The organism is Echinicola marina, assembly GCF_020463795.1.
GTDB lineage: Bacteria > Bacteroidota > Bacteroidia > Cytophagales > Cyclobacteriaceae > Echinicola > Echinicola marina.
Genome location: NZ_CP080025.1, coordinates 4,532,028 through 4,762,713, shown reverse-complemented (window position 1 = coordinate 4,762,713; position 230,686 = coordinate 4,532,028). Strand labels below are relative to the sequence as shown.

The following is a 230,686-nucleotide window of genomic DNA, read 5'->3' as shown; positions in this document are numbered from 1 at the left end:
CAATCCTGATAACTTTCCTCCGAAACTTCCTAAAGGAGTTCTGACCGCAGAGATGATATAAACTTCTTTCATTTGGGCTTATGGTTAAAAGGTGATAGAAATTTATCGATTACCAGTCAGGAAGATTTTTGTCAGGTCTTTTGGTGGCCTTTTTCTTGGTTTGCTGTATGTACTGCATCTCTGCATTGTTCATCGCATCCAATATTTGTTCTGCCTGTTCTGGTGAAATATTCATCTGTTGTAATTTCTGTCGGAGTTCTTCCATGGCTTTTTCTCTTTCGCTCAGGTCACTCTCTTGCGTTGATTTTTCATCGGAGGCTTCTTGGCGATTGGATTTTTCTCCCCGTTTTTCATCCATTTTTTCGGATTCTTCAGCACCATCTTCTTGGGTTTGCTCTTCACCTTTGCCGTCCTTGGATTCTTTTTCCTGCTGCTGCTGGTCCTGTTGTTCTTGATTTTGGTCCCCTTGTTGTTGCTGATCTTGGTTTTGTTGATTTTGCTGTTGCTCTTTGTCCTGCTCTTTTTGATCCTGGTTTTCTTTTTCCTGATCTTCTTGCAGTTTTTCTTTCAGGGCGTTGAGCTTGGGATCATTGGGGAATTTTTGTAGGCCTTCTTGTAATATTTCTCCTAGTTTGGCATAATCCGTATTGACATATTGCTTGGCGGCTTGGTTAAAATAGGCCATGGCTGTCTGGGCCTGCACTGTTGCTGCAGTCAGGTTGAAAATCAGCATTCCAATGGAAAAACAAATTATTTTAATTTTCATTGATTTCATTAATGTCTCCTAAGTTCTTAATAAACTCCTGATAGTGAGAAACAGTTTCATCGATTTCCAAAGCCTTGTTCATCACATCCAATGCTTCTTGGAACTTGAATTGATCCACCAGCTTATCCGCTTGTGCTTTCATGCGCTTGGCATAATTGGATGGTTCCTTTTGGTCTTGGTTTTCATTCTGCTCTTGGTCTTTTTGCTGGTCTTCATTTTTTTCCAGCCATCTGGCCAACAACTCATAATTATAACGGGCTATGTCGTTGTTGGGATCTTTGATCAAGGCAGTTTTAAAGGCTTGGAGCGCTTCTTGGTACTTTTCACTTCTGCCGTGTAAAACACCATTTTGATTGGCTGAGGAAGAGGCAATGGCCTTGTTTCTGGCCGCGCTCAGTTCCAAGAATTTTCTTTGGGCTTCTTCTTGCTGCTCATTGAATTGGTAGCTCAAGGCTAAGTCAAAATTAGCTTCCTCAGCAGTAATGCCAAATTCATTGAGCAAGTTCAGGTGCTGACGCACAGATTCTTCATAAGCTGCCTTGCCATATTGTTCAGCAGCACTATCAATGGCCTTATTTCTATCCGAAATTTGGCTCCAAGATGAAGGAATCAATAAAAGCGTGGTCAGAATAATCTTATTCATAGTTCAAAGGCATCTCTATTTACATACTGATTGTCCTAAGCGGCAATATCATGTCCAACAAGGCAAGGCCTAAAGCCGCTAATAGGAAATAGAAGTATTTATTGGCGGAGGCTTCTACAGTTCTGGATCCAGTTACAGTACCCTCTACCTTTTCAATAGTAGTAATCAATTGTGGAATTTCCTGTGCATCATCACTTATCTCAAAATATTGGCCATTGGTTTCGCTGGCAATTCTTTTCAAAGTATTACTGGAGAGCTTACTGATGGCCGGTCCATTGGAGTTTTTGTCCATGATGATGCCATTTCCCTTAGGGATAGTACTTCCTTTTTCTGTACCCACACCAAGACTAAAAACCCTGATGCCTTCCTCCTTCATATTATCAATGATGGCGTTGAGGTTATCACCAAAGTTTTCTCCATCACTGATCAATACAATGGATTTTGACTTTGGATCTTGGTTTTCGTCTGTTTTGAACTTTTGAATGGCAAGGGTCAGCGGGGCCGCAATATCCGTTCCGTAGTTAGGTACCAAATTGGTATGCAAGCCATCCAGATGGAGCTGCAATACATTTTGATCAAAGGTCAAGGGGCATTGTACAAAGGCTTCTGAACTGAATATGATCAGTCCGATGCGGTCGGTACTGAAATTTTTAACAAGGTTTTTTAGCTCAAATTTCACCCTTTGCAGTCGTGAAGGACCTATATCTTGGGCGTTCATGGATTGGGAAAGATCAATTGCAATGAAGATATCCTTGCCTTCTTGTTTGATTTCCTTAGTGGCATTTCCCACAGAAGGGCCCGCCAAGGCCACCAAAAACAAAAGAAAATAAAGTACCCTCAGGCCCATTTTCAGAAAAAGCCGGTGAGTTTTAACCTTTAACTTTTTATTGATAATATAAAACCGGTACAAATATACCGCATAGAGCAGAGAGAAAATCACCGCTAGAATACTCAATAAAGAAACATTAGGATACGCCCAAATCATGCCTTGAAATTAGGAATTTTAAATCAAAACGAAACAATGCTCATAAAATTATTACGGTACATGAGCTATGTCAAGTATGTATATCTGGGTAAATGGTTAATAGTAAACTTACTAGCATAGTTATCATAAAAAAAATACTATCTTAATTCAAAATTTTGTTTTCAGGCAGAAGGATTAAAAGTTAAAGGATTTTGATTACCCATGTACCCCGATAGCATAAACAAGCGTATCCATATAAAGTCTTTTTCATTTTGCCTGGTGATTTTTTGGCTGGCATATTTGAGTCCTATTACAGGCAAAGGCCAAGCAGGCAGGAAAATAAGTGGACAGATAAAGGAAGAAAAAACAGGAGAAGCACTGCCTGGAGCGTCAGTTTTTTGGGAAGGTGAAGAAACGAATGCAGTGGTAAGTGATAAAGATGGTGTTTTTGAAATAGCCGCTTTTCAATTGCCAAAAACCTTGGTGGTAACTTTTGTTGGCTATGAATCGAAGCATATTGTAATGGACAGTGTGAGTGCAAGGAATGAATTGAACTTGGAGTTGAGGGAATTATTACAGCATTTAGATGAAGTGGTTATAGAAGGGAATACGGAAATCTCCCCTGTGGAAAGCGTGACAATGGGAAGAAACAGCCTACCCATCAGTACTTTGAAAAACATCCCATCACTATTTGGGGAGGTGGATGTATTGAGAAGCCTGCAGTTATTGCCAGGGATACAGACGGCAGGTGAAGGCACGACGGGATTATTTGTAAGGGGTGGTTCAGCGGACCAAAACCTGATACAACTTGATGGGGCTCCAGTATATAATCCTTCGCACTTCTTTGGCTTCTTTTCAGTATTTAATCCTGATGCGCTGGAAAGCGTGGATCTTTATCGGGGCAACATACCTGCAAGGCTTGGAGGAAGATTGTCGTCAGTAGTAGATGTGAAGATGAAAACTGGCAGGACAGACAGGATTCATGGAGAGGGCGGTATAGGGACGATCAGTTCCAAGTTGAGTTTGGATGGCCCATTATTTTCTGAACAATCTTCCTTTGTGCTTTCAGCTAGAAGAACATATGCTGATTTGTTTTTGAAGGCTTTTGGAAATGAAGAGATTAAAAATAACCTACTATACTTTTATGATTTGGGAGGTAAGTTTGAATTTAGAGCAGGAAGCCAAGATAGAATCACCTTTACCACGTTTTTAGGAAATGATTATTTGGAGGTGGATAAACTGTTTGCCTTTGGCTGGAAAAATTGGATCAATAGCCTTAATTGGAATCATATTATCAAGGATAATCTGTTTTTGGAAGTCAACGGATATTATTCACAATATGGCTATGATTTGCATATTGAAGATGAGGAGGATGGCTTTACTTGGCAGAACCTGCTTTCAGAGGCTGGGGTAAAAGGAAGCATGAATTGGATAGTAGATGAAGGAGTGAATTTGGAGGCTGGAGTACAAAATAGGTACTATCATTTTTTTCCATTAGAAATGGAGGTTGATCCAGAGAGTAGTCTGGAGGCCGTAGTCACTAACCCTGTTAATGCTTTGCAATATGATGGATTTGTTTCCGGAGATTTTAATTTCGGAGAAAAGTTGAAAGTGGAAGCGGGTTTAAGGTTAAGTGCTTATAATCAAATAGGAAAAGGAGTGGAGTATATTTATAAAGATGATCCAAGCAGTGAAGAAGAAGCTATAATGGATACCGTCTTTTATAAGCCTTTTAGGAAAATGAAGGCTTATCTGGGCTTGGAACCACGATTATCTTTTAGGTTTAAGGTTGATGAGCAACTTTCAGTGAAGGCAGCCTATAACAGGAACTACCAGTATTTACAGGTAGCAGCGAACAATTCAGCAGGTCTGCCCATAGACAGGTGGGTGCTGTCAAATCGATATATAGATCCACAAAGGGTTGATCAATATGCTGTTGGCCTATTTAAGTCATTTGGAGCGCAGGCTTGGGACTTTTCTGTGGAAGCTTATTATAAGGATTATGACAATATCGTAGACGCGAAGCCGGGAGCTGATCTATTGTTTACTGATAATATTGAAGGGGAATTATTAAAAGGTAAGGCATGGTCTTATGGAGCTGAATTTATGCTGGAGAAAATATCAGGAAGCTTTACTGGTTGGCTCAGCTATACTTATTCGAGGACTTATAGAAAGGTGTCAGGTATTAGTTTGGACGAAGCCTATAATCCACGATACGACAGACCTCATGATATAAGTTTGGTGGTTCAGCGCATATTTAATCCTAGATTGCTGGCCAATATTACATTTATATATTCTACTGGTCAAGCAGTAAGCTTTCCCGTGGGGGCTTATGCAATGGACAGCCAAGAGATTCCGCTGTACGGCCCCAGAAGAAATGAAGACAGGTTTCCTGACTATCACCGTATGGATGCAGCTATTACATGGAAAAATAGAGACAAAGGCAAAAAATGGAAAGGCAGCTGGAGTTTTAGCATCTATAATCTCTATGCACGAAAAAATCCCTATTTATATCAGTTTACAGACATCATCAATAATGATGTGAGGTACCAATCTTCTCCAGGTGATGAAATATTTTCTAAAAGACCTGGAGTGGTGATGACGTATTTATTTACAGTAATGCCATCGATATCCTATAATTTTGAATTTTAAACTTATGAAATTCTTGAAGTATGGAACCATTCTCATGATGCTTTTTCTCAGTGCTTGTTTGGAAGAGGTGAGGCCTGTATTGCAGTCTGCGCCATTCCAAACAGTAATAGAGGGGAGTTGGACTGATAACAGGGGACTTAATGAGGTAATAATAAGTAGAAGCCGTAATTATTATGATTCTACAGGATTTAAAGCCATTGAAAATGCTGAAGTGTACATTGTTCATGAAGACAGACAAATAAGGTATGATTTTCAATTTGTGAACAGTTCTCTAAAGTACCTTCCCCAAACCAATGTCGCAGGAAGGCAAGGACAAAATTATTCATTACATGTAAAGCTCGGGAACGAACATTATGTGTCTAAAGGCACATTGCTGGAATCGCCAAAGATAGATAGTTTGAGCTATTCTTTTAAGGAAGGTAATTTGGTCAGGGATGAGGGATATTATATCACATTGCATGGAAAAGTCCCTTTTGAGGAAAATAATTATTACAGGATAAAAGTAATCCGCAATGACACCTTGCTAAATAGGAGGGGTGATTACCTGCTTTTTGATGATACCTTTGGCTCGGATGCGCTGGAAGATGGTTTTGATATTGACAATATAGTTTTTAGAAAGGGGGATGTGGCAAGGATTTCATTTTATAGGTTAAATAAGGATGCCTATGATTTTCTAGAAAGCCTCCAGGGTTTTCTTTTTAATGATGGAGGGCTTTTTAGTCCCTTGCCCGAAAATCCGCCAAGCAATATCCAATTGCTTGAGGGAGAGAAAGCTGCTTTGGGATATTTTATGGTTGGCCCTGTGGTAACAGAAACAATAACGATAGAATAAGTGGACTAATAGGTCGGTAAGCATTAATTTTTAAGTGTCCCTTTGTGAATTTTTTGTATTTTTAGCTTTTGAAGCCTAAACAATGGGCGTCAAATAAGATCATTTAATCACCTTGTGAATCCGCATAAATCTGTCTATCAAATCTTTAAGTTTGGTGAGGTTTGGCGGAGAGTTTTGGTCAAATTTTAATATCCACAGTTGAAGGAGGCAGAAAATAAATTTATAGAAATAAGGAAAGTAATTAAGGACAAGAATCCGGCGCTTTTGAAGTGGATTCCTGGTTTTGTACTTAGTTATATCCGAAGAATAGCCCATGAAGATGAAATCAATCAGATCATGGGCAAGCTAGGTCATCTTCAGGGCTTGGATTTTGTGAATGGGCTGATAGATGAATTTGGGGTGAAGATTGAGCTTAAAGGAGCTGAAAATATTCCATTGAAAGACAGCGTAATATTTGCTTCCAACCACCCTTTGGGAGGTTTGGATGGTATTGCTTTCATGTATGCTTTAGGGAAATACCGTGAGGATTTGCGGTTTTTGGTAAACGATATATTGACCAATATCAAAAATTTTGAACCGCTTTTTGTGCCAGTTAATAAACACGGAGCACATGGAAGATCAGCGGCAAGGTTGATAGAGGAAACCTATGGTGGAAAAGAAGCGGTGCTGGTCTTTCCTGCTGGGCTGGTATCCAGAAAGCAAGGGGGAGAAATCAAGGATTTGGAATGGAAGAAAAGCTTTATTGCCAAAGCAAAGAAATATAAAAAAGATATTGTTCCCGTTTATATAGAGGGGGAAAATTCGTCTTTTTTTTATAACCTGGCCCTGATCAGGAAAAAGTTGGGGGTCAAAGCAAATATTGAGATGCTCTATTTGGCCGATGAAATGTTTGGTCAAAAGAACAAAAAAGTAACTATACATGTAGGAAAACCGATTTCTTACAAGTATTTTGATGATTCTAAAAGTGAAAAGTACTGGGCAGAGGAGCTGAAAAATACCGTTTACTCCATAGCCACAGAAAGTTAAGTTTTTATGCAAGAGATAATAGCGCCTGTAGATAAGGAAATTTTAAAGAGGGAGTTGACACCCGAGAGATTTTTACGCCATACCAATAATGGTGATAATCAGGTATACTTAATAAATCACCATAATTCCCCCAATGTAATGCGGGAAATCGGACGACTTAGGGAGCTTACCTTTAGAGGTGCTGGAGGAGGAACAGGATTGCCTTTGGATATCGATAAAAATGACACCTGTGAAAATTGCTATGAACAATTGATCGCCTGGAATCCGGAAGAGGAAGAGATCATTGCTGGATATCGCTTGATCAAATGTAAACATGCCGGAGAAAATGAATACGGTGAAGTGAATCTTTCCACCGCCCATTTATTTAAATTCACCGATAAATTTAAGAACGACTATTTACCAAAAACTATTGAGCTGGGCAGGTCTTTTGTTCAGCCTAAATACCAGCCAAGAAAGGATAATCGAAAAGGGGTTTTTTCCTTGGATAATCTTTGGGATGGACTCGGGGCTGTAGTGGTACTGAACCCAGATGTTGAATATCTTTTTGGCAAGGTAACCATGTTTCCTCATTTCAATGCGGAGGCCAGAGATCTACTCCTATATTTTATGAATCATTATTTTCCGGATAACGAGCATTTGGTGACACCTATCAGTGCCTTGCCTTATAAAACGGATGTGAGGGGTTTTAAGGAGCTCTTTGAAGGAAAAGATTATAAGGAAGGATATAAAATACTCAACACAAGAGTGAGGGCTTTGGGAGAAAATATTCCCCCATTGATCAATACTTATATGAACCTTTCACCGAGTATGAAGACTTTTGGCACGGCCATGAACGATGAGTTTGGTGCAGTAGAAGAGACAGGTATCATGATTACTTTAAAAGATATTTATGAAACCAAGAAACAACGTCATATAGAAACCTATGAACGAGATAAGTTTCTAGATAAAAAGGTAGAGGATTGATCGTTTTGATGAATTATACTATAATAGCTGTTGGAATAGGATTTCAACAGCTTTTTTTATAGCTCGGAGTTTTAGAGAAAATGAAGGATGGCAAGGCCGATTAAAGGTATTTGTTTTGATGATTTTATTAAAATCAATTTGAAATCATCCAAGGGGATTTATTGATAGAGGAAGGCAGGAGTGGCCCCATCCATAATTTAGATGAATTGAGTGAATTCAGAAAAAATAATGCGTATAATCCAACTAAGAAGAGATTCTTAACTGCGAAACGTCTTCAGTATATTAACTGGCCAATTTCCTGATCATTCCCCCAAAAAGAGCCCCATGAAAGGGTAGGACTGTATACCAATAGATCCTTCCCCATAGCCCCTTTGGTCTAAATGTAGCGGTTTGTATCAAAGTATGATTGTCAATTTTGAACTCTAACCAGGCATCTCCAGGAACTTTCATTTCGGCATATAGTAGCAATCTTTTCTCTTCTCTTTGTGCATAAAGAACACGCCAAAAGTCCACTGCATCTCCATTATTGATCGTATGAACGTGGGTACGCCCTCGCCTTAGTCCTACACCTCCAGAGAGTTTGTCGAGAAATCCACGCAGTTTCCAAAGCCAATTGGCATAGTACCATCCAGTATCTCCACCGATTTGCCATATTTTTTCTAAGCATTTTTCTTCATTTTCTACAGGGATTGTCCTGCGGTCTATCATGCAGCCGAATTGTGGTACATTGATGAATTCAGAAATGCCATGATCAAAACGGCCACTGATAAGGGAGTCCTTCCAACTTGAAATTACTTCGTTCGAATCGATTTTTGTGAATGCCTTGCTTAGCGCTGTCTGGTAATCCATAGTGACAATGCCAAGTTCTTCAGCAAGGGTGTTGGGTTTACAGACGACTTCGACCTTCATGCTGTCCACCAAGGAAACAGCTAGTTTATAAGAGGTGCTGGTAACAAAAAACAACCAATAGGAAGACAAGCGTGGAGTCATTACGGGCACAATCCATATTTTTCTCTTGAGTCCTCTATTGGCAGCGTAGCCCAGGAGCATTTCCTTATAAGTAAGAATATCAGGTCCGCCAATATCAAAATGCTGGTCATAAGTCTTAGGATTAAACAAGGAAAAACTTAAAAAGCTAATTACATTTCTTATAGCTATGGGTTGACATTTTGTGGCCAGCCATTTTGGTGCGATCATCAAAGGTAGTTTTTCCACTAAATCCCTAATGATCTCAAAAGAGGCACTTCCTGAGCCAATAATAATTCCCGCTCTCAAAGCGGTAAAATGGTATTTTCCTTTGGCCAGTTCGTCTTCTACAGCTCTGCGGGATAATAAATGTTTAGAAAGTACTTGATTATTAATAATGCCGCCCAAATAGATAATATGTTTGACTTGACTTGTGTTTAGATAAGTCCTAAAGTTTTTGGCTGAGTAAAATTCCAGTTCACTAAAATCTTCCGAAGTGGACATGGAATGGACAAGGTAATAAGCTCCATCAATATCCTTAGGGATGGATTGAAGAGAGTTTTTATCCAAAAAATCGGCTTCCACCACTTCTACTTGCTGCTCAAAAGCCTTTGGGTATGTAAAGCGATTTTTGTCTCTAACGCAACATACTACATGATGTCCACTATAGACCAATGAGGGGAGGATTCTCTTCCCAATATATCCTGTGGCACCTGTAAGAAGAATTTTCATTGCATGGTGTTTTTATAAGATAAGACCAATAAAAGGGACGATTGTTTAAAATTCACTAGTCACTACTTATAAAAGGATAAGGCCCAAACAATTGTCAGGGCCTATAGATTCAGGGTAGAAATAAATGATTATGAATGCGAAATTTGTATTCCCAATAATTTATAGAATTCCTTTAGGATAGCGGGGTGACCGGGCCAAGCTGGGCTGGTGGTCAGGTTACCATCAGTAATAGCTTGGTCTGCAGGAATGTTTTTCCAAGTGCCTCCGGCCAATTCAATATCAGGTCCTATAGCTATATAGGCTGTAAGTGTCCTGTTCTTTAGTACTCTTGCCGCAGTTAAGATTTGAATCCCATGGCAAATGGCAGCGACTGGTTTGTCGGCGTCAAAAAAATGCCTGGTGATTTCAAGGACTTTTTTATTCAATCGTGTATATTCCGGAGCCCTTCCGCCGGCAATATATAGTCCGTCATAATCAGCAGGGTCTACCTGATCAAAGTCTTTGGTGATGGCAAAACGGTGACCCGGTGTTTCCTTATAGGTTTGGTCTCCCACAAAATCATGGATGGCAGTAGGAACTGTTTCTCCTTGGTTTCTTTCGGGCCCTATGGTATCCACTTCCAGGCCTACAGATAGCATGGCTTGAAAGGGAACCATAGCTTCATAATCTTCCACATAATCACCGACAAGCATTAATATTTTCTTCGTCATAATTTTTAGTTTTTATTGGGTTAAAGAAGATACATTCAAAATGTAATTATTTTCGATTGCAATATGAAATAGGATCGGTTAACTGTCTTTTAAATTATTTAACGGATAGCAATGGATCGATAATATTTTATAGTTTAATAAAAAAATTGCCATTAGCAGTTTTATTGGTTTAAAATTATGGTAAAGTTGTCGTTAGTTTTTTTAAATTTGTTTTTAGGTGTAGGGGTGAAATTTTATGAAGTAAAAATAAAATTTTAGCTTTTGAATTATTTAGTTTTAAATCATCACTTTAAAAAAGTAAGCTATTGAAATACCTGATCACAGCTCTCATGTGTGTAAATGCTCTCTTTGCTTTTGCACAAAAAAAGGAAAAACCCAATGTCTTGTTTATCATAGCCGACGATTTGACGGCGAATGCAGTTTCTACCTATGGCAATCCTTTGAAAATAACGCCCAATATTGATAAACTAGCTGCTGAGGGAATGCAGTATGACATGGCTTATTGTCAGTTTCCGATTTGTGGTCCATCTAGGGCTTCTTTTATGTCTGGTTATTATCCACATGCGACAGAGACTTTTGGTTATACCAGTGGTAGAGAGAATATTGGCGAGGACAAAGTCACCTGGTCTCAGCTTTTTAAGAACAAAGGTTACTACACTGCCAGGGTGAGTAAAATATTCCATATGGGAGTTCCTATTGATATAGAGACAGGTTCTAATGGCGCCGACGATGAAGCATCTTGGACAGAAAGATACAATAGCCAAGGTCCGGAATGGAAGGCAGAGGGAGAGGCTGAGTTGGTACAAGGAAATCCTTTTGGTAAACTTCCTAGGAAAGGAGGGAATGTAATGACCATCGTGAAGGCGGAAGGCGATGACCTGGCACATTCTGATGGAAGAACAGCTGAAAAGGTCATAGAATTAATCAAAACTAAAGGCGACAAGCCATTTTTCCTGGCTGTTGGTTTGGTTAGGCCACATGTGCCTTTTGTTGCTCCAAAGCAGTATTTTGAGCCCTATCCCTATCAGGAAATGGTTTTGCCACCAAAAGTGGCAGGGGATTGGGATGATATTCCTGCCAATGGAATCAATTATGTAACTAGTGTAAACGCAAGGATGTCGGAAGATCAGGAGAAAAAGGCCATCGCCGCTTATTATGCGTCGGTTTCTTATATGGATGCGCAGGTGGGTAAGATATTGGAAGCATTGGAAGTGGAAGGCTTAAGCGATAATACGATAGTGATTTTCACGTCGGATCATGGTTTTCATCTGGGAGAACATCAGTTTTGGATGAAGGTCAGTCTTCATGAAGAATCGGCTAAGGTGCCTTTGATTATCAAGGTACCTGGAAAGCAACCTGCAGTCAGCAATTCCTTTGCCGAATTGATTGACTTGTATCCCACTGTAGCTGAGTTGGCAGGACTAAAATTACCGAATGCGATTCAGGGAAAAAGTTTGGTGAAGACTTTGGATGATCCTGAGTTTGAAGTGAGGGACATGGCATTTTCAGTGTCCAAATGGAATGGGAAGCATTTGTTCCTTTTGAGAAATAAGGATTGGGCATTTATACAATATGAAGAAGATGGGGCAGGAGGAATGGAACTATTTGACATGGTCAATGACCCACAGCAATTTAATAACTTATCGCATAATCCTCAGTATGCCAAGGTAGTAGAAATGTTCAAGAACAGGTTGAAGGAAAAATTGGCAGAGGTGAGAGACAATGATTTAGGAAAAAAATATACAGCAAATAAATAAAATTACTATTCCATGTTTAGAAATATTATATGGGGATTTATTGCCCTCGCAGCTTTTTCTTGTTCCAAGCCCAAAGAGCAAAAGCAGCCCAATATAGTCATCATTATTTCGGATGACCATACTCGACAGGCCATAAGTGCCTATGGCAGTACTATTACAGAGACCCCAAATATCGATAGAATTGCCGATGAAGGTGTTCTTTTTAATAACGCCTATGTGACCAATTCTATATGTGGACCAAGCCGTGCTGTATTGTTGACAGGTAAATACAGTCATGTGAACGGTTTTAGAAGAAACACGGATAGTAAGTTCAATCCAGGACAGGACCAATTTGTGAAACATTTGCAAGCTGCTGGTTATCAAACGGCATGGATCGGGAAGTATCATTTGGGAGAAAATCCCCAAGGTTTAGATTATTATGAAATTCTTCCTGGTCAAGGATTCTATTTTAACCCTGACTTTATAGTTAAAGGTAAAGCGGAGCGTGTGAGAAAAGAAGGGTATGTAAGCGATCTTGTAGAAGATGCCGCAGAAAACTGGTTGGATAGTAGAGATCCAGAGAAGCCGTTTTGTGTGGTGATTGGTCATAAGGCTACACACAGGACTTGGATGCCTGATCTGAAGGACATGGACATGTATAGTGATGTGACTTTCCCCATTCCTGATAATTTCTACGATAATTATGAAGGTCGCTTGGCTGCTATGGAAAATGACATGTCTGTTGACAAAACCATGATCATGGGCTATGATCTTAAAATGTTTCCTGATGAAGTAGGGGATAATAATGTTAAACGCATGACCGATGAGCAGAAGAAAGCTTTTTTTGACCATTATGCACCTATTCGTGAGGAACTTAAAGCGAGTAATTTATCAGGGAAGGAGTTGGTAGAGTGGAAATACCAACAATATATGCGTGATTATTTGGCAACTGCAGCGTCCATGGATAGAAACATCGGTAGGACCTTGGATTATTTGAAAGAAAATGGATTAGAGGAGAACACCATTGTTATTTATACTTCAGATCAGGGGTTTTATTTGGGAGAACATGGATGGTTTGATAAGCGATTTATGTATGAAGAATCCTTTAGCACTCCCATGATGATGAAATATCCAGGAGTAATAGCTCCTGGTACAAAATCTGAAGCTATGGTCATGAACCTGGATATTGCGCCTACTTTATTGGATGCAGCAGGTCTTGCTATCCCAGAAGATCTCCAAGGGGAATCCATGCTGCCAGTATTAACTGGTAAAGTTGAAAAAGGTAGGGAAGTGCTTTATTATCATTATTATGAAGTAGGAGAGCATAATGTTTCTCCACATTTTGGCGTGAAAACTGATCGATATAAGATCATCAGATATTATAATCAAGTAGAATCTTGGGAATTATTTGATTTGGAAAAGGACCCTTCAGAAATGAACAATGTATCAGGAGAGGAGGCTTATCAGGAAGTAGAAAAAGAAATGAAGACCAAATTACTTGAAGCGATTAAGAAGTATGAGGATACTGAGGCCGAAGAGATTTTTCATCAAGACATCAGTAATCCGACCATAAATAAAAAATAAAATCCAATAATGAATAGTAAAAGGTGCTATGTTTGAGAAGACATAGCACTTTTTTTGTTTTCATAGGTAAGGAAATGAAAGCTTTGGTTTTAAATTGAATATAAATGTGTATTTTTAGAAAGGAATTAAAATATAAATTCAATGAAAAACATATTGTATATTGTTTTTGGGTTTGCAATCCTGATGGGGTTTAGTTCTTGTCAAAAAACAAAAAAGAAGGAAGCGGGTCATATGAAGCGACCTAATATCATTTATATCTATGCAGATGACCTTGGTTTTGGTGAGATAGGCCCCAATGGCCAGGATAAGATCAAGACACCTAATTTGGATAAAATGGCCCAAGAAGGGATGTTGTTCAATCAGCATTATACAGCTTCTCCCGTTTGTGCTCCTGCTAGATGTGCTCTATTGACGGGTATGCATACAGGGCATTCATATATCAGAGGCAATAAGCCAGTACTTCCAGCTAGTTTTACTGATGAGGTGGAAAATGGACAACAGCCTATACCAGATTCTCTGGTGACTATTGGTGAAATGCTCCAAAATGCCGGTTATAAGACTGCTGGGATAGGCAAGTGGGGATTGGGAATGACCGGGAATGAGGGCCATCCCAATAAACAGGGATTCGATTATTTTTATGGTTTTCTGGATCAGCGTCAGGCACATAATTTCTATCCTACCCATTTATGGGAAAATGACCAATGGGATAGCCTAAACAACCCCTATATTTTTGTTCATACTCCTTCTTCACGAGGCAGTAAAGGCAATCAAGTAGCATTGGAGAATTTCAAAAAGAATGATTTGAAATTTGGTGATGAAGGCTTTTTCGATGCTTATATAGGAGAGGAATATGCCGTGGACAAGATGACAGAAAAAGCAGAACATTTTATTCGTCAGAATAAAGACGAGGAATTCTTCCTTTACTTACCTTATACCATTCCTCACGTTTCATTGCAAGTTCCGAATGAGGCTTTGAAACCTTATTTGGGCAAATTTGAGGAAGAACCCTATCTGGGACAGCAGGGCTATGCGCCACATGAGTTTCCTAAGTCCGCGTATGCAGCTATGATCAGTTATTTAGATCAGGAAGTAGGGAAAATATTTACTTTGCTGGGTGAATTAGGACTTGATGAAAATACCATAGTGATTTTTTCAAGTGACAATGGCCCAACTTTTAACGGTGGGGTAGATGCGGGATACTTTGAAAGCACAGCTGGTTTGAGAGGCTTGAAAATGGATGTTTATGAAGGAGGAATCAGGATGCCAATGATCGCTTGGTGGCCCGGGAAAATTAAAGCAGGAAGTACTACCGACCATATTTCTGCCCAGTATGATGTAATGGCAACCTTGGGAGAATTAACTGGGGCAAATGTACCTGTTTATTCGGATGGAATATCTTTTTTACCTACTTTGTTAGGAAATGATTCAGCGCAACTGTCCCATGAGTTTTTGTACTTTGAATATCCTGAAAAAAGGGGACAGCTGGCCATTCGTATGGGGAAATGGAAAGGTGTAAAAACAGATCTTGCAAAGAATCCTGAAAATCCATGGCAACTATTCGACTTGGAAGCAGATAGAAATGAAGAAAATGATGTGGCAGTTGCTCATCCGGAAATTTTAAAACAATTGGATGAGATCGTTGCTAATGAACATGCCTCTCCTGCATTTGCTAACTGGAAGTTCGTTGACAAAATGCTTGAAATGGCTTCTGTTGAAAATTAACAGTGTCTTTATAATAATATCGTTAATGCTTAAAACAGCCAGACTATTTTCCTTTATGCTCGCGTTGGCCAATGTGGCCTTCGGGGCCTGTACGGATAAAGAATCAAAGTCCTCTGATAAGAAAAGACCAAATATCATCTTGATCAATGTAGATGATTTGGGCTGGAAAGACTTGGGTTTTATGGGGAGTGATTACTACGAGACTCCAAATTTGGATAAATTTAGCCAAGAGGGAATGGTTTTTACCAATGCTTATGCTGGAGCATCCAACTGTGCACCTTCAAGGGCCAATATGATCAGTGGCCAGTATGGTCCAAGGCATGGGGTTTATACGGTAAGTCCTTCGGATAGGGGAAATGCCAAAACCCGAAAATTGATTCCTACCAAAAATATTGATTCACTTTCAGATTCTTTGTTTACGATAGGAGAGATGTTTCATGCCAATGGCTATACCACTGGTACTTTTGGTAAGTGGCATGTCAGTGAGGATCCAACCACGATGGGCTTTGATGTCAATATTGGTGGTAATCACAGAGGAAATCCTGGCAAAGACGGGTATTTCAGTCCATATAATATTGAGCATATTGAGGATGGCCATGAAGGGGAGTACCTTACCGATAGGCTGACAGATGAAGCTATCAAATTCGTGGAAGACAACCAGGATAGGCCTTTCTTTTTGTATTTGCCTTTCTATACTGTTCATAGTCCTTTGATGGGTAAACTAGAGTTGGTCGAAAAGTTCAAAGCCAAAAAAGGTTCAGGTGGGCAGGATAATGCTGTTTACGCTGCTATGGTCTATTCGATGGATGAGAATGTTGGGCGTCTTTTGGAAAGCCTTTCCGCTTTAGGACTTGAAGAAAATACCATGGTGATTTTCACTTCAGACAATGGTGGCATTAGGAAAACCTCCAATCAATATCCACTGAGAGCTGGTAAAGGATCATATTACGAGGGGGGGATTAGGGTGCCTTTGGTAATTAAATATCCAGGATTGATCAAAGCCGGTAAAAAGGTAGATGAACCTGTTTTGCAAATGGATTTCTTTCCAACCTTACAAGCAGTGATCAATGCTGAGGAAGTAAATAGGAACTTGGATGGTCAAGATTTGAGTCCATTATTATTTGAAAATGAGGAATTAAAAGAAAGAGATTTGTTCTGGCATTTCCCTATTTATCTGGAAGCTTATTCTCCTAAGGATGACCAGTCAAAAGACCCTCTTTTCAGGACTCGTCCAGGATCTGTGATAAGGTCAGGCAAATGGAAATTGCACGAGTATTTTGAGGATGGCGATTTGGAACTATACAATCTTGAGGAAGACTTGACTGAGCAAAATAATCTGGCTGAGGACCATCATGAAAAGGTGGAGGAGCTGTTATTAAAGCTTCGTGAATGGAGAGCATCTACTAATGCAGCTGTTCCAACTGAGAAAAATTCTGAATATGATGCTGATTTTGAAGCTCAGAGAAAAGAGCAAGTGATGAAATAAATACCTATCTAATCATGAAAATTTATTTAATACCAGTTTTACTTTTAGCCAGTTTTTTGTCAGGTTTTGCCCAAGAACTTACCTGGTATGACCCTCTGCAGGCTCATGAATTAGTTTTGGAGGGACAGGGATTTGACAATATAGCATATAATCGATTACCTGATGATGCAGAGGAAAAAGTCAGGAAACCTGTTTGGGGATTGTCTCGCCATTCAGCAGGTTTATTGTTGAGGTTTCAATCTGATGCGGCAGAAATCAAGATAAAATATAAACCAGGTGGTAATCTACAAATGCCGCATATGCCTGCAACAGGGGTAAGCGGTCTTGACCTTTATACAAAGGATGATACTGGTAAATGGATTTGGGTCAGAGGAAAGTATAGTTTCGGGAAGGAGGTAAGTTATCAGTTTATTACTCCGGAAAGTCCTGAGGATGGAAGGGAATACCAGCTTTATCTTCCTTTATATAATCATGTTGATAGTTTGATGATTGGCGTAGGACCAAATGATCAATTCAGTTTCAAGGCAAAACGGACAGAAAAACCTGTCGTGGTTTATGGAACTTCTATAGCGCAAGGGGCATGTGCCTCCCGCCCAGGAATGGCATGGACAAATATCGTTGGGAGAGAATTAGATGAGCCAATTATCAATTTGGCCTTTTCAGGAAACGGTAGGTTGGAGCCGGAATTGATCGACTATATCAAGACCATTGATGCTAAGATTTTTGTATTGGACTGTTTGCCAAATTTGGGACCTGGAGGAGGTTTTACAGAGGAAGTTGTTAAGGCCAAGATCGAAGATGCTGTCAAGACCTTAAATGAGCAACATCCTGATACACCGGTTTTGTTGGTAGAACATGCAGGATATTCAGATGGTTTGATCGATCCTGTAAGAAAAAAGACCTATACAGATCTTAATAGTTGGACCGAGGATAGTTTTTACAAGCTAAAGACCCAAGGCTTTGAGAATTTGCATTTGATGACTTATGAAGAAATAGGGTTGGGGAATGATGATTTTGTTGATGGAACACACCCCACTGACTTAGGCATGCAGCGTTATGCTGAAGCTTATTTGAAAAAGTTGCGTCATATTCTGGGAGAATAGAACAAAAAAGAAAACGAAGAAGGAATTTGAAAGTTATTCAAATTCCTTCTTCGTTTTTAGGGTCGGATATATTTTGAACAAATTCCTGGAAGGCTGTTTTTCAGTGTATTAAAGATATTCCGAGCTTATATTTTTTTAGCTTAGTTAAGAATTTATGCGCTATAGGCTTTTCGAAAATATTATAGGGCCTCTAATTTTCGGTCTTCTCGGATTTCTCCAGGAATATTATAATATGCCTTGATTTTATGGATCAGCCCCTGCTTAAAATAATGCCATTCCGTAACTTCTAAGCGAAAATTGTCCTGAATAGCGGTGTATTGTATACACGATTTATCATTGCCGTAAAGGCTGTCATGTATTTCAAATCGATGACCAAGAAATTTATCTTTATTCGCCTCTATTAAGTTTATATAGGTATCTTTTCCTTCAATGACACCATATGGGCTAATATGGATAAAATCCTCTGTTATGGGCAGCTCTATGAAGTTTCCTGATTCCCATAGTTCAAACCATTTCATCGAAAGTTTCCTGGCTTCCATTTAATCTCTTAGGGTCAAATTCCCCGAGGCTAGCCTCGTTTTACTATCTTGTGACTCGATGTCGCAAGAAAGTAAGTATATCCATAAGAGTCATAATGTATCAGTTTTGCTGTACCATATAGTTTGCTCAGCAAAATATAGACGAGTAGTGTTCAGTAAAGAGGTTGATAAAGTTCTGACATCGACGTGTGAACAGATAGAACTAAGATATGAGATTAAATTTCTGGAAATCGGTACAGATGCTGACCATGTACATTTTCTGATCCAATCGGTTCCAACGTATAGTATAACCAAAATAGTGAGAACGATAAAGAGTTTAGTGTCACGAGAGGTGTTTAAAGAATGCCCAGAGGTGAAAAAACAGCTCTGGGGAGGGGAGTTTTGGGGTAAGGGATATTTTGTCAATACGGTAGGCCAACATGGAACAGAGGAAAAGATCGCTAATTATGTAAAGAGTCAAGGGCTGGAAAAAGGATATAAAAAATTGAAGACCAATTATCAATTAAAAATATTCGATTGACCAATAATGCCTCGTGGGCTTGCCCCGAGGATTATTTACTCTTTTTCTTTTAATTGGTAAGTTAATAATGTTTTGTAATTATCCGTTTTCACACCAGTAGCTTTATTGGTCTCAATCGCTAGTGAAAACTATGCACTTTCAGTGCAAGACTTTCAGTTTAGGATAAATTTTTCAATATTGGAAAATGGGATCAATCAATCGTCGAGGAAACCATACAGTGAGTTGGTTGACAGTCCACATAGTTTGGGTTACCAAGTATCGTTATCCTGTACTACGAGGAGATGTTCAACGGCGCTGTAGGGATTTGCTGAAACAAATATGTGATGCAGAAGATGTTAGGATTCTTCAGGGCGTAATAAGTAATGATCATGTTCACATGCATATTGAATATAGCCCGAAACATTCGATAAGCGACTTGGTAAAGCGTATGAAAGGTCGAACTTCACGACGTCTTCAATCGGATTATCCAGAATTAAGCAAACGCTATTGGGGTCGCCATTTTTGGGCTATTGGTTATGGTGCTTGGAGTACAGGCAATATAACAGATAAGATGGTTGAGGAGTATTTAGAACACCATCGAGACATCTCGAATACTGACGATCAGGATAATTTTATCCTGGAGTAAGTATCAGAATTTCATTCTTGAACAAACCTATGCACTTCTAGTGCATAGTGGTTTAGTTCTCACGGATTCCACGGATCTAACTGGCGGAAGACAGGTTTAATTAATTGTTTCTGTGAAATATGTGTCATTTTTGTGAGAATGTTTTGAAGGGTATACTTAATGGCGGATTAGCGGATATACAGATAATGTTTTAAAAACATCAAAATTTGCCAGTTATTGATAATAAGAATTTTTGGCAGAAGTTCAAAGAAGATTAAATCCTACATAGATCCACCTAAGGCAAGATATAGGTTGACCCTTTGTATGATTTTTTCTGTTTGCACTCGAAGCAAAGTGATCTGGGAAGTATATAAGTCCATCTGTTGTAAGGTAAGATCCCTAAGGTCTGATTTACCTACTTTATAGGATATTTCTTGAAGCTCATAGGCTTTTTGGTTCTGCTTGACTTCCTCTTTTAGTATTTTTTCTCTTCGGTCTACTGTTTGTACCGTTTCAAGTGCGGTTTCTACGTCATTTATGGCAGCCAATACTGTTTGGGCATATTCATAAACCGCCTGTTCTTGCTCATAGGTTTTGACTTCAAGGTTTTCCTTGAGAAGACCTCCTTGGTAGATAGGAGCTACCAGGGAACCTCCTAAACTCCTGATGGGATTGGAGAATTCAGGGACCAAGGAAAAAATATTGCTGTGCACAGCCCCAAAAGTTCCTGTTAGGCTGATTTGAGGAAGCCTAGCTGCTTTGGCTGATCTGACACGATGAAAACTTGCGTTGAATCGATGTTGGGCCGCTAAGACATCAGGTCTCCTTTCTAATATCTGAAGAGGAATGCCTGCAGGGATGATACTGTTGATTTCCATCAAATCACCCTCTAGGCTTATAAGACTGGAAGGGTATCTGCCCAATAGCAGTTCTAGCGCCCTGACTTGGTTGTTATAAGCCAGTTCCAGCAAGCTAAAACCGTCTTTGATATTGTTAAGGCTCGCCTTAGCTACAGCAAGGTCCTTTTCATTACCAATTCCTACCTGAAAGCGCTTGTCGGCGATTTTTACTAGTTGTTCAGAAAGGTCAAGCATTTCCGAGGCGAGTTCTTTTTCCATATAGATTTCAATGGCCAGGTAATAGTTCCTGACCACAGCAGCCGCAATGGAAAGTTTGGCAAAGCTGAGGTCCATGGCGGCAGCTTCATATTCTTGGATTTGGGCATGTTTGGCATTTCGGAGCTTGCCCCAAATATCTAACTCCCATGCGGCTGAAAATATAGCACCGTTCAATCCTCCTGCAAAGTCGCCACCTAATTTGCTGTTTTCCCGCCCTAAGATATTGAGAGCTGGGCTGAGCGCACTTTTGGACATCTTTACATAGCCTTCAGCTTGCGAAAGACGGGCTTCCCCCACGTTTAAATCCAAATTGTATTCCAATGCCTCATGAACAAGCGTGTCCAGTATGGGGTTTGAAAATTCCATTAACCAATTTTCGATAAACATAGTAGAATCAGATTGCGATTCTTGCGCTTGTTGCCAGGTGGATGGGAGAATAAAATTGGCGAAAGCTTGTTCCTGAAGCTCTTCAGGACTTGGCGGTTCTTTTACCTTGCATGAAAAGGGATAAAGGCCTAATAATACCAAAACAATACCGATAAAGGAAAAGGGTAAATTCTTCATAAGATCAGTGCAGTTTAAGTACAAGCCAATCCATTTTTGTTCCCACTCTGATAATTACTTTTCTAACTAGGTGAATGATTTTTCCATGTTTAGTGTATATGGCTCCTTGTCCTACAGCTCCTGGAGCAAGAAAAATATCCTCGTTTTGATCTATTTTCAGTCTTACAGCAAAACGCCCTTCATGATAGCCATCTATCCTAGTGTCAGGGAGCCTGCCTGAAGTAGTCAATTGGCCTTGGGCATTGGCCCATACAATGTGCTCCACTTCACATTTGATGATCCTATTAGGATGTGTACGGATAGCTACTTCCGCCTCATTGCCATTTTCTACATATCGAAGCTCATTTTGATGAAAAAGGGCAACTACCCACTGCTCATCTTCGATGAAAGTCATGACTGGCTTGATGGGAAATTGTACGGCCATGGCACCTTTTCGGAGTTGGAGGTTGATCACCCTGCCATCTGCAGGGGCTCGGTAGACCGTCTGATCCAGTTCCCACTGGGCATAGGCGATATCTGACTTGGTCTGTACCAATGCAGCTCTTGCCTGTGATATTTCGGCCAATTCACCTTCTTCTGTCTGAGCAGAGAGTTTTTGGATAACTTGGGATTTTTGGGATTGTGCCACAGCAAGTTGTGCTTGAAGGTTATTTAAGTTGGTTTCCGCTTCTTCATATTCAAACTGTGATCCAGCCCCACTTTCGGCCAGTTCTTTTGTTTGGGCAAAACGCTTTTTGGCCAGTGCAATTTGTGTGTTGATGACTTGGATTTGGCTGTTGGCAGTGGTTAGCTGGGATTCCAATTCCCTGTCAAATGCCTTTGCTCCTACCAATTTTGCTTCAAGCTCAGGTAGTTTGGCTTCCAGTTTTTTGATTTTTAACGTGAAGGGGGTGGGGTCGATTTTGAACAAAACTTCTCCTTTTTTGACATGTTGGTTGGGAGAGATGGGGACTTCTACCACCAAGCCAGTCACTCGAGGGACTATCTCCACATTATAATTCATGACCCTAACATCATGGGATGAGGGTGCTACAATATTGAGTATCAATATGAGTAGGGCAATGGCCACCACAGGAATGATAATGACTATGGCTTGAGAAATGGTATTCCAAGGTAGCAGCTTGAACTTAAAAAAGATCAACCAAACAATACCCGAGTAAATCAGCAATAATAATATTTCCATTTTGAAGAATTAGGGCAAGTGTGAGTAGGTAAGATGGAAAGAAATGAGTTTTAGGGTTTATCCTGGTCTTTTTCTTTTTTCAAGTCGTCAAAGGTTTTCTCATGATAATCACCTTTATCTGTTCCATAAGCCATCTTATAAAAAACAGGCTTGGAATAGGTCCAAATCCAAGCCAAAGGCCATAAGAGCCCACCAAAGAACAAGGAAAGTATACATAGTGTTTTGATGGCTTGTGTCTGGGGATGATTTCGTTTTTCCGCAATTTTTTCTGGAAGGACATGGACCATCAAGAAGACTGTGATTATGATGATTGGGGCTACGATCAAGGCCACCCAACTTACCACATCTGCTACTTTGTCTTCGAATGCACTCCCTTTGGTAATGAGTGGGTATAGGCTGAACAGGGAAAATAATGTCAACCAATTGGTGTGGGCGTGCATCCTTTTCATGATTATCAGGGCTTGTGATGAGGGTTATTCTTAAACATAATCATTACGAGTGTCAATTGTATGGATTAGGTATAAGAATACTGATACTGAATTATTAAAAGAACCGAATTATTATATGCGGCCTTTTACTGGATAAACTAATTTAGTGAATTATTAATGAAGGAGTGATCGATGAACTTAAGGATTGAAAAAGATTATAAAATGGTGCAAAATTTGGTGACTATAAAAAGAATAACGAACCCTATAGGTTAAAAGCAAAAGAGTAATCCAACAACTGGATTACTCAAATTTTGAGGGTGATTCTGATGGGTTTATTTGTTTTGCTTTTGAATAATACGGTTCATTTCGTTTAATAACAAGGGAAAAGCCGGAGCTGTCATATTGTGACCATAGCCGTCCATTTCATATATTTTCGTCTCTTTATGCCCAGCCTCTTTCATCATACGCATCATATAGGCATTTTCCTCATATCTCCCTAGCATTTCCATATTTCGATCACCAGTGATCAATAATAAAGGGGGAGCATCAGGTCTAACATGGTATAAAGGCGCTAAATCATCCACAATGGCCTGGGTTCCTGGGATGCCTCTTTCTTCTCTTACAGTAAAATGCGTAATGGTGTGACCACTAAATGGAATGAGTCCTGCGATCTGATTGGCGTCAATACTGTGCTTATTGAGCCACCTTTTATCTAAACCAACCATACTGGCCAAGTATCCACCTGCGGAATGACCTGAAACAAATATTAAAGAAGGATCACCGCCATAATTGGCAATATTATTAAATGCCCAAGCAACGGCTGCAGCCGCATCTTCTATATATTTGGGCGCTTTGATCTTAGGGTATAATCGGTAATTGACACCAATGATGGCAATTCCCTTATCCTTTAAAGCCTGAGGGATTTCCTTTTCTCCTCCTGTCAGTCCGCCACCATGGAACCATACCACTGTGGCAAAGTTCTTCTTACCTTCAGGATAGTAGATATCGAGAACACATCTTTGCTGAATATATTCATCAGCTGCACTAAGGTCTTCATTATAATAGGGAATATTGCTTGCTGTTTTATAAGCTACATTTTGTGCGGATACTATGAAAACATAGCAAAAGAAAAAGATAGATAGAATGATCTGTTTCATAATTGTTAATTAGGGTTTTGATTTTATATAAAATTGGTATTAGTTGCTGCATTTTCATCAATAAGATGTTCGTCTACAATATCCCAAGAGAAATTAAGAAATAGCCTGGAGTGACCTTCAAATGGATCTTTTGTTTTCAGGTATTTAAGCTTTTTCTGCAATAATTCATGATTTACCTTGGTGTCTCGTATCAATAAGTGGTGGGATTCTGAAGGAAGTTCCTTATGTTCTCTTACCCATACCGGATGTCTTTTGATCGTTTTTATTTTGGTCTTTAGGCTTTTTTGAAGTTCTAGGAAGTAGATGTCTTCATAACCATAGTTGCCACAGAACTCTTCGTCTACACCCAGAGATTTGAAAAAGGTAGATTTAGTGCAGTAGTAGGTGTTTGGATGGATATTATGCTTCTGTCCATCTTTTAATCTGACAAAATTATAAAGGGCTTTGGGAAGCGGTTTTTTTAAAACATAATCCAAAGTTGCTTCTGGGAATGTATGGTCCAGGTCTGTAAGGATCAATTTGCTGGATTTGGCCAACATTACTCCTAAATTACGGGCTCCACCCTGATTCCATTTAATATCATCATTAATCTTTGCTAGGATAAAGTTCAGTTTTTTTGAATTGATATTAACAGGAACAGGTGAACAATCATCTACAAAAACAAACAGGATTTTTTTTAATACTTCAGGACTGTATTGCTCATAGTGGGCGATAAATTTTTCAATGATTCGAGCCTTCTGGTTTTCAATATAAACCGGAACAATATAGGTTAAAGTGATGGATGAATAGGAATTGGGCATGATGAATGGTACTTAAACAATAAGTTGTTTTTTGATGTATTCTTCGAAGATAATATATATTTTGATAGTAGCCCTATGAGTTGTTGTGATCGCGCTTGGAAGAGGATGGAGGGAAAAAATGAACAGGCGAAGGGGTGGTGAAAAACATCATAAAAAAGAGCGGCCTTGGGCCGCTCTAATTGGGTTTATATACTGAACATCAGGGTTCCTTTTGATTTTGAGCTGGCTTTTATGCCATTTTTCTCTATGGTTTTTCCAGTTGTGCTGTCTTTTACCTTGATGGTATAAGTGCCTTTGGAAAAAACTTTTGGGGTAAATGTATTTCCTTTAATAGCCATGTAATAAAGGCTTTCTCCAGAATTTTCTTCTATTACTTCTACCACTGGATTGCTAAGTCCGTTGACCTTGATTTCTGGAAGCCAGGCAGCGGCTTTTCTACCATAATTGTCTTCTTGTACTATAGTTATCGGCCAGCCAGCATATTGTCCATGAGGGTTTTTCACTGGGTGGACATATTTGGGCCAACATTCGGTGGTTATCGTCCTGTTGGATTTGTTGAAGGTAACAATACCATATCCTGTGGCCCTGTCATAAACGATGGCCGGCGTCATACCTGTAAGCCTTGGATTGGCGACTGCCTTTATGGTCATTTTATTGCCAAATCCATCCTCATAATTTCCCGTATAGGCAGGATTATTTTCAGAATGACTTGCAGTGTCAGCCACTGGAGGCCACCATCTTCTTGGCCAGATATTATTCAAGGCAGGACCTGCAAAGGCATAGCCACTGTCTCCATATTCTTCAACACCGTATTGAATAAAACTTGCCAAATGCTGATCTCCAGCAATATGGAAGGCAAAGCATTTTCTGATTTTTTCTACTGCCTTGTCCCTGCCGACCTGAGGCCAGCCATTACTGTCCATATCCCCGTTGATGACATCTCCTGCAATATATTCACCGGGTTGAGGAATTTTTAATCCTGGAACTACTCCGTCATTTTTAGCATCAGCAGGGAGCGTGGAAACAGTACTGAAATTGGTCTGTGTCACCAGGGATTTCATTTTTACATCTCCAGACCAGTCTTGAGACCAATGATCGAGGAAATTGAGTTGTCTTTCTCCTAGTAATTGGGCATCTTCTACCCGATGTTTTTTGATGTCAAAATCTGGATTTTGGATCCAGCCGTTCCAAATATCTGCTTCTTCAGGAAGTACGTGTTTGGGGGCTGATTTCCATTTTCTGTCTTCCAAAATGGCAAAACTGATACCACCATAGATCCACTCTGTGTAATAAACATCAATACCTCTTTTTACAGGAGTAGGGTCATAGGGATCAGGAAGATGGCTGGTTTGGCATTTCTGAACCATATTGACCCATTTAGGTGCCATTTTGTATCCACCCGAATCTTGGGCGGGTGCTCCCCAACTGCCAGAAATGTCAGCAGCCTTTCCTTCTTCTCCCCAAATATTTCCGTGGTAAACATCATGGTCATCGGGAATAATTGCACACGGAATGTGGCGGAAAATTTCCCTATAAGACCAACCGAACATCATCCACTTGCGAAGGTAATCAAGTGCTGCCTTATCAATAGGCGAGGTTTGTATTCCAAAACCACCTGTGCCTTCATAAAATTGGTCACCTACGAATAGAGCCAGATCAGGTTGGTGACAAGCCACATGAAGTGGTACCTCTGAGTCTGGGAAACCATAGTCACAGTTGCAACTGAATACTGCTGTTTTTAGATCTTCTTTGTCGACCGGTTCTTTGGAGATCGTCCCCTCATAGTTATAATAACGAACAGCTGTGGATCCATTGGGTTTTAAGGGCAGTTCTAATTGAATGCGGTAGGGGATGGATGATTTGTAGTTCCAGTTTTCCTGTCTAAAGTGAACTGTTCTGGACATAGGCTCTATCTCCGACTGTGCCAGTTCCTTCCATTCATTTCCTTCTTTGATTTTAAAGCTAACTTTATGGCCTGAAACCTGTTCTACAGGAGCAAGTTGTCCCGTTAATTTTAAAGTGCCTTGATGTAAAGTGTATTGGGCAAAGCAGATTGGTCCAAATTCATGTTCAGAACTTGATATCAATTTGCTGCCTGATATTTTCCAGTTGGCAAAAGAGGCAGATGTGGTGGTTTCCTGAATTTCTTTTGAACCATCTTTGATATTGGCTACCAAGGCGATATTACCAGAGATTTCTTCATGACTGAAAGCTTCTGCTTCAGTGGAGGTATGCAAGATCTCACCAGATGAATTGATGAGGTCAACAGTAATGTTTGGGAGGCTGTGATGCTCTGAGAGCTTTATATGAAGGGTGTACTTACCTTCGATTGCAGTCTGTAAAGGAAGGAGCTTCTTGTTGATTTTTAGTTTTCCGCTGGTAGTTACAGCGATATCCATGCCCTTTCCATGCACAGCGGCAGAGCGATAATCATCAAATTTACCTTTTATGCCTAATCTAATTCCAATATAGTTTTCATCAGAAACTGGCAATGAGGGATTGGGTTCAATATCAATACTTGTCTCCAATGTTCCTTTTTCCCTAGTTGCTTGAGTGGTGAGACAGTGCAAAGTTCTGTTTGGACCACTGACTTGACAGAGTACCTTGCCATTTTGAATTTTCCAATCCTGAAGTCTGTTGCCCCAATATTCTGGACCTACCCAATCCATATCAGGCCAAAGTTCCCAATCACTTTCAAAGTATAAACTTGTGTTTTTCTCTATATAGTTTTTGTGGGCATCCATTGGGGATGAAAAAATATTTATACTGGGAGTTAAAGCTCCCAAGGCCATTATTTTTAAGGACTTTCTTCTTTTCATGGTAATGATATAATAGGCTTCTGGAAAGGAGAAATTGCTCCTCCTATAAATTCTGCCTCAATATATAATTTATCATTAGGAAATAAAAATAAAAAGAAAGGAATTGAAAGAGTTTGTTTGAAAGATTACTTGAAGAACCATAAATGACTAGGAGAGGACTGCCTTATTACCACGAATTTGAAAAAAAACTTTTTTTGCTGGGAGCTGTCACGTCGCAGATAATTGGAGATCTGTGAAAATAATAGAGGCAGTAATACACCTAAAAAATAAAAAGCCTGATGAATTTTCACCAGGCTTTGTACAGTACGCGCGGAAGGATTCGAACCCTCAACCCTCGGAGCCGAAATCCGATATTCTATCCAGTTGAACTACGCGCGCAAAAAACCGCTATAAGGAGGCTGTCCTCATAGCGGCTACAAAGATAAGATATTTTTAGGCGTTTTTAAGAACGTCCTGAACTTTTTCTGCTGCTTCTTTTAGGGTGATAGCAGAAGAAACTTTCAATCCAGATTCGTCAATGATCTTAGCTCCTTCTTCAGCGTTGGTACCCTGAAGTCTTACGATAATAGGTACTCTGATATCACCGATTGACTTGTAAGCTTCCACAACACCACTAGCGATTCTGTCGCATCTTACGATGCCACCAAATACATTGATAAGGATAGCTTTAACATTAGGATCTTTAAGGATAATTCTGAAACCTGCTTCTACAGTAGTGGCATTGGCTCCACCTCCTACATCTAGGAAGTTGGCAGGCTCACCACCTGAAAGTTTGATCATATCCATAGTGGCCATGGCTAAGCCGGCACCATTAACCATACAACCTACGTTTCCGTCAAGTTTTACATAGTTAAGGTCAGATTTTCCTGCTTCTACCTCTAAAGGATCCTCTTCAGATAGATCTCTAAGTTCAGCAAGGTCTCTATGTCTGTATAGTGCATTATCATCCAAATTCACTTTAGCATCTACTGCCAAAATTTTATCATCAGAAGTTTTTAGCACTGGGTTGATCTCAAACTGAGAAGAATCGGTAGCATCGTAAGCCTTATAAAGGGCTGTGATAAATTTCACCATTTCCTTCAATGCATTTCCAGATAGACCAAGGGCAAAAGCCACTTTTCTAGCTTGGAATCCTTGAAGGCCAACTTTCGGATCGATCCATTCCTTGATGATTTTCTCCGGAGTTTTTTCGGCTACTTCTTCAATGTCCATACCTCCTTCGGTAGAAGCCATGATGACATTGCATCCTTTAGCTCTATCCAATAAGATAGATAGGTAATATTCTTTTGGTTCAGAGTCTCCAGGATAGTAAACGTCCTGTGCAACGAGAACTTTATTTACTTTCTTGCCTTCTGGCCCAGTTTGGTGTGTCACCAAAGTTCCTCCTAGGATGTTTTTAGCTTTTTCAGTTACCTCGTCCAACTTCTTGGCCAAAACCACACCATTAGAGTCGGTTTCCTGAATTTTACCTTTACCACGTCCACCCGCATGGATCTGAGCTTTGATCACATACCATGAGGTGCCTGTTTCTGCGTTGAGTTGCTTGGCTGCTTCTAGTGCTGCTTCCGGTGTATCAGCAACGATACCCTCCTGAATTTTAACACCATAACCCTTTAGAACTTCTTTAGCTTGATATTCGTGTATATTCATCCTAGCGAAAATTTTTGCTCGAAGTTAAGTAGTGGAAGGGGATTATTCAAGGATTTTAACCCTCTTTTTCCCAAAATAAATGCATTTTTGAACTAATACGTTAAATAGTTTTATCTTTGAAATTGTTCAAATAATCGATCATGCTTAAAGCAACTGGCATACAAAAATATTACGGCGATCTCCATGTTCTTAAGGGTGTGGATATTAGCATCCATTCAGGAGAAATAGTTTCTATAGTGGGGGCCTCTGGTGCAGGTAAAAGTACACTCCTGCATATCTTGGGAACTTTGGATAATGCGGATGCTGGTGAAGTCATAGTGGGAGATAAGAATTTAGGTCATCTCAAAGGTGATAAACTTGCTGCTTATAGGAATTTGGAAATAGGGTTTATTTTTCAATTTCATAACCTGCTTCCGGAGTTTACAGCAGAGGAAAATATTATGATCCCGGGGCTGATTGCCAAGAAGGATGAAAGGCAATTGAGAAAAAAAGCAGTGGAATTGGCCAAATTACTGGGGATTGAAGGGCGGTTATTTCATAAGCCTTCTGAGTTAAGTGGAGGAGAGCAACAACGGGTGGCGGTCGCAAGGGCTTTGATCAATGATCCTAAGATTATCTTTGCAGATGAACCTAGTGGTAATCTGGATACCCATAGTGCTGAAGCCTTACATGAGCTGTTTTTTAAGTTGAGAGATAGTTTTGGGCAGTCTTTTGTCATTGTGACCCATAATAAGGAACTGGCGCAAATGGCTGATAGAATGCTGACCATGCAAGATGGTATCATTATCTCAGAAGAAAAAGAAGTGGAAAACCCCTCCTAATCTTTTAGGTCCTTTGGTTATTTTATGATTCATATCCGATAAGTCATTGGTTTTTATTAGACTATTAAGTTACAATTTGAGGCCACGAAAAATACTAGAGATTGACAGTTAGGGTAAGTCTCTAAGTTTGTTCTTGATTTGAATTGTTTTGCTTGAAGAAGAAGCTTAAGTGGACTGCAGGAATATTGTTTCTTTTTTTACTTAATCTATGTTCTGAAAAGTTAGAATGTGTATTCAATTATTAGGCTGGACTTTCTTTTTTGGGGTTAAATCTGGCTGGATGATGAGTGGAGTATGGTTCCTTTTTTTGACTCATGAAACTTTTTTTCAAACTTTTAAGCTATTATTACAATAAGATTAAGTCGATTTTCCCTATTATGGGACTAATTGATTCATAATCAGAATATAGAAGTTTTTGAAAAATCAGTTGAAAAGGGGAGACTCTTTTTATTTGCTTCAAAATATGATTAGAATATATTATGAAGCCAAACCTTTATCGAATTACGCATGACCACAACAATCATAATTACACTTTGTAGTTTATTGCTGATAGCATACCTGTTTGATTATAGTTTCAAGAAAACTAAAATCCCATCCGTCATACTGCTGTTGCTGTTGGGCTGGTTGGTAAGGCAGGGAACGATGCTCTTCGAGCTAAAACTGCCGGACTTGTCTTCCATCTTGCCGGTGTTGGGAACTACCGGTTTGATCCTTATTGTATTGGAAGGGGCTTTGGAACTGGAGCTGAATAAATCAAAACTGGTTTTGATCAGGAAGTCGTTTTTTGGAGCCTTAGGGCCTTTTCTGGCCTTGTCGTTTATATTGGCATACGTCTTTAGTCAATATGGAGGTTATACTTTTCGGGACAGCCTTATCAACGTTATCCCTTTATGTGTGATCAGCAGTTCGATAGCCATTTCCAGTGTACGAAACCTGTCTTCGAGGAATAAGGAATTCGTGATTTATGAAAGCAGTCTTTCGGATATTATTGGGGTTGTGTTTTTTAACTTCATGATGAGGAATGAAACCGTAGGCTTGGATTCCTTTGGGATATTTGGGTTTCAGTTGATTGTGATATGCATTATCTCGTTTGTGGCCACCATAGGCTTGTCGTTTTTACTGAGCAGGTTGGAGCATCACGTGAAGTTTGTTCCGATTATCCTTTTGACCATATTGATTTATGCCATTTCCTATTTGTACCACTTACCGGCATTGATTTTTATATTGATTTTTGGTTTGTCGATCGGTAACCTCAATGAACTGAATAACCTTAAGTTCTTCAATGTTTTCCGCACCGAAATTTTGGATAAGGAAGTGATGAAATTCAAGGAGCTGACCATTGAGGCCACCTTCCTGATAAGGTCCTTGTTTTTCCTGCTTTTTGGGTACCTTCTGGAGACCTCTGAAATTATCAATACTTCTACTTTGGTCTGGGCCGTTGGGATTGTGATACTGATATTTGCGATTCGTTTTATCCAGTTGAAAATCAGTAGACTTCCTCTGAAGCCCCTGCTCTTTGTGGCACCAAGAGGCTTGATTACTATTTTACTGTTTCTGTATATCAGTCCTGAAAATATGATTGGCATGGTCAATAAATCTCTCATTGTGCAGATCATTGTTTTGACGGTATTGATCATGATGTATGGAATGATCACCAACAAACCTGGAAAAAGTGAAGGAGAGGCCCCGCAGACAGCTAACGACCCTCCATCCATGAGTGACTCGGATGTGTCGAAGGAAATCACTGTCTCCAAATAATTCCTGGGTTCATGGAACCATTTGGGCAAATTATCCATTGGACATTCAATCGATCATCGTAACCAAGAAGAAATTTGAGCCAAAAAAGCGTTCAGCATATGTTGCTGGCTGGGATATTTTTTGCCATGATGCAGGTGATGGTAAAATATGTACCTCATTTACCTGCCGTGGAAGTGGTGTTTTTCCGGTCTTTATTCAGTTTGATAGCCAGTTATGTCATTTTGAAAAAGCAAAATGTCCCTCTATTTGGCAACAATAAAAAGTTATTGATTCTTCGCGGTGCTTCAGGAGCTTTGGGGCTGATCACCTTCTTTTATACCCTACAAAATATTCCTTTGGCCAGTGCGGTCACCCTCCAATATTTGTCGCCGATTTTCACTACTATTTTCGGCATCTTCATTGTCAAGGAAAAGGTTAAGCCTAAAAGGTTCTTATATTTTGCTATAGCCTTTGGTGGCGTCTTGGTTATAGAGGGATTTGATCCAAGAATATCTATTGAATATACCCTAATAGGTGTTTCATCAGGTCTTTTTGCAGGCTTGGCTTATAATATCATCCGAAAACTCAAGGGCTCTGAACATCCATTAGTGATTGTATTTTATTTCCCTTTGGTTACCCTGCCTATTGTTGGGCTATGGAGTTATTTTAACTGGGTGATGCCACGGGGCTGGGATTGGTTACTGCTGCTTGGTATTGGTGCGTTGACCCAAATGGCACAATACTATATGACTTTGGCCTACCAGCACGCCAATTTAGCCAAGATTACCAGTCTAAATTATATAGGAATCCTATATGCATTGTTTTTTGGTTTTATCTTTTTCGGGGAAACCTTTAACTTGCTAACCTATTTGGGAATGGGATTGGTGCTGTTTGGTGTAGTATTAAATATAAGATCAAAATAGATGAAGATTACCAGGGATTTGTATCAAGGCTCATTGGCCCTTTTGACAGACTTTTATCAATTGACCATGGCCTATGCTTATTGGAGGTCAGGCAAAGCAGAACAAGAGGCAGTATTTAACCTGTTTTTTAGAAAAAATCCCTTTCAAAGTGGTTTTACAATAGCTGCAGGCTTAGATTATGTGATAGATTATTGCAGGAATTTTAAGTTTGATGATAATGATCTGGAATACCTTTCCCAGATGAAGCTTGAAAATGGGGATCCAACCTTTGAACCAGGATTTATCCAATATCTCAAAGACTTGGAATTTTCTTGTGATGTAGATGCTGTGGAAGAAGGCGCAGTGGTTTTTCCTAATACACCTATCATCAGGGTGAAAGGTCCATTATTACAATGTCAGTTGTTGGAAACTCCTCTGTTGAACATCATTAATTTCCAGACCTTAGTAGCGACCAAAGCGGCTAGGATTACTTTGGAGGCTAAGGGTGATCCAGTATTGGAGTTTGGATTGAGAAGGGCACAAGGAATTGACGGAGCACTTGCAGCTAGCAGGGCCAGTTATATTGGTGGCTGTTCTTCTACCAGCAATGTGATGGCAGGAAAGCTCTTTGGTATTCCTGTGTCGGGAACCCATGCGCATAGCTGGATTATGGCTTTCGAAAGTGAAGTAGAGGCTTTTGAGGCTTATGCAGCAGCTTTTCCGGATAATTGTATTTTCTTGGTGGACACTTATGATACTATTAAGGGAGTTCAAAATGCCATTAAGGTAGGGCGAGCCTTGGAGGCTAAAGGAAAGAAACTATTAGGCGTAAGAATAGATTCAGGTGATTTGGCTTACTATAGCAATGTGGCCAGGGAAATGTTGGATGAGGCTGGTTTTACGGAGACCAAGGTAGTTGCTAGCAATGACCTGGATGAGCATATTTTGTCATCTCTAAAAATGCAGGAAGCATCCATAGATATTTGGGGTATAGGTACAAAATTGGTGACCGCTTATGACCAACCAGCACTGGGAGCAGTTTATAAAATGGCTGCATTAAAGGATAATGAAGGAAATTGGGTGCCTAAGGTCAAGGTTTCTCAGCAATCCATAAAAATCAATATTCCAGGTTATCATAATGTCAAGCGGTTTTATAAAAATGGGAAGGCTGTTTCCGATATGATCTTTTTGGAAGAAGGACCTGAATTAAAAGATGAAGTGACCATCATCGATCCTTATGATCCGACCAAAAGAAAAAATATTAAAATGGATTCATTGGAGAGCAAAACACTCATAGTGCCCATTTTCAAAAAAGGAGAGAAGGTTTATACTCGTCCCAAAATCCAAGATATTAGGAAGGCTACTTTGGCCAATCTGGATCGTTTCGATAAAGCGCACAAAAGATTGATCAACCCACATATCTATCCAGTTGGATTGGAGGAGAATTTGTACCATCTTAGAACGAACCTGGTACTTCAGGCCAAAAACTATAGCTAGTGAGGCTCAGGTATAGGTAGCCATGTTTTGCAGCTCGGTGGAATAGAAGGAGAGACGCTAATAATATTTGATTAGTAAGAAAATCTAAAAAATTAAGTTTATGGACGCACTGTTAATTGTTGATGTACAGAATGATTTTTTACCCGGTGGAACCCTTGCGGTGGAGGAAGGGGATCAGATTATTCCAGTGATCAATAAGTTGCAGGAGAAATTTGATTTTATTGTGGCTACTCAGGATTGGCATCCTTCCGTGCATAGAAGTTTTGCAAAGAACCATCCTGGTAGACAAATAGGGGAGATCATTAGCCTAAATGGGGATGAGCAGGTATTATGGCCTGTTCACTGCGTAGAAGGTAGCGAGGGGGCTAAGTTTCATAAGGATTTGGATCGAGAAAAATGGAAAAAGGTTTTCCAAAAGGGAACCAACCCCATGGTAGATTCATACAGTGGATTTTATGATAATAGCCGAAAGGAAAATACAGGCCTGAGTGATTATTTACATGATCATGATATTACCGATGTATACATAGTAGGTTTAGCGGCTGATTATTGTGTTAAATTCACGGTGCTGGATGCCATTAGGGAGGGCTTTGATGTGAATTTGGTGACCGATGCTACCAAAGCAGTGAATCTTGCTCCTGAGGATCTGGAAAATGCTTTAAAGGAAATGAGTAAAGCAGGGGCAAATTTGCTCAGTAGCGATGATATTTCCTGATAGATTTTATAAAAGTATTCTTAAATTGATAGAAGACCATAAAACTAAAAATATGCAACTTCCCATTGTCACCATCGATGCTTTTACCGATACTCCTTTTTCAGGAAATCCAGCAGCCGTCTGTTTGCTGCCAGGCCCCTTGGCAGAAGAAGGTATGCAGTTGATTGCTGCGGAAATGAATTTAAGTGAGACGGCTTTTTTACAACAAACAGGCCCTGCATCATTTAAATTAAGGTGGTTTACACCTGAAAAAGAGGTGGACCTGTGTGGGCATGCTACTTTGGCGAGTGCTTTTATGCTCTACATAGAAGAGGTGGTAGATGAGAAGGAAGTGATATCCTTTGATACCAAAAGTGGTGAATTGAATGTCAAAATGGTAGATGGAGAAATTCAAATGGATTTTCCCTTGCTGGTGACCAAAGAAGAGAATCATCCTTATTTTTCAGACAATTTTTTTGGCCAGAAAGTAATTGGTGCAGCGTCATTGAAAGGTAATTGGATTTTGGAATTGGAAAGTTTTCATCAATTGGAGTATGTAGAGCCTGAGTTTCACTTACTGGCGATGCACAGTGATGAAGGGATCATTATTACGGCCAAAGGAAATGATGATTTTGATATTTATTCAAGGTATTTTGCCCCTAATTTAGGAATCAATGAAGATCCTGTTACAGGCTTTGCCCATTGTGCTTTAATGGATTATTGGAACAAAAAAGAAGGAAAAACTGCATTAAAAGCTTATCAGGCCAGCAAAAGGGAAGGAGAAATGCATTTGGAATTAATGGGGGACAGGGTGAAGATATTGGGAAAAGCCGTTAAGATTTTTGAGGGATTTCTGGAAGTTTAGAGTAATTGAATAAACTTTAAGGCCATTAAAATAAATATGCCAATCGAAAAAACAGGATAGTGATATCTACTATGCTGTTTTTTATGCTTTAAGGAAGATTTTTGAGGCATAATTTAGTTTATTTTAGGTCATAATGGCTCGATTTGTACACCTATGGAGGTGTTTTGTGTAATACATTTTTTGCTAGAGTTATTTATTTTATTAGAATTTTATTATCTTTCATTTATATTAAAACATTGAATAGTTTAATTTTTAAATTTATGTTTTTATCAAACCCTTTAACAGTATGAAAAAGTTATTACTATTATTTGCCTTCTTTACCATGTCCTACGGACTGTTTGCGCAGGAAGTAGGGATTCGTTTTGGAGATGGTTATAATCATGTAGCCATCGATGGAGTATTTACCTTGGGCCAATTCAGCAGGGTCCATGCTGATGTTAATTTTGGAAGTGGGGTGGGGATAGAAGCTTTATGGGATTTCCTATATAGGCCAGTAGCTGATGTGGATGGTTTGGATTGGTATGTGGGGGTAGGTCCAGCTTTAAGGATAGATGATCCTTTCTTTTTTGGCCCAGCTGGTGAAATAGGAATTGAATATCATTTTGATTTTCCATTGGCCATAGGTGTTGACTGGCGCCCTGTTTTTTGGATTGTGGAAGATACCGATTTTATGGCAGATTCCTTTGGACTTAATATCCGTTATGTTTTTGGAAAAGTAGACAGGTCCAGATAAGGACACAGAGAAATAAATGGAGTCATTTGGTGCGGACTGATAAGATTTTATCATACTCCTGATCAAATGGCTCCCATAATTCTATTTTATTGCCTTCAGGATCCATGATATGGATGAACTTTCCATATTCGTAGCTTTCAATCTCGTCACAAATGGTTACCCCTTCACTTTTTAGTTCTTTAACTAATGCTTCAAGGTTTTCTACTCGGTAGTTGATCATAAATTCTTTTTCCGATGGTCTGAAATAATGGGTGTCTTTATCCATAGGACTCCACTGGGTAAAACCCTTTTGTTCGGCTTGGTCTGCTTGACGCCATTCGAAGGTGGTCCCATATCGGTCTGTATTTAAGCCTAAATTTTTGGCATACCAATCTTTCATTTTGTCTGGGTTATGACATTTAAAAAATATTCCCCCAATTCCAGTTACTTTTTTCATAGGCTTATCCGATATAATATGTTGTTTCATTGAAGCTTTAAATCCTATCTAAATAGCGGGGATTTTAGGTTTATCGTCAAAAAAAATCCTATCCTAATGATAAACATATCCCCTGTTTAGATATTTGATTTTGATCGATGTGTCAATGGTGGTGGCACAAAAGAAAAGATAGAACTGCAATTTTCCCATAGACTTATTTATAAAAATAGCCGTTGACTTGCTAAAAATCAACGGCTATCTTTAAAAGATTAAAATAAGTTGAATCTAAAGATTAGGCTGAGGTGTTGTTCTCAGATAAGGTTTGATTTCCTTATGGCCTTTAGGAAACTTAGAAGGAATCTCTTCATTGGTTATCGCTGGTGCTATCACCACATCTTCACCATGCTTCCAGTTGGCTGGAGTGGCCACCGAATAATTGGCAGTAAGCTGTAGTGAATCAATCACTCTTAGAAGTTCATTAAAGTTTCTACCCGTACTGGCAGGGTAGGTAATTATAAGCTTTATTTTTTTGTCAGGACCGATTATAAATACCGAACGTACGGTTTGGCTTTCATTGGCATTTGGATGGATCATATCATAGAGTTCAGAGACCTTATGGTCCTCATCTGCGATGATAGGATAGTTGACGGTAGTGCTTTGGGTCTCATTGATATCATTCACCCAGCCCTTATGGCTCTCAAGTCCATCCACACTAAGCGCGATCATTTTGACATTCCTTTTATCAAATTCATCCTTTAGTTTAGCCGCAGTACCTAGCTCAGTAGTACAAACTGGAGTGTAATCAGCCGGGTGAGAAAATAATATTCCCCATCCATCTCCGAGGAATTTATGAAAATCAATTTTACCCTCAGTGGTTTCTGCAGTGAAATTTGGAGCAATATCTCCTAATCTTAATGACATAGTATTTTGGTTTTTTTGGTTAAAATTTATTCTATAGGTTTTGTAGGAAAACGAGAATAACACTTTAAAAGTTTAGTTTTTTATAAATAAAATCCTTCAAAAGGAATATTTGTTTTTAGAAAACTCTCTTTCTCTAAATTACAATTTTTTGCTGAGGAATTTGTTCTTTGAAAATCAAAACAGCATTAAGCAACATGTCTATTTTTCAATTTCCTGGACCGGGATGAAAGAAGCTTACTTCTTCAATTCTTGAATAGCCCAGACTATCAGAAAAAAACCAATTCCTGTGATTCCCGGAGCGGGGATTTTTGCCATAAGACTTATAGCGATCATGATGACAGCTGTAAGTGCTAAAAGGAGGGAAATCAAATTGAGTTTATTATTTTTGGACATACCTGATCCTTTTACAGATTGAAGAAGCAATAATTGGTTTGATTTTCTTAATGAGCAGGTTGTATCGGACTAATATGATAATTTGCCCCATTTATAATCCTATATAAATAACGTCATAGAATAAGGATAGTTCTCGTTGGGATGCAGTTGTTCATTCTTCATTTACCTTCAATGGAATGTGTACATTAAAAGAACTTCCATCGGTTCTAGTGTTTACATTGGTAATGGCTCCTGCACTGTAAAGCACCTTTGGATTTCCCTTTTCGTCAATCAATAATTGTGGTCGCTCAAGTCGGTCCATATGCAGGGTATCTCCATTATTTAAAATCACTTCTTTCTTCATAAAAAAAGATCTCTCTGGTTTGGTCCATTTGATACCATCATTGGATTCCAGAAGGGCCAGTCCAGGTTGTCCAGCGGTGATTTTTCCCGTAAAATCCTTTAAGACCACGTAGAATTTCTCGTGTTTGTTGTGATACCAAACATAAGGGTCTTCCCCGCTTGCAATAGTGCCGTCTTCATTGTAAATATCGAACACAAAACTGTCTAAAGCCTTAAAAGGGCCTGTAGGAGAATCCCCAATGGCTACACCATGCACTCCTCTCCAGTTGGGATTATAAAAATTGCCTTTGAAAAATAATAGGTATTTGCCGTCTGAAGGTCTTTGAACAACTGATGGGTTGACAACTATGATATTATCGGGCTTAGGAGAGGTGCCTTCTGGAGAAGGTTTAACGATATTGTCAGGTTTTACCCTGGTCCTTGGTGATAAAAGTGGGGTGTTGGATCTTTTGAAATTACCTTTTAATAGGTCTTCAAAACTGTCAAACTCAATAACACCTATGCATTGATTTTGTTGAACTCTATTACGCCAGTCAACATTCTCCCCTTTGGATCCTTTGGGCTGGATGCCAGGATCTTTTGAGCCGATATAATAGAGATAATATTTTCCATTAAATTGTTTGATATGGGGATTGTGTACCATCTGGGCATCCCATTCGGTGGAGTCTCCATCTATGGATCTGCCCGTAAGTACGATGCCTTGGAACTTGAAATCGCGGTCAGGGTAATCGGAGACAGCATAGGCTATTTTTGAGTGTAAAACCCATGATTCAGAGAATGGTGGGATGCTATCACCACTTTCCCAAGTAGCGTACAGCATATGGTATTTTTGGTCTTCACCTTTAACGACACTTCCTCCCCAAACAAAACGGTTCGCGTCATTCAATATTGATGGACCAGTTAAAATATTGCCTTCTATTTTAGCATTTATAGGGGTAGGATTGACTTGGAGAGTAGGAGAATCAGTTTTAGTGCAAGAACATAAAAGGCAAGTTAAGCAGAGGAATAGAAGCGTTTTTTTCATATAATTGAGATGTGGTGAAGTTGTTTTTATGATTATTGAAACTGGAGGTTAATGTGTAAGGGGATTTTGATTTTACTATTTGTCATTGAAACCTTTACCTTCATATATTTTGGGCATACATTTTTCAATTCTGGCCAATCTGGTTTTTGATTGCTTGGCTTGGGAGAAATGTAATAAATAGCCTTTTTGTCTTCCTGGTGTCAGTGCCTCAAAAGCAGCTTTGAAATCAGGATTGTCTTGCAACATCTTTTCTAGCTCTTCTGGCACATGATATTCAGAGATTGTTTTCTTAGGTACTTCCAATCCTTCATTTTCCACCTCTATAGCCTCAAATATATAGGCTTTTAACCTCGGCTCATTTTCCAATATTTTCTTGAAGTCTTTAAATTTTATCAGCCGTCCAGCCTGTGAATTATCCCCTGGTTTTTCCAATAACTTGGCTCGGTCCTGCAATAATGCTCCCTTAAAAAAACTCAGGGCTGCATAATCTTTAAAGGCGCTGATAATCAATATATTTTTCTTTTTGTGTGTATAACATGGAACCGACCACTTCAATTCTTCAGTTAATCCACAATCTAAAACTATCCTTCTCAGCTGTAACAGTTCCTTGGTCCACTTATGAACCTTACATTCTGGAGTTCCTCCCAAAACACATCTTCCACAACCTTCACTTAGGTAATTGTCTATTTTATTATTCACTTAATTTCAATTTTAGCGATCATTGTATCCTTTGCCCTCGAAGATTTTGGGCATACATTTTTCAATTCTAGCCAATCTGGTTTTTGATTGCTTGGCTTGGGAGAAATGCAATAAGTAGCCTCTTTGTCTTCCTGGAGTCAGTGCCTCAAAAGCAGTTTTGAAATCATGGTTTTCTTCTAGTATTTTTTGTAACTCATCCGGGACAGTATATTCAGTGGTCTTTTTTAATGCTACATGAAGGCCTGCCTTTTCTACTTCTATGGCTTCATAAATATAGGCTTTGATAGAGGAGGTCAGTTGGACAATTTCTGCATTGCTAGTAAAGCGGATTTGCCTCGCTGCCTGTACATTTTCTGTTTGTTGGATCAGCAGATTTTCTTCATCCTTTAATAGTGCTCCCTTATGGAAAAGTAGTGCGCAATATGTTTTAAATCCATGGATAAGTAGTATGTTTTTAGATTTATAGGTGTAACAGGGCTTGCCCCATTTGAGCTCTTCTGACAACCCACAGTCTGAGACAATGGACCTTAACTGTTTGAATTCATTTTGCCAATTTTGGGCCTTTTCAAAAAAGAAATCAACTTCTGCGTTCATGGTACTTGTGTTTTTGAGTATTTCTTTACTTTAAATGTAAAAAAATATTCATTAATGGACAGCTCATTTTATTTGTGTGAGATAAAAGTCTTTGTTATAATATGCGATGTTTTTTGGTATTTAAGGTGCTATTGGCACAAAACGGTTTTCAGAGTGCTCGTTGAAACTGACCAAAGCCGAAAGGCCATGGGACATTCAGTAAAATGCTAATTGGAAATTTCCCCACTTACCAATTGTAGTTTTGCATAATCTTCCTTCATTCGACTGATGTAATCTGTGCAAAGAGTTTTGAATAAGTTGGTTAGAATAGTTATTGCCGGACATCACGAACCCTTTTTAAAATGACTAAAGCAGATAGACCTGTTATTATTCCAATGGAAATAATGGAAGCGTTGATGCCTAGGCTGTCTGCAGTGATGCCGGTTACTAATGCTCCTCCCGCATAGCCCATGTCTCTCCAAAACCTAAATGTGCCCAAACTTTCAGCCCTTTGACTGGGATGGGTAAAATCCGAAATGGCATTGATAAAAGTAGGGTAGACCAAAGCAGTACCTAAGCCTAAAACGATCGTAATGATCGCAAATTGGCTGAAGCTGTTTGCCCATATTAAGGTAATAATAGCTGCCGCTTGTAAAAGCATACCGTAAAAAAGCAACATTTTTTTTGAGTAAAGGTCAGATAGCCTGCCTGTAAACAATTGGCTTAATCCCCAAACGCTAGGGTAAACAGCAGTGAGTATGCCAATATCTGTGGCAGAAAAATTTTTATTCAATAATATAAGTGGCAATAAGCCCCAAATCATGCCATCGTTAAGGTTATTCACCAAGCCTGCTTGTGTGATGCCACTTAAGGATTTGTGGGTAAAAGAGGTGTTGAGAAATACTTTTTTGAGAATCGGAATATTGCTTTTGGTGCCCTCATTGGAAACATGGTGCTTGGTGTCCTTGATAAAAAAGAAAGAGAAAAGAAGGCCCAAGATGGAGAATGCAATACCCAAATAAAATGGATAAGGTCTTACTCCATAGGTGTTGGCGATATAGCCCGTCAAAAAGGCGACCATGCCAACAGCGGCATAACCAGAAAACTCATTGATACCGATAGCAAGCCCCCTTTTTTTATTTCCAACGAGGTCAATTTTCATTACCACGGCCATGCTCCAGGCTAGACCTTGATTGATACCAAGAAGAAGATTGGCAAATATGATCCAGTTCCAATTTTGTGCATAGATCAAAATAAATGGAACCGGGAGGGCAAATAGCCAGCCGATAACCAATAAGTTTTTTCGACCTATGAGATTGGCCCACCTTCCTGTAAAATAGTTACAGATGGCCTTGGTAAGCCCAAAGGCAATGATAAAGGAAAAAAGTGCGGTGTTGGTAGAAATGCTGAATTCTTCTTCAGCAAGCTGGGGTAGGATGGATCGCTCAAGTCCAATCATGCCTCCTACAAAGGCATTGATAATTACCAATAGTGTAAACTGTTTCCAGTTTTCCTTTAAACCTAATTTTATTTCATTCATTCCTTTTTAATAAAAGCCGATGTCAGTGCATCAAAAATAGCTGATCCTGGTAATTGTCCCTTAAATGAGATTTAGGATTAACAAATGTTCAGGTCACATCGTTCAGGGAGTTTAGGCATTGATAATTTTCAAAATAGGGATTGTTTTACTTTAATATACACTTAGAAATCCACGTTCTGTGAACGTGGTCAGAGACCGTTTCACGGGTTTGCCTAAAAACCGACTCAAGGTTAACTTTCAAGATGTTGTCCCCACAACAAAAGAAAGTAACCAAATGAGTCGATTCAATAGATTATCTCATGCCATTTGGCATTGTAAGTACCATATAGTTTGGACGCCTAAATATAGGTATAAAGTGCTTAAGGGCACAATAAAGGAAGAGGTAGAAACCTGCATTCATCTGTTCAGCGAGCAAAAGCGTTGCAAGATAGAAGCATTAAATGTTTAGGAGGACCATGTTCACCTGATTATCGAGGTACCGCCAAAAGTATCCATATCAGAAATTGTAGGTGTGCTAAAAGGACGTACTGCAATAAGGGTTTTTGGTAGGTTCAAGGAGTTGAAGCAGCGCCCCTATTGGGGCAATCACTTTTGGGCCAAGGGCTACTGTGTAGATACGATAGGTCTTGATTCGGAAATGATCAGACGATATGTGGAATATCAGGAAAAGCAAGAAAAGAAGTTTGAAAAGTAAATAAAGTTTAACATAGGGGACAACACCTCCCTTGCCTCCTCAGGGGGCAAGGGCAGTTTTACCCCCTTACAGGGGTTATCACAAATCCCCTTCCTTTGGATGGGGATGTTTTAATTTTTGAAGAAATGGACTGACTATGGTAATCTAATCAGAAATAACAGTCACTTTCTGAAACATAAAGGGATTGTCACTTAACCTTAATTTTTTACCGCTGGAAGTATTTACATTCTTAATAATTACTTTTTTGGTGATGACATATGGATATTTCTCTTGATAGTTATCATCTGTCATTTTGGGATTGATATTGGAGAAAATGGCAGGACCTTGATATTCATCTGTATGATTAGCATCTTCGATGCGGAGATTTTCTATGATGATCTTTTCGGGCATATAACAGGTATAACCGAAATCATGTTGCCCCGAATAGGACCCATTGATCAGGTTGGCACTATTGGGCTTTCCATTTGAAGGGATAAAAGTACAGTCACGAATAATGAATTCCCCTTGCCAGGTACTGCCATAATCAGAGCGCAGGTTGATCAAGCTCCTTCCATACACTGTGGTATTTTCGACCAAAAGGGTACCACTACCAATGGCATTGATGCCCATATGTCCTAGGGTGGAGTTACGGATAGTGGCATTGGCCACGCCCATATGGGCATCAAAACGTGAAAAGGTACAATTATCGTATACTAGGTTTTTACTGTAGTTCGAGCCCATAATGCCCCAATAGCTACGGTCATTGATGTCATTGGTCTGTCGACAATTCTCAAAGCTGATATTAAGGGAACGATTGACGCTGATATCATAAGTCCCCATGGACACAGGCTTTCCTGCATTGCCTATGGTTTTATAGGTTTTGTGGCCAGTCAACAGGCTGTTTTTAACTTTTACATTGGCGCAATCCCGGATATTGATGAAACCACCATAAGGAGCTCCGTGTTCTCCTTCACCTTGGACACGGTGTTTCAATCCCTCTATGATCACGTTCGATCTACGGATTGCAATATTTCGACTATAATAGGTGTATTTCGATTCGGCTTGATTGGCAATAGTGGTAAAGCGCCCTCCCGTGATAGTTAGGGTGCTTTGGTCCATGGGCAGCACCTTGATGTCTGTAATCTGGTCAAAGTCCCAAATAATTGGAGCGTTCATATCTACATGGCCCTTTTTATCCACCACAAAGATATCCGTCTGCGCATGTCCATCGTTTTGGTTGAGCCCATAGCGGATATAATGTTTGACATTGGAATTAGCAACTGTAATTAGAGATGGTTGGGAAAGGCTGAGATCTATCTTTTCCTGATTTCTTTTCAGCGAAGTGATCCCATCAAGTTGGTAGGCTTGTAAACTGGAACTGACCATGAAAATGGAAGCGTTCCGGTTTTCTACTTTGGTATCGTCGATGATAAATTCTGCTGTACCGAAATCCGTATCCGTTTGGATAATGGCTGTCCGTTCTTTTCCTCCTATATAATAGGAGGCTCCCTTTTCGGCCTGGACCTTCAAGTCATGTAGGTTAGCAAAAGCATGGGCAGCCGCAATAGCGTTCATATCATCGGCTTTTCCATTGCCTTTGGCCCCGAAATCACCATAATTTACCCATCCCTGGGCTTTGAATTTCAGGATATTCTTTGGGGAAACATTTACCTGTAGTTTACCATTTTCATTGGTGCTCACTCTTGTCCTTTTATTTAAGGAAGTGATCGAAACTTGGTCTTTTGGAGTCTGATCTTGTCCTTGGACAATCACAGCGCTGCTCAAAAGACAAAACAAAAAGAGAATATATTTCATTATAGGTTTATTTGACTGAATTTAAGTGTAGAAAAATTCAATTAGATCATTAACTATTCTCTTCTATGGATTGAAGGATGACATCACATGCCCGACGGATTTCATCATCCGTGATGGTGAGGGGAGGAGCCAGCCTCATGCTATCTTCGCAGAAGAGAAACCAGTCCGTAATAATTCCCAATTCAATGGCACGGTCTATAATAGGTTTTAGGGTATCAAAGTCCTCGAATTCCACCGCCATCATTAGTCCTTTGTTCCTAATTTCCTTGATTTTTTTGTGTTTAAGTAGCTTTTTAAATAGGTGAGCTTTGTGTTCAACCTGATTGATCAGGTTTTCCGTTTGTAGGACTTCAATAGTGGCCAGGGAAGCTGCACAACTCACAGGGTGACCTCCAAAAGTGGTAATATGTCCCAGAAGAGGATTGTTTTTGAAAACCGCCATGATCGCTTGTGAGGAAATAAATGCACCTATGGGCATGCCTCCACCCATTCCTTTGGCACAAACCACGATGTCTGGCTGAATATCATAATGCTCAAAAGCCCAAAACTTTCCGGTTCTACCAAAACCAGCTTGTATTTCATCCAAAATCAATAGGGTACCAGTTTCATGACAACGATGTCTCAAGGCTTGGAAATAGGCCTTTGATCCTACCCGAATTCCAGCTTCTCCCTGAACGGTTTCTACGATGATCGCAGCAGTATCTTCTGTGATCTTTGACAGATCTTCCACCTGTCCAAAGTTTACATGGCTTACTCCTGGCAATAGGGGACGATAGGCCCTTTTGAAGATTTCATTTCCCCCAACAGATAAGGCGCCATGGGATGAGCCGTGATAGGCATTGACGCAACTGATTATTTCTCTTCTGCCGGTATATCTTTTGGCCAACTTTAAAGCTCCTTCAACTGCTTCACTGCCACTGTTGACCAGATAAATGTTATCAAGGTTTTTGGGTAAGGTATCAGCAAGGGCCTTGGCCAATAATGTTTGTGGAGACTGTACATATTCTCCATACACCATTAAGTGAAGGTATTTATCCAGTTGGGCTTGAATCGCCGTCAAAACTTTGGGATGGCGGTGACCGACATTACTAACACCAATACCAGAGATCAAGTCTATGTATCTTTCTCCTTTGGGACCATATAAGTAAACTCCCTCTGCTTTTTCAACCTCGATTAATAAGGGAAAATCGGTGGTTTGGGCAAGATGCGATAGGAAGAGCTGTCTGTTATTCATGATAAGGTTTCCGTTTTGGAATTCAATTTTGATCATTCAAAATTACAAGGTTTTATTGGAATCTATAGTATAGCCATGGCTATTCCTATATTGGTGGATAAAAGGGCCAAACACCTGTGAATTGAGGGGAATATAATGATACATTGATTTAGTAGCGTATAAAATCGGTGTTTTATAGGGTTTTATCTGTCAATTTTCGTTTATTTTACGCTCTTATAGAACCAACTCACTGATAACTTACATAATGGAATTATTTGATGTTGCCGTCATAGGCAGTGGTCCTGCTGGAGCATCTGCGGCCTATAACCTTGCAAAAAAGGGGATTTCAACTGTTTTGATAGAAAAAGAACAATTGCCAAGGTATAAAACCTGTGGTGGAGGTTTTGTGTTTAGAGGGAGAAGAAGGTTGCCTTTTGATATTGCTGAGGTAGTGGAAAGGGAGTACAACCAGATCAGTCTGTACTTTGAGAATGAGGATATCAAATTAAGTGCTTATAGGGAAGAGCCAGTAGTTAGCATGGTGATGAGGGATAAATTTGATCACTTTATCATCAAGAAATGCCAGGACCTGGGAGTGGTGGTCAAAGAGGGACATAAACTTACAGGGATAGTTTTTGGAGAGCATTTGGTTTTAAATACTGACCAGGGAGATATAAATGCCAAAATGGTAATTGCCGGTGATGGTGCCTTAAGCCCTACGGCTAAGCTGTCTGGATGGAAGGAAACTAGAAACCTTATTCCTGCCTTGGAATATGAGGTGGAGGTAAGTCCGGAGGATTTTGAAAGATTGTCTACTGAAATTCGATTTGATGTAGATGCGATTCCTCAGGGCTATGCATGGAGTTTTCCAAAGGCAAACCATCTTTCATTGGGGGTGGCCTCTAGCAAAAAGACCCGTATAAATCTCAAGGATTATTATAAAAAATATTTGGAAAAACTGGAAATCAAGGAAGTGATCAGAGAAGAAGCCCATGGTTTTCAAATCCCTGTTTCACCCCGTACGGATGGTTTTTATAGGAATAGAGTTTTTTTAATAGGTGATGCTGCCGGGTTTGCAGATCCCATTACTGCTGAAGGAATTTCAAATGCCCTGCTGAGTGGTGAATTGGCTGTGGAGGCCATAGTGGAGGCCAATCTTGATCCACAAAGAGCAGGCGAAATATATGAGGCTAAATTGGAAGAGTCCATGTTGCCTGAAATTCATACCGGATTGACTGTTTCCAAATGGTTTTATAATCAAAGGATGATCAGAAATTTCTTAATGAAGAAATTTGGGGACCAATTTGTTAATTCGATGACCGATGTCTTTTTGGGTAATAGAAGTTATCCCAAAGATCTTTTGCAGAGCTTAAAAGATAAGGTGAAGCAATTGGTTTAGTCTATAAGGCCGTTCGTATAAAGGAATTTTTAAAACAAAACCAGCTGACCTACTTAGGTCAGCTGGTTTTGTTTTAAATGGATGAATAAAAATTTGATATAGTTCAATTATGTTAAGTGATGGCGTTCTGGAGTACAGTAGGTCCATTTACTAGTCCTGAGATTTATCAATTGCGAAAAGCTATTCCAAATGAAGTATTGATCTTGATAAGGTTTATTCCTGTTTGCTTTAACTGCATGTAAATTTTATTATTTAAAATGAAAATTTATTCTTGCAGCAGCTCAGTTACGGAAAAGCTTGTTAATCAGGATATCTGGCTTAAAGTGATGATTGCTTTAATTCATTATAAAAGGTCTATTTGACCATTTATAAGATTATGATGTGGATATAGACAATTTTACCTTTTTATATTTCTGTATTTCGTATAAATTGCAAATTAGTCATTAAGATAAATCAGAAATAAAATGAATTTTAAAAAAGTATTATTGCCTGTAATAGCAGGCGGTTTTTTGGCTGTTCCCGCCATGTCCCAAGGAGCAAAGAACATAAACTTGCCACCAGAGGCTACAGAAGTTTGGGAACCTGAACCAAGAAAAGTAAGCCCCGGCGCAGAGAACCACTTGCCGCCATCAGATGCCATTGTATTATTCGATGGTAACAATCTTGATGCCTGGAAAAGTTTAAGGACCGGTGGAGAGGCGCAATGGACGGTACATGATGGGATTTTTACGGTGAAGCCGGGTACAGGAGAAATTGCTACCAAAGAATCCTTTGGTGATGTACAGGTACATATAGAATGGAAAGCGCCTGATGTGGTGAAAGGTGATGGACAAGGCAGAGGAAATAGTGGGCTTTTCTTTATGGACAGGTATGAAGTTCAGATTCTGGACTCTTATGATAATAGGACCTATTCTAATGGTCAAGCAGCATCCTTGTACAAGGAAGGGATTCCATTGGTAAATGCTACACGTTCTCCAAAAGAGTGGAATACCTATGATGTGTTTTTTACCGCCCCTAGGTTCAATAAAGATGGTATCTTAATATCGCCAGCCTATGTAACGGTGATCCATAATGGTATTTTGGTCCAAAACCATTATGAAGTAAAAGGAACCACTTCCTATATTGGGGTGCATAAATATGAGCCGCACGAGGCGGAATTGCCTATCAAGCTTCAAGATCATGGAAACCCAGTAAACTTCAGAAATATCTGGGTAAGGAGATTGTAACAGAATAAATACACATGTAAAGTCCTCCTTAGGTGCTCAGATTGCATAAAGAGGACTTTACATGGCACATATCACTGATTATTACCCCTAATAGTATCAGTGGAAAACCCAAAAAAACCATTTATCTCTTTTTAATATAATTAGATGATAAGTTGTTTGTTTCTGCTGGAAAAGATTCAATTAACTTTTAAGTACAAATAATATGTCATCAAGAAGAAGATTTCTACAAAATACACTTTTGGCCTCAGCTGGAATGGCAGCTATGCCAAGGATGTTAAGTGCTAAAGAATTTGGGCAGTTTACCAGAAGTGTAGGTGCCAATGACCAGATCAATGTCGGATTAATAGGTGCCAAAGGAATGGGCTGGTCCAATATGAATTCCTTTCTGAAAATGCCTCAAGTGAATTGTGTGGCCATTGCAGATGTTGACCAAAGGGTACTTGATCAGCGTGCCGAGGATGTGGTCAAGATGAGAGGGAAAAAACCAAAGTTATATAAAGACTATCGTAAGTTGTTGGAGGACAAAGATGTGGATATGGTGATCAATGGTACTCCGGACCATTGGCATTGCTTGGTTCTAACCGATAGCCTTGCTGCAGGCAAGCATGCGTATACAGAAAAGCCTTTGGCCAATTCCATTGAGGAATGTAATATCATGGTAAAAGCCCAAGAAAGGTACGGGAAATTGGTACAAGTGGGGCAGTGGCAGCGAAGTGGCAATCAGTATGATGATGCCATCAAGTTTGTTCAATCAGGTGAGTTGGGCAATATTAGATTGGTAAAAGCCTGGGCTTATCAAGGGTGGATGAAGCCAGTACCTGTAAAGCCTGACAGTACCGCACCTGCAGGAGTGGATTATGATATGTGGTTGGGGCCTGCTCCCAAGCGTCCATTTAATGAAAACCGTTTTCACTTTAACTTTAGATGGTTCTGGGATTATGCAGGAGGTTTGATGACAGACTGGGGGGTTCATGAAATTGATATCGCATTATTTGCGATGGGTGTAAGTGCGCCAAAATCTATCATGGCATCCGGTGGTAAATTTGCCTATCCTGATGACGCTTCAGAAACTCCTGATACCCTTCAGACTGTCTATGAATTCGATGGATTCAACATGCTATGGGAGCATGCTACAGGTATAGACGGAGGGAATTACGGTTATACTGAAGGGATTGCTTTTATTGGGAACAATGCCACCTTGGTAGTCAACCGTGGAGGATGGGAGATAATTTCTGAAAAGAAAGATGGAAAACCGCTGATTGAAGACATGGCCAGAGTGAAACCTGAAGGCAATGCTCTCGATAAGCATACCCAGAATTTTATCCATGCGATTAAGGCGAATGATGAATCCATGCTTCACTGCGGTATCAAAACGGGTAGTGTAGCTGCCATCAACGCCCATATGGGAAATATTGCCTATAAGACTGGTCAAAAGGTATATTGGGATGCTGAAAAGGGCTTGTTTACAGACCCTGAAGCCAATAAATTGGTGTCTGCCCATTACCATAACGGTTGGAAATTGCCAAAGGTATAACAATGTTACTGGCTAGGCGTAGTATATACTGTGCCTAGCTTTATTTTTAATCCATCTGACCATTTGATAATTAATGATGGTGATCAGCATTATGGTAATGCTCTTTGATGAGATCTCTGCCAAAATCTCCATCAAAATCCCGCCATACAGTATGAATGTGGTTGGCCTTATTTTGGGTATTGTCAAATTCTATTAAGAACGATTTTCCTTGTACTCTGTAATAGTGACCTATCCCTGGCGATGTGGCCCCTGCCCATCCAAAGCGTATTTGATTTAGTTCTTCCGTTTTCAGCTTTTCCATTCTTTTCTTTGCCAAAGCAGCGGGCATACTGGAAAGGTATACATCTATCAAGTGAAGCAAAATGGAGCGTTGGTGAAGTTGCAGGGCTTCAAACTTAATTCCAACTGGATCCAAGGGGGAAAGCTCCTCTTTATTGGTCGTAATAATGTTCGGGAAAGCTTCTTCCCTGAAAATGGCCTTTTGCTTTTGTTCCTCATTGAGGGAGTTAAGCAATTCAAACCCGCGGTCTTCTTCTCTAAGCGTTCGTTCTCCTTTTCGAGGACCATTCGGAATGGTAGCAGGGTTTGCCCCCATAAACCGAGGAGCAATGGAAATTTCCTGATCATCTATGGTGAAGTTGAGAGAAAGGTGGTGACCTTCGAATGACCATGCCCAGATTGGATCTTTGGCTGGGTTGCCATAAAATGCCGCATAATATTTTTCCGGATCGCGCAGACTTGCATTTCCTGAGAGTGCGGCCAGTACATTTTCAAGATCGATAATTTTAAGGGCTTTATCATAACCTGATTGTGAAAGAGAGTTTTTAAGAAGTTTAAAGAGCGCCGCTTTCTGTTCTATATTGAGCTCTGCCAAGGATATTCCTGCCCTTTCAAACATGGTACTTGGAAAGTAATGCCAACTAGGTTTTGACTCATGGTTAAAATCTAACAGGGCTTTGGTTCTTTGCTCAGCATTTAAGGAACTTAAAAATTTGCTGGCCAGATCCTCTTTTTTTGATTGAAGGGCCATGGACACGGTACCAATGCAAATAATGAAAAATAGGCTAAGTTTTTTCATAATGATGAGTGGATGATTGAGGAAGCGGATACGAAATTTTCCTTATTTATTTACTCTGTAGTGGGTTATTGAATTTGTTGATATTCGATAGGTGAAATATTATTTTATAATATAGTCAATCTTATGGCTTGGTCCAACAAGGTTTATTTGAAGGGAAGATTTGTATGGGAGACTATGTAAAGATTTTGGTCTAAGCACAAAAAAACCGAGACTGGTTGGTCTCGGCTAGTTGTTTTTGATTTATCATTGGCTAGAATTCTTTCTCCCCGAATTCACTTTTGATAAACCTCGATTTGTTTTTAGTCCTATTGAGCGTATAGCTGATATTGATCATGATCATATCTACCTCATAGACGTAATTGGTGGTCGTATAAAACTCATCGGGTCTCCAGGTGGTAATACGCTGTTCATTGGTATCTAATAAGCCCATGTCCATATTAAGCCATTGCAAGGTGGTACTCAGTCTATCGTCTAGGAATGATTTTTTTATTGTTAGGTTAGGAGATAGGAACCTTGAGTCCTCACCCTGGGCAGTATTTCTTTTGGATAGATAATTAATTGTCCATTGAAGGCTTAAGGTGGAGGTTAGGTCAAAGCTAGTATTGGCATTGATAGAATAAACCCAACTGGAGGTGTCCACTGGTCTATTATCAAATTCCCCTTTGATATGGTACTTATATAGGTTACCACCTGCAAATAACTGCCACCATGGAGTAGGGTTAAGCTCCACTCCAGTTTCTATCCCCAAAGAACGACCTCTGCCCACATTAGAATAAATCCTGTTGAGAATCGTGTCATTATATACAGTGTTCACCCTATTGACCAAGTTTTGCACATTACGATAATAAGTAGTGGCAAAGAAAGAGTTGTTGCCAAAATCCTTGACCACACCGATTTCTGTTAGGTCAATAAACTCAGGTAATAGGGTAGGGTCTCCTTGTTCAAGTGTTTCAGAGTGCTCTCTTTCAGGAAAGGGATTCATTTTGAAAGTAGTGGTTCTTTCTACTCTTTTGCTATAGGCAGCCTTTAATCTAAGTTCATCATTGATGGCATATTGCAGGCTGGCTGATGGATAAGGTTTGATAAAGTTATAATAGTAGGTGGTGTCCACGGTACCCGCTTTATCCATAAGATCCAGTTCCCTGTCCATAAATTCCAGCCTCAAACCAGCAGCATAGCTCCACTTTCCTTTCTCTCCAGAAAGTTGCCCATAGGCGGAATGGATCTGTCTGCTAAGGTCTACGTTACTGGAAAATTCAGGTACCAATTCAAATTCCCCAGTTTCATTGTTTTTACGTTCGTAAACAAAGTCTCCTGTATGGTTCAAGTTCCTGAACTGGTAACCCGCTTCAAAACTACCAATGCTCCATGGTGCAGCTTGGTAGTCTACTTGGAAACGTGTACCATGTAAGGGATTGTCGTTGGTATTATACTCGTCTTGATAGACAAAGTCGGTATCAGGATAGCCAAGGTTCATATTGGTGGTAGGTCCGCCCAACATGGTGTATTCATAAAGAAATGATGTGCTTAGTTTTGAGTCATTTTCGAAGTTATGGCTGTAATCGAAGCTTCCCAGAACAAAATCACCTCTTCTGATTCTAAGGTTTTCGTTATAGTATTGCATACTATAAATTTCTTCACCGTTTACGGTTTGATGATTATCATAGTAAATGATATCGGCCGTTCTGTCTTTACTTCTCTTTCCTCCATAGAAGCCTAGACTGAAATTATTGGCTTTATTCGGAGTATATCCTAGCGTGAAGCGTCCAGAATAGGCTTTTTCCACAAAACTTCTTTCTCCATCAGAAGGAAAGAAGGTGGTGGTATCCTCACGCATAGTATAGACATTTCCCTCTCTTCTACCGGCAATATCATTTCTCAGATAACTGGCTCCTAGAGATAAATCCCACTTGTTTTTACGATGGTTAATGGTGAAGTCGGCACCATAGCGCTGGGGATTTTCCTTATTGTCATAATTTTCGATACTTGGAGCACCAATTTTGGTGTTGAGTTGAACAAAGGTCCCATCAGTAGCTCCTTTACTGGTAATGATATTAATCAGACCGGCCTTGCCTTCTGGGTCATATTTGGCAGAAGGGGCGGTTACCAATTCGATGTTTTGAACGCTATTGGCAGGCAACTGGCTTAGGATCATATTGGCATCAGACTGTACAGGTTTACCATTGATCATCACCACAAAGCCTGTGGCCCCTCTAACAGAAATATCTCCATTGGCATTGATACTTACTGAGGGTAGATTTCTTAGGACATCCACGGCTGTCCCCCCCTGACTGGCTTGGAAATTGGCCGCTTCAAATACCTGTCGGTCAATTTTATGCATGGTGGTAAATTTCTTCCCAGTTACTTCCACTTCCTCCATTAATTGTTGATTGGCAGAAAGAAGGATAGTATTGAGGTTTACCAATTTTGACTTTTCTAAACTGATGTTACTAATAGTCTTGCTATCATAGCCCATAAACTGGGCATTGAGGTAATAGTTGCCTCTTTTTTGTGGGCCAATGCTAAAACTTCCATCTGCAGCAGTTACGGTTCCAGCTACTAAAGTGCTGTCTGAAGCATTGTAAAGTGCCACAGAAGCATATTCCAGTGGACTTTGATCGTCTGCGTCCACAAGGATTCCACGAATGCCATTTTGTGCAAAAGTGAATTGACTAATCAATATTAAAAAGAAGGATAATAGGAGTCTATTCATAATATATTTTGATTTTCTGCAAATTTACTTTCTGCAGAATTTTGTTAACGGTAATTATTTCCCAATTATGGTATTATTGGGTATTTGCCCTACTTCTGTAATCCATAGGTGTCAGGGTGGTGGAGGATTTGAAAAACTTCACAAAGTTTGAGGAATCGGTGAAGTTAAGCAAATGGGCAATTTCTGAAACATTATTGTTGGTATGGGTCAAAAGGTTCTTTGCTTCCATTAATACCCGCTCTTTGATGAGTTCCTTAGCAGTGGCATTAACGGCTGACTGACAGGTCTTATTTAGCTTTTTTACAGATATTCCCATCAGTTTGGCATAATCCTCAGCACTTTTTAATTCTATAAAATGCTCATTCAGCAAACTTTTGAAAAGGGAAAAGTCATTGGCCACTTTGGGATCTGTTTGTTTACTTTGGGTGGAGTACTCAAAGCCTTTCAGTACAAGTAAATTGAGGAATGCCGCTAATATGTCCAAGTTTTCTCCGGCCTTAAACTCGCGGTAAAATTCTTCCAACATCTTAAAAAAATCTCCCTTATCCACTATGTCAAAGTGTTTGGGGAAGTTGAAAAGATAGTTTTGGGCCTTTGGATAAAGTGAAAGTACTTCTTCTTTGAACAGAATGACAAAACCATCTGGAATTTTGGAAAAATCCCAACAATGCACTTGACCTGGTCCTAGGTAAAAGCCCGTAGGAGGGTGAACCTCAAAAGTTTCATCACCAATTGTATGGTGCCCAGCCCCTTGAAAAAGAAAAATCAATTCATGATAACCCGCATGTTTATGTGGTTTAGTGGGTTTGATCACTGGTTTCATCCTAGAGACTTTTAGCAGCTGTTCTTCTGCTAACTTTTTGTTTGAGGTAAATTCCATGGTTAATTGACGTAAAACAATAGCTTTTTCCAAAAGGAACACTAAGTTACAATCATTTTTTCTATTTGATAGATATCTTTTATAAGTGGTAAATGTGAGGTTTTTTTCTCAAGAAGCGATTAGAATTCGTTCCTGATAAAAATTCAGGAACGTTGATAACAGGGGACAAATGCTGTTCCCGATTTGCAATCAGGAACTCAAATAATATGGGGTTTTAAATCCAGCTATATTAGCTCTTTCACATTGCAAATGTAGAAGAGCATTGGAATTATAGACTAGTTTAGCGATGATTTATCAATGCTGTCCTAAATAATTTTTGATAAGCCCTTTATCCTGTGTTTAAATCTAAATTAGGGACATATTAAGGAGTTTGAGCAAACAGATCCCCCTGTACTATATTCTGGGGTGGTTTATCGGGTTCCATGAAGGGGCTGTCGAGCCATTTCTGCAGTTCGATTTTAACAAAGATATTAAGCCGGATAAAGGCGACAAGATTGGACAGGTGCCAGCCGAATTTTGCGGTAGCCTTCATGACTTTGAGCAACAGGATGGTGATCAAAGCGGTCCATATTTGGGTCATTACCGCATTTTTGGAGGTTCCGATAAAGGTTTTGATATGCAGCAATTGTTTGATGTCCCGAAAAAACACCTCAATCTCCCATCTTGATTTGTAGAGATCCCCAATGGTCTGGGCGGCCCAAGCAAAGTTGTTGGTGATCAGTTCTATGGTCTGCTGGTTTTCCTCATCCCATACGGCCACTCTTCTGAGCCTTCCCGGGTACTTGGCTTTGGATTGTGGGTTGGTCAGTTCGATTTCTTCGTCCTTGAGCACATGTTGGGCGGTTGTTGTGGGCAGTTCCCGTTCTTCGACGGTACTGAAAGCAAGGTTGCCCTTGTGCCTGATCACGAAGAACACCTCTTTGCTGTCCCAGACGTTGAGCATGGGAAAGTCATTGTAATACCGGTCGGCGACGATCACCGACCCTTTTTCCAGGGGGATGTCGTAAGCCCCTTTATTGTCCCCCACACTCCCCTCGGTAATGTTCACGTAAACAGGGAGTTTCCCGTCATATTCCAGCAGGGTGTGCATCTTTACAGCTCCCTTTTTGGTACGGAAAGTAGCCCAGTCAAAAACCGAAAGGCAAAGGCTGATCACCGTGGCATCCAGCAAATAAACAGGAACCTTGATCCTGAGTTTGGACCTCTTAATGGAAGCCTGCTGTCCTAAACTTCCCAGCAGGGAATAGTAAAGGTCCCTGAACAGGTCCGAATCCCTTCGTTTGTTCTGATAGCTGATACTTGATTTGGAAGGGGCCCTGGAAATACCAAGATGGTTAAGGTTACCGGTGGCAGACCGGAGTCCGTTGGAAATGTCCCTTACCGAGGTGCTCTTGGCAAAATGGCAGAACAACATCGAGACAAGATGCGTCCAGCTATCAAATCCCTTGCAGCCCTTATTGGTCTGCTTTTCCTTTACCAAATTCTTGAAAATTGATCGGTCTATCTTTTTAATAATTTGTGAAAACAATGTAATATTACCCATGGGAGGTCTGAGTTTTTGGTGCAAACCCAAAATAACTATTTTGGGCAAAAATTAAGACCTCCCATTTTTTTATTTAGGACGCTATTGATGATTTATAAATTCTTTATAGTATTGATCAATTTCTTGGGTATTTAGATTGTTATGGACCAATAACTGATTTTTGAAAATCAAGGGTTTTTCTTTGTCTAATTCAATCGGAATCCGACCAGGAAAAGCCATGTTTTGCATGCTATTGGTATTTCTTAATATCCATCCCTTGTAATTGGGAAGTTTATCTGGTTCACCCATGATCACAATACCAGATTTTGATTTTCCATTAAAGGAACCTTCGAGATTCATCCAAGGTCCGGCCTGGACAGGAAGGTTTTGCGGAATAATTTTCTTTCCTGCAGAGGTGAATTGGATGTCTTCTGGTAATTTGATTCGTGGAGAAAAGCCTCCGTAGCCCTTTTCATCCTCAGAACCTCCTAGCTGTAATTTGTCCATTAGGGCTGTGAGCTTGATCTCAAAATTAAGGCTATAGGTTTGATTTGATTGCTTTTGATAGGTGATTTTGACATTTTCCTTTAACACCGCTTGTTGGTTTAGACTGTCTGAAATCCAGAGGACTTCAGCTTCTAAAGTAGCCATGTTATTTTCGATATAGGTTTGGGAGTTTGTCACCTTCCAGCTGATTCCCTCACAAAACCAAGGGTCGGCGATGCGTTGCCCATTTACATACAGTTGATGCCAAGTCCAGAAAATTCCTCGGTGGTGAAAGTGATCTTCAGGAAAGTCCTCGGTAAGAATTTCTCCGTTTAGACCATATAAAGGGTGTATATAATTGGCCCTTGGATATTTTCCCTCTAAGCCTTTAGTGGCGGTTTGGTAAAAATAACGGGCTTGGTCATCTTCAAGAAGTAATATCCCTTCAGCAGTCTCTTTAAATGAAAGCTCCTGTCCCAATAGTGGCAGTGGTTGGATAAGGATAAAAAGACAGAAAAGTTTGATCAGGTTATTTTTCATGGTTGATTTGTTCAATGCTGCCATTAAATTAATGCTTTAAAGGTAATGTATAGCGAATGGATCTGAATATTTTGAAGGGCATACAGTATACTGCCCCATAGATGGTATTTGGATTTAGATGGCTTAGGAATCTAATTGGCGGATAATAAAAAAGCAGCGCCTTGCTGGGCGCTGCTTTAATTATACTACGATGGATCAACCACTTATTTTCTTGCAATAGCCTTCTTTGCAGCTTTAACAATATTGTCAGCATTCAATCCATATTTTTCCAATAGGTCAGTTGGGGTGCCAGACTCGCCAAATGAATCGTCTACACCAATGAATTCCTGAGGGGATGGATTGTTTCTGGCCAAAGTTTGGGCAACACTGTCACCAAGACCACCATTGTACTGGTGTTCTTCAGCAGTTACACAGGCACCAGTTTTGGCAACAGATTCCAAGATAGCTTCAGTATCCAAAGGTTTGATCGTATGAATATTGATCACTTCGGCACTGATACCTTCTTCTCTCAATTTAGCTTCCGCTACTACTGCTTCCCATACCAAATGACCGGTTGCAAAGATGGTCACATCTGTACCTTCAATCATTTTCCAAGCTTTACCAATTTCAAATTTTTGGTCAGTAGGAGTGAAGATAGGCCATTTGGGACGACCAAACCTCAAGTATACAGGTCCTTCGTATTCAGCAATGGCCATGGTTGCTGCCTTGGTTTGGTTATAATCACAAGGGTTGATTACCGTCATATTAGGTAACATCCTCATCATTCCCAAATCTTCAAGGATCTGGTGGGTAGCACCGTCTTCTCCCAAGGTCAATCCAGCGTGAGAAGCACAGATCTTTACGTTTTTCTCTGAATAGGCAATGGACTGACGAATTTGGTCATATACACGGCCAGTAGAGAAATTGGCAAAGGTACCGGTAAAAGGAATTTTACCATTGATGCTCATACCAGCTGCCAAGCCCATCATATTGGCTTCGGCAATTCCTACCTGGAAGAATCTCTCAGGGAATTCTTTTTGGAAGGCACCCATCTTAAGAGAGCCGATAAGGTCAGCGCAAAGTCCCACTACATTAGGATTTTTGCGTCCTGCTTCTAGCAAGCCATCCCCAAATCCAGAACGGGTATCTTGCTTTTCTGTATAGGTGAATTTAGTTTCTAAAGTCTTTTCCATTTTTTGATCTGTTAAGCCCAATGCTTGAAGGTATTCAATAACTGGGCGGTTAACGGTTTTGTTGATTAATAGTCACCAAGGGTTTCTTCCAATTGACCCAAGGCATTCTCCAATTGTTCATCACTTGGAGCGATTCCGTGCCACTTGTGGGTACCTACCATAAAATCAACGCCATATCCCATTTCTGTATGAAGCAGGTTCAATACCGGTTTACCTTTGCCCAATAGGGTTTTGGCATACTCTAAACCAGCAACTACTGATTCCATATCGTTGCCCTTAAGGGTGTCGATCACTTCCCAGCCAAAAGCTTCCCATTTAGCTTTTAGATCCTGTAGGTTCATTACCGCATCGGTAGGACCATCTATTTGCTGGCCATTGAAGTCAATGGTAGCAATCAAATTGTCCACTTTATGGTGTGGGGCATACATAGCTGCTTCCCAGATTTGTCCTTCTTGTTGCTCACCATCTCCCATCAAGGCATAAACTACCCCTTCATCACCATCGATTTTTTTGGCTTGGGCAGCACCAATGGCTACAGAAAGTCCCTGACCCAATGAGCCGGAAGCAATTCTGATACCTGGAAGGCCTTCTTCCGTTGCTGGGTGCCCTTGTAATCTACTATCGATCTTTCTAAAAGTCTTTAGCTCTTCAGTATTGAAATATCCGCTTCTGGCCAATACACTGTACCATACTGGTGAAATGTGACCATTGGAAAGAAAGAATAGGTCTTCACCTTTCCCCTCCATGCTGAAGTCGGATTTATGATTCATTTGGTTAAAATACAGTGCCACGAAGAATTCTGTACATCCCAAAGAAGCACCTGGGTGCCCGGATTGTACTTCGTGAACCATACGTAAAATGTCCCGTCTCACTTGTGAGGCAGTCTTTTTTAGTTGTTCGGTGGATAGCTTTTCCATTTTAAAGGAATTATTTAAGTATTTGATTTGAATGTTCTTTTGTTTTTATTTTATCAATGATCTCGGCAATTTTGCCTTCTTCATCGATGACAAAGGTAGTCCTTACCGTACCCATATAAGTCCTGCCATAGTTCTTTTTCTCTCTCCAGGTATTGTAAAGCTCGTGTACCTTTTTGTCCTCATCAGCGATCAAAGGAAAGGGAAGTTCATGCTTTTCTATAAACTTCTGATGGGATTTTTCTGAATCCGTGCTGATTCCAAAAACCACATAGCCCGCATCCATCAAGGCATCATAGTTATCTCTTAGATTACAAGCTTGGGTAGTACAGCCAGGAGTGTTGTCTTTTGGATAAAAATATAGGACTACTTTTTTACCTTTATAATCAGATAATTTCACCGTGCTGCCGTCCTGAATCTTGGCTTCAAAATCAGGCGCTTGCATTCCTATTTCCAGTGCCATGTTGTTTTGTATTTAGGTTAAGTGTAAAATTGACAATTAAAGTTCTTGATTATTTTTTAAAATTCTAGAGTTTTCTTGAAAAAACTTTTGAATTTCCTGCATTATCTGTGACTTTTAGCTCAAATTGACCTTTAAAAGGTTTTTTTGATGTCTGCTGAGCCCAAATAACATTGCTTTTGTGTTCATAGCGCATGATGACCCATTCCCCATCTATCCTTGCTTCAAAGTCTTTGATTCCTGATCTATCATCGCCAATAACAAACCTAAGACTTGAAGTATTGACCCTTATGGGCCTAATGCTGGGAGGGGTATTGTCTTCAGCGAGTACAAAAGTACCAAATTTTTTGGTTTTAAAGGTGAAATGATCTCCTTCCCATTGTCCTCCCAAAAATTGCTTCCAACCATTTTCGTAAAGCTGATAGGCATGCACATGGGCTTTCTCTCCAGAATATTCAGCAACATCCATGCTTACTTCTATCTCATCCCTAAGAAATTCGTCCCTGTCGTGATTGATTTTGAGTGAAGGCCGTCCATTATAACTTCCCCTTTCTGTACTTAAGAAGAGGCTTTCCAATAAGGATTCCTTATCAAACTTGATGTGGGTATAACCATCGCTAAAGAAATGTTCTTTATTGAATGGTATTTTTGCCTGTATCCCTGGATAAATCATTTCCGTGCATACATCTACAGAGTCCGGAACCCCATATTCCATATCCCAAATATAGGTCCTGTGCCGTGGATCTTCATAGGCAAGCATCACATCCAACATCAATCCATCTACATAAAACTTGGCCAGTTTATTTTGCTCCACTTTATCGGTCCTTAATATCATCCAATTATGATAAAATTCCACCTTCTTGTTGGAGCGGCTGTTGTAGCGGATATCATAATTAGGTGCTTCTCCTTTGAATTGGAGATTAAGATCAGTAGTGTTACCAAAAACATCCTCCAATTTGACCAGTACGTTTTTAATACTGTCTGGATTGACTTCGATGGCCCCGCTATGTAGCTGCTTTGGACTGTAATAGTCAAATTGGTTGTAGGCTGTTGTGTACAGTTTGGTATAGCTGTTCTGATGGGTATGGGACAATAAAAACCGACCAAGGTTAAAATCTACCTTGTCCACATTGACATCAAAGGTTTTCTCACCATCCTCATAAATTTCAAAATGCGGAAAGCCATTTCTATTGTAGGCGCCATCCAGTTTGTCATAGCCGCGGATTTCAATCCCGACTTTTCCGGTTATATGTATGGGTTGGTCCACCACATATTGATTACCACGGAAGTTGGCTTTGATGACAGTTCGTTCAAATTTCCCATTGATTCGGCTATCAAGTTCCAAGGGACTAAGGGCGATGGAAGTAAGAGTAGGAGGTGTGCTATCTTCAATTTCCTCAAAATCGTATTTCAGTGGATCTACGGCCCTGTCCAGTGAGTCCCTGATTTCAAAGTGAAGATGGGGGCCTCCAGAGCTTCCTGTATTTCCTGAGTAGGCAATGATTTCCCCTTTTTTTACCGGCAAGGCATTGGGCTCTGGGTAGATTTCAAAGTTATTTTCTTCTGCTTCGATCATCTTCTCCCACATAAAATCAGCTATGCGGTCATTAAAATCCCTTAAGTGCCCATAGAGGGTGTACATTCCATTGGTATGTTTCAGATACAGCACATTGCCATAACCAAAGGAAGAAATTTTCATTCTATAAACTTCCCCATCTGCCACTGCATAAACCGGAAGCCCTTGTCGGCCATCAGTTTTGATGTCTATTCCGGTGTGGAAATGATTGGGGCGTATTTCACTCATATTCCCGGAAAGGTAATTACGCTCTCCCGGCTTGATGGGGAATTGAAAATAATCTATTTTCAATTGGGCAATAACAGGCACAGACCAGCCCCATAAAAGGAATATCAGCAGGTACTTATTTAATCTCAAAATCCAATAATTTTTTGTCTTCTATATATGCTTCCAAGTGATCGCCTACATTTACCTTTCCAACTCCTGCAGGAGTTCCGGTAAATATTAAGTCTCCTTTTTTTAACGTGAAAAACTGTGAAATGTATGCTAGAATGACACCAAAATCAAAAAGCATCATGGAGGTATTCCCCTTCTGTTTTTTGGCTCCATTAATGTCCAAATGGAAATTGATATTGCTTAAATCTTTAAAATCCGTTACAGGTAAAAATTGGCCAACTGGTGCAGAGCCATTGAAGCCTTTGGCTATTTCCCATGGGAGTCCTTTCTCCTTACATTTTTTCTGTAGGTCTCTTGCGGTGAAATCAATACCAATTCCTATCTCTTCAAAATATCTATGTGCAAATTCTCTTTTGATAAATTTACCTTCTTTGTTGATTTTCAAGACCAATTCCACTTCATGATGTATGTCATTGGAGAAATCAGGCATATAAAAGGGCGTATTGTTCTTTAATAATGCCGTATCAGGTTTAAGAAAAACTACCGGGTTTTCAGGTCTTTCATTTTGAAGCTCTTCTATGTGTTCTGTATAATTTCGGCCTATGGCGATGATTTTCATGAAATGTATGGATTTATATAGTGCTTATGATTTCACAAAGAAACTATATATGCCTGTATTAATAAAATGTTTCTATACGATAATTCCAGATGTGATCTGTAGAGCTGCGGATTTTGCCCAGATAAAAAACTCTTGAATATAAAAGTGATTGGCTTTTTAGAAATAACCTGAATTTAATGCTGTGAACCAAGAGACAGCTAAGTGACAGAAAGATGTTTTATCTTATTTCAAATGAATTAAAGGCAAGTTTGAGCGGGTAAGCTATCCTTTTCAAGAAGGAGTGGAGCCTATTACTTGTTTTTTTGTCTGAATGTATCCGCTTAATTGGGGATTTCTTGGATTTAGGTTGTTTGATGGTAAAAAGTTTTAGATTGAGGGTTTTTTCATGAATTTCTACTTCATAAATATCCAAGGCCGCCTTTTGAAAAAAATGATTGCCAAAGACTACCCTTATTTCATTGACTATTTCATGGGGATGCTGTCTGTGAAATTCATTTAGTACTTGATATAAGTCTTTGGTATTTAGGGCACAAATAGGATCTCCATCTTCAAAAATATGGATTTGCATGTATTTTTTACCAGTTAATTCTTCCTTAAAAATTTCGACTTTACCTAAGTTTAGGTAGTTTTTTGCAATTAAACCCGGCAGATATTCAATCTTGACCGGCATTTGAGGTGCGATCTCCAATAACTGAATAATGTCTTTTGTTTGCATAAATTTGCCGTTCATTTATTATATAAGGATACAAAAAATATATTTAAATACCTGAAAACCTTCCAAAAACTTTTTCCTTTCGTGGAAATATTCAATTTTATAATAGGATTATTTTATTTTTTAATAATTCAATTTGGTGGAAATCACCATGTTATTGTGTTTGACTGAAGCAAAATCCCCAACAATTCCAATAAGCTAGCAATACTTTTCTATCAAGAAAAATGCCAGTCTTATTACAACTGTAGGGGATTAATTAACTGTTTTTCAATTGGTTTTTTGTTGCTGATGCTTTTAGATAGAAGATTTTATCTCCTTAGTATAATACTTGGCTTTGAGCCAGAAGGATAGTCTTACCAAAAGGATCAATGCAGGAACTTCTATCAAGGGACCAACTACCCCTACAAATGCCTGTCCGCTATGTATCCCAAACACAGCAATAGCAACGGCTATGGCCAATTCAAAATTGTTTCCGGCTGCTGTAAAGGCTACTGCAGCATTTTGACTATAATCAGCCCCCATCAGTTTGCAGGTAATAAAGCCAATAATAAACATGATCAGAAAGTAAATCAATAATGGAATGGCAATCTGTACAACGTCCATAGGGATTTCTACAATCATTTCGCCTTTGAGACTAAACATAATAATGATGGTCAATAGCAAAGCCACCAAGGTAATGGGTGAAATATTAGGGATATAGGTTTCTTCGTACCATTTTTTACTTTTCAGCCTGCTCAAAAGTGGTCTGCTGATCATACCTGCAAAGAAGGGAATCCCCAAGTAAATCAAAACACTTTCTGCAATCATTCCCATGGAAATGTCAACGATAGCACCATCAACACCGAAATAGGGGGGTAAAATGGTGATAAAGAACCAGGCATAAAAACTATAGGCAAATACTTGGAAGATACTGTTAAGGGCTACTAAGCCTGCACCATATTCCTTACTGCCCTCTGCCAGATCATTCCATACCAGTACCATGGCAATGCATCTTGCTAGTCCAATAAGAATCAATCCCGTCATGTATTCTGGCTGGTCCCTTAAAAATATTAAGGCTAGAATAAACATTAAAATTGGTCCTATAATCCAATTGAGCAAAAGTGAAACACTAAGAATTTTTATGTTTTTAAACACCTTGGGCAATAGGCTGTAATCAGCCTTGGCCAAGGGCGGGTACATCATTAAAATTAAGCCTATAGCAATAGGGATATTGGTGGTACCTTGGCTATAACTGTTGATCTTGTCCGCAAAGCCTGGAAAGACATATCCCAAAAGGATACCTATTCCCATTGCCAGGAATATCCAAAGTGTTAGGTATTGGTTGAGAAAGCTCAGTTTTTTCATTTTGATGGTTTTTCAAGGCCTTTAAAGAGGCCAATGGATTGGATAGACAGGGGGCTTCTCACCAGCCTATTTGATTTATTTGATCTTTGAGAAAACATAAAACATTTCTGCTGCGATCTGCTCAGACCTTTCGATATACTTTTCCTCTTCAAGAGCTGTATCGTCAAAGGCTTTTGGGTCGTCATACCTGATGGGGATTCTTTTCGTGGCTCCCGGGATATGTGGGCAGTTATGATCTGCGTGGGAGCAGGTCATGATAGCAGTAAAGTCGGTTGTTGGATTATTGGTATCATTATAAAGCTTTGAATAGGCCTTAAGGGATGGAATATCCTCTCCAGGAAAGATTTCATATAATGGGTTTTCATTTCCCAGTTTAGAAATTTTAAATCCAGCCTTTTCCAAGGCCTTTACTGCCCTCCAGTTGAATGCAGTGATCTCAGTTCCTCCAGAATAGCAATGGGCGGGAACATCGAAATAATAGGCAGCTAACTGAGACCATATTTGCCCCAGCTGACTTCTTCTTGAATTATGGGTGCAAATGAAGTTCAACTGCACAATTTTTTCAGCATCTTTAACTTCCTGAATGTACTTGACAAGTTGATTGAGCACTTCTTTGCGCGCTTCATTTGGGACATTGCCAATTATTTCCCCGATTTTGTCAAATAATTCAGGGTAGATATTTTTCTGTTTTATATTCATGGTGCTTAGCAGCAATTAGATTCTGGTGCGCATTTGGCTGATTTTGTTGAAGTAAGTGACTTTAGAGAGACCTTGACTTTCTTTTTTGGACTAGGGCAGCAAGCAACAGCTTTTTCTTCGGGACTACTTGCCCGGTCCATTGCTTTGCAAGTGGTACTGGTTTTGAATAATTGAATATGGATTTGTCCTTCAATATTGGAAATACTTCCTAAGTCCATTAGGGCAGTATGGAAGTCCTTATTACCATATTCGAATTTTATTTCGGTATCCTGAAAGGTAGGTCTTACTTTTTCGACCAGGTCAAATATTTTTACAGCCTTACTGCTATTCAGGTTATGGGCGGGGTCAGGAAGGTCACTTTCCCAAATTTGTACATGGGTTTCCTCCCATTGGTTTCTGACTCCTCCACAATCTACTGTATCAAAGTTGACGTTCTTTATTTCTGTGATATGAAAATCACTCCTTACAAATTTGCCTTCAGCATACTCGATTTGCAGCGGCAAATTCTCGTGTTCTCTCAGGTATTGGATAAATTCTTTTGTTTTCATGATAAATTGCAATATTACGATGATGAATGATAAATTTTTTTAACAGCAACCTTGTTGACCGCTCATGTTGTATTGGTCAAATAGCTCATTGAAGAGGCTTTTTATACTTTGCCATTTGGAAGGGTTGATACAGTAGCTCATGGAAACCCCTTCAATCGTACCTTGAATGATTTCGAGGTTTTTAAGTTCTCTTAGGTGTTGGCTGATGGTAGCCTGTGCCAATCCCAATTCCTGAACCAAGTCCCCATTGATACAGGCATTGGTTTTGAGCAAATGCTGGATAATGGCAATCCTTGCCGGATGGGCAAAGGCCTTGGCGATTAAAGCGAGCTCGTTCTGCTCTTGTGTAAATAAAGCGGTTTTGGTGATCCCCATTGTATAATTATTATATCGCAATATAGCGATAATAGGTTTAGTGTCAAATTTTTGAAGATGTAAAAATTATGATTAAGAAAAACTGGTAATTAAAAAAGCTGAATGATAGCGGCTTTCATTAAAAGATGATATTATTGTTAGGTAATTGTAAATTCATTCCTATTTGATTAATTTATAGTTAATAAGTAAGACTGGTAGCTGTGAATAGCATGTTTATTTGGAGCCTAAGTCAAAGTAAAGGAGGAGATTAAACTATGAAATGGGCTTATAATATTAATAACCGCGTAAAAATATCATTATTACTCATGGTGGTATTTACGGCAGTGTTCATTAAGAATCTTCTTGAGGAAGGAAATGTATCTGATTTGGCAGGGTCTTTTACAACTATTTACGAGGACAGGTTGTTGCCGGAAAGTTATATTTTTCACTTGTCAGAAACGCTTTATAAAAAGAGAATTCTTATTGACCAGAGTGAAAGCCAACAAGAGTTTATGGCTGTCAAGGCTGAAAATAAAATATATAATCAACAAATTGACGCCATTTTATTGGATTTTCAGGCGACATTGTTGACCAAGGATGAGGCGGTTTATTTGAAGCGGCTGCAGGAGGATATTCATTCATTGTATGCTTTGGAGAAAGAGCTGGTTGCATCGCAGCTTACGGTAGAGGAATTTGACTCGGCAAAGCTCAATTCTGACCAACTGATTTCGCAAGCCGCCAATAAACTCAATAAATTGTCAGAAATCCAATTGTCAGTAGGAAAGGAATTGAATGATCATTCCCAAAAAATAGTGGCAGGCAATTCGATCTTGACCAGATTTGAAACGGCTATACTGATTATCATGGCTTTAGTGATCAATGCGCTGATTTTTGGTTTAGTATCCAGTAGAAGTAAGATAAGACAAAAGCCACATTTGAACTAAAATGCAAATAAATTCATTTATAGAGGCAGTTTTCTAGGGAAATTGCCTCTTTTATTTTAACAACATGTCCAAGCCCCAAAAAGAAAGAAAAGTGACCATAGGTCATGTTTTCAAAACCATTATCTGGCCCAGAAAAAAACAATTGTTTCTAGGCCTTTTTTTGATCATCATCAGTAGGTTATCTGGTTTGGTTTTGCCAGGAGCCAGCAAATACCTGATTGATGATGTCATCCCCAATTCCAATATGCAATTGCTGAAATGGTTGGTGATAGCTGTGGCCATTGCCGTGGCCATACAGGCGAGTACTTCTTTTGTGCTGACACAGATCTTAAGTGTGGAAGCCCAGCATTTGATTGCCCAATTGAGGGCGAAGGTGCAGCAGCATATTATCCGATTGCCTATCCGCTTTTTTGACAATGCCAAAACCGGTGAGCTGGTATCAAGGATCATGACGGATGTCGAAGGGGTGAGGAATTTGGTAGGCACTGGTTTAGCCCAGATGGTTGGTGGCGTGCTTACCTCCATCATTTGCTTGGGCTTGTTGATTTATATCAGTCCCATGATGACCCTCTATGTATTAGTACCAGTGGCCATTTTTGGATTGATTTCATTGAAAGCTTTTGGAAAGATCAGGCCTATTTTCAGGGAGCGAGGAAAGATCAATGCCCAAGTGACCGGAAGGCTGACAGAAACCTTAGGTGGAATAAGGGTGATAAAAGGTTTCAATGCCGAGGCCCAAGAGGTCAAAACCTTCGAAGAAGGTGTAATGCGTTTGTTTATGAATATAAAATCAAGTTTGACCACTACCAGCATGGTGACCAGTTCTGCCACTTTTTTGCTTGGATTGGCCTCTGCTGGTATTATGGGAATCGGGGGCTATATGATCATGAATGAAAGCATGACTTTTGGGGATTTTCTGGCTTTTACCCTTTACTTGGGTTTTATGATAGCCCCGATTGTGCAGATGAGCAATATTGGCAGTCAGCTGACTGAAGCATTTGCAGGCTTGGACAGGACTGAGGAAATCATGAATATCCCTTTGGAAGAAGATGAAGAGAGTCGTAATATACAGCTACCCAGAATTCATGGTGATGTGGAATTTGACAGGGTGAGCTTTGCCTATGAAGAAGGAAAAAATGTGGTGAAAGAAGTGAGTTTTGAGGCAGAGGCCGGGACTATGACAGCTTTGGTAGGGACTTCAGGATCTGGAAAAACCACCATTGCAGGCTTGGTAGCCTCCTTTCTCAACCCTGCCAGTGGAACCATAAAAATAGATGGACAGGATTTGCAACAAGTAAGTCTTTCCAGTTTCAGGAGCCAATTAGGAGTGGTTTTGCAGGATGATTTCTTGTTTGAAGGCACCATCAAGGAAAATATATTATTCCCAAGACCTGATGCAAGTGAGGAACAGTTGATGCAGGCAGTTCATGCAGCTCATGTCCATGAATTTACCGATCGTTTTGAAGATGGCTTGGATACTTTGATAGGGGAGCGGGGAGTAAAACTGTCTGGAGGACAAAAGCAGCGGATTGCCATTGCCAGAGCGATATTGGCCGATCCAAGGATTTTGATTCTAGATGAGGCCACTTCTAATTTAGATACTGAAAGTGAGACATTGATCCAGGCCAGTTTGAAAGAACTGATGAAGGGAAGGACCACCTTTGTCATTGCGCACCGATTAAGTACTATCCGTCAGGCCAACCAAATTTTGGTGGTGGAAAAAGGCCAAATAGTAGAGCGCGGAAGGCATGAAGAACTCATGGAAAAACAAGGCAGGTATTTTGATTTATATACTTATCAGGCGAGAATATAGGATGAAGGATAAGGTACGAGATACGACGTGGGAGGTTCGGTGTGATGATTTATTCAGAATAAAAGAGATTTTGTCAGGTCGAGCTTGACTTTTTCACCAGATAGGTGCAGTCAAGCCCCCTAGTATTAAATTTTATAGCTGTTCCTGATTTGTAATCTGGAACAGCTATAAAATGGGTTTTAAATCCATTTTAACATTGATCATTTTTTTGAGGTTTGAAATAGGGGATATAATTGAAGCTCATCCCTTCATTTTTACTTTTTATAACTTCTGAGGGAGTTTTGATATTATACAATTCCCTTTTCCATTCTGGGATTTGACTGTAGACTTGTTGTAAATCCTTAAGTGTTCCGCCTAATTGCCCTTTATATTTTTTCGGATTCTTCTGATGCTCGATATAAATCTCTATGGCTTTCTCATATGCAGAAACATGGTCATAACCTGTTCTATTCATGAAAAAAGTCCTGTAAAAACCATTATTGGTTTGTAAATAGACCTCAGTTTCATAATCATATTTACCATTGTCCTTGGACGTGTAGTTTCTATGATATGACCAATAAGCAATATCTTCTACGTCATAGGCTTTCAATGTTTTATTGGGAACTGGTTTATTGTCCAATAGGATTTTATATGATGAATTTTTTCTCCACTCTTTCATTTGATAGTTTGAGGGGCGTTTTTTGCTAATGATAGGAGGTGCTTTTATAAAAGATAGTTTTGGAGCCCTAGTTCTATTTTCTTCTGACATATATGACCAAAGTTGCCTCATTCTATCCAGGTTAAATTCTTTATCATTTAATGCGCGTTTTTCTAACTTCCTTTCGTTCATTAGTTTCTCGTAATTTTGATAAAGCTGTTTCTATTCTTCCAGATATTTATCATCCTGTTGTGGAGAGACTATTGAAGTAGGTGTTTCAATGATGAGAGAATTGCTTTTTTGCTGTGGCCTCATAGCGAGCAATGAAACGATTCCAATAGCAAAGGGAACAGTCAGTAAGACCTTTATCGTGGTCTTTGGCCAGTTGTTGGTTTTGTTCATCATGGTTATACGGTTTTTGGTCAATGAATATTTGGAATAGCTTACCAAATGGTTTTGCTGATGTTGTAGCACATGGGAGAGTAGGAGGTACTGATAAGCTCTTTTGTCTTTACATTCCTGAACCACTGCCTCGTCAGCTATAAATTCATGGTTGAGCTGTATGGCTTTTTTATAAAGGCGAAATACAGGGTTGAACCAAAAAATGATTTTAAGCACTTCTATAAAAAGAATGTCTAGGCTATGACATTGGTGGGCATGGATTTTTTCATGGAGAAGTAATTGGGAATTGATTTGCCCATTTAGAAACTGTGATTTTTCTAGAAAAACATATTTCAAAAAGGTAAATGGAAGGTCTTTTCCCTTACTCAATACCGCCTTATAAGTCCCTTGGTTGATGATAGTGGCTGATTTTGCTCTTAAAAATAAGGTATGCAGATTGAGCACCATGCGGATAACCAGAATAATTAAAATCAATGAATAAATGGCCAGGAGAATCGTCCATACTGATAGCGATTGTTTTGGGCTCACCATGTTTTTAGCCTCTGATTCTAAAGAAATCGGTGTTGAATTGGTGACTATTGGGTCAGCAGGCATCAATTCATCTGCTGTAAGGCTTTCAAAAGTAGGAGTGACTTTTACAAGTTTTGTATAGGGCTTCAGAGGAGACTGAAGGAAAGGAACAGACAATGAAAATATGAGACTTCCTAGAAGAAAATACCGGTTGAATTGGTAAGCCTTTTCCTTCGACAGTAGAAAATGATAGGCCAAGTATAAGATTAAGAGGCTAATTGTGGATTTGATCAAGTAGGCTATCATTGCTTTTTGTTTTCAATTTGACGGTCAATCAACTGTTTGAGTTCTTCCAGTTCCTCTTGGCTCAGGTCTGTCTCTGAGGTAAAGAAAGAGGCGAACTGAGAAGGGCTATTATCAAAGAAATTTTTAATGATTCCTTTTACCTGTTTACTGAAATAAGCGCTCTTTTTTATGAGGGGATAGTATTCCCTAGAATTGCCGAAAGTTTTAAAGGCCACAAATTTCTTTTCTGTCATTCTTTTCAAAAGCGTGGCCACTGTAGTTGGGGCTGGTTTGGGATCTGGATAGGCTTCAAGAAGGTCTTTCATAAAGGCCTTTTCCAATTTCCAAAGGTAATTCATCAACTGTTCTTCACTTGGAGCGAGTTTCATTTCTACATTATTAGATGTTATTCTATAAATGTAGAATAAAAATTCAATTAAAAAAATAGTTTAAATAAATATTTTTTGTAAAATTTTGAATAATAGGATTTTAGTGTGTCTTTAGCAATTTGCTTTTTATCCTTGTGCCTTTGCCTTCAGTGTCTGTCCAAGCAAATAATAATCCCTCTTTAGCGATTGTCATTTGAGGAAAGCCACTGGCTCTTTCCTCTGTAGTTTTTGCTATAGTTATTGCTTCTTCGCTCGTTCCATTTTGATGTACTTTCTTGGCTTTGATTTCCCCTTTTTCCATCCATGATACATAGGCGGTACTTTCATCTATCATTACAATATCTACTCTTCCAATGCTTGGAGCCATATTGATTTTAATTGGTTTTTCGAAATTTTCACCGCCATCCGTTGAAAAAATCACCTTGACTTCTGGCTGGCCTTTGGCTGCAGAAAACCAAGCCACAGCTAGACTATTGTTTTTTGATGCTGCCCTAGGACCATTAACCGGACAACCTTTGATTTGCCAATTGTCTTGAAAGATTGTCTTTGGTTGGGTCCATTCTCCATTTATTAGCCTGCTTATGGCAATGTCCCTAACTTCAGTAATTCCCCTGTCTCTATAAACTACTACTGGTCCATTATTGGTTAAAGCTACTGAGGTTTGACAACAGTCACAGGTGCGGTTGTCTATTTCCCATTCTTGGAGTTTTTTACCCTCTGGTGAGAGAATGGCTGCTCTTAAGGTCATGGCAGCCATACTTCCAGACTGATGGTTATGCTGGTCCATTTGTCCTGCAGAGTTTCTACCATCTAACCACGAGACCAAATAATTTTCATCATATGAAAGCATGGAGACAAATCCATGTTCAGCCTGCAAGCCATCATCATGTAGGGTTTTTGGTGCTGACCAGTTTTTACCATCCAAAGAGCTCATGAATTGGATATCATAGGCATAGGTGCTTTCCCCACTTTTTTGAAGGAAAAATGAAAGCATTGATTTTCCATCTTTGCTGGCAATTTGAGGATAATCAGCCCAGTTGATAAACCAATTATTGCCTGAGGCTATACTTTGGGGGCTTTTCCATTTTCCTTGGTCAAAGTAAGCATACCTTAACTCAGCTCCATTCTCACCTTCTTCAATCCAAGACATATAAGTTTGTCCAGTAGCAGTGGTCATTAAATAAGGCTCAGCATATGTTTTTGTGCTGTCAGTTTCAAAAGGTACATCCAACAGCATAGATTGCTGCTTTGACTGATTTGGAGACGAGCAAGAAATAAAGGTGATAAGAAGCAAAATGAGGCTAGTGAAATTTGTGTTGTTCATCTGTAATTGGCTTTAATTTCCCCTTTTGTATTTTAATAGAATGAGCTCTCCTCATAATTGAAACGTCCCGCAGCTAAGCTGACGGGACAACAAGTCAGTCTGATCGGATCGGTCTAACCACCAAGTAGAATAGAGCTCCAATCTTTAACCTTTGGCTTAAGTTTATCCTGAGCTAAGTCTAAGGGCTCAGGCTGACATCACTTTAATGACAGCTTAAAAGCGATATTCCTTCTTATTACTTACTCAAGACTCCCTACTCAATACTATTTATTTCATATCAAATACCTGCTTCATCACTTGCCACTTTTCACCTTCAGGCAGCCCTGGTAGTCCCTGTTGGAATGTCCACATCAGGTCTTCCCATTCCCTGACTTTCGGGTTGGCGGCATCCATTTCTGCTTTTTTCTCAAAAGAAAACTCAGGAGTGGTTTCCATAATCATAAAAAGCCTGTTCTCCCAGCGGTAGATTTCCATGCTTTCAATACCTGCATCTTTAATGCTTTTGATAATTTCAGGCCACACTTCTTGATGGTAGGCCTCGTATTCTTCGATCAGTTTTGGATCGTTCTTTAGATCCAAAGCAAGGGTGTATCTTTTAGTCATGATTCTTGTTTTATTTAATTCCATAAAAGTTTGCAGCAGTAAATCCGAGTACGTCTGCTTGTTCTCTTTCGCTCAAAGCTTCAATATAGTTTTTGATGATGCCTGCATTTTGAGGGTAATCTGCAGCAAGCAGGGCTACTGGCCAGTCAGATCCAAACATCAACCTTTTACTGCCAAAGGCTTCAAATACCACATCCATATAAGGAGTCAGATCTGCCTTGGTCCATTTATTCCAATCTGCTTCGGTGACCATTCCGGAAACTTTACAGCAGACATTGTCAAAACCAGCTAAGGTTCTCATGTTTTCCGCCCATTCATCTATTTTACCATCTTTGATATAGGGCTTGGCCAAGTGATCAATCACAAAAGGCTGGTTGGGGAAGCTTTTTACTAGGTCAATAGTTTCCTTTAAATGATGGGGAAAGATCAAAATATCATAGGTATATCCGAATTTTTCCAATAAGCCAATGCCTTTTCTGAAAGCATTATCAGCCATTAGTTCTGGTGGCTGCCCTTGAAGAATCATTCTGAAACCACACATATTTGGTGTGTCACTGTATTTTTCCAGGTCAGCTTCTACCTTGTCAGAACAAAGATCTACCCAGCCTACTACTTTTTTTATCCAGGGATTATCTTTGGCCAGTCCCAATAAAAAATCATTTTCCTCCAATGATTCATCTGCCTGCACTGCAACCGTACCGTCAAATCCTTCATGGTCCAATAAGGGCTTGAGGTCCTCAGGAAGAAAATCCTTACGGATCACAGACATACTTTCATCGATCCAAGCGTGTTTTTCGGAATTGTATTTCCAAAAATGTTGGTGGGCATCTATTTTCATCAAGTAGTTCTTTTGGGTAAGACAAATAAAACCTGCCAATCCTAGGAAAGGCAGGTTTAAATATAATTAAAGGATTAAATTACCCCTTATAGTTTACAGCAGTTTGGCTGGAAGTTCCTAGTCCATCAATGCCAAGTTCCACTACATCACCTTCTTTCAGGTAGGTAGGAGGGGTTAGTCCCATGCCAACTCCCGAAGGGGTACCTGTTGAGATGATGTCGCCCGGTAGCAAGGTCATATAATTGCTCAAGTGGCTGATCAAAGTCGGTATGTCAAAAACCATATCAGAGGTATTGCTGTCTTGAAGCATTTTACCGTTGAGTTTTAGCCATAATCTTAGATTCTGCGGATCTTTAATTTCGTCTTTAGTCACCAAATACGGGCCTAGAGGTGAAAAAGTGTCATTGCTTTTCCCTTTCACCCATTGTCCACCATGGTTCAGTTGGAAGTCACGTTCTGATACGTCATTGAGCAAGCAATAACCGGCTACATAATCCAAGGCATCTTCCTTGGACACATAGCTGGCTTTTTTACCGATCATGACGGCCAACTCCACTTCCCAGTCTGTTTTTTGAGAGTTTCTTGGAATGATGATATTATCATTTGGTCCAGTAAGTGAGGTGGTGGATTTCATGAAAATAATCGGCTGCTTAGGAACCTCCGCACCCGTTTCTTTGGCGTGCAGCAAGTAATTTAGTCCAATACAGATGATCTTGGAAGGACGCTTGATAGGAGGACCCAAGCGAGTTTCATTACTCACTACTGGGCAATCGGCTTCATTGCTTTTCAGCCATGCAGCTAATTTGTTCAAACCATCATTTTCCAAAAACTCTTCCGTCCAGTCTTGTCCGAACCCACTGCAATCGATACGGGTTCCATCTGCTTTCTCAATACCTGGCTTTTCTTGGCCAGCATTTCCAAATCTTAATAATTTCATTTTAATTATTCTTTTGAGGTAAGTAATAGTGGGCTTACCTGTTATAGATTATTATAGAAAATAGAGGAAGGCTCATCTGTCCACTTTATGTGTCATGCTGACGATAGGAAGCATCTCTTCCAGTAACAATTTAACGAAAGAGATGCTTCCTTACGTCAGTATGACAAATTTTACTTCAATGAAAGCGAATAAATCTTGTCCAGAAAACATCTAGATCACTTTGCTTCGTTTGTGATGATGTAAAATTGACTCATGAGGCCAACTCATTATCAGTTTTTATTGATGAAAAAAGCCCAAAAAGGGCTCTTATTACATTTTTAGATTGACAAAACCACCGTCAATAGGGTAGTTGCCACCTGTCAGGAAGGAAGATTCGTCCTTGCAAAGGTAAAGTGCCATGGCAGCAATTTCCTCTGGAGTACCCATTCTTCCTATAGGTTGGGTAGCAGCTAATTTGTCAAACATTTCCTTTTCCTGTCCAGGGTAGTTTTTAGCCAAAAAGCCATCTACAAAAGGAGTATGGACACGACCTGGAGCAATGCTGTTGACACGGATATTATGGGAAACATAATCCCTGGCCATGGAAAGTGTCATGGCAAAGACAGCCCCTTTGGTCATGGAATAGGCAAATCTATCAGGAATCCCAATGGTAGAAGCTACCGAGGCCATATTGACAATAGATCCACCATTTTCCTTCATTTTAGGAAGGGTGGCTATGCTACAATTATAAATGCCTTTGACATTTACCTGATACAATCTGTCAAAATCTGTTTCACTGGTGTTTTCCAAATTGCCTACATGGGAAACCCCAGCATTATTGACCAATACGTCAATATTTCCAGGAATGGAGTTGATGGTGTTTTTCATCTCCTCGGTCTTGGAAACATCCCCTTGTAAAAAGGTGACCTTATAGCCTTTTTCTGTAAGCTCTTTGGCTACCTTTTCTCCCGAATTTTGATCAAAATCTATGAAATATACATTTCCTCCTTCTTCAGCAAAGCGGGTGGTCATGGCCAGGCCAATTCCACTTGCTCCACCGGTAATCAAAATGGTCTTATTTTTCATGTTCTTTTTATCTTCAAAAGTCAATTAGCAAAGCTAATCTTTTAATCATTTTTCCTGCTCTTTAACAAGATGGAATTTAAGCCTTCGCAGGCTCCTCATTCCATACAGGGCCATTGGCAAAATCATATTCTGCCAAAGAATCAGCCTTCATCTCAATGCTATAGCCAGGAAGACTTGGAGCCTGATAGCGGCCTTCTTTGATGATCACAGGATCAATAAAGTGCTCATGCAAATGATCTACATATTCGATCACACGCCCTTCCATGGTGCCGCTGATAGAAATATAATCGATCATAGACAGGTGCTGTACATATTCGCAAAGACCAACACCCCCAGCATGAGGACAAACTGGGATATCGAATTTCTTGGCGATCAACATGATGGCTAAGTTTTCATTTACCCCTCCAACTCTACAGCTATCAATCTGGCAGATCTGTAAAGCACCAGCTTTCATCAACTGCTTGAAGATAACCCTGTTTTGGCAATGCTCACCAGTGGCCACCAAGATAGGTTTAACTCCGTCGCTGATGGCTTTGTGTCCAAGGATATCATCAGGGCTGGTAGGCTCCTCAATCCATAGTGGGTTAAATTTAGCCAATTGTTTCATGTTTTCAATGGCTTCACTGACTTCCCAACGCTGATTGGCATCCATCATCAGGTACATATCATCACCGATTTCCTCTCGGATAATGGCCGCACGACGCATATCATCTTCTAGATTGGCACCTACTTTCATCTTGATATGCTTCCAGCCTTCTTCCTTGGCCTCGCGGCAAAGTCTCCTGATTTTTTCATCCGTGTAGCCCAACCAGCCAGCAGAGGTGGTGTATCCTGGGTAACCTTTTTCTTCTAGGAATTCAATGCGTTCAGCTTTGCCTTCAGCGGTTTCTTTGAAGATTTCCAAAGCTTCTTCTGGGGTCACCACATCAGTGATATAGCTGAAGTCAATACATTTTACCAATTCTTCTGGAGACATCTCTCCGATGAGCTTCCAAAGTGGTTTTTTCCCAGCTTTGGCATAAAGGTCCCAAACAGCATTGACCAAGGCTCCTGTGGCCAAGTGCACCACTCCTTTTTCTGGTCCCAGCCACCTGATTTGACTATCACTGTTCACCATTTTCCAAAAAGCCCCCATGTCTGCTGTAAATTCAGCCAGGTCCTTTCCGATTACATGGTGTGCAATGGCCTCCAAAGCTGCACAGCAAATTTCATTACCTCTACCTATGGTAAAAGTCAATCCATGACCTTCTAATTCAGGATAGTTGGTCTTTAGAATGATATATGCGGCCGAATAATCAGGGTCAGGGTTCATTGCATCTGATCCATGTTTTTCTTTACTGGTCGGAAACCTAATGTCCTTTACCAAGTAGTCGGTAATTTTAATGTTCATTTTCAATGGATATATTGTTCAATTTTTTGCTTTCAAAAGATCATGCAAGATGCCATGTTTTGCATATAATGGCTACATTAATATTGGTTATATATAATACTATTTTTGCTTGATTTTGAAGTGTTTTTGATTTTGTTCGATAATATTTGTAATATTGGTCGAGGTAAACCAGAAATAAACCTAAGATAGAGCATTTATATGAAAGCCAAATTACTTGAAAGAAAAAGCCCTTTTGACCGCTCATTTTTAGTGGCCAAGCATTCCTATCCCTATTTTCTCGATATATGGCACTATCATAGCGAGCTTGAACTGGTTTATATTCTAAAAAGTAAGGGAACCAGGTTTATAGGCGACAATATCGAGCAGTTTGATCAAGGTGACTTGATACTGATAGGAGAGAACCTGCCCCATTTATGGCAAAATGATCCTGAATATTTTGACCATAAAGTCGAAGGTAGTGCAGAGGCCTATTCGGTTCACTTTAATAAGACCTTTGCAGGTGAGGAATTCCTGCACCTTCCTGAAATGAAGGAGGTAAGAAAGCTCCTTGAAAGGGCAAATCAGGGAGTCAAATTTCTGGGGAAAACCAAAAAGAATGCAATGGCTTGGATGCAAAAGATCCATGATGCTGATGGGATCAATCAATTGGTGGTGCTGATGGAGTTTTTGGCAGCCTTGGCCCAAGAGGATGAATTTGAGCTATTGAGTACTGATGGATTTAGTTTTCCATTGCATATCACGGGGGATGATAGAGTGGATAAGGTATATTCTTTTACCTTTAATAATTTCAAAAGGAATATTACCTTGGAAGAAGTGGCTGAATTGGTGCATTTAAATCCTACAGCTTTTTGTAGGTATTTCAAGAAATCTACTAAAAAGACCTATTCGAAATTCCTAAATGAGATCAGGGTAGGTTACGCCTGTAAATTGTTGATTGAGGAAAAGCTTAATATTTCTGAAGTAGGTTACGAATGTGGCTTCAATAACCTTTCGAATTTCAACAGGCAGTTTAAAAATGTGATGGAGATTTCACCTTCCGAATATATGAAAAAGCATAAAAAACACCGTTGATTTTGAGAACTGCTGCAGAAATAAAAGCCATTGATTTTTCGGATGAATTGAGTTTTAAGGCTGTGAAAAGTGGTGGACCTGGCGGTCAAAATGTCAATAAGGTCAATACCAAAGTCATCCTGCTCTTTGATTTTGAGTCCAGTCAATTATTGCTAGATGAAGAAAAACAGAAATTGAGAAAGGCCCTGTTGTCTAAGCTTAATGCAGATGGAGTCTTGCAAATCACTGTTCAGGAAAGCCGGTCCCAGATTCAAAACAAGGCCATCGCCCAAGAAAAGCTAAAGAATATGCTCAGTGCGGTCTTTGTGAAAAGAAAGGTCCGGAAAGCAACTAAGCCCAGCAAAACAGCCGTGAAGAGGCGCTTGGAAAATAAAAAGAAACAAGCTGAAAAGAAGCAATGGAGAAAAAAGCTTTGATGGCCGATGATAAAGGAAGAAGGGATATTGCCCAAGGCATTTACGGATAAGGATTTTGACCTTTTGTTTTCTCCTAAGATTCAACAGCTTTCACATAGACATTGGACGCCATTAGCCATAATTAAACAGACCGTTGGATTTTTATGCCAGGGTAGGCATACCAAGGTGTTGGACATAGGGGCTGGGTCGGGAAAATTTTGTTTGATAGGAGCGATGTATGCCAATGCCCGGTTTTTTGGAGTGGAAAACAGGGCTTTTTTGGTCAAAGCTTCCAGAAAAATAGCCAAGGAACTGGGGATGGAGCAGCAGGTCACTTTTATACATTCTTCTGTACAGGATCTGGATCTCAGCCAATTTGATGCTTTTTACTTTTTTAATTCCTTCCATGAAAATCTGGATACAACTGACGCGATAGAAAAAGAATCCATGGTGGATGAACAAGCTTATCAAGCTTATACCCAAAACCTGAAAGAGCAATTAGCCAAATTGCCTAAGGGAACCAGGATAGCTATCTATTGTACAGATGCTGACATAATTCAAGACAATTACCTCAGAGTGGCTGTACTGTCCAAGGGAAAGCTACAGTTTTGGGAAAGGAAGTAAAAGCGGTCATAGGAATCAACTATAGGGTTTACTCTTGTTTAATTTTCTTGAATTATATTCAGTCCATAGCGCAAACCTCTTCAGGAAGTTCTACCTCAATGGTGTGGTGCGAAAATGGATAGCCTTTTAACAATATTCTCAAATCTTTTTTGAGCTGCAGCACTTCATCAAAACCAGAGACCTCCTTAAGTTTTATATGGGCAGTAAATACATGTTTTTCCCCATCCAATGACCAAATATGTACATGATGTATGGAGTCCACATGAGGGAGTGCTTCTAGTTTTGACATGATTTCTTGCTCATCAATTTCTTTAGGACTGGCCTGCAAGAAGATCATCAGGGTTTCCTTTAATCTTTTGAATACATTCCACAGAATATACAGGGTGATCATAATCGATAGGGCAGGATCGAGATATGGCGTTTTCCAAAACATCATGATGATAGAGGCTGCCAATACCGCTGCCCAACCCAGCACATCTTCGATAAGATGCCAAGAGATTACTTTTTCATTTAAGGTCTTGCCATGACTAAGCTTAAAGGCCGCATAGCCATTTACCAGCACCCCAATTATCGCAAAGATCATCATGCCCTTGGCATCAGAGAATTCTGGTTCAAAAAGTCGAAGGAAGCCTTCCCTAATGATAAATATTGAGCCTATGATAAGTACCAGGCTGTTGATCAGCGCTCCCAATAATGAGAACCTTTTATAGCCAAATGTAAAAGTATTGGTGGCACTCTTTTTGGACTTATTGTCTAGGTACCATGCAAGCCCTAACGAAAGACTGTCTCCTAAATCATGAAGGGCATCTGAAATAATAGCAATACTATTGACATAGATGCCTCCAAAAAACTCCAAAATGGTGAATCCCAGATTGAGAAAAAAAGCTGTTTTTATATTGTTTTGCCCATGATGATGATGGTGCGACATAGTCGTTTGAATTTGTGATTTTCAAAATTAAAAATACTATTAAATTCATTCCACTCAGTTGCAATTAGCTATTTTAGAGGCTTATCCAGGTTGTTATAATATTTGATTTTTTCATTCAGCAATTTGAAATCCAGTTTTCCATGAACTTCTTTCAAATGATCAACAATAGCCAGTGATTTATTGAGCCGGCTGTGGCTGTTTTTGACCTTACCGACAATATATACCAAGCTTCTTTGTTTGCCCATGGTCAAGGACTTGAAATGCCCGTTTCCTTCTTCATCCTGATCCAAGAGTACTTGAAGTTCCTCAGGCATTTCATGTCCATATTCTGAGTGGTCCTTTTCAAGTTTTAAGCTTATAGTGTCACCTTCGTTAAGATTCAGCTCCTCCCTGATTTTTTGATTGATGAGGATAAACCAATATTCCTTGGTTTTCATTAAAGCTGCCTTAAAGGAAGTGTTTCCAAGATGACAAATCACCCTTCTATTGTCCTTATCAATAAATTGATCAGCTATTTCAGCAGGGACGGGGATATGGTATTGCCAGAGTTTCGAGTGGAAATTCTCCAAATCAGCTTCAAAGGAAACAGGTTTCATCGTCATTGTATTGATTATCTTTAATATTGACCCAATTTTAATACTAAATCAACCACTCTATTGGCATATCCAGACTCATTGTCATACCAGCCGATCAATTTTACAAAGTTGCCTTTTACCTCTGTTAAATCAGAATCAAAGATACAGGAGTGAGGGTTTCCTATAATATCTGAGGACACCAATGGATCCTCAATATATTCCAAATAGCCCTTCATTGCACCTTTTGAGGCTTTTTCAAAGGCGCTATTGATGGCTTTTCTATCAGTGTCTTTTTTCAGTATCACATTCATTTCTGTCAGCGAACCATCAGGTACAGGTACCCTATAGGCCATGGCATGGATCTTTCCTTTGATTTCAGGCATCACCAGCTCAACAGCTTTGGCGGCATTGGTTGTAGTAGGGATAATGGAGCAGGCAGCAGCCCTCGCTCTTCTAAGATCCCGGTGGGGGGCATCTTGGAGGTTTTGGTCAGCGGTATAGGAGTGGACAGTGGATACAAATCCCTTGTCTATGCCGAATTCTTCCTCTAGGACCTTGATCATAGGAGCAAGGCAATTGGTGGTGCAGGAGGCATTGGAAATGATTTTTTCCTTTCCTGTAATGATATGGTCATTTACGCCCAGTACAACTGTAGGAACATCCCCCAAGGCAGGTGCGGAGATGATCACCCTATTGGCACCAGCTTTTAAATGTTCCTCGGCTTTCTCTTTGGATACAAATCTACCGGTACATTCAATGACCAAGTCAATATTCAAGTCCTTCCAAGGTAATTTGGCTGGATCCTGCTCGCCATATATATGTATGGTTTTCCCATTGACCAGAATATCGGAATTTTTGGTTTCTACCTCTCCTTGGAAGCGACCGTGAATGGAGTCGTATTTCAACAAGTGGGAGAGGTTTTTGATATCCATCAGGTCATTGATGGCGATTACATCCACGAGGGGATTTTTCTCTAGAAGTTTAAAAGTATATCGGCCAATCCGGCCAAAGCCATTGATGGCTACCTTGATTTTTGCCATGCTTATTTTACTGATTTGGGTTTCAATTTCTAAGGGTGAAATTACTAAAGAACGGGCACATTGACTACAGCAAATTTTTTCTCCTTCGTTTCCAGTTGGTTGTAATAAAATACCAAATAATTTTTGGTAGGGTTTTGCATTGTTAATTTAACCCTCTATATTTGCATCACCTTAAAGAAAAGGCAAGGAAACAAAAACAAAATGGTCCGTTCGTCTAGGGGTTAGGACGCATCCCTTTCACGGATGAAACACGGGTTCGATTCCCGTACGGACTACCATTTTAACCTTGTCTTTTCGATTATGGTCCGTTCGTCTAGGGGTTAGGACGCATCCCTTTCACGGATGAAACACGGGTTCGATTCCCGTACGGACTACGACAAAGTGATGTTTTCATCATTTCTGATTGCTCGTATGAGCATGATGAATTTTTGTTTTATGGTTGTTAGTGGTTAAAGTGAATGGAAAATCCTGCTTTTTTAAGCAGGATTTTTTTATTATCTGGGCAGGTCATTGCCGATATAGGCATTGGGATTGACTTTTGGAATACTTGCATTCCATTTTTGATTAATGGCTTCCGCACATAGATTACTGATAAAAGCATGTGCACGGGCATTGGGATGAATTCCATCCACAGAAAAACCACCGCTGGGAGGAATAATACTTGCACTCAATACCGCTCCTTCTGAATTGATGGCTCCATTTTGTACCTTTTCAAAAAACGATTTGATATCGATCAGAAGCAGCCTTTCTGTATTCGTATTCACTTGCCCCGTTATAATGGAATTAAATGTGTTGGCTTTTGCATTAATCTCAGCTTGCTCCTCGGGTGTAAGTACATATTCATCTTCTACAGGAAATTCTATACCTCTCTGGGGACTGTTTTCACTTGGTCTTAATGCCTCAGATAGTAATAGCACTGCCTTGTCTTCTGGCCTGCTTTGTCGTATGGATGGCATGCCCAAAGCACTTAGGTCCGTCAGGTTTTCATCTTCCATCACGAAAGCGTTCAGTCCAGCCTCAAAGCTAATGGTCCTGTAAATACGTTCTTCTTCTGAAATAAAGCCCAGCGTTTGGGCTTGAATCAAGCCGCCGTTATAGGCCGCATATCCTTGGTTGACCTGATCTGCCTCTGCTTGGCTTAGCGGTAAGGGATTATAGGGTACTAGATTGAAATAGGGAAGTTCTACTATGGGGGGAATATTAAATACCATGCCATTGGCTGATTCATTGGCAGCAAGCAGCGTATTCAATGCTGCACCAAATCGGATTTGGAAATCTTCGTCCGAGGTTAGGATGGATGGTTCCGAAGCGCCTCCAATGGCATAGCCTAATAGATCATTTGCGCCGAGCCAAAAACTAAAGAATGTACCACCATCAGCCAATGCAGTGGCGGCATCATTGATGACGCTTGATTGGCCCGGGTTGCTGGCGAATCTGGCATAGAGTGCATTATAGGCAGGATTGTCTGCACTGGCAGGGCCGCTTGTCAAGGGGCTTAAGGCCTGGCCCAAAGTGATTCCCGGAACAGCAAAATTATTCAAGGCAGATTTATCCCCTGTATAAGCACTTGGCAAATCACCAGCGCCAATAGGAGCGGGAAGGGTCTGTCCTGTCAGTGGATCGTTGGCAAGGATTAATCTTCCTAAGGGACCATTGGGCCCCATGGAAAAGAAACCATTCTCTGAATTGATGGCAGGTTGATGAAAATCACCTCCCCCTGCCAGCTGGAATTGCTGGGACAATATATGTATAAAGGAATTTTCTTGTCCTCTATTATAAAGGGCACCATCCATAAATCCTGCAGTGATGGAATTGCCCACGGCTACAGTCTTACTAAAGTTGGCTTCACCAGGAGCTGGATTTTCTTGCGGTAATTCCGGAAACTCATATTGACAAGCGGTGAAAAACAAAGTCAATAGCAGCAAAAATAAATGTCTTTGGGTTTTCATAGGGCCTGTATTTAGTTCAATAACTCATCAAATGTTATGCTGATATAATAGATGGCACCCATTTTAGGTCCACCATAATTTAGGGTATACCTATTGTTCAATACATTCGACCCACCCAATTTTAGAATGGATTTAATGGATTTTACTTTATAATTGACCTGGGCATCCAATAAGCCCACTTCGGGCACTTCACCACGAGCAAAGGAGGATTCCCATCTAAAGGCCGTTTGATAACGGTAATTGATACCAAAGCCCAAACGTTCTGTCAGTTTTCTATTGGCAAAACTCAAGTTGAATTTATGTTCTGGAGTATTAAAATCAGCCAAGAAGCCTTCTTCAATATCGCTGAGCAGTTTATTGTAATTATAATTTCCACCAATGGTAAAGTTTTTTGGAAGGCTGTATTCAATTCCCAAGGCGGCTCCGTTGGCCTTGACGGTATTGCCCTCCAGGTTGGTATAAGTTTGGAAGGTGTTTTCTTGGCCTGGAATGGTGACTGGAGTCAATAAGGAAGGGGCATTGACAGCATTGATGGCTAATTGGTCCTCATTGCTAGGTATAGGGTAAACTGGCCCCGGAGCCTTTCTTACGGCTGTTTGGGTGATAAAATCATTATAAGCATTATAGTAATAAGCAAAATCAATCAGAAGCCTATTGTCTAATATCAATCCTTTATAGCCTATCTCAAAGGCCCTGACCTGTTCTGGCTTCAGGGCAGGAAGGTCGTTGACAGGAACCAGTAAACTCGTAGCTTCGGGCGATACAGGACTATTTCCAGCACTTACCGCAGCTGTATAATTATTGACCGAAGCCAAACTAAAGGCATTTTCGAATATGCTATATTTCTGCCTGTAATAGGGAAGACCTCCTAATAATCTAGCGGAAACCACATTGAGGTCTATATGTTGACCCTGGGTAGTGGGCATTCTGAATCCTGTTTGATAGGAAAGCCTGATATTTGAATTGCCCTGAGTAATTACTGCAGAGATTCTAGGGTTTACCTGTCCTTTGAAGTTTTCATTCTTGTCATACCTTAATGAACCCATTAATTTTAATTGCTCCTTCCACAAGGATTTGGAGGCTTGGGCAAAGGCCCCAAATTCCGAAATGGTGATATCATTTCCTTCCCCATCAGGGAAAATGGTTCCTCCTGAATTGAGCTCATAAAGCCGATAACTGGCCCCGACTTGGAGGTTCATAAAATCTATCTCATTTTTAAAATCATATTGTCCCTCGGTCATATACATACGAGAACGGTCATTGAATAGGGATCCCTGTGGTACAAAGTCAGATTTTATCTGCTGAGCAGCATTGTTGAATGCTTCCGACCCCGGGCTGTACCTACCATTATCGGCTATATTTCTGGCAAATTGATGTGCAGCTGCTTGCTGATCAATACTGCCCGGAGTTCCAGGGCTCACTCCCTGCTGGGCCAAAGAAAGCATATAGGCCAGGGTATATTCTCCAAACCAATCACTATTGTTCTTCCAGGTATCATTGATACGAACCCCTGTCAAATCGGCTATAAATGATCCCCCCGAATTTTCCCTTGTAGTATAGGACCTTAAGAAGAAGTTGTCTCCTTTGAGTTCCAGTTTATGCTGAGTGATATTGAATTCTGATAGGGAATAGCGTTGTGCGCCGGTATATACGGAGGTACCTGAGCCGTAATTGATGGAATAGGAAAGCTCGGCCCGGTCACTGATCCGGTAATGCAATGCCCCATTGAATTTATAATTTGATGCCCCATAATCTACCAAATACCTTTCTTCATAGCCTGTTCTGGAAACTACTTGGTCAGGAATACTGGGGATATAATCACCTATTCCCATACCATCAGCAGCTTGTTGAACAGAGGTCAGGTTTCTAAGCAAGCCTATATTATTGGAGACTTCATCCCCAAAAACGTGGATCCTATTGGCACCAGGGTTAAAGGGGAGATCCCCTTGGCTGATGGCATTTAGGTCGGACATATCTGTTCCGTACCAATCGGTAGCCTCCATCAGTGAACCGCTGAGTTTGAATGCCCATTTATTATTGAATGCTTTGGCATAGCGTATGGCGCCTTCATAGATGGGCTGTACATTTTGGGGCTCGCCTTCAGTGCCGCCAAAATGGTTAAAGGCTTGTTTATAATAGGCACTGAGTCCTTGGTAATCAAAGGGGCTTTTGCTATTGATCAACAAAATACCGTTGAAAGCATTGGGGCCATAAAGTGCTGAAGAGGCTCCTGGAATAAATTCTACACTTTCCACATCCAATTCAGATGGCCCATTGAGGTTACTGATCGGGAAATTCAGCGCCGGAGCCTGGGTATCCATGCCATCAATAAGTTGAACAAAGCGAGTATTACCTGTAGAATTGAAGCCTCTGGCATTGACAATTTGAAAATTGATAGAGGAGGAGGTCACATCAACACCTTTCAGGGTACCAATGGCCTTATAATAATTATCACTTGGAGCCCCTTTTATACTCAGGATATCCATCTTCTCAATAGACACAGGGGAACTTAGGATACTTTCCTCTACCCGCGATGCAGAGACTACGACTTCCTGGCCCAGCAGGGTTTGTTCCTCTAATATTACCTGCAGGTTCTGGGTATTGCTTTGGTCAATATTGATTTCTTGGCTGGTATAACCCACCATGGAAAAAATGAGTGTCAAAGGAGGGGACTGATGAACACTTAGTGAGAAATTACCATCCAAATCGGTAATCGTGCCGATCACCTTGCCTTTTACCAGGATGTTGACACCTATTAAACTTTCATTGCTACTGCCATCTATAACGGAGCCTGAAATAACTGTAGTCGGTTCTTGTGCTATAAGTTTAGTTTGGAGACCAAGCCAAAAATATGCTGCAAACAGAAAACACAGCCAATGGTAGTTCTGTAGTCGTCTTCTCATGTTAAGTTGGGTTTGTTTCTATGGAATATACTAAAAATTATTTTTTAACGAATGTTTTAAGCCAGTAAAAAAAGGCGCTATATAAAATAGTGTGGCTAGATCCATTCGACCTGACATATCTTGGGTTAGCTCAAGAGATGCGTACCGGTGCGCCATAGGGTAGTGGTGGGATTTCCTACCCTATACAGCCTTTAGATTGGTTACTTTTTTGACAGTAGGAAATAAGTAACAAAGGGATAAAGTGAAAGTCACATTTAAATTGGGGAAACAAAGTAAAAGATACCTACAGTAAACAGATGGAACCTAAAAAATAAAGCCTTAAAGTGTAAGAAAATCAGTTAATTTGCTGACGTAAGCGTAGCACCGATACGGAGACCTTGCCTGCTGTCAGATAAAGTCGAGAACTAAAACGAAGCGACTGATTTTATCCGTCGGTGTGGATAAGGCCTAATAGATAGCTAATGCATATTTCGGGCTTAACCTATAGATCCTAGTTTTTTTGTATAAATAAAAACGCCAGTTTTTTTTTATACTGGCGTTTAAAATAGCTAAACTGAAATAGATGAAAAGCTTTTATTTTGCGCTTTTATTCTCTTCGTTCACATGCTGAACCAATCTATCACAAAGCTCCTTCATTTCTTCAGACATGTATTCATCTCCTGTACTGTTGAGGATGGTTTGTGCCATTCCTCCCAAAATATCAATATAAAACCTTTTCATTTCTACCACAGACATTTCTTCTGTCCAAAGGTCAATCCTTAAGGTGCTGTGGTTCAGATTATCCCATACATTTAAACTGATGCTTTTAGTCTGCTCTGCACCGTCCCCTTCTTTATCAGTGGCATCCCATTCAATGGTTTTCGGAAGGTTCTTTTCGTCTAGGTTAATTTTAAATTTTATCTCGGAATTTTTCATGTGCGATTTTCAATTTTAGTTTGCAAAACTACTAAAGAATGACTTGAGTTCCCGAAAAAAAGATAAAGAATTCTTTGATGTCTCTAAGGTTCATATTTTGAGGTAGAAAGGACTAATAATATCTGCCCACTTGGATAAATCTAAGCTTGGTGGGGATAAAGGTGCTAGAGGCTTGAAGAGCCTTCAGTCTGAATGGACTTTTGTGCCTTTAAATGATTAGCTTTGAAAAAAAGACAAATATGTTCAAAAAAGCAGTTTATGGGTTTCTCCTCAATTGCCTAATGTTATCGATGGTTTATGCACAGGAGGCTGATGATATCCTAGGGTTATGGCTGACAGAAGAGGGGGAGGCCAAGGTGCTTATATATAAAAATAAGGGGAAATATTTTGGTAAAATCACTTGGCTAAAAAGAGTGAAGGAGCACGATAAAATAAGAAGGGATGTAAATAATAAAGATGCTAAGCTTAGGAATCAAGCCTTGGACCAAATACATCTGATTCGATCCTTGGAATTTAAAGATGGCAAGTGGTCAGGCGGTGAAGTCTATGATCCTGAAAGTGGAGAGACATATCGGTGCTTGGTGAAATTGCTGGATGAGGACAGGTTGGAAGTAAGGGGCTACCTTGGTCTGCCCAGCTTTGGCAAATCCCTGTATTGGGAGCGGCTATAGGTTGATTAAAAAATAGTATGGGATTTTTGTGGGTAAAAATGGATGGGCAAAAGTCTCTACAGCTTAAGCAGTCCGCAGGACCTAAGCTGTAGAGACTTGCTTATTTTAGGACAGATTTAACCGTTTCGGATAAAGGGGTAGTAGGTCGGCCAATCAACTTGGAAAGTGTTTTGGAATCATCAAACAAATCATCTTTTGATGTACTAATATCCCAACTTGCAATTGCGCTTGCAACAGCTTTTGGAATATTAAAACTTTCAAGGATTGCAGCGTATTCGGTCTCAGGTAGGTTTTTATAAGGAATTTCTTTACCTGATTGCTTCGAGATTTCAGCCGCCATATCGCTTAAGGTATAGGCATTGTCCCCTGCCAGTTCAAATATTTTTCCCTTGTATTTTTCGTCAGCTATTACGGTCGCCGCAGCAAGTGCATAATCTTTTCTTGCAGCTGATGAAATTTTTCCCGCTCCCGCACTACCAATCAGTGTACCTGCTCCTAAGGCTCCTTCAATTGAAGAAGTATAATTTTCGGTATACCATCCATTTCTAAGCAGGGTATGCTCGATACCAGATTCCTTCAATAGTTTTTCAGTCGCCTGATGTTCTCCGGCTAGGTTGATACTGCTTGTATCGACATGTAAAAGACTGGTGTAAACAATCCATTTAATGCCCCCAGTCTTTGCTGCTTCAATAACATTGGCATGCTGTCGTTTTCGCTGCCCAATTTCACTCCCAGAGATCAACAATAACCGATCGATCCCCTTTAACTGTGCTGCCAAATTCTCAGGCTTGTCAAAATCGAAAGGACGGGCTTCTACTTGTAGTGCTGCGGCTTTTTCTGGGCTGCGCACTAAGGCGACGATGTTTTCTTTCCCCAGCAATTCTTTTAATTCTTGAACAACTAATTGGCCCAATTGGCCTGTAGCTCCTGTTATGCCTATTTTCATGATTGAATTTTTGTTTTATGAATTTATGCTGTTTTCTGGTATTGAAGATAATTTATGGACTTCAGGACCATTAAGTATCTCTCGTAGAACGTCAAAGGTCTTTGGATGCTGTTTGATGTGTTTTAATGATCCTTCAAGAATAATCCTTAATTGATCAAAGCATTTTTAAGGAGAAATAGTTCATTAATTAGGATCAATATTATTAAGTTTCTTTTCTTGAAAATCAATTCGCACACCTTCAGTTACACTAATACTTCCAGTGAAGCCACCGAACCTGAAAATGTCTGATAGCTTTCCCGTGAGCTTCAAAAGGCATTGGATGTAACATTTTTAACCTGTGTTTAACCCCTGCTTAAGCCGTGTTTATCCCGTGTTTAAGCCGTGTTGATTATAGGATAAAGGCATCTGTTCCTTGAGTCGTGGTTAATACAGGGGACTTATATCAATGGTTTATATATTAGGCATATGGCTATTTGGTTTACGGGCATTATTGGGACGCTAAGATTCTTTTTATCTTTGACCTTCCAAAAAACGAAAACGAGTCCTTTCTATGCGGATCATAAACGCCCACCAAAACAACCTTAAAAACATTGCATTAACTGTTTCTGAAAACCAATTGATTGTGGTCACTGGCCTATCCGGTTCGGGAAAATCCTCACTGGCCATGGGAGTGATGGCCAATGAGGGCTATCGGTATTTTTTGGAAAGTCTCCCAGCCTATAACCAACAAAACGCCCAACGCATCCCTACGGCGGAGGTGGATGAAATTACGGAACTGCCTCCTGTAATTAAGGTGGAGCAGTCCAAGCGTTTTCAGTCCATCAATGCCACCTTTGGGACTCTTTCAGATTTGGCTCCGATCTTCCGGGTGATATTTGCCCGGTATGCGGGAGAGGAGTCCATGAGCAAGTCGCTATTTTCATTTAACCATCCCAAGGGAGCTTGCGAGAATTGCCGGGGAATGGGAGAAGCAGAATACATCGATATTAATAAACTTGTAGGAGATGAAAATAAGACCCTGCGGGAAGGTGTCATTACTACTACTTTGCCCCACGGCTATATAGTTTATTCCCAAGTGACGGTGGAGGAATTGAACAAGGTCTGTGAGGCGCATGGTTTTTCGGTAGATATACCCTGGAAGGAACTCAGCGCTGAACAGCAAGAGGTGATTCTTTATGGAAGTAATCGCATCAAGGTTTTTTATGGCAAGCATAGCCTGGAGTCTCGCTTGAGATGGGAAGGTTTCAAGGCCAAGCCGCGAGAAGAGGGCTATTACAAAGGCATCATCCCGATCATGTCTGATATTCTGCGACTGGATAGGAATGTCAGTATTTTACGCTTTGTGAGTTCAAAAGTCTGCCCTAGCTGTCAGGGAGCAAGGATTAAAGCTGAACACTTGAAGTACCGGTGGAAGGGACTGAACTTTCAGGAATGGATGGAGCTTCCCTTGGGGCATTTGTACGATCGCCTCCTGATGGAAACACTTTCCGGTGGTGAAAAGGTGTTGGTCGATAAGCTGTGGACCCAACTTCATGATCTGATTCGACTGGGCATGAACCATTATTCCTTGAGTACCTCCAGCATGGAGATCTCTTCTGGTGATGCGCAGCGCATCAAACTGATCAAGCAGGTCAACAGTAGCTTGCAAGGGATCCTATATGTCTTTGATGAACCTTCCATCGGCCTTTCATCAGCTTATCAGCAGCATCTTCGCTATATTTTTGATCGATTGATTCAGCGTGGCAATACGGTAATGGTGGTGGAGCATGATCTGAATTTTATACAATCGGCCGATTGGCTGATTGAATTAGGGCCTAAAGCCGGCACAGAAGGGGGAGAAGTGGTTTTCAATGGTCCCATCCAATCCTTTTTAGACGCATCAGCGCTGTACAGCCCAACTTTGACCGCTATTCAATCATGTGCGGATCTGTCTACCAAGCAGCCCCGTTTTGAAAAAGCAGCGGATTTTCAGCCTAAGGCTCAAACCTTGTCTGTGATCAGTAGAAAAACGAACGACTTGCTCAATCGGTTGACTGATTTTTGCAAACAGCAAGGCTTGAATATACTTACGGTAACCGATCAGCCAATCGGAAAAACGCCGCGAAGCAATCCTTCTACTTATACAGGCCTTGCCGATAAGATCAGGGATTTGCTGGCCAAAACACCAGAAGCTAAAACCTTGAAATTGGACAAGGGTGCTTTTTCCTTTAATAATAAAACTGGCCGTTGTCCTAACTGTGAAGGGGCAGGTGTGATTACCTTGTCCATGAGCCTGATGGGGAATATCAATCAGGTTTGTCCTGTCTGTAATGGCAAGCGCTTTAAGCCCGAAGTACTGAAAGTGTATTGGAAACAGAAGAACATTGCCGAGATGTATGATTTAAGTATACAAGAGGCGGAACGGTTTTTTGCAGGAGAAAAGAAACTGACAGAAATATTGGGCTTAATGAACCAATTGGGCTTGGGCTATATCAAATTGGGCCAGCCTTCCAACACGCTTTCAGGTGGAGAGGCTCAGCGTATCAAATTGACCAAGCACTTTGCTAAGCCTTCCAAAAAGACCATCCTGATCTTGGAGGAGCCTAGTATCGGGCTTCATTATCAGAATGTACAGCAATTGATGCATGCCCTGAACCAATTGAAAAAGCAAACGGCAGGGATTGTCTGCTTTGAAAACCATCCGCTTTTCCGATCTGAGGCCGACAGCTTTGTGGATAATGCTTTGTCTCCGCAAGTGGAGAAAGCCAAGCTGCCCGTAGCAGAGCGGCAGGATATCATTGACATCAAAGGAGCCCGAACCCATGCCCTGAAAGATATTAATCTGGAACTGACCAAGGGTCAATTGACTGTGGTAACGGGAATATCCGGTTCGGGGAAGTCTTCCCTGGTCATGGATACCCTGCATGCTTATGCATTGCAGGAAATGACCAAACAGTTTACCAGCTATCAGCAATCCAGGGTAGGGGTGAATTTTCAATTGGATGTGGATGATATCAAGGGCCTTACGCCAAGTATTTGTATTAGCCGTAAGGAGAAGAATTTTTCGGCACGTTCCGATATTGCCCAGCAAACGGATTTTGATAAAACCCTGCGCTTTGCATTTTCCAGAAAGGCCCAATACACCGGTCTGGACTGGTCAGCCAGCCACTTTTCCAGTAACCATGACCTGGGAAAATGTGTAGTCTGTGATGGACTGGGGCAAGAACTCCTACCAGATATTGGGAAAATAGTCCTGGATGAAAACAAAAGCATCGCTGAAGGGCTCTTTGAACATAACAAAGCGCTTTTCTATTATGGACAGGCCAGTGGGCAATATATGGCCATTTTGGAAGAAGTGGGCAAGGTGTATGGCTTTGACCTGAACACACCATATAAGGACTTGACTTTGGTTCAGAAGGAACTAGTGTTTAAGGGGATTGCGGATAAAACTTGGGAGGCTACTTGGAAATTTAAAACCAAAACCAGGCAAGGGATCCAACAGGTAAAGATGCAATGGAAGGGCTTGTTCCAGTACCTCATAGATGAACATTTCTTGACCCGAAAGAATAAATATCAACCAGTCAAAACACTACTTTCTTATGAAAAATGCAGTCACTGCCTAGGAAGTGGTTTAAAACCCGAACAGCTGGAGGTCTTGATTGGTGGACAATCCATTCATGGGCTCAAATCCATGGATTTTAAAGGCCTTGACCAATGGTTAAATAATACTAGAGCTACTGAAGTCATTGACCAACAGCTGATGAAGAGCCTTAGTCTGCATTTGGCCAATACCCTTAAGCGAGCCAAACAGCTGCATATCGATCACCTCCACCTTAACCGAAAATCTTCTACCCTGAGTGGAGGAGAACAGCAAAGGGTAGCCCTGATCAAGCAGCTAAACAGTCCCCTTAAGGGCATTACTTATTTATTGGATGAACCTTCTGCGGGATTGTCAGCGGACAATATTCCTGACCTGTTGCAGCTATTGAAGGAATTGGTGGACAAGGGTAACACGGTGATTGTCATAGAGCATAATAAAGAAATTATGATGGCCGCCCACCAACTGCTGGAGATCGGTCCCAAGGCTGGTAAGGATGGAGGTTATCTCACCTTTCAGGGAAGTCCTAAAGCTTTTTTGCAAACAGCGGATGCCCATCCTTTTTTAAAGGAAGCGACTAAAAAGGTGAATTTGAAAGCAGGTCAGGCCAGCATTTTATTGAAAAAATTGGCCCGGCATACCTTGGTCAGGGAAGCCTTGGAAGTACCAGTGGGAGGAATTACAGCCATCACAGGCAAATCAGGAATAGGGAAGACGACCTTGGTCAAAGACATTATCATGCCGAGTATTCGGCAAGCTCGTCCTGTCAATTGTGTGGCCATTTCCTTGCCCAAAAAATACAGTGGCGCTCAGTATTTTGAACCTAAAAAACTGCAAGCCTATCATTCCACCTTACTTGTGGATTATTTAGACCTGTTAAAGGATATCTCAAAGGGTTTTGCCAAAGCCACTGGATTGAAGGCCAAAGATTTTTCCTATAAAAATAAAGCCAGTCAATGTCCCCATTGCAAGGGGAGTGGCTACCTCTCTACCAGCCTTGATATAGCGGCTAACCATATCGAAAAATGCGATCTGTGCCACGGGCAACGGTACCAAGCCCATATATTGGAATACCGTGTTGGGGGACACACTATTGCCGAAGTCTTGGCCCTTTCCATTCGGGAATTGCAAGCCTGGCATAACGACCTACAAATCACTGGAGCCAGTTTGTCCTTTATCGATCAACTGGAAGCGATTGGCTTGACTCATTTGAGCTTGGACCAAAGCGTTAAATCTCTTTCTTCGGGTGAAAAGCAACGTTTATTATTGCTCAATTGGCTAAAAAATAAGACCCAAGATCAGCTCTTAATTTTGGATGAGCCCAGCACTGGCTTGCACTATGCAGATATTGACTTGTTATTGGAGATGCTCCAAGCATTGAGTCAGAAAAATGATATACTGGTGATCGACCATAATCTGTATTTGTTGGGAAAAATTGGTGTGGGAATAATCTTGTAATAATTATGAAGAGAAGAGAATGTCTCAAAAATCTGTGCCATACTATGGTAGTGGCAACGGAAGCGTTGGTGAAGAGAAATAATTTACCTTAAAGTAAGATATGAATACTATGAGATCACTTCACTACCATTGACCCTGATGTGAATCAAATTGTCAAGCTCCCGTCATCCAACTCTTTTACAGCTGAGAAAATGCTAGTTTCACATGATGACGTATTTCAAACTTATGAGGCAGTCTTTTTATTAGTTACAAGAGTGTAAGTGGCTGAACAGCTAAGATGCTGGATAGGGGGATGAAAATTCAGCCCTTGCGCAGGATCTTCTCCATGGGTCTTCCTTTGGCCAGTTCATCTACTAGCTTGTCTAAATACCTTACCTTTTGGGTAAGTGCATTGTCTATTTCCTCTATGCGATAGCCGCAGATCACCCCTTTGATAAGCGAGGCATTGGGGTTCAATTTTGCATTATTGAAGAAAGTTTCAAAGGTAATTTTATCCGTAATATATTCTTGGATTTTGGATTCATCAAAACCCGTTAGCCATTTGATTACCTGATGTAATTCTTCCTTTGTCCGGCCTTTCCGCTCAATTTTTGTAAGGTAATGTGGATATACGGAAGCAAAAGTCAATTTTGCCATACGTTCATTATGTTCGGCGGTAACTTTCATATGATGCTTAATTCCAAATTTCGTTTGATTGGGTCAAAATGATGGGATTTTGATCCGTTATTAAAATGGTGTGTTCATGCTGGGCCACGTAACCTCCTTTATTACCCACCAATGTCCAGCCATCATCAAGTTCGACGGCAAGGTTGGATTGGGTAGAGATAAAGGTCTCAATGGCCACAGTAGTATTTTTTCTAAACCGTTCTTGATTGCTTTTGACCCTGTAGTTAAGGATGTCTTCTGGTGCCTCATGTAAACTTTTTCCCACACCATGGCCGGCCAAATTCTTTAATACCTTGAAGCCTGATTTCTTGGCCTCTGATTCAATCAAATGTCCAATATCTGCTATTTTTACCCCGCCTCGTATATTTGCTATAGCTTTGCGCAAGATATTCTTAGAGGCATCTACCAGCTTTTGGTGATGGTTGATATCCTTTCCCAGGATAAATGAACATCCATTATCGGACCAAAATCCATTCAATTCGGCAGAAACATCGATATTGATCAAATCACCTTCCTTGAGGATTTTTTTTCTGGAAGGGATGCCGTGGGCAGCTTCATGATTCACACTGATACAAGAATATCCGGGAAAGCCATAGGTTTCATAAGGCGCTGATTTGGCACCATGGTTTTTTAATAGTCCCGCACCATAATCGTCCAATTCCTTGGTCGACATCCCTATTTGAGCATATTCCCTCATTAATTTTAGTGTAGTAGCGACGACTTCACTAATTTTCTTCATTCCGATTAATTCAGCTTCTTTTGTAATGGACATTATTTTACTTTTAATAAGATTAAACGGTTTAGCCGGAGGTTTGGTTCTTAAGTTTGTCTAAAGGATTATTTGTTCTACTGGACAGGTCAGTATGTCCTGGACTAATACAGGATGCTGCTGTTGATCTATGTCATCCCTTTGTCAGCAAGGCTATCTATTGTTATTGACTTTTGTGAAATAGCCACAATGCTTATTTGAATTTTCTGCGTAGCCAGGCCCGTACAGGTTCGTCGAACCACTTGAGACTGATATAAGCCAATACAATGGCACCTGAAAATGTGAGCAGCGCATTTGGCCAAGCCTCTGATAATGAAATCCCGTCTTGGTTACTTATCCATGCCACATAAAAATAGACCAAAACATAGTGCGTCATATACAAAGGGTAGGAAAGATCACCCAGGAACTTACAGATTTTTGCTTCTTTGGGCGTATGGACCCTTCCGCTCGATCCAATATAGACAATCAGTGGAAAGATGATGATAATGCAAAAAGCTTCATACAGACCATTCATCCAAAGCTGCTCAGGCCCGCCAATTCTTGGCATCAGCAAAACGATGATAAGCAATAAGCTGGACCACAAAAATGCATTTTTGATATAAATGGGGCGTGTTACCCTGGACAGGAGCAAGCCAGCAAAGAAGGGGAACAAAGTCCTTGTGATCCCAATCCGCATATGTTCAAAATTCAAAGTCCATCCACCAGCAATGTCCCCGTTGGGACTGCTGACGGCCAAATGTGTCAGTGCTGCGGCAGCCAATAGCACAAATAATCCCAAGGCTTTATTGGACAATTTTCTTAAACCCAACGCATAAAGAATATTGGCAATATATTCGAAAAACAAAGACCAGCCCACACTATTGAGTGGATGCATTTCTTCCCAGCCTCTTATATCCATCGAAAGGGGGATAGGAAGCAAGGTATAACCGATTAGCATAACCAAGAGCAATTTCCACAGGGGAACTGTATGAATCAGAGGCCATATGGTGGAATCTGCAAAGTAAAATCCAATGGCCCCCAAGGTCATGCCCAAGATGACCAATGGCTGTAGCCGTTCAAGTCGCCGCCGGAAAAATCCCCCAATACTTAATTTATTCCACCGGTCATCGTAGGCATAGCCTATGACAAAGCCCGACAGTAGAAAGAAAAAATCGACTGCCAAGTAACCATGGTTCACCATGTTGTCAAAGCGGCTGCTGGCAAGTGGTTCGGCCAAGTGAAAAAACACTACAATGAAAGCAGCGATTCCGCGCAGCCCATCTAATATTTGATAATGTGGTTTTGTCGTAAGTTACGTATTGTCCATTCTAATAATACCTCTTGGGCATTTTAAAAAAATGCAGGTGTTAATTTGCGGAATAATGTCTATCAAAGATCAATCTAAGGCCAAGTTATCAAAAACAGTTTCATAGTTGGTCTCATGGATTTTTCCCTTTGAAATGCTTTAAACATCCCTCTTGTATAATTTGCTCACAAATCTGGGGATTTCTTATTAAGAAAAAAATGTTCTTGTGTATTTTTTGGATTTTTCAAGGATATTATAGTTAAAATAAGCTTTGTACCTTTTTATCTAGGCAAAGGCTTCTTAGCAGGATGGTTCTTGGTCAATAGCCTGATTATTGCTGAAATGATGGTAGATTTTGTTTGTTGAATGACAATGTTTAAATATTTTTTAGCATTAAAAATTTATTGTTTATCAATAAATTTATTTACTTTTATGCATAGAAATTTAACTATTTAGAAAAGTCGATGATATGAAAAGATATTCCACCATATTTCTCCAGGTCATTATTGTGTTTATAGGTATTTTAGCCTTCGTGTTTTTGCTATGGGGTCCCCATTTTGAGGGGAGAAATGTAAATGCCACAGCCTTTGAAATTTATTTTCAAGATCCGTTTTTGGCCTATGTTTATATAGCTTCTATTCCATTTTTTATAGGCCTTTATCAGGCATTTAGAGTGCTGGGGGAAGTGAGAAGGGACAGGGTGTTTTCGCAAGGAACCGTAAAGGCATTGGGGAGCATAAAGCTTTGTGCCATGTTGATGATTGGTTTAGTTGTGATGAGTGCTTTTTTTCTCTTCTCTGGTGATCCCGAAGATAGACCTCCGGGGATCACCATGAGAATGATCGTCATTTTTATTTCGACAGTGGTGGCTATTGCCGCAGCGATATTTGAACACATTTTACAGAAAGCCGTCGATCTTAAATCTGAAAATGATTTGACAGTCTGAGATCATAGGGATAAATCAAAATCTTCATATCCGTAATTGCACTAGTCGGTAAACCTGTGGCATCTCCACCTAGCTGACAAGCTATGAGCAATAATTGTATTGGTTTGAAAAGAGATTTTCTGATCACTCTGTATTATGCTGCCTTTTGATTAGCTTGTCTATTCTTCTTTTGTTTTCCTGCTGTAAAAGGGAAGGGTAGAGGTTCAAAAACACATTCACCATCATAATGGTCAATCCAAATAAGTAGCTGTCTGATATGGCTTTGTATAGGGCAAAAACAGTTACAAAGATAAATCCAAATAGGTGGCTTATTTCCGCAATAGTCATTTCTTGCCGTATCTCACATAAATCCACAGACTTATTTTTCAGCTGGATTTTTTGATTGAAGAATTTGAAAAAGGTGTTTTTCACCATCCACTTGAATTGTGCAAGTCCAATGGATTTATTGAGTTTTTTGCTTTTGATAAAATTCAGGTTGGAGTATCTCTGATAGTAACCGGATTCCATGAGTATCTTGTTAAAAATCATTCCGAACAGCCAGGATATAAATGATATTGATATGGCAAAGGTAATGTAGCTTATCATCATAAAGTTTTCTATTACAAAAAGGTATTAAGGTCAGTTAAAATAATCCTGATAAATTTAGGCGGTTTTATATAATAGTTGGCAGTTGATAAGCATTTTGTGATATGCCAAGGTTTATTATAGTTAAGGTTGACGGATGAGTAGAAATGCTAATCTGTACAATGGGAAAATAATGTTTTGCTCAAGGATTTTCATGGTCCTAAATTATCTGGGAAAGGAGAAATGCTAATCTACTCGAGCGAGTTCACATTTGGTCTTTACCATTTTTTTAACTAGCTACTTTGTTTTCAATGGATTCATATTTTATGTATATCGGAAATTTTACCGGTAAAGATTAAAGTCTCAACTGCTTCAGCCTTTGGAATTCAGGTCTACCTGGTACTCAGTCCTCTGATCATTTGAACAATGGATGTATGCTTCGCGGTATGGTAGATGATCAGATTTGATTTTTTATTCCTTATGTAGAATTATTTCAGCAGAATAATCAGCTTGATCGATACCATCACTTGTTTCAGGGTATGGAGAAACATTCAGCAAAGTAATTTGGAGGCCATTAATAGTGGTGTCCTGTTGAAGGTTGCTGAATGTATTTAATGAAAATGGTATGTTCTCTGTTTTCGATTTGAAATGGAATTCCACTTGTGCATTTCCTTGCCAAACGCAATTTGCATTCATGGGACATCTTGAATCATTTACCGATACCATACAAATTTCATATTCTGTCTGGTCTATTTTCAGACATTTTCCATTATCCAGACTGATATTTTTACCTCCTTTTAAATGATACTGACCAGTTAAATCATTATCATTCGAACAACTATATAAGAGAACAAGTAAAATGAATAAGGTCTTTTTCATAATTATTAAATTTATCTAGTCAGTTCCAAACCGTTCTGTAAAAGAAGCCTTCACCACAGATGTCCCAAGAAGGATTCAATGCGCTTTTGCATGATGCGTAAGCCTGTTTGATATGGTCCCAATATTTCACTTCAAAACTTTGTATTTAATATGTGTCACCACACTGCTTCCACTTTGCTCAATTGCTTCGAGCTTGATATTGGGCACACCTTCAAAAAGCCGCATGCCCGTACCAACTGTTACAGGGACGATATGCAGCCATAATTCATCGATAAGCCCAGCAGCTAAATATTGATTGACAGTGCTTGCTCCTCCCATGATTTTGACATGTTGACTTCCTGCTGCTTCCTTGGCCTTTTCCAGGGCCGAATCAATGCCATCCGTAATAAAATGGAATACCGTACCGCCTTGCATTTTTATAGATGGACGGGCAAAATGGCTAAGCACAAAAACTGGTGCATGATAGGGTGGATTATCGCCCCACCATCCTTTCCATGTTGTTTTTTCCCTTCTGTCTTTGGGACCAAACATATTACTGCCCATGATAAAAGCGTCAGCATCCAAGATACCTTCTATTTCCTTTTTGTGTTTGTGCTTTTCAGGCTCGGAAAACATCCAACGATCCAGCAAGGAGGCATCGAAATGATCTCCAAAGGGCTTTTCAAAGCTTTGGTTATGGCCAGCAGCAAAGCCATCAAGGGAAATGGTTAAGCCTGATGTTACTTGAGCTTCTTTCATGGAGGATAAGGTTTTTATTAGATTGATTTCACTTCGGCACAAATTGTCCCTCAGCTGTCCTAAGCTTTGGTCCACTGAACTGAAATCGACTGATAAAAATGTATTGGTGGTTAATTTACGAAAAGCATATGAATTTTTAGCCACAAACAAAAAAGTATTGGCTTGTATATTAGCTGCTTATGCAATTACTGTTTTTATAGCCTCAGACTACTTATTCTATGACATAATTAGTGGGTGTTTTACCAAAGTGTTTCTTAAATATTGCAATAAAGGAACTGGCATTCTTATAGCCTAGCTCATATGCAATATCTTTGACAGTTTTATTCTCACCAAGCTGCTTTATTGCTTCCAGCAACTTTAGACGCATTTTCCAATCACCAAAACTCATGCCTAACTCCTTGACAAATAGCCGTGAAAGTGTCCTGGGACTCACACAGGATAAACTGGCATAGTATTCCATCGTCTTCTCGCTAGAAATGTCATTCATCAAAGCATCCGTTACTTTTTTAATCCTTTTGTCGCGACTTGTCGGCAGAAAGGACATGCTGGCCTTTAAAGTGGAAATTTCATCCAAGAGTACCTCAAAAATTCTATTTTGTTGGGGCGTTAACCTATCGGGGTTAGAAAAGGAAATAATCTTTGTCAATAGACTTTTTATAAATATGGAACTTTCAAAAGCAAAGCTTTCTTTGGGTAAATTGCCCAGTTTGGATGGATCAATAAATACGGAAACAACACTTACATTATTGGGGAAATAGACTTGATGTGCTTCATAGCTGGCAAGCCAAACACTCTGCAATGGATTAACGATCCAAATATGCTTTTCGGTTACTACTTTCATAATTCCTCTGTCACAAGATATGATTTGTGCCCGTGGGTGGGCATGGTAATCCGCACATTTTGCATTTTGGATAGTTTCAGAGTAGGTCCTGATAGGATGTAACTCATCTATCTCAAAACCATAATCTACCTTAATATTTGTCTGATAGGCATTATTCATTGTCCAAATATAGTAATTAAGACTTGGTGGATGTAATCTAACTTTGCATCAAACAAATGATATAATTATGGATAATAAGCAGCACAACAATGATATTGTTGAACAGTTTTCAAAGCAGGCACAAGGATATACCTCTATAAGGTCCCATAGCGATGCTTTGGAGAAATTGATCCAAATATCGGGGCTTAGCCAGGAAGATACCGTATTGGAGATTGCCTGTGGTTCGGGGATCGTTTCATGTGAATTTGCAAAACACGCCAGTTTTGTTACAGGTATTGATATAACCCAGAAAATGCTCGATCAGGCAAAAAGATTACAGGATAAGGAGGGCCTTCAAAATATCAGTTGGGAAATCGGGGACGTCAGTAGTTTACCCTATGAAGATAACCAATTCTCAATGGTCATTTCAAGGTTTGGCTTTCATCATTTTTTGAATCCGCTGCAAGTTCTAAAGGAAATGAAAAGAGTCTGTAAACCCAATGGGCTCATCATGCTTGTGGATGTTTCTGTTCCGGAAGATAAAATCACCAAGTACAATGAGATGGAAAAAATCAGGGATTATTCCCACGTATCGGTCTTGGCGGTAGCGGAGTTTGACCAACTGTTTGAAAGGCTAAGCCTAAGGCGGATGGAAACTGAAAAGTATATGATGCAGATTAGCCTGGAAGAACAACTCCGGGCTTCATTTCCCACGGATCCTCAAGCATTGGAAAAGATGATCTTGCAGGATATTGGTCTTGATGAATTGGGTATAAATGCCACGAGGAAAGGGGAGGACGTTATGCTTAATTACCCTGTTTACATCTTCTCAGTGCGTAAAATTTGAAAGAACAAATTGAAAGTGTAAAGGGAATTAGCGGTGCTTTATGCTTGATATTTATTGGAATAGATGCTCGCAAGCGGCAATGTCGGCTGAGCATCTTTTTCAAACCTTCAAATCTAATTCAGGAAAGTCTACAGGAATTGGAAGGCAGGGTCTTTCCAGTCGCCAGAAAAAGTAATTGTCAGGAGGTTTTTTAATTTTTCGCTTAAATCTTACTAAAGTGGAAGGGGCAAGAAATGACATGTCGCAAGCTGTATCAGTTGAAAAAGTCTATATTACGCGTCAAACCATTCATGCCAATGAAAGGGGAGGTTTTGTCCCACCATCAGCATTGGCCTTGAAAATTTCTTCAGTGCTTAAGATTGAGAGTGATAAGCTTTTTGAATGGGAGGATTCAGTTTGGCTCTGATTACATTCGTCATTTATGGTATTTGTATAGCAGAATTGATATCAAGGATTATCAATAGAAAATCGCTTCCCCGACCAGTGGCCCACGGTTTGAAAATGGGTTTTTCTGTGGTGGAATAGGTATTTATCAGTACGCTTTCTCCTGAACGGGGATTGTACCAAAATGCTTTTATTTTGTTGGAATGTATTTTTGACAAATATAGTTGAATAGCTCTGCCCATTGGTGTATATGCAATGATAAAATCATTATCCTGTCCAATGGCGCTTACTATATATCCTTGGTCTTCAGGATTGTCGTTTAGAATTAAGGTTTGATTGTTAACCATATTCTGCCATGGAAATGAGGTTAAGATTTCTTTCATGTACGACATTTGCCTTGAGCCGGGCAATTGCAATGCTTCTTTCCAACCTGTCCTTGCTTTTGAAATGGGCTCCGCTCCAATAGTATACATTTGCCAAATATCATGACAGCCATAGGTATATCCTGCCGCTCCCGAAAGCATGGTCCAGTAGGCCGTTAATCTTACATCAGCATCATCCATCCATGCATGTTCCCCTGGTTCCCAAAATTTCTCCATAATGTTTTCATACCTGGCTTCGGCTTCAATTACTGGCCTTGGTGGGCTTACTTGATGGCTTTTAAGAACATAATTATATTCTTTTGCGCTTCGATCATGTCCGCTTTGGAACATATCAAAGTCGAGCCATTCCACATTAAATGAATCGGTGGCTTTATAGGCACCAGCAGGATGATAAGTCATTAGGTGTAAGCTGTCAATTTTCCTGATACCTTTTGCCATAGCCATGACTATATTATATTGGTAATCATTTTCAGGCATTCTGTCTCCACCAAGTACCCAAATTATATTCGTTTTATCCAAATACCTTTTGGCTAAGAGCTCTCCATATTTTTCTGCATTTTCAGGTGTGAATATAACTGGTCCCGGGCCCCATTTAAGGTTAAATTTGTCCCCCCAGCTTGGGAGTAATCCAATATACATTCCCAATTCACTTGCCTTATTTATGACATAATCCACCAGTTCAAAATATTTTTCATTGATCTTTTCTGGATTGTTATCGATTAATGGTTTATGACCATAAGCATTGGGAGTATTTAATCCATCAAGCTCGGCAAGAATGACAGTTTGGATAATTGTAAAACCCTTAGATGCTCTGTCGGTCAGGTATAAATCTATTTCTTCCTTATTTAATCGATGTATCATTTCCCAAGCTGTACCACCTAACCAAAAAAATGGCTCATTGTCTTGGTTTACAATATGTTTTTTGTTTTCTGATATCCTTAATAATTGAGGTGTTTGTCCCTTCACATATAAGGATAGTAAACCGAATAGTACAATCAAAAACGTTTTTTTCATAAAGTATTGATTTGAAATGTTTGCCATAGATACCTGTATAAAGTCTTGGGGAGACGAAAGGTTGAGTGTCCGGCCGCAAAAAAGGTGGGCATGAGATTCGACCTGTAGCATCCGTACGAATAGAGGTTCACAGCCTGTCCCGCAGACTTGCGGGATAAGGTTTTCTCGATATGGCGGGACAGGTAGTGAGAGGTTTAGGAGTGGAATTCCCCTTTACCTAATTGTAATCAGTTTATTAAATATGTATATCCGCAATTGCACCAGTAAAAGTTAAAAGCGAATCGAAATGTTCGTTTTAATTAAAATATCAACTCCTTCGGTCTTCAGTCTTCAAACTCCCGACCACTTAAGCAAAGGATTTAAGGTTACTGGCATCATTGCGGATAATCAGATTATTAAATAAGTTAAAATCGTTTATGTGAGTTTTTTATACCTTTTTCAAGGTAATAGTGCATGGTTCTTTTCAAAATATTTCTACCAATAAATCCTTTTTTTGAAAGAATAGGAAAGCGTTCTCTTAATTTCTCATTATCCACGTAAAATTCACAAGGAGGGTCAGTCTTTACAAAATCTTCAAATGTGTTAAGGTTTTCGTTTAAATTCTTAAAAGCTAAAAAGTGTTTATATTTCCATACCTTGCTGCTATAAGATTGATATTGAAACTTACCAGATTTGCTGTTTTCTAATTGCTTATTTGTTCTTCTTCCAAAAAAGTTTGAAATTCTACTTATAAAAATCCTAGGATAATAAGATCTATGCATCAATTTAATTGAAGGGTAAACATTTTTTGAAATGTCTTTCAAAAAGAAGAGGTTAAAACCAGTTTTCTTCACTTCAATTAAAAAATTGTCTTCATATATAAAGTCATCTATAGCCCATGAATCCGCCCATTTTTTTAGTATTAATCTTTCATCTGTACTTTGAGGTTGCCTTAAGAAGTAATCAGATATTAAAAGCCTACCTCCAGGTTTTAATAGCCTAAAAGCTTCTTTCAAAAAATCAGTTTTATTTTCGGCATGTACTACACTTTCAATCCCAAAAATTACATCAAAACTATTATCAGGGAAAGATGTATTGCAAAAGTTTTGACATGTAAACTTAACTAAGTTCTTGGGGTCGTGTATTTTTTTGTATTCCAAAGCACGTTTAATATGTGCTTCCGAAAGAGATATGCCCTCTACAAAACAGCCTATATTGTTTGCAAGAAAAAAAGATGTTCCTCCAACACCACAACCGGCATCGAGTACAATATCTGTTTTTTTTATTTGAGCATTTTTAGCTATTTGATAGTTCATATTCCATAGAGCCTGTCTATGAGATTGGACATTTTCATCCCAAAACCCATAGTGTAATGCCATGGAATGTTTTAATCTCTTAGGGTCAAATTCCCCGAGGCTAGCCTCGTTTTACTATCTTGTGACTCGATGTCGCAAGAAAGTAAGTATATCCATAAGAGTCATAATGTATCAGTTTTGCTGTACCATATAGTTTGCTCAGCAAAATATAGACGAGTAGTGTTCAGTAAAGAGGTTGATAAAGTTCTGACATCGACGTGTGAACAGATAGAACTAAGATATGAGATTAAATTTCTGGAAATCGGTACAGATGCTGACCATGTACATTTTCTGATCCAATCGGTTCCAACGTATAGTATAACCAAAATAGTGAGAACGATAAAGAGTTTAGTGTCACGAGAGGTGTTTAAAGAATGCCCAGAGGTGAAAAAACAGCTCTGGGGAGGGGAGTTTTGGGGTAAGGGATATTTTGTCAATACGGTAGGCCAACATGGAACAGAGGAAAAGATCGCTAATTATGTAAAGAGTCAAGGGCTGGAAAAAGGATATAAAAAATTGAAGACCAATTATCAATTAAAAATATTCGATTGACCAATAATGCCTCGTGGGCTTGCCCCGAGGATTATTTACTTGCCAAACTATTTCGTAATCTCTTAAAGATTCATCATAATACGATTTGATTTCTTGATGATATATATCAGACATTATTTTTTGCGAATTGGTTATATGTATAGTGTTTTAAACGCAATCTAGGTAAAAAAAATAAAGTATTTTCTTAAGACCATCAAGATTATGGTTAAAACATAGTTGGAATGCCTGCCCCGATTATTTCGGACATTTTGAAGGCTTCCCTTTCATGGGGAATGCTCAGGGCCCCACCAGTCTTTTGGGTGAACAAAATCAGAAAACAACAGTCGGTACACCAAAGGGTGTATGGGGAAACCTATGCCCAAAAACTCAAAAAAACAGCCCGTAAAGCTGCCCCAAAGCCCACAAAGCAGGCAAAGAAAAAACTAAACACCACCAAACAGTAGGCAAAAAAGCCGCTCAGGTACCGGATTTTTAAAGCTCAAACCTCCAAAAATACAAAAGGGGAAAAAGCTTTCCCCATAATTATCCCTTTCCCAGCACCACTCATTCAACACTGCATTCAGACCTGTCTGCCAAAGTGGGCAGATTTGGCCGTTTCGGCCGTCAGAATGCTTAGTTATTTGGCGTCGTTTTTTATCATTTTCACGCAGATATTGGATTTACTCTTATTTGTCCGCCAACTGCTTTTAATACTTTCATTATTGTCGAAAATTGAGGTTTTGCACCGTCTGATAATGCTTTGTACAAACTTGGTTTGCTCATTCCTGTTTCTTCGGCAATTTTGGTCATTCCAATTGATTTTGTAATATGTCCGAGAGCAACAATTATGTCATCATTATCGCCTTCTTCCAAAACGGAATTCAAGTATTCGGCAATCATTTCATTGCTGTCCAAGTAATCCGCTATGTCAAATTTTGTTGTTTCCATTGTTTACTTTTTTAACTTGTTCCAAATTTCTTTCGCCTTTTCAATGTCCTTTTGTTGAGTTGATTTATCTCCGCCAATCAGTAGGATTATTATCGGGGCTCTTTCCAAAATGTTTGGAGACTGTCGATACCAAGCTGATATAGGTCTTGATGCTTCTGGGGGAATAGTTTCTGACCCGCATTTCCTCATACATCCGTTGACGAAGGCTTTTTTTTCCATGATGCTATTTATTTAAGATAAAACATGGAATGAATTTAGTGTAAACAACTGATATAAAATCAGTTAAAATATTAAAAGCTAAATAACTACCGACGTAGGAGGTTTTGTTCAACGTTTAGTATATGAAGCGTAGCGCCCGAATGGGAGCTATGATTTCATATACAGTGTTATGAGCTTTTTTACATTCTTCATTGTCACTGGAAAATTGTCCATGCTTAAGTCTCTTATCTCCATTCCAAGGCCCCTTATTTAGTTCTACATTTGAAGTGTAACAAGAATAAGTCAAAATGAAATTTAAAAGTTTAATCAAATTAAGTAGCCTAGTTCTAATTTTAGCGATAACAATTCAAACATTTTCTCAATCTAAAAAAAGTAATATTATGGACAACACAAAAAATGAAAAAATCGGATTATTAGTAATCATGAAAGCGAAAGAAGGTAAGGAGCAAGAAGTGAAAGAGTTTCTTCTAGGTGGTTTATCATTGGTAAATGCAGAACCAAAAACTGAATCTTGGTTTGCATTTCAAATAGATGAACAAACTTTCGGAATTTATGACACATTTGAAGCTGAAGAAGGCAGACAGGCACACTTAAAAGGAGAAGTGGCAAAAGCCTTATTGGCCAATGCTGGAGATCTTTTAGAAGGTTTTGATGCTAGCAGAGACATTAAGGCTGTTGATGTTCAAGCAAGTAATCATAAAGCGGGTAATCAGAACAAGGGATTGTTGGTGATTATGAAAGCCAAAGAAGGAAAGACATCTACAGTGGAGGATTTCTTGCAAGCGGGCAAGTCATTGGTGAGTTCTGAGCCTGCAACTTTATCATGGTATGCTTTTAAAATCAATGAAGAAACCTATGCCATTTTCGATACGTTTGCAGATGACGCTGGCAGAGATGCTCATTTGACAGGGAAAGTAGCAGCAGCGTTGATGGAGAATGCGCCTGTAATTTTGGAAGGCTTTGATGCTTCAGCAATTCAAAAAATTAACATTCTAGCTTCAAAATAAATATTTGATTTAAGAAAGGAGTGCTTTTGGCACTCCTTTTTTTTAAAATTTGAATGAGCTAAAACATAAATTTAGTATGGCAAAAATAATTATAGACAAACAAAACGGGGAACTTGCGTTTAGATTAGAAGAGTTAAACGATCTAAGCCAGTTTGATCATCTACAAAGAAGAAATTATTATTCTATCGTTTTGTTATGTGGAATTAGCTATGAACTAAGCGTTGATTTTCAAAGTTTTGAATTGCAAGGAAATCATATGATTTGTTTGGCTCCGTATCAACCTTTCATGATACGTTCTGAAGAAAAGTGTCAGGGTTATTTATTGAATTTTCATCCCGATTTTTTTTGTACATATAGACATCAAAACGAAATAGAGACCGAGGGAATCCTTTTTAATAATTTCCATGGTTTACCCTATTTTACTGTAAACGAGCAAAGCCTATTTCTTAATTTGATTGATCAAATTTCGAAAGAGATGGACAAAGACTCAATCGCTCAGCATGAAGTTCTTGTGGCATTTTTAAAAGTGTTTTTAATAGAAGCGGTCAGACATAAGAAACAATTTGATCAACAATTAACTTCCAGATTATCAGATTCAAAAACAGAAATTTTACAAAATTTAGTCGATGCAATTGAGAGTAATTATTGCAAATTCCATTCTCCCCAAGAATACGCAGATGAACTATGTGTAAGTCCTAAAACTTTAGCCGGTATCGTCAAGAAATATCTCAATCAAACGACTTCATCCTTAATTTCAAATAGGATCATTATTGAGGCGAAACGAGAACTTTATCTAACTTCTAAACCAGTGAAACAAGTTGCTGCTTTTTTAGGTTATGACGATGAATTCTATTTCAGTCGTTTTTTTAAAAAGAAGGTAGGGGTATCACCTGATATTTATCGTAAGACAGTTGGTTTTGCTAAACTAGAGTCAAATTAATTCTGACTAACGTAATAAAAAAAGGTTAAATAGGGACTGTTTCCATCCCCAAATCCTCATTTGTAAGTCCGAATTTATCGATTTGTTTCTTTATCCTCTTGACAAGCCCCATCTTTCTTTTCTGGTCTAAAAAGAGATAGCCTTCCGGGTTGGTGTATGGGACTCCCTTCACCACCATGTTCCAGATGATGACGGCAAGCTTTCTTGCCGTGGCACTTACCGCTGACACCCTTCCCTTCCTGAAGTTGATCCTGTGGAAAAAATCCCTGAGGGGTGTGGAATCCTTAAGGTTGCCAATGGCATTGGCTGCATTGCGCAATGCGATTTTCAGCCTGTTGCTTCCTTTCGGTACTTTGCTTGAGAGTACCTTGCCGCCACTTACCTTGTTGTTCGGGGCCAGCCTGAGCCATGAGGCAAAGTGCTTGGCGGTACTGAACTTCTTGATGCCTTCCATCCCCACTTCGCTCATCAGGGCAAGAACCGTGGAATAGCTCATCCCTTCAATGGCCATCAGGTCGGTCCCCTCGAACATCTGGTAGGCCTTCAGGTTGAGGTCAATGTCCTTTGGGGTGTTTTTGTTCAGCCTCTTGTAGGGCTTGGCATCGATGTGGTGCTGTCTCTTGTTGTCATCCGAATTGATGATCTCGTCGAGTACCTTCTCTATTTCCCTGTCACATGCTTCGATTTTACCCTGAAGGTGGTCATAGGTATCAAGTTCCTGCTTCAGGGCGAACAGGTAGTCCTTCCTTCCATTGCTCTCCAGTGCCCTGGCGATCTCTTCGCTGCTTTTCCGGCAGTTCCCATGCCTGAGCGAGGCCAGCTTCTTCGGATCGGTTTCTCCCGAACAGATGGACCGGATGATCAAAAGTCCTGTCAGGCCGCAAATATCCTTGACCACCACGTCCAACCTCAGGTTCAGCAGCCTCAGGTTCTTCTGCATCTTCTTGGAGGTGGATGCTGCCGAACGGAGAAGGTTGCCCCTCTGCCTGCAATAGGTCCTCAGCTCTTCTGTTTTGCCATCGGGAAGAAAACTGCTGGTCAAAAGCCCAAGGGTATGCAGTTTCTGGATCCATTGGCAATCCTTGATGTCGGTCTTTTTCCCCTTGATGTTCTTGGTAAATTTGCCGTTGCAGAGAACCAGGTGGAATCCCCTTGCCATAAGCACAGCGTACAGGTTCTGCCAGTAGGTACCGGTACTCTCAAGGGCCACTGTCCTTATATTTTTCTCCTCCAACCAAGCCGCCATGGCGAACAGGTCCTGGTTGAATACCCCAAATTCACGCACGTCCCTTTCGGACTGCCCCACAGCCACCCAATGTGAACGGCTGCCTACGTCAATGCCCGCTGCCTGCGGGTTGACGACATCCATGATGATAGGTTCCTTTTCCATGATCGGAATAATTTAAGCCCTCAGGGGATGTGCTTTTGGCAAGAAAATATTCTGAACGGGGTCCCGCCGCGGCGGGCCGCCACTAAAGTGATCGCAAGCATCCCAACCAGGATTGCGCCCGTGCTTCCCCAAAGTGGGGAGCAACAGTTTAAAAACCGGCCTTACAGAGAGCTTACACAATTTAAACAAAAAGTGGTTGATTCTTCTTCTAAACGTTAGCCCTGAAAGTAAATGTTTTTAATATATAGGGGATTGCTCATAACGGTTTGCATATGGCTTGTGGCGGTTTCGAAGCACTTTCCTGTCCACCGAAACCAAAGCTGCCTACGAAGCGAAACCCTTGCTGGTAGCTGTTCACCCGCCATAAGCTATATGCCGTGTTATGCCTTCGTTGTTTTGTCGCTCGTTTCAAAATCTTTAAGTGTTTTGCCGTCTTTATTTTTCCACTCTGTCAGCCCATTGGCATTACGACCCATTACCATAACAGCAGCAGTCGATGGACTACTAAATATATAGTCGTCTGAAAACTCAAAGTATTCTCCTTTGTCAACAAGCACTCCTTCGTCAATTAATTTTTGTCTGTACGTAATGAAGTTTGGTGTCATTGAGTTTACGATTGTCGCAGCGGCTTTAGAGTTTTTGAAAACTACAAAACCGTCTGAAGTCGGTTCGCCTTGCCCGTCTGCACCACGTGCTGCCTTTATGAAAAATGACTCTTGTTTTTGTTTTGGTTTAAATTCTCGCTTTTCTTCAAATACTTTATGTCCGAGTGTGTTTACAAGCATTTTTATATACTCAATAAACTCTTCCATTTCGGCTCTGTCGGATTCTGAAATTGAGGATTGAGTCGGAATAATTGAATTGTCAACTGTATAACGATTCGCTGATTTCGCAATGTCGTGCAAACGATTTTCCAAATATTTAATGTGGGCTTTATTAAGGTTCTCGTCCTTACTTATAAAAACAATTGCTTCGTTCCAAAAGTCCTTCGAAGTCAACTGTTGATTGAGTCGTTTTAAAATTGATTCAGCTTCACCAATATATACTTGATCTTTACCGGAATCGTCTTTCCCAAATAGTAAATAAACTCCTGTGCTTGTCAAGTCGCCACGGTCTGAACAGTCCTTTATTTTTATTCGCGGAATTTTATATGCTTTACCTGACCAGTTGGATAGTTCGCAACTCATTCGTCCGTTTGGTTCTCCGTCAATGAGAAAAATTTTTATTGTTTTTCCGAATTTCATTCTGTGTTGTCTGTCTATTTACAATTCTGACTAACGTAATAAAAATAGGTTAAACATGGACTGTTTCCAGTCCCAAATCCTCATTTGTCAGACCGAATTTATCGATTTGCTTCCTAATCCTTTTAACTAAACCCAGTTTTCTTTTCTGGTCCAGGAAGAGATAACCTTCCGGATTGATATAGGGTACTCCCTTCACCACCATGTTCCAGATGATGACGGCCAGCTTTCTGGCCGTGGCACTGATGGCCGAAACCCTTCCTTTTCTAAAACTTATTCTATGAAAGAAGTCTCTTAGTGGTGTAGAATCCTTCAGGTTTCCAATGGCATTGGCCGCATTCCGTAATGCGATTTTCAGTCTGTTACTTCCTTTTGGAACTTTACTTGAGAGCACCTTCCCTCCGCTCACCTTGTTGTTCGGTGCCAGTCGCAGCCAGGAAGCGAAGTGCTTGGCCGTTTTAAACTTTCTGATGCCCTCTATGCCTACTTCGCTCATCAAGGCCAGTACCGTCGAAAAACTCATTCCTTCGATGGCCAACAGGTCAGTTCCTTCAAAGATCCGGTAAGCCTTCAGGTTGAGGTCGATGTCCTTGGGGGTGTTTTTGTTGACCCTTTTGTAGGGCTTTGCCTCTATATAGTGCTGCCGCTTATTGTCATCCGAATTGATGATATCATCCAGCATCTTCTCGATCTCTTTATCGCATCGGGCGATTTTTTCCTGGGTCTGATCATAAGTCTCCAGCTCCTGTTTCAGTGCAAACAGGTAATCTTTTCTTCCATTGCTCTGCAAGGCCTTGGCTATATCTTCTTCGCTTTTCCGGCAGTTTCCATGACGCAGGGAAGCAAGTTTCTGCGGGTTGGTTTCCCCTTCGCAGATGGCCCGGATGATCAGCAGTCCGGTAAGTCCGCAGATATCCCTGACTACTACATCCAACCGAAAGTTGAGCAGCCGGAGGTATTTCTGCATTTTCTTTGATGCTGAGGCGGCAGAGTGAAGAAGGTTTGCCCGATGGCGACAATAGGTCCGAAGCTCTTCGGTTTTGCCTTCGGGAAGGAAACTTCCGGTCAACAGGCCAAGGGTATGGAGTTTCTGGATCCATTGACAGTCCTTCACGTCGGTTTTCTTGCCCTTGATGTTTTTGGTGAACTTTCCGTTGCACAGGATCACTTCAAAACCTTTGGCAGTCAACATCGCATACAGATTTTGCCAATAGCTGCCCGTGCTTTCCATGGCAATGGTTTTCGTTCCCTTTTCCCCCAACCATTCTGCCATGGCAAATAAATCCTGATTGAACACCCCGTACTCCCGAACGTCCTGTTCGGACTGGCCCACTGCAACCCAGTGGGAGCGACTGCCGACGTCAATACCCGCAGCCTGAGGGTTGACGACTTCCATGGAGATGATTTCTTGTTCCATAAGACCTGAAGGGTTTAGTACTCTCTGAGGATGTGCTTTTGGCAAGAAAATATTCTGAACGGGGTTGCCGAAGCCTCGGCACCGCCACTGAGGTCATCGCAAGCATCCCAACCAGAATGACGCCCGTGCTTCCCGAGGGACGGGAGCGACAGTTCTAAAATCGGCCTTGCAGAGAGTGATTGAATTTAGCAAAAAAAGCTGATTATCCATCTCGCCCGTTAGCATACGAAGTCAACTTTTTAAAGTAGGGGGAATTACCGCCAACGGGTTGCGGCTATGAAAAGTAGCGTGCAAGTACACGCAAACCTTTCCGGGTAGCCTTATTGGTTTTAAAAATACAAAAAACTTTGGGTTAAGCCTTTAGTAGCTATTTTTTATAGCCGCTGTTGTAGGTAGTGTTTTTTCTCAATGTTCAATTTTTTCTAAAGTATTTTCAAGGTCATTTATATATTTTCCGTACAAAATGTTTGTCCACCAATTGGTTATAATGTGTATAGTTATTGCCATCACTAAATAACCGATGATGTACAAAATAATTTTTTCAAAAGGAATATTGAAGGTTATGATGTCTAAAAAGGCAGATTCATCAATGCTATTTCTTCCTTTAATCAATATGAAGGCAACTACTGGAAGCAATAAACTTCCTGATATAACAGCGGTTTTGTACACTTCTATTGTCAATTTTAATTCAGATAAAGTTGTTGCCAAAACATCTTTTATAGTAAAGGATAAATTTGAGGTTTCCTTAATAAAACCATTCATTTTAATTAAATAGGTAATCGTAATAAGCGAAGTAATAAAGATGAGGATAAAATACATTCCTTTTGCAACTGGATTCATTTCAATAAAACGAGGTATTGTAAATAAAAGTAGAATAATTACTATTTGAGTTAAGAGTTCGGTTTTTATATTTCTTCTTATTTTTTGAATAGGAAGTTGCGTTTTCTTTAGTTCGTTTATGTGGTTTGGAATTACTTGGTCATCCATATTTTGGTTATCCATTTGTTGTTTTATATCTTCAAAATTCATATCCTTCTGTTTTAATAATTTCTTTTAATTGTTTTTTTACCCTATTGGTTTTAACTCTTGTGTTAGCTTCGGAAAGCCCTAAAGTCTCGGCAATTGCTTTTCCGGGATATCCTTCTATATACAGCAAGATTAATGCTTTGTCTATTTTGCCCAATTGTTTTACGGCTTTATAAAAATATTCGAGTTGTTTATCTTTAATACCATCATAACCTTTTGGTGCTATGGGTTCTGTTTTTAAATCGGCCGTTGTGCCTTTTCTTTTTCTCTCCTTTTTATAATACACAATGGCTGTATTTAATGCCACACGGTACATCCAAGATGAAAATTGACTATTGCCTTTAAAGGAATCTACGGACTTCCAGAGTTGCAAGATTATTTCCTGAAATAAATCTTCACGGTCTTCAGGTTCATCAAAATACATTCTTGAAACCTTGTATATAATGCCCTTGTGTGCGTTTATTTTATCTAAAAATTCCTTTTCGGTTATCTTCACAATAATTTTTTTACAGTACAGGAGTTACGGTATACCCTTTTTGTCTTAATAATTGAATAAGCCCTTTTTTACCTGTTAGATGTGCAGTTCCCACAGCAAACAGGTTGCTTTTTTCTTTCATCATTTCAGGCATTTTATTTACCCAGTTAGCATTCCGAAGGCTTAGCATATATTGTTTTGAATTAGAGTTCATATATTTTTCTTGGGCAATTAAACGGACTGCTTCTGTAATATTTTCCTTTTTATAAGATTCAATAGCGTTATTGAAATCCTTTTTATATTCTTCAAACAAAAATATAAGTCGGTAACTTTCCAACGGAGAGTACGCTTTTTTAATATAGCTAAATTGTTCTGACACTTTTTCGAGAGCAACAATATTAGTGTTGTTTTGCGTGGCTATCTTAACTAATTCTGTTTCCATAGCTTTGATTTTGGTACAAGGCAACATCTTGCTCGCCATCATACTGTAAAGTGTTGAAATACCATAAGCATCAAAATTTTGTAACGGGACGCCCATAATCTTTTGAATAAAGGTGTCAAGTTTAGCAAATTGTTCTTTGGTCAAATCTTCCGAAATCTTACTTGCACTGGTCATTTCTTTTTGAAGATCCTGCATTTCTTTGGGGTCAGAAAGATTTACTTCCAGTACCAAATCATCAATACTTTCCAAACTTTTCAACACCTTTTCGGGCATTAAAAAATCATCTTCGCACATTAAATGTAAAGTACCAAACAGATATGATGGTTTTTCTAAATTTGGGTGTTCTATCTTCCAAAGAACGGAATTTTCTAATTTACTGCTTTCTTGTCCAAAAGAGACCGTAACAATGCATACAATACAAGCGGTGATAAAGTGTTTTAAATTCTTCATTTTTTAAATTTTTATGATTACACCGAGTAAGTATGGGGAGTCAAAATTTGTTACAAAAAAATAAAGGTGAAGAATCAATTTGAGAAGATATTAATGTAGCGATGGCATTGATTGAGGAGTCTTGACAACATTACCTACAACGTAAAGTGTTTTAAACGTAATCTAGGCAAAAAAATAAACTATTTTCTTAAGACTAACAAGATTGCGGTTAAAACATAGTTGGACGGAACCGGTGGGGTGCTATGGGCATTTGTCTTTCATGGGGCTTTTCATGACGGGAATTTTTAGGTGGTTCTTGGGCTTTGCAGTTTTAAGCTTCTGGTTGGATTGACAGTTTTGCCCGCAAAAGGGCATATTTTTCCCTAGGAACCCTTTTCCTCCAATCTGTTTTTCATGATGTCAATGAACGTCCCATTTATAAAGGTTCAGGGGCCCTTTTCTTTTTCCGAATGGATTCCGAACACCATTTTGCCTCTTTTACAGCAAGGGCAAAGAAAGAGGTCCGGGCCCAAAACCTCTTCCAGTATCTCGTAAGTGCTCAGTCCGTGGTAGAAGGAGATGTACTTTGTCTTTTTCAGCGATCTGAAGCAGGTTTCCATTTTGGTCCTGCTGTTTGCCGAGGCCATGATCCCGTAGTACCTGATCTTGTAAAAGCCTGTGGGGAGGATGTGCTGCATAAACCTCCTTACAAACTCATGGCAGCTGAGGCTCATGGTCTTGTTCCTGTTGTCCCTGTAGTCCTTCCACCTGAAGTTGACCGCTTTCCCGTCGGTCCATTGGATCCTGCTGTTGCTGATGGCCACCCGGTGGGTGTATCTTCCCAGATAGCTGACGACCTGGTTTGCCCCCCTGAACGTCTTTTTGATATAGACATGCCACAACTTTACATAGGCTTCCTGCTTGAGATACCTTGGGTCGGAAAACAGTTTTGCCTGTTTTTCCGGTATCCTGAGAAGGTTTTCTTCCAGCGCCCTGATAAGTTTTTCCATAAACACGCCCCTGTAAATAGCTGACAGTGCTTTCACCGGAACAAAGAACTTTTTATGTGCGGCGATCCACTCCTGCCCATCGACGTCCAGTCCTCCTGCGGGTACAAGCATATGGATATGTGGATGGTAGGACAGGGACTGTCCCCATGTATGCAGCACTGCCAGACAGCCACTTTCAGCTCCCAGAAAAGCGGGGTTCAGGGCTGCCTTTTTCACTGCGGCCGAAGAGGCTTCAAACAGGAGATTATAACCATACCGCTGGTTGGCATAAAAAAGCGGCCTGAGAAAGTCGGGGACGGTGAACACCACGTGAAAGTATCTCACCGGCAGCAACCTGCACCTGAGCTTTTCTACCCATACCTGCTGTTTGATATACTGGCACTTGGGACAATGACGGTTGCGGCAGCTGTTATAGCTCGTTTTGGTATGTCCGCAGCTATCACATGCCAGGGTATGGGAACCCATTTTCGATGTCCTGCAGGAAATGATGTCCAGATAGGCCTTATACTGGGAGGTACACAGGCTGTTTACTGAAAGAAAGGATTCTTTCTCCCCCAGCAGGATATCGGAAAGTTCTACCCCACTATTCCTCTTGTTGAGGATGTCCATCACAGCTCGTCCAGGGGACTTTTGATCAGTGCCGGATTCAAGTTGGTCACAGGTAGGTAAACCGTAGTGGTTCTGAGGGATTTGTGGCCCAACAGCTCCTGGATTAACCTGACATTTGTTCCCTGCTCAAGAAGGTGTGTGGCAAAGGAGTGGCGAAGGGTATGGAAAGAAGCATGCTTTGTTATCCCTGCGCGTTCCATGGCTTTTTTTAAAACGCGCTGTGCACTCTTTTCACTATAGGGTTTGCCCGGTGTCTGACCTTCGAAAAGATAGGTTTTGGGCCGGTAGTACCTGTAATATTCCCGGAGCTTTTCCAACAGCCTTTTGGGCAACAGGGTATACCTGTCCTTATATCCCTTTCCTCCCCTAACTTTCAGCTGCATCCTGTCACTGTCAATATCACAGGGCTTCAGGTTGATGACCTCGTTCAGCCTCAGCCCTGAGGCGTAGGTGAGGGCCAACAGGCAATAATGTTTTCTGTTCCTTATGGAGTTCAGTATAAGGGATATCTCCTCTTTCGAAAAAACAGAAGGGAGGAGTTTGGGTCGCCTGGGCCGCTTGATTCTAACCGGATCCCAGATTCTGCCCAGGACATCTTTGAAAAGTATTTTGAACGCACTGATGGTTTGGTTTACACCAGAAGGGGACATTTTGTTTACCTCTACCTTTTGGAAAAGGTATTCTTTTAGCTCAGCTATACTGATGCGTTCGGGACTTTTTCCAAAATGTTTGGAGACTGTCGATACCAGGCTGATGTAGGTCTTGATGCTCCTGGGAGAATAGTTCCTGACCCGCATTTCCTCATACATCCGTTGACGAAGGCTTTTTTTTCCATGATGCTATTTATTTAATGGTAAAACATGGAATGAATTTAGTGTAAACAACTGATATAAAATCAGTTAAAATATTAAAAGTTAAATAACTACCGACGTAGGAGGTTTTGTTCAACTTGTATATCTGTAAACCAAAGGTTTAACAAGCCCCCGTTATTTGTTGGATTGTTATACCATTGGTTATTTTTATTAAAGGTCATCAAAGGGAGATTTAATCTTCCTGATACTATTATCAGTGACGTGTGTATAGATTTCTGTCGTCCTACTGCTATTGTGACCTAATATTTCCTGAATATAGCGCAAGTCGGTGCCATTTTCCAAAAGATGGGTAGCAAAAGAGTGTCTAAGCCAATGTAAAGTGACTGGCTTTTTTATACCTGATTTTCCCAAGGCTGACTTAAGTATTTTCTGCAAGCTACCTGAACTGTACTTAGAATTTAGCTTTTTACCTTCAAACAAGAAATATTGGGGACGCTCATATTTATAATATTCCCTCAGCAAGGCTATTGTCTTGTCAGATAAAGGCACCACTCTATCTTTCTTTCCTTTAGATTGGCGTACAATCAATAAGCCTCTTTTGGAATCTACATCGCTTATTTTTAAGTGCAACACTTCACTTCTTCTAAGTCCACAAGCATATATAATTGAAAGCATGGTTCTGTGCTTGATGTTTTTATGCGCTTCCAATATCCTTTTAACTTCTTCTTTACTCAGTACATTGGGTAATTTGGAAGGCTTCCGGGGCCTTGAAACCACTTCTGGATCAAGTTTTCTGTTTTGCTTAATATTGAAAAATAGTTTAATCGCATTGATTACTTGACTTTGATAAGATACCGAGTATTGTCTGTCAATAATGTAGTCTTTGGTGAATTTTTCTAGATCTTCATTCTTTATCTCGCTTAAAGGCTTGTTCTCCAAAAACCTGAAAAATATTTCCAAACTACCCCTGTAGGTCTTTACGGTACTTTCACTGTACCGCTTATTTTTCATCCAATCCTGAAATGCTTCTATTTCTTTAAAAATCTCAAGCGCTAATGGAGGGAGTTCAGGGAAAGTTTTGGGCAAATTGGCTTTTCTAAATGTGGAATAATCCAACCACACCTTTCCTTTGAAAAATAGGATCAAGCGATCCAGAATATCATCAGTGTAGGGGACGCACCAGGCCTTTTCATGCCTGTTCCATTCACAATTGGGAAAGGTTTTTACCAGTTCCTTCAGTTCAAAATCGTAAGGGAATTCCAGTTTGACCATTGGCTTCTTTCTCAAAAAGCTGTTTGATAAAATAATTTTTTCATAATCCTAAAAAATAAAATATTAACAATGCTAACCAGAAAAAAATCAATCACTTAGTGAATGTCCTCTTCTAAAAATGGCTTGCTGTGTCAGCCTGTACAGAGTTGAAAACTAAATGACCTCACAGTTATATATGTATTAGGATTTAACTAGTTGTGCTAGTTGTAAGCTTTGTAAAAGTTTAACATTTTGTAAATAAATGATATTTTAAAATTTACAATTGAAAGTGTTTTTTGTAGGAATTTAGTTTATTTTCAGGACTTTACTCTTCATTTCTTTTCCTTAGATGAAAAGAAACGAAGCAAAGAAAAATCAAGACAAAGCTAAAGCTTCTTCCCTCAAGGCCTACGCTGGCCCGCAGCTTTGTCGACCTGCCCGCAAAAATGATATTTCAAGTTGAATGACTTTAACTATTTGGCACATGGGCTTAGAATTAAAATTCACAAATAGGACTGAGCGGGTATGATAGTCTTATTTGTTTATACTAAGCTCTTCAAAAATCCATCTCGGGAATATCTCCTTCTACCACCAATCTACCCTCTGTTTTGGATTGAATTTCTTCTACGCTCACTCCGGGAGCCCTCTCCATCAGTTTGAAACCTCCCTCAGGTAGTACCTTCAAGTAGGCCAGGTCGGTGACGATCTTCTTGACACAATTGATGCCTGTAATGGGCAGGCTGCAGTTTTTCAATAGTTTGGATTTGCCATCTTTGCTGCAATGTTGCATGGCCACGATGATATTTTCTGCAGAGGCCACCAAGTCCATGGCACCGCCCATGCCTTTGACCATTTTGCCGGGAATTTTCCAGTTGGCAATATCCCCATTTTCGGAAACTTCCATGGCTCCAAGGATGGTCAGGTGCACATGACCGCCACGGATCATGCCAAAAGATTCCGCTGAGCTAAAAAGTACAGAGCCATCCACCATGCTGATGGTCTGCTTACCGGCATTGATCAGGTCGGCATCCACATTATCTTCGGTAGGGAAGGGGCCAATCCCCAACAGGCCATTTTCTGATTGTAGGACCACATCGAGATCATCGGGGATATAATTGGCCACCAAGGTAGGAATGCCAATCCCTAGATTGATATATTGGCCGTCTTTGATTTCTTTGGCAATGCGTTGTGCGATTTGAATTTTGCTGAGCATGCTGTTTGGGTTTAAAGCCTGGGAAATGAACTATTCTCTTACGGTTCTTTTTTCTATCCGCTTTTCATAATCCTTACCTTGGAATATGCGCTGTACATAGATGCCTGGGGTATGGATTTGATTGGGATCCAATTCACCTGCGGGGACCAGCTCTTCCACCTCGGCGATGGTGATGGCACCCGCAGCAGCCATCATGGGATTGAAATTCCTGGCTGTTCCCTTATAGATCAGGTTGCCAGCGGTATCTCCCTTCCAGGCTTTTACCAAGGAAAAATCAGCCTTCAGCCAACTTTCCAGAATATAGAGTTTGCCATCAAATTCCCTCATTTCCTTGCCTTCGGCCACTTCAGTGCCCACACCTGCAGGGGTAAAAAAGGCTGGAATACCTGCACCACCGGCCCGGGTCCTTTCTGCCAAGGTCCCCTGGGGGATCAGTTCTACTTCCAGTTCCCCGCTGAGCAATTGCCGCTCAAATTCTGCATTTTCGCCCACATATGAGGAGATCATCTTCTTGACCATCTTCTTTTGCAGCATGAGCCCAATGCCAAAATCATCTACACCGGCATTATTGGAGATACAGGTGAGACCAGAAATATTCCTTTTGAGCAGGGCTTTGATGCTGTTTTCGGGGATCCCACAAAGACCAAAGCCACCCAACATCAATACAGCATTGCTCTTGATATCTGCGGTGGCTTCCTCTGCATCTTTTACAGTTTTATTGATCATGAGTTTTAGCAGCTAGGATTCATTAAAAATTTGCCGGGCTTTTTCCTTGTCCCTTTTTAGTTGATTTTTAAGCTCTTCTAAATTTGCAAATTTTCTTTCCGCTCTCAAAAAATCTTTGAAATAAACTGTGATTTGTTTGTCGTATAAATTGTCATTATAATCAAAAAGATGGGCTTCTACCGTTTTTTCTATGCCATCCACTGTTGGTCGGTTACCGATATTGAGCATGGCCTGGTAAGTTTCCTGTCCCACCGCCACTTCCACCACATAGGCACCATCTCCAGGGATGAGCTTATAGTTGCTGGGTACGTGGATATTGGCAGTAGGAAAATCTATGGAACGGCCGATTTGTTGACCTTTGATCACAATGCCGTTCAGCTCATAGGGCCTGCCCAAAAATTCTGTGGCTTCATTAATATGACCGGCCAGGAGTGCTTTTCTAATTTTAGTGCTGGAGATGCCTACATGATCGACATCTTCCCTGGATATTTCCTCGAGCTCAAATCCATATCGGTCTATATTGGCCTTGAGGTGGTCAAAGCTGCCTTCCCGGTTTTTGCCAAACCGGTGGTCATAGCCAATGACCAGTTTCTTGGTATGGATTTTATCAATGAGGACTTTTTGGATGAATTCTTCTCCGGTCAATTGGGAAAATTCCTTGGTAAAAGGAATAGTGATCAAATGATCTATTCCTGCTTTTTCAAGGAGCTTTGCTTTTTCCTCAAAGGTGGTCAATAGGCGCAAATTGTGCTCCTCAGGGTGTAAAACCAACCTTGGATGCGGCCAAAAGGTAATCAAAACAGTTTCGCCTTCCATTTGGTCGGCAATATTTCTGATGCGGGCCAATATCTTTTGATGGCCCAAATGTACCCCATCAAAGGTACCGCTGGTCACCACTGCATTTTTTACCGCTTGGAAATGATCAAGTCCTTCGTAAATTTTCATCCCTTGGCTTCTTTTTCAGCTTTGATCTTGTCAACTAGTTCCAATACTTCTACAGCATCTTTTAGGTAAAAATCTCCTATTCGGGTTCGGGTGAGGGCAGACATATAAGCGCCCACTTTCAATTCCTCGCCCAGGTCCCTGGCCAAACTTCTGATATAGGTGCCTTTGGAACATACGATCCGGAAGTCTATTTCAGGCAGTTCACAGCGGGTGATTTCGAAGGTAGAAACCTGTACAGGCCTTGGGTCCAATTTTACATCAATGCCCTTTCTGGCAGACTCATACACCCTTTTTCCGTCCTTTTTGATGGCCGAATGGGTAGGGGGGACCTGCATGATGTCCCCGGTGAATTTTTTACAGGCTGTTTGGATGTCCTCAAGACTCAAGTGGGAGGGATCAGCCACCTCTTTTACTTCTTGCTCCAAGTCAAAGGATTCAGTGGTCTTGCCCAGTACAAAGGTGCCGGTATATTCTTTTTCTTGGCCCATAAAGTCATTGATGCTCTTGGTCTTTTTCCCGGCACAAATGATGAGCAATCCAGTGGCCAGTGGATCCAAGGTCCCTGCGTGACCTACTTTTTTTATTTTTAAGGCATTTCTCACCTTTTTCACCACATCAAAAGAGGTCCATTGATAAGGTTTGTTGATCAGAAATACTTCTCCGTAAGGTTTCTCGTCCATGCTACATTAATAAGCCACCCATTACGGCAATAGTACCTACGATGGCGCAATAAATGGCAAAGTAAATAAGCTTTCCCCGTTTTACAATATTAATCATCCAGATACAAGCGGCCAATCCCGCAATAAATGCGGCTATGAATCCAGCTGTCAGGCTGATGGTGGAAATGCCCTCTGCGATGCTTGGGTCTTTGAAAAACTTCAAAAGCTTGATAGCGGAAGCGCCCAAAATCGGAATCAGTACCATCAGGAAGGAAAATCTGGTAGCTTTTTCCTTTTCCACACCTATCAATAAGGCGGTTGCAATGGTCGAGCCTGATCGGCTGATGCCGGGCATAATGGCTATGGTCTGGGCAATGCCAATTACGATGGCTTTAGGGAAAGTAACCATACCGTCCCTTTTGGCTGCAAAGTGAGAGAAGGCCAATAGTATGGCCGTCAATATCAACATGGCGCCTACCAAAAGGATTTTTCCACCAAACAGGGCTTCGATCTGCTCTTCAAAAAACACCCCCACTATCCCAATAGGAATCATGGAAAGGAAGATTTTGGCAGCAAATTTGGTCCCACCGTTCCACTGGAATTTCAATAAATCCCGGATGATATTGATAATATCCTTACGAAAGACGATGATGGTACTTAAGGCGGTAGCGGCATGAACCACTACAGTGAATAAAAGATTGTCGGCGGCTTCAACGCCCAAAAGGAATGACCCCAATTCAATATGCCCACTACTGGAAACAGGCAAAAACTCTGTTAGCCCCTGGATGATGCCCAGGATAATGGCTTCAATAATACTCATTGATTACTTAATTGTCAGACTTATGAAAAATTGCGTAAAATTCGAAAATAAATCCAAAAAGGGTCACTAGGGGGCCAAGGGTAAGGCCTAAGAATCCGAATCCATGCGGTTCACTGTCCAGTCCCATGATGACAAAACCCACCACGATAATGGCGATGCCTATCAACATGAGGGTATAATTCTTTTTAGAAAAAGGTAAGTTGTTTTGATCCATTTTAATATAGTTCGTCCAATGTCATATTTAAATATTTATTCACTGCTCTCAAGGTGCTGAAAAAGGAAAGTATGGCACCCAGTAATACCAGACTACCAAAGAGCATCAAAAGCATTTCTTCGTTTTGTAAAAGAGCAAAACCATCAATATTGGCTTTGGTATATTCTATCAGGGCATACAGGATAACTGAAGCCAAAATTCCTGCCAAAGCTCCATATAGGAAGGACCTGTTCAGGAAGGGTTTTCTGATAAAACCTTTGGTTGCTCCGACCAGCTGCATGCTTCGGATAAGGAAACGCTGTGAAAATAGGGCAAGCCGAATGGTATTATTGATCAGGATGATGACCGTAAAGATGAGGATAAGTATAAAAGCTCCCAAAACCATGCTGACCTTGACCAAGTTTTTATTGATGGATTCCACCAAATCGGTCATATAAGTCACCTCAAAAACCCCATTCAACTCCTGGATTTCTGCCACGATCTTTTCCATCTGTTCTGAAGTCTGGAAGTCCTCTCTAACGGAGATGACATAACTGTGCCGTAGTGGGTTATCATCCAGAAATTTGCCAAAATCCTCTCCTGTGTCTTTTAAGAACGATGCTGCAGCTTCATCGGCAGAAATATAATTGATCTGGGCGCCTTCCCCTTCTTTGATCAGTACATAGGGTTTGGAGGCCAAAAGCTTGCCGATTTTGGCATTGTCGGCTTCGGAGATATTCTTGTTGAGGAAAACCTGTATTTCTATATTTTCCCTGATGATGGAGGTCAGCGTCTTTGCTTGGATGACAATTACCCCAAAGAGCCCTGCAATAAAAAGTGATAGGGTGGTGCTGAACAGCACACTCATAAACTTAAAACTTCCTAGTCTTGTCTTTTTCCTTAGAGATTTGCTCATGTTGCTATGAATTCCTCCAAAATTAATCAGCTATCTGTATTAAACCAATCTTATCTTAATTATATCATCTTACTCTTCGGAAATTTGCACTTATCCAAATTCAGTGCTGTTTTCACTTCGATCATGATTGTTTAACTTAATTAGATTTTAAACGGTATTGTCTCTTGATATAGTATTTTTTGGAAATCTTTGGTAGGAGAGAGGTTCTCAGAACCTAAGATGGAGGGGGATGGCTGTTTGGTCTGTAATCACCAAATAAAAGACTTAGGTGCAATGTTTTAGATCATCAAATTTGAATGTGTTTTAGAATATTGTTTTGAATAATGTTGAATATTTTTCTTTTATTTGGGTTTTCTTTGCTGATTTGACCGGTGATGAAAGTTTAGTTTGATATTAGGAATCGTAATCAACTGTAATGAAGGAAATAGTAGAAGCTGTAAATAATATAGTTTGGAGTAATGCCTTGATCGTTTTGTGTTTGGTAGCAGGAGTTTATTTTTCTGTAATGACCAAGTTTCTCCAAGTAAGGTATATCAAGGAAATGCTTCGGCTTTTGTTTAAGGGCAAGCCTTCGGAAAAAGGAGTTTCTTCATTTCAGGCCTTTGCCTTGGCCATCTCAGGTAGGGTAGGTACAGGAAATATTGCTGGTGTGGCGACTGCCATCGCCATGGGAGGTCCCGGTGCCATTTTTTGGATGTGGGTAATCGCCTTTTTAGGTTCTGCCTCTGCATTTATTGAATCTACTTTGGGCCAGCTCTATAAGGAAGTCAATGATGGAGAATACCGTGGTGGTCCAGCTTATTATATAGAAAAAGGGCTAGGCGTCAAATGGTACGGTTTATTGTTCGCTTTTGCGACCATTTTGAGTATGGCGGTATTTATGCCTGGAGTGCAGAGTAACAGTATAGCCCTCAGCATGAAAAATGCATTTGAGATTCCTGCTGAAATCACCGGAATAGGAGTGACCATATTATTGGGCTTGATCATTATAGGCGGGGTGAAGCGTATCAGTAAGGTGGCTGAAGTGGTTATCCCATTTATGGCCGCTGCCTATATATTGATGGCAGTTGTGATCATCTTTATGAATATCGAGGAGGTGCCGGGTGTTTTAAGCATGATCATTGGTGCTGCATTTAATCTGGAATCGGCTTTCAGTGGCGTTTTCGGTATGGCCATAGCTTGGGGTGTAAAAAGAGGCATTTATTCCAATGAAGCTGGGCAGGGCTCAGCACCTCATGCTGCAGCTGCTGCGGAAGTCAGTCATCCAGCTAAGCAGGGCTTGGTCCAGGCCTTTTCTGTGTATGTGGATACATTATTTGTTTGTACTGCCACAGCCCTGATGATTTTGTTTACAGGTCAATATAATGTGATTAATCCTGAGGGAGGCTTTCTCGTTGAGAATTTACCTGGTGTGGAAATAGGTCCTGAATATACCCAGTATGCAGTGGCGACGCATTTTCCTGATTTGGGAAGCGGATTTGTTGCGGTTTCATTATTGTTTTTTGCCTTTACTACCATTATGGCCTATTACTATATTGCGGAGACCAACCTGAGTTATCTTAATAGAGATAGGCATAGGGCCTGGTCAGTATGGGGGCTTCGCTTATTGTTCCTTATCACTACTTTTTATGGGGCTATTCGTACTGCCCAGTTGGCTTGGACCATGGGGGATATTGGAGTAGGTATCATGGCTTGGTTAAACGTTATTGCCATTTTACTATTGAGAAAGCCGGCCTTGAAAGTATTCAGGGATTACACCAAGCAATTGAAAGAAGGAAAAGAACCTGTTTTCAATTCCAAGGAAGTTGGTATCGAGAATGCTGAATTTTGGGAAAACAATAAATAAGACTATTCCCAGATCCCTTTGGGCACGATTTCAAGGACATGCCCGAAGGGATCTTCAAAATAACAGCTTTTCAGCCCATCTTTCCATTCCTGTTCATGGGTGATTTCTATCCCTAAGTTGATTAGTTCATTTTTCCTGTTTTCGTATTCCTTTGCGGTTACTTCAAAGGCAATATGTTGCTTACCCTTTGCAAAATGAGCAGGTAGGGAGCTTTCTTTTTGGGTGGTTTCAGGGATAAAACAGAGCAGTACCGAACTGCCACACCTAAAAAATATATGCCGATTGATTTCCTTGGAAATAATCGGCATACCTAGGTTATTGTGGTAAAATTTTTCTGCCTTATCCAGGTCATTGATATAAAGGCATGTTTCTTTGATCTGTATGAATTCCATGATTTAATTTAATCAATCTATCGGGAAATTCACATTGATCTTTTTCAACTTATAGAAGTGGCTACACTTGATTTGAGGAAGTCTTCAAGCAAATCCAAGGCAAGGCTATCATTAATTGCCAATATGGATAATTCTTCCCTAATGATGCTCAACTCATTTAGCAATATACTAGCAGTACTTAGTGGAGTGATGGCCCAGTACTGATCATTTCTGAAAATGATTGATTCAGCATTTGTAAAATTTTCTAAGGTTGTACGCTGTTTAGCTCTTAAAAGTACTTTCTCATGGACTGCTTTAGGAATAATGGTAACTGGACTTTTTCCATTCAGTTTATCGTAACCATAAGCATATCCACTTTCCAATTTACATAGGTCGGCATATACAGAAGCTCCAGTAGGATAGCTTCCAGCACCTTTGCCCAAATAAAATTGTTCGCCTAGATTGATGGAATCCACCTTGATGGCATTGTATTCATTTTCCACCATAAATAGTGAGTCCTTGGGCTTGACCAATGAAGGAAGAATATAGGCTGCTATTCCATCTTCGCTTCTGTAGGCCTTAGCGACCAATTTGATCTTTAAACCAAATTCCTTCGCTAGATTGACTTCTTCCAGGCTAATGTGTTGAATACCCAGTGTAGCAATGTTTTTTTCTTCAATATACTGCCCAAAGGCATGCAGTGCCAATATGGAAAGCTTGCTCTTTACATCACTTCCATTGAGGTCAAGACTGGGATCTGCTTCAGCAAAACCATTTTCCTGAGCCAAGCTAATGGCCTCAGCAATGCTTAATCCGTCTTCAAAAAGGCGGGTGAGGATATAATTGGACGAACCATTGAGTATGCCTTCCAATGAGGTGATTTGGTCACCGGCAAACTGGGTGTCCAAGGTGGTGATCACAGGGATGCCTGCAGCAGCTGAGGCTTCATACAATAAGCTGCCTCCAAAGTCTTTTTCCAATTGGATAAGCTCAGGAAGGTGATTGGCCAACATTTTCTTATTGGCAGAGATGACCTTTTTACCTTTTTTGAGCAGGGTGCTCACATAATCATAGGCTTTGTCAGCATCGGAAATCAACTCTATACCTGTTTCGATGTCATTTTCCAAAATATCTTTTGGCTCAAAAGAAAAGGAAATTTCACTGTTTCTTTTTTTATTGGGGTTTTGTACTACAATGGTGTTGGGGGCCAGGCCTTGTTGGTGCTTTTGGGCAATCTCATAATACCCTTGACCCACAACGCCAAAGCCAAATAAGCCAATCTGTTTAGCCATTATTTTCCAGATAAAAAGATTTTAAAATATAATTTAACTGCTCATTTTCAACCAAGAAGGCATCATGTCCATATATGGAACTGATTTCTCTATAAGTGCCATTTGGCACATTTTTACTGATAAATTGGGATTCCTCTTTGGTAAACAGGAGGTCTGTATTGATGCCGATGGATAGGACCTTGGACTTGATCTGTGAAAGTGCAGCTGCTGTGCCTCCTCTGCCTCTTCCCAAGTCATGGCTGTCCATGGCTTTGGTCAGCACCCAATAAGAGAGGGCATTGAACCTATTGGCCAATTTCTGTCCTTGGTACCTAAGATAGGAACTGACTTTAAAATGGTCGGTTTTCTCTTCAGTTTCGCCTTGGCTGGCCTGAAAGATATCTTGGTGCCTATAGCTCAACATGCCTATGGCCCTGGCTGCTTCCAGTCCTTTTTTGCCTGCATCAGGATGGTTTTGTCCCCAGGTACTGTCAGACTCTATGGACATTCTTTGCGCTTCATTGAAGCCTATGGTCCAAGGGGAGGTCTTGGCATTGGAAGCGACAATAATGGTGTTTTTAACGCTTTCGGAAAGTTTATATGACCATTCCAAGGCTACTTGTCCTCCAAGGGAACCGCCAATCACCGTATCTATTTGCTGAATGCCAAGGTGCTCTCGAAGCCTGTCAAAGGCATTGGCCATATCCCTGGTAGAAAGGTTAGGAAAGTCATAATAATATGACTTCCCTGTGTTAGGGTTTTCACTTAATGGCTGAGTGGAACCGTAACAAGATCCTAGCAAGTTGGCACAGACAATGAAGTATTTGGTAGGGTCGAAAAACTTGTCTTCTCCCACTAGTCCACTCCACCACTCATGGACATTGGCATCTCCAGTAAGGGCGTGCAGTACCCAAATAACATTGTCTTTTTTAGGGGTAAGGTGTCCTTGGGTAGTATAGCTCAGTTGGAAGCCTGGAAGGCTCTCTCCTGAATCCAACTTCAATTCTTCCTTACAATGGAAAACTTCTTGGCTCATATCGGTAATCAGATACGGTGATTGTAAGTTCATTTTACTATTTTATTTTTTCAAAGGCAGCACTTAGGTCAGCTTTGATATCATCAATATGTTCTATGCCCAATGACAAGCGCAATAGAGAAGGGGTAACCCCTGCGGCTAGTTGTTCTTCATCGCTGAGCTGTTGGTGGGTGGTTGCAGAAGGTTGAATAATCAAGGTCTTCGTATCGCCCACATTGGCCAGGTGGGATACCAGTGAAAGGTTATTGATAAAGTCAGCAGCAGCTTCTTTATCGGCTTTCAATTCAAAACTCAATACACCGCCAAAACCATTGGTCAGGTATTTTTGGGCCAAAGTATGGTAAGGACTGCTTTCCAAACCTGGGTAATTTACTTTCTGTACTTTAGGGTGATCTTCCAACCACTTGGCAATGGCCAAGGCATTGTCCACTGTCCTTTGTACCCTTAATGAAAGTGTTTCCAATCCTTGGATAAGCTGAAAGGCATTAAATGGACTCAATGCAGGACCAAAGTCTCTGAGGCCTTCCACTCTTGCCCTGATGGCAAAGGCAATATTGGGCAATCCCAAGGGGTTGTTTTCTCCGAAAGTCTCCCAGAAATTCAGTCCATGGTAACCTTCAGAAGGCTCAGAAAACTGAGGGAACTTGCCATTGCCCCAATTATAATTTCCTCCATCTACAATTACACCACCGATGGAGGTTCCGTGACCACCTATCCATTTGGTGGCAGACTGTACCACGATATTAGCGCCATGGGCCAAGGGCTTGAACAAGAATCCAGCTGCTCCAAAGGTATTGTCTACCACTAATGGAAGATCATGTTCCTTGGCCAGTTTTGCAATATTTTCAAAGTCTGGAATATTGAATTCTGGATTCCCAATGGTCTCTACATAGATGGCTTTTGTTTTATCATCTATACGTGCTGCAAGATCAGCGGCCTTATCACTTTTGGCAAATCGGGCATCTATTCCAATTCTTTTGAAGGCCACCTTGAACTGGTTGTATGTTCCTCCATATAGAAAAGGAGAGGAGACGAAATTGTCACCCGCTTGTAAAATATTATTAAGGGCGATAAACTGTGCAGCTTGTCCTGAAGCAGTTGCCAGGGCAGCTACACCACCTTCTAAAGCTGCTACTCTTTTCTCGAAAACATCCGTAGTTGGATTCATGATCCTGGTATAGATGTTTCCAAATTCTTTTAGGCCAAAAAGGTTGGCTCCATGTTCTGCAGAGTCAAAAACGTATGAAGAGGTTTGGTAAATAGGTACTGCCCTTGACTTTGTTGTTGGGTCTGGTTCTTGTCCAGCGTGGAGCTGAAGGGTCTCGTAATGATAAGTTTGTGACATGTTTGTAACTTGTTAGTTAATTGACAAAGAAATTTTTAAAGAAGTGGTATTAAATAATAATGTGCCCGGATTAGAAAATTAAGGGCATATATTTAAGATTGTGCATTGATTTGATGCACCTATAAAAGTTGAAATCTGAAAATGCTGCTTGTTGCTTTGTCTTTGCTGTAATCCTTATTGTAAAATTCATATCTTAAGAATTTATATTTCCAAACGAGGATATTCACGTTTGGCAGGAATTGGCACCTTGGATTTTCCAGGTTGCCAGAGGGTCTATGAGCCTGTCTCTCACCTCTTCTGTATAAATCCTGAACTTTTAAAAAGTAAAGGATAGCACAAAGTAACTATTCAAATTTTGAATTTGCAAGCTTTCGAAAAATACTTTTAATTAATTTTTTCACCTTTATATAACCTATTAAACCAATAGGGAAAACGGTTTTTAAGAGAGAGGGGAGGGCAAAGGAGTCAATGGTCCATTAAATCAGTTTTTTGCGTCCGAAAGTATTTGAAAGTTTTTGACGATGTGTCTATTTCAGTTCTGAATAGGAGCAGTACTTTCTCTCTAAAAAGGATTAAATTGTTTTATAATCAATATTGAGGGTGAAATTATTTTTCATGAATCAAATGGATTTGACTGGGAGAGACAGGGAAACTTAGTAAAAAATAAATGAAGGCTGTCTCATTTGTTCAATTCCCGGGTCATTTTGATCTTCTGGGACCTGGACAAGGTCCCAATCATGAATTTTGAGACAGCCTCTTGTCTGCTTATTAATTAGGAGTGGCGTGGATTATTCTTCGTGGAAATAAACTGCAGAGGCACCCGCTACCTGCTGATTAAAGGCAGGGCTGGGGTTACCGTTACTGCTGAAATAGTTATAAGCCAGTACCTTTCCGCCCCCATTGGCCCTTTCTGCTACAAATATCATTTGAGATTTTGCACTGTATGCGACATCTACCGGATTACCAAGGAAGGTGTTGCTGCCTTCAATCCTTGCTTGTTGGGCCATCGTAATAGTGCCTCCATTGGCGGTAGCGTTTAACTTATTACTAAAATCAGTAATGATCGTAACCGCTCCATCATTATCAGATCCCGCATCGCCTATATCTGTCAATGCCATCAGGTCATCTTCCTTAGAATAAGTAAGTCCATGGGTTCTTATTATTCCCTCAATGGTCACTCTTTTACTAGGATTGATCATGCCGCTTGAATTGGAAAAGAAGTTGGTAAATACCGCCAGATCACTGTCTTTATCTACAATGGCATATAGCGTATTTCCCTCTATGTGAATTCCCCAAAGGGCAAAGTCCACGGCAAATGTCTTTTGTAAAGTAAAACCTGAAGAGGTCTTTTGGTAAACGTATAGGCTGCTTTGGTTGCCATTGGCCGCGACGGGTGAATCGGCCACTACCACCATATCATTACTAACGGCTATTTCCCTGCCACTTACGAATCCACCTGTAGTGTTTATTCCCAAGGAGATGGAAATCCCAGTGCTCACCATCGATGACATGATATTACCGTAAACATTCAGGGAGTTATCCGAACGTACAAGTTGGATGATCTCATCTGATTCAGCATCATAATAAATACCATCTGCATCTGTACCAGCTGAACTTGTAATGGTAGTGGTAATATTATTTTCATCAGAAAAATCGATAATGGAGACTTCCCCGCTGGTATTGGAAGAAACAAAAAGAGAGGCTACATTATTTTCAGGCATGCCCATATCGTCATCATTGTCGCAGGAGATGTTAAAAAGGGCAGTGGTTGCCAGTAGACCAATAGCTAGAAATTTGTTTGTTTGTGTTTTCATAGTAGTAATTAGTTGATCATTTCAGCTATTTACGCACTATGCAGCTGTTTTGGATTAAGAAAAAAGTGAATTAAATGTAAATGCGATTGGCTAAGTAAAATTAGGATAGATTTGGGATCAAGCCGAAAGCCGAAAAGCTGGGGGAAAACAATCTGTTTTAGCTTTGATATGCGCTATTTATTAACCACAGATGGATAAAGATAACACGGATATTTATTTATAATACATCTGTGCTCATCCTTTACCCAATTGACTGTCTAGGCAGGTCTGTGACTTAAACTACGCTTAATCTGACAAGGGTAGACAAAATTTAAGTTTGAAATTATTCACCCCCAGAAATATTGCTTGACCCTGGATTTGATCGGTACAGCAAGAGATTTGTGTGCAGGAAAAACAAAAGCCTGAGTTAGAATTTCAGGCTTTTGTTTGTATAGTTGGTGATCGTGGTTTATTTGTTTCCCAGTTTTTCTTTTCTGGTTTTGATATTCTGATTTTTGTGAGGTCTGCTCGCTCCAAAGGTTCCTCTGTTGATTTTTCCTCTTTTGGTTTTCATATCTCCTTTTCCCATAGTTTTTTAAGATTTTTGGTTTAAGAATTTATTAATGCCTAAACCCTAAATTAAGGAACAGGTACTGGAAGACCAAAGAGAATGGCAGATTTCCAAAAGTAGGCTTATTCTTTAGTAGTAATCAATATCACACCATCCTGGGCCTTTGAACCGTACAAATTGACAGCATCTCCGTTTTTAAGAACTGAAATTGAAGCAATGTTCTTGGGGTCCATTTTCTTCATTTCCTTATCGGTATAAATAATTCCATCTACCACATAAAGTGGTTTTTTATCAGCAGCCAGTTTTTCAGTGATTTCTATTTTTGGAGCTTCCTCTTCCACGCTTGAGGAGCCCTTTAAGGATTGATCAGGTAATGGAGCACCTTCTTTTAAGGTGATTTCTACCACGCCATTTTTACCTTTTTCATTATATTTATCAACGGCTTTATCTCCCTTAAGTACATTGATGCTCTCGATGTCAACTGGAGAAATCTGGCTGATGATTTCTTTATCATACTCCTTTCCATTGATAAAATATTTGGCTTGATTGAGGTTTTTTGTTTCTTGTTTATTTACAGAAGCCCCATCAGTAGGAGAACTTTTTGCTTGGGCACCATAGCCTATGACTACAACTTCATTCAAACGGTTTGATTTCTTCTTGGTTTGATCATTAAGAGCAAATATGATAGGCACTCGCATTCTAACGTTGACGGCAGTGCCGTTTTGTTTGCCAGGTTTCCATTTGTCTGCATTTTTAATAACCCTTAAGGCTTCTTCATCAGCGCCGCTACCAATACCCCTAAGGATTTGAGGATTCTTGAGTTCACCGGTTTTGTCCACGACAAATGTCACATAGACTGTGCCTTCAATACCCTTTTCCTTGGCTTGTTCTGGATATCTGAGGCTACTGGCCAAGTAATCATTCCAATTATTCATACCACCATAAGGAGCAGGCATGTCTTCCACCACATCGAAGACTTCATTGCTGCTCTTCTGGTTAGGTTTATTGAAGAAGGGGCTTTTTTGTGCTGTTTCACCTCCCGCTACTTTGAATTTTACTGGCAATACCATTAAGGTATTGATCGCTTGTCCATTGTCCATTCCAGGGTTCCACTTGGGCATGCTCTCAAGACTGAACATTCTCAATACCTCATCATCCAGTCCCATTCCCATAGATTTTTTGATGCTGGGTGAGAGGATATGTCCTTCTTTATCTACCACAAACTCTATATAAACAGTTCCTTTCGCACCAAGCTGCCTGGCTTCTTTTGGAAATTTTAGGTTTTTGGACAAATACTTGTTCCAAGTTTCCATTCCACCTTGGGGAGCAGGCATGGAGTCTGCTGTTTGCTTGAGATTTTCTATTCCGTAATCTTTGGTAAAAGAAGAGTTTTGCTTGAAAATACTGAGCATTTCCAATACTTTGCTGTATTCATCATTATCTGAGATATTGCTGATTTCATATTGTAAATCACCAAATTGTGCAGTGATTTTGCCCTCTTTTAAAGATGATACATATTCATAATGTTTCGGAGATTTGATCTTAACGACACGGGTGTTAACATTAATCGAATCTTGTGCCGATACTATTTGCTCTCGGATGGAATTGATACTTAAACTGGTGAATTCCGATAAAAGGCCATCTGAGTTAGTGGTTTTCATGGAAACCAATCCCAATAGGATGGCTGTCAAGGGGATTACCATTAGCAATTTGAACCAATTGGTCTTTTCTGCTTTTTTCATCATCATAATTCGCTTTAAAGTGGTTGATCTTATAAAATGGTTGCCAATAGGAAGATCAAGTCCCTTGAATGCTATTTTGACGATTAGATTAGTATAAGAGTCTTTGTTGGCTGTTTGTTTTACCACATTGGCATCAGCTGAATATTCATGTGTATCGATGAGAGCTGTTCGCATCAAGTGGATGCCTGGGTTGAACCAAAATAAAATACTTAATATTTGATAATAGATCATGTCCCAGGAGTGGCCCTGTTTGATATGTTCTATCTCATGTTTAATGATCTGTTCTTTTTCTTCAGGTCGAAGGTTTTGGGAATCATCCCAAAATAATTTGTCGAAAAAGGAGAAGACGGGGGCAAGACCAAAAGTAGGGATGAAAAAATAATTTCCCTTTAGTCTGTAAACTGTTTGGTACCAGCCTTTTTCTTTGAGCATACGAAGCTGCAGCAATTGCCAAAGAAGACGGCAAGCAAGCAGAGTAGCTATCAAAAGGTAACCAATAAATAAATAATCCTTCCATTCCAACAGGATGGGAAGCTTGGTGCTGCTGACCGTTACTTCAGGAAGGCCAAATGTCCCGACGATGTCCTCCTGGGATGCATTGGCGGTAAGGGATTGCAGGAAGTCTGTTTCCTCCAATGAAATAGAGGGCTTTGAAAATTGAACGGGGATTTCTATCAGTGGAAACAAAAGTGCCAAAACAGGGGAGACCAAAAGGAAAATTCTGGTGAGGCTGAACACTTTCTCCCCTCTGAGGAAACACCAATAGATCCCGAAAAAAAATAAGAGGCAGAAGGTACTCTGCCAGATATAGTTCACCAAATGTGCCATGTGACTTATTTTACGTCATCTTTTACCTCATTCATTAACTTTTCAAGTTCATTGATGTCCATGTTTTCGTCCTTTGCAAAGAATGAAGCCAACTTGGAAAATGAACCTCCGAAATACCCAGAAAGTAGGTTTTTGATAGAAAAACTCCTGTATTGATCTTTGGTGACTATCGGGTAATACTCATGAGACTTGCCATAAGCTTTGTGTTTGACAAAGCCTTTTCTCTCTAAGATACGGATGATGGTCGATACCGTATTATAGGCTGGTTTTGGCGCTGACATTTTTGCCAGGATATCTTTGACGAAACCTTTCTCGATATCCCATAGAATCTGCATGACTTGTTCTTCGGCTCTTGTTAATTCTCTCATCTTATATAATTGTTTATTTGCTTCAACTTAATCATTTAGTTTGTAAATAACAAACAAGTGACTGATCTTCTTATTGGCTGAACCAAATTAGTTAGAATATATTAGTTTCGCAACTATTTAGATAGTTTAAATTAAGGAATTAGTTGGTTGTGCTAAAAAAATAAGCCGCTTATTTCAGCGGCTTATCTTATAATATATTATTGGGTTCTCAACTTGATGATTCTGGTAAAGTGTAACAGCTTTACAACAGGATAGGTAGGGTCAAATTCATACCATTTTACGGCAAAATTGGGTCTGTTGGGCAATTTATGGTGATTGTTTTGGAATAATTCACCTAGCATCAGCACATCCAGTAAGAGACTGTTTTTGGATTGGTCATTATTGTCAAAATTAGCATAGCCATATTTATGACCACTCCAGTTTACGATAGCTCCATGGACAGGTCCCATCAAAAAATGGATAGGAAGTAGGAAATACATCCACCAGTGGGTGCCAGGAAGTTCAAATACACTTATGCTAAGTACGTAAATGGCCACATATAGTATGCCCCAAGCTACTCTGACCATCATATTGTCAGCCATTCGGTCAAACTTGTTCCAGTCAGGAACATCCTTTGAAAATCTTTCTTCAGGCTTTAGTCTGAAAGAAAAATATTCATTGTAAATATTTTTTGTTTTCCACATCATGGTGAACAGATTTTCTGTATGGTGTGGACTATGCGGGTCTTTTGGTGTGTCACTGTATGCATGGTGCATCCTATGAAGAATAGCGTAGGCACGGGGAGAAAGGTAAGAACTTCCCTGACATGCCCAAGTAAACACATAAAAGAACTTCTCCCAAAACTTGTTCATGACGAACATTTGATGTGCTGCATAACGGTGCAGGAAGAAACTTTGGCAAAACAGCGAGAAATACCAATGCAATAAGAAGAATACTATAAGAATCACGTAATTTAGAATTGATTTAAGATCACAAAGATAATCTCTTATCAGTGAAAATATAAATGTGTTCTTGATATTTTTAATATATTATGATTAAACTCATGTTTCAGGGGGATGATTTTTGGGATTCTTGGTTTTAGCAGCCCAAACTACTAGGAATTAGGATAAAAATTATAAATGTTTACAAATTGACCGCTGAAATATTCAGCTGATATGATTAATGAAATTAGCTTGGAAAAATTAAGATTAACTTGTTTCCCTTTTTGATGGTTTGGGATGCTTCAAACATTTTATGAAAGGGCAATTAATTATTCAAATATTCTAAGAAAAGGAGCCTACTGATGCAAAATGTAGGAGATCATAAACTTTCTTATTGAGGGATCAAGGTAAAACTTAAACTTCGTTTTTTATGGGAGATCAAGGATGTGGAAATGTTTTGGTTCAATTGGTAATAGCGGGGCTTGCGGTGATTATAGCTAGTTACCTGCTTCCTGGAGTAAGTGTAGAGGATTTTTGGGTAGCGATAATTATTGCGGCCGTTTTGAGTTTATTGAACTATACGATCAAGCCCTTATTGATTATTTTGACCATCCCCATTACCATAGTTACCTTGGGATTATTTTTATTGGTCATAAATGCTTTGATTATTCTGCTGGCAGCCAATATAGTACCGGGTTTTCATGTAGATGGCTTTTGGTGGGCTTTATTATTTAGTTTCATATTGTCAATAATAAACACCATTTTTGGCGTTTCTTTATTTGAGAATAATTAACCAAAAAATCTAGCCTTAATAAATAAGAATATGAGGTCAGTTTTTGCAAGTAATGATTTTTATTTTTGTCAAATAATTGTAATTTGATTTTGATAAAAGGTAGTTACTAAGAGGCAGTAACTGTTTTATATTTTTACCTGCATTATATATGCTAGTCACAGTATCGACTTATAACACCCTTTTCGACTAAGAATTATGCAATACAAGAATGATGGTTTTAGACCCGAGATAATAAATGCGCTAAAGGCTGAGTTGAAAGCCTCCGGAAAAAACTTTAAAATTGTCCCTTCTCCTGATAATAGCGATGAATTTGTGAATTTCTATTTTATTGGGATGTATGAGGGAAAGGAAGTGATTTATGATGCAGCGATGTATACCTTAAGACTTCACCATTCCAGTGAGGTTTATGAGTTGGCAGAGCACAAGGCTGCAAAAAAGTTCCCCAACTTCAAGGGAATCCACTATGAAGAGGATGAGAATGGGAATTTGAAGCCCTTGAATAGTGATGAGGAAGAAATCGGTTGGTTTATCACCGAAATTATCATGGAAATAGAGGAAGATGAATCTGTAAAGGTGCAGGAGTTTATCGATGAGGATACCAATCATGATTATGGTATTGGACTGGATGTAGCGCTCAATGTCGAACATATTGATGAGAAAGTGATCACCAAGTTCATCAAGGAATTCAATGATGACAATATCGTATTGGATGATACCATGTATGCCTTTCAATCTGAGGATGAAGATGTAGAGGAATAATTTCTAAAAAAATAGGAAACATATATCAAGGCCGTTTGCTGATGTTCAGCAAACGGTTTTATTTTGTTTTTATGTTAAAGATAGCTTGGTCATCCCTTTACGCACATAGTCTTCCTCCAGGGCATAGGTTTCCCATGGAAAAATATGAACTATTGCCTGAACAACTGCTATACGAGGGGACAATCACAGAAGACAATCTTTTCAGCCCGAAAAGCTTAGCAAGTCAGTGGATTCTCAACACCCATGATGCCACTTATGTCCATAAACTGGAAAACCTAAGCCTTAGTAAGCAAGAGATCCGTAAGACAGGCTTCCCATTGACGAAGTCACTGGTGGACAGGGAAATCAATATCATGCATGGTTCTGTGCAAGCTTGTTTGTATGCTTTGGAGTATGGAATTGCTATGAACATAGCTGGAGGGACCCACCATGCCTTTTCTGATAGAGGAGAAGGATTTTGTTTGCTAAATGATATCGCAATTTCGGCCAATTATTTGTTGGATAGTAACTTGGTCAGCAAAGTACTGGTGGTGGACTTGGATGTACATCAGGGAAATGGCACCGCTGAGATATTTCAGCAGGTACCAGAAGTATTTACATTTAGCATGCACGGAGCATCCAATTATCCTATGCATAAAGAAAAATCAGATTTGGATGTGGCATTGCCCGACAAAGTGGGGGATGATTTCTACATTAAGGTTTTAAAGGAGCATATGGATTCACTGATAGACAAAGTGCAACCCGATTTTATCATTTACCAAAGTGGTGTGGATGTTTTGGCGACAGACAAGCTGGGAAGGCTGGGCTTAAGCTTAGCAGGTTGTAAGGAGCGGGATCAATTGGTTTTGAATGCAGCATACCGGCATCAAGTTCCCATAATGTGTTGTATGGGGGGCGGATATTCTGAAAAAATCACCCAAATCGTGGAGGCCCATGCCAATACCTTTAGGCTGGCTCAGGAGATCTTTTTTTGAGTAAAAGCCAATAGAGAATATACCCTTGGGGATGAACGTTAAAAAAACAGGAACAATTTAGATTTCGATTTGTAGAATGAGAACTTTGTTTATATTTGCGACAAGTTGAATTAATAAACCATTAACGTGAGAAAATTTAGTAAAGCACTAGGAATTTTAGGTATTGCAGGAGCACTTTTGTCGGCTTGCAATAATAAGGGAAATGAAACAGCTGCAACTGGTGCAGGGGCATCATCAGAGAGTACTGTGGACTTGAGCGATTTGAATATTGCTTATATCAACACAGACAGTGTGATCAATAATTACCAGTATTTTAAGGACAAATCAGCTGAAATTTCAGAGAAAGGTAAGCGGTATGAGAGTGAGCTTTCTAATAGGGCAAAGGGTTTTGAACAGGAAGTGGCTAATTTCCAGCAGACGGCACAGAATATGACGCCTAATCAATCTAGGGCCAAGCAAGAAGATTTGATGAAGAAGGAGAGAAATTTGGTGACCTACAGAGATAACTTGATGCAAGAACTTTCTGCAGACGAAGCCAATCTATATAATGAGGTTTATGATAAAATCCAGGTGTTTTTAAAGGGTTATGCTGAAGAGAACAACCTTGAAATGATCCTTTCATATACAAGAGGTGGTGGTGTTTGGTATGCGCATGATGCCCTTGATGTAACTACTTCTGTTACAAAAGGATTGAACGATGCTTACAATCCTGAAGCAACAAAACCAGCGACGACCGCTACTGATTCTACCAAAGAAGAAGGTAAGTAACAGACCGCTGTCAGAAGATAAAATGAGAAAGCCCGGTTTGAGCCGGGCTTTTTTTGTGTCAAATATATCAGTAATTTTAGCAATTATTTAAACGCTATAGCAGATGAAAATCACAGAATTTCTTAAGCATAATTATCGGCATTTTAATGCAGCCGCATTGATCGATGCTGCTGAAGGCTATAAGGCCCATTTGGACAATAATGGTAAAATGATGGTGACTTTGGCAGGAGCGATGTCCACTGCTGAGTTGGGGATTTCGTTGGCCGAAATGATCCGCCAGGACAAAGTTCAGATCATTACCTGTACCGGTGCTAACTTGGAAGAGGATGTTTTTAACCTGGTTGCACACGATTATTATGAAAGAGTTCCACATTATCGACAGCTTTCGCCAGAAGAGGAACAGGATTTGCTAGATAGACATATGAACAGGGTAACTGATACCTGTATTCCAGAAATGGAAGCCATGAGAAGGATCGAGGATGTGATTCTTGAGGAATGGGTTAAAGCCGACAGAGCCGGTGAAAGCTACTTCCCACATGAATTTTTCTATAAGATTTTACTTTCTGGCAAACTGGAACAGTATTATCAGATTGATCCCAAAAATAGCTGGCTCTTGGAAGCGGCTAAGAAAAATCTTCCTATAATCGTTCCGGGTTGGGAAGATTCGACATTGGGAAACATGTTCGCAGGGCATTGCATCACTGAAGATGTGAAAAATGTCCATACCGTTAAAAGCGGTATTCAGTACATGATGTATTTGGCAGACTGGTACACAGAAAATGCAAAAGCAGACAGTACCGTAGGATTCTTCCAGATTGGTGGGGGTATTGCCGGTGACTTCCCTATTTGTGTAGTACCGATGTTGCATCAGGATCTGCAAAGAGATGGAGTACCTTTATGGGGGTATTTCTGCCAGATTTCTGACTCGACTACTTCTTATGGGTCTTATTCTGGGGCAGTGCCTAATGAAAAGATCACTTGGGGAAAATTGGGCATTGATACACCAAAATACATCATAGAATCTGATGCGACCATTGTGGCTCCATTAGTATTTGCGATTGTATTAGATCAATGACATGAAAGTTACAGAAAAATTAAAATCAACAATTCTTAAAGCAAGCACTATTCCTGTGCTTGCTTTTTGTGCTTTTACCCCCGCAATGGCACAGGGGATTTATGCTTTGAAACAGGTTAACACCCCTTATGATGAGCAACAGCCTGTTATATCCTCTAAAGAAGAGCTTTTTTTGAGTGTTGCTTTTCATCCAGAAAATACCGGCGGAAGCAAGGATTTTGGAGATGTATGGTACAGCAAGAAAAACGACTTTAATCAGTGGGAAGCTCCCCGTGCTGTACGAAGTCTGAGTACTGCGGGCTATGACCTTTTGATAGGTTTTCCAGATGGGGAAAGGGCATTGGTATATCATGATGGAAAAAATAAACCTCATGGTATTCATCAATATAGGAGAACAGGCGAAACTGATTGGCAGTATGAAAAGCAATTGGATTTTGGGAGCTTTAGGAATAATGGGAAAAGTTTCAGCGCCAGACTGCATCCGTCGGGAGACATTCTGCTGATGTCCATGAATTCCTATGGGACTTATGGGAATGAGGATATTTATGTCAGCTTCAAGCAGTCCAATGGCAGCTGGTCCGTTCCAAAAAATATTGGCGCAGATGTGAATACCTTTGAGCAGGAAATGACCCCATTTATCTCCGATGACAAACAGGTGATCTATTTTTCCACAAATGGTCATGGTACCACGGAAGGCAGAGATATTTATTATGCCCAAAGGTTGGATGATTCTTGGGAAAAATGGACGAAGCCCAAAAGACTCAAAGATGACATTAACAGCAGGGGAGTAGAACTTTCCTACTTTATTGACCCCAATAGTCCATACACAGCCTTTGTGACGACAACACAAAACAGTGAGGGATATGGTGATATATTAATGCAAAGAAAAGAGGAAATCGTCCTAGAAGAGCTAAGTCCAGAGGAAATTAATCCTAAACCTTATTTGGCAGCCAACTTTGTACGAAATTCTTCAGCTGTTGACAATGCAGCTCAAGTGCCAGAGGAGAATAAGGCAAATGAAGTAATGATCCGGGAAGAATTGATCAATACGCCAGCTGATGTTGATCATAAACCCGAAACTATAGCTATTCCAGTACAGCAAGAAGTGGTTTCAGAAAAAACAGAGCAAGAAAAAGCACTTGAACAAGAAAAAACAATAGCGTATGCGGCATCAGAACCTCAGGAAGATAAGATGGAGACTCCTGCTGCCATCATTTCAAATGAGGAGTATGTGCTTAAGGTATTGGACAAAAAATCCAAGGAAACCATTCCATATAAAGTGGTTTTCAAAGATGAAAATGGAAATCCACTTGGTGTTGAAAACAGTTTGACCGCAGTGGATAAATTTGCATTAAGGAAAGGAACCGTCAAATTGACCATTTCATCACCGAATTATTTGCCAGCCTCCCTGGACTTGCAAGTCTTGGAAGATGGTGAAGAAACTGTTTGGTTGACTTCAGCAGTGAAAGGAGTGAGTTTGGTATTGGAGGAGGTGCTTTTCCAAAAAGGAACTTCCGAATTGGCAGATGAAAATTCCCTGAAGTATATTGATCAATTAGTAGATTTTCTCAATGAAAACCCTGGCCTAAAGGTAAGATTAGAAGGACATACGGACAATGTCGGAAATGTTCGTTTAAATAAGGAATTATCTATGGACAGGGCGGCCACTATTCGTGATGTCATGGTAGATAAAGGCGTGGATTTTGAGAGAATAAGGCTCAGGGGATATGGTGGTGCTAAGCCTATTGCCGATAATGACAGCCCTAGTGGAAGAGAACAAAACCGCAGGGTGGAAATGGTCATTATTGATTAAGAGATCAATTCAAGAAAAGAAAAATGGGTCTGGAAAACAGACCCATTTTTTTTAATCTTCCATTTGGTCTTTTAAGGTGTTGAGTCCTTCTTGAAGTTGATTGCCCAGCATTTCTTCCATTCCCATTAACTTCATGACCAAATTCATGGGATAATCTGCAATACTGTTAAAGCCCCAGATGACCTTGGTTTTGTTGGGTGAAATTCTCTCGGTAAGCATATAGGCCTTGTCAGTAGCCTCAAAGGGCTTATAAAAGCGTAATTCATAATCGATTCGCTTGTTCTCTTCAATGCCAATAATTTCCTGTTCCCCCTTGCCAACATCTGAATTTTGACTGTCCCATGCGGTGACAGCCCCAACCGTTCCATCCATGCCCATATAGGTTTTCTTCATATTAGGGTCCATTTGCATCCATACAGAAAACTTGTTCTGGTTTTTTAGCATTTTAACATAGCTGAAAACTTCCTCAACAGGTTGTTCTATCGTGACAGATTTTTCTACTGAAAACTCTTTTTTAATAAAAAGACCAGCGATTAAAGCGATGGCAATAATGCCTAATATGCCGAATAGTATGCCTTTGAGTATTTTCATATTTGGGTGGTTAAGGTTGTTTATGGTTATTGACAGGGCGCAAACTACTATTTAACGTAACAATTGTATTTGTTTTTTTGTTATAAATTAATTGAATATTTGGTTGTTTCAAAGTATCTATTGATTTAATTCTACAAAAAAGCCCTCTGAACTCATTGAAAATTCAAAGGGCTATGTTTATAATCAGATGACTTGTATCAGTCCAATAGGGTTTCGTTAAATAGTTTTAAGATTCTTTTGTATTCATCTGTCCAGCTGCTGGGTTCTATGAAACCATGGTCTTCTACAGGAAAAATGGCCATTTCCCAGTTGTCTTTTTTGAGTTCTATGAGTCTTTGGGATAACCTGACCACATCCTGAAAATGTACATTGGTATCGATCATACCATGCGCCATGAGTAAGTGGCCTTTCAATCCCTCTGCAAAGTAAATAGGGGAAGATCTTTTATAGGCAATGGGGTCATTGTATGGCTCATTGAGAATGTTTGAGGTATAGCCATGGTTATAATGGGCCCAGTCAGTTACAGACCTTAAGGCAGCACCTGATTTGAAAATATCCGGTTCATTGAATAAGGCCATAAGTGTGATAAAACCACCATAGCTTCCTCCATAGATACCAATTTTTTCAGGGTTTATATGTTCATTTTCTATCAGGTATTTAGCTCCATCTACTTGATCTGAAAGGTCTTTTCCGCCCATGTGTCTGTATATTCCTGTCCTCCAATCCCTGCCGTAACCAGCACTACCCCTATAATCTATGTCCAAAACGGTGTATCCTAAATCAGATAATAAGTTATGAAACATATATTCACGGAAATAGCTTGACCACCATTTGTGGGCGTTTTGAAGATAACCAGCTCCATGTACAAAGATGACGGCTGCTTTATTATTGTTTTGTTGTTTTGGTTTGTATAGCCTTGCATGGACAGTGGCACCATCCTTGGCCTCAAACTGTATCAACTCAGGGCTTTTCCATGAATAGCTTTGGAATTGCTCGGATTGACCATTGGTCAGTTTGATGGCGTTGTCCTTTGGATTGTTGGCTTTATAGTATAGTTCCCAAGGTTGATTACTATTGCTGTATAATATGGCCAAATGCTTTTCGTCAGGGGAGAGGCTGACTTGGTTGTTACCTGTCATTGAGGTTAATTGGGTCATTTTTCCGCCCATTACCGGCATTTTATAAAAATGCCTTTCCCCTGGATGAACCTCAGACGTGGTGAGGTACCAATATTGTTTGTCATTGGAAAGTTTTGGAGAAAATACTTCGAATTGACCCTTGGTCAGTGCTTTCTTTTTTCCTGTTTGAGTATTCAGAAGGTAAAGGTGTGAGTAGCCACTTTCTTCAGACTGAAAATAAATATGGGTATTATCAGGTAACCAGCCAAATGTGCCACCTCCAAAGCTATAACCAATGCCTGGACCAGCAATCCAAGCTTCATCTCTTTGTCTATCCAGACATTTCAATTCCCCGGAATCAAGATCTAGCAGGGCAATCCAGCGATCTTTATTGTCAGCAGATCTGATATTGATCACGGCTTGACTTTCTTCTGAAAATATAGGGTTAGCCGGAATAACGGCTCTAATTTCTTTCTTCCATTCTCGCTCAGGATAATCTCTGGTATAGTCCGGTAAATCAGTGATCCCTGGAAGGTGACCTGTGTTAACAGTATAAGCAGTATCTTTTTCAATATTGTAAATGACCATTTTAGCTTCAGTCGGCTCGTTACCTACTTTAGGCCTGGTGTTAAGCTCAGTAGTATATCCTGACACATCGGTAAAATCAGGGACAAAGGTATTTTTTCTTTTTTCAGCGGGGCTGATCAGATTAAATACAACGTACTTTCCATTGGGGGAAATCTGAAGATTCGTTACTCGGTCATTGCCTGAGTAGAAAGTATATGGTTCATCATTTTTGGTTGCTTCATGATAGGCTTTGCTTAGCTCTTTTTTGCTTTCCCTTTCTTTGATGACCTGAAGTAGTTCGGTGTTCTCTTTTATCAACCAATCATCTTTTTTTGACAGTTCGTTATTGTTATTTGTTGGTTCATTACCGTTTTTAATATGGGTCAGCTGTTGGATGCTGCCTTCTGACAGTTCATAGGTGAAGATATTATTCTCCATTTCAAAAGCGATAATATTTTCATCTTTCAAAAAAATTGGATTGGAGATTCTACTGCTTAGCTCCAAAAGTTTGATCTCTTGTTCTTCTTTGGCATTGTACAAAAATAGCTTGGCATCCCTAGTATATACCTTTTGACTTTTGTCTGTATTGAATTGGCCATATGCAGGGATAAGCTTATTGGAAGTTTTCCAATTTACTTTGCTGATATTGTTTAAATCTGATACAGGGATTTTATAAAGTGAATCAGAGGGGTTTTGTTCTGGATTATATTTAAAATAAATCGCAGCACTGTTTTCAGCCCATTGAATATTGGATGGAAATGTCCCCATCCACTTGGGGTCCTGCATGATTTTTTCAACAGATAGGAGGCTGTTTTGTGCTTGTGCAAAACCAAAGCTGAGGTTAAATAAAAGAAATAGTAAGTAGGCTTTTTTCATATTCGAAAATTTTGTTCGAATATGAGCAGGCAAATTGTTTAATACAAATAAAAAGTGGTGAATGGCAAATTGAAAACTTAATCATCTAATTCTCCGAGGAGTTTTTTTAGTTCCGTTTCCAAAATGGCGATGTGCTCTTTTAACTCTGCTTTATGCTTAGGGAAATTTTCCCTTACATCTAATTCAATGGATTGCAGCAGCTTTTTGGTTTGAGAAGAACCTACATAGCCCATGGCGGACTTAGCTTTATGACACTTCAGTTTAACCTCTTCATAGTTCTTTTGATCATAAAATTGATCTAGGTTTTTGAGATCTAAAATATTATTGTTGAGCACCATTTCCATCATGGGCTTGATGAGTTCAGGATTATCTCCTAAAAATTGAAAAATTACATCCTTGTTGATCAGCTTGTACATGGTGGTATGAGTAAACAGTGTATTCATCGAATTAAGTGTGGTCACTGAAGTAAAATAAAGTTCTTTTTACATTAAAAGGCTTTTACCATAAGGTTTTCATAAGCGGAAAGATTGCCTTACTTTTGCCGAACCATCCTTTCTGTAAAATTGAGGAAAAGATTCAAATATGAAAACAAAGAAAATAATATTTCTTATTCTAAGCATCATCTTTTTGCTTTTAATGGTTTTGATAGGAATTGATATTTCCTCAAAAACGACCTTTCCAGGTTCAAAAGGGAACTTAAAGGAACGGATTAAAGAATCAAATTCCAGCACTGTGAATGAATAATTCTAGCCAAACGATATTGTATTTTGCATCAACTTAAAGTAAATAATCTTATTAAGGTTCTGCTTGATCAGGACCTCAAATTGGAAGAACACTTTTTATTGGAAACCAACCCAAATTTACTGGATGAAAAGGCCCAATCCATGCTTCAAGAGCTCTACGAGCGAATTGGGGGAAATGGTGATTTTATCTGTTTGGAGAATTTAAAATTTGACTTTAAGATTGATCGTTTTCTATTTCTTTACGATGATGCAGTTCACTTTAATAGGTATAGGTTAAATTCTTTTAAATCAAATATTTATGATGTTTTTACCTTTGCTTGGGTAGATGCTTATAAACGCCTCTGCAGGACATTTGAAAGGGAGTGTCTCAAGACTGGTTTGCAGGAAAGAATATGGTATGGTCCGCCAATCGCAGGAAAGTGTTTTGGGTATTCTGAAGAGGCGGGCGATCTAAGTGGAAATGGTTCTGCAGGTTGGAAATTGAACGCTTATAACGACGCCCAGTATGATTTGCTGAGCAGGCTGCATGGATATAAAATCATCCGCTTACCCATGTATGAAAATATCATGATGGGCGGAAGCCTCAAAAAACTTGACCAGCTATTGGTCAATCCCAAAGAAGAGTATTCCAAGGCGATTTATTCTTGGTTCATGCGAAAAATGATTTGATGAATTTAGGCAAATAAACCATTGATTTCGCGGTCCACCAAATTAAGCACCTGACTGAAATCTTCTTTTTTTGATACAAAATCCAAATCATTGACATCAATAATCAGTATTTTCCCCTTGTCATAGGTTTTAATCCAGTTTTCATAATGGTTGTTGAGGTTTTTGAGGTATTTGATGCTGATATTTGCTTCATAGGATCGGCCTCTTTTCTGTATTTGACTGACCAGTTTGGGGATATCTGCTTTGAGGTAAATCAATAAATCTGGAGCTTGGATATAGTGCATCATTGAATGGAAGAGCTGTAGGTAGTTATGGTAATCTCGGTTATTCAGGTAACCAGATTGATTGAGGTTGGCCGCAAAAATATAGGCATCTTCATAAATGGTGCGGTCCTGTATGGTGGTCTTTTTGCTGGCTAGAATCTCTTTGATCTGATTAAATCGACTATTGAGGAAATAAACCTGAAGATGAAATGCCCATTTGTGCATGTCCTCGTAGAAGTCCAGTAGATAGGGATTATCATCTACGTCTTCATGGTTGACATGCCAGTTGAAATGCTTGCCCAGCATACTTGCCAGGCTGGATTTGCCACTACCTATATTTCCAGAGACAGCAATATGCATAAAGTAGGCTTTTTTATATTGAGTTAGTTTTGAAAGCGTTCTGCAACCTGTATCTCCTTGGAGCCCAGTTCATGTTTATAAAAACCCACACCGCTTTTTACTCCCTTGTGGCCAGCTGCGACCATATTGACCAGTAATGGACAAGGGGCATATTTGGGGTTGCCCAAGCCTTCATAGAGTACCTTTAGTATAGAGAGGCACACATCCAAACCTATAAAATCAGCCAGCTGCAAAGGTCCCATGGGATGAGCCATGCCCATTTTTAAAACCGTGTCAATTTCCTGTACTCCTGCGACGCCTTCATATAGTGAATAAATGGCCTCATTGATCATGGGCATTAATATTCTATTGGATACAAAGCCCGGATAATCATTGACTTCGACGGGTGTTTTTTCAAGGCTTTTAGAGAGGGACATGATTTGGTGGGTGGTTTCATGGGAAGTGCTGTAGCCCCTGATGACCTCTACCAATGGCATCACCGGAACAGGATTCATGAAATGCATTCCTATTACCTTATTTGGCCTGGCTGTAGCTGAGGCGATTTGGGTAATGGAGATGGAAGAAGTATTGGAAGCCAGGATGGTTTCTTTAGGACAATATTGGTCCAGTTTTTTAAAAAGCTCCAGTTTTACAGATAGATTTTCAGTGGCCGCTTCCACCACTAAATCTGATTTACTTATCCCTAATTCCAAATCAGAATAAGTGCGGATTCTTGAAAGAATTTCTTCCTTTTCCTGAGGGTCAATTTTTTCTTTGGCAATTTGCCTATCTAGGTTTTGGGCAATGGTGCCCATGGCCATTTCAAGCGCTTTTTCACTGCTGTCTATAAGGGCTACTTTATGTCCAAATTGGGCGAAAACATGCGCTATACCGTTACCCATTGTGCCAGCACCAACTACAGAAACTTTTACCATAAAAACTTAATTTATTTTCCCAAAGTCAGGAGGGAAGGTCATATTTTGCGTTTACTATTCTTTAGTTAAATCTAAATTTTAAAGCTTGTTATTCCAATTGGTCCAAGGAAATAAAATAGTTTTTTCTGGTCAAAAATCAGTTTTGATCATATTTCCGTAACTTTGGGACAAATGAAGAATATGAAAGAATTGGGCAAGATCTCCACATTAACCATCAACCGATTTACAAGTAATGGTGCATACCTGCAATTATCCGATGGCGACGAAGTATTATTACCTCAAGGATACCTCAATGGGGATGAAAAGGAAGGGGATGAAAAAGAGGTTTTTGTCTACACGGATAGTGAAGATAGACCTGTGGCCATAACTGACCGACCTGTGGCATTGGTAGATGAATTTGCAGTAATGGAGGTGAAAGAAGTGACGCAGTTTGGGGCATTTATGGATTGGGGGTTGCCAAAGGACCTTTTTGTGCCTAAATCAGAAATGGGCAAGCCTATTACTGAAGGGCAAAAATACCTGGTAATGGTTTGTGTGGATTACAAAACCAACCGTTTGATCGGGGTTTCTAAGTACCAGGACTTTATGTTATCCGACACCGGTGTGTTTGAAGAGGGCCAAGAAATCAAAGGCTTGGTGTTTGATCATACAGACCTTGGTTATAAGATTTTGATAGACCAGCATTATGAAGGATTGGTCTATGGCAATGAAGTTTTCAAGCCGATTAAGATGGGCGAAGAAATCACTGCGTATATAAAGAAGAAAAGAGATGATGGGAAGTTGGATCTTCAGCTGACGCCAATTGGCCGGCAAAAGTATGAAGAGGGTGCAGAAAAAATCATGGCAGTTTTGGCTGATAAAAGATTCCTGCCGCTGCATGATAAATCATCCCCTGAAGACATCAAGTCAAGTTTGGGGATGAGCAAGAAGCACTTTAAGCAATCTATAGGGCAATTATACAAGAGTAAGAAAATCAGGATCTTAGATAACGGTATCGAAATTGTTGATTAACTCAATTTAAGAATTTCCATCGGTTTGGTGCACAACACGGCCTTTTCCCTTTTAATGGCAATTGGAGCTTTGATCAAATAAGGGTATTTAACCAAAATATTTAACCAGCTTTCATCATCCCAAGTTTTGCCAGCGATGAGGCTTTGGTAGTCAGGGTGAGCTCGGTTGAGTAAGTCTTTAGGGCGAAGTTTCAATTTTTCCAAAATGGTTCTCCAGCCCGTAGTGGTGATACGTTCTTTTTCAATATCGATTTCATTGACGTATCTGGAGACAGAACGGGCATAGGCCCTGGCCTGTTTGTCAATAGGGTGAGAAGGGATGAAATAGAAGAATAATTCGCTAGGGTGCATTTTCATGTCAGTTTGGTTTGAAGTACCTCTAAAAATACGAAAAAAGGCTAGAATTCCAAATATATTACTGATAAATTTAATTCAAACAGGTGTATAAATTTGTAATTTAAATTTATGGATTTAGAAAATTTTAAAAATAAGGCCCGGAGTGAATATGCTAATCACAAAAAACTCAAGGGAAGATTAAGAAAAATAAAACCCAAGACCCTTGATCAAAAATTTTCTGATGCCCATGATGAGCAATTTGAGCAAATTGATTGTTTGGAATGTGCGAACTGCTGCAAGACTACGAGTCCTATTTTCATACAGACTGATATTGATAGGTTAGCCAAGGTCTTCAGGATGAAGTCATCCGAATTCATAGATACTTACCTGCATCGGGATGAGGAGGGGGATTTTGTGCTGAACAGTTCTCCCTGTCCGTTTTTGGGAGAAGACAATAAATGTTTTGTATATGAATCTAGGCCAAAGGCCTGTAGGGAATATCCTCATACCAATAGAAAAAATATACATGGGATACTGAACCTGACATTGAAAAATACGATGATTTGCCCTGCCGTTCATGGAATCTTTCAAGTCTTTTTAAAAGATTTTAGGAAGTAAGTTGAACTCTTTACTAATTTAGGAGCCAAAACCTATTAATCCATAAACCATGAATAATCAACAAGAACACTTTCTAGGTGTAGATGTGGGTGGAACACACCTTAAAATTGGCAAGGTAAACTTGCAAGGAGAAATTGTTTCCTTTGATAAAGAAGATACCAGTCCATATAAAAATGACCCAAAAGGGTTCAATGCTTGTTTCGTAGATGTAATTGGAAAGTATCTTTCCAAATATCCAGATGTCCATAAAGTGGGTATAGGACTACCAGGCCTGATCAATAAGGAGAGAACCACCACGCTTGAAATTCCAGCCATTCCAAATTTGGATGGATTTAACTTAAAGCAATCTCTTTTGGATAAATATCCAGATAAGTCCTTTTTCCTAGAAAATGATGCGAGTGCTGCTGCGGTGGGTGAATTTAAATTTGCATCTTCCAAACCATCTCCTAACTTCCTCTTCATCACGATGGGAACAGGTATTGGTAGTGCTGCAGTGATTGATGGAAAGATCTTTAAGGGAGCTAGAGGAAATGCCATGGAAATGGGGCATATGATGTCTCGTGGTAATGCCCGACTAGAGACTTTAATCGGAAGAAATGGCATTTTGACCATTTTGGAAAGAATGATCCATGCCTATCCTGAAAAGGCAGGAGTGCTTCGTGACAAGGAATTGGGAACACATTTATTGGTGGACACAGCCCTTGCAGGCAATGAAGTGTCATTGATGACTTTTGAAGAAGTAGGTAATATTTTGGGAGAAGCTATTGTTTCTACAGTAAGAATACTTGATGTAACAGAGATTTACTTTGGAGGTGGAATATCTGCAGGCTTGGAGTTTATGATGCCAGCTTTGGATAAGACGGTGAGACAGTATCTTACACCGTATTATGTCAATGAGTTAAAGCTTTCTAAAGCCACCTTAGGAAATAATGCAGGAACACTCGGAGCCGCGGCCCTTTGTTTTTGATTCCAGATTAAGGATTCAAAGTGGTGATGGTCACCTCACTCACTTTATTGATAGCATTTAAGCGAAAGAGAACCTTTAGGGGTTCTTTTTCTGTTTTATGGCCCTCACCACAGTCATCTGATGGCTCTAAAAAATAGAAGAAGAAACTCTGGCTTTTGTCCAATAACTCTACCCTGTCGGGCCTACCAAAAGTAAGAATAAGTTCTTGGTTATTAGCTTCCAAAAATGTGTTTTTGATTTTTTGAAGCTCTTCCAAGTCTTGTATTCTAAGCCCCTTGCAGCCATACCGGTCATTTTTCCAGTTTTCCAAATTGATCTTGCCAGCGTCAAGCTTGCTTGAACATGCGCTGAAAAGAAGGATGAAGCATAAGGTTAGGATTGAAAGCAGGAACTTGTTCATAAAAACTATTACCAAAGGCGATTGAAATGAGGAACGAAGGTACAATAAGATGGGATAAAGTAAAACAAGAGAAATGGAATATTGGTGTTTTGAGCCGTTACGTTTAATCAGCAAAGGTACTTAGGCCAGTATTGGTATAATTTCAAACGATTATAAATAGAGTATAGGAGCATAAATGCCACTTATTGTCAGGAAATTAAAGCTAAGGGGCAAAAGTCTCTTTGACCCAAGCCGAAAAAACTACCGCTTTCATCAGGGTATTCTTTGATCTTAAACCTTATATTAGCAGTTTAAATTACGAATTTATGAAGTATCGATTTGCCAAAGCATTCCATTTGCTTTCCGTATTCCTATTCATCGTCATTTTCTTGTATATCTATTCAGCCTTACCTCAGCAGGTCAATTATGAGGTGGGAGAGAGTGGACAGACCTTGAAGATTATCGACAAAGACACCTTTTTTTATGCAGGAATAGGTTTGTTTATCTTTTTGAACCTGGTTTTTATAACGCCAGCTAAGATGATAGAAAACAAGTCCACTTTGAATATCAAGAAATTGTTCAGAAACGGTGATCCTTTTAAGGATAATATGTTGACCTGGTCTTATTCCTTTGCAGCAGTAATGAACATAGGCATTGTCATCATCGCCTTTTATGTACATGGAATCAATGGGATGACAGAGGCAATAGGAAATAGTTCTGGATACGGCTTGTATTTAATTCCAGTATTTTTTGTAATATGGATTATATGGCTCTTTGTGATTGTATCAAAAAAGATGAGCAGTCTTAAGTCAGAAGCATAAAAAGTACCCTAGAAATTTAAAATATCAATGGCAGAAAAAAACGTACAATACACCGAAGATAGTATCAAGTCCCTGGATTGGAAAGAGCATATCAGGCTCCGTCCCGGGATGTATATTGGTAAGTTAGGAGATGGTAGTGCTCAGGATGATGGGATTTACGTTTTGGTAAAAGAAATCCTTGATAACAGTATTGATGAACATATGATGGGACATGGAAGGACCATTGACATCAAGATCAGTGAGCATAGGGTTGAGGTGAGAGATTATGGACGGGGAATTCCTCTGGGCAAGGTGATTGATTGCGTTTCTAAAATCAATACGGGGGGAAAATATGACTCTGGGGCTTTCCAGAAATCTGTTGGACTAAATGGTGTGGGTACCAAAGCAGTAAACGCCCTGTCTGAATATTTTAAGGTGCAATCGTATAGGGATGGTCAGACCAAGGTGGCTGAGTTCAATAAGGGGGAATTGGTAGAAGATAGGGAAGTGGTAAAGACTTCTGAGCGGAATGGGACAAAGATCGTTTTTTCTCCCGATCCCACTGTTTTTAAAAACTACCATTTTATCCCTGAATACCTAGAAAATCAGATTTGGAACTACGCCTTCCTTAATGCAGGGCTAAATATCAATTATAACGGAAAGAAATATTTTTCTGACAAGGGACTTCATGATCTATTGGACAGGAAAATTGATGAAGATAGCAGCAGGTATCCTATCATTCACCTTAAAGGCAATGATATAGAGATGGCGCTGACCCATTCCAATCAATATGGTGAAGAATATTATTCTTTTGTCAACGGGCAGTTTACTACACAGGGAGGTACGCACTTGGCCGCTTTTAGGGAAGCCCTTGTAAAAGCAATTCGAGAGTTTTTCAAAAAGGATTATGATGCCTCTGATATTAGGCAGAGTATTGTGGGAGCAATTGCTGTAAGGGTTCAAGAGCCAGTTTTTGAATCACAAACCAAGACCAAGCTGGGCTCGCAAAGTGTTGGGCCTGATGGGCCGACCTTAAGAACTTTTGTAAATGACTTTATCAAGGTGGAGCTGGACAATTATCTGCACAAAAATCCTGATACTGCCAATGCTTTGCTCAAAAGAATCTTACAGTCTGAAAGGGAAAGAAAAGAAATTTCAGGTATTAAGAAATTGGCCAATGAGCGGGCAAAAAAGGCTAATCTTCATAATAAAAAATTGAGAGACTGCCGTGTGCATTATGATGATAAAAAGGCGGATGAGGAAGCCAAAAATGACACGATGCTTTTCATAACGGAGGGTGATTCAGCTTCAGGTTCGATAACCAAATCCAGGGATGTACAGACTCAAGCGGTGTTTTCCCTTCGTGGTAAACCTTTGAACTGCTATGGGATGACTAAGAAGGTGGTCTATGAAAACGAGGAATTCAACTTGCTTCAACACGCCCTTAATATTGAAGATAGTATAGAAGGGCTTCGCTACAGGAAAATTGTGATTGCCACGGATGCCGATGTGGATGGAATGCACATTAGGTTACTGATCATGACCTACTTCCTACAGTTCTTTCCTGACTTGGTGAAAAATGGTCATCTGTACATTTTGGACACACCGCTCTTTAGGGTCAGGAATAAAAAAGAAACTATTTATTGTTATTCAGATGAAGAGCGTAGGAATGCCATAGCCAAGCTGGGCAATAAACCGGAAATCACCCGATTTAAGGGATTAGGAGAGATTTCCCCAGAAGAATTTGGTGGATTTATAGGAGAGGATATTCGTTTAGAACCTATTATCCTTAGGAAAGAAACTAAAATAGCAGATTTGTTATCCTTCTTTATGGGCAAAAACACCCCGAAAAGACAGACATTCATCATAGATAACCTGAAGGTGGAAAAGGATGTGGTTGATGAAAAAGACAGTCATAAGCCTGTTGATGAAAAGGAGATTGAAGCGGCCTGATTGGCATTTTTCAACTAAATCTGTTAAACACCCTTTTATTAAATTGCTATAATAGAATATGAGTGATATAGAAAATAATGGTCAGGAAGAAAATGGAGAAGCCCTTCACAATTCGGTTCCAGTAACTGGAATGTACAAAGAATGGTTTCTCGATTATGCTTCTTATGTGATTTTGGAGCGTGCAGTACCAGCCATTGAAGATGGCTTTAAACCCGTACAGAGAAGGATCCTGCATGCGATGAAAGAAATGGATGATGGTCGCTTCAATAAGGTGGCCAATATCATCGGACAAACCATGCAGTACCACCCACATGGGGATGCATCCATCAGTGATGCCATTGTGAACCTGGGCCAAAAGGATCTTTTGATAGAGACTCAGGGTAACTGGGGAGATATCCGTACGGGTGATGGTGCAGCTGCAGCCAGGTACATAGAGGCAAGGCTTTCTAAATTTGCATTGGATGTCGTCTTTAATCCTCAGACTACGGAATGGCAACTTTCTTATGATGGTAGGAAAAGGGAGCCATTGACCTTGCCTGTTAAATTCCCTTTGCTCCTTGCTCAGGGGGTTGAAGGGATTGCAGTGGGGCTTTCTACCAAAATTTTACCCCATAACTTCTGTGAGCTTATCCAAGCTTCCATTGATGTTTTGAAGGGGAAAAAAACCAATGTTCTGCCAGACTTCCCAACAGGAGGTCTGGCAGATTTTTCGGAATATAATGAAGGAATCAGGGGCGGAAAGGTCAAGGTCAGGGCAAAAATTGAGGAAGGAGATAATAAAAGTCTTTTAATTAAGGATATTCCATTTGGAACAACCACTAACTCAATTATTGATTCTATTATCAAAGCCAATGATAAGGGGAAGATCAAGATCAAAAAAGTAGTGGACAATACGGCCAAGGATGTGGAGATACAGGTCTTTTTGGCTTCAGGCCAGTCTCCTGATATGACCATAGATGCCTTATATGCATTTACCGATTGTGAGGTGTCCATTTCTCCTAATGCCTGTGTGATCATTGATGACAAGCCTGTATTCCTGACCGTAAACGATATCCTGAAAAGGAATACCATCCAAACCAAGGATTTACTGAAACAAGAACTGGAGATCCGAAGGGGAGAATTGATGGAAAAACTGCTTTTCTCGTCACTTGAAAAAATATTTATTGAGAATAGGATATACCGGGATATCGAAGAGTGTGAGACTTGGGAGGCTGTGTTGGAAACCATTGATAGGGGACTGGACCCATATAAACCTGATTTCTATAGGGAAATCACCCAAGAAGATATCACCAGGCTTACCGAGATTAAGATCAAGCGAATTTCCAAATTCGATACATTTAAGGCTGACGAGCTGATGCGCAAGCTGGAAGAGGAGCTCAAAGAGGTGAACTATAACTTGGAAAACCTGACAGAATTTGCCATTGGATATTATAAAAACTTATTAAAGAAGTATGGTAAAGGAAGAGAGCGGAAAACCGAAATTCGCACCTTTGATACCATTGAAGCTACCGTAGTGGCCGCCAATAATGCCAAGCTGTATGTCAATAGGCAGGATGGATTTATTGGACATGGTCTTAAGAAGGATGAATTTGTATGTGATTGTTCCGACCTTGATGATATCATCGCATTTAAAAAAGATGGTACCTGTGTGGTTACTAAGATACAGGATAAGGTTTTTGTAGGAAAAGACATTATCCATGTAGGGGTTTTCCGTAAGGGGGATGAAAGAATGGTCTACAACATGATATATCTCGACGGAGTTTCAGGAAGAGCAATGGTGAAGCGCTTTCAGATATTGAGTGTGACCAGAGACAGGGAGTATGTGCTTACAAAAGGTTCAAAAGGCTCAAAAGTACTTTATTTCACTGCCAACAGCAATGGAGAGGCAGAGATCATCACAGCTTATTTGACCCAAGGTAGCAAGGCCAGGGTGAAGGTGTTTGATTTTGATTTTAAAGAAATAGATATCAAAGGTCGTGGAGCAGGTGGTAATATTCTTACCAAGTATCCAATTAGAAAGATCCAACTAAAGATGGAGGGGGTGTCGACCTTAGGAGGACTTGATGTTTATTTTGATGATGCTGTCGGTCGGTTGAATACTGATGAGCGAGGCAAGTTGATTGGTAATTTTATAAGTGATGATAAAATCATTGCTTTCTATAATGATGGTAGTTATGAAGTGACTTCTTATGAGTTGACCAATAGGTACGATACCAACACACTATTGTCAATTGAGAAGTTTGATCCAGCAAAAGTGGTATCTGCCATTTATTATGATGGAGCAAGTAAGAATTACTATGTAAAGCGGTTCTTAGTTGAGACCAGTACGGTTAATAAAAAGTTTGGTTTTATATCAGATCATAAAAAGTCCTATCTGAAGGTGGTTTCCATGGATAAACAGCCTCAGGTTAAGGTGAGCCTTAAGAAAGGGAATGAAGTTGAAGAAGTAGAATATGATTTGGATATGCTGATCGATGTGAAAGGATGGAAATCAGTGGGGAATAAACTATCTTCCTATCCGATCAAAGATATTAAATTATTGGAGCCTGTAAAGAAGGCTGAAGACAAAGCCGAAAAAGAAGAAGATATAGAAGTGGGCTCCACTATAGATTTAAATGTAAAGGGAGATGAGGAGAATGATGATAAGGAGCAATTAGGCTTATTCTGATATGGGGAAAGAAAATCCTGATAAGGCATTGATGGCCTATTTGGAGCAATATATCACTGACCATAAAAAGACCAAGATGGAAGAAGTCTTGGCCCTAAGGTCGAGATTTTTCACCGTTGTATTGGAGGATATTTACAAACCTCACAATGCCAGCGCTGTAATCAGGACCTGCGATTGTTTTGGAGTGCAGGATATACATATCATAGAAAAATCGACCACCTATCATATCAATCCTTATGTAGTGAGAGGAGCTGCTCAATGGGTGGATATTCATCGATATGTAGAAAGCCCTACTGTATCTGCCGTGGATAGTTGTTTTTCAGCATTGAGGGAAAAAGGCTATAAAATATTGGCTACCTCTCCACATGGTAAAAGCATGCCTTTAAGTGAAGTGAAAACGGATGAAAAGATAGCTTTGGTTTTTGGGAATGAGCATGCCGGGGTGAGTGATGAAGTTATTGAGAAAAGTGACGGTTTGGTCCATATTCCCATGACTGGTTTTACGGAAAGCTTTAATATTTCAGTAAGTGCTTCTGTCTGTCTTTATGATTTGCACCAAAAGATAGCTAATAAGCGTCCTGACGATTTTTATCTTGATGAAGCTGAAAAAGAAGTTTTGAGGTTGGAGTGGTATAAAAGCGTGGTGAAGAATTCCGATATTCATATAAAACAATTTTATCAATCCGACGAAAAGAGGTGAAAAGGTAGTGTGTTTTTGATTGACTAAGTGGGAGATAGTGGCTATTATTTGTATTGTAACCAAATATCCTATTCTTTAAGTTTAAAATTTTTCAATCCCATACTGAATTTGCATATTTGCATACTTAAAGCACCTGTTTGTAAAGGTGCTATGTTCAATTCAATTTTAGAAGAGTTAAATGTCTAATAACTTAATTAACATTACGCTGCCTGATGGGGCAGTGAAAGAGTACGAAAAAGGAACTACCGGCTTACAAATCGCGCTTAGTATCAGTGAGGGATTAGCTAGGAACGTCCTTGCCGCTAAAGTAAATGGAGAGGTTTGGGATGCTACCAGGCCAATCAACAATGATGCTGAGGTGGCATTACTGACCTGGAATGACAAAGATGGTAAATCTACTTTTTGGCATTCTTCTGCCCACCTTTTGGCTGAGGCTTTAGAGGCTTTGTACCCTGGAGTGAAATTTGGAATCGGGCCATCCATTGAGACGGGCTTTTACTACGATGTAGATTTTGGTGATAAGCAGATTGATGGTGCAGAGTTGGAAACCATTGAGAAAAAAATGGTTGAGCTTGCCCGCCAAAAAAATGAATATATCAGGAAGGATATTTCAAAAAGTGATGCCATTGCCTATTTTAAAGAAAAGGGCGATGAATATAAACTGGACCTGATCGATAGATTAGAAGATGGTACCATTACATTTTATGAGCAAGGTAATTTTGTAGACCTTTGTCGTGGCCCACATGTACCTAATACTGGTTTTATTAAGGCTGTAAAGTTACTTAATGTGGCTGGAGCTTATTGGAAAGGGGATGAGAATAATAAAATGCTTACCAGAATCTATGGCGTTTCTTTTCCGAAAGCTAAAGAACTTACTGAGTACCTTAAGATGCTTGAGGAAGCTAAAAAGCGTGATCATAGAAAATTGGGCAGGGAACTGGAACTGTTTACCTTCTCTGAAAAGGTGGGCATGGGCTTACCTTTATGGTTGCCAAAAGGCACGCTGTTAAGAGAACGTTTGGTGAGCTTTTTGAAGAAAGCCCAGGATAAATCAGGATATCAGCAAGTAATTACTCCACATATTGGTCATAAGGTTCTATATGAAACTTCTGGTCATTATGAGAAATATGGTAAGGATTCCTTCCAGCCGATTGCTACTCCTCATGAGGGAGAGGAATTCTTACTGAAACCAATGAACTGTCCTCACCATTGTGAGATATATAAGCATAAGCCTAGATCTTATAAGGACCTACCCATTCGATATGCTGAGTTTGGTACAGTGTATAGGTATGAGCAAAGTGGGGAATTACATGGTTTGACCAGGGTAAGAGGCTTCACTCAGGATGATGCCCATATTTTCTGTCGTCCAGATCAGGTAAAAGAAGAGTTTATCAAGGTGATTGATTTGGTACTTTATGTATTTAAGGCTTTGGGATTTGATGATTATACTGCTCAGATTTCCTTAAGAGATCCTGATAACAAAGATAAGTATATCGGTGGAGACGAGGCTTGGAACAAAGCTGAGGCTGCCATTGTGGAAGCAGCTGCTGAAAAGGGCCTTGATACAGTTACAGAATTAGGCGAAGCCGCTTTCTATGGTCCAAAGCTGGACTTTATGGTAAAAGATGCCTTAGGAAGAAGCTGGCAGTTGGGTACTATTCAAGTAGATTATCAATTGCCAGATAGATTCCAATTGGAGTATGTAGGTTCAGATAACCAAAAGCACCGTCCAGTGATGATTCACAGGGCTCCTTTTGGTTCCTTGGAAAGATTTGTAGCGGTGCTTATTGAGCACTGTGCTGGTAATTTTCCACTGTGGTTGTCACCAGAGCAGATTAATATTTTGCCAATTTCTGAGAAATTTATTGATTACGCCAATACTATCCATCAATTGCTTGATGAGAATGATATTGCTGGTTCTATTGATAATCGCGATGAGAAAATTGGCAGAAAGATACGGGACTCAGAAGTTAAAAAAGTGCCTTTTATGCTAATTGTAGGGGAAAAAGAAGAAGCAGAAGGCAAAGTGTCTGTGCGTAAGCATGGTGAAGGTGACTTGGGTAGTTTTACTCCGGAGGAGTTTGTGAAGTACTTCAAAAATATTATTTCGGAATCCCTAAGTAAATAAAAATAAAAGCTAAAAAAGATTCGGTATTTTAATAATTAAAAAAATATCCGATATTTGCAGTCAAATTCATTTAATCAATATAACTATTTTGAGAGGAAGAAAACCGTTTAGACCGAGACAAGAAGAGCCTTATAAAGTAAATTCAAAAATCCGAGCGCGTGAAGTAAGGGTAGTTGGTGACTTTGTAGAAGGAGGAAATGCCGTCCTTCCTACGGATGAAGCTATCAAGATCGCCAAGGAGCAGGACCTTGATCTCGTAGAAATTTCTCCTAATGCTAATCCACCTGTATGTAAGGTGATTGATTATGCGAAGTTCAAATATGAACAGAAAAAGAAGCAGAAGGAAATCAAAGCCAATGCTGCCAAAACTGTTCTTAAAGAAATCCGGTTCGGACCTAATACGGACGATCATGATTTTGCTTTTAAACTAAAGCATGCCATCAACTTCCTTAAGGATGGAGCCAAAGTAAAGGCCTATGTGCACTTTGTTGGTAGATCGATTGTCTTTAAGGAAAGAGGAGAGATGTTGTTATTGAAATTCGCGCAGGCATTGGAAGAATACGGTCATGTGGAGCAACTTCCTAAAATGGAAGGTAAAAGAATGAATATGTTTGTTGCTCCCAAAACCAGTAAGAAATAATTTCAACAAATAATACAGTGTTATGCCTAAAGTAAAAACTAAATCAAGTGCAAAAAAGAGATTCAAATTAACTGGATCTGGAAAGATTAGAAGGAAACATGCTTACAAAAGCCACATCCTGACTAAGAAGGAAACCAAAAGAAAGAGAAATCTTACTAAAATGGGTGAAGTTCATGAGTCTGATGTGAACAGAGTAAAAGACATGTTGAGAATCTGATTTTCGACAAAATCAATTTAAAGGTTATTTATTCACCAGATGCTTGGTTTGTCAAGTTCTGAGGGTGAAAGTCTTCAGGCACCAAGAGTCAAAAAATTAATTAATTATGCCTAGATCAGTAAACGCGGTAGCGTCAAGAGCAAGAAGAAAAAAAGTATTAAAAGCTACAAGAGGTTACTTCGGAAGAGGTAGCAATGTATGGACTGTAGCAAAAAACAAGTACGAAAAAGGTTTACAGTACGCGTACAGGGATAGAAAAGCTAAGAAGAGAGAATTCAGAAAGCTTTGGATCCAGCGTATCAATGCCGGTGCCAGAGAACATGGCATTTCTTATTCACAATTCATGGGTCTGCTCAAGAAAGCAGAAGTTGAGCTAAACAGAAAAGTTTTGGCTGACCTTGCCATGAATCATCCAGAGGCATTCAAAGCTGTTGTTGAAAAAGTAAAGTAAGGAGCACTAACTTACTCTATTATAAAAGCCCCTCATTTGAGGGGCTTTTTGTTTGTTAATATTTTTTGTTTACTGGCAGGTCAATTTCTTAAATTTCACTATATTACAAAAAGCACGGAACAAATATTTATTAAAAATTGGGGGAGGGGCTTCCTTTCAAATTTAGGTGTAGATATTAAGAGTATTTGTCTTGGTACTTCTAATTTATTCATAGAGGTTGAGTAATAGGTTAAGATCTGTGTCGAATAAACTGTAGGGTAAAAAATTATTCCATGATTGAATAAGTGAAATATATAAAAAAGGCTCCCTAAAATGGAAGGTTATCTGTAGTTCCGACAGTTATCGGAAGGAGTTGAACCCTGGTCCGCTAAGGCGGATAAGAATCCATTGCAAGATTTAGTTTATAGATATTTGGGTAGGATATTTGTTTTGATCCAAATTCTTCCATTACCAGTTTTAAGTTCCTTTTCTCTTTGGAGGGCTTTTGGTTTAGAGAAAAAGATTTCAGTATGAATAACTGTCCAAGGTCTGTATCTAGTAGTGAAACCTTTTTTGGCAAAGGTGTTATGTGAATGGAACCTATAGGTAAGGTTTGAGGTCATTCCAGTATAAGTTTTACCAGAAGATTTAGTGAATAAAACATAAACAGTGAAAAGTTCATCCATGATAAAAAGATTAAAAACAAAAAAGGCTCCCAAAAATGGAAGCCTAAGAGTAGCGAGGACGGGAGTTGAACCCGTGACCTCAGGGTTATGAATCCTGCGCTCTAACCAACTGAGCTACCTCGCCAGATAAAATAGACTCTCTTTTGAGCCTCCAGATCAACTAGAGTATTATATTTGGCTTTGGTTAACTGCCAACTCCTTGCTGAATGGGAATGCAAATATGTAGGGTTATCTGATTAAATGCAAGCCCTAGAGGTGAAAAATGTTAACTTTTTATCGAATAAAATTTTAAAGTTATGGTTAAGAATAAGTTTGTTGCTGACTATCAGGTGAATACTTCCAAAAAGATTATTTTCCCCTATTTAAGTACTGCTAGTGGACTTTCCGAGTGGTTTGCAGATGACGTGACCATTGATGCAGATAAGAATTTTAATTTTGTTTATGATGGCTTAGATCATTATGCGAGGATAGCTGCTATTCGTTCAAACCATGGTGTGAAGTTCGAGTTTTTCGATCCTGCAATGCCTGATGAAGAGGACCATTCCTATGTTGAGTTCAGGTTGGATGAGAATGAACTTACCCAGACCTTGTTTTTGAAGGTAATAGACTATAGTGATTCTTATGATGATAGTGAACAAGAGGAAATTTGGGAGGGCTTAGTTTCTACTTTAAAGGAAATAATTGGTGGATAAATAATTCTATCATTATAATTTTTCATTTAATATGATGAACTTAGTGCGCTCATATTACGTGGATATTGGTGGTTGAACGCCTCATGAAAAAATTAGATAAATTAATTCTAGGGTCCTTTATTGGGCCATTTTTATTGACTTTCATTGTTGTAGACTTTATTCTACTGACTGTAAACATGCTCAAATATTTCGATGAGATATTTGGTAAGGGTTTAGGGTTTGGTGTCTATATGGAGTTGATTGCGTATTTTGTAGTGTCGATTTCTCCCATGGCATTACCATTGGCTGTATTGCTTTCATCGTTGATGACTTTTGGTAATTTAGGGGAACATTTTGAATTGACAGCCATCAAAAGCAGTGGCATATCTTTGGTGAGGGCTTTGATGCCTATCGGTGTTTTTGTTTTTTTTCTGACCATCGCTGCGTTTTTCTCTAACAACTATTTGGTCCCCAAGGTGAATCTTAAAACTTTTAGTCTGCTATACGACATTAGGATGAAATCGCCAGCACTAGATATCAAAGAAGGTGTCTTTTATAATGGAATTCCCAATTATAGCATCAAGGTCAATAAAAAATTGGATGATATCCGTTTGCAGGATGTTATTATCTATGATCATTCTAGTGGGCAAGGTAATTTGAGTGTGATTATGGCTGATTCTGGTAGGATGGAACCTTATTTCAATGACCGCTACATGAAGCTGACGCTGTTTCAGGGAAACAGCTATAATGAAGATAAATCTCAAAGGGGTATTAGGGGAAAGCCGGTTCCTTTTACGAGGACTAAATTTGACAAAAATGAAATAGTCTTCAGTTTGGATGCATTTGAAATGGACAGGACCCCGGAAAACTTATGGTCTTCCAATAGGTCCATAAAGAACATACGTGAGATAAAAATGGATGTAGATTCTATGTCCAATCAACTCGTGAATTACCAATATTATAATTATGCACAGTTAAAGTCTGCTTATTCTTTTTTTAGTAAGCAAAGGGATATTCAGATTCCAGAGGATCTTAAGAGAAAAAAAGCAAAAATAGACTCGCTTAAGGATATTGAATTCAAAAGAAAGATGGCTAGGGAAGAGGAGCTGGCAGGAATGAATAATGTTACGAGATATGTGGAAGAGGAAGAGAATAATGAGGCTGTTAAAGATATTGAATCCCAAGCGAAGATAGATAGTGGCAAAAATGTGACTATTGCTTCAAATGAGATAGAAAAGCCAATTTCAGTTACCAAGGATAGCTTGTCCAAAGGATCTGTCAATGGTTTAGCGAATACGACAAACACCAATAAATTGACCGAGCAGCAAGAAGCGGAGGCGGATACAGTTGCATTTAATAGGGCCAGGAAACTTATGGCTGATAAGAAGAAAGATGAAGAGGATGCAAAAACGGCTTATTTGAATTTTTCCGAAAGGCAAGTGGCCAAGATAGATTCAGTTTTGGAAAACGGACATTATAAATCACGGGCGGCCACGATGAGTTTGCAAAGTGCCAGGACAATTAGGAATAATTTTAGTAGTAATATGGCCAATGTGGATGGGCTTGCCCGAGAGAAGAGGCGATTTGAGATAGCGTGGTATCAAAAATATACACAGGCCTTTGCCTGTATGGTGATGTTTATGATAGGTGCTCCCTTAGGGGCAATAATCAAAAAAGGAGGCTTGGGTATGCCGGTACTCTTGTCCATTATTTTCTTTATCCTCTTTTATATGTTGAATTTGACAGGAGAGAAGTGGGCAAAAGAGGGGATGGCTGATCCTTTGTTCGGAAGTTGGTTTGCCAATATCGCCTTGATTCCTGCAGGTATTTTCTTCTTAAGGCAAGCGAGGAAAGACGCCAGGTTGTTTGAAGCGGATGCCTATTATGCTGCTTTTCAGAAAATCAAAGAGCGCTTTAAGCTAAATAGGCGTAAAAAACTCTAAGGTATTTTACTATTAGAAATAATAGTCATATCTTTGTACCTGCTTTAAATAAACGTAATAATTAATTTTAACTAAGCATGTATTTAACATCAGAGAAAAAATCAGAGTTGTTTCAAAATCATGGTAGGTTAAAGTCTGACAAAGATACAGGATCTCCTGAGTCTCAGATCGCTTTGTTCACATACAGAATCAAGCACTTAACTGACCACTTGAAGACAAACAAAAAAGATCACTCATCAAGATTGGGTCTTTTGAAATTGGTAGGTAAGCGAAGAGCTCTTTTGAACTATCTTTACAAAAATGATATTTCAAGATACAGAGCTGTATTAGCAGACTTAGGACTACGTAAATAATTAGCATGTAAGGTTCCCGACTGCGGGAACCTTACTTTTTTTCTTTTTCCCCATATATTTAAACCTTACTTTTAAAACTAGTCAGAAGATTTATTCTTAAAGAAATCGTATGTTACCAAATGTAATTTCAAAATCTATCGTTCTTGAGGATGGTAGGGAAATCATTATTGAAACCGGTGCATTGGCCAAGCAGGCGGATGGTGCTGTAGTGGTTAAAATGGGCAATGCTATGCTCTTAGCAACCGTTGTTTCAAAAAAAGAAGCGGGAGAGGGTGTTGACTTCCTTCCGATGTCAGTTGATTATCAAGAAAAATTTGCCGCATCAGGCAAGATTCCGGGGGGCTTCTTAAAAAGAGAAGGTAGACTTTCAGATTATGAAATCTTGATCAGCCGAATTGTGGATAGGGCTATCCGTCCGATTTTTCCAGAAGACTATCATGCTGATACCCAGATCATGATCACCCTAATGTCTTCGGATGCCGAAGTGTTGCCTGATTGTTTGGCTGGTTTGGCAGCTTCTGCAGCGCTTGCAGTATCTGATATACCTTTTAATGGACCTATTTCGGAAGTAAGGGTAGCTAAGATTGATGGTGAATTGGTGATCAACCCAACACCTAGCAAATTGGAAGAGGCTACACTAGAATTCATCGTGGCCGGATCATTGGATTTTATCTTAATGGTGGAAGGTGAAGCAGATGAAATCTCTGAGGATGAGATGGTGGAAGCAATTCAGTTTGCTCACGAAGAAATTAAAAAGCATTGCCAAGTTCAGATGGAACTTACCAAATTGGTTGGCAAGGAAGTAAAGAGAGCGTACTCTCATGAGAAAGAGGATTTGGCGCTTTATGAAAAAATGAAGGCTGAACTTTATGACAAATGTTATGAAGTTGTAAGCAAGCAAATCGCTAATAAGACTGAAAGATCTGATTTGATCAGTGCAATCAAGGAAGGATTTGTAGAAAGCTTAGGTGAAGAGCATGAATATGAGGCAGATTTGATCGGTCCATACTTCAAAAAAATCCATAAGGAAGCTGCTAGAAACTTGACCTTGAACGAGAAGAAGCGTTTGGATGGTCGTAAACTTAATGAGGTAAGACCTATATGGTCTGTGGTGGATTATTTACCATCTGCTCATGGTTCTGCAGTATTTACCCGTGGTGAAACCCAATCTGTAACTACTTGTACCCTAGGTACAAAATTGGACGAACAAATGGTGGACGGAGCTGTGATCTCCGGATATAATAAGTTCTTCCTACATTATAATTTCCCTGGATTCTCTACTGGTGAAGTAAGGCCAAACAGAGGTCCTGGACGTAGGGAAGTAGGTCATGGTAATTTGGCTATGAGAGCGCTTAAGAAAGTGCTTCCTAGTGTGGACGAAAACCCATACACCATCCGCGTCGTTTCTGATATCTTGGAATCCAATGGTTCTTCTTCTATGGCTACAGTATGTGCTGGTTCATTGGCCATGATGGATGCGGGTATCCAAATCAAATCTCCTGTTACAGGGATTGCAATGGGCATGATTTCTGATGCTGAAACAGGAAACTACTCTATCCTATCGGATATTTTGGGTGATGAAGATCACTTGGGAGATATGGATTTTAAAGTTACCGGTACTTCTAAAGGGATCACTGCTTGCCAGATGGATCTTAAAGTAGAAGGTTTGGACTATAGTGTATTGAAAGAAGCATTGTACCAAGCAAAAGACGGAAGACTTCATATTTTAGATGAGATTTCTAAGACACTTGCAGCGCCTAAATCTGAGCTTAAGCCACATACTCCAAGGTCATATAATATGACAATTCCTAAGGAGTTGATCGGTGCGGTGATTGGCCCTGGAGGAAAAGTAATCCAAGAAATTCAAAAAGATACCGGAGCAACTATTGTCATTGAGGAAGTAGATAACCTTGGTAAGATCAATATCTTCTCAAACAACCAAGAATCAATGGATTCTGCTATCCAACGTATCAAAAATATTGTAGCTCAGCCTGAGATAGGGGAAACTTATACTGGCATTGTGAAAAATATTATGCCGTTTGGAGCGTTTGTAGAGTTCATGCCAGGTAAAGATGGTCTATTGCACATTTCAGAAATCAAGTGGGAAAGACTTGAAAATATGGATGGAGTATTGGAACCTGGAGAAGAAATAGTTGTTAAACTAATTGATATAGATAAAAAGACTGGAAAATTCAAGCTTTCTAGAAAGGTTCTTTTGCCAAAGCCTGAGAAATCTGGGAAAAAAGATTAAATTATCCAGTAAATTAGTAATTTGAACTTATTTAAGATGTAAATCTGTTATAAGTAAGTCCTAACTAAAAATGAAATTCCTGAATGAGGCAGCTTAAAATTAGCAAACAGATCACTAACCGGGAGAGTCAGTCTCTCGACAAGTATTTACAAGAAATCGGTAAAGTAGACCTTTTGACAGCAGATGAAGAGGTGGTGCTTGCCAAAAGAATCCGGGAAGGTGATCAGCTAGCTCTTGAGAAATTGACTAAAGCGAATTTGAGGTTTGTGGTATCAGTGGCAAAACAGTACCAAAACCAAGGTTTGTCTTTGGGGGATCTTATCAACGAGGGAAACCTTGGGCTTATCAAAGCAGCACAGCGTTTTGATGAAACTAGGGGGTTTAAATTCATTTCATATGCGGTATGGTGGATCAGACAGTCTATTTTGCAGGCTTTGGCCGAGCAATCCAGGATTGTACGTCTTCCTTTGAACCGTGTAGGATCCTTAAATAAAATCAGTAAAACTTTCAGCGAGCTTGAGCAGCGTTTCGAAAGGGAGCCATCTCCAGAAGAATTGGCAGAGGTCTTGGAAGTAACTGCTGGTGAGGTGGTGGACACCATGAAAATCTCTGGCCGTCACGTATCTATGGATGCACCTTTTGTCCAAGGTGAGGAAAATAGCCTATTGGATGTATTGGAGAATGACGGAGAAGAAAAGCCTGATGATGGCTTGATGAACGATTCTTTAAGAAAAGAAGTACAGAGAGCTCTTTCCACACTTACTCAAAGAGAAGCTGATGTGATAACTTTGTATTTTGGTCTTAATGGAGAGCACGCCATGACGCTTGAAGAGATAGGTGAAAAGTTTAACCTGACTCGTGAGCGTGTAAGGCAGATCAAGGAAAAAGCCATCAGAAGGTTGAGACATACTTCAAGAAGTAAGACGCTAAAACCTTATTTAGGATAAAAAATAAGTCATCAGACAGAAAAGGGGCTCTAGCCCCTTTTTTTGTTTCACTATTATTTTTGAATTCCCATTATGTTCCCAGAAATATTTTAATTGAATATTTAGGGAATTTTAACATGAGGATTCTTTGTTAACAAGATTAAAATTCTAAAATTTGCCAACCAAAAATTCTTGGTCAATGAATAAAGAAGCAGAAAAAGTTAAAGTTTTAATCATCGGTTCTGGGCCTGCAGGATATACAGCGGCCATTTATGCATCAAGAGCCGGTCTAAATCCTGTACTATACACAGGAGGACAACCCGGTGGTCAGCTTACTATCACCAATGATGTGGAAAACTATCCTGGATACCCTGAAGGTGTGATGGGGCCACAAATGATGGAAGACTTCAAAAAGCAAGCAGAAAGATTTGGTACGGATGTGCGCTATGGTTTGGTCACAGGTGTTGATTTTAGCTCAAGACCCCATAAAGTGATCGTAGATGAACAGACGGAAGTTCTTGCTGATACAGTAATTATTTCCACAGGAGCATCGGCCAAATGGCTTGGACTGGAAAGTGAAAATAAATTAAATGGAAAAGGTGTTTCCGCCTGTGCTGTTTGTGATGGATTCTTTTTCCGGAACCAGAAAGTAGCCATTGTAGGTGGTGGAGATACAGCATGTGAGGAAGCTTCTTACCTTGCAAATATCTGTGAAAAAGTATATATGCTGGTGAGAAAGGATGAACTTCGTGCTTCTGTAATCATGCAGGAAAGAGTCAAGAACAATCCTAAGATTGAAATCCTTTGGAATACTGAAACGGAAGAAATACTAGGAGAGGATGAAGTAAGTGGTGCTAGGCTTAAGAACAATCAAACAGGAGAAGTATTTGAACTTGATGTAACTGGATTTTTCGTAGCCATTGGTCACCAGCCCAATACACAGATTTTTGAAGGTGTATTGGATATGAATGAAGCTGGATATATCATCACCGAAGCTGGAAGTACGAGAACAAATATCGAAGGAGTGTTTGCCTGTGGTGATGCTCAAGACCATATTTACAGACAAGCAGTAACTGCTGCGGGAACCGGATGTATGTCAGCTCTGGACGCAGAGCGATTTCTTGCAGAAAAAGAGATGGCTTAAAATTCCATGAGTAATAATGCTTTCCGTTTAGTCATAATATTAATACTGTGCATGGGCTTGAATGGAGCTCATGCACAGGTTTTTCCAAAAATTAAGAAGAATACCGAACCGGCAGTAAAGCTGCCAGATGTTCGAAGTATCAATACTTTTGATGTAAAACAGTATCTAGAAGATTTGCACCGTGATACTGATTCTTTGATATATAAGGACAGGGTGGATCTGAGACGTCGCTTGAGTGCAGTAAGTGAAGATACACTTTCCTTGGTATGGGTGCCCACCCATCAGTTGGCGCAAGTAGCTGAAAAAATTCAAATAGATAGTATCTGGGTCACGGCGTTTGAGTACTATTCCTCTTGGGACAGTCAGCGGATCAATAGCTATGATTTTAACCCTAAAGACTTTAAGGATACTATCCCCATAAAACTCTATGATTCATTTTATGGAAGTAATTGGAGCAAGCCGCTTGATCAGACCAAGATCAATTCTGAATTTGGTTTTAGGAGGTATCGCTGGCATCATGGTACTGATTTGGACTTGAATACGGGGGATCCCGTTTATGCTGTCTTTGATGGGATTGTAAGGATGCGTTCTTACGACAGGTATGGTTATGGTTATTATTTGGTGATACGGCATAGAAACGGGCTAGAAACCCTTTATGGCCATTTGTCCAAATTTAATGTAAATGTGGGACAAGAGGTTAAGGCAGGTGAGATGATTGCAAAAGGAGGAAGTACAGGTAGAAGTACAGGGCCGCATTTGCATTTTGAAGTGCGCTATCAGGGCTTGTCCATTAATCCCACTGAGTTATTTGATTTTTCTGTAGGAAGACTAAAAAATAGCGTTTATACGATTACAGCCAATAGTTTTGACCATGTGATAGAAATGCAAAAAGCGGTATATCACAGGGTAAGAAGTGGAGAAAATCTTAGTGTGATAGCAAGGAGGTACGGGACAACTGTACGTCAGATAACCAGAAGAAATAATATTTCTACTAGATCGATTTTGAGAGTAGGGCAAAGATTAAGGATAAGGTAAACTATTAATGCTGTATGCTTGTTAAATGGGAGTTTGAACAAATTTTCATAAAGATAAATTTCTGATGAAGTTAGATATATTAGTGATTGCTGCTCATCCTGATGATGCAGAGTTATCTTGCTCGGGTACCATAGCAGCACATATTGCAAAAGGATATAAGGTTGGTATTTTGGATCTGACCCAAGGAGAAATGGGAACTAGGGGTACTCCTAGCTTGAGATTAGAGGAGTCGAACAAATCTGCTGAAATTCTGCAACTGTCTGCTCGGGAGAATCTTGGTTTTAAAGATGTTTTTTTTAGAGATGATGAACAGCATCACCTTGAAGTAGTTAAAGTGATCCGGAAATACCAACCTGAGATTGTTTTGGCCAATGCTGTAACTGATAGGCATCCGGATCATGGAAAGGGAAGTAGCCTGGCTAGCAATGCATGTTTTATCAGTGGGCTTAGAAAAGTAGAAACCAGTTTTGAAGGGGAAAACCAAGAGGCTTGGAGGCCAAAATATGTTTACCATTATATTCAGACAAATTATATTAAACCTGATTTTGTGTTTGATATATCAGGTTATTGGGAGACTAAGCTGGAGAGTATTAAAGCCTTCAAGTCCCAGTTTTATGATCCCAATAATACAGAACCTGAAAGTTATATAAGCAGTCCTGAGTTTTTTACTTTTATTGAAGCCAGGGCCAAGGAGTTTGGTCAAAGCATCAATGTAAAATATGGAGAAGGCTTTACTGTTGAAAAGATGATTGGTGTGAAAGATCTTTTTGATCTTCAATAAAGGCTGTTTAAAAGGATTAAAAAGAGGTGAGTTTCTACCTCTTTTTTATGGCGCTAACCTGGCTTTGGTCCATTTTCCTGATCTGGTATTTGTATATAAAATCCTGTCGTGTAATCGGCTGGCCCTGCCTTGCCAGAATTCCACCGACTCAGGAATTAGTCTATAGCCACCCCAATGTTCAGGTCTTACAATGGGTTCATGCCTAAATTTTTCAATCATCTCAGCCTCTTTGCTTTCAATAAACTCCCTGTTTGGGATCTCTTGGCTTTGTGGGGAAGCCCAAGCCCCAATTTGACTGGATTTTGGTCTGGTTTTGAAGTAGCTATCTGAAATTTCAGGACTGACCTTTTCGATTTTACCTTCTATTCTCACTTGTCTTTGAAGTTCTGGCCAGAAAAAGGTAAGTGCTGCATAGGGAAATTCTAATAGTTGTTTGCCTTTATTGCTTTGATAATTGGTATAAAAAATAAAACCATTGTCAATGTCCTTCAAAAGGACAATTCTCGATTTTGGTTTATGCATTTCACCTGTGGTAGACAAGTTCATGGCGTTTGGTTCATTGACTTTGGCTGTGATAGCTTCCTCTAACCAAATGCTAAACTGTTTTAATGGGGAATTATCCATGGAGGAAACATCCATGGATTTGAGTGTATATTCTGTTCTAAGTGCTGCGATATCCATTTTTGATCGGTGATTTTTATCGGCATAAAAATACCATTGTTAATTGCATTTATGAAATTTTGACCTATATTAAAGATCAATAATCAAAGACAATTTGATGGATAAAAACGATAAAATCACACCCAAATCTGGACAATTACTGATATCAGAGCCTTTTTTACAGGATGAAAATTTTGTACGGTCGGTTGTGCTGTTATGTGAGAGCAATGAGAACGGTTCGTTTGGTCTTGTGTTGAATAAGTTGTCTATATTAAAGATAAAGGATTTATTGGATGAACTCGAATTCCTGGATATGGAAGTTTATGTGGGGGGGCCGGTTGAGCAGAATACTTTGCACTTCATTTATAAAGGACGGGCGCTATTAGAGGGGAGTATTAAACTAGGGGAAGAATTGTATTGGGGAGGAAATTTTGAAGAGTTGGTCAGTAAGTACAAAGCAGGGGAGGTGGATTTAGAAGGATTTAGGTTTTTTATTGGCTATTCAGGCTGGTCGGAAGGGCAGTTGGAGGATGAATTGAATGAAAAGACATGGATTTTATGTGATCATGCCGATGCTAAGACAATTTTTGATTCGTCCCCAGATGAGCTTTGGAGGGTTGCATTGCGGAATATGGGGGGAGATTTTCAGGTTTTGGCAAATTATCCCATCGACCCAAGATTAAATTAAATTATTTATTACTTTTGCTTATAGCATATTTGGTAAGATGTACTCATAGATATTATGAAGAACGATAAGGAAATGTCAGAAGAAAACAAGGTGACCCAAGAATCAGTTGAATCTACTGAAATGGGTAATCAACAAGAATCGGAAAAAGCAGTTCACCATGAAGATGATCACCACGAGGAAGACCATCATGAAGAAGAACACCATGATGTGGATTATGGTAATTATTCGAAGAAACAACTGGTGGGAGCACTGAAGGAAATTATAGAAAAAGGTAACTTTATAAAAGCCGATCATATTGTTAATGATATCAAGAGTCATTTTGAAGAAGATCATTATAAAAAGGAGAGAGAAGAGGCTTTGAAAGACTTTTTGAATGATGGTGGTGTTGAAGATGATTTTCAGTACAGACAATCAGAAGAGGATAAAATATTTTTTGCCTTATTTGGTGATTTTAAGAACCGTAGGACGGAACAAATAAAAAGCTTGGAGAAGGAAAAGGAGAAGAACCTTTATGCCAAGAATCAAATACTAGAGAAATTAAGAGAGTTGGTGGATGGAGAGGAGACTACCCACAGTATTTCCACCATCAAAGATATACAACAAGAGTGGAAAGAGATCGGTCCTGTACCCGGTGCGCAAAACAAAAGCCTATGGGCTTCATATAATGCACTTATGGATCGGTTTTATGATAATAGAAGTATCTATTTTGAGCTGAAAGAACTTGATCGTAAGAAAAATCTTGAAGGGAAAATAGAGCTTTGTGAGAAGGTGGAAGCCCTTAATGAGGAAGAGGATTTAAGAACAGCAATAAAAGCGCTTAATGACCTTCATGAGGAATTTAAGCATATTGGTCCAGTTCCAAGAGAAGAGCAGGAAAATGTGTGGCAAAGGTTTAAGGGAGCCTCAGATGCTATTTACGCAAAACGCAAGGCTTATTATGAGAGCCAAAAGGAAGTTTTCAAGGAAAATCAGGTTAAGAAGGAAGCCTTGATCAAGCAGCTGGATGAATTTAAAGAATTCAAAGCCAATCGGATAAAAGAATGGAATACTAAAACCAAGGAAATTCTGGCTATTCAGAAGGAGTGGGAGGCGATAGGTCCTGTGCCTAGGGAGTGTGGTAGAGATATTAATAGAAATTTCTGGGGTTGTTTCAAACAGTTTTTCCATAATAAGAATTTGTTTTTTAAGGAGCTTGATGAGATCCGTAGAGTAAATAAAGAAAAGGCTGAGGGGCTGATTGAGAAAGCAGAAGAACTAAAAGAGAGTACTGATTGGCAAAATACCTCAAATGCCTTAATAAAGCTTCAGCAGGAATGGAAAAAGCTAGGGCCTACACCAGAAAAGGTCAGAGATGAACTTTACAGAAAATTTAAATCGGCTTGTGATACTTTTTTTGATAATAGGAGACAGGCCAATAAGGAAACCAATCAGGAGTTTGAAAAGAACTTAGAATTAAAGGAAGCTATATGTGAAAAAATAAGTGCCTTACCTGGTTCTGAGGAGCTTACTATTGAGTATCTAGAGAAGTTAGTGGAAGAGTATAATAGCATAGGGTTCGTTCCAAGGAAAAATATAAAGGGTATCGCAGCTAAGTTCAATGAAGCCGTCGAATCTTGTGTGGATGTAATGGACACTGATGGAGAGAACAGAGAAGAATTCTTGTTCCGTTTGAATTTGAACAAGATTCAATCTGATCCCAATTCTGATAGGGTGTTCAATAAAAAGGAACATGGCATCAGAAAACAAATCAGTGATCTTGAGAATAATATTACATTGTGGAAAAATAACCTCGAATTTTTTGCTTCATCGAAAACTGCAGATAAGCTGAAAGATCAGTTTGATCAGAAAATTGAGAAAGCCGAAGAGGAGATTGAGAAGCTCAAGAAAAAACTTTCCATTTTAAGGGAATTTTAAGTTTCTAATAGTTAGGGAGATAAATATATCTCCCTAATTTTTTTTCAAAATCGTTTGGGATGATATGATAATGCCCATATATTTGCACTCGCAATAAGGGAAAAGCCCAAGCAAAAGAAAGACAAGATCTTTTCAAGATTTATTGAAAAAGTAAAACAAAAAGCTTCCTTATCCCGATAGCAATCGGGATGTTAGAGTAAAAAGCCTCCTTAGCTCAGCTGGTAGAGCAACTGACTTGTAATCAGTAGGTCGTTGGTTCGATCCCGACAGGAGGCTCAACTTTCAAAATCTGGAAAAGTGGTTTTGTCATTCTTTTAAAACAGAAACTCTAAGTATCTTAGTAATATTGGAGTTGGAAGAAAAAAATCTTGATTCTAATAGTTTTGTTGGGATGATAGAGCAAAAAGCCTCCTTAGCTCAGCTGGTAGAGCAACTGACTTGTAATCAGTAGGTCGTTGGTTCGATCCCGACAGGAGGCTCAGAAGGACAGTGATTTCACTGTCCTTTTTTTGTTATGTCAATTTGTATTCAAAATCGATAGATAGTTGTCAGGTTTGATTTCTATGGGGTATAAATAAATGAGTCGATGCTATGAAACGCCTCATTTATTTAAAAACGTCATTATTAGTTAGAAGAAAAATGGATGGGGATGATGAGATATACGATTAATTCACAGGAGGTAAAAATCCATCTTCCCTCATTTGTTTATAAGATTCATTGAGAATGTTTTTAACTGTCTTTTCAATGGAATTTGGATTTACTGTGGAACTGATCGCAGACCATATTAATTCATTTTTTTCTAAAGAGTATAAACTGACTTCGATAAGATAATTGGTGTTTTCTTGGTATTATCCTGGATCATAATATCCGCCCCAATAGTAGCTATATCGTCCATAATAGCCTCCGGTATAGGAACCTGGTACATAGTTTTGGGTCTTCTCTTTGTCTACTAGTTTTAAAACCAATACGCCATCAATATTTTGATCTCTTAAGATATCTCCACTTTTGTCTTTGTCCATCGATACTTCTTGGCTATTCAGAACTTGATATGAAGGGACAAAAATTGGGTTTTCCCTAACAAGTTCATCTTCCGCTTGTCTTCTTGCCGATTCTGTATTGGCCAATACTACAGCCATTATTTTTGTGAAATTTGTGTTTGCTGTATTCGCTCCAGGTTCTTTCCATGAACTTACTATTGATGTGCTGCTTGAACATGCCATCATAAGTAGCAAAGCCAAAATGAATAAGTTTTTCATAAGTATTAAGGTTAGTTTTTAAAGTAATTTATTGGTCTAGGTCAGATAGTAATTTTTGGGTTCCCTCTTTAAGGTTTTTATATGCCTGCTTGTCATTGGTAGAAACTATGCCTTCAGCTACTCCCTGCCAGAGCAGTTTTTGTGACTTTGCATTAACTAAATCTAAAGTAAAGGCTCCCTCGTTATAGCGTCCTACTTCTACTTCTTCTACTTCCCAGTGATACCTTCTTTGTCCAATATAGGTAGGGGGATCACTTCTTAAGTCTGTTTCCCTAGTTTGTATTTTTTCTTCAAGGACAATTCCTATGTTGACAAGTAGCTCGGGAGATGAGGAATCCTTTTCCAAACCATATTCTTTGAATTTTTCTTCTATGGCTTCTTTGATCCAGTCCACACGTTTTTCAAATTCGGGCATCTCGTCGATATTCAGTTCTGTTTGATAAAAATCAAAGCTTTGGTAGTTGTTGATGTTAAAGTTTTCTACAGATGTAGTGCTGATAATCTTTCCTGAGGAGCAACTACTTAATAAATAAATCAAAAATAAGAGGAATGTGAAGCTTTGGATATTCATGATCTTATACTTTGAAAATTGGTTAGAAATAAATCTAATATGTGTATCCGTTTTACTGCACGTATGGGTAAGTGCCCGCAATAACGAGCCTTTCAAAGAGTCCTTTGCCAAAATATCTTCGGTTCAATCTGTAAACAAACTCATTTAAATAGTTCTGTAAATATTTATAAGTTATCATGTGATATACCCCCAACAGGGTTCTTTTAAGATTACTGATTGCTTTGTGTACCCATTTTAAGGTGTCGTTTACGGACTCCTTTCCCGATGGAACGGCCAAATGGGTGGCCACCACTTCCTCTATTTTCGAGTAGGCCGTGTTCTTGTCTGTAAACAGTACCACATCCCCTACGGTATTGGCCCGGATAAAGGCATTGACACTCTCGCAGTCCACTTTGTCCATGACCCTCATTTTGAAATAGCCACAGCGCTTTGTTTTCTGCCCGGAATCCAGGTCTTCCAAGGGTACCGATTCGGCCGCCACCGCTACTGCGGTCTGTTTCTGGCTGCCTTTTCCACGTTTAAGCTGACCCAAGATCTGGTTCTCCTGTACGGTTTCCATATAACACTCGTCATATTCAATCATGTCACTGAGGATATAAAGCTCATCTCGTTGTCCCATGGCTGACCGTATCCTGTGCATCAGACGGAAAGTGGTCTCATATCGGCTAAGCCCCAGTTGCCGCTGGAGCTCAAGGCAGGAAAACCCTTTCTTGGTCGCCGACATAAACAGCATGGCCAATAGCCAGATACGGAGCGGAAGCTTGCTGTTTTCCATTACCGTCCCTGATTTAAGAGAAGAACGTCTCCGACAACTGCTGCATTCGAAAAACCTGCCGTTGGCAAACCAATAGTGTCGGGTTATCTTCTCACAGTTTTTGCACCGTATACCGCTTTTCTCACGGTATTTCTTGATGTATTGTTCACAACTTTCCTCATCTGGGAAATGGCCCGTAAATTCTATAAGGTTCATAGCTTTTCTTGTTTTTATGCAAGAAAACAACTATCCTGATACCTTGAAATTTAATGACACGTATTGTCATATTTTATTACGTGCACTCTTACGGATACACATAAAATCTAATATTAATTGGACTGAAATATTGGAAAGTTCTTTTGGTCTAAATCTCTTTGAAGTCTACCGCTTAACGGCAGAGAAGTTTATTTAAAATGAATTATATAAAAATACAAAGAATATTAGCTGTCAATTGAATTTTGAAATCAGATATGCAAAATATTCAAAGATTATTCGGTAAAAATTGGCAGGACAAAGGTCGGAGACAGTTTTAAATCATTATTGTATTTTGCGATTTTTATTTTTTTAAGCTAGAGCCATTTACTTTTTACCCATCACTTTAAAAGTTGGGGAAGTCTTGTTAGAAATGCTGAAACCTTTTGGGGAATACCACTTGTATAAAAGTGTTTTATCATATTTAATGGTTATTTTAGATTCGTTTTATAATACCAAACTGTATGAAGTTAAAAATCCGATTACTATTTTCTTTTATTTTGATTTCTATTTTAGGACAGGCTACTGCTGGAGAAATCACCTCTCAACCTTCCTCATATATTTACCATCTGTTATTAAGGTTAAATGAAACCAAGAGGGTTTTATATATAGCAGCCCATCCAGATGATGAGAATACTAGGTTAATAGCTTATTTAGGTAACAAAGAGCATGTGCAAGTAGGTTATATGTCGCTTACCAGAGGTGACGGAGGACAAAACCTGATTGGTAAAGAATTAGGTGTGGAATTGGGGATGATCAGAACGCAGGAGCTTTTGAAGGCAAGGAAGATAGATGGAGGACAACAATTTTTCTCAAGGGCGATTGATTTTGGATATAGTAAGAACCCAACGGAGACCCTTAATAATTGGGATAAGGAAAAATTACTTTCAGATGTTGTTTGGGTAATTCGAAATTATCAACCTGATATTATTATCAACAGATTCAATACCACACCGGGGACCACCCATGGTCATCATACCACTTCGGCCATCCTCTCCACGGAAGCTTTTAGAGCTGCGGCAGACCCTAATGCTTTTCCAGAACAACTGGATAAAGTAGATGTTTGGCAAGCAAAAAGGGTGTTTTGGAATGCCTACAGCTGGGGAGGCCCTTATGAACCCAGCGGGGAAGCTGTTTTTCATTCCTTTCCAGTGGGAGACTATAATGATCTTTTGGGAACGACCTATGCACAAATAGCAGCTGACAGCCGTACCATGCACAAATCTCAGGGTTTTGGCTCAACAGCTTCAGTTGGAGATTCTGAGGATATTATTGAATTAGTGGACGGTGAAGAGTTTGAAAATGATCCTTTTGAGGGAGTTGAAAATCGTTGGGAAACCATTACAAAAGGAAAAGAGATACAGTTGGCCTTAGACAAGGCTATTTCAGATTTTGATTTTGTTAATCTTGAAAACAACCTTTCCAATCTCCTTAAGGTAAAAAAGCTTTTGACGGATCTTGATGGAGATGCGAAGTGGATCAGGGAAAAAAAGGAGCTGATCAATGAAATTATTTCTGATGTCCTTGGACTTAAGGTGGAGTTTTTAGCAGATCAAGAAGAAGCGTATATTGGAGAATCGGTCAATGCAAGTTTTATTTTTAATAATCCTTCTTCTATTCCAGTAAAAGTGAGGAAGATTGATGTTCTTCATGACAATCACGATTTGAATGCCACAGTCATGGATAATGAGGTGTTGAGGGAGAAAATGAACTTGAGCTTTGAAACAGGGGAAAAAGTATCTCAACCTTACTGGATTGAAAAGGAACCTGAGAGCAAGTTATATAATGTAACGGATCAGAACCAAATAGGAAGGGCCTTCAACGCGCCTACTGTGGTAGGAATAGTTAGTTTTGAAGTTGAGGGCCAGAGCATACAGATGAATGTTCCTTTGCGCTATAAATTTAATGACCCGGTAGATGGTGAAACCAAGCAACCCTTTGTGTTGATACCTGCAGTAGAACTGAGTATAGAGCAGGATCAGGTTTATGCCATAGCAGGTAAGCCTGCTGTTTTTAATATTAAGGTTAAGTTTAATGACAAACTAGTTCCGGGACGTTTGGAGCTGGAAGGATTAGCTCAAAGTGCCTATAAGATAATAGAGCAAGGGTTTAAGGAAGATAAAGATAAAAGCATTAATGAGATTAGTTATCAAATCAGTATTAACGGTGATGCCAAAATAGGAAAAACAAGTATTGCGGCTCAGTATATTACAGATGAGGGACTAATATATGATCAAGGAATCAGGCGTATCAATTATAAACACATTCCAAACCTCACTTATTTCCCGAAAGCCAAGTTTGATTTGATAAAATTGGATTTGAAAACTACTAATCAAAGAATCGCCTATATCCCGGGGGCAGGAGATGATGTGGCGCAGGTATTACAGAATCTGGGCTATTCCGTATCAATTTTGGAAAGTGGCAACATAGATGAGGCAAGGCTTTCAGTTTTTTCAACTGTCATAGTAGGAATCAGGGCATTCAATGTCAATGAACAACTGGTGAGTCAGTTTGATCAATTAATGAAATACGTAGAAAATGGCGGGAATTTAATTATTCAGTACAATACTACAGCATCCTTGATGAGAGATCAATTGGGTCCATATCCATTTGACATCACCAGAAAAAGAGTGGCAGTAGAGGATTCGCCAGTTTCAGTGGATTTTTTAGCCCATCCGGTTATGCAAGGACCCAATCCAATAAGTATGGAAGACTTTGACGGTTGGGTACAGGAAAGAGGCTTATATTTTCCGGATAATTGGGACGGGAAGTACATCACGCCATTGACCATGAATGATCCAGAAGAAAACCCCAGTAAAGGGAGCCTATTATTGGCCAATTATGGAAAAGGTACTTATTGCTATACAGGGATTTCTTGGTTCAGGCTATTGCCAGCAGGTGTGCCAGGAGCGATTAAACTTTTCGTTAATCTAATAGAACAAGGTGATGAATGAACCCAAGGTAAACTGGAATAGAATATATGGTCTTTTAATATTGGTTTTGGCTGGCTTGATACTTTTGTTTTATACCATTACCCAATATTATTCATGAGTTATCTTGATTGGATTGTTCTATTTGGTACATTATTTATCATCATTGGCTATGGTGTGTATAAGACCTATGGGCCAAAAGACATGGATAGTTACCTAAAGGGAGGAAATGAACTGGGCTGGTGGACCATAGGCTTGTCAATCATGGCCACTCAGGCATCAGCGATCACCTTTTTGAGTACTCCCGGGCAAGCCTATCAGGATGGGATGCGGTTTGTGCAGTTTTATTTTGGCTTGCCGATAGCCATGATTATCCTTTCTGTAACTTTTCTTCCCATTTATTATAAGCTAAAGGTTTACACTGCTTATGAGTTTTTGGAGTCAAGGTTCGATTTGAAAACCAGGACTCTGGCGGCATTTTTATTTTTGATCCAAAGAGGGCTGGCAGCTGGAATTACAATATATGGACCGGCCATTATTCTTTCCACCTTACTGAATTGGAATTTGACCTTTACCAATGTGTTTATTGGTATGGTGGTGATTGTCTATACGGTTACAGGGGGGACCAAAGCCGTTTCCATCACTCAGAAGCAGCAAATGACGGTCATGATGGGAGGGATGATCCTAGCAGGAATTTTGGTGATCAATATGCTTCCTGTTTCTTTTAATGATGCCATGCATGTGGCAGGGAAGATGGGTAAGTTAAATATCGTCAATTTTGAATTTGATTTGGGGGATAGGTATAATTTCTGGTCTGGGATCACAGGTGCGCTATTTTTGTTTTTGTCTTATTTTGGCACAGACCAGTCTCAAGTCCAAAGGTACCTCAACGGTAGGTCCTTGACAGAAAGCAGAAAGGGCTTGATTATGAATGGCTTCTTGAAGGTGCCCATGCAATTTGTCATCCTGTTCATTGGGGTTATGGTATTCGTTTTTTACCAATTTTATGAGCCTCCGATATTTTTTAACAAGGTGCAAACCGAAAAATTGGCCAAAAGTGAATATAAGGAAGAGTTTGATCAGCTTGAAGCATCATATAGTCAGGTGTTTGAGGATAAAAATACCGCGTTATATGCTATGATTGAGGCAGAAAATAGAGGGAATGAGGCTAAAGTTGAAGAATTGAAGACGCAGATAGGGGAAAGTCAGGAAAAGCAGGAAGCCATTAGGCAAGATGTAAAAGAACTGATCCTGAAAAATGAGCCTAAGGCAGAAACTAGGGATACGGATTATGTATTTATGCGGTTTGTAATGGACTATCTTCCATCAGGTGTTGTAGGACTTTTATTTGCAGTGATTTTTTCTGCAGCCATGTCCAGTACGGCGTCTGAACTCAATGCCTTGGGATCTACATCCACGGTGGACATCTATAAGCGTTCTATCAATAGAAATGGTACAGAAAGGCATTATACCCTTTCATCTAAATTGCTCACGGCAGTTTGGGGCATATTTGCCATACTCTTTGCTACCTACGCCACTTTATTTGAAAATCTCATTCAGGCAGTGAATCTTTTGGGCTCCCTGTTTTATGGAACCATCCTAGGGATATTTTTGGTGGGATTTTATATGAAATGGGTAAGAGGAAATGCTGTTTTTATTGCCGCGTTGATTGCGGAAGCAATTATACTTTTGATCCATTGGAAAAATGGAGGTGAGTTATTGGGCATTACTATTGACATAGGTTATTTATGGTACAATGCCATTGGTTGCTTGTTAGTAATGGCGCTGTCAGCCATTATCCAGCTGTTCAATAAAAAGGCATAATTATTTGAAGAAGAAATGAAAAGACCATAAGCCAAATACTTATGGTCTCTTTAACGTGGATTTATTTTAGTGAGTTGATCAATCGCTCATTAAGGCCGACATAATCCATGTTTTTGGCTTCTCTGGCCATTTCAGCAGAAAGGCTTGCACTTTTTATTGCTTCCTCTTTCATGCCCAGTTTGTCCTCTATTTTGGCCTTTAAGTGCATGGTCCAATACTTAGGATCGTCTTTAACGGATCTTTCTATCCAATCATGGGCGGTTTCGAGATCCTTGTCTTGAGAATAATAGTACGAAGCTGCTTGGTAAAGCAATCCTGGATTATCTGAATTTTGGTCAATAACCAAGTCCTGAATTTGGCTCATCACTACTGCTTCTACTTCTGTTTCAATATTAAAGCTGATAGCTGCTTTTTCCCAGTTCAAGTTTAATGTAGCCCCAGAGTCTGTTAGTTTATTGAAACTGATTTCCATGGTTTCAACATCTTTACGGCTTTTTTCAACAGGTACCTTAAATCTCAGAACATCATTTTCAGGGGTGTAGCCTATTGAGCCCCATAATTCAAGATTGTCCGAGAGGATAATGGTCCACTCTTTTTTGTCAGGAATACTGTAAAGTGCATAAGTGCCTTCTGGGAGTTTTTTCCCTTCAATGATCACATCGGTGTTAAAGGAGATTTTGGTGCTGGAATTAGCTCCAGTTCTCCATACCTCACCATAAGGAACCAGAACGCCAAAGATTTTCCTTCCTTTTACACTTGGTCGACTATATTCCACCTTTACATCGGTAAGGCCTATTTTCTGGCTGATGGTGGCCGACGGGCTTGCCTGAGGCATTTGGATTTGCTGTGCAACTGCCATAAAAGTTGCAGTCATGCTTAGGAGCATAATGAAGATACTGACGCTTAGCTTCATAGATAATTCGAATTGGTTTAATTGTAAGAAGTAATATTAATGTTTTTTTTATTTTGACTAAAATATGGATATTAAGGGGCAATAGTACTAAACATGGAAGATATTAAAATTCTTGCTAAGGATTTCTTTTTAGTAAGGAATGTAACAGAAATTGCCAAGGACCTTTTAGGTAAAATCATTATTTCAGAATTAGGTGGAAAGGCCACTGCAGCTAGAATCGTAGAAACAGAGGCTTATGATGGAAATGTGGATAAAGCCTGTCATGCATTTCCAAATAAACTAACGCCAAGAACGGCCGTAATGTTCAAGGAAGGAGGAAGAAGTTATGTTTATTTATGTTATGGCATGCACCATTTGCTCAATGTCGTTACACATGCGGAAGGTGATGCCAAGGCGGTACTTATAAGAGCTGTTGAGCCTATTTATGGAGAGGATATCATGCATGAGAGAAGGAAGGTGAAGCGTAAACATGATCTTACCAATGGACCTGGAAAGCTGACCAAAGCATTGGGGATTTCCTCTGAAAATAATGATTTGAGATTATATAAAAAAGAATATGGTCTTTGGTTAGGGCATAAAGAGGAAGATAAATCGGATGTTGAAATTGTCACTACCCAAAGAGTAGGGATAGACTATGCCGAAGAAGATGCCTTATTACCGTGGCGGTATTATATTAAGAATAATCCATATATCAGTAAAAAATAGATGAGTTTAGCAATTATTTCCCCGAGCAGAGATATAAGTCCTTGGTTAGAAATATTCAAAAAGGAAGCGCCGGATATTTCCTTGGAGATTTATCCGGAAATTAGGCATCCAAATGAAGTAACTGTGGCCATGGTATGGCAGCATCCTAAGGGAACTCTGGCCCAATTCAAAAATTTAAGATTAATTTGCTCAATGGGAGCCGGGGTGGATCATATTTTAGGTGACGAAAATATAGACAAATCCATTGCAATTTGTAGGATCGTGGATCCCAAACTGACTTTTTCCATGACCAATTATGTGGTGATGGGGGTGCTAAATTACCATCGTCAAATTCAACGGTTTTTGGCAGATAAGGAAAACCAGAAATGGGATATGAATCAGCCTGAACTACCCGTCAAAATCGGTGTGCTAGGAGTAGGTGAATTGGGAGGAGATGTTTTGGACAAATTGGATTATATGGGCTTTGAGGTGTTGGGTTATGGAAATAGGCCAAAGAAAAATTTTAAATTTCCGTACTTCTATGGTGATCAATTGGGAGAATTTCTCAAACAGATCAATGTATTGGTTTGTTTACTACCTTTGACACCGCAAACGGATGGGGTTTTAAATGCAGATTTATTTAGGAAGTGTAATAAAGGTACCTACTTGATCAATGTGGCGAGAGGGCAGCACCTCATAGAAGAGGATTTGATTCCTGCCATAGATGAAGGCATACTTTCTGGGGCACTATTGGATGTTTTCAGGAAGGAACCCTTACCGGAAGGACATGAGTTTTGGAGACATCCTAAAATTACTTTTACTCCACATATAGCCAGTGTAACCAATCCTAAGGCAGCGGCTCCTCAGATAATTGAGAATTATAGGAGACTGAAAGAAAATAGACCATTGGTCAATCAGATTGACCGTGAAAGAGGTTATTAATAAATAAACCCCGATTTTATATGAGTACTTTTAAAATTTTATGTCCTACAGATTTTTCGGAATGTTCTTTAAATGCTATTGAGTATGCGGCAAAAATGGCTGAAAAATACCATGCAGATTTAACCCTGTTTCATGTTCCTGATATGGATGATTACAGGAAGCTTTTCCGTAAACCAAAGGAAGAGCTTCTGGACTTTGTCCAAAAGAAGATGGATAATCTGGTCAATGAGGTACTGCTAGAATGCTCAGACAAAGGGATTAACTCATGTAAAGCGGAAATCAGGGAAGGGAAGACTGTTCCCGTGATCATTAAATATGCTGAGGAGCAAAATATTGATTTGATTATCATGGGGACAGAGGGTGTGAATGATATCAAAACCAATTTTATAGGATCTCGGTCAAGTCAGGTGATTGACCAAGCTGACCGGGATGTATTGATCGTTCCCCGCAAGGTATTCTTTAAGCCCCCAAGAAAATTTGTTTATGCAACGGACTATTTAGAGGAGGATAAGCTGGCCATTCAAAAAGTAGTGGAAATGGCTGGCCATTTTGATAGTGAAATTGATATTGTCCATGTGGGAACAAAGAATAAAATCATAGATAAAGCCTTACACCAAACCATGGTTGAAGAGATCAAGCCATTTATTCGCTACGAAAAAATGAGTTATGTATTGAAGACCTATCGTGATGAGCCTAGCTTGGGACTGGAGAATTATTTGGTCGTTGCCAAAGGGGACATTTTGGTAACTCTGAGCAAGAAAAAAAGCTGGTTTGACCAGCTTTTTACAAGTAATTTGTCAAGAAAGATGTCTTATTTTATCAATAAACCACTTCTGGTCGTCAAAAAGGTTTGATTACTTTTTATTTCCGAATTTTGATTTGATAAAATCAAAAAACTCAGTCCTTGTGTTTTTATCACCAAGAACCTTGGCAACGGTTTTCCAGTAATCTTTAAATGAAATAGACTTGTTGGCCCTTTCTTCATCCTGTTTAGAAGAAGTGATTGGCGGTGACTGGTCTTTGTGCTCTTTTTCTTTTGGTGTCGCGGTGCTTTTATATTCTTTGGGTTGATAGCCTATCAAATCATCAGCTTTTTGAAAACTGGATTTGGATTGTTTCTTGTAACCCAATTTCTCTTCAACAAGTCCTTTATTATTGTAAGAAACTGCATCTTCCGGATCTAGCTCAATGGCCTTTTCATAATCAGCAATAGCTCCTTCTAAATCTCCGGCACGGTCTTTCAGAAAAGCGCGGCTCGAGTACCTGTAAGGATTATTAGGGTCCAGATTCAGTGCCCTGTCCAATTCCTTTAAGGCATCTTCATTTCTTTTCATCAAATGAAGTACTACGGCCCTGTCACTGATATAATCCGGATTGAAATTGTCTATTTCAATAAGCAGGTCAAAATCTGTCAAGGAAGCTTCAAGTTTTCCAAGCCTGGAAAGGATTCTTCCCCTATGAAGCAGTAGAATCGGTTCCTTTGGGCTTTGCTTGATCAACTGATCGAAAATAACCAATGCCTCTTCAAATTTACCTTCTTTATAATAGGAGATACCCTGATTAATATCACTCACGATGTATTTGTTTTTTTATTTTGTTCAAAATTAATAACATTATACTTAACAGGCTATGTCATGAAGAAGTTTATTCCCTACTGAAATTCATTACATTTTTAATTGAATTTTATTCATGTGTGTTGACTTTTGTTTAATTGTTAAATATCATAGTATAATGGCTGTATATTATTTCTATCATGCCAATAATTTTTATATTTGAGTAGAAATATAGAATTATGCCAAACCAACCTGAAGCAGTTTTAAAGGAGTTGAAAAGCGGGAAATATGCTCCCGTTTATTTTTTACAGGGAGACGAGCCTTATTTTATAGATCAGATTACCAATTATATTGAAAAGCACGCTATTCCAGAACATGAAAAGGGATTTAACCAAATCATGATGTATGGTAAGGATGCTAGCATGAACCAAGTGTTGACCAATGCCAGACGGTTTCCCATGATGGCAGAACGCCAAGTAGTCATCGTCAAAGAGGCACAAAACTTACCAGACTTAGGAAAGGAAGCAGGTGACAGTCTACTGATCAATTATTTGTCCAATCCTTTGCCAAGTACCATATTGGTGTTTGCGCACAAATACAAGGTATTGGATGGAAGGAAAGCCCTAGCCAAGGATTTGGATAAGAAAGCAGTCTTGGTAAAATCTGATAAGGTCCCTGAATACAAACTATCGCCTTGGATAGATGGCTATCTGAAAAGTAAGGATTTTACCATAGAACCAAAGGCCTGTCAGATCATTGCTGAATCTATTGGTAACAATCTCGAAGTGTTGACCAATGAGATAGACAAGATGTTGATCAATTTTAGTGAACCTATTCAGATCAACAGTAATCATATCCAACAATATATCGGGATCAACAAGGATTATAATAATTTTGAGCTGACCAAAGCTTTGAGTTTTAGGGATGTATTGAAGGCCAATAAGATCATTAACCATTTTAGTCAAAACCCTAAGTCAAACCCATTGATTCCTATAATAGCCCTTTTATACCTGCATTTTTCCAGGCTGTTATTGGTGCATTCCAATAGGAAACTAGGAGAAAGGGAGCTGGCAGGTAAGCTAAAAGTCAATCCTTTTTTTATGAAAGAATATATGATTGCTTCGAAAAACTATCCAATAGGCAAGGTTATTGATAATATAGGATATTTGAAAGAAGCGGATTTACGTTCTAAGGGTATCGATGCCAATGGAATGAGTGAGGCGGAAATTCTTAAAGAACTCATATTCAAATTGATGCATTAGTTTGCGAACTTTACCATGAGAAAGACATTACTATTATTGCTGACCACCGGCTGTATTTATCAGGTCAATGCCCAATCAAGCTTATACCAATCAGGTATTGACAAGAAGATAGATGATGCCTTTGAGCTTTTTGATAAACACCAATACAGTGCTTCAAAACTGGAGTTTGAAAACCTAAAAGATGAAGATTTAAGCCCTTCACAGCGTATTGATGTAGACTATTACCACGCTGTGTCAGCTTTGAGAACAGACAATCCGGATGGCCCATCTCTTGTAGAAAACATCACCAACAATTATCCCACTGACCCCAAAGCCAATGAAGCGGCGTTTTTACTGGGTGATTATTATTTTGAAAAGCGTCATTATAAGGATGCGATTGGACATTATAATAAGGTCAATGTCGATGTGATCAGTTTGGAAGAGCGCTCCAAGGTTTATTTCAAGACAGGGTACGCTTATTTTCAGCTGAAAGATTATGCCAATGCGGCAAGGTATTTTGATCCGGTTAAGAAGATGCAGACTTCCTATACTGCTGATGGATATTACTATGGAGGTTATGTAGCCCTTCAGCAGGGAAAATATGATCAGGCCATTGCGGATTTTAAACAAGCAGACAGGTATCAAGTCTATCAAAGCAAAGTGCCTTATATGCTTTCTGAGCTTTATTACAGACAAAAGCAATATGATGAGCTGATTGCTTATGCCACACCAATAACTCAATCCAGGAACAACCTTGACCGTAAAGGCGGAATTTATCTTTTAATGGCAGAAGCCTATTTTGAAAGAAGGGATTTTACCAATGCAGCGACCTATTATGACGCTTTTACAAAAGCTGGAGGAGGAGAGATGAGCCGTGAGCAAATGTACAAGGCCGGGGTCGCACAATTCAAAGTACAGAAATATCAGGAAGCGACAAATTATTTTAAGAAGGTGGCTCTGGAAAAAGACCGGTTGGGGCAAGTTTCGAGTTATTATTTGGGACATTCCTATTTGAAGTTAAACAATCCACAATTTGCCTCTACAAGTTTTAATGCGGCTTATAAAAGTACCTATGATGCCGCCATACAAGAGGAATCGTTATTCAACTATGCTAAGCTAAGCTTGGAAAAAGGCAGTTTTCAGGAAGCAGTAAATGCTTTGGATAATTATTTAAATCAATATCCAAGGGGGGCCAATAGGGCCGAAGCAGAAAACTTGTTAAGTGATGCCTTGATCAATACCAATAATTATTTGAGGGCCATTAGCCATATAGAAGGGATGCAGGATAAGTCACCGAGGATTCGAGCGGCCTATCAGAAGGTGACCTATTTTCAAGGTGTGACTTATTATAGAAACAAGCAATATAAAAATGCCATTACCTATTTTGATAAGTCCATTAACTATCCTATAGACAAAACTATTGTTCATGAGGCTTTTTATTGGAAGGCGGAGGCTTATGCTGCAGATGGTAATCTGAATCAGGCCATCAAGTCTTATGAGCAGGTAGTCAATATGCGTTTGACTTCACTGGATCCGGCATTGATCAGAAGTTATTATGGTTTGGGTTATGCGTATTTTAATACCAAACAATATGCTAAGGCAGAAAAGCAATTCAATAATTATATCAGGCAAATTAAGAAAACTGATATCAATGGATATTATGATGATGCGCTGATCAGATTAGGTGACACTTATTATATTCAGAAGAAATTTGACGATGCCTTGAATACATTTAGAAGGGCCATCACTGAGAGGAACAAATCCGAAGATTATGCTTATTACATGGCCGGTGTGGTGCTTAATTTCCAAAACAGAAATAGAGAGGCCATTGCAGAATTGGACAAGGCCATCAGTAAATACCCTAATAGTCTATATAGGGATGATGTAATTTTCCAGAAAGCCCAGATCAATATGGAAGAGTCCAATTACCAAGCAGCCAGAAATGGTTTTTCTGCCTTGATCGATCAGAGTCCCAATAGCCCATTTGTACCTTTTGCTTTGGAAGGCAGGGCGATAGCCAATTATTCATTGAAGAATTATGATCAAACCATTAATGATTATCAAAGAATATTGAACAAATATCCTAACTCAAGTAATGCTGACGCAGCTTTGGTCGGTTTGCAGGAGGCACTTACGCTTCAGGGACGCTCTGGAGAATTTTCCAATTACCTGTCTGAATACAAGAAAGCCAATCCAAGTAATGAAAGCTTACAAAGTGTAGAGTTTGAATCTGCAAAGAACCTGTTTTTTAGCCAGTCTTATCAGCAGGCCATCCAAGCCTTTGATAACTATTTGAAAGCCTATCCTAATTCTGGGAATAAACAGGAAGCTTATTTCTTTATGGGAGATGCCTATTATCGTTCAGGTCAAAAGGAAAAAGCTTTGGTAACTTTCTATGATTTGGAAAAAATGGGAGCTTCAAGCCATAGATCCAAGGCCATTCAAAAAATTGCGGAGATTGAGCTTGAGAATAAGCAATATAGAAAAGCAATACCTTATTTCTTAAGCAGTGCAAAGGTGGCCAGGGACAGGATTGAAGAATATGAAGCTTTCAAAGGACTGATGACGGCATATTATGAGATTAGCAATTTTGATTCAGCTAGTTTCTTTGCAGACAAAGTCATTGCCTTGGGGGATATCACCACAGATGCCCAAGCCAATGCTCAGTTGATCAAAGCTAAATCCCTGATCAAAACGGGCAATACAGCAGGTGCGCAGGATGAATTAATGGCGCTGATCAATGAAAGTGAATCAATCCAAGGAGCTGAGGCCCTTTATTTATTGGCTTCATCATTGAAAGATGCAGAAAATTATACCCAATCCAATGAAACCATATTTAGCTTTTCAAATAAATATGCGGTCTATGATTATTGGTATGGTAAATGCTTCTTACTATTGGCCCAAAATTACCTTGCCTTGAATGAGAATTTCCAAGCAAAGGCCACCTTGGAGTCTATTGTTGAGAATTCTGAAAATGAGGAAATTAAGAAAGAAGCCCAAGAATTATTAGTTACGATTCAATAATTTTTGCTTGAACAAACTATTGAAATAGAGATGAATAAATCATTGATTATTATATGTTTATTGTTGATTGGTACTGCCTCTTTGAGCTTTGCCCAAGAGAATAAGGGCAATGAACGCGGTGAGGTTACCAATGCGGAATTTGTCATTAGAAAGGATCGTATTTTGAATTTGCCCACAAGGCCAAGGAATTTTGAAAGCGCACCTAATTTGCCACAGCCAGAGGGACAAGGTAACTTCAATTATGATGTGAGGGATTTCTTTTTCACTTTGGATCCGAGCATTTCTGAATTGAAGCCTTATCAAAAAAGATTTTCTTCTACTACTCAAGCCCTCAATCATGGTTTGGTAAAATTGGGTTATGGAAATTACCAGTCACCTTTGGCGGAACTTCATATTAATAATGTAGAAAGTGATTATCTCAATTTTGGTCTTTTCTTAAAACATCTGGGATTTTATGAAGGGCCAGTAGATAAGGAAAACTCAGCAGAGGATCATACCAATTTCCGTTTAAGTGCAAGTTACTTTTCTGAATTTTTCGAGGTGTTCGGTAAATTAGGCTATGATAGGGACAGGTACCATTTTTATGGATACACACCAGGCACAGAGGTTATTGCAGATGAAATTCAACAATTGTTTCATACAATTTATGGTCAAGCAGGAATTAGGAATATTGAAAAGGATGATCCAGTTAACTATGAGTTGAAATTGGGAGCAAGGCTTTTCAATGATGACTATGATGCTAGGGAGCATGAAATTAATTTTTCTGGAAAAACCTATTATAATTTCAATGATGAAACTAAGGCAGGAGTTGATCTAGCAGCCTTTTTAACTTCTCCTTCAGATATTACCTATTCAGATATAAATAGGAATTATGTGAAATTCTCGCCTTATGTGAAATATCAAAACGAGAGTTTTGAAGTTAAAGCTGGAGCTAATTTGGTAGTAGAGAATGATGTTTATGCGGATAAAGGCAATGATTTTCATATTTTTCCAAGCATTGAAGCGAGTTATAATCTCCAAGAGGAATTTGCCTTGTATGCAAGTTATATAGGTGATGTAAAGAGAAATACTTATTATGGTTTTGCTTTGGAAAATCCCTATTTGGGACCAAGCGAGCAGCTGTTAAATACCATACAGAAATTTAAGGCTGAGGGGGGAATCAGAGGTAGTGTTGAAGATGCTTTCACTTATAAGTTGGGAGTAGCCTATGGCGATTATGAAAATATGCACTTCTACGGAAACAGTATGAATGATAGCACTAGGTTCCAAATCGTTTATGATGATACCCAGGTATTAAACTATACCGGTTCACTCGGATATAGTTTTGGAAGTCAATATCAAATCAATGCTTCTGCCAATTATTATCATTATATGTTTGAGGATGATGAAAATACAGATTTCGAAACAGGAGCATGGCAAAAGCCAAAGTGGGAAATCAATGTGCATAATACGTTCACACCAGATGACAAGTGGTTAATACAAGCTGGATTGGATATGATGGGTGGGATCGACGTGATTAACTTCACTGGAGCTGATAATATAGATACGCTTAGCCCGATCATTGATTTAAATGCTAAGGTAGATTATAAAATCACTGATAGGTTTTCCGTGTTTGCCCATGGCAATAATTTATTGAACCAAAAAAATGAAAGATATTGGAATTATCAATCCCGTGGAATTCAAGGGATTGGTGGTTTGACCTTTAAGTTTTAGGTTGATTTAAAGCAAATATTTAAGCGTAATTATTACTTATGGCTTTATTGAGTAATTGCAGGTTTTATCTTAGCTTAGCAATTTAATCCACCGATAAAAAAGAATATAATGGCTAAAAAGGATCAGGATAAACATTCAAAAAGAAAAGAAGAGGATAAGGATTTTGGTTTGCCAGAAATTAAAATCACTCCTATTTCTAGCGAAGAAGAGCAACCTGAGCCTAAAGTAACGCCAGTTCCAGAGAAGAAAATAGAAAAGGAGCAAACCACGGAACCTGTAGAGAAGGAGAAGGAAACTCCTCCTGCTGCAATTCCAGTGACAAGCTCCCAAAAGGAAAAGGTGGAAGCTAAAGAAGAAAAACCTGAGCCTAAAGAAGAGAAAAATGAGGCAGTTCCGGTTGCTGCCACCAGTGCTGGAACAAGTAAATCAATCTCTGAAGAAAAGGAAGAAAAGAGTGGTAGCAGGGCCTGGATAATCATTTTACTTATTTTCTTGTTGGGTGTAATTGGTTATTCAATTTATTATTTCACAGGTGATGGAGATAGTAAAGATGTTGAATCTTATTTAACTCAAGATGCCGAACCAATTAGTCCAAGCGAACCGGAAAATGTAGAAGAAGAAGTTGTAGAAGAAGTTCCTGCGGATCCGGTTGAATCAGCACCTGAAGCACCGAGTCTCACACGAATCAGTGAAAAGGGTGACAGCCCAAGGTATTTGGTTACGGTTGGTGCATTCATCGATGGGGATTTGGCAAAGGACTTTTCAGACAGATTAAACACAAAAGGATATAACACCTATATTATACAACCAGGCTATGGTTCATCGTTTTATAAGTTGGCCATAGCGGATTTTGACAATGTGGTAGATGCCACGGCCCTGATCAACGAAGAACAGGCCAATTTTGAAGAAACTTTATGGGTTTTTAAATACTAATATGATATTACTACAGACTTTATCAACCAATGATTCGTTGGTTGCGGATTCCCTTTCCGTGATGGAAAGCAGTACTGAAAGTATTGGCCTAATGGATTTGATGATTAAAGGGGGCTATATGATGTTGCCCTTATATGCTTTATTTGTTTTGGCAATATTTATTTTTGTGGAAAGGTTGATTACCTTGAAAAAGGCAGCCCAGACACCTAAGGGAATGGTAGATCAAGTGAAGATGATGGTACAGACCGGTGATATTGGTGGGGCAAAAATGATTTGTCAGGGAGAAGATACTCCTGTGGCCAATATGATTGCCAAAGGCTTGGATAGGATAGGAAGCCCGCTCAAAAATATAGAAGTGGCCATCGAAAATGTTGGTAAGATAGAGATATATAAGCTGGAGAAAAACCTCAGCTTATTGGCTACTGTATCTGGTGCTGCGCCTATGATTGGTTTCTTGGGTACCGTGGCAGGGATGATCAGGGCGTTTATAGGTGTGGCCCAAGAAGAAGGAATGGTTTCTCCTAAATTGCTTTCGACAGGTATTTATGAGGCCATGATTACCACTGCAACTGGTTTGGTGGTCGGTATTATTGCCTATTTAGGCTATAACTATCTAGTAACAAGAGTATCGAAATTGATCCACAATATGGAATATACTACTGTGGAATTTATGGATTTATTGCAGGACAAAAAATAATATGGCACTACAATCCAAACATAAGGTAGATGCGGCGTTTAGTATGTCTTCTATGACAGATATTATATTTCTGTTGTTGATCTTCTTTATGCTTACTTCTTCCTTTATCACCCCTTCAGGATTGCCTGTAAACCTACCAAGTAGTGAGGCATCAGATATTGTGATGCAGGAAGTAACTGTTACTGTTACCAAAGACTTGAAATATTCCGTTAACGACAAAATTATCAGTCGTGAGGAAATTAAAAGTGAATTAACCAAGTTATTAAAAGGTAAGGATGGACAGGTTGTTTTGCATATTGACAAGGAAGTACCTGTGGAATACCTGGTTGAAATAGGAGGTATAGCGGCATTATTGGAAGCTAATGTTTCCATTGCTACTAAACCTTACAAATAATAAGAATGGAAGTAGAGGGTATCAATAAGGAAGAGCTGGACAGTAAAAAGAAAGCTACCATTATTACCATTATAGTTAATGTACTGGTCTTGGTGGCTATTTACTTTATTGTGGTCTGGAGACCGCCTGTGCCCCCTATGGCCCAATTTGGGCTTGAATTGAACCTTGGATTTACCGATACTGGAAGTGGTAATGAACAAACAGATACTCCGCCTTCTGAAAGTACAGAAATCAATACTGATAGTCCCGCACCGGGAAATCCTGTGGAGCAGGTAACAGAGCCTATTCAACCAGCGGTACAGCCACAGCCTGAACCTGCTACTAAGCCCAAGCCTTCTGAATCTAAAAGCAGCCTTGAAACCAAATCAAATGTGGCAAGTCCATTAAAGGGGGCTGAGAAGACTACTGAGGCGGTTAAGGAAACCAATAAGCCGGAAGAAAGTACTAAGCCTGTTACCGAACCGGTTGAAAAGAACGAAGAGAAAGTTGAAGAAAAGATTGAGGAGAAGGTAGAAGAAAAGCCTAAGATTGATCAAAGGGCTATTTTTGGCGCAGCAGGAAACAAAGGGACCAGTACTCAAGCTTCAGCAGGAAGTAATCAAGGAAATTCTACTCAAAAAGGTGATGAGGGAAATCCTGAAGGGACCATTGACGGTCGTTCCATTTTGCAGTCAGGCGGAGGTAATGCAGGAAATGGATCTGGTTATAATTTGGACCTAGCAGGCTGGGATTTTGCCAGCAAGCCTAATATTCAGGACAGGGTTTCTAACAGAAGTGGTAGAATAGTTTTTAAAATAGTAGTAGATGATAATGGTCGCATTGCCCAAGCCATACCTTTGGAATATAATGTGACCAATGAAGTATTGGCCTATTATAGAGGCGTGGTCAATAAGCTTAATTTTAAAAGAAAAAGCGGCAACCCAACCGCTGAATATTCTGAAGGGAAAATTACCTTTATTATCAAAGTAGATTAATAGAACATGAATTATCAGGAAACGTTGGACTATCTGTTCAATGCCTTGCCCATGTTCCAGCGAATTGGTGCAGCAGCCTTTAAGAAAGATCTAAGCAATACCATAAAGCTTTGTGAACATTTGGGAAATCCCCAAAATAAATTCAAATCTATACATGTGGCTGGAACCAATGGCAAGGGAAGTTCTTCTCATGCCATTGCTGCGGTATTACAGGAGTCAGGGTATAAAGTAGGGCTTTATACTTCTCCACATCTTAAGTCTTTTACGGAGAGGATCAAGATTAATGGGAAAGAAATTTCAACTGATAAGGTCGTAGAATTTGTTGCTGAACATAAAGGATATTTGGATGAATTGAAGCCAAGCTTTTTTGAAATGACTGTGGGCTTGGCATTCAAACATTTTGCTGATGAAAAGGTGGATTATGCTGTGGTGGAAGTAGGGATGGGAGGTAGGTTGGACAGCACCAATGTCCTACAACCTGAACTCTGTTTAATTACCAATATTGGCTTGGACCATACCCAGTTTTTGGGAAATACTTTAGAACAAATTGCTGTTGAAAAGGCAGGAATAATTAAGTCCAAAATACCAGTTGTAATCAGTCAAAGCCAAGAAGAAACCAAACCTGTTTTTTCAGAAATTGCCAATGAACGTTCGTCCCCAATATATTTTGCGGATGAGAATTATTTCGTTTCATTTAAAGGTTTAATTAATGATGGTTTATTATCCGAATATCAGGTTTTTAATAATAATAGGAAAAGCTTTGTTTCAATTGATCTTTTAGGCAGGTATCAGTCCAAAAACCTAGCTGGAGTTTTAATGTGTATAGAGCTATTGAGAGACCAAGGCCTTGCAATAGGGGATAAACATATCCAAAAGGGATTGGCTCATGCATCAAAAATTACAGGCTTGAAAGGGAGGTTCCAAAAATTGCAGGAAGCACCTTTGGTCTATTGTGATACTGGCCATAATGTTGATGGGATTGGGATGATTGTGTCCCAAATACTGGAAATGGATTTCCGCAAGTTGCATATGATTCTAGGTATGGTCAATGACAAGGACATTACAAAAGTGCTTGAATTGTTGCCAAAAGATGCGGATTATACTTTTTGTCAAGCTAACATCCCCAGGGCTTTAGAGGCAGAACAGTTGAAAGAACAGGCGGAAAGGCAGGGATTAAAAGGTGCCGTGATTAAAGATGTTAATAAAGCATTGGCCGAAGCGATAAAAAAAGCGGATAAAAAGGACTTAATTTTTGTGGGAGGAAGTACCTTTGTGGTCGCGGAAATTGATAATTTATAAAATGGGTAGAAATAAGCTTGCCAGGTTTAAGGCCAATGAAGAGAACCGAAACGTAGTTCAGGAGGGCAAAGAGATTTTTGAAAAGATTAAGGGAAACTGGAATAAGGAACAGTTTCAAAATGATCATCCTATAGTGGTTGAATTGGCCTGTGGAAGAGGGGAGTTTACCGTAGGATTTGCCAGACACTATCGTGAGAGGAACTTCATAGGAGTAGATATAAAAGGGTCCAGGATTTGGAAGGGCAGCACCATAGCCATAGCTGAGGGACTAGAGAATGTGGCCTTTCTCAGAACGCAAATCGAACATTTGGACAAGTTTTTCTCGGAAGGGGAAATCAGTGAGTTGTGGATTACTTTCCCTGATCCAAGACCAAGAGATGGTGATGAGAAGAAGCGCTTGACCAGTCCACGGTTTTTGGAATTGTACAAACCAATGATCAAAAAAGATGGTATCATCAATTTCAAGACAGATAATACCGGTTTATTTGATTATACGCTAGAGTTGCTGAAAGAAAGGGAGGATATAGAGATTTTGGAATTTACGCATGATTTTTACAGCTCTGAGATGAGGGATGAACATCATGGGATAAAGACGAGATATGAAGCCATGTTCAGTGCCAAAGGTGAAAAAATCAAATACCTGAAGTTTAAGTTTAATTATCAAAAGGCCTCTGAAAATCAATTCAGAGGCCTTTTTGTTGTTTTTATATTTAGTATTCAATTTCCAATGATTCCAATATATCAGCTAATTCATCAAAGTCTTTTAAGCCAGGCTTAATTTCATCTCCACCTTTCATGGCTATTCCTTTTACTTGTGTAGCTGCAATGGTTTCATCAATGCTTTCTGCTTCAAGTCCAAAACCTAATAAAACATCACATTTTGCAGATAACTCCTTGATCAATGCAATGGTTTCTTTATTCAACTTCAAGTTGGATGATTCTAGTAGCAAGGTCACCTGATTTTCTTTCAGTCCTGGAGCTTTAGCAACCAATTCTTTTAGTTCATCCAAGGTTTCAGCCCATTTGTTCCAGATTATGCTAAAAGAAGTGTTTAAAAGCATCTGTAGATGATGTTCCTCAGCGACTTGAATATAGTTTATTCCTTCATAGTTTTTTACTGTCTCCAGGATTTTGTCAGGATGTGTGTTTTCAAATTCGGCTACATATTCCAAGCCAGAAAGCCAATTGGTCATTTCTGTGAACTTTTCAGGAGAAAGGAAGTTCTTATTATTTTCCTCCAGATTAAAGCCCATTAAATTCACATACATTCCCGCACAATATCGTGCATCACTGAGATTATTGACAGTGCTTATTTTTACAAAAGTCTTAAGCGCCATTCCAAATAGGTTTTAGCAGTTGATGTTTTCTTGATTTCGGTTCAAAGATAATCAGAAAAGGGGCTTTTTCTATAGCATACTAGTCTAGCTTTGGATTTAGAAAACTGAAGTCTGCTAATTTTCGGGATAAAAATGTATTTTTGTAAACTCCCTATGCAAACTGAATGAAGAAAGTTTTACACTATTTATTGCTATTGTTTTTGGCTGCTTGTCAGGAGGATAGTCCTTCCCCATTGGAATTAGGACTTGATTATATGCCTTTGGCCGTAGACAGGTTTTGGGTATATGAAGTGACGGAAACGATATATTTTGGTGAGTCAGATATTGAATCTTCTAATTTTTTTTACAGGGATATTATCAGCAAAAGTAGTATAGATGTAGAAGGTAATCTGATTTATTTGGTAAACCGTGAGAAATCAACCAATCAGGCTGATTGGGTAAATGAGAGTGTTTATACCCTGCAATTAACCCAACAATCCCTCTTGCGCTATTCAGACAATGTGAAGGATATTCCCCTGGTTTTTCCTCCAAAAGACTTGATCAGCTGGGATGCCAATGCCTATAATCACCTTTCCAAAGACGAGTTTAATTTGGAATTGGTGAGTGCTTATGAACTGAACAATAAGACTTATCAAAGTGTGGCCAAGGTATTGCAAGAGGAGGAGGATGACCAAATTACATTTAGGGATAATCGCTATGAAGTATATGCAAAAGGAGTAGGAATGATAGAAAAATATTATGAAGTCCTTACATATTGTTCCAGAAATGACTGCCTAGGCGAACAATTAATTGATGGAGGCCGTATTACACATTTGAAACTAATCAACAATGGTCAATATTAAACGGAGAGTTTTAGTTCTTGCATGCATATTGCTGTCTGCCTCATTGGCTTTTGGGCAGGATAGGTATGTTGTAAAGTACAAATACAAACCGCAATCTGTATATAGCCTAGAAAAACCCGAAGAGTTTTTGACCCAAAAGGCACTTGACAGAAGGTCTAGGGAAGGAATATTGGCTGATAGTACTGATTTGCCTGTAGCCAAGAAATATGTGGATAAGATTGAGGAGATCGTTGAAGATGTAATTTATAATTCCAAGTGGTTCAATGCTTCCGTAGTAATAGCGACTGAGGATCAAGTGGCAGATCTGAAGGCTCTGGATTTTGTCGTAGCGGATGGAGTGGAATTAATAGCGAAGGATTTTTATTCAACTAATAGTAATGGCCGGTCAAATATTTTAAACCTTCCAGTAAATATTAAGGTCAGGACCAAGGGGAGTTCTGAAGATGATTATGCTTTTCAAAACGGAATTTTAGGTGTGCCTGATATGCATGCGGAAGGACTGACTGGAGAGGGAATAACCATTGCTGTTTTTGACGGTGGATTTTTGAATACCCCAGACATAGATGGGATGAGGCATTTGTTTGATGATGATAAGATTGTGGCTACTAAAGATTTTGTGATTCCCCATTCAGGTGATGTTTTTAGGAGTGAAACGCATGGTACCTCCGCTTTATCATTGATTGCAGCTAATGATGTGAATACACTGGTGGCAGGAGCCTATGATGCCAATTATATTTTATGTATAACAGAGGATGTTGCTTCTGAATACAGGATAGAGGAATACAATTGGGCCAGAGCCGCAGAGTATGCTGATAGTTTGGGGACGGATATCATCAGTAGTTCATTGGGCTATAATTATTTCAACGACCCGGAGATGAATTATTCAAAATTGGATCTTGATGGCGAAACCGCTGTGATCACACAAGCAGCGAATATTGCTTCAAAGAAGGGGATATTGGTAGTAACCAGTGCAGGAAATGAAGGTGGTGGGTCAGAAACCACCATTACAGCTCCTGCTGATAGTAAGGGAGTGCTGGCGATTGGTTCAGTGAGTCAGGATTTAAGCCGCTCCTCTTTCAGTTCTATTGGGCCTACAGCTGATGGCAGGATAAAACCTGATTTAATGGCTTTGGGAAGTGGAGTTCGGTTGTGGAAAGGAAGTAATGGTACCTCAACTTCCAGCGGGACTTCTTTTTCTGCCCCCCAGATTTCTGCACTTGCCGCTGGTATTTGGCAGGGAAGACCAGAATGGACGAAGGATGAATTGGTTTATTATTTATTGATGAGTGGAAGTAATTCCAATGATCCTAATTCAGAAGTGGGCTATGGTGTGCCCAATTTTGAATTGGCCTATTACGGTGAGATTTTGGAAGTGGAACTGAGTCCTGAAATATATGAAACCAAGATATACCCAAACCCGCTTGAAGGAAAGGATTTGTTTATAAAATTCGGTCATGAAGACCAATGTACCTATACTTTGATCAATGGGAGTGGTCAAGTAATAAGCAAGGATATGCTTTCCCGAACTTCCAATAAAGATCCCTACGAATTGAAAATTAATTCATTGAACAAGGGATTGTATATCATAGAATTGATTGAAGGGATATCTTCCGAAAGGCATCCTATATTAATCAGGTAATATATTGACTACCTTTTTAATAGAGCTGAAATCTTTTTTAAAGTAAAAATCTGGAATTTGTCATTTTATAAAAGCTTAGCAGATGTCTAAGTTGGTGAGGGTTTAGTTTTTGATAAAATTTTATTTTCTTTAAGCCTAATTAAATAACAAAATTATATGAGTACACTCGTAGCCCCATCCGTATTGGCTTCGGATTTTGGTAATTTAAAGTCTGAAATTGAGATGTTAAATGATTCCCATGCGGATTATATTCATGTGGATATTATGGATGGGGTTTTTGTGCCCAATATATCTTTTGGTTTCCCTGTTTTGGAAGCGATTAATAGATATGCCAAGAAACCTTTAGATGTACATTTGATGATTGTGAATCCTGATCAGTACCTGAAAGCATTTGCAGAGGCTGGTGCAGAAACGATCAGTGTACACCTTGAAGCGTGTAATCATTTGCACCGGAATATACAAGCCATAAAGGAATTGGGCTGTAAGGCTGGGGTGGCCATAAATCCACATACATCTGTGGAATTGTTAAGGGATATTATCAGAGATATTGATCAGGTCATCATTATGTCAGTAAATCCAGGTTTTGGAGGGCAAAAGTTTATAGAGCACACCTATTCAAAAATCCGTGATTTGAAAGCAATCATTACCGCTACTGGTTCACAGGCCAAAATAGAAATAGATGGCGGAGTCAATATGGACAATGCTGCCAAAATCATAGATTCAGGTGCGGATATTCTAGTAGCAGGAAGTTTTGTATTTAATTCTGATGATCCGAAAAATACCATTAAATCATTGAAGCAAATCCAATAAGACCAGCATTTTAAGTGGGTATTTGTTTCTTTGTCTTATAATTATAGGTTAAATAAAATGAAGTTTTTTGCTGAAAATTCTTGCTTAATAAGCATTAAACCCTTTTATTAGAATTTAGTTAAGTTTACAATATTTATTAAAAAGATTGAAAAAGATGAAGCGTTTATTTGGATTGGCATTTTTGATGATGTGTATGGTTAGCATCACGGCAAAGGCTCAGGAGGCAGCAGCAGAAGAGGTGAGCACTGAGGAGATTGAAAAGTTTGCAGCGATGAAAGATTCTGTAAATCATTTTATGGAAGTGAAGCAAGGTGAACTGGAGAGCATGATCAAAGAAAATGAGGTATTTGATGTGGCCAGGTATAATGAAATCAAAGAAGCATGGGGTGATGATGCCAAATTAGCTGAAATTGAAATTACAGAAGAGGAAAAAGCGGAATACAGCAAAATCGTAGAAACCAAAAATTCTCTTTCAGATGTAATCAAAGAGAGAATGATTTCTCTAATAAAGAATGATGAAATTTTAGGTGCTGCGACATATAATAAAGTGAACAGTGCCATGAAAACTGACCCTGAAGTAAAGGCAAAAGTAAATGCCATTATTGCGGAGAAAGCAAGTGCTAGAAGTTCAGAAGAGGAAGAAGAAGGTGGAGATGCTGAATAAGTATTCTTGATAAATCATAAAAATGGCCTTCCATTTATTTGGAGGGCTTTTTTTGTGCGATCTAAAAAAAATGAATTGGAGCTTATTACATATTTGAATTAACTTCTTCATTAAATTCATTAAATTGTTTATTCACCAACAGGCAATATTAAAATCAACTACTGCTATGAAAAAGGCTGTTAGGATTACATCATTTGACAATTGCTGTTTTTCATCAATGAAGACATGGTTCTTTGGTGTCGTATTTTTTGCACTTATTATGGGATTCAGTGTTCCAGTAGAGGCCCAGGATGAGGATATATTTGGCATTGATACCAAGGCCAGAAGCAAGACCAGGAGAAGTGAAAGTGGATTGGGAAATGCTACCAGAAGTATTATTAGTAAAATCAGTTTGGAACTTTCGGGAGGATATGGGCAGCACTTTAATACTATGGATTTTATGAGCAGTGATCCAGCGGCTTATCCTATCAGTCCTACCTTTGAAGATGCTTCATCAACAGATATTAGTTCAGGGGAAATCGTTTCCTTTGATTCCAAAAGTTCAGTGATTCCTGTAAACGCTGGTGTCAGAATAGACCTGTTTGGAATTTTAAGTGTTGGTGGTGGATACGGAAGGGAATTTGGAAACATGGCCATGCTAGCAAATGATCAATATCACTTTAATTTTAACAATGATAAATATGTGTTTGACAAACTTTACGGGACAGTAGGCTTGGTACTATATGATGCACAAAGGCGACGTGCATACCTCAATTGGCGTTACAAAAAGTACAGTAGTATAAATACCTATAAGCAGGCGGAGCAAAAGATCAGGATGAGACAGGATTATCCGTGGCGATTTACCTTGGAAGGGGAATTTGGCAATATTACTGTCCAAGAAAGCTATGATGCGGTCTTGACGGCTACAGAGCCTTATTATGGGATTGGGCTGAGGATTGAGCGGGAACTATCCGAGTACACCAAGGTGTATATCAAGCCAAATGCTGAATTCAGAAAGTTCAATTATCAAGTTCCTACATTGGAGGAAAGTCAAATTATTGAACAAAATCTTTATACCGTAAATATATGTCTTTCGCTAAGGTTACCTGGAACAAAAAGATGTAAAATTGGTGGATGTGGGGTGAAAATGAAACATTTACATGATGGCATAGAATACAGAGGAAGTTCCATCTGGAATATGCAAAACCGAAAGATCGGTCAGTGGTACTAAAAACAGCCTAAATAAACCATTTGAAAGGAAAAATAGTGTTTTAAAACCTTATTCTTTTTATTATCTTGCAACCTTATATTGAGAACTACAAAATATGGCTCAAGGAGAAAACGAGAACATTATACCGATTAATATTGAGGAGGAAATGCGTGGAGCCTACATCGATTATTCGATGTCGGTTATTGTTTCCAGAGCACTCCCAGATGTAAGAGATGGGATGAAACCCGTTCACCGCAGAATCCTATTTGGAATGCAGGAATTGGGCGTCCTTCACAATAAACCTTATAAAAAATCAGCAAGGATCGTTGGGGAAGTATTAGGTAAGTATCACCCTCATGGTGATAGTGCTGTATATGAAACCATGGTTAGGATGGCCCAAGAATGGTCATTGCGATATCCATTGGTTGATCCTCAAGGAAACTTTGGTTCCATTGATGGTGATAATCCGGCGGCGATGCGTTATACCGAAGCCAGGCTGAAGAGAATTGCTGAAGAATTGTTGATCGATATCAATAAGGAAACAGTAGATTTCCAGTTGAATTTCGATGATTCTTTAAAGGAACCAGTAGTATTGCCTGCAAAGATACCCGCTTTATTACTTAATGGAGCTTCAGGGATTGCTGTAGGTATGGCTACCAATATGGCCCCTCACAATTTGGGAGAGGTGATAGACGGTATTGTCGCATACATAGACAATAATGAGATCACCATTGAAGAATTAATGAAGCATATTATTGCTCCTGATTTCCCGACTGGCGGTATCATTTATGGTTATAATGGTGTAAAAAATGCCTTTGAGACAGGTAGGGGCAGAGTGGTCATGCGTGGTAAAGCCACTATAGAAACCAAGGACAGTGGTAAGGAAATGATCATTATCAATGAGATTCCTTATTTGGTCAATAAGGCCAATATGATCGAGAAGACTGCCCAGTTAATTCAGGAGAAAAAGCTGGAAGGAATTTCTGCTATACGTGATGAGTCTGATCGACATGGGATGCGTATTGTTTATGAGTTGAAAAAGGATGCCATTGCCAATGTGGTGCTTAATAACCTATATAAGCAAACTCAGCTTCAGACGTCTTTCAGCATCAATAATGTGGCCTTGGTCAAAGGTAGACCACATACCTTGAACTTAAAAGACCTCATAGTTCATTATGTCAACCACAGGCATGAGGTGGTGACCAGAAGAACAGAATATGAGTTAAGGGAGGCAGAAAAGCGTGCACATATTCTTCAGGGATATTTGATTGCCTTGGATAACCTTGATGAAGTGATCAGTTTGATCAGAAACTCCAGGGATCCAGAAACAGCCAGAAATGGTTTGATGGAGAAATTTGATTTGACCGAGATTCAAGCGAGGGCCATTTTGGACATGAGACTTCAGCGTCTTACCGGAATGGAGAGGGAGAAAATCGAGAAGGAATACGAGGAGTTGATGTTATTGATTGAGGACCTTAAGGATATCTTGGCCCATAAGGAGCGAAGAATGGAAATCATCAAAACGGAACTTGCTGAAATACGGGAAAAATATGCAGATGAGCGCCGAACCATCATCGAGCACAATGCGGAAGACTTCAGTTATGAAGATATGATTCCTAATGAGGAGGTGATCATTACTGTATCTCATCAGGGATATGTGAAAAGGACTGCCTTAAAGGAATATAGAACACAAGGTCGAGGAGGAGTAGGTTCTAGAGGGGTAAGTACCAAGGACGACGATTACACAGAGTATATATTCTCTGCATCTACCCATAATTATTTATTGATCTTTACTGATTTGGGTAAACTTTTCTGGCTAAAAACCTACGCGATTCCGGAGGGAAGCAAAGCTGCTAAGGGAAGACCTATTCAGAACCTGATCAATATTGAATCAGAGGATAAGATCAGGTCGATCATTCAGGTAGCAGACTTGAATGATGAGGATTATATCCAGAACAATTTTTTGGTGATGACCACCAAACAGGGAATTATCAAGAAAACTACTTTGGAACAATATTCCAGACCTAGATCCAATGGTATTATAGCATTGAATATCAGGGAGGATGATCAATTACTGAATGTTGAACTTACCCATGGTGATTCCCATATCATTATCGCGGCCAAGTCAGGTAGGGCCATACACTTTAATGAGTCAGCAGTAAGGCCAATGGGCAGGACTGCAACGGGGGTAAAAGCCATCACTTTATCTGATGATAAAGACTATGTAGTTGGCATGGTTTGTGTTTCTAGGGAAGATGCTACCTTATTGGTGGTTTCTGAGAAAGGATATGGCAAGCGTAGCCCCGTGGAGGAATACAGAATTACCAACAGAGGAGGTAAAGGTGTAAAAGCCATGAATATCACTGAGAAAACGGGTAGTTTAGTTGCCATAAAAGAAGTGGTGGATACTGATGATTTGATGATCATAAATAAATCAGGCATAATTATCAGGACACCAGTAGCAGGCTTAAGGGTAATGGGTCGGGCCACACAAGGTGTTCGATTGATTAAACTCAATGACAACGATGAGATTTCATCCATTGAAAAAATAGAAAATGTAGAAATTGAAGAAGAGGAGCTAGAAGATGCAGTAAACGATTCATCTGCATCCACTGAAAATCCAGAATCTACTAATGGAGATGAAGCTTCCTCGGATGACAATTCAAGTGAGACCTAAAAACCAATACAGGAATAAATAAATCAAAATGAAAAAATTAATTTTATCATTGACCTTGGTCGGTTTGGCTTCAACGGTAGCCTTTGGCCAAAAAAAGGTAGTAAAATCTGCGGAAAAGAACCTTAGAAAAGGTGAGTTGGCCACTGCACTTTCTGAAATTGAAGCAGCGACTCAAGATGCTGAGACCGGTTCGGATCCTGAAACATATTTTATTAAGGGACAGATTTTGACCACACAGTATGTGGCAGACTCTTCCAATACACAAGTGACTGTAGATAAAGGTAGAAATGCCTTCGATGCTTTTACCAAAGCATTTGAAATGGATGGAAAAGATTCTACTAGCAAATTGGGAAAAGAGATTTTCAAAGAAGTAGTTCCTGGTTTACCTGATAACCTACAAGGTGAAGGATTATATAAATTAAAGAATTCTTCTGTAGACAAGGCGATTGCCAAATACGATGAAGAAGATATGGACTTAGCGTCTAAATTCTTTGGTTTGGCTGCAGATATCGACCCTGCAGATACTTCTATTGTTTTCAATGCGGGTTATACTGCCAATGCCAGCGAAAATTTTGAAGCGGCTAAAAAATACTTGACCATGTTATTGGATGATCCAGATTATAATAAGTTGAATGCTTATTATTTCTTGATTCAAATAGCAAATACTGAAGATGATGACCAGGAAGAGGCTTATCGATTGGTGAAAGAGGCTAGAAAAGAGTATCCAATGGATGAAGGCTTGTCTGAATTTGAAATCCAATTATTATTACAATTGGAAAAAATGGATGAAGCAATGGCATCAATTGAAGAGTCATTGGAAAAAGATCCTAATAATGCCCCGATCCGTTTGAGATATGGTTATTTGAAAGAGCAATCTGGGGATTTAGAAGGTGCTCTTGAAGAATATTTGAAGGCAGTAGAGACAGATCCGGATTTCTTTGAGGGTAATTATTATGCGGCTGCGGTTTATGTGGACAAAGCTAGAGATATTATCAACGAGGTGAATAATCTTCCAGATGATGAATGGGAAGCTAAATCAGATGATATGTTAGCTGAAGCTGATGAACTTTACAAAAAAGCATTGCCTTTGTTTGAAAAAGCTTCCAGCCTCAAGCCAGATAATACTGAAATTTTGAGAATCTTGTTCCAAATTCATACACGTTTGAAAAACGAAGCAAAAGCTGCTGAGTATGATAAAAAGTTACAGGAACTTGAAGGTCCAAATTGGATGGAGGGCTAATCAGTCCTCAATAAAATATTGAAAAGGTCGCTGAATTTCTCAGCGACCTTTTTTTATGCCATACAAAGATTTATTGCTTACTTAACAGTATAGTTCTGCGCTTACTATTATATTGCATCCATAATACGATTAATATGCCACTTTACCGATATTTCTTTATTCTATTATTTTTAGGATCTATTTTTCAGTTACAAGCACAGGAAAAAGAGCAATATGTAATATTAGTCTCACTTGATGGTTATCGCTATGATTATACTGATAGGTTTCAGCCTGAAAATTTGTCAAAATTCATTAAGCTTGGTGTTAGTGCCCAATCCCTTATACCTCCATTTCCCTCCAAAACCTTTCCTAGTCATTATTCCATAGCAACAGGTATGGTTCCAGGAAAACATGGATTGGTGAATAATTTCTTTTTTGATCCAATTCAAAGGTTGGAATATAGAAATAGCAATCCTAAAAGCGCCCAAGATGGATCATGGTATGGCGGCAAGCCACTATGGGTTCTAGCAGAGGAAAATGGCATGAAGGCTGCTAGTTATTTTTTCATAGGAACTGAAGCGGAAATTATGGGCTATCGTCCGAGCTATTTTTACAATTATGATGGGGGAGTGCCCAATATGGAGAGGATTGCGAAGGTTTTAGATTGGCTTGCATTACCAGATCCTCAGCGACCTAGATTTATATCTTTATATTTTTCAGATTTGGACGATATCGGGCATAGATATGGTCCAGAAAATGATGAAAAAATCGAAGAAGCAGTTCGTCGTTTGGATGCTGAACTTGGTGTACTTTTCAATGCCGTAAGGCAAACCGGCTTGAAAGTCAATATTTTGATCGTATCTGACCATGGAATGGTCAATATAAAAAAAGACAATTTATTGGATGTTGAAAGTGTATTGGAGGGGCTTCCCTTGGAATATTATAATAATGGCTCTGTACTTCATATTTATTTGGACAAAGAAAAGGATAAGACTAAAATAAGGAGAGGGGTCAGGAAAAATCTTCAGCATGTAAAGGTGGTAAACCCACGGTCAAAAAAGTATTATGGTGATGCCGGAGACAATAATTCCAAATTAGGAGATCTAATGCTAATTCCTGATTTGGGGTATTATCTGATAGATAAATCAGGTTTTGTAAAGTATAACCAAAGGTCACGAATGTTTGATACCGATACATTTGGAGAACATGGTTTTCACCCTAAATTCAAAGAGATGCATGGTGTCTTTTATGCAAATGGTCCAGCAATCAAAAATGGTATAGAAATTAATTCCTTCAAGAACATTCATATTTATCCATTAATTTGTGAGATTCTAAATTTGCCTATTCCGGATTATATTGATGGTGATGTGTCTGTTTTACAGGGTATTTTGGAATAAATTTTTGAGTTCTTACTTTTTGATCATAAAAGAAAATTTCCAAAATATTTTGGAAATTGGCTAATGACCATACCTTTGTAAACACGTAATAAAAACTTTAGGGGTGTTCCGATAAACAATCGGGGCTGAGACATACCCTCTGAACCTGATCCCGGTAATGCGGGCGAAGGGAAAAGTGAAGCGTCCTTCCGACAGATTATCTTCATTCCTGAAGTTATTTTCTTAATTATTAAAATTTATTCTTATGAATTTTATCCTTAATGGTGAACCTATGGTTCATGCAAGTGGGGATATTACTTTATCAGGATTGTTGGCCAATCAAGATATTAGTTCACTCCGTGGTCTTGCTGTAGCCGTAAACCAAGAGGTAATTCCCAAATCCAGATGGGATGATTTTAAGCTCAAAGAAAACGATGACATTTTAATCATTAAAGCCACGCAAGGTGGATAATCTATATTAACTATGAAGGATATCAATCAACAGGAAATGGACAATATTATTACGACTGATCCATTTCCAAATTCTAAAAAGGTTTATGTTTCAGGTGAAATTCACCCTATAAAAGTGGCCATGCGGGAAATCGGCCTGCATGATACCGTCTCTCATTTGGATAGGCACCAAACAGTGGAGCAAAATGCCCCAGTAACGGTATATGACACGAGTGGTCCCTTTACTGATCCCAATATTCAAATTGATGTTAAAAAAGGATTACCCAGATTAAGAGAGGAGTGGATTACATCTACCGGTGATGTGGAGCAGTTGGAAAAGTTAACCTCTGAATATGGTCAGCGTAGGTTGGATAATCCGGCATTGGACAAACTCCGTTTTGAGCTGGTAAGACCTCCATTGAAAGCCAAGCAGGGTAAGAATGTAAGTCAGATGCATTATGCTAAGAAGGGGATAATCACTCCTGAAATGGAATATATTGCTATCAGGGAAAACCAGCGAATTGCAGAACAAAAGGAATTGACTAAGCAACATCCAGGGCAAAATTTCGGCGCAAATACCCCCAAAAACATTATTAGCCCGGAGTTTGTCAGGGATGAGGTAGCACAGGGAAGGGCAGTGATTCCAGCCAATATTAATCACCCAGAGGCAGAACCAATGATCATTGGCCGTAACTTTTTGGTGAAAATCAATGCAAATATTGGCAACTCAGCCATTGGCTCCAGTATTGAGGAAGAGGTGGAAAAGGCTGTTTGGGCTTGTAGATGGGGAGCAGATACCATCATGGACCTTTCAACAGGGAAAAATATTCATGAAACCAGAGAGTGGATTTTGAGAAATAGTCCTGTTCCTATCGGTACGGTGCCTATTTACCAAGCCTTGGAGAAGGTGAATGGAAAAGCAGAGGACCTTACATGGGAGCTTTTCAGGGATACCTTGATAGAACAGGCAGAACAAGGGGTGGATTATTTCACGATTCATGCAGGTGTGCTGCTTAGATATGTGCCCTTGACGGCCAAAAGAGTCACTGGTATTGTCTCTAGAGGAGGCTCCATTATGGCCAAATGGTGTTTAGCCCATCATAAAGAGAATTTCTTGTATACTCATTTTGAGGAAATCTGTGAGATCATGAAGGCTTATAATGTGACTTTCTCTTTAGGTGATGGATTGCGACCTGGATCTATTGCTGATGCCAATGACGAAGCGCAGTTTGCTGAATTGGAAACCTTAGGTGAGCTGACTAAGATAGCTTGGAAACATGATGTACAAACCATCATCGAAGGACCAGGTCACATTCCCATGCATATGATCAAGGAAAATATGGACAAGCAATTGGTGAAATGTGGAGAGGCGCCTTTTTACACCTTAGGTCCATTGACAACAGATATCGCACCTGGTTATGACCATATTACATCAGGAATAGGCGCTGCAATGATCGGCTGGTATGGATGTGCCATGCTCTGCTATGTTACTCCTAAAGAGCATTTGGGCTTACCAGACAAAAAGGATGTTAAGGATGGTGTGATCACTTATAAAATTGCAGCCCATGCCGCTGATTTGGCCAAAGGCCATCCAGGAGCCCAGCATAGGGATGATGCACTAAGTAAATCCAGATTTGAGTTTAGATGGGAAGATCAATTTAACCTATCCTTAGATCCTGATACAGCCAGGGCTTTTCATGATGAAACCTTACCTGCTGATGGTGCAAAAGTGGCTCATTTTTGCAGTATGTGCGGACCAAATTTCTGTTCCATGAAGATAACCCAAGATGTTCGTGATTATGCGGACCAAAAAGGACTCAATGGGGTAGATGCTATTGAAAAAGGTATGAAGGAAAAAGCGGAAGAATTTACTGACAAGGGCGGAGAAATCTACCTCAACCAGTAATGGACTTGTTGCTGATAACAGATCCAAATTACCTTGAAAAAGAGGAAGAAAGCCTGATCCAATTGTTAGATCAGGGGCTTTCCAGACTGCATATCCGAAAGCCTAGATGGGGAGTTACTGAAATTAGAACATTGGTCAATGCCATTCCTGTTGAATACTATTCAAAAATCAGTTTGCATGGTGATTTGAAACTGGCGACTGATTTGGGATTGGGGGGCTGTCATTTTAAGAGCAACCAGAAAATTTTAGCCTCTTCATTAAGAAAGTCAAAATCCTTCCATCATTTAAATGAACTATTGGAAGTAGATAATAGTGTACTGGATTATGGCTTTATAAGTCCCATTTTTGATAGTATCTCTAAGCAAGGGTATCAAGCTGCTTTTGAGTATAATGCTTTAAAAAATTGGATGATGGAGCACAAGCAGGGGCTTGGTTTTTCTGTATATGCTCTGGGGGGAGTTGGTCGAAGCAAGATTTCTGTTGTAAAGGAGATGGGCTTTGACGGCGCAGTAATTATGGGAGACATTTGGAAAACAGGAGATTTAGCTGCTAGAGTTTCAGTATTTAAGGAAATAAAACAAGAATTAATTGATGCAAAATAAGCATATCAGCACGCTACATTATATCACGCCAAACTTGGCACACCAAGATGATTATTTACTAGATATCGCAGGAGTCTGTAAAAGTGGAGCAACTTGGGTTCAACTGAGGATGAAGGAGTTTCCAAAGGAAACCATTCTTCAAATAGCTTCAAAAGCCAAGAATATTTGTGACCAATATGGATGTCAATTGATTATCAATGATCATCCTGAGATAGCACATAAGGTGCGTGCAGCGGGGGTTCATGTTGGAAAAGAAGATAAAAAAGTAGCTTATATCAGGGAGCGATATGGAAGTAAGTTGATCATAGGCGCGACAGCCAATAGGCTAGAGGATATTATAGAAGTGTCAGAAACAGCTGATTATATTGGTTTAGGTCCTTTTCGCTTTACTGAAACTAAGAAAAAGTTGAGTCCTATCTTAGGAAAAGAAGGATATGTTTCGATCATGGAATCCCTTAGGATCAAAGGGATCACCATTCCTGTTTTGGGAATAGGAGGTATTGAAGAAGCGGATATTGATGATTTAAGTGCCACAGGAATTTATGGGGTGGCACTTTCGGGCTTGATTCATAAGTCCGAAAACCAAAAATTGATTATTGAACACATTACAAAAACATTTGATTATGCTAACTATAGCCAATAAGACATTTTCATCGAGACTATTTACAGGTACAGGGAAGTTTCCCAGCTATGAGCTGATGCAAGAATCTTTGGAGATCTCCGAATCGGAACTAGTTACTGTAGCATTGAGAAGGGTGGATGTGAAGAGCGAAAACGATGATATGCTGGCACATTTATCCCATTCCCGGATTAATCTTTTGCCCAATACTTCTGGTGTAAGAACAGCTAAAGAAGCAGTTTTTGCTGCTCAGTTGGCAGCGGAAGCATTGGAAACCAATTGGGTGAAACTGGAAATACACCCAGACCCCAAATATTTACTCCCTGATCCTATTGAGACTTTGAAGGCAACAGAGGAGTTGGTAAAAGCGGGTTTTGTAGTGCTTCCCTATATACATGCTGATCCAGTGTTATGCAAAAGATTAGAAGAGGTTGGAGCAGCTGCGGTGATGCCCTTGGGTTCTCCAATTGGAAGTAATAATGGATTGAAGACGCTTGATTTCCTTAAGATTATTATCGAGCAAAGCAATGTGCCTGTGGTGGTAGATGCTGGTTTGGGGGTACCTTCCCATGCTGCCCAAGCGATGGAAATCGGTGCTGATGCTGTATTGGTTAATACCGCCATTGCTGTTGCGCAAGATCCCGTAAAAATGGCTGATGCCTTCAGAATGGCTGTGGAAGCAGGTCGAACAGCCTACGAATGCGGTCCTGGTGCAGTTAGTACTCAAGCAGATTCGAGTAGTCCGTTAACCGAATTTCTTTCTTTATGATGGAATTTAATGATATTCTCACCAAATACTCACCTGATGAAATCCAAGCTAGATTGGATAAGTTTACTAAGCAGGATATTGAAAGGGTATTGGCAAAAAAAGAAAAAAGTCTTGACGACTTTTTAGTGATGATTTCTCCAATTGCAGCACCCTATCTGGAAACCATGGCCAGACAAAGCAGGGAACTGACTTTGCAGCGATTTGGAAATAATATGCAGCTTTTTGCTCCACTTTACCTTTCGAATGAATGTCAAAATATTTGTACCTATTGTGGCTTTAGCTTGGACAATAAGGTCCGTAGGAAAACCCTTAGTGATAAGGAAATCCTTATGGAGGTGGAAGTTTTAAAGTCTATGGGCTTTGACCATGTCCTTTTGGTAACTGGGGAAGCCAGCAAGACTGTAGGAGTGGATTATTTGGAACATGCCATACAGTTGGTTAAACCTTATTTTGCCAATGTAAGTATTGAAGTTCAGCCTCTTGACCAAGATGAATATGAGCGGCTTATACAGAGTGGGCTACACAGTGTTTTGGTCTATCAAGAAACTTATTACCGGGAAACTTATAAGGAACATCACCCGAAGGGAAAGAAATCAAATTTTGATTATCGATTAGAAACTCCTGACCGTTTGGGAAGAGCAGGTATTCATAAGATTGGTATAGGTTCCTTAATAGGTCTTGAAGATTGGAGGATAGATAGCTTTTATACGGCCATGCACCTCCAATATTTGGAAAAGAAGTATTGGAAAACCAAATATGCGATTTCTTTTCCAAGGTTAAGACCATTTTCAGGTGGACAAGAGCCTAAAGTGGCCATGAGTGATAGAGAATTGGTGCAATTGATCTGTGCGTATAGATTGTTGGATCCTGATGTAGAATTATCTCTGTCTACCAGAGAAACTGAACATTTCCGTAACCATGTCATCAAGTTGGGGATTACCTCCATGAGTGCAGGTTCCAAAACCAATCCAGGTGGTTATGCTGTGGAAAAGCAGTCTTTGGAACAATTTGAAATTTCCGATGAAAGGAGTCCAAAAGAAATTGCAGAATTATTGAAAAATAATGGTTACCAAGCAGTTTGGAAGGACTGGGATCAAATTTTACAATATGCAGAATAGTTCAGAAAGATATAGTCGTCACTATTCCTTACCGGGTTTTGGGAAGGAAAAACAAGAGAGGCTATTAGCCAGTAAGGTTTTGGTGATCGGTGCTGGAGGCTTGGGATGTCCGGTTTTACAATACCTTGTGGCCGCTGGTGTAGGAACTATTGGGATAGCGGATGGGGATAAGGTGGAACTATCCAACTTACAAAGGCAAGTGCTGTTTGGAGATAATGATATAGGAGCATTCAAATCTTTAAGTGCTAAAGCTAAGTTAAGTGCCCAAAATCCAGACATTAGCATTTTCACCCATGAAGCGTTCTTAAATGTCGATAATGCATTGGAAATTATGTCTGGCTATGATGTGGTAGTGGATGGAACAGATAATTTTGAATCGCGCTATTTGATCAATGATGCTGCGGTGATTTTAGGGATTCCAGTTGTATTTGGTTCGATATTAGAATTTGAAGGTCAGGTAAGTGTATTTAATTATGGAGAGGATGGGCCTACCTATAGGTGTTTATTTCCAGAGCCTCCTGATCCATTGGATGCGCCAAACTGTAGTGAGATAGGGGTTATCGGTGTCTTGCCTGGTTTGATTGGCACTTTACAAGCCAATGAAGTGATTAAAATCCTAACCGGAATAGGGGAACCATTATCGGGAAAATTACTTATCACCAATGCTTTGACCAATAGTCAATATGTGCTGAGGTATACTTTAATTAAAGAGAATAAGCAAATTGACCAATTGGAAAGTAAGGATTATGCTTGTGAAATAGAAGCTGGTTTGGTCGAAATAGAAGCCGCTGATTTTATAAAATCAGAATCATATTGGTCGACAAGAATAGTAGATGTAAGATCAGAAACTGAATTTTCTAACTTTAATAGAGGTGGAATAAACATTCCATTACAAATGCTACCAGAGAAGATTGTTGAACTTAAGTCAAGAGAGCAAGTTTTGCTTCTTTGTCAGTCAGGTCAAAGAAGTGAAAAGGCGCTTAAATACTTGAAAGAACAGGGATTAGATAATGTCGTCCATTTAAAAGGAGGTATTAATGCTATCGGAGTAGTTGATTGAAGAATTGATTATTAATATCGGTATCCTTGCACATTTTGAAATTTTTAATATACACTTAGAAATCCACGTTCTGTGAACGTGGTCAGAGACCGTTTCACGGGTTTGCCTAAAAACCGACTCAAGGTTAACTTTCAAGATGTTGTCCCCACAACAAAAGAAAGTAACCAAATGAGTCGATTCAATAGATTATCTCATGCCATTTGGCATTGTAAGTACCATATAGTTTGGACGCCTAAATATAGGTATAAAGTGCTTAAGGGCACAATAAAGGAAGAGGTAGAAACCTGCATTCATCTGTTCAGCGAGCAAAAGCGTTGCAAGATAGAAGCATTAAATGTTTAGGAGGACCATGTTCACCTGATTATCGAGGTACCGCCAAAAGTATCCATATCAGAAATTGTAGGTGTGCTAAAAGGACGTACTGCAATAAGGGTTTTTGGTAGGTTCAAGGAGTTGAAGCAGCGCCCCTATTGGGGCAATCACTTTTGGGCCAAGGGCTACTGTGTAGATACGATAGGTCTTGATTCGGAAATGATCAGACGATATGTGGAATATCAGGAAAAGCAAGAAAAGAAGTTTGAAAAGTAAATAAAGTTTAACATAGGGGACAACACCTCCCTTGCCTCCTCAGGGGGCAAGGGCAGTTTTACCCCCTTACAGGGGTTATCACAAATCCCCTTCCTTTGGATGGGGATGTTTTAATTTTAGCATTGAAAATTGGAACTTTCAGGTTTTTAAATCCCTTTCATAAGGTGTAGTTTTAGTATAAGCCTTTATAAAAGGGACAATCTTTAAAAATCTTAATTAGCATGAAAACCTTAACTTTTGATAATGGGGACAAGATGCCCATTTTTGGTCTTGGTACATGGCAATCCAAGCCTGGAGAAGTATATGGAGCCATTATTGCTGCTATAAAACTAGGTTATAGGCATTTTGATTGTGCTTATATCTATAAAAATGAAAAGGAAATAGGTGAGGCTTTTGCCAAAGCTTTTAAGGATGGGCTGGTAAAAAGAGAGGAACTCTGGATTACTTCCAAACTTTGGAATGATTCCCACAGGCCTGAACATGTGAGGCCTGCTTTAGAGCAAACATTGAAAGACCTTCAGTTAGATTATTTGGATCTGTATTTGGTGCATTGGCCGCTAGCACTTAAGCATGGAGTAGATTTTCCAGAAAAGCAGGAGGATTTTGAAAGTTTGGACGATATCCCGCTTACTAGTACTTGGGAAGCGATGGAAGAATTAACGGCAACAGGCAAAGTGAAGCATATTGGTGTTTCTAATTTCAAGATAAAGAAACTCAAGGAAATTCTTGGTCCAGCTAAGATTAAGCCCGAAATGAACCAAGTGGAAATGCATCCATTTCTTCCACAAAACGAGTTGGTGGATTTCTGCAAAAGTGAAGGCATTCATTTAACAGCCTATGCACCTTTGGGGGCTGCCTATAGGACCAAGGGAGCAGGAGGTTTGGATTTACCAATTTTGCTAGAAAATGATACTGTTTCTTCTATTGCAAAAAGCCATAATGTCAGCGTCGCTCAGGTGGTCCTAGCTTGGGGAATGAGTAGGGATATCGCAGTTATCCCTAAATCTGTTAGTGCCAAAAGGATAGCTGAGAATTTGGATGCTACAAACTTAACTTTGAGTCAATCAGATATAAATAGCTTAAATAAGTTGGATGGACCGTTTAGGTTTACCGATGGAAAGTTATGGACACTGCATGACAGTCCTTATGAGTTTTCAGACTTTTGGGAAGAATATAGTTGAAATGTTTCTTATTAAAACATTATTGTTCTTTTGAATAATTCATTTCTCCATGGTTCTTATTTTTAACCATGAAGGGGTATTGTGCGGAAGAGTTTTCTAGAATTGACAAATCAAGCATTATGAATGAGGCTGTTCCTAATATTAGCGGCAGCCTCATTCATTTTTCCTCTCATATTATTGTAGTGACTACAATCCAATTTTGTCCTCAATTTTCTTTACATAATCTTTAAAGAAGGGAATGGAGACAGAAACGATAAATTGCCATCTGGACCATGTAATTATCCCCGAATTATCAGTGGCTATTGGTGCATTGTTTACATCTTGTATCGGTAAGTTGACCGGTTGTTCAAAATGACTTTTTCCACCAGTACGAGTGGCTCCCAGAGTAAAGTCAGCCCCCTTAATTGTGATGAGGGAACCGACTGCAATGTGCCAGTAATTGGCATTGAATTCCATGTTGGAAGCAATGGGCATTTGGCTGACAAAACTATACACTTCCTTAGGGCTTGCATTAAAGTCAGTACTTATTGATCCATAAAGGCTAATGTTTTCATTGAGGTACCATTCTCCGCCAATTCCCATATTTAAGATACTTTTGTATCCGTCTGCTAATGAAAAACTAATAGTGGAATCAGGTTGGCTTTGCATGATATGAGGCTCAGCTTTCAAGACATCAAAGTTCTTTACTCGATGGAAATATTCTGCGCTGAAGTGGATGATATTTTTTTTGCTAAGCTGATATCCGGCGCCAAATCCTATGGAAAAGGGCGTTTTTAATTGAATTTCCAAATCATCTTGAAAGCTATTGGCATAAATATCATTTATTTCACTTTCAGGAGGGAAGGAGAAGTAATTATAAAAATTATATTTGCCCTTTCCGGTCAATTTGAGCCTTGGAGTAGTCAAAGTCAATCCTAAACTCCAATCATCCAGATTATATGCTAATCCAAATTTAGCTATCAAACCATAGCTTTGGAGCTGATAATTGCGATTATATTCATAAATACTGACATTATTATTGCTATCCAATGCCCTAATATTGTAAATATTCCCTTTTTCGCTGTTCAATTTGGATACAAAGATGGAGGCACCCACACTAAAATTTTCCTTAACAGCATAGGCCCAGCTCCCACCAAACCAATGGTCTCTGGAATTATTTGTCAATTCTACTTCGCCCTCCACCGACTCATCTCAAGGTACGGAAGGTATGATGTCCCTTTCGTAGTCGTTATGGTAGGATATTCCTAAATCACTATTGCTCCTTAAAAGAATGGCATAGGCAAAGGAGTGTTTGGATAAATTTTTGACCTTTATGCTGCCTGCAGCTAGGCTGGGGGCACCTCCAAAATTAGATTTGTTTAGATCTGTGCGACTTCCAACAGCGTCTTCGATTTTATAATTATTAAGTTCGTAGACATCAGCACTGATGACAAAAGCTGGGTTTTTTATCAAGCCTAATCTGGCAGGATTATAATATACAGCTCCCAAATCCTCCACACTTCCAATCACAGCACCATTTAGAAGCATAGATTCACTACCATAATTTCTTGTCCAAAAATGATGGTTTTGGCCATATGAATTGATATTCAGGCAACAGTGAATGAGCAATGCGATAAGGAATGGCCTCATTTTTAGAAAGATTGTTAAAAATAAAACATGAGTTCAATATTGCTATTTTGCTATTCTTCCTTTTCTAAGGAATTGAATGTTATTCAATTTAACTAAAACTGGGCTATTTTCAGGTGCTGTCTAATTCATTTTTGTGAAATATTTAAGCATTCATTTTTTTTGTAATAGTTTAATTTTCAGCTAGATATTGGTGGTGATTTTATGTTAATATCTTTAAAATAATTCATTGGGTTGGACTAAGGTCAAAAAGTCAATAGCCAGTAGAAGGCATAGTACGTATTAAGTGAGGGATAGTTGATAAGCGAAAATAAGGGTAAAGTCTGTGAGTATATTAGTTGAATATTGGTATGATCTTTCCCAGACCTATGTTTTTTAAAAAATTCTGGAAAAGACAGAAAATTGATTAATTTTGATCCCAAATTTGAAAAGAGTATGAAGAAAAAGTGGAAAGTAGCCTTTGGGACAATCATTATCGCTTCCTTAGTAGGGCTTTTTTGGGAAACAGCCCAACCTGTTGTAGAGAATTTTGGATCGGAAGATGATTTAGTATTTGCAGATATTGCCTGGTTATTGACAGCATCCTGTTTGGTATTGCTAATGACTCCAGGGCTCTCTTTATTTTATGGGGGAATGGTAGGAAAGAAAAACGTGATTTCCACTATGCTCCAAAGCTTCATTTCCCTTGGAGTAGTGACGATGGTTTGGACGGTAGTAGGATTTAGCCTTTCATTTGGTGATCCTATAGGAATAGAAATAGATGGACAGCTCTATGGATTGATCGGTAATCCATTTCAGTATATGTTTTTTGATCAAGTCGGTCAGTTACCCCATATTGGTATAGCGAGCAGTATTCCATTTGTACTTTTTGCTTTATTTCAAATGAAGTTTGCAGTGATTACACCAGCCATCATTACTGGTTCCTTTGCAGAAAGGGTAAGATTTATTGGTTACCTGTTTTTTATAGGGATTTTTGTGGTATTGGTTTATGCCCCGCTTTGTCATATGGTATGGCATCCTGATGGTTTGATTGGAGCATATTTTGGCGTATTGGATTTTGCCGGTGGAACAGTGGTACATATTAGTGCAGGTTTGGCGTCATTGGCAGGAGCTATATTTATTGGAAAAAGAAGAAATCAACATCATGCTCCATCTAATGTGACCTACGTAATGTTGGGAACTGGCATGTTATGGTTTGGTTGGTTTGGGTTTAATGCCGGTTCGTCCTTAGCCGCTGATGGAACTGCAGCTATTGCCTTTGCCACGACTACCATTAGCTCTGCTACTGCAATGATGACATGGGTGTTTTTTGATCGGATGCAAGGAAGGAAGATTTCAGCAATGGGCGCTTGTATAGGAGCGGTGGTTGGTTTGGTGGTGATTACCCCAGCTGCTGGTTTTATTACCATTCCACAAAGTATGTTTTTTGGTTTTATAGGAGCCATAGTCTCTAATTTAGCCGTCAATGCTAAATCGTTGAAAAAAATGGATGATACATTGGATGTTTTTGCCTGCCATGGTGTAGGGGGAATCATGGGTATGATTTTGACCGCCATTTTTGCTCAACCAGAAGGTTCAAGTTTATTGCACGGTGGTTGGGCAGTATTTGGCTCTCATATGGTGGTTCTTTTAGGCGTATCCATATTCTCTTTTGGAATGGCCTATATGATATTTTTCCTTTTGAATAAGTTTGTCACACTTAGGGTAAGAGATGAATATGAAGAAGTAGGACTAGATATTTCCCAGCACGGGGAGTCTGCCTGATAATATTAATTGCCAGATTGAGAGCATCTGTCTTCATAACATTTGTTGAGAGATCATCTTGATCTGGCAGTTTGTTTTTTACCAGTCCTCTTCTTCTTCACTTGGATTTGATTGGGGAGCATCTTTTTCTATAACTCCATAGATCAATTCTTTTAATGAGGAATCAAATTGGACTTCAGATTTCAACATAAAGTCATTGGTAGCTAAAAGCGCTTCATAGGTAGGGTTGGGGATATGCTTGGGGATTTTAAAAAGCCTATCATCATTTTTTTCAAAGGGCGTGGATATTTTACTGCCAAATAAATACGGGATCAGGGTTGTAGAACAGCTTAAGCCAATCTTATCTATCCTGAATTCATTGAAATAGTATTGGAGTCTTTCATTAATACCCTCAAAAAATTCTAAGGTTTCAGCCAGTCTCACCCTTGAGCCAGCCCTGGATTTTCCTTTGGTTTTAAGGTGTTTGATTTGGCTTTTGCCTTGCTTTTTTCTAACCATATAAGCCCTAAAAACCTTATGGTCCATATTTTCTCCATTTTCAAAATATCCAATAGCGGCTATACCTGAGCGGATCATTAGCAATACATAATTGGTTTGGTCTAATTGATTTCTATTATGATCCTTTGCAGAATGCCAATAAATAGGGAAGCGTATTTGCAATTTTTTTTCATCTCCCTCGCTTAAGGTTAATGTATTTCTTTGAGGTTGGTATTCCTGTTGAAAAGTGTAGGTGCTTAACTTTTCCATTAACTTTTCACATTCACCTGCCGTGATCAATCTTTCCTCCATATCCAGGAATTTGCTTCGATATTATCGCCCTTGTTAATTATCCAATTATCTTTGTCAAAGTACTGAAAAATTCAACAAAGATGGCGGCAAATATTGACCTTTTGATTCAAAAAATGTGTGATAAGCAAGAAGAGGAAGCATATGTCTATGCAGACCAATTGGCAGAAATTGGTGGGGAAGAAGTGCTTCAGAAACTTGTGAAAGTATTAAAAGGAGAGGATGTAGAAAGTGGCTACCTAGCAGCACGGGCTTTGTCCGCTATGGAAGATAACCATGAAGCTTTGGAACCATTATTGGAGGTCATTCATGATAAAAACAACAAAATGAAGAATGGAACCTTTGTGCAAGCTTTGGAAGGTTTTGACCTGAGTTCAAAGTTTGTTGATATCTTAAGGCTCTACCTTTTTGGAAACTTCAAGGCCTCGTTTATTGCAAAGGATTACCTTGATTATACGGAGTTCGATATTACTCCGCGGACCATCAAAAAAGCTGAAAAGCATTGGAATCACTTTCAGAACAATAGCAAACATGATGAGAGTTTTGATATAAAAAAAGAGGAGGTTGAAGCCATACTGAATGATTTGAAATCAATGTTTGAGGAATAAGTAGCAATTTCAGTCAATAAAGATAAAGGTATGGTCTTGGAATTATCGTTTTTGCTGAAAGAATGGTAAATTAGAGTAAACCACATATGAATTTACCATGAGATCTATCCTAAGCATTTTTTTAGTAGCCATAACTGTTTTACCAGTATTGGGGCAAAGCTCCTTTCCTTCCAAAGAACTTCAAATCAAGTCAGCACTATTGGCCGCACCTGAGGAAGGAAGGTTAGGGGCGACTGTTTATGGTTTTGATGAGGAAGGAGAGTTGGTCATTTTGCGTCACGGAACCAATGAACTTATTTGTATAGCTGATGATCCCGAAAAGGAAGGCTTTAATGCCTCCTGCTACCATAAGGATTTGGAGGCTTTTATGGAAAGAGGGCGAGAATTGAGAAAAGAAGGGAAGAATTTTAAGGAGATTTTTGATATCCGTGAGGAAGAAGTGAAAAGTGGGAAATTATATATGCCCACTAATGGCGCGACCTTATTTGTGCTTTCTGCCAATAAAGAAGATTATAATGCGATAACTGGAGAAGTGAAAAATGGTCATTTCCGCTATGTTGTTTATATACCTTTTGCAACCGTGGAAAGCACTGGTTTACCGCTTAAGCCTGAAGCACCTGGTATGCCTTGGATAATGGATCCAGGAACGCACAGGGCCCATATAATGATCACTCCTCCAATGGAATAAGAGTTCTGTGAAGACATAAAAAATCCCTCTAGATAATTTCTAAAGGGATTTTTTTTATGCTATAGTTCTGAATAATCGGTCGGATAGAGTAAGAATTTGTCAATGTGAGAAACATTGTTTTGGTATTCAGGATCTACCTTTAATTTATTCCAAGCAGGATCATCTGAAAATGCTTTCCATTTGGCTTCTTCAGCGGCCATATTATCAAATGAAGTCATGTACATCAGATTGGGCATGGATGAGCCTGCAATTACTTCTCCATAGAAAATAGCATTGAAACCAAGGTTATCAAAGATTTCCACTTCTCCGCTATTGAACATTTTTACCTTATTATGGAAAAGTTTTTCGGTCGGACTCTCATAGCTCCTCAATTCATATATTCTATTTTCTTTTGGTCCCTTCAGTTTGGGAACATCATATCCTGGCATATCACTGAATGCCTTCAGTAATATGGATTCTATTCTGTCGAAAGGAGGATTTTCATGTGAGGCGTACTGATAGTCTTTTCCGTTTTTCAGATCTTCTAAATGGAAGTTAGAGCTGATGTCCATATATTCATTTGCTGATGAATAAGGAGTAAATACATAAATTCTTTTACCATTTAACTCATCTGATGCTATCGGCTTAAATACCCCAATATGTTTTATGCCTTTGTCATGCATTGCAGGGATATAAGCCTTTTCTAAAAATTGATCAATGGATTTTTCCTGATCTGGACTACTGATATGATAAATTTTGATCTCAAAGATACTGCGGTCATGGCCTTTTTGGGCGAAAACAGAAAAAACGTTCAATAGCAGCAAAAATATGCAGCTTGGTGCAAACTTAAGTTTCATAGGTAGTGGTTTGTTAAGTGTTATTTCTACAATAGACCTTAAATATAAAGACATAATTGGAGAAATTAATTGGCTTAAACTGGCATAATAACCACTTATAAAAAATATAGTACAGATAAACGAGTTTATAAAGTTCAAAGAAGTGTTAGGATACTTTATCTAAGCATTTTAACTCATTAAGGGGTATTGGCTTCTGCGGTTTTTAAACCGCTTAATTTTTTCTTGATTAGGGGCAATTGTTTCCTTTGTAAAATTACGCTAGCAAAGAATATAAAACCCGCAACAGAAGCCATGGCGCCAGCTATAGAGCTATTCAAAGCGAAAGCCAAATAATAACCGGCAATTGAAACGATGATGCCTAATGCTATGGTGATCTTAATCAGTTTATTTAGGTCCTTACTCCATAGATAGGCAGTTGCAGGTGGAACCACCAATAGCGCTACTACCAAAATAGCGCCTACAGCTTCAAATGAACTGACAGTAGTGTAGGATACCATTCCCATCAATCCATAATTGACCCCTACAGTAGAAAGCCCAATACTTGCTGCAAACTCTTTATCAAATGTGCTGATTTTAAGTTCCTTGAAAAACAGGTAAATAAATAGACTGACCAGTATCAGATTAATTAAGGATAAATAGGTGACTCGTGGTCCAAGAATTTGTCCAGATCCTGATATCCATAGATCTATGGGAACGTAGGCAATTTCTCCATAAAGTACACAGTCCTGATCAAGGTCTATTTTATTGGCAAGGAAGGTGATTAATATAATGCCTATAGCAAATAGGGAAGTAAAGGTGATACCAATGGATGCGTCTGATTGTAACTTGACCTTATTGCTTAAATATTCGATAAATACAGTGGCAATAATTCCTACCAAACCGGCTCCTATAACCATGGTTAGTCCATGCCGACTTCCGGAGATCATGAAGGCAAGGACAATTCCCGGCAATACCGCATGGGAAATGGCATCTCCTGTCATGGCCATTTTTCTAAGCATTAAAAACACACCCAGTAATCCACATGATATGGCAATCATGGATCCGGTTACGATAATAATGAAAGCATTTGGATCAAAACTCATGGTTTCTTGGGGTCTCTAGGAATGATGGAATGATGTGGATCCGCTTTTGGAAAATTAAGATTTTTATCCAGTTTGGATTCCAGTTCTGGGGTAATAATATGTTCTAACTTTTCAGCACTGTCGTGTACATGATCCGGGGCTATATTCATATATTCTGTCATATATAATTCCCATAATCTATGCAATCTAACGATCCTTTTGGCTTCAGTTAAACCTGACTCGGTTAGTTGTATTATTGATTGATTTTCAGTTATATATCCTTTTTTATTTAATTTGTTGATTGAATACTGGGTTTTGAAATTTTTACCAGGAAATATATTGAAAATATTTTCAGTTTTCAGGCCTTGTTTGTCCTTTTCCCAAGCCCCAAAAAGTGCCTTAAGGATATGGTCAGAATGAATTTTTCTTTGATAATTTCTCTTTGCAATCCACTTGGTCAAAACACCTTTTTTTACAGAGAAGAAAAAGGATAAAAAGGCGATTAAGGAAAGTACAATTACTACCCAAGGGCCAGTAGGCATATGGGGAAGAACAAAGGAAATATAGGCACCAACGATTCCGGAAATTAGGGAAAACACTACTGCAATGATCAGCATCCTGTCCAGTCGATCTGTCCAGAATTTGGCTGCTGCGGCAGGTGTGATGAGCAGGGCCGCCATTAATACTACACCAATGGCCTGTATGCCTGTGACCACTGCAAGTACCATCAATGAATTAAAAAGGAATTCCAATCTTTTTACCGGTAGTCCGATGCTTTGTGCATATGATCTGTTAAAGACCATTACTTTAAATTCTTTGTAAAAGAAAAGTATAACTAGAATAATGGTCAGGGCAAGGATGCCATATACTAACAAGTCCTTTCTGACAATAGAGATGGCATTCCCAAAAATAAAATGATCCAAGCCAGAGAGAGCAGCATTTCCTGTTTGCTGTAATTGCGTCATGATGACGATTCCCAATCCAAAGAATATGGATAGTACCGCTGCAATGACGGTGTCTTCCTTTAGTTTGGTATAATTGGAAACCCAGCTGATGATATAAGTGGATAAGGCTCCGGTAATAAATGCACCAGAAACTATCCAGTAGGGGTTCTTATTGCCTGATAGCATAAAAGCCAGACAAACTCCTGGTAACACAGCATGTGAAATGGCATCACCAATAAGAGCTTTCTTATCCAGGAAGGTGAATGTTCCTACCATGGCTGCACTGATTGAAAGCAGGGATATCCCAACTACCACCATTAGAACATTAGGGTCCTGAAAAGAAAAGAAATAAATAAAATCTTCCATATTAACTTTTCAGTGGATTGAAATCACTCTTTTTGATCAGCTCTCCAATATCCGTAAGCATGGATAGTTTCCCTCCATAGGTTTTGGTCAACAATTCCTCGGTAAGCACTTGTTCGGTAGGGCCAGAAGCAATCAAGTGCATGTTTAGCATAATAAGCCAATCGAAATATTTTCCAGCGGAGTATATATCATGGTGTACTACGATGACAGTTTTACCTTCTGCAGTCATTTCTTGGAAGAGGCTTACTAAGGCTTTTTCAGTACTCATGTCTACTCCTGCAAATGGTTCATCCATAAAATAAATATCAGCTTCCTGGGCCAAGGCCCTCGCAATAAATACCCGCTGTTGCTGGCCTCCTGAAAGTTCACTGATTTGTCTATTAGCAAAGGCTTTCATATTTACCTTTTCCAAACAGGTTATTGCCAATGCTTTTTCCTTTTTGCCCGGTCTTTTGAATATTCCCAGATGGTGATAAGTTCCCATCATCACAATATCTAAGGCAGATGCTGGGAAATCCCAGTCTACTGACTCCCGCTGAGGAACATAACTTACCCTGTTTCTAACTTGGTTTAACTCCTGGTCAAAAATCCTTGAATAGCCACTGTTGGCTTCAATAAGCCCCATTATGCTTTTGATGAGGGTGGATTTTCCTGCTCCATTAGGGCCAAGTATTCCAATGAGGGCGCCTGCTGGTAAAGTCAGGTCAATATTCCAAAGCACCGGATTTTGCCCATAGCTAACCATAAGGTCATGTACTTCAACTACTGGATTATTTATTTGTTGTATCATTCTGATTTCAGGTTTTGTACGATAGTATCTACATTGGTTTTTACCATCCCAAGATAGGTACCTGCTGGGCCATTAGGTTCACCCAAACTATCAGTATATAGCGGTCCAGCAAGCTTCACAGCATGTCCTTTTCTTTTGCATCCTTCAACTACCGCTTTAATGGCTTTTGGAGAAATGGATTGCTCAATGAAAATGGCTTTGATATCTTTTTCAATAATGAAATTGACCAATTTGGAAACATCATTTAAGCCGGGTTCACTAAGAGTGGATAAACCTTGTAGTCCTTTTACTTCTATATCATATGCCTTTCCGAAATAGGAAAATGCATCATGGGCGGTAATCAATACCTGGCCTTGTTGAGTGATTTCGTGGATTTTGTTATTGGTGTAATTATCTAATTCATTTAGCTTTAGCTGATATTTTTCCCAGTTGGTATTGATGTAATTTTTCCATTCTGGTTTTCTTCTAATGATCTCATCCTTGAGGTTTTTCATGGCAATTGTCCATAAATTGACGTCAAACCAAATATGTGGATCCACCGTGTTGGCATATTCATTACTTGTAATCAATAGGGTGGGAGGGAGTAGTTCACCAACATCAATGATGGGATGAGTCCTTGCAAATTTGTCCAACACTTCTACCATCTTACCTTCTAAATGGAGTCCATGGTAAATAACCAAGTCGGCATCGAAGAAAAGATCGAGGTCTCTTTGCGATGCCTTATACAAATGAGGATCTACGCCCACAGCCATGACAGGAGTCACGACAGCACTGTCACCAACTAATGCTTTTACACCATCGGCCATGATATTGGTGGTGGCGGTAATTCGGAACTTTCCATTTTCTCCATCTCTGTCAAACTTACAGGAGCTGGTAAGAACGGAGCATATTATGATGAAAAGAAATCTATATTTCATGAGGTTTGCATGATTAATATATTTCCTGCTACGTCTTTGGACATGAATAGGGTTTTCTTGTTGTCAACCAATATTTCCAAAGATCCGTCAAATTCCACTTTGTCAAGTACCTTTATTCTGGCTCCTATATAAGCTCCCACCTTGTCTAGGTATCTTAGGAAGGCAGCACTGCTGTCCTTCACTGCTACGATTTGACCTCCATCATTTACCATCAACTCATTCAAAGGAAGTCTAGGTCTTGCTTTGACATCTCCAAATTCATCAGGGATAGGGTCACCATGGGGGTCGTATTTAGGGTTGCCTAAGAAGTCATCCAATCGTTGGATCAGGATAGGAGATTTTATATGTTCCAGCTCTTCCGCCACATCATGTACTTCATCCCAGCTAAACATCAATTTTTCAACTAAAAACACTTCCCATAGGCGGTGTTTTCTGATGATTTGTAAAGCAGACTTTTTACCTTCTTCTGTGATCGTAACACCGTAGTATTTTCTATAATTGATTACCTCTTTTTCTGAAAGCTTTCTAAGCATATCACTGACAGAGGCGGGCTTGGTTTTCATCTCTTTGGAAAGGTCATTGGTAGAGACGTTGTTCTTGCCTCCATCAGACAAATGGTAGATCGCTTTGAGGTAGTTCTCTTCTGCGTATGTTAAGCTTGGCATTAATTCATGTTTAGGTTCACAATTCAAATATAATGATTTAGGTTGTACTAAAAAATATTTCAATACAACCTAAATCGGATGTGGATAACTCAATTTTTAATGTTATTACGGTTTTAGCCTAAGCTAAAATAAAGTTTAGTCTTATCAAATAATCGTTTTAAATATCAGTAAGTTAGCTTGTTGTGATTTGACTAATTTATCCGTTGTTTTGATTTCGTTTTAAAATTTAGAGTTTCCATTTTGATGCCTTTAGTTTTCTAAAGGGGGAATAAGTGGATAACTTTTTATAGAGATGTGTATAAGTTGACTATTGGATATTCGGTGCTAGCTTTTGGTACTAGCATATGGGACACTGTACTGGGAACACGGCACTGGGCGTAGTATATACTACGCCCAGTGCCAAGTTGGGAATAGAAAATGAACTGAATAGCTTAGTTAAATGGAGCTGGAAAAAATGAAAGAGGCTATTAAGTTGAAGAGCATTTAAGGGATCAACTTAGCTACTATTTTACGGAGTTTAGTTGCTTCATTTTCCCAAGTTACTTCAGGTCCAACAGGCTTAGTATACTTAGGAGTTTTAAGGAAATTCTTAAATGGTAAAAGGCTGTCTTTGGGTTTTGAAAAGTCGATTGAACATCCAGCAGAATATGGAGAAACCAGTTCTTCCCAAATGGGATTATTGGGTATAATCATCGGCATGCCCAAGGCCAAAGCCTCATAGATTTTTGTGGGGATTTTTGGGGAAATGCTGGGTAAATCATGGTAGGGTAATAATAGGATATTGGCTTTTGATAAAGCATCATAAATTACTTTCTGGCTCATGGGCTTAGCACTTAACTTGAGTCTTACACTTGGACTGATCATTGCCAATGCCTCTAGTTTTGACTTGTATTCGGACAAGGGGCAATATCCTATTATTTCTAAGCTAGCATCAGGGTAATGTTGTTTCAGATGGTTGAACCAATGAATCGCTTGTTCTGCTCCATAAACAGGAGTGATGGTTCCGTTAATGATAAACTTTAAATGTTGTTTGTCAATTCTAAAAGGAGCGATGGATTTGGCTTTACCAGCGTATTTGTTTTCCAGAATGGTAAAATCCTTTATGTCAGGAAGCTCCTTTTCGTAGCATTGTTCGGCGAAAAAATGATGGTCGATCATTACTTTGGTAATTTTCTCAACAAATTGTACGTATTTTACCGCAATTAATTTGAGCCAATAGGGCAATGTCTGATTAAATTGAATATTTTTAGTATAATTTTCCTGTACATCATAAATCAGTTTATATTTCAAAATCCCCTTTAGAAATGCAGCAGGAAATAATAGTTCATAGGTAGAAATGATGACCAATTTTGGTTTTGATTTAAATAAAAAATAGCAAAGCTTAAAAGGAGCCAGTAACCTATAGGGGTGCATGCGTTTCTTGTTGAATATTGATGTAAATTCAATATTCTGCTGTTTTGCGGTTTTTTTTTCTAAAAATCCTATGATGTTTATGTGGTATTTATTTGTTTCACGCAGTGAAATTGCAAGTTTATTAAAAGCCCTTGTATCATTAACAGGTTTCAGTACGGAAGCAATAAGTATAGTGGCTTTATTCATTAAAAAAGAAAACTTAACTAGAGCGAATCTAATATAATTTTATGGAATTACAGACTATCATTGAGAAGGCCTGGGAAAACAGGGAGTTATTAAAGGAAAAGGATGTACAAATTGCTGTAAAAACAGTGATTGATGATTTGGACACAGGCAAAATTAGGGTAGCCGAGCCATTGGAAGATGGTGAATGGAAAGTAAATGACTGGGTAAAAAAGGCCGTTATTTTATATTTTCCTATACAAAAAATGCGAACCATAGAGGTAGGCCCATTTGAATTTCATGATAAAATGGCCCTTAAAACTAATTATGCCAAGCATGGTGTAAGGGTTGTTCCACATGCGGTGGCTAGATATGGCGCGTTTCTTGCGAGTGGTGTGGTGATGATGCCTTCTTATGTAAATATTGGAGCTTACGTAGATAGCGGTACCATGGTGGATACTTGGGCTACAGTAGGTTCTTGTGCACAAATTGGTAAAGATGTTCACCTTAGCGGTGGTGTAGGTATTGGCGGTGTTTTAGAACCTGTTCAAGCTGCTCCAGTAATCATTGAAGACGGTGCATTTATTGGCTCAAGAGCGATTATTGTAGAAGGAGTTCATGTGGGCAAAGAAGCAGTAATAGGTGCTGGTGTGACCCTGACAGCAAGCTCGAAGATCATTGATGTAACAGGAGATGAGCCTAAAGAATACAGGGGATATGTTCCTCCAAGATCAGTGGTTATTCCTGGATCAATACCTAAGCAATTTGCAGCAGGTGAATTCCAAGTTCCATGTGCATTGATCATAGGACAGAGAAAGGCATCGACAGATCGAAAAACTTCATTGAATGAGGCTTTGAGAGAAAATAATGTCGCAGTCTAAAATTTAAAGTAAATAATGAATTACAAGAAATCGTTTTTGGTCTTGTTGGTTTCAACAGGTCTAATGTGGGGATGTAGCAATCAAGGAAGCTCTGAAGGTGATAAATTCTTTGAAAGTGGCCAATATCAAGAAGCTGTTGATGCATTTTCTGAGAGGCTAGCCACGAAACCCAAAGATGCAAACGACCTTTATAAAAGGGGCAGGGCTTATGAGGAGATGGGAGATTTGGAATCAGCCAAGAAAGATTTTGAAGCAGGGTATAAGCAAGACCCTAAGAATACGCAGATCTTGCTCAGTCTGTCTAATTTATATCAGAAGGAAGGTAATTTCGAACGTTCTTTACTTTACGCTGGTTATGCAGTAGAGGTTCCTGGAGCACCTGCAACGGCCTATTTTATGAAGGGTAGGGCATTGCACCAAATGGGCAAAACAGATGAGGCCTTGGACGAATATAGTACCGCTATCCAGATAGATG

General features: G+C 39.5%; 212 protein-coding genes, 6 tRNA genes, 3 pseudogenes and 2 riboswitches (2 of these 223 only partly in view). Of the genes and pseudogenes, 105 read left to right on the top strand and 116 right to left on the bottom strand.

Features of this window, described 5'->3' with window-relative positions; all coding sequences use genetic code 11:
• The 4 genes in view from KZP23_RS19410 to KZP23_RS19395 are tightly spaced (at most 37 nt apart) and all read right to left on the bottom strand, a layout consistent with a single transcriptional unit that may run on beyond the window.
• Positions 1–72, bottom strand: the 5' end (the start) of a protein-coding gene (locus KZP23_RS19410) for an acetyl-CoA C-acyltransferase (protein WP_226333421.1). It extends 1,110 nt beyond the left edge of the window; 72 of the gene's 1,182 nt are visible here — the first part of the coding sequence; its start codon is at positions 70–72; its stop codon lies beyond the left edge, outside the window.
• A 37-nt stretch (positions 73–109) separates the two neighbouring features.
• The gene (locus KZP23_RS19405) at positions 110–766 is read right to left on the bottom strand and encodes a hypothetical protein (RefSeq protein WP_226333420.1); all 657 of its coding nucleotides are present in this window, start codon (positions 764–766) and stop codon (positions 110–112) included.
• Complete coding sequence (locus tag KZP23_RS19400) at positions 756–1,409, bottom strand: tetratricopeptide repeat protein (RefSeq protein WP_226333419.1); 654 nt, start codon at positions 1,407–1,409, stop codon at positions 756–758. Before KZP23_RS19400 ends, KZP23_RS19405 begins: the two co-directional genes overlap by 11 nt.
• 19 nt (positions 1,410–1,428) lie before the next feature.
• On the bottom strand, positions 1,429–2,394 hold the full coding sequence (locus KZP23_RS19395) for a vWA domain-containing protein (RefSeq protein ID WP_226333418.1): 966 nt from the start codon (positions 2,392–2,394) through the stop codon (positions 1,429–1,431).
• 201 nt (positions 2,395–2,595) lie between these two features.
• Between KZP23_RS19395 and KZP23_RS19390 the strand changes: the two genes are divergently transcribed.
• The 4 genes from KZP23_RS19390 to KZP23_RS19375 all read left to right on the top strand — a co-directional run bounded on the left by KZP23_RS19390 (position 2,596) and on the right by KZP23_RS19375 (position 7,846).
• Positions 2,596–5,025 (top strand): TonB-dependent receptor, encoded by a 2,430-nt coding sequence (locus KZP23_RS19390; RefSeq protein ID WP_226333417.1) that lies wholly within the window; start codon positions 2,596–2,598, stop codon positions 5,023–5,025.
• 4 nt (positions 5,026–5,029) lie between these two features.
• Complete coding sequence (locus KZP23_RS19385; protein ID WP_226333416.1) at positions 5,030–5,857, top strand: DUF4249 domain-containing protein; 828 nt, start codon at positions 5,030–5,032, stop codon at positions 5,855–5,857.
• Positions 5,858–6,055: 198 nt separating this feature from the next.
• Positions 6,056–6,883, top strand: a complete 828-nt coding sequence (locus tag KZP23_RS19380; protein ID WP_226333415.1) for a 1-acyl-sn-glycerol-3-phosphate acyltransferase — start codon at positions 6,056–6,058, stop codon at positions 6,881–6,883.
• 6 nt (positions 6,884–6,889) lie between these two features.
• Positions 6,890–7,846, top strand: coding sequence for a GNAT family N-acetyltransferase (locus tag KZP23_RS19375; protein ID WP_226333414.1), 957 nt, complete (start codon positions 6,890–6,892; stop codon positions 7,844–7,846).
• Positions 7,847–8,128: 282 nt separating this feature from the next.
• Here the strand turns inward: KZP23_RS19375 and KZP23_RS19370 are convergent, their stop codons facing one another.
• Together KZP23_RS19370 and KZP23_RS19365 are read right to left on the bottom strand one after the other, a co-directional pair.
• On the bottom strand, positions 8,129–9,544 hold the full coding sequence (locus KZP23_RS19370) for an SDR family oxidoreductase (RefSeq protein WP_226333413.1): 1,416 nt from the start codon (positions 9,542–9,544) through the stop codon (positions 8,129–8,131).
• Between the two features lie 128 nt (positions 9,545–9,672).
• Positions 9,673–10,254, bottom strand: coding sequence for a DJ-1/PfpI family protein (locus KZP23_RS19365; RefSeq protein ID WP_226333412.1), 582 nt, complete (start codon positions 10,252–10,254; stop codon positions 9,673–9,675).
• A gap of 305 nt (positions 10,255–10,559) precedes the next feature.
• On the opposite strand from KZP23_RS19365, the gene KZP23_RS19360 reads away from it, so the two are divergent.
• The 5 genes from KZP23_RS19360 to KZP23_RS19340 all read left to right on the top strand — a co-directional run bounded on the left by KZP23_RS19360 (position 10,560) and on the right by KZP23_RS19340 (position 17,885).
• Complete coding sequence (locus KZP23_RS19360; protein WP_317198015.1) at positions 10,560–12,011, top strand: sulfatase; 1,452 nt, start codon at positions 10,560–10,562, stop codon at positions 12,009–12,011.
• 12 nt (positions 12,012–12,023) lie between these two features.
• Positions 12,024–13,574, top strand: coding sequence for a sulfatase family protein (locus KZP23_RS19355; protein ID WP_226333411.1), 1,551 nt, complete (start codon positions 12,024–12,026; stop codon positions 13,572–13,574).
• A gap of 141 nt (positions 13,575–13,715) precedes the next feature.
• Positions 13,716–15,296 carry an arylsulfatase gene (locus tag KZP23_RS19350; protein ID WP_226333410.1) on the top strand — a complete coding sequence of 527 codons (1,581 nt, stop codon included), beginning with the start codon at positions 13,716–13,718 and terminating at the stop codon, positions 15,294–15,296.
• A 25-nt stretch (positions 15,297–15,321) separates the two neighbouring features.
• The gene (locus KZP23_RS19345; RefSeq protein WP_226333409.1) at positions 15,322–16,782 is read left to right on the top strand and encodes a sulfatase; all 1,461 of its coding nucleotides are present in this window, start codon (positions 15,322–15,324) and stop codon (positions 16,780–16,782) included.
• A gap of 14 nt (positions 16,783–16,796) precedes the next feature.
• Positions 16,797–17,885: an SGNH/GDSL hydrolase family protein gene (locus tag KZP23_RS19340; protein WP_226333408.1), complete on the top strand. Its 1,089-nt coding sequence runs from the start codon at positions 16,797–16,799 to the stop codon at positions 17,883–17,885.
• A gap of 179 nt (positions 17,886–18,064) precedes the next feature.
• On the opposite strand, the gene KZP23_RS19335 is transcribed toward KZP23_RS19340, so the two are convergent.
• Entirely contained in the window at positions 18,065–18,424 is a 360-nt protein-coding gene (locus KZP23_RS19335) for a nuclear transport factor 2 family protein (RefSeq protein WP_226333407.1), read from the bottom strand.
• Between the two features lie 58 nt (positions 18,425–18,482).
• Here KZP23_RS19335 and tnpA (KZP23_RS19330) point away from each other — a divergent pair, with 58 nt between their 5' ends.
• Positions 18,483–18,944: an IS200/IS605 family transposase gene (gene tnpA, locus KZP23_RS19330; protein WP_226332430.1), complete on the top strand. Its 462-nt coding sequence runs from the start codon at positions 18,483–18,485 to the stop codon at positions 18,942–18,944.
• Between the two features lie 184 nt (positions 18,945–19,128).
• Positions 19,129–19,569, top strand: coding sequence for an IS200/IS605 family transposase (tnpA, locus tag KZP23_RS19325; RefSeq protein ID WP_226332798.1), 441 nt, complete (start codon positions 19,129–19,131; stop codon positions 19,567–19,569).
• Positions 19,570–19,829: 260 nt separating this feature from the next.
• On the opposite strand, the gene KZP23_RS19320 is transcribed toward tnpA (KZP23_RS19325), so the two are convergent.
• From KZP23_RS19320 to sucC, 8 genes are all read right to left on the bottom strand, one after another.
• Complete coding sequence (locus KZP23_RS19320) at positions 19,830–21,230, bottom strand: TolC family protein (protein ID WP_226333406.1); 1,401 nt, start codon at positions 21,228–21,230, stop codon at positions 19,830–19,832.
• A gap of 4 nt (positions 21,231–21,234) precedes the next feature.
• A complete protein-coding gene (locus KZP23_RS19315) occupies positions 21,235–22,413 on the bottom strand; it encodes an HlyD family secretion protein (RefSeq protein ID WP_226333405.1) in 1,179 nt (392 codons plus the stop codon).
• A gap of 50 nt (positions 22,414–22,463) precedes the next feature.
• Complete coding sequence (locus KZP23_RS19310; RefSeq protein WP_226333404.1) at positions 22,464–22,862, bottom strand: DUF3302 domain-containing protein; 399 nt, start codon at positions 22,860–22,862, stop codon at positions 22,464–22,466.
• Between the two features lie 311 nt (positions 22,863–23,173).
• Positions 23,174–23,998, bottom strand: a complete 825-nt coding sequence (locus KZP23_RS19305; protein ID WP_226333403.1) for an alpha/beta hydrolase — start codon at positions 23,996–23,998, stop codon at positions 23,174–23,176.
• A 23-nt stretch (positions 23,999–24,021) separates the two neighbouring features.
• On the bottom strand, positions 24,022–24,798 hold the full coding sequence (locus tag KZP23_RS19300; protein WP_226333402.1) for a hypothetical protein: 777 nt from the start codon (positions 24,796–24,798) through the stop codon (positions 24,022–24,024).
• Positions 24,799–24,983: 185 nt separating this feature from the next.
• Positions 24,984–27,617, bottom strand: coding sequence for a twin-arginine translocation pathway signal protein (locus KZP23_RS19295; RefSeq protein WP_226333401.1), 2,634 nt, complete (start codon positions 27,615–27,617; stop codon positions 24,984–24,986).
• A 304-nt stretch (positions 27,618–27,921) separates the two neighbouring features.
• Positions 27,922–27,995, bottom strand: a tRNA-Arg gene (locus KZP23_RS19290).
• A gap of 54 nt (positions 27,996–28,049) precedes the next feature.
• The gene (gene sucC / locus KZP23_RS19285) at positions 28,050–29,267 is read right to left on the bottom strand and encodes an ADP-forming succinate--CoA ligase subunit beta (RefSeq protein WP_226333400.1); all 1,218 of its coding nucleotides are present in this window, start codon (positions 29,265–29,267) and stop codon (positions 28,050–28,052) included.
• 140 nt (positions 29,268–29,407) lie between these two features.
• Between sucC and KZP23_RS19280 the strand changes: the two genes are divergently transcribed.
• The 7 genes from KZP23_RS19280 (at position 29,408) to KZP23_RS19250 (ending at position 36,516) form a co-directional block, all read left to right on the top strand.
• Complete coding sequence (locus KZP23_RS19280) at positions 29,408–30,088, top strand: ABC transporter ATP-binding protein (RefSeq protein ID WP_226333399.1); 681 nt, start codon at positions 29,408–29,410, stop codon at positions 30,086–30,088.
• A 507-nt stretch (positions 30,089–30,595) separates the two neighbouring features.
• Complete coding sequence (locus KZP23_RS19275) at positions 30,596–31,846, top strand: cation:proton antiporter (protein WP_226333398.1); 1,251 nt, start codon at positions 30,596–30,598, stop codon at positions 31,844–31,846.
• A gap of 74 nt (positions 31,847–31,920) precedes the next feature.
• Complete coding sequence (locus KZP23_RS19270) at positions 31,921–32,748, top strand: DMT family transporter (protein ID WP_226333397.1); 828 nt, start codon at positions 31,921–31,923, stop codon at positions 32,746–32,748.
• Positions 32,749–34,224, top strand: a complete 1,476-nt coding sequence (locus KZP23_RS19265) for a nicotinate phosphoribosyltransferase (protein WP_226333396.1) — start codon at positions 32,749–32,751, stop codon at positions 34,222–34,224.
• 100 nt (positions 34,225–34,324) lie between these two features.
• Positions 34,325–34,939, top strand: coding sequence for a bifunctional nicotinamidase/pyrazinamidase (pncA, locus tag KZP23_RS19260; protein WP_226333395.1), 615 nt, complete (start codon positions 34,325–34,327; stop codon positions 34,937–34,939).
• A gap of 52 nt (positions 34,940–34,991) precedes the next feature.
• Positions 34,992–35,783, top strand: coding sequence for a PhzF family phenazine biosynthesis protein (locus tag KZP23_RS19255; protein ID WP_226333394.1), 792 nt, complete (start codon positions 34,992–34,994; stop codon positions 35,781–35,783).
• Between the two features lie 286 nt (positions 35,784–36,069).
• Positions 36,070–36,516 carry an outer membrane insertion C- signal gene (locus KZP23_RS19250; protein WP_226333393.1) on the top strand — a complete coding sequence of 149 codons (447 nt, stop codon included), beginning with the start codon at positions 36,070–36,072 and terminating at the stop codon, positions 36,514–36,516.
• A gap of 22 nt (positions 36,517–36,538) precedes the next feature.
• On the opposite strand, the gene KZP23_RS19245 is transcribed toward KZP23_RS19250, so the two are convergent.
• From KZP23_RS19245 to KZP23_RS19220, 6 genes are all read right to left on the bottom strand, one after another.
• Complete coding sequence (locus tag KZP23_RS19245) at positions 36,539–36,952, bottom strand: VOC family protein (RefSeq protein WP_226333392.1); 414 nt, start codon at positions 36,950–36,952, stop codon at positions 36,539–36,541.
• Positions 36,953–37,216: 264 nt separating this feature from the next.
• The gene (locus KZP23_RS19240) at positions 37,217–37,852 is read right to left on the bottom strand and encodes a peroxiredoxin (RefSeq protein WP_226333391.1); all 636 of its coding nucleotides are present in this window, start codon (positions 37,850–37,852) and stop codon (positions 37,217–37,219) included.
• A gap of 544 nt (positions 37,853–38,396) precedes the next feature.
• A complete protein-coding gene (locus KZP23_RS19235) occupies positions 38,397–39,473 on the bottom strand; it encodes a glycoside hydrolase family protein (RefSeq protein WP_226333390.1) in 1,077 nt (358 codons plus the stop codon).
• Positions 39,474–39,686: 213 nt separating this feature from the next.
• The gene (locus KZP23_RS19230) at positions 39,687–40,310 is read right to left on the bottom strand and encodes a YdeI/OmpD-associated family protein (RefSeq protein WP_226333389.1); all 624 of its coding nucleotides are present in this window, start codon (positions 40,308–40,310) and stop codon (positions 39,687–39,689) included.
• 12 nt (positions 40,311–40,322) lie between these two features.
• Positions 40,323–40,904 (bottom strand): YdeI/OmpD-associated family protein, encoded by a 582-nt coding sequence (locus KZP23_RS19225; RefSeq protein ID WP_226333388.1) that lies wholly within the window; start codon positions 40,902–40,904, stop codon positions 40,323–40,325.
• A gap of 310 nt (positions 40,905–41,214) precedes the next feature.
• Positions 41,215–42,423: an MFS transporter gene (locus KZP23_RS19220; RefSeq protein ID WP_226333387.1), complete on the bottom strand. Its 1,209-nt coding sequence runs from the start codon at positions 42,421–42,423 to the stop codon at positions 41,215–41,217.
• 274 nt (positions 42,424–42,697) lie between these two features.
• Between KZP23_RS19220 and tnpA (KZP23_RS19215) the strand changes: the two are divergent.
• Positions 42,698–43,117, top strand: a pseudogene (tnpA, locus tag KZP23_RS19215) (IS200/IS605 family transposase).
• A 144-nt stretch (positions 43,118–43,261) separates the two neighbouring features.
• Here the strand turns inward: tnpA (KZP23_RS19215) and KZP23_RS19210 are convergent.
• Together KZP23_RS19210 and KZP23_RS19205 are read right to left on the bottom strand one after the other, a co-directional pair.
• Positions 43,262–44,911 carry a hypothetical protein gene (locus tag KZP23_RS19210; protein WP_226333386.1) on the bottom strand — a complete coding sequence of 550 codons (1,650 nt, stop codon included), beginning with the start codon at positions 44,909–44,911 and terminating at the stop codon, positions 43,262–43,264.
• Between the two features lie 49 nt (positions 44,912–44,960).
• Positions 44,961–46,145: an aspartate aminotransferase family protein gene (locus KZP23_RS19205; RefSeq protein ID WP_226336553.1), complete on the bottom strand. Its 1,185-nt coding sequence runs from the start codon at positions 46,143–46,145 to the stop codon at positions 44,961–44,963.
• Between the two features lie 184 nt (positions 46,146–46,329).
• Between KZP23_RS19205 and KZP23_RS19200 the strand changes: the two genes are divergently transcribed.
• The 3 genes from KZP23_RS19200 to KZP23_RS19190 all read left to right on the top strand — a co-directional run bounded on the left by KZP23_RS19200 (position 46,330) and on the right by KZP23_RS19190 (position 50,283).
• Positions 46,330–47,523, top strand: a complete 1,194-nt coding sequence (locus KZP23_RS19200) for an NAD(P)/FAD-dependent oxidoreductase (protein ID WP_317198068.1) — start codon at positions 46,330–46,332, stop codon at positions 47,521–47,523.
• A 464-nt stretch (positions 47,524–47,987) separates the two neighbouring features.
• Positions 47,988–48,749 (top strand): 3-keto-disaccharide hydrolase, encoded by a 762-nt coding sequence (locus KZP23_RS19195; RefSeq protein WP_226333385.1) that lies wholly within the window; start codon positions 47,988–47,990, stop codon positions 48,747–48,749.
• Between the two features lie 202 nt (positions 48,750–48,951).
• Positions 48,952–50,283 carry a Gfo/Idh/MocA family protein gene (locus KZP23_RS19190; RefSeq protein ID WP_226333384.1) on the top strand — a complete coding sequence of 444 codons (1,332 nt, stop codon included), beginning with the start codon at positions 48,952–48,954 and terminating at the stop codon, positions 50,281–50,283.
• 70 nt (positions 50,284–50,353) lie between these two features.
• Here KZP23_RS19190 and KZP23_RS19185 read toward each other — a convergent pair whose 3' ends face one another.
• From KZP23_RS19185 to KZP23_RS19115, 15 genes are all read right to left on the bottom strand, one after another.
• Positions 50,354–51,361 carry a DUF3500 domain-containing protein gene (locus KZP23_RS19185; RefSeq protein ID WP_226333383.1) on the bottom strand — a complete coding sequence of 336 codons (1,008 nt, stop codon included), beginning with the start codon at positions 51,359–51,361 and terminating at the stop codon, positions 50,354–50,356.
• Between the two features lie 250 nt (positions 51,362–51,611).
• On the bottom strand, positions 51,612–54,074 hold the full coding sequence (locus KZP23_RS19180; RefSeq protein WP_226333382.1) for a TonB-dependent receptor domain-containing protein: 2,463 nt from the start codon (positions 54,072–54,074) through the stop codon (positions 51,612–51,614).
• Positions 54,075–54,147: 73 nt separating this feature from the next.
• Positions 54,148–54,954: a helix-turn-helix domain-containing protein gene (locus KZP23_RS19175; protein ID WP_226333381.1), complete on the bottom strand. Its 807-nt coding sequence runs from the start codon at positions 54,952–54,954 to the stop codon at positions 54,148–54,150.
• A gap of 361 nt (positions 54,955–55,315) precedes the next feature.
• Positions 55,316–56,497 carry an IS4 family transposase gene (locus KZP23_RS19170; protein WP_226333380.1) on the bottom strand — a complete coding sequence of 394 codons (1,182 nt, stop codon included), beginning with the start codon at positions 56,495–56,497 and terminating at the stop codon, positions 55,316–55,318.
• 81 nt (positions 56,498–56,578) lie between these two features.
• Positions 56,579–57,526: a DUF6807 family protein gene (locus KZP23_RS19165; protein WP_226333379.1), complete on the bottom strand. Its 948-nt coding sequence runs from the start codon at positions 57,524–57,526 to the stop codon at positions 56,579–56,581.
• A 179-nt stretch (positions 57,527–57,705) separates the two neighbouring features.
• A complete protein-coding gene (locus KZP23_RS19160) occupies positions 57,706–58,674 on the bottom strand; it encodes a transketolase family protein (RefSeq protein ID WP_226333378.1) in 969 nt (322 codons plus the stop codon).
• Positions 58,675–58,739: 65 nt separating this feature from the next.
• Positions 58,740–59,591, bottom strand: a complete 852-nt coding sequence (locus KZP23_RS19155; RefSeq protein WP_186758000.1) for a transketolase — start codon at positions 59,589–59,591, stop codon at positions 58,740–58,742.
• 10 nt (positions 59,592–59,601) lie between these two features.
• Positions 59,602–60,051 carry a thioredoxin-dependent thiol peroxidase gene (bcp, locus tag KZP23_RS19150; RefSeq protein ID WP_226333377.1) on the bottom strand — a complete coding sequence of 150 codons (450 nt, stop codon included), beginning with the start codon at positions 60,049–60,051 and terminating at the stop codon, positions 59,602–59,604.
• 64 nt (positions 60,052–60,115) lie between these two features.
• On the bottom strand, positions 60,116–61,981 hold the full coding sequence (locus KZP23_RS19145; protein ID WP_226333376.1) for a M23 family metallopeptidase: 1,866 nt from the start codon (positions 61,979–61,981) through the stop codon (positions 60,116–60,118).
• Complete coding sequence (locus tag KZP23_RS19140) at positions 61,968–62,579, bottom strand: fumarylacetoacetate hydrolase family protein (RefSeq protein ID WP_226333375.1); 612 nt, start codon at positions 62,577–62,579, stop codon at positions 61,968–61,970. The genes KZP23_RS19145 and KZP23_RS19140 overlap by 14 nt, the downstream gene beginning before the upstream one ends.
• 217 nt (positions 62,580–62,796) lie before the next feature.
• Positions 62,797–63,294 carry a hypothetical protein gene (locus KZP23_RS19135; RefSeq protein WP_226333374.1) on the bottom strand — a complete coding sequence of 166 codons (498 nt, stop codon included), beginning with the start codon at positions 63,292–63,294 and terminating at the stop codon, positions 62,797–62,799.
• A 291-nt stretch (positions 63,295–63,585) separates the two neighbouring features.
• Positions 63,586–64,635: an ACR3 family arsenite efflux transporter gene (gene arsB / locus KZP23_RS19130; RefSeq protein WP_226333373.1), complete on the bottom strand. Its 1,050-nt coding sequence runs from the start codon at positions 64,633–64,635 to the stop codon at positions 63,586–63,588.
• A gap of 75 nt (positions 64,636–64,710) precedes the next feature.
• Positions 64,711–65,334 (bottom strand): low molecular weight phosphatase family protein, encoded by a 624-nt coding sequence (locus KZP23_RS19125; protein WP_226333372.1) that lies wholly within the window; start codon positions 65,332–65,334, stop codon positions 64,711–64,713.
• 5 nt (positions 65,335–65,339) lie between these two features.
• On the bottom strand, positions 65,340–65,882 hold the full coding sequence (locus KZP23_RS19120) for a DUF6428 family protein (protein WP_226333371.1): 543 nt from the start codon (positions 65,880–65,882) through the stop codon (positions 65,340–65,342).
• A 39-nt stretch (positions 65,883–65,921) separates the two neighbouring features.
• Positions 65,922–66,257 carry an ArsR/SmtB family transcription factor gene (locus KZP23_RS19115; protein WP_226333370.1) on the bottom strand — a complete coding sequence of 112 codons (336 nt, stop codon included), beginning with the start codon at positions 66,255–66,257 and terminating at the stop codon, positions 65,922–65,924.
• 254 nt (positions 66,258–66,511) lie between these two features.
• On the opposite strand from KZP23_RS19115, the gene KZP23_RS19110 reads away from it, so the two are divergent.
• Both KZP23_RS19110 and KZP23_RS19105 read left to right on the top strand, forming a co-directional pair.
• On the top strand, positions 66,512–67,180 hold the full coding sequence (locus KZP23_RS19110) for an MCP four helix bundle domain-containing protein (RefSeq protein WP_226333369.1): 669 nt from the start codon (positions 66,512–66,514) through the stop codon (positions 67,178–67,180).
• Positions 67,181–67,244: 64 nt separating this feature from the next.
• The gene (locus KZP23_RS19105; RefSeq protein ID WP_226333368.1) at positions 67,245–68,993 is read left to right on the top strand and encodes an ABC transporter ATP-binding protein; all 1,749 of its coding nucleotides are present in this window, start codon (positions 67,245–67,247) and stop codon (positions 68,991–68,993) included.
• A 190-nt stretch (positions 68,994–69,183) separates the two neighbouring features.
• On the opposite strand, the gene KZP23_RS19100 is transcribed toward KZP23_RS19105, so the two are convergent.
• From KZP23_RS19100 to KZP23_RS19060, 9 genes are all read right to left on the bottom strand, one after another.
• A complete protein-coding gene (locus tag KZP23_RS19100; RefSeq protein WP_226333367.1) occupies positions 69,184–69,822 on the bottom strand; it encodes a hypothetical protein in 639 nt (212 codons plus the stop codon).
• A 30-nt stretch (positions 69,823–69,852) separates the two neighbouring features.
• Positions 69,853–70,848, bottom strand: coding sequence for a M56 family metallopeptidase (locus KZP23_RS19095; RefSeq protein WP_226333366.1), 996 nt, complete (start codon positions 70,846–70,848; stop codon positions 69,853–69,855).
• On the bottom strand, positions 70,845–71,216 hold the full coding sequence (locus KZP23_RS19090; protein ID WP_226333365.1) for a BlaI/MecI/CopY family transcriptional regulator: 372 nt from the start codon (positions 71,214–71,216) through the stop codon (positions 70,845–70,847). The genes KZP23_RS19095 and KZP23_RS19090 overlap by 4 nt, the downstream gene beginning before the upstream one ends.
• Before the next feature lie 100 nt (positions 71,217–71,316).
• On the bottom strand, positions 71,317–72,540 hold the full coding sequence (locus KZP23_RS19085; protein ID WP_226333364.1) for an exo-alpha-sialidase: 1,224 nt from the start codon (positions 72,538–72,540) through the stop codon (positions 71,317–71,319).
• A gap of 267 nt (positions 72,541–72,807) precedes the next feature.
• On the bottom strand, positions 72,808–73,143 hold the full coding sequence (locus tag KZP23_RS19080) for an L-rhamnose mutarotase (protein ID WP_226333363.1): 336 nt from the start codon (positions 73,141–73,143) through the stop codon (positions 72,808–72,810).
• A 10-nt stretch (positions 73,144–73,153) separates the two neighbouring features.
• Positions 73,154–73,981: an amidohydrolase family protein gene (locus tag KZP23_RS19075; protein WP_226333362.1), complete on the bottom strand. Its 828-nt coding sequence runs from the start codon at positions 73,979–73,981 to the stop codon at positions 73,154–73,156.
• A 79-nt stretch (positions 73,982–74,060) separates the two neighbouring features.
• Positions 74,061–74,918, bottom strand: a complete 858-nt coding sequence (locus tag KZP23_RS19070; protein WP_226333361.1) for a fumarylacetoacetate hydrolase family protein — start codon at positions 74,916–74,918, stop codon at positions 74,061–74,063.
• 309 nt (positions 74,919–75,227) lie between these two features.
• Positions 75,228–75,983: an SDR family NAD(P)-dependent oxidoreductase gene (locus tag KZP23_RS19065; RefSeq protein ID WP_226333360.1), complete on the bottom strand. Its 756-nt coding sequence runs from the start codon at positions 75,981–75,983 to the stop codon at positions 75,228–75,230.
• 76 nt (positions 75,984–76,059) lie between these two features.
• Complete coding sequence (locus KZP23_RS19060; RefSeq protein WP_226333359.1) at positions 76,060–77,373, bottom strand: L-fuconate dehydratase; 1,314 nt, start codon at positions 77,371–77,373, stop codon at positions 76,060–76,062.
• 198 nt (positions 77,374–77,571) lie between these two features.
• Here KZP23_RS19060 and KZP23_RS19055 point away from each other — a divergent pair, with 198 nt between their 5' ends.
• Genes KZP23_RS19055 through KZP23_RS19045 form a run of 3 tightly spaced genes read left to right on the top strand, consistent with a single transcriptional unit; the run spans position 77,572 to position 79,463 of the window.
• Positions 77,572–78,444, top strand: a complete 873-nt coding sequence (locus KZP23_RS19055; protein ID WP_226333358.1) for an AraC family transcriptional regulator — start codon at positions 77,572–77,574, stop codon at positions 78,442–78,444.
• 2 nt (positions 78,445–78,446) lie between these two features.
• Positions 78,447–78,860: an alternative ribosome rescue aminoacyl-tRNA hydrolase ArfB gene (gene arfB, locus KZP23_RS19050; RefSeq protein ID WP_317198014.1), complete on the top strand. Its 414-nt coding sequence runs from the start codon at positions 78,447–78,449 to the stop codon at positions 78,858–78,860.
• A 6-nt stretch (positions 78,861–78,866) separates the two neighbouring features.
• The gene (locus tag KZP23_RS19045) at positions 78,867–79,463 is read left to right on the top strand and encodes a class I SAM-dependent methyltransferase (protein WP_226333357.1); all 597 of its coding nucleotides are present in this window, start codon (positions 78,867–78,869) and stop codon (positions 79,461–79,463) included.
• Positions 79,464–79,521: 58 nt separating this feature from the next.
• Here the strand turns inward: KZP23_RS19045 and KZP23_RS19040 are convergent, their stop codons facing one another.
• The 3 genes from KZP23_RS19040 to gap all read right to left on the bottom strand — a co-directional run bounded on the left by KZP23_RS19040 (position 79,522) and on the right by gap (position 82,006).
• The gene (locus tag KZP23_RS19040) at positions 79,522–80,391 is read right to left on the bottom strand and encodes a cation diffusion facilitator family transporter (RefSeq protein WP_226333356.1); all 870 of its coding nucleotides are present in this window, start codon (positions 80,389–80,391) and stop codon (positions 79,522–79,524) included.
• A gap of 68 nt (positions 80,392–80,459) precedes the next feature.
• Positions 80,460–80,993: a YdeI/OmpD-associated family protein gene (locus KZP23_RS19035; RefSeq protein ID WP_226333355.1), complete on the bottom strand. Its 534-nt coding sequence runs from the start codon at positions 80,991–80,993 to the stop codon at positions 80,460–80,462.
• 14 nt (positions 80,994–81,007) lie between these two features.
• The gene (gene gap, locus KZP23_RS19030) at positions 81,008–82,006 is read right to left on the bottom strand and encodes a type I glyceraldehyde-3-phosphate dehydrogenase (RefSeq protein ID WP_226333354.1); all 999 of its coding nucleotides are present in this window, start codon (positions 82,004–82,006) and stop codon (positions 81,008–81,010) included.
• Between the two features lie 203 nt (positions 82,007–82,209).
• Between gap and KZP23_RS19025 the strand changes: the two genes are divergently transcribed.
• Together KZP23_RS19025 and KZP23_RS19020 are read left to right on the top strand one after the other, a co-directional pair.
• Positions 82,210–82,284: transfer RNA gene (locus tag KZP23_RS19025), tRNA-Glu, on the top strand.
• A gap of 24 nt (positions 82,285–82,308) precedes the next feature.
• Positions 82,309–82,380 (top strand) — tRNA-Glu (locus KZP23_RS19020).
• A gap of 120 nt (positions 82,381–82,500) precedes the next feature.
• On the opposite strand, the gene KZP23_RS19015 is transcribed toward KZP23_RS19020, so the two are convergent.
• From KZP23_RS19015 to gldC, 3 genes are all read right to left on the bottom strand, one after another.
• Entirely contained in the window at positions 82,501–83,955 is a 1,455-nt protein-coding gene (locus tag KZP23_RS19015) for a hypothetical protein (protein ID WP_226333353.1), read from the bottom strand.
• A gap of 11 nt (positions 83,956–83,966) precedes the next feature.
• A complete protein-coding gene (locus KZP23_RS19010) occupies positions 83,967–86,858 on the bottom strand; it encodes a TonB-dependent receptor (RefSeq protein WP_226333352.1) in 2,892 nt (963 codons plus the stop codon).
• A gap of 573 nt (positions 86,859–87,431) precedes the next feature.
• Positions 87,432–87,773: a gliding motility protein GldC gene (gene gldC, locus KZP23_RS19005; protein ID WP_226333351.1), complete on the bottom strand. Its 342-nt coding sequence runs from the start codon at positions 87,771–87,773 to the stop codon at positions 87,432–87,434.
• Between the two features lie 239 nt (positions 87,774–88,012).
• Here gldC and KZP23_RS19000 point away from each other — a divergent pair, with 239 nt between their 5' ends.
• Positions 88,013–88,444, top strand: a complete 432-nt coding sequence (locus tag KZP23_RS19000; protein WP_226333350.1) for a DUF2147 domain-containing protein — start codon at positions 88,013–88,015, stop codon at positions 88,442–88,444.
• A gap of 100 nt (positions 88,445–88,544) precedes the next feature.
• On the opposite strand, the gene KZP23_RS18995 is transcribed toward KZP23_RS19000, so the two are convergent.
• Positions 88,545–89,390, bottom strand: coding sequence for an SDR family oxidoreductase (locus KZP23_RS18995; RefSeq protein WP_226333349.1), 846 nt, complete (start codon positions 89,388–89,390; stop codon positions 88,545–88,547).
• 550 nt (positions 89,391–89,940) lie between these two features.
• On the opposite strand from KZP23_RS18995, the gene KZP23_RS18990 reads away from it, so the two are divergent.
• A complete protein-coding gene (locus KZP23_RS18990; RefSeq protein WP_226333348.1) occupies positions 89,941–94,425 on the top strand; it encodes an ATP-binding cassette domain-containing protein in 4,485 nt (1,494 codons plus the stop codon).
• Between the two features lie 300 nt (positions 94,426–94,725).
• On the opposite strand, the gene KZP23_RS18985 is transcribed toward KZP23_RS18990, so the two are convergent.
• From KZP23_RS18985 to KZP23_RS18975, 3 genes are all read right to left on the bottom strand, one after another.
• Positions 94,726–95,091 carry a DUF2200 domain-containing protein gene (locus KZP23_RS18985; protein ID WP_226333347.1) on the bottom strand — a complete coding sequence of 122 codons (366 nt, stop codon included), beginning with the start codon at positions 95,089–95,091 and terminating at the stop codon, positions 94,726–94,728.
• 7 nt (positions 95,092–95,098) lie between these two features.
• Entirely contained in the window at positions 95,099–95,863 is a 765-nt protein-coding gene (gene map / locus KZP23_RS18980; protein ID WP_226333346.1) for a type I methionyl aminopeptidase, read from the bottom strand.
• 190 nt (positions 95,864–96,053) lie between these two features.
• The gene (locus tag KZP23_RS18975; protein ID WP_226336550.1) at positions 96,054–97,115 is read right to left on the bottom strand and encodes an acyltransferase family protein; all 1,062 of its coding nucleotides are present in this window, start codon (positions 97,113–97,115) and stop codon (positions 96,054–96,056) included.
• Positions 97,116–97,614: 499 nt separating this feature from the next.
• On the opposite strand from KZP23_RS18975, the gene KZP23_RS18970 reads away from it, so the two are divergent.
• Positions 97,615–98,091 (top strand): DUF2975 domain-containing protein, encoded by a 477-nt coding sequence (locus tag KZP23_RS18970; protein ID WP_226333345.1) that lies wholly within the window; start codon positions 97,615–97,617, stop codon positions 98,089–98,091.
• A 123-nt stretch (positions 98,092–98,214) separates the two neighbouring features.
• On the opposite strand, the gene KZP23_RS18965 is transcribed toward KZP23_RS18970, so the two are convergent.
• The 4 genes from KZP23_RS18965 to KZP23_RS18950 form a co-directional block, all read right to left on the bottom strand.
• Positions 98,215–98,598: a glycosyl-4,4'-diaponeurosporenoate acyltransferase CrtO family protein gene (locus KZP23_RS18965; RefSeq protein ID WP_226333344.1), complete on the bottom strand. Its 384-nt coding sequence runs from the start codon at positions 98,596–98,598 to the stop codon at positions 98,215–98,217.
• A 528-nt stretch (positions 98,599–99,126) separates the two neighbouring features.
• Positions 99,127–99,534, bottom strand: coding sequence for a hypothetical protein (locus KZP23_RS18960; protein WP_226333343.1), 408 nt, complete (start codon positions 99,532–99,534; stop codon positions 99,127–99,129).
• A gap of 126 nt (positions 99,535–99,660) precedes the next feature.
• Positions 99,661–100,272, bottom strand: a complete 612-nt coding sequence (locus KZP23_RS18955) for a dihydrofolate reductase family protein (RefSeq protein WP_226333342.1) — start codon at positions 100,270–100,272, stop codon at positions 99,661–99,663.
• A 211-nt stretch (positions 100,273–100,483) separates the two neighbouring features.
• The gene (locus KZP23_RS18950) at positions 100,484–101,272 is read right to left on the bottom strand and encodes an AraC family transcriptional regulator (RefSeq protein WP_226333341.1); all 789 of its coding nucleotides are present in this window, start codon (positions 101,270–101,272) and stop codon (positions 100,484–100,486) included.
• A gap of 67 nt (positions 101,273–101,339) precedes the next feature.
• On the opposite strand from KZP23_RS18950, the gene KZP23_RS18945 reads away from it, so the two are divergent.
• Complete coding sequence (locus KZP23_RS18945) at positions 101,340–102,098, top strand: class I SAM-dependent methyltransferase (protein WP_226333340.1); 759 nt, start codon at positions 101,340–101,342, stop codon at positions 102,096–102,098.
• A gap of 238 nt (positions 102,099–102,336) precedes the next feature.
• Positions 102,337–102,504 carry a helix-turn-helix transcriptional regulator gene (locus KZP23_RS18940; protein WP_226333339.1) on the top strand — a complete coding sequence of 56 codons (168 nt, stop codon included), beginning with the start codon at positions 102,337–102,339 and terminating at the stop codon, positions 102,502–102,504.
• Between the two features lie 13 nt (positions 102,505–102,517).
• On the opposite strand, the gene KZP23_RS18935 is transcribed toward KZP23_RS18940, so the two are convergent.
• Both KZP23_RS18935 and KZP23_RS18930 read right to left on the bottom strand, forming a co-directional pair.
• Positions 102,518–103,879 (bottom strand): glycoside hydrolase family 140 protein, encoded by a 1,362-nt coding sequence (locus KZP23_RS18935; RefSeq protein WP_226333338.1) that lies wholly within the window; start codon positions 103,877–103,879, stop codon positions 102,518–102,520.
• A 404-nt stretch (positions 103,880–104,283) separates the two neighbouring features.
• Entirely contained in the window at positions 104,284–105,237 is a 954-nt protein-coding gene (locus KZP23_RS18930) for a methyltransferase domain-containing protein (protein WP_226333337.1), read from the bottom strand.
• A gap of 66 nt (positions 105,238–105,303) precedes the next feature.
• Between KZP23_RS18930 and tnpA (KZP23_RS18925) the strand changes: the two genes are divergently transcribed.
• Positions 105,304–105,765, top strand: coding sequence for an IS200/IS605 family transposase (tnpA, locus tag KZP23_RS18925; protein WP_226332430.1), 462 nt, complete (start codon positions 105,304–105,306; stop codon positions 105,763–105,765).
• Between the two features lie 221 nt (positions 105,766–105,986).
• Complete coding sequence (locus KZP23_RS18920) at positions 105,987–106,208, top strand: hypothetical protein (RefSeq protein WP_226333336.1); 222 nt, start codon at positions 105,987–105,989, stop codon at positions 106,206–106,208.
• A 199-nt stretch (positions 106,209–106,407) separates the two neighbouring features.
• Here KZP23_RS18920 and KZP23_RS18915 read toward each other — a convergent pair whose 3' ends face one another.
• Entirely contained in the window at positions 106,408–106,692 is a 285-nt protein-coding gene (locus tag KZP23_RS18915; protein ID WP_226333335.1) for an addiction module antidote protein, read from the bottom strand.
• 64 nt (positions 106,693–106,756) lie between these two features.
• A complete protein-coding gene (locus KZP23_RS23185) occupies positions 106,757–106,873 on the bottom strand; it encodes a hypothetical protein (RefSeq protein ID WP_394370987.1) in 117 nt (38 codons plus the stop codon).
• Positions 106,874–107,198: 325 nt separating this feature from the next.
• Here KZP23_RS23185 and KZP23_RS18905 point away from each other — a divergent pair, with 325 nt between their 5' ends.
• Positions 107,199–107,918 (top strand): putative quinol monooxygenase, encoded by a 720-nt coding sequence (locus tag KZP23_RS18905; protein WP_226333333.1) that lies wholly within the window; start codon positions 107,199–107,201, stop codon positions 107,916–107,918.
• Between the two features lie 76 nt (positions 107,919–107,994).
• Positions 107,995–108,858 carry a helix-turn-helix domain-containing protein gene (locus KZP23_RS18900; RefSeq protein ID WP_226333332.1) on the top strand — a complete coding sequence of 288 codons (864 nt, stop codon included), beginning with the start codon at positions 107,995–107,997 and terminating at the stop codon, positions 108,856–108,858.
• A 25-nt stretch (positions 108,859–108,883) separates the two neighbouring features.
• On the opposite strand, the gene KZP23_RS18895 is transcribed toward KZP23_RS18900, so the two are convergent.
• From KZP23_RS18895 to KZP23_RS18820, 16 genes are all read right to left on the bottom strand, one after another.
• Positions 108,884–110,248: an IS110 family RNA-guided transposase gene (locus tag KZP23_RS18895; protein WP_226333331.1), complete on the bottom strand. Its 1,365-nt coding sequence runs from the start codon at positions 110,246–110,248 to the stop codon at positions 108,884–108,886.
• 380 nt (positions 110,249–110,628) lie between these two features.
• The gene (locus KZP23_RS18890; RefSeq protein ID WP_226333330.1) at positions 110,629–111,492 is read right to left on the bottom strand and encodes a GIY-YIG nuclease family protein; all 864 of its coding nucleotides are present in this window, start codon (positions 111,490–111,492) and stop codon (positions 110,629–110,631) included.
• A gap of 49 nt (positions 111,493–111,541) precedes the next feature.
• Positions 111,542–112,906, bottom strand: a complete 1,365-nt coding sequence (locus tag KZP23_RS18885; RefSeq protein WP_226333329.1) for an IS110 family RNA-guided transposase — start codon at positions 112,904–112,906, stop codon at positions 111,542–111,544.
• 405 nt (positions 112,907–113,311) lie between these two features.
• Positions 113,312–113,935, bottom strand: coding sequence for a hypothetical protein (locus tag KZP23_RS18880; protein ID WP_226333328.1), 624 nt, complete (start codon positions 113,933–113,935; stop codon positions 113,312–113,314).
• Complete coding sequence (locus KZP23_RS18875; protein WP_226333327.1) at positions 113,925–114,428, bottom strand: RNA polymerase sigma factor; 504 nt, start codon at positions 114,426–114,428, stop codon at positions 113,925–113,927. Before KZP23_RS18875 ends, KZP23_RS18880 begins: the two co-directional genes overlap by 11 nt.
• A gap of 10 nt (positions 114,429–114,438) precedes the next feature.
• Positions 114,439–115,299 carry a TraB/GumN family protein gene (locus KZP23_RS18870; protein ID WP_226333326.1) on the bottom strand — a complete coding sequence of 287 codons (861 nt, stop codon included), beginning with the start codon at positions 115,297–115,299 and terminating at the stop codon, positions 114,439–114,441.
• A 425-nt stretch (positions 115,300–115,724) separates the two neighbouring features.
• Positions 115,725–116,897, bottom strand: coding sequence for an IS91 family transposase (locus KZP23_RS18865; protein WP_226333325.1), 1,173 nt, complete (start codon positions 116,895–116,897; stop codon positions 115,725–115,727).
• Positions 116,897–117,706: a tyrosine-type recombinase/integrase gene (locus tag KZP23_RS18860; protein ID WP_226333324.1), complete on the bottom strand. Its 810-nt coding sequence runs from the start codon at positions 117,704–117,706 to the stop codon at positions 116,897–116,899. The genes KZP23_RS18865 and KZP23_RS18860 overlap by 1 nt, the downstream gene beginning before the upstream one ends.
• Positions 117,707–117,919: 213 nt before the next feature.
• Positions 117,920–118,996, bottom strand: a complete 1,077-nt coding sequence (gene xerA / locus KZP23_RS18855; RefSeq protein WP_226333323.1) for a site-specific tyrosine recombinase/integron integrase — start codon at positions 118,994–118,996, stop codon at positions 117,920–117,922.
• Between the two features lie 520 nt (positions 118,997–119,516).
• A complete protein-coding gene (locus KZP23_RS18850; RefSeq protein ID WP_226333322.1) occupies positions 119,517–120,173 on the bottom strand; it encodes a 3-oxoacid CoA-transferase subunit B in 657 nt (218 codons plus the stop codon).
• A 30-nt stretch (positions 120,174–120,203) separates the two neighbouring features.
• On the bottom strand, positions 120,204–120,899 hold the full coding sequence (locus KZP23_RS18845) for a CoA transferase subunit A (protein ID WP_226333321.1): 696 nt from the start codon (positions 120,897–120,899) through the stop codon (positions 120,204–120,206).
• Between the two features lie 12 nt (positions 120,900–120,911).
• Positions 120,912–121,844 carry a bifunctional riboflavin kinase/FAD synthetase gene (locus KZP23_RS18840; protein WP_226333320.1) on the bottom strand — a complete coding sequence of 311 codons (933 nt, stop codon included), beginning with the start codon at positions 121,842–121,844 and terminating at the stop codon, positions 120,912–120,914.
• Positions 121,841–122,524, bottom strand: a complete 684-nt coding sequence (gene truB / locus KZP23_RS18835; RefSeq protein WP_226333319.1) for a tRNA pseudouridine(55) synthase TruB — start codon at positions 122,522–122,524, stop codon at positions 121,841–121,843. The genes KZP23_RS18840 and truB overlap by 4 nt, the downstream gene beginning before the upstream one ends.
• 1 nt (position 122,525) lies before the next feature.
• Positions 122,526–123,323 (bottom strand): undecaprenyl-diphosphate phosphatase, encoded by a 798-nt coding sequence (locus KZP23_RS18830; RefSeq protein ID WP_226333318.1) that lies wholly within the window; start codon positions 123,321–123,323, stop codon positions 122,526–122,528.
• Between the two features lie 7 nt (positions 123,324–123,330).
• Positions 123,331–123,537 (bottom strand): DUF3098 domain-containing protein, encoded by a 207-nt coding sequence (locus KZP23_RS18825; RefSeq protein ID WP_226333317.1) that lies wholly within the window; start codon positions 123,535–123,537, stop codon positions 123,331–123,333.
• A 1-nt stretch (position 123,538) separates the two neighbouring features.
• Complete coding sequence (locus KZP23_RS18820) at positions 123,539–124,432, bottom strand: cell division protein FtsX (RefSeq protein ID WP_226333316.1); 894 nt, start codon at positions 124,430–124,432, stop codon at positions 123,539–123,541.
• A gap of 415 nt (positions 124,433–124,847) precedes the next feature.
• Between KZP23_RS18820 and KZP23_RS18815 the strand changes: the two genes are divergently transcribed.
• Positions 124,848–126,278: an alanine/glycine:cation symporter family protein gene (locus tag KZP23_RS18815; RefSeq protein WP_226333315.1), complete on the top strand. Its 1,431-nt coding sequence runs from the start codon at positions 124,848–124,850 to the stop codon at positions 126,276–126,278.
• 2 nt (positions 126,279–126,280) lie between these two features.
• Here the strand turns inward: KZP23_RS18815 and KZP23_RS18810 are convergent, their stop codons facing one another.
• The 9 genes from KZP23_RS18810 to KZP23_RS18770 form a co-directional block, all read right to left on the bottom strand.
• Positions 126,281–126,670 carry a VOC family protein gene (locus tag KZP23_RS18810; RefSeq protein ID WP_226333314.1) on the bottom strand — a complete coding sequence of 130 codons (390 nt, stop codon included), beginning with the start codon at positions 126,668–126,670 and terminating at the stop codon, positions 126,281–126,283.
• A gap of 44 nt (positions 126,671–126,714) precedes the next feature.
• Positions 126,715–127,941 carry a homoserine dehydrogenase gene (locus KZP23_RS18805; RefSeq protein WP_226333313.1) on the bottom strand — a complete coding sequence of 409 codons (1,227 nt, stop codon included), beginning with the start codon at positions 127,939–127,941 and terminating at the stop codon, positions 126,715–126,717.
• Positions 127,934–128,989: a homoserine O-acetyltransferase MetX gene (gene metX / locus KZP23_RS18800; protein ID WP_226333312.1), complete on the bottom strand. Its 1,056-nt coding sequence runs from the start codon at positions 128,987–128,989 to the stop codon at positions 127,934–127,936. The genes KZP23_RS18805 and metX overlap by 8 nt, the downstream gene beginning before the upstream one ends.
• A 4-nt stretch (positions 128,990–128,993) precedes the next feature.
• On the bottom strand, positions 128,994–130,301 hold the full coding sequence (locus KZP23_RS18795; protein ID WP_226333311.1) for an O-acetylhomoserine aminocarboxypropyltransferase/cysteine synthase family protein: 1,308 nt from the start codon (positions 130,299–130,301) through the stop codon (positions 128,994–128,996).
• Between the two features lie 198 nt (positions 130,302–130,499).
• Positions 130,500–130,609, bottom strand: a riboswitch (SAM riboswitch).
• A gap of 480 nt (positions 130,610–131,089) precedes the next feature.
• Positions 131,090–132,115, bottom strand: a complete 1,026-nt coding sequence (locus tag KZP23_RS18790; RefSeq protein WP_226333310.1) for a hypothetical protein — start codon at positions 132,113–132,115, stop codon at positions 131,090–131,092.
• A gap of 448 nt (positions 132,116–132,563) precedes the next feature.
• Positions 132,564–132,683, bottom strand: coding sequence for a 30S ribosomal protein THX (locus tag KZP23_RS18785; RefSeq protein WP_226333309.1), 120 nt, complete (start codon positions 132,681–132,683; stop codon positions 132,564–132,566).
• 104 nt (positions 132,684–132,787) lie between these two features.
• A complete protein-coding gene (locus tag KZP23_RS18780) occupies positions 132,788–135,235 on the bottom strand; it encodes a M56 family metallopeptidase (protein ID WP_226333308.1) in 2,448 nt (815 codons plus the stop codon).
• Positions 135,236–135,240: 5 nt separating this feature from the next.
• Entirely contained in the window at positions 135,241–135,603 is a 363-nt protein-coding gene (locus tag KZP23_RS18775) for a BlaI/MecI/CopY family transcriptional regulator (protein ID WP_226333307.1), read from the bottom strand.
• Positions 135,604–135,800: 197 nt separating this feature from the next.
• On the bottom strand, positions 135,801–136,550 hold the full coding sequence (locus KZP23_RS18770) for an acyl-CoA desaturase (RefSeq protein WP_226333306.1): 750 nt from the start codon (positions 136,548–136,550) through the stop codon (positions 135,801–135,803).
• Between the two features lie 403 nt (positions 136,551–136,953).
• On the opposite strand from KZP23_RS18770, the gene KZP23_RS18765 reads away from it, so the two are divergent.
• The 6 genes from KZP23_RS18765 to KZP23_RS18740 all read left to right on the top strand — a co-directional run bounded on the left by KZP23_RS18765 (position 136,954) and on the right by KZP23_RS18740 (position 142,705).
• On the top strand, positions 136,954–137,316 hold the full coding sequence (locus KZP23_RS18765; RefSeq protein ID WP_226333305.1) for a phage holin family protein: 363 nt from the start codon (positions 136,954–136,956) through the stop codon (positions 137,314–137,316).
• 195 nt (positions 137,317–137,511) lie between these two features.
• Positions 137,512–138,075: a hypothetical protein gene (locus KZP23_RS18760; RefSeq protein ID WP_226333304.1), complete on the top strand. Its 564-nt coding sequence runs from the start codon at positions 137,512–137,514 to the stop codon at positions 138,073–138,075.
• Positions 138,076–138,146: 71 nt separating this feature from the next.
• Complete coding sequence (locus tag KZP23_RS18755) at positions 138,147–139,049, top strand: histone deacetylase family protein (protein WP_226333303.1); 903 nt, start codon at positions 138,147–138,149, stop codon at positions 139,047–139,049.
• A gap of 126 nt (positions 139,050–139,175) precedes the next feature.
• Positions 139,176–139,817, top strand: a complete 642-nt coding sequence (locus tag KZP23_RS18750) for an OmpH family outer membrane protein (protein WP_226333302.1) — start codon at positions 139,176–139,178, stop codon at positions 139,815–139,817.
• A gap of 103 nt (positions 139,818–139,920) precedes the next feature.
• Entirely contained in the window at positions 139,921–140,892 is a 972-nt protein-coding gene (locus tag KZP23_RS18745) for a deoxyhypusine synthase family protein (protein WP_226333301.1), read from the top strand.
• A gap of 1 nt (position 140,893) precedes the next feature.
• Positions 140,894–142,705, top strand: a complete 1,812-nt coding sequence (locus tag KZP23_RS18740; RefSeq protein ID WP_226333300.1) for an OmpA family protein — start codon at positions 140,894–140,896, stop codon at positions 142,703–142,705.
• Positions 142,706–142,756: 51 nt separating this feature from the next.
• Here KZP23_RS18740 and KZP23_RS18735 read toward each other — a convergent pair whose 3' ends face one another.
• The 3 genes from KZP23_RS18735 to KZP23_RS18725 form a co-directional block, all read right to left on the bottom strand.
• The gene (locus KZP23_RS18735) at positions 142,757–143,296 is read right to left on the bottom strand and encodes an SRPBCC family protein (protein WP_226333299.1); all 540 of its coding nucleotides are present in this window, start codon (positions 143,294–143,296) and stop codon (positions 142,757–142,759) included.
• A 197-nt stretch (positions 143,297–143,493) separates the two neighbouring features.
• Complete coding sequence (locus KZP23_RS18730; protein WP_226333298.1) at positions 143,494–145,857, bottom strand: S9 family peptidase; 2,364 nt, start codon at positions 145,855–145,857, stop codon at positions 143,494–143,496.
• A gap of 77 nt (positions 145,858–145,934) precedes the next feature.
• The gene (locus KZP23_RS18725) at positions 145,935–146,300 is read right to left on the bottom strand and encodes an Hpt domain-containing protein (protein WP_226333297.1); all 366 of its coding nucleotides are present in this window, start codon (positions 146,298–146,300) and stop codon (positions 145,935–145,937) included.
• A 324-nt stretch (positions 146,301–146,624) separates the two neighbouring features.
• On the opposite strand from KZP23_RS18725, the gene KZP23_RS18720 reads away from it, so the two are divergent.
• Positions 146,625–147,269, top strand: coding sequence for a DUF7255 family protein (locus KZP23_RS18720; RefSeq protein WP_226333296.1), 645 nt, complete (start codon positions 146,625–146,627; stop codon positions 147,267–147,269).
• 5 nt (positions 147,270–147,274) lie between these two features.
• Here the strand turns inward: KZP23_RS18720 and KZP23_RS18715 are convergent, their stop codons facing one another.
• Complete coding sequence (locus KZP23_RS18715; RefSeq protein ID WP_226333295.1) at positions 147,275–147,892, bottom strand: deoxynucleoside kinase; 618 nt, start codon at positions 147,890–147,892, stop codon at positions 147,275–147,277.
• Positions 147,893–147,915: 23 nt separating this feature from the next.
• Entirely contained in the window at positions 147,916–148,806 is an 891-nt protein-coding gene (locus tag KZP23_RS18710) for a 3-hydroxyacyl-CoA dehydrogenase family protein (protein WP_226333294.1), read from the bottom strand.
• Between the two features lie 180 nt (positions 148,807–148,986).
• Between KZP23_RS18710 and KZP23_RS18705 the strand changes: the two genes are divergently transcribed.
• Complete coding sequence (locus tag KZP23_RS18705) at positions 148,987–149,817, top strand: CvfB family protein (protein WP_226336549.1); 831 nt, start codon at positions 148,987–148,989, stop codon at positions 149,815–149,817.
• Here the strand turns inward: KZP23_RS18705 and KZP23_RS18700 are convergent.
• A complete protein-coding gene (locus KZP23_RS18700) occupies positions 149,814–150,173 on the bottom strand; it encodes an arsenate reductase family protein (protein ID WP_226333293.1) in 360 nt (119 codons plus the stop codon). The two genes, KZP23_RS18705 and KZP23_RS18700, sit on opposite strands and share 4 nt — an antisense overlap.
• Before the next feature lie 108 nt (positions 150,174–150,281).
• Between KZP23_RS18700 and KZP23_RS18695 the strand changes: the two genes are divergently transcribed.
• Together KZP23_RS18695 and KZP23_RS18690 are read left to right on the top strand one after the other, a co-directional pair.
• On the top strand, positions 150,282–150,770 hold the full coding sequence (locus KZP23_RS18695; protein ID WP_226333292.1) for a YkgJ family cysteine cluster protein: 489 nt from the start codon (positions 150,282–150,284) through the stop codon (positions 150,768–150,770).
• A gap of 49 nt (positions 150,771–150,819) precedes the next feature.
• Positions 150,820–151,737 (top strand): ROK family protein, encoded by a 918-nt coding sequence (locus tag KZP23_RS18690; RefSeq protein ID WP_226333291.1) that lies wholly within the window; start codon positions 150,820–150,822, stop codon positions 151,735–151,737.
• Between the two features lie 7 nt (positions 151,738–151,744).
• Here the strand turns inward: KZP23_RS18690 and KZP23_RS18685 are convergent, their stop codons facing one another.
• The gene (locus KZP23_RS18685; protein WP_226333290.1) at positions 151,745–152,137 is read right to left on the bottom strand and encodes a magnesium transporter CorA family protein; all 393 of its coding nucleotides are present in this window, start codon (positions 152,135–152,137) and stop codon (positions 151,745–151,747) included.
• Between the two features lie 305 nt (positions 152,138–152,442).
• Between KZP23_RS18685 and KZP23_RS18680 the strand changes: the two genes are divergently transcribed.
• From KZP23_RS18680 to rplT, 8 genes are all read left to right on the top strand, one after another.
• On the top strand, positions 152,443–152,937 hold the full coding sequence (locus KZP23_RS18680) for a DNA topoisomerase IV (RefSeq protein WP_226333289.1): 495 nt from the start codon (positions 152,443–152,445) through the stop codon (positions 152,935–152,937).
• A 27-nt stretch (positions 152,938–152,964) separates the two neighbouring features.
• Complete coding sequence (locus KZP23_RS18675; protein ID WP_226333288.1) at positions 152,965–154,869, top strand: DNA topoisomerase IV subunit B; 1,905 nt, start codon at positions 152,965–152,967, stop codon at positions 154,867–154,869.
• Between the two features lie 58 nt (positions 154,870–154,927).
• Complete coding sequence (locus tag KZP23_RS18670; protein WP_226333287.1) at positions 154,928–157,537, top strand: DNA gyrase/topoisomerase IV subunit A; 2,610 nt, start codon at positions 154,928–154,930, stop codon at positions 157,535–157,537.
• Between the two features lies 1 nt (position 157,538).
• Positions 157,539–158,237, top strand: a complete 699-nt coding sequence (locus tag KZP23_RS18665; protein ID WP_226333286.1) for a TrmH family RNA methyltransferase — start codon at positions 157,539–157,541, stop codon at positions 158,235–158,237.
• Positions 158,238–158,415: 178 nt separating this feature from the next.
• Entirely contained in the window at positions 158,416–160,365 is a 1,950-nt protein-coding gene (thrS, locus tag KZP23_RS18660; RefSeq protein WP_226333285.1) for a threonine--tRNA ligase, read from the top strand.
• 88 nt (positions 160,366–160,453) lie between these two features.
• Entirely contained in the window at positions 160,454–161,005 is a 552-nt protein-coding gene (gene infC / locus KZP23_RS18655; protein ID WP_226333284.1) for a translation initiation factor IF-3, read from the top strand.
• Positions 161,006–161,027: 22 nt separating this feature from the next.
• Complete coding sequence (gene rpmI / locus KZP23_RS18650; RefSeq protein WP_192010205.1) at positions 161,028–161,222, top strand: 50S ribosomal protein L35; 195 nt, start codon at positions 161,028–161,030, stop codon at positions 161,220–161,222.
• A gap of 106 nt (positions 161,223–161,328) precedes the next feature.
• Entirely contained in the window at positions 161,329–161,673 is a 345-nt protein-coding gene (gene rplT, locus KZP23_RS18645) for a 50S ribosomal protein L20 (protein WP_186757920.1), read from the top strand.
• Between the two features lie 401 nt (positions 161,674–162,074).
• On the opposite strand, the gene KZP23_RS18640 is transcribed toward rplT, so the two are convergent.
• Together KZP23_RS18640 and KZP23_RS18635 are read right to left on the bottom strand one after the other, a co-directional pair.
• The gene (locus tag KZP23_RS18640) at positions 162,075–162,338 is read right to left on the bottom strand and encodes a GIY-YIG nuclease family protein (RefSeq protein ID WP_226333283.1); all 264 of its coding nucleotides are present in this window, start codon (positions 162,336–162,338) and stop codon (positions 162,075–162,077) included.
• 50 nt (positions 162,339–162,388) lie between these two features.
• Positions 162,389–162,462, bottom strand: a tRNA-Met gene (locus KZP23_RS18635).
• 172 nt (positions 162,463–162,634) lie between these two features.
• On the opposite strand from KZP23_RS18635, the gene KZP23_RS18630 reads away from it, so the two are divergent.
• The 8 genes from KZP23_RS18630 to bshB1 all read left to right on the top strand — a co-directional run bounded on the left by KZP23_RS18630 (position 162,635) and on the right by bshB1 (position 171,442).
• A complete protein-coding gene (locus KZP23_RS18630; RefSeq protein WP_226333282.1) occupies positions 162,635–163,030 on the top strand; it encodes an START-like domain-containing protein in 396 nt (131 codons plus the stop codon).
• A gap of 83 nt (positions 163,031–163,113) precedes the next feature.
• Positions 163,114–164,952: an LptF/LptG family permease gene (locus tag KZP23_RS18625; protein WP_226333281.1), complete on the top strand. Its 1,839-nt coding sequence runs from the start codon at positions 163,114–163,116 to the stop codon at positions 164,950–164,952.
• Between the two features lie 77 nt (positions 164,953–165,029).
• Positions 165,030–165,305 (top strand): 30S ribosomal protein S15, encoded by a 276-nt coding sequence (gene rpsO / locus KZP23_RS18620; protein ID WP_186757916.1) that lies wholly within the window; start codon positions 165,030–165,032, stop codon positions 165,303–165,305.
• 109 nt (positions 165,306–165,414) lie between these two features.
• Complete coding sequence (gene pnp, locus KZP23_RS18615) at positions 165,415–167,556, top strand: polyribonucleotide nucleotidyltransferase (RefSeq protein WP_215226753.1); 2,142 nt, start codon at positions 165,415–165,417, stop codon at positions 167,554–167,556.
• Positions 167,557–167,639: 83 nt separating this feature from the next.
• A complete protein-coding gene (locus tag KZP23_RS18610) occupies positions 167,640–168,503 on the top strand; it encodes a sigma-70 family RNA polymerase sigma factor (protein ID WP_015267200.1) in 864 nt (287 codons plus the stop codon).
• A gap of 178 nt (positions 168,504–168,681) precedes the next feature.
• Complete coding sequence (gene trxB, locus KZP23_RS18605; RefSeq protein WP_226333280.1) at positions 168,682–169,626, top strand: thioredoxin-disulfide reductase; 945 nt, start codon at positions 168,682–168,684, stop codon at positions 169,624–169,626.
• 6 nt (positions 169,627–169,632) lie between these two features.
• Positions 169,633–170,661 carry a M23 family metallopeptidase gene (locus KZP23_RS18600; protein WP_226333279.1) on the top strand — a complete coding sequence of 343 codons (1,029 nt, stop codon included), beginning with the start codon at positions 169,633–169,635 and terminating at the stop codon, positions 170,659–170,661.
• Positions 170,662–170,725: 64 nt separating this feature from the next.
• The gene (gene bshB1, locus KZP23_RS18595; RefSeq protein WP_226333278.1) at positions 170,726–171,442 is read left to right on the top strand and encodes a bacillithiol biosynthesis deacetylase BshB1; all 717 of its coding nucleotides are present in this window, start codon (positions 170,726–170,728) and stop codon (positions 171,440–171,442) included.
• A gap of 45 nt (positions 171,443–171,487) precedes the next feature.
• Here bshB1 and pdxH read toward each other — a convergent pair whose 3' ends face one another.
• Positions 171,488–172,123 (bottom strand): pyridoxamine 5'-phosphate oxidase, encoded by a 636-nt coding sequence (gene pdxH, locus KZP23_RS18590; protein WP_226333277.1) that lies wholly within the window; start codon positions 172,121–172,123, stop codon positions 171,488–171,490.
• Between the two features lie 97 nt (positions 172,124–172,220).
• On the opposite strand from pdxH, the gene KZP23_RS18585 reads away from it, so the two are divergent.
• The 4 genes from KZP23_RS18585 to KZP23_RS18570 all read left to right on the top strand — a co-directional run bounded on the left by KZP23_RS18585 (position 172,221) and on the right by KZP23_RS18570 (position 175,183).
• Positions 172,221–172,790 (top strand): YqgE/AlgH family protein, encoded by a 570-nt coding sequence (locus KZP23_RS18585; RefSeq protein ID WP_226333276.1) that lies wholly within the window; start codon positions 172,221–172,223, stop codon positions 172,788–172,790.
• 54 nt (positions 172,791–172,844) lie between these two features.
• The gene (locus KZP23_RS18580) at positions 172,845–174,704 is read left to right on the top strand and encodes a DUF349 domain-containing protein (RefSeq protein ID WP_226333275.1); all 1,860 of its coding nucleotides are present in this window, start codon (positions 172,845–172,847) and stop codon (positions 174,702–174,704) included.
• Between the two features lie 203 nt (positions 174,705–174,907).
• Positions 174,908–174,980 (top strand) — tRNA-Thr (locus KZP23_RS18575).
• Between the two features lie 130 nt (positions 174,981–175,110).
• Positions 175,111–175,183: transfer RNA gene (locus tag KZP23_RS18570), tRNA-Thr, on the top strand.
• A gap of 369 nt (positions 175,184–175,552) precedes the next feature.
• Here the strand turns inward: KZP23_RS18570 and KZP23_RS18565 are convergent.
• Genes KZP23_RS18565 through KZP23_RS18555 form a run of 3 tightly spaced genes read right to left on the bottom strand, consistent with a single transcriptional unit; the run spans position 175,553 to position 177,501 of the window.
• Entirely contained in the window at positions 175,553–175,960 is a 408-nt protein-coding gene (locus KZP23_RS18565; RefSeq protein ID WP_226333274.1) for a hypothetical protein, read from the bottom strand.
• 28 nt (positions 175,961–175,988) lie between these two features.
• Positions 175,989–176,531 (bottom strand): DUF4136 domain-containing protein, encoded by a 543-nt coding sequence (locus KZP23_RS18560; protein ID WP_226333273.1) that lies wholly within the window; start codon positions 176,529–176,531, stop codon positions 175,989–175,991.
• Positions 176,532–176,583: 52 nt separating this feature from the next.
• Positions 176,584–177,501, bottom strand: a complete 918-nt coding sequence (locus tag KZP23_RS18555) for an IS1595 family transposase (RefSeq protein ID WP_226332547.1) — start codon at positions 177,499–177,501, stop codon at positions 176,584–176,586.
• A 500-nt stretch (positions 177,502–178,001) separates the two neighbouring features.
• Between KZP23_RS18555 and KZP23_RS18550 the strand changes: the two genes are divergently transcribed.
• Together KZP23_RS18550 and KZP23_RS18545 are read left to right on the top strand one after the other, a co-directional pair.
• Positions 178,002–180,491, top strand: a complete 2,490-nt coding sequence (locus KZP23_RS18550) for a PIG-L family deacetylase (RefSeq protein ID WP_226333272.1) — start codon at positions 178,002–178,004, stop codon at positions 180,489–180,491.
• A gap of 93 nt (positions 180,492–180,584) precedes the next feature.
• Positions 180,585–182,291, top strand: a complete 1,707-nt coding sequence (locus KZP23_RS18545) for a sodium:solute symporter family transporter (RefSeq protein WP_226333271.1) — start codon at positions 180,585–180,587, stop codon at positions 182,289–182,291.
• A gap of 61 nt (positions 182,292–182,352) precedes the next feature.
• Here KZP23_RS18545 and KZP23_RS18540 read toward each other — a convergent pair whose 3' ends face one another.
• Complete coding sequence (locus KZP23_RS18540; RefSeq protein WP_226333270.1) at positions 182,353–183,165, bottom strand: DUF2911 domain-containing protein; 813 nt, start codon at positions 183,163–183,165, stop codon at positions 182,353–182,355.
• Positions 183,166–183,297: 132 nt separating this feature from the next.
• Here KZP23_RS18540 and KZP23_RS18535 point away from each other — a divergent pair, with 132 nt between their 5' ends.
• The 3 genes from KZP23_RS18535 to KZP23_RS18525 are packed head-to-tail and all read left to right on the top strand — an operon-like array spanning position 183,298 to position 185,684.
• Positions 183,298–183,909 (top strand): DNA-3-methyladenine glycosylase, encoded by a 612-nt coding sequence (locus KZP23_RS18535; protein ID WP_226333269.1) that lies wholly within the window; start codon positions 183,298–183,300, stop codon positions 183,907–183,909.
• Positions 183,910–184,830 carry a 2-hydroxyacid dehydrogenase gene (locus tag KZP23_RS18530; protein WP_226333268.1) on the top strand — a complete coding sequence of 307 codons (921 nt, stop codon included), beginning with the start codon at positions 183,910–183,912 and terminating at the stop codon, positions 184,828–184,830.
• Positions 184,831–184,850: 20 nt separating this feature from the next.
• Positions 184,851–185,684: a universal stress protein gene (locus KZP23_RS18525; RefSeq protein WP_226333267.1), complete on the top strand. Its 834-nt coding sequence runs from the start codon at positions 184,851–184,853 to the stop codon at positions 185,682–185,684.
• Here KZP23_RS18525 and KZP23_RS18520 read toward each other — a convergent pair whose 3' ends face one another.
• Complete coding sequence (locus tag KZP23_RS18520) at positions 185,685–186,404, bottom strand: tetratricopeptide repeat protein (protein WP_226333266.1); 720 nt, start codon at positions 186,402–186,404, stop codon at positions 185,685–185,687.
• A 218-nt stretch (positions 186,405–186,622) separates the two neighbouring features.
• Here KZP23_RS18520 and holA point away from each other — a divergent pair, with 218 nt between their 5' ends.
• From holA to trmB, 9 genes and pseudogenes are all read left to right on the top strand, one after another.
• Positions 186,623–187,645: a DNA polymerase III subunit delta gene (gene holA, locus KZP23_RS18515; RefSeq protein WP_226333265.1), complete on the top strand. Its 1,023-nt coding sequence runs from the start codon at positions 186,623–186,625 to the stop codon at positions 187,643–187,645.
• Between the two features lie 15 nt (positions 187,646–187,660).
• Positions 187,661–190,648 (top strand): tetratricopeptide repeat protein, encoded by a 2,988-nt coding sequence (locus KZP23_RS18510; protein WP_226333264.1) that lies wholly within the window; start codon positions 187,661–187,663, stop codon positions 190,646–190,648.
• Positions 190,649–190,678: 30 nt separating this feature from the next.
• Positions 190,679–192,361, top strand: coding sequence for a TonB-dependent receptor (locus KZP23_RS18505; protein WP_226333263.1), 1,683 nt, complete (start codon positions 190,679–190,681; stop codon positions 192,359–192,361).
• A gap of 108 nt (positions 192,362–192,469) precedes the next feature.
• Positions 192,470–193,294: an SPOR domain-containing protein gene (locus tag KZP23_RS18500; protein ID WP_226333262.1), complete on the top strand. Its 825-nt coding sequence runs from the start codon at positions 192,470–192,472 to the stop codon at positions 193,292–193,294.
• Position 193,295: 1 nt separating this feature from the next.
• Complete coding sequence (locus KZP23_RS18495; RefSeq protein ID WP_226333261.1) at positions 193,296–193,991, top strand: MotA/TolQ/ExbB proton channel family protein; 696 nt, start codon at positions 193,296–193,298, stop codon at positions 193,989–193,991.
• 1 nt (position 193,992) lies between these two features.
• Positions 193,993–194,385, top strand: coding sequence for an ExbD/TolR family protein (locus KZP23_RS18490; RefSeq protein WP_226333260.1), 393 nt, complete (start codon positions 193,993–193,995; stop codon positions 194,383–194,385).
• Positions 194,386–194,390: 5 nt separating this feature from the next.
• Complete coding sequence (locus KZP23_RS18485; RefSeq protein ID WP_226333259.1) at positions 194,391–195,359, top strand: energy transducer TonB; 969 nt, start codon at positions 194,391–194,393, stop codon at positions 195,357–195,359.
• A 6-nt stretch (positions 195,360–195,365) separates the two neighbouring features.
• Positions 195,366–196,658 (top strand): bifunctional folylpolyglutamate synthase/dihydrofolate synthase, encoded by a 1,293-nt coding sequence (locus KZP23_RS18480; RefSeq protein WP_226333258.1) that lies wholly within the window; start codon positions 195,366–195,368, stop codon positions 196,656–196,658.
• A gap of 1 nt (position 196,659) precedes the next feature.
• A pseudogene (gene trmB / locus KZP23_RS18475) lies at positions 196,660–197,313 on the top strand (tRNA (guanosine(46)-N7)-methyltransferase TrmB); the annotation flags it as partial.
• Positions 197,314–197,368: 55 nt separating this feature from the next.
• On the opposite strand, the gene trpF reads toward trmB, so the two are convergent.
• Complete coding sequence (gene trpF / locus KZP23_RS18470) at positions 197,369–197,995, bottom strand: phosphoribosylanthranilate isomerase (protein WP_226333257.1); 627 nt, start codon at positions 197,993–197,995, stop codon at positions 197,369–197,371.
• A gap of 164 nt (positions 197,996–198,159) precedes the next feature.
• On the opposite strand from trpF, the gene KZP23_RS18465 reads away from it, so the two are divergent.
• From KZP23_RS18465 to KZP23_RS18385, 17 genes and pseudogenes are all read left to right on the top strand, one after another.
• Complete coding sequence (locus KZP23_RS18465) at positions 198,160–198,837, top strand: hypothetical protein (RefSeq protein WP_226333256.1); 678 nt, start codon at positions 198,160–198,162, stop codon at positions 198,835–198,837.
• The gene (locus tag KZP23_RS18460) at positions 198,824–200,476 is read left to right on the top strand and encodes a S8 family peptidase (protein ID WP_226333255.1); all 1,653 of its coding nucleotides are present in this window, start codon (positions 198,824–198,826) and stop codon (positions 200,474–200,476) included. The genes KZP23_RS18465 and KZP23_RS18460 overlap by 14 nt, the downstream gene beginning before the upstream one ends.
• A gap of 156 nt (positions 200,477–200,632) precedes the next feature.
• Complete coding sequence (rpe, locus tag KZP23_RS18455) at positions 200,633–201,286, top strand: ribulose-phosphate 3-epimerase (RefSeq protein ID WP_226333254.1); 654 nt, start codon at positions 200,633–200,635, stop codon at positions 201,284–201,286.
• 154 nt (positions 201,287–201,440) lie between these two features.
• On the top strand, positions 201,441–201,950 hold the full coding sequence (locus tag KZP23_RS18450) for a hypothetical protein (protein WP_226333253.1): 510 nt from the start codon (positions 201,441–201,443) through the stop codon (positions 201,948–201,950).
• A gap of 166 nt (positions 201,951–202,116) precedes the next feature.
• Positions 202,117–203,160, top strand: a complete 1,044-nt coding sequence (locus KZP23_RS18445) for a hypothetical protein (RefSeq protein WP_226333252.1) — start codon at positions 202,117–202,119, stop codon at positions 203,158–203,160.
• A gap of 94 nt (positions 203,161–203,254) precedes the next feature.
• Positions 203,255–205,816, top strand: a complete 2,562-nt coding sequence (gene gyrA / locus KZP23_RS18440) for a DNA gyrase subunit A (RefSeq protein WP_226333251.1) — start codon at positions 203,255–203,257, stop codon at positions 205,814–205,816.
• A gap of 28 nt (positions 205,817–205,844) precedes the next feature.
• The gene (locus tag KZP23_RS18435) at positions 205,845–207,056 is read left to right on the top strand and encodes a tetratricopeptide repeat protein (protein ID WP_226333250.1); all 1,212 of its coding nucleotides are present in this window, start codon (positions 205,845–205,847) and stop codon (positions 207,054–207,056) included.
• A gap of 134 nt (positions 207,057–207,190) precedes the next feature.
• Positions 207,191–208,432: an alkaline phosphatase family protein gene (locus tag KZP23_RS18430; protein WP_226333249.1), complete on the top strand. Its 1,242-nt coding sequence runs from the start codon at positions 207,191–207,193 to the stop codon at positions 208,430–208,432.
• An 89-nt stretch (positions 208,433–208,521) separates the two neighbouring features.
• Positions 208,522–208,621: riboswitch (TPP riboswitch) on the top strand.
• 55 nt (positions 208,622–208,676) lie between these two features.
• On the top strand, positions 208,677–208,883 hold the full coding sequence (gene thiS / locus KZP23_RS18425; RefSeq protein WP_226333248.1) for a sulfur carrier protein ThiS: 207 nt from the start codon (positions 208,677–208,679) through the stop codon (positions 208,881–208,883).
• 12 nt (positions 208,884–208,895) lie between these two features.
• Positions 208,896–210,767 (top strand): phosphomethylpyrimidine synthase ThiC, encoded by a 1,872-nt coding sequence (gene thiC, locus KZP23_RS18420; protein ID WP_317198012.1) that lies wholly within the window; start codon positions 208,896–208,898, stop codon positions 210,765–210,767.
• Between the two features lie 5 nt (positions 210,768–210,772).
• Positions 210,773–211,369, top strand: a complete 597-nt coding sequence (locus tag KZP23_RS18415; protein WP_226333247.1) for a thiamine phosphate synthase — start codon at positions 210,773–210,775, stop codon at positions 211,367–211,369.
• Positions 211,359–212,012, top strand: coding sequence for a thiamine phosphate synthase (thiE, locus tag KZP23_RS18410; protein ID WP_226333246.1), 654 nt, complete (start codon positions 211,359–211,361; stop codon positions 212,010–212,012). Before KZP23_RS18415 ends, thiE begins: the two co-directional genes overlap by 11 nt.
• Positions 211,993–212,757, top strand: coding sequence for a thiazole synthase (locus KZP23_RS18405; protein WP_226333245.1), 765 nt, complete (start codon positions 211,993–211,995; stop codon positions 212,755–212,757). Before thiE ends, KZP23_RS18405 begins: the two co-directional genes overlap by 20 nt.
• Positions 212,754–213,875, top strand: coding sequence for a 2-iminoacetate synthase ThiH (gene thiH, locus KZP23_RS18400; RefSeq protein ID WP_226333244.1), 1,122 nt, complete (start codon positions 212,754–212,756; stop codon positions 213,873–213,875). The genes KZP23_RS18405 and thiH overlap by 4 nt, the downstream gene beginning before the upstream one ends.
• Positions 213,865–214,935, top strand: a complete 1,071-nt coding sequence (moeB, locus tag KZP23_RS18395) for a HesA/MoeB/ThiF family protein (protein ID WP_226333243.1) — start codon at positions 213,865–213,867, stop codon at positions 214,933–214,935. Before thiH ends, moeB begins: the two co-directional genes overlap by 11 nt.
• A gap of 168 nt (positions 214,936–215,103) precedes the next feature.
• A pseudogene (tnpA, locus tag KZP23_RS18390) lies at positions 215,104–215,523 on the top strand (IS200/IS605 family transposase).
• Positions 215,524–215,744: 221 nt separating this feature from the next.
• On the top strand, positions 215,745–216,704 hold the full coding sequence (locus tag KZP23_RS18385) for an aldo/keto reductase (protein ID WP_317198011.1): 960 nt from the start codon (positions 215,745–215,747) through the stop codon (positions 216,702–216,704).
• 186 nt (positions 216,705–216,890) lie between these two features.
• Here KZP23_RS18385 and KZP23_RS18380 read toward each other — a convergent pair whose 3' ends face one another.
• Both KZP23_RS18380 and KZP23_RS18375 read right to left on the bottom strand, forming a co-directional pair.
• Complete coding sequence (locus tag KZP23_RS18380) at positions 216,891–217,868, bottom strand: hypothetical protein (protein WP_226333242.1); 978 nt, start codon at positions 217,866–217,868, stop codon at positions 216,891–216,893.
• 27 nt (positions 217,869–217,895) lie between these two features.
• Positions 217,896–218,333 (bottom strand): hypothetical protein, encoded by a 438-nt coding sequence (locus tag KZP23_RS18375; protein ID WP_226333241.1) that lies wholly within the window; start codon positions 218,331–218,333, stop codon positions 217,896–217,898.
• 432 nt (positions 218,334–218,765) lie between these two features.
• Between KZP23_RS18375 and KZP23_RS18370 the strand changes: the two genes are divergently transcribed.
• Positions 218,766–220,094, top strand: coding sequence for an ammonium transporter (locus tag KZP23_RS18370; protein ID WP_226333240.1), 1,329 nt, complete (start codon positions 218,766–218,768; stop codon positions 220,092–220,094).
• 78 nt (positions 220,095–220,172) lie between these two features.
• Here KZP23_RS18370 and KZP23_RS18365 read toward each other — a convergent pair whose 3' ends face one another.
• On the bottom strand, positions 220,173–220,883 hold the full coding sequence (locus KZP23_RS18365; protein ID WP_226333239.1) for a hypothetical protein: 711 nt from the start codon (positions 220,881–220,883) through the stop codon (positions 220,173–220,175).
• An 80-nt stretch (positions 220,884–220,963) separates the two neighbouring features.
• On the opposite strand from KZP23_RS18365, the gene KZP23_RS18360 reads away from it, so the two are divergent.
• Positions 220,964–221,488, top strand: coding sequence for a HEAT repeat domain-containing protein (locus KZP23_RS18360; protein ID WP_226333238.1), 525 nt, complete (start codon positions 220,964–220,966; stop codon positions 221,486–221,488).
• A 97-nt stretch (positions 221,489–221,585) separates the two neighbouring features.
• Positions 221,586–222,176, top strand: coding sequence for a hypothetical protein (locus tag KZP23_RS18355; RefSeq protein WP_226333237.1), 591 nt, complete (start codon positions 221,586–221,588; stop codon positions 222,174–222,176).
• Positions 222,177–222,235: 59 nt separating this feature from the next.
• On the opposite strand, the gene KZP23_RS18350 is transcribed toward KZP23_RS18355, so the two are convergent.
• The 7 genes from KZP23_RS18350 to KZP23_RS18320 all read right to left on the bottom strand — a co-directional run bounded on the left by KZP23_RS18350 (position 222,236) and on the right by KZP23_RS18320 (position 229,102).
• Entirely contained in the window at positions 222,236–223,012 is a 777-nt protein-coding gene (locus KZP23_RS18350) for an NIPSNAP family protein (protein WP_226333236.1), read from the bottom strand.
• A 176-nt stretch (positions 223,013–223,188) separates the two neighbouring features.
• Positions 223,189–224,094: a metal ABC transporter permease gene (locus KZP23_RS18345; RefSeq protein WP_226333235.1), complete on the bottom strand. Its 906-nt coding sequence runs from the start codon at positions 224,092–224,094 to the stop codon at positions 223,189–223,191.
• Complete coding sequence (locus tag KZP23_RS18340) at positions 224,091–225,383, bottom strand: metal ABC transporter permease (RefSeq protein ID WP_226333234.1); 1,293 nt, start codon at positions 225,381–225,383, stop codon at positions 224,091–224,093. Before KZP23_RS18340 ends, KZP23_RS18345 begins: the two co-directional genes overlap by 4 nt.
• 1 nt (position 225,384) lies before the next feature.
• Positions 225,385–226,173, bottom strand: coding sequence for a metal ABC transporter ATP-binding protein (locus tag KZP23_RS18335; protein WP_226333233.1), 789 nt, complete (start codon positions 226,171–226,173; stop codon positions 225,385–225,387).
• A complete protein-coding gene (locus KZP23_RS18330; RefSeq protein ID WP_226333232.1) occupies positions 226,170–227,090 on the bottom strand; it encodes a metal ABC transporter solute-binding protein, Zn/Mn family in 921 nt (306 codons plus the stop codon). The genes KZP23_RS18335 and KZP23_RS18330 overlap by 4 nt, the downstream gene beginning before the upstream one ends.
• Positions 227,087–227,755, bottom strand: coding sequence for a metal-dependent transcriptional regulator (locus tag KZP23_RS18325; protein WP_186757865.1), 669 nt, complete (start codon positions 227,753–227,755; stop codon positions 227,087–227,089). Before KZP23_RS18325 ends, KZP23_RS18330 begins: the two co-directional genes overlap by 4 nt.
• A 483-nt stretch (positions 227,756–228,238) precedes the next feature.
• On the bottom strand, positions 228,239–229,102 hold the full coding sequence (locus KZP23_RS18320; protein WP_226333231.1) for a glycosyltransferase: 864 nt from the start codon (positions 229,100–229,102) through the stop codon (positions 228,239–228,241).
• Between the two features lie 293 nt (positions 229,103–229,395).
• On the opposite strand from KZP23_RS18320, the gene KZP23_RS18315 reads away from it, so the two are divergent.
• Both KZP23_RS18315 and KZP23_RS18310 read left to right on the top strand, forming a co-directional pair.
• Positions 229,396–230,211: a 2,3,4,5-tetrahydropyridine-2,6-dicarboxylate N-succinyltransferase gene (locus KZP23_RS18315; protein WP_226333230.1), complete on the top strand. Its 816-nt coding sequence runs from the start codon at positions 229,396–229,398 to the stop codon at positions 230,209–230,211.
• A gap of 15 nt (positions 230,212–230,226) precedes the next feature.
• On the top strand, positions 230,227–230,686 hold the 5' portion of the coding sequence (locus KZP23_RS18310) for a tetratricopeptide repeat protein (protein ID WP_226333229.1). Its footprint extends 143 nt past the window's final position; the window shows 460 of its 603 coding nt (coding positions 1–460); it begins with the start codon at positions 230,227–230,229; its stop codon lies off the right edge, out of view.

Bases quoted from the DNA above. Each gene is read 5' to 3' on its own strand.
- KZP23_RS19405 (WP_226333420.1), bottom strand. From the start codon at position 766: ATGAAAATTAAAATAATTTGTTTTTCCATTGGAATGCTGATTTTCAAC.
- KZP23_RS19400 (WP_226333419.1), bottom strand. From the start codon at position 1,409: ATGAATAAGATTATTCTGACCACGCTTTTATTGATTCCTTCATCTTGG.
- KZP23_RS19395 (WP_226333418.1), bottom strand. From the start codon at position 2,394: ATGATTTGGGCGTATCCTAATGTTTCTTTATTGAGTATTCTAGCGGTG.
- KZP23_RS19390 (WP_226333417.1), top strand. From the start codon at position 2,596: ATGTACCCCGATAGCATAAACAAGCGTATCCATATAAAGTCTTTTTCA.
- KZP23_RS19385 (WP_226333416.1), top strand. From the start codon at position 5,030: ATGAAATTCTTGAAGTATGGAACCATTCTCATGATGCTTTTTCTCAGT.
- KZP23_RS19375 (WP_226333414.1), top strand. From the start codon at position 6,890: ATGCAAGAGATAATAGCGCCTGTAGATAAGGAAATTTTAAAGAGGGAG.
- KZP23_RS19370 (WP_226333413.1), bottom strand. From the start codon at position 9,544: ATGAAAATTCTTCTTACAGGTGCCACAGGATATATTGGGAAGAGAATC.
- KZP23_RS19365 (WP_226333412.1), bottom strand. From the start codon at position 10,254: ATGACGAAGAAAATATTAATGCTTGTCGGTGATTATGTGGAAGATTAT.
- KZP23_RS19355 (WP_226333411.1), top strand. From the start codon at position 12,024: ATGTTTAGAAATATTATATGGGGATTTATTGCCCTCGCAGCTTTTTCT.
- KZP23_RS19350 (WP_226333410.1), top strand. From the start codon at position 13,716: ATGAAAAACATATTGTATATTGTTTTTGGGTTTGCAATCCTGATGGGG.
- KZP23_RS19345 (WP_226333409.1), top strand. From the start codon at position 15,322: ATGCTTAAAACAGCCAGACTATTTTCCTTTATGCTCGCGTTGGCCAAT.
- KZP23_RS19340 (WP_226333408.1), top strand. From the start codon at position 16,797: ATGAAAATTTATTTAATACCAGTTTTACTTTTAGCCAGTTTTTTGTCA.
- KZP23_RS19335 (WP_226333407.1), bottom strand. From the start codon at position 18,424: ATGGAAGCCAGGAAACTTTCGATGAAATGGTTTGAACTATGGGAATCA.
- tnpA (WP_226332430.1), top strand. From the start codon at position 18,483: ATGTCGCAAGAAAGTAAGTATATCCATAAGAGTCATAATGTATCAGTT.
- tnpA (WP_226332798.1), top strand. From the start codon at position 19,129: ATGGGATCAATCAATCGTCGAGGAAACCATACAGTGAGTTGGTTGACA.
- KZP23_RS19320 (WP_226333406.1), bottom strand. From the start codon at position 21,230: ATGAAGAATTTACCCTTTTCCTTTATCGGTATTGTTTTGGTATTATTA.
- KZP23_RS19315 (WP_226333405.1), bottom strand. From the start codon at position 22,413: ATGGAAATATTATTATTGCTGATTTACTCGGGTATTGTTTGGTTGATC.
- KZP23_RS19310 (WP_226333404.1), bottom strand. From the start codon at position 22,862: ATGAAAAGGATGCACGCCCACACCAATTGGTTGACATTATTTTCCCTG.
- KZP23_RS19305 (WP_226333403.1), bottom strand. From the start codon at position 23,998: ATGAAACAGATCATTCTATCTATCTTTTTCTTTTGCTATGTTTTCATA.
- KZP23_RS19300 (WP_226333402.1), bottom strand. From the start codon at position 24,798: ATGCCCAATTCCTATTCATCCATCACTTTAACCTATATTGTTCCGGTT.
- KZP23_RS19295 (WP_226333401.1), bottom strand. From the start codon at position 27,617: ATGAAAAGAAGAAAGTCCTTAAAAATAATGGCCTTGGGAGCTTTAACT.
- sucC (WP_226333400.1), bottom strand. From the start codon at position 29,267: ATGAATATACACGAATATCAAGCTAAAGAAGTTCTAAAGGGTTATGGT.
- KZP23_RS19280 (WP_226333399.1), top strand. From the start codon at position 29,408: ATGCTTAAAGCAACTGGCATACAAAAATATTACGGCGATCTCCATGTT.
- KZP23_RS19275 (WP_226333398.1), top strand. From the start codon at position 30,596: ATGACCACAACAATCATAATTACACTTTGTAGTTTATTGCTGATAGCA.
- KZP23_RS19265 (WP_226333396.1), top strand. From the start codon at position 32,749: ATGAAGATTACCAGGGATTTGTATCAAGGCTCATTGGCCCTTTTGACA.
- pncA (WP_226333395.1), top strand. From the start codon at position 34,325: ATGGACGCACTGTTAATTGTTGATGTACAGAATGATTTTTTACCCGGT.
- KZP23_RS19255 (WP_226333394.1), top strand. From the start codon at position 34,992: ATGCAACTTCCCATTGTCACCATCGATGCTTTTACCGATACTCCTTTT.
- KZP23_RS19250 (WP_226333393.1), top strand. From the start codon at position 36,070: ATGAAAAAGTTATTACTATTATTTGCCTTCTTTACCATGTCCTACGGA.
- KZP23_RS19245 (WP_226333392.1), bottom strand. From the start codon at position 36,952: ATGAAAAAAGTAACTGGAATTGGGGGAATATTTTTTAAATGTCATAAC.
- KZP23_RS19240 (WP_226333391.1), bottom strand. From the start codon at position 37,852: ATGTCATTAAGATTAGGAGATATTGCTCCAAATTTCACTGCAGAAACC.
- KZP23_RS19225 (WP_226333388.1), bottom strand. From the start codon at position 40,904: ATGAACGCAGAAGTTGATTTCTTTTTTGAAAAGGCCCAAAATTGGCAA.
- KZP23_RS19220 (WP_226333387.1), bottom strand. From the start codon at position 42,423: ATGAATGAAATAAAATTAGGTTTAAAGGAAAACTGGAAACAGTTTACA.
- KZP23_RS19210 (WP_226333386.1), bottom strand. From the start codon at position 44,911: ATGAAATATATTCTCTTTTTGTTTTGTCTTTTGAGCAGCGCTGTGATT.
- KZP23_RS19205 (WP_226336553.1), bottom strand. From the start codon at position 46,145: ATGAATAACAGACAGCTCTTCCTATCGCATCTTGCCCAAACCACCGAT.
- KZP23_RS19195 (WP_226333385.1), top strand. From the start codon at position 47,988: ATGAATTTTAAAAAAGTATTATTGCCTGTAATAGCAGGCGGTTTTTTG.
- KZP23_RS19190 (WP_226333384.1), top strand. From the start codon at position 48,952: ATGTCATCAAGAAGAAGATTTCTACAAAATACACTTTTGGCCTCAGCT.
- KZP23_RS19185 (WP_226333383.1), bottom strand. From the start codon at position 51,361: ATGAAAAAACTTAGCCTATTTTTCATTATTTGCATTGGTACCGTGTCC.
- KZP23_RS19180 (WP_226333382.1), bottom strand. From the start codon at position 54,074: ATGAATAGACTCCTATTATCCTTCTTTTTAATATTGATTAGTCAATTC.
- KZP23_RS19175 (WP_226333381.1), bottom strand. From the start codon at position 54,954: ATGGAATTTACCTCAAACAAAAAGTTAGCAGAAGAACAGCTGCTAAAA.
- KZP23_RS19170 (WP_226333380.1), bottom strand. From the start codon at position 56,497: ATGGGTAATATTACATTGTTTTCACAAATTATTAAAAAGATAGACCGA.
- KZP23_RS19165 (WP_226333379.1), bottom strand. From the start codon at position 57,526: ATGGCAGCATTGAACAAATCAACCATGAAAAATAACCTGATCAAACTT.
- KZP23_RS19160 (WP_226333378.1), bottom strand. From the start codon at position 58,674: ATGGAAAAGACTTTAGAAACTAAATTCACCTATACAGAAAAGCAAGAT.
- KZP23_RS19155 (WP_186758000.1), bottom strand. From the start codon at position 59,591: ATGGAAAAGCTATCCACCGAACAACTAAAAAAGACTGCCTCACAAGTG.
- bcp (WP_226333377.1), bottom strand. From the start codon at position 60,051: ATGGCACTGGAAATAGGAATGCAAGCGCCTGATTTTGAAGCCAAGATT.
- KZP23_RS19140 (WP_226333375.1), bottom strand. From the start codon at position 62,579: ATGAAAATCATCGCCATAGGCCGAAATTATACAGAACACATAGAAGAG.
- KZP23_RS19135 (WP_226333374.1), bottom strand. From the start codon at position 63,294: ATGCAAACAAAAGACATTATTCAGTTATTGGAGATCGCACCTCAAATG.
- arsB (WP_226333373.1), bottom strand. From the start codon at position 64,635: ATGAAAAAACTGAGCTTTCTCAACCAATACCTAACACTTTGGATATTC.
- KZP23_RS19125 (WP_226333372.1), bottom strand. From the start codon at position 65,334: ATGAATATAAAACAGAAAAATATCTACCCTGAATTATTTGACAAAATC.
- KZP23_RS19120 (WP_226333371.1), bottom strand. From the start codon at position 65,882: ATGAAAACAAAAGAATTTATCCAATACCTGAGAGAACACGAGAATTTG.
- KZP23_RS19115 (WP_226333370.1), bottom strand. From the start codon at position 66,257: ATGGGGATCACCAAAACCGCTTTATTTACACAAGAGCAGAACGAGCTC.
- KZP23_RS19110 (WP_226333369.1), top strand. From the start codon at position 66,512: ATGAAATGGGCTTATAATATTAATAACCGCGTAAAAATATCATTATTA.
- KZP23_RS19105 (WP_226333368.1), top strand. From the start codon at position 67,245: ATGTCCAAGCCCCAAAAAGAAAGAAAAGTGACCATAGGTCATGTTTTC.
- KZP23_RS19100 (WP_226333367.1), bottom strand. From the start codon at position 69,822: ATGAACGAAAGGAAGTTAGAAAAACGCGCATTAAATGATAAAGAATTT.
- KZP23_RS19095 (WP_226333366.1), bottom strand. From the start codon at position 70,848: ATGATAGCCTACTTGATCAAATCCACAATTAGCCTCTTAATCTTATAC.
- KZP23_RS19090 (WP_226333365.1), bottom strand. From the start codon at position 71,216: ATGAAACTCGCTCCAAGTGAAGAACAGTTGATGAATTACCTTTGGAAA.
- KZP23_RS19085 (WP_226333364.1), bottom strand. From the start codon at position 72,540: ATGAACAACACAAATTTCACTAGCCTCATTTTGCTTCTTATCACCTTT.
- KZP23_RS19080 (WP_226333363.1), bottom strand. From the start codon at position 73,143: ATGACTAAAAGATACACCCTTGCTTTGGATCTAAAGAACGATCCAAAA.
- KZP23_RS19075 (WP_226333362.1), bottom strand. From the start codon at position 73,981: ATGAAAATAGATGCCCACCAACATTTTTGGAAATACAATTCCGAAAAA.
- KZP23_RS19070 (WP_226333361.1), bottom strand. From the start codon at position 74,918: ATGAAATTATTAAGATTTGGAAATGCTGGCCAAGAAAAGCCAGGTATT.
- KZP23_RS19065 (WP_226333360.1), bottom strand. From the start codon at position 75,983: ATGAAAAATAAGACCATTTTGATTACCGGTGGAGCAAGTGGAATTGGC.
- KZP23_RS19060 (WP_226333359.1), bottom strand. From the start codon at position 77,373: ATGAACATTAAAATTACCGACTACTTGGTAAAGGACATTAGGTTTCCG.
- KZP23_RS19055 (WP_226333358.1), top strand. From the start codon at position 77,572: ATGAAAGCCAAATTACTTGAAAGAAAAAGCCCTTTTGACCGCTCATTT.
- KZP23_RS19045 (WP_226333357.1), top strand. From the start codon at position 78,867: ATGATAAAGGAAGAAGGGATATTGCCCAAGGCATTTACGGATAAGGAT.
- KZP23_RS19040 (WP_226333356.1), bottom strand. From the start codon at position 80,391: ATGTCGCACCATCATCATCATGGGCAAAACAATATAAAAACAGCTTTT.
- KZP23_RS19035 (WP_226333355.1), bottom strand. From the start codon at position 80,993: ATGACGATGAAACCTGTTTCCTTTGAAGCTGATTTGGAGAATTTCCAC.
- gap (WP_226333354.1), bottom strand. From the start codon at position 82,006: ATGGCAAAAATCAAGGTAGCCATCAATGGCTTTGGCCGGATTGGCCGA.
- KZP23_RS19015 (WP_226333353.1), bottom strand. From the start codon at position 83,955: ATGAAAACCCAAAGACATTTATTTTTGCTGCTATTGACTTTGTTTTTC.
- KZP23_RS19010 (WP_226333352.1), bottom strand. From the start codon at position 86,858: ATGAGAAGACGACTACAGAACTACCATTGGCTGTGTTTTCTGTTTGCA.
- gldC (WP_226333351.1), bottom strand. From the start codon at position 87,773: ATGAAAAATTCCGAGATAAAATTTAAAATTAACCTAGACGAAAAGAAC.
- KZP23_RS19000 (WP_226333350.1), top strand. From the start codon at position 88,013: ATGTTCAAAAAAGCAGTTTATGGGTTTCTCCTCAATTGCCTAATGTTA.
- KZP23_RS18995 (WP_226333349.1), bottom strand. From the start codon at position 89,390: ATGAAAATAGGCATAACAGGAGCTACAGGCCAATTGGGCCAATTAGTT.
- KZP23_RS18990 (WP_226333348.1), top strand. From the start codon at position 89,941: ATGCGGATCATAAACGCCCACCAAAACAACCTTAAAAACATTGCATTA.
- KZP23_RS18985 (WP_226333347.1), bottom strand. From the start codon at position 95,091: ATGAAAGTTACCGCCGAACATAATGAACGTATGGCAAAATTGACTTTT.
- map (WP_226333346.1), bottom strand. From the start codon at position 95,863: ATGTCCATTACAAAAGAAGCTGAATTAATCGGAATGAAGAAAATTAGT.
- KZP23_RS18970 (WP_226333345.1), top strand. From the start codon at position 97,615: ATGAAAAGATATTCCACCATATTTCTCCAGGTCATTATTGTGTTTATA.
- KZP23_RS18965 (WP_226333344.1), bottom strand. From the start codon at position 98,598: ATGGAATCCGGTTACTATCAGAGATACTCCAACCTGAATTTTATCAAA.
- KZP23_RS18960 (WP_226333343.1), bottom strand. From the start codon at position 99,534: ATGAAAAAGACCTTATTCATTTTACTTGTTCTCTTATATAGTTGTTCG.
- KZP23_RS18955 (WP_226333342.1), bottom strand. From the start codon at position 100,272: ATGAAAGAAGCTCAAGTAACATCAGGCTTAACCATTTCCCTTGATGGC.
- KZP23_RS18950 (WP_226333341.1), bottom strand. From the start codon at position 101,272: ATGAATAATGCCTATCAGACAAATATTAAGGTAGATTATGGTTTTGAG.
- KZP23_RS18945 (WP_226333340.1), top strand. From the start codon at position 101,340: ATGGATAATAAGCAGCACAACAATGATATTGTTGAACAGTTTTCAAAG.
- KZP23_RS18940 (WP_226333339.1), top strand. From the start codon at position 102,337: ATGTCGCAAGCTGTATCAGTTGAAAAAGTCTATATTACGCGTCAAACC.
- KZP23_RS18935 (WP_226333338.1), bottom strand. From the start codon at position 103,879: ATGAAAAAAACGTTTTTGATTGTACTATTCGGTTTACTATCCTTATAT.
- KZP23_RS18930 (WP_226333337.1), bottom strand. From the start codon at position 105,237: ATGGCATTACACTATGGGTTTTGGGATGAAAATGTCCAATCTCATAGA.
- tnpA (WP_226332430.1), top strand. From the start codon at position 105,304: ATGTCGCAAGAAAGTAAGTATATCCATAAGAGTCATAATGTATCAGTT.
- KZP23_RS18920 (WP_226333336.1), top strand. From the start codon at position 105,987: ATGCCTGCCCCGATTATTTCGGACATTTTGAAGGCTTCCCTTTCATGG.
- KZP23_RS18915 (WP_226333335.1), bottom strand. From the start codon at position 106,692: ATGGAAACAACAAAATTTGACATAGCGGATTACTTGGACAGCAATGAA.
- KZP23_RS23185 (WP_394370987.1), bottom strand. From the start codon at position 106,873: ATGCGGGTCAGAAACTATTCCCCCAGAAGCATCAAGACCTATATCAGC.
- KZP23_RS18905 (WP_226333333.1), top strand. From the start codon at position 107,199: ATGAAATTTAAAAGTTTAATCAAATTAAGTAGCCTAGTTCTAATTTTA.
- KZP23_RS18900 (WP_226333332.1), top strand. From the start codon at position 107,995: ATGGCAAAAATAATTATAGACAAACAAAACGGGGAACTTGCGTTTAGA.
- KZP23_RS18895 (WP_226333331.1), bottom strand. From the start codon at position 110,248: ATGGAAAAGGAACCTATCATCATGGATGTCGTCAACCCGCAGGCAGCG.
- KZP23_RS18890 (WP_226333330.1), bottom strand. From the start codon at position 111,492: ATGAAATTCGGAAAAACAATAAAAATTTTTCTCATTGACGGAGAACCA.
- KZP23_RS18885 (WP_226333329.1), bottom strand. From the start codon at position 112,906: ATGGAACAAGAAATCATCTCCATGGAAGTCGTCAACCCTCAGGCTGCG.
- KZP23_RS18880 (WP_226333328.1), bottom strand. From the start codon at position 113,935: ATGAATTTTGAAGATATAAAACAACAAATGGATAACCAAAATATGGAT.
- KZP23_RS18870 (WP_226333326.1), bottom strand. From the start codon at position 115,299: ATGAAGAATTTAAAACACTTTATCACCGCTTGTATTGTATGCATTGTT.
- KZP23_RS18865 (WP_226333325.1), bottom strand. From the start codon at position 116,897: ATGGACATCCTCAACAAGAGGAATAGTGGGGTAGAACTTTCCGATATC.
- KZP23_RS18860 (WP_226333324.1), bottom strand. From the start codon at position 117,706: ATGTATGAGGAAATGCGGGTCAGGAACTATTCTCCCAGGAGCATCAAG.
- KZP23_RS18850 (WP_226333322.1), bottom strand. From the start codon at position 120,173: ATGCTCAGCAAAATTCAAATCGCACAACGCATTGCCAAAGAAATCAAA.
- KZP23_RS18845 (WP_226333321.1), bottom strand. From the start codon at position 120,899: ATGATCAATAAAACTGTAAAAGATGCAGAGGAAGCCACCGCAGATATC.
- KZP23_RS18840 (WP_226333320.1), bottom strand. From the start codon at position 121,844: ATGAAAATTTACGAAGGACTTGATCATTTCCAAGCGGTAAAAAATGCA.
- truB (WP_226333319.1), bottom strand. From the start codon at position 122,524: ATGGACGAGAAACCTTACGGAGAAGTATTTCTGATCAACAAACCTTAT.
- KZP23_RS18830 (WP_226333318.1), bottom strand. From the start codon at position 123,323: ATGAGTATTATTGAAGCCATTATCCTGGGCATCATCCAGGGGCTAACA.
- KZP23_RS18825 (WP_226333317.1), bottom strand. From the start codon at position 123,537: ATGGATCAAAACAACTTACCTTTTTCTAAAAAGAATTATACCCTCATG.
- KZP23_RS18820 (WP_226333316.1), bottom strand. From the start codon at position 124,432: ATGAGCAAATCTCTAAGGAAAAAGACAAGACTAGGAAGTTTTAAGTTT.
- KZP23_RS18815 (WP_226333315.1), top strand. From the start codon at position 124,848: ATGAAGGAAATAGTAGAAGCTGTAAATAATATAGTTTGGAGTAATGCC.
- KZP23_RS18810 (WP_226333314.1), bottom strand. From the start codon at position 126,670: ATGGAATTCATACAGATCAAAGAAACATGCCTTTATATCAATGACCTG.
- KZP23_RS18805 (WP_226333313.1), bottom strand. From the start codon at position 127,941: ATGGCTAAACAGATTGGCTTATTTGGCTTTGGCGTTGTGGGTCAAGGG.
- metX (WP_226333312.1), bottom strand. From the start codon at position 128,989: ATGAACTTACAATCACCGTATCTGATTACCGATATGAGCCAAGAAGTT.
- KZP23_RS18795 (WP_226333311.1), bottom strand. From the start codon at position 130,301: ATGTCACAAACTTATCATTACGAGACCCTTCAGCTCCACGCTGGACAA.
- KZP23_RS18790 (WP_226333310.1), bottom strand. From the start codon at position 132,115: ATGAAAACACAAACAAACAAATTTCTAGCTATTGGTCTACTGGCAACC.
- KZP23_RS18785 (WP_226333309.1), bottom strand. From the start codon at position 132,683: ATGGGAAAAGGAGATATGAAAACCAAAAGAGGAAAAATCAACAGAGGA.
- KZP23_RS18780 (WP_226333308.1), bottom strand. From the start codon at position 135,235: ATGGCACATTTGGTGAACTATATCTGGCAGAGTACCTTCTGCCTCTTA.
- KZP23_RS18775 (WP_226333307.1), bottom strand. From the start codon at position 135,603: ATGAGAGAATTAACAAGAGCCGAAGAACAAGTCATGCAGATTCTATGG.
- KZP23_RS18765 (WP_226333305.1), top strand. From the start codon at position 136,954: ATGGGAGATCAAGGATGTGGAAATGTTTTGGTTCAATTGGTAATAGCG.
- KZP23_RS18760 (WP_226333304.1), top strand. From the start codon at position 137,512: ATGCAATACAAGAATGATGGTTTTAGACCCGAGATAATAAATGCGCTA.
- KZP23_RS18755 (WP_226333303.1), top strand. From the start codon at position 138,147: ATGTTAAAGATAGCTTGGTCATCCCTTTACGCACATAGTCTTCCTCCA.
- KZP23_RS18745 (WP_226333301.1), top strand. From the start codon at position 139,921: ATGAAAATCACAGAATTTCTTAAGCATAATTATCGGCATTTTAATGCA.
- KZP23_RS18740 (WP_226333300.1), top strand. From the start codon at position 140,894: ATGAAAGTTACAGAAAAATTAAAATCAACAATTCTTAAAGCAAGCACT.
- KZP23_RS18735 (WP_226333299.1), bottom strand. From the start codon at position 143,296: ATGAAAATACTCAAAGGCATACTATTCGGCATATTAGGCATTATTGCC.
- KZP23_RS18730 (WP_226333298.1), bottom strand. From the start codon at position 145,857: ATGAAAAAAGCCTACTTACTATTTCTTTTATTTAACCTCAGCTTTGGT.
- KZP23_RS18725 (WP_226333297.1), bottom strand. From the start codon at position 146,300: ATGAATACACTGTTTACTCATACCACCATGTACAAGCTGATCAACAAG.
- KZP23_RS18715 (WP_226333295.1), bottom strand. From the start codon at position 147,892: ATGCATATTGCTGTCTCTGGAAATATAGGTAGTGGCAAATCCAGCCTG.
- KZP23_RS18710 (WP_226333294.1), bottom strand. From the start codon at position 148,806: ATGGTAAAAGTTTCTGTAGTTGGTGCTGGCACAATGGGTAACGGTATA.
- KZP23_RS18705 (WP_226336549.1), top strand. From the start codon at position 148,987: ATGAAAGAATTGGGCAAGATCTCCACATTAACCATCAACCGATTTACA.
- KZP23_RS18700 (WP_226333293.1), bottom strand. From the start codon at position 150,173: ATGAAAATGCACCCTAGCGAATTATTCTTCTATTTCATCCCTTCTCAC.
- KZP23_RS18695 (WP_226333292.1), top strand. From the start codon at position 150,282: ATGGATTTAGAAAATTTTAAAAATAAGGCCCGGAGTGAATATGCTAAT.
- KZP23_RS18690 (WP_226333291.1), top strand. From the start codon at position 150,820: ATGAATAATCAACAAGAACACTTTCTAGGTGTAGATGTGGGTGGAACA.
- KZP23_RS18685 (WP_226333290.1), bottom strand. From the start codon at position 152,137: ATGAACAAGTTCCTGCTTTCAATCCTAACCTTATGCTTCATCCTTCTT.
- KZP23_RS18680 (WP_226333289.1), top strand. From the start codon at position 152,443: ATGAAGTATCGATTTGCCAAAGCATTCCATTTGCTTTCCGTATTCCTA.
- KZP23_RS18675 (WP_226333288.1), top strand. From the start codon at position 152,965: ATGGCAGAAAAAAACGTACAATACACCGAAGATAGTATCAAGTCCCTG.
- KZP23_RS18670 (WP_226333287.1), top strand. From the start codon at position 154,928: ATGAGTGATATAGAAAATAATGGTCAGGAAGAAAATGGAGAAGCCCTT.
- KZP23_RS18665 (WP_226333286.1), top strand. From the start codon at position 157,539: ATGGGGAAAGAAAATCCTGATAAGGCATTGATGGCCTATTTGGAGCAA.
- thrS (WP_226333285.1), top strand. From the start codon at position 158,416: ATGTCTAATAACTTAATTAACATTACGCTGCCTGATGGGGCAGTGAAA.
- rpmI (WP_192010205.1), top strand. From the start codon at position 161,028: ATGCCTAAAGTAAAAACTAAATCAAGTGCAAAAAAGAGATTCAAATTA.
- rplT (WP_186757920.1), top strand. From the start codon at position 161,329: ATGCCTAGATCAGTAAACGCGGTAGCGTCAAGAGCAAGAAGAAAAAAA.
- KZP23_RS18640 (WP_226333283.1), bottom strand. From the start codon at position 162,338: ATGGATGAACTTTTCACTGTTTATGTTTTATTCACTAAATCTTCTGGT.
- KZP23_RS18630 (WP_226333282.1), top strand. From the start codon at position 162,635: ATGGTTAAGAATAAGTTTGTTGCTGACTATCAGGTGAATACTTCCAAA.
- KZP23_RS18625 (WP_226333281.1), top strand. From the start codon at position 163,114: ATGAAAAAATTAGATAAATTAATTCTAGGGTCCTTTATTGGGCCATTT.
- rpsO (WP_186757916.1), top strand. From the start codon at position 165,030: ATGTATTTAACATCAGAGAAAAAATCAGAGTTGTTTCAAAATCATGGT.
- pnp (WP_215226753.1), top strand. From the start codon at position 165,415: ATGTTACCAAATGTAATTTCAAAATCTATCGTTCTTGAGGATGGTAGG.
- KZP23_RS18610 (WP_015267200.1), top strand. From the start codon at position 167,640: ATGAGGCAGCTTAAAATTAGCAAACAGATCACTAACCGGGAGAGTCAG.
- trxB (WP_226333280.1), top strand. From the start codon at position 168,682: ATGAATAAAGAAGCAGAAAAAGTTAAAGTTTTAATCATCGGTTCTGGG.
- KZP23_RS18600 (WP_226333279.1), top strand. From the start codon at position 169,633: ATGAGTAATAATGCTTTCCGTTTAGTCATAATATTAATACTGTGCATG.
- bshB1 (WP_226333278.1), top strand. From the start codon at position 170,726: ATGAAGTTAGATATATTAGTGATTGCTGCTCATCCTGATGATGCAGAG.
- pdxH (WP_226333277.1), bottom strand. From the start codon at position 172,123: ATGGATATCGCAGCACTTAGAACAGAATATACACTCAAATCCATGGAT.
- KZP23_RS18585 (WP_226333276.1), top strand. From the start codon at position 172,221: ATGGATAAAAACGATAAAATCACACCCAAATCTGGACAATTACTGATA.
- KZP23_RS18580 (WP_226333275.1), top strand. From the start codon at position 172,845: ATGAAGAACGATAAGGAAATGTCAGAAGAAAACAAGGTGACCCAAGAA.
- KZP23_RS18565 (WP_226333274.1), bottom strand. From the start codon at position 175,960: ATGAAAAACTTATTCATTTTGGCTTTGCTACTTATGATGGCATGTTCA.
- KZP23_RS18560 (WP_226333273.1), bottom strand. From the start codon at position 176,531: ATGAATATCCAAAGCTTCACATTCCTCTTATTTTTGATTTATTTATTA.
- KZP23_RS18555 (WP_226332547.1), bottom strand. From the start codon at position 177,501: ATGAACCTTATAGAATTTACGGGCCATTTCCCAGATGAGGAAAGTTGT.
- KZP23_RS18550 (WP_226333272.1), top strand. From the start codon at position 178,002: ATGAAGTTAAAAATCCGATTACTATTTTCTTTTATTTTGATTTCTATT.
- KZP23_RS18545 (WP_226333271.1), top strand. From the start codon at position 180,585: ATGAGTTATCTTGATTGGATTGTTCTATTTGGTACATTATTTATCATC.
- KZP23_RS18540 (WP_226333270.1), bottom strand. From the start codon at position 183,165: ATGACTGCAACTTTTATGGCAGTTGCACAGCAAATCCAAATGCCTCAG.
- KZP23_RS18535 (WP_226333269.1), top strand. From the start codon at position 183,298: ATGGAAGATATTAAAATTCTTGCTAAGGATTTCTTTTTAGTAAGGAAT.
- KZP23_RS18530 (WP_226333268.1), top strand. From the start codon at position 183,910: ATGAGTTTAGCAATTATTTCCCCGAGCAGAGATATAAGTCCTTGGTTA.
- KZP23_RS18525 (WP_226333267.1), top strand. From the start codon at position 184,851: ATGAGTACTTTTAAAATTTTATGTCCTACAGATTTTTCGGAATGTTCT.
- holA (WP_226333265.1), top strand. From the start codon at position 186,623: ATGCCAAACCAACCTGAAGCAGTTTTAAAGGAGTTGAAAAGCGGGAAA.
- KZP23_RS18510 (WP_226333264.1), top strand. From the start codon at position 187,661: ATGAGAAAGACATTACTATTATTGCTGACCACCGGCTGTATTTATCAG.
- KZP23_RS18505 (WP_226333263.1), top strand. From the start codon at position 190,679: ATGAATAAATCATTGATTATTATATGTTTATTGTTGATTGGTACTGCC.
- KZP23_RS18500 (WP_226333262.1), top strand. From the start codon at position 192,470: ATGGCTAAAAAGGATCAGGATAAACATTCAAAAAGAAAAGAAGAGGAT.
- KZP23_RS18495 (WP_226333261.1), top strand. From the start codon at position 193,296: ATGATATTACTACAGACTTTATCAACCAATGATTCGTTGGTTGCGGAT.
- KZP23_RS18490 (WP_226333260.1), top strand. From the start codon at position 193,993: ATGGCACTACAATCCAAACATAAGGTAGATGCGGCGTTTAGTATGTCT.
- KZP23_RS18485 (WP_226333259.1), top strand. From the start codon at position 194,391: ATGGAAGTAGAGGGTATCAATAAGGAAGAGCTGGACAGTAAAAAGAAA.
- KZP23_RS18480 (WP_226333258.1), top strand. From the start codon at position 195,366: ATGAATTATCAGGAAACGTTGGACTATCTGTTCAATGCCTTGCCCATG.
- trpF (WP_226333257.1), bottom strand. From the start codon at position 197,995: ATGGCGCTTAAGACTTTTGTAAAAATAAGCACTGTCAATAATCTCAGT.
- KZP23_RS18465 (WP_226333256.1), top strand. From the start codon at position 198,160: ATGAAGAAAGTTTTACACTATTTATTGCTATTGTTTTTGGCTGCTTGT.
- KZP23_RS18460 (WP_226333255.1), top strand. From the start codon at position 198,824: ATGGTCAATATTAAACGGAGAGTTTTAGTTCTTGCATGCATATTGCTG.
- rpe (WP_226333254.1), top strand. From the start codon at position 200,633: ATGAGTACACTCGTAGCCCCATCCGTATTGGCTTCGGATTTTGGTAAT.
- KZP23_RS18450 (WP_226333253.1), top strand. From the start codon at position 201,441: ATGAAGCGTTTATTTGGATTGGCATTTTTGATGATGTGTATGGTTAGC.
- KZP23_RS18445 (WP_226333252.1), top strand. From the start codon at position 202,117: ATGAAAAAGGCTGTTAGGATTACATCATTTGACAATTGCTGTTTTTCA.
- gyrA (WP_226333251.1), top strand. From the start codon at position 203,255: ATGGCTCAAGGAGAAAACGAGAACATTATACCGATTAATATTGAGGAG.
- KZP23_RS18435 (WP_226333250.1), top strand. From the start codon at position 205,845: ATGAAAAAATTAATTTTATCATTGACCTTGGTCGGTTTGGCTTCAACG.
- KZP23_RS18430 (WP_226333249.1), top strand. From the start codon at position 207,191: ATGCCACTTTACCGATATTTCTTTATTCTATTATTTTTAGGATCTATT.
- thiS (WP_226333248.1), top strand. From the start codon at position 208,677: ATGAATTTTATCCTTAATGGTGAACCTATGGTTCATGCAAGTGGGGAT.
- thiC (WP_317198012.1), top strand. From the start codon at position 208,896: ATGAAGGATATCAATCAACAGGAAATGGACAATATTATTACGACTGAT.
- thiE (WP_226333246.1), top strand. From the start codon at position 211,359: ATGCAAAATAAGCATATCAGCACGCTACATTATATCACGCCAAACTTG.
- KZP23_RS18405 (WP_226333245.1), top strand. From the start codon at position 211,993: ATGCTAACTATAGCCAATAAGACATTTTCATCGAGACTATTTACAGGT.
- thiH (WP_226333244.1), top strand. From the start codon at position 212,754: ATGATGGAATTTAATGATATTCTCACCAAATACTCACCTGATGAAATC.
- moeB (WP_226333243.1), top strand. From the start codon at position 213,865: ATGCAGAATAGTTCAGAAAGATATAGTCGTCACTATTCCTTACCGGGT.
- KZP23_RS18385 (WP_317198011.1), top strand. From the start codon at position 215,745: ATGAAAACCTTAACTTTTGATAATGGGGACAAGATGCCCATTTTTGGT.
- KZP23_RS18375 (WP_226333241.1), bottom strand. From the start codon at position 218,333: ATGAGGCCATTCCTTATCGCATTGCTCATTCACTGTTGCCTGAATATC.
- KZP23_RS18370 (WP_226333240.1), top strand. From the start codon at position 218,766: ATGAAGAAAAAGTGGAAAGTAGCCTTTGGGACAATCATTATCGCTTCC.
- KZP23_RS18365 (WP_226333239.1), bottom strand. From the start codon at position 220,883: ATGGAGGAAAGATTGATCACGGCAGGTGAATGTGAAAAGTTAATGGAA.
- KZP23_RS18360 (WP_226333238.1), top strand. From the start codon at position 220,964: ATGGCGGCAAATATTGACCTTTTGATTCAAAAAATGTGTGATAAGCAA.
- KZP23_RS18355 (WP_226333237.1), top strand. From the start codon at position 221,586: ATGAGATCTATCCTAAGCATTTTTTTAGTAGCCATAACTGTTTTACCA.
- KZP23_RS18350 (WP_226333236.1), bottom strand. From the start codon at position 223,012: ATGAAACTTAAGTTTGCACCAAGCTGCATATTTTTGCTGCTATTGAAC.
- KZP23_RS18345 (WP_226333235.1), bottom strand. From the start codon at position 224,094: ATGAGTTTTGATCCAAATGCTTTCATTATTATCGTAACCGGATCCATG.
- KZP23_RS18340 (WP_226333234.1), bottom strand. From the start codon at position 225,383: ATGGAAGATTTTATTTATTTCTTTTCTTTTCAGGACCCTAATGTTCTA.
- KZP23_RS18335 (WP_226333233.1), bottom strand. From the start codon at position 226,173: ATGATACAACAAATAAATAATCCAGTAGTTGAAGTACATGACCTTATG.
- KZP23_RS18330 (WP_226333232.1), bottom strand. From the start codon at position 227,090: ATGAAATATAGATTTCTTTTCATCATAATATGCTCCGTTCTTACCAGC.
- KZP23_RS18325 (WP_186757865.1), bottom strand. From the start codon at position 227,755: ATGCCAAGCTTAACATACGCAGAAGAGAACTACCTCAAAGCGATCTAC.
- KZP23_RS18315 (WP_226333230.1), top strand. From the start codon at position 229,396: ATGGAATTACAGACTATCATTGAGAAGGCCTGGGAAAACAGGGAGTTA.